The organism is Geomonas diazotrophica, assembly GCF_019063885.1.
Classification (GTDB): Bacteria; Desulfobacterota; Desulfuromonadia; order Geobacterales; family Geobacteraceae; genus Geomonas; species Geomonas diazotrophica.
Genome location: NZ_CP077684.1, coordinates 2,480,660 through 2,711,345 on the forward strand (window position 1 = coordinate 2,480,660; position 230,686 = coordinate 2,711,345).

General features: G+C 59.5%; 201 protein-coding genes, 1 tRNA gene and 3 riboswitches. Of the genes, 50 read left to right on the forward strand and 152 right to left on the reverse strand.

Going from position 1 to position 230,686, the window contains the following annotated elements; genetic code table 11:
• The first annotated feature begins 349 nt into the window (after positions 1-349).
• Both traJ and traI read left to right on the forward strand, forming a co-directional pair.
• A complete protein-coding gene (traJ, locus tag KP003_RS10790) occupies positions 350-712 on the forward strand; it encodes a conjugal transfer transcriptional regulator TraJ (RefSeq protein WP_217299585.1) in 363 nt (120 codons plus the stop codon).
• A gap of 45 nt (positions 713-757) precedes the next feature.
• Complete coding sequence (gene traI, locus KP003_RS10795; RefSeq protein WP_217299586.1) at positions 758-3,001, forward strand: TraI/MobA(P) family conjugative relaxase; 2,244 nt, start codon at positions 758-760, stop codon at positions 2,999-3,001.
• 219 nt (positions 3,002-3,220) lie between these two features.
• Here traI and KP003_RS10800 read toward each other — a convergent pair whose 3' ends face one another.
• From KP003_RS10800 to KP003_RS10820, 5 genes are all read right to left on the reverse strand, one after another.
• Positions 3,221-5,575, reverse strand: a complete 2,355-nt coding sequence (locus tag KP003_RS10800; RefSeq protein WP_217299587.1) for an ATP-binding protein — start codon at positions 5,573-5,575, stop codon at positions 3,221-3,223.
• Positions 5,575-6,273 carry an ABC-three component system middle component 1 gene (locus KP003_RS10805; RefSeq protein WP_217299588.1) on the reverse strand — a complete coding sequence of 233 codons (699 nt, stop codon included), beginning with the start codon at positions 6,271-6,273 and terminating at the stop codon, positions 5,575-5,577. The genes KP003_RS10800 and KP003_RS10805 overlap by 1 nt, the downstream gene beginning before the upstream one ends.
• Positions 6,263-6,475, reverse strand: coding sequence for a hypothetical protein (locus KP003_RS10810; protein ID WP_217299589.1), 213 nt, complete (start codon positions 6,473-6,475; stop codon positions 6,263-6,265). Before KP003_RS10810 ends, KP003_RS10805 begins: the two co-directional genes overlap by 11 nt.
• A 143-nt stretch (positions 6,476-6,618) precedes the next feature.
• Positions 6,619-7,725: an ABC-three component system protein gene (locus KP003_RS10815; RefSeq protein WP_217299590.1), complete on the reverse strand. Its 1,107-nt coding sequence runs from the start codon at positions 7,723-7,725 to the stop codon at positions 6,619-6,621.
• A gap of 120 nt (positions 7,726-7,845) precedes the next feature.
• Positions 7,846-9,174, reverse strand: coding sequence for a tyrosine-type recombinase/integrase (locus KP003_RS10820; RefSeq protein ID WP_217299591.1), 1,329 nt, complete (start codon positions 9,172-9,174; stop codon positions 7,846-7,848).
• Between the two features lie 703 nt (positions 9,175-9,877).
• Positions 9,878-9,962, forward strand: a riboswitch (cyclic di-GMP riboswitch).
• A 479-nt stretch (positions 9,963-10,441) separates the two neighbouring features.
• Here KP003_RS10820 and KP003_RS10825 point away from each other — a divergent pair.
• The 4 genes from KP003_RS10825 (at position 10,442) to KP003_RS10840 (ending at position 15,157) form a co-directional block, all read left to right on the forward strand.
• Positions 10,442-10,801 carry a hypothetical protein gene (locus tag KP003_RS10825; RefSeq protein ID WP_216788281.1) on the forward strand — a complete coding sequence of 120 codons (360 nt, stop codon included), beginning with the start codon at positions 10,442-10,444 and terminating at the stop codon, positions 10,799-10,801.
• Positions 10,798-11,499 (forward strand): CxxxxCH/CxxCH domain c-type cytochrome, encoded by a 702-nt coding sequence (locus tag KP003_RS10830; protein ID WP_216788282.1) that lies wholly within the window; start codon positions 10,798-10,800, stop codon positions 11,497-11,499. Before KP003_RS10825 ends, KP003_RS10830 begins: the two co-directional genes overlap by 4 nt.
• A gap of 65 nt (positions 11,500-11,564) precedes the next feature.
• Positions 11,565-14,714, forward strand: coding sequence for an OmpL47-type beta-barrel domain-containing protein (locus KP003_RS10835; protein ID WP_217299592.1), 3,150 nt, complete (start codon positions 11,565-11,567; stop codon positions 14,712-14,714).
• Between the two features lie 65 nt (positions 14,715-14,779).
• Entirely contained in the window at positions 14,780-15,157 is a 378-nt protein-coding gene (locus KP003_RS10840; protein WP_216788284.1) for a hypothetical protein, read from the forward strand.
• An 80-nt stretch (positions 15,158-15,237) separates the two neighbouring features.
• Here KP003_RS10840 and KP003_RS10845 read toward each other — a convergent pair whose 3' ends face one another.
• Positions 15,238-15,906 carry a trimeric intracellular cation channel family protein gene (locus KP003_RS10845; protein WP_216788285.1) on the reverse strand — a complete coding sequence of 223 codons (669 nt, stop codon included), beginning with the start codon at positions 15,904-15,906 and terminating at the stop codon, positions 15,238-15,240.
• A 64-nt stretch (positions 15,907-15,970) separates the two neighbouring features.
• Positions 15,971-17,239: a M20 family metallopeptidase gene (locus tag KP003_RS10850; RefSeq protein WP_217299593.1), complete on the reverse strand. Its 1,269-nt coding sequence runs from the start codon at positions 17,237-17,239 to the stop codon at positions 15,971-15,973.
• 564 nt (positions 17,240-17,803) lie between these two features.
• Between KP003_RS10850 and KP003_RS10855 the strand changes: the two genes are divergently transcribed.
• From KP003_RS10855 to KP003_RS10880, 6 genes are all read left to right on the forward strand, one after another.
• On the forward strand, positions 17,804-19,534 hold the full coding sequence (locus tag KP003_RS10855) for a choice-of-anchor D domain-containing protein (protein WP_216788287.1): 1,731 nt from the start codon (positions 17,804-17,806) through the stop codon (positions 19,532-19,534).
• A gap of 365 nt (positions 19,535-19,899) precedes the next feature.
• Positions 19,900-20,478, forward strand: coding sequence for a hypothetical protein (locus KP003_RS10860; RefSeq protein ID WP_217299594.1), 579 nt, complete (start codon positions 19,900-19,902; stop codon positions 20,476-20,478).
• An 84-nt stretch (positions 20,479-20,562) separates the two neighbouring features.
• Positions 20,563-20,991, forward strand: coding sequence for a hypothetical protein (locus KP003_RS10865; RefSeq protein WP_217299595.1), 429 nt, complete (start codon positions 20,563-20,565; stop codon positions 20,989-20,991).
• Positions 20,992-21,161: 170 nt separating this feature from the next.
• The gene (locus KP003_RS10870) at positions 21,162-21,782 is read left to right on the forward strand and encodes a tetratricopeptide repeat protein (RefSeq protein ID WP_217299596.1); all 621 of its coding nucleotides are present in this window, start codon (positions 21,162-21,164) and stop codon (positions 21,780-21,782) included.
• 213 nt (positions 21,783-21,995) lie between these two features.
• Positions 21,996-22,526, forward strand: a complete 531-nt coding sequence (locus KP003_RS10875; RefSeq protein ID WP_217299597.1) for a protease complex subunit PrcB family protein — start codon at positions 21,996-21,998, stop codon at positions 22,524-22,526.
• Positions 22,527-22,899: 373 nt separating this feature from the next.
• Positions 22,900-23,379 (forward strand): class II SORL domain-containing protein, encoded by a 480-nt coding sequence (locus tag KP003_RS10880; RefSeq protein ID WP_216499811.1) that lies wholly within the window; start codon positions 22,900-22,902, stop codon positions 23,377-23,379.
• A 665-nt stretch (positions 23,380-24,044) separates the two neighbouring features.
• On the opposite strand, the gene KP003_RS10885 is transcribed toward KP003_RS10880, so the two are convergent.
• Entirely contained in the window at positions 24,045-24,671 is a 627-nt protein-coding gene (locus KP003_RS10885) for a hypothetical protein (protein WP_217299598.1), read from the reverse strand.
• Complete coding sequence (locus KP003_RS21305) at positions 24,646-24,888, reverse strand: hypothetical protein (RefSeq protein WP_236026999.1); 243 nt, start codon at positions 24,886-24,888, stop codon at positions 24,646-24,648. The genes KP003_RS10885 and KP003_RS21305 overlap by 26 nt, the downstream gene beginning before the upstream one ends.
• 1,638 nt (positions 24,889-26,526) lie before the next feature.
• On the opposite strand from KP003_RS21305, the gene KP003_RS10895 reads away from it, so the two are divergent.
• Complete coding sequence (locus KP003_RS10895; RefSeq protein WP_437178067.1) at positions 26,527-28,356, forward strand: methyl-accepting chemotaxis protein; 1,830 nt, start codon at positions 26,527-26,529, stop codon at positions 28,354-28,356.
• A 671-nt stretch (positions 28,357-29,027) separates the two neighbouring features.
• On the opposite strand, the gene prsR is transcribed toward KP003_RS10895, so the two are convergent.
• Both prsR and prsK read right to left on the reverse strand, forming a co-directional pair.
• The gene (prsR, locus tag KP003_RS10900; RefSeq protein ID WP_216499815.1) at positions 29,028-30,386 is read right to left on the reverse strand and encodes a PEP-CTERM-box response regulator transcription factor; all 1,359 of its coding nucleotides are present in this window, start codon (positions 30,384-30,386) and stop codon (positions 29,028-29,030) included.
• 11 nt (positions 30,387-30,397) lie between these two features.
• On the reverse strand, positions 30,398-32,461 hold the full coding sequence (prsK, locus tag KP003_RS10905; protein ID WP_236027001.1) for an XrtA/PEP-CTERM system histidine kinase PrsK: 2,064 nt from the start codon (positions 32,459-32,461) through the stop codon (positions 30,398-30,400).
• 375 nt (positions 32,462-32,836) lie between these two features.
• Here prsK and KP003_RS10910 point away from each other — a divergent pair, with 375 nt between their 5' ends.
• Complete coding sequence (locus KP003_RS10910; protein ID WP_239027511.1) at positions 32,837-33,466, forward strand: Crp/Fnr family transcriptional regulator; 630 nt, start codon at positions 32,837-32,839, stop codon at positions 33,464-33,466.
• A 112-nt stretch (positions 33,467-33,578) separates the two neighbouring features.
• Here the strand turns inward: KP003_RS10910 and KP003_RS10915 are convergent, their stop codons facing one another.
• The 3 genes from KP003_RS10915 to KP003_RS10925 all read right to left on the reverse strand — a co-directional run bounded on the left by KP003_RS10915 (position 33,579) and on the right by KP003_RS10925 (position 36,962).
• On the reverse strand, positions 33,579-34,283 hold the full coding sequence (locus KP003_RS10915; RefSeq protein WP_216788290.1) for an Ig-like domain-containing protein: 705 nt from the start codon (positions 34,281-34,283) through the stop codon (positions 33,579-33,581).
• 68 nt (positions 34,284-34,351) lie between these two features.
• Positions 34,352-35,503: an Ig-like domain-containing protein gene (locus tag KP003_RS10920; RefSeq protein ID WP_217299600.1), complete on the reverse strand. Its 1,152-nt coding sequence runs from the start codon at positions 35,501-35,503 to the stop codon at positions 34,352-34,354.
• A 94-nt stretch (positions 35,504-35,597) separates the two neighbouring features.
• Positions 35,598-35,674: riboswitch (cyclic di-GMP riboswitch) on the reverse strand.
• 142 nt (positions 35,675-35,816) lie between these two features.
• Positions 35,817-36,962, reverse strand: coding sequence for an Ig-like domain-containing protein (locus KP003_RS10925; RefSeq protein ID WP_216499820.1), 1,146 nt, complete (start codon positions 36,960-36,962; stop codon positions 35,817-35,819).
• 76 nt (positions 36,963-37,038) lie between these two features.
• Positions 37,039-37,115: riboswitch (cyclic di-GMP riboswitch) on the reverse strand.
• Positions 37,116-37,736: 621 nt separating this feature from the next.
• Here KP003_RS10925 and KP003_RS10930 point away from each other — a divergent pair.
• Positions 37,737-39,767 (forward strand): Ig-like domain-containing protein, encoded by a 2,031-nt coding sequence (locus tag KP003_RS10930; RefSeq protein WP_216788292.1) that lies wholly within the window; start codon positions 37,737-37,739, stop codon positions 39,765-39,767.
• A 155-nt stretch (positions 39,768-39,922) separates the two neighbouring features.
• Entirely contained in the window at positions 39,923-41,014 is a 1,092-nt protein-coding gene (locus KP003_RS10935) for a hypothetical protein (protein WP_216788293.1), read from the forward strand.
• A 32-nt stretch (positions 41,015-41,046) separates the two neighbouring features.
• On the opposite strand, the gene KP003_RS10940 is transcribed toward KP003_RS10935, so the two are convergent.
• From KP003_RS10940 to prsT, 24 genes are all read right to left on the reverse strand, one after another.
• Entirely contained in the window at positions 41,047-41,997 is a 951-nt protein-coding gene (locus tag KP003_RS10940) for a glycosyltransferase family 2 protein (RefSeq protein ID WP_216788294.1), read from the reverse strand.
• Between the two features lie 14 nt (positions 41,998-42,011).
• Entirely contained in the window at positions 42,012-43,301 is a 1,290-nt protein-coding gene (locus KP003_RS10945) for a phenylacetate--CoA ligase family protein (RefSeq protein ID WP_216788295.1), read from the reverse strand.
• Positions 43,302-43,369: 68 nt separating this feature from the next.
• Positions 43,370-44,524, reverse strand: coding sequence for a glycosyltransferase family 4 protein (locus tag KP003_RS10950; RefSeq protein ID WP_216788296.1), 1,155 nt, complete (start codon positions 44,522-44,524; stop codon positions 43,370-43,372).
• A gap of 138 nt (positions 44,525-44,662) precedes the next feature.
• Positions 44,663-45,901, reverse strand: a complete 1,239-nt coding sequence (locus KP003_RS10955; protein WP_217299601.1) for an O-antigen ligase family protein — start codon at positions 45,899-45,901, stop codon at positions 44,663-44,665.
• On the reverse strand, positions 45,894-47,249 hold the full coding sequence (locus tag KP003_RS10960) for a phenylacetate--CoA ligase family protein (protein WP_216788298.1): 1,356 nt from the start codon (positions 47,247-47,249) through the stop codon (positions 45,894-45,896). The genes KP003_RS10955 and KP003_RS10960 overlap by 8 nt, the downstream gene beginning before the upstream one ends.
• Positions 47,246-48,391, reverse strand: a complete 1,146-nt coding sequence (locus tag KP003_RS10965; RefSeq protein ID WP_217299602.1) for a glycosyltransferase — start codon at positions 48,389-48,391, stop codon at positions 47,246-47,248. The genes KP003_RS10960 and KP003_RS10965 overlap by 4 nt, the downstream gene beginning before the upstream one ends.
• Positions 48,392-48,398: 7 nt before the next feature.
• Complete coding sequence (locus tag KP003_RS10970; RefSeq protein WP_217299603.1) at positions 48,399-49,373, reverse strand: polysaccharide deacetylase family protein; 975 nt, start codon at positions 49,371-49,373, stop codon at positions 48,399-48,401.
• Positions 49,373-50,356, reverse strand: a complete 984-nt coding sequence (locus KP003_RS10975) for a GNAT family N-acetyltransferase (RefSeq protein ID WP_216788301.1) — start codon at positions 50,354-50,356, stop codon at positions 49,373-49,375. Before KP003_RS10975 ends, KP003_RS10970 begins: the two co-directional genes overlap by 1 nt.
• 13 nt (positions 50,357-50,369) lie before the next feature.
• Complete coding sequence (locus KP003_RS10980; RefSeq protein ID WP_217299604.1) at positions 50,370-51,359, reverse strand: polysaccharide deacetylase family protein; 990 nt, start codon at positions 51,357-51,359, stop codon at positions 50,370-50,372.
• Positions 51,346-51,981 (reverse strand): serine O-acetyltransferase, encoded by a 636-nt coding sequence (locus KP003_RS10985; RefSeq protein WP_216788303.1) that lies wholly within the window; start codon positions 51,979-51,981, stop codon positions 51,346-51,348. The genes KP003_RS10980 and KP003_RS10985 overlap by 14 nt, the downstream gene beginning before the upstream one ends.
• Before the next feature lie 23 nt (positions 51,982-52,004).
• Complete coding sequence (locus KP003_RS10990) at positions 52,005-52,886, reverse strand: glycosyltransferase family 2 protein (protein WP_216788304.1); 882 nt, start codon at positions 52,884-52,886, stop codon at positions 52,005-52,007.
• Positions 52,887-52,945: 59 nt separating this feature from the next.
• Positions 52,946-54,475 (reverse strand): lipopolysaccharide biosynthesis protein, encoded by a 1,530-nt coding sequence (locus KP003_RS10995; protein WP_216788305.1) that lies wholly within the window; start codon positions 54,473-54,475, stop codon positions 52,946-52,948.
• A 32-nt stretch (positions 54,476-54,507) separates the two neighbouring features.
• Complete coding sequence (locus KP003_RS11000) at positions 54,508-55,620, reverse strand: glycosyltransferase (protein ID WP_216788306.1); 1,113 nt, start codon at positions 55,618-55,620, stop codon at positions 54,508-54,510.
• Between the two features lies 1 nt (position 55,621).
• Positions 55,622-56,764 carry a glycosyltransferase family 2 protein gene (locus KP003_RS11005; protein ID WP_216788307.1) on the reverse strand — a complete coding sequence of 381 codons (1,143 nt, stop codon included), beginning with the start codon at positions 56,762-56,764 and terminating at the stop codon, positions 55,622-55,624.
• On the reverse strand, positions 56,764-57,435 hold the full coding sequence (locus tag KP003_RS11010) for an exosortase C-terminal domain/associated protein EpsI (protein ID WP_216788308.1): 672 nt from the start codon (positions 57,433-57,435) through the stop codon (positions 56,764-56,766). The genes KP003_RS11005 and KP003_RS11010 overlap by 1 nt, the downstream gene beginning before the upstream one ends.
• Positions 57,423-58,277 (reverse strand): exosortase, encoded by an 855-nt coding sequence (gene xrt / locus KP003_RS11015; protein WP_216788309.1) that lies wholly within the window; start codon positions 58,275-58,277, stop codon positions 57,423-57,425. The genes KP003_RS11010 and xrt overlap by 13 nt, the downstream gene beginning before the upstream one ends.
• A gap of 34 nt (positions 58,278-58,311) precedes the next feature.
• A complete protein-coding gene (locus KP003_RS11020) occupies positions 58,312-59,211 on the reverse strand; it encodes an XrtA system polysaccharide deacetylase (RefSeq protein ID WP_216788310.1) in 900 nt (299 codons plus the stop codon).
• Positions 59,208-60,449: a TIGR03016 family PEP-CTERM system-associated outer membrane protein gene (locus tag KP003_RS11025; RefSeq protein ID WP_216788311.1), complete on the reverse strand. Its 1,242-nt coding sequence runs from the start codon at positions 60,447-60,449 to the stop codon at positions 59,208-59,210. Before KP003_RS11025 ends, KP003_RS11020 begins: the two co-directional genes overlap by 4 nt.
• The gene (locus tag KP003_RS11030; RefSeq protein ID WP_216788312.1) at positions 60,446-61,600 is read right to left on the reverse strand and encodes an XrtA/PEP-CTERM system-associated ATPase; all 1,155 of its coding nucleotides are present in this window, start codon (positions 61,598-61,600) and stop codon (positions 60,446-60,448) included. The genes KP003_RS11025 and KP003_RS11030 overlap by 4 nt, the downstream gene beginning before the upstream one ends.
• Before the next feature lie 18 nt (positions 61,601-61,618).
• The gene (locus KP003_RS11035; RefSeq protein WP_216788313.1) at positions 61,619-62,476 is read right to left on the reverse strand and encodes an XrtA-associated tyrosine autokinase; all 858 of its coding nucleotides are present in this window, start codon (positions 62,474-62,476) and stop codon (positions 61,619-61,621) included.
• Between the two features lie 49 nt (positions 62,477-62,525).
• The gene (locus KP003_RS11040; RefSeq protein ID WP_239027512.1) at positions 62,526-64,013 is read right to left on the reverse strand and encodes an XrtA system polysaccharide chain length determinant; all 1,488 of its coding nucleotides are present in this window, start codon (positions 64,011-64,013) and stop codon (positions 62,526-62,528) included.
• 16 nt (positions 64,014-64,029) lie between these two features.
• Complete coding sequence (locus KP003_RS11045) at positions 64,030-64,836, reverse strand: polysaccharide biosynthesis/export family protein (RefSeq protein ID WP_236027002.1); 807 nt, start codon at positions 64,834-64,836, stop codon at positions 64,030-64,032.
• Between the two features lie 17 nt (positions 64,837-64,853).
• Positions 64,854-66,236, reverse strand: coding sequence for a TIGR03013 family XrtA/PEP-CTERM system glycosyltransferase (locus KP003_RS11050; RefSeq protein ID WP_217299605.1), 1,383 nt, complete (start codon positions 66,234-66,236; stop codon positions 64,854-64,856).
• Between the two features lie 51 nt (positions 66,237-66,287).
• On the reverse strand, positions 66,288-68,933 hold the full coding sequence (gene prsT, locus KP003_RS11055; protein ID WP_216499844.1) for an XrtA/PEP-CTERM system TPR-repeat protein PrsT: 2,646 nt from the start codon (positions 68,931-68,933) through the stop codon (positions 66,288-66,290).
• Positions 68,934-69,377: 444 nt separating this feature from the next.
• On the opposite strand from prsT, the gene KP003_RS11060 reads away from it, so the two are divergent.
• The 5 genes from KP003_RS11060 to KP003_RS11080 all read left to right on the forward strand — a co-directional run bounded on the left by KP003_RS11060 (position 69,378) and on the right by KP003_RS11080 (position 72,741).
• A complete protein-coding gene (locus KP003_RS11060; protein ID WP_239027513.1) occupies positions 69,378-70,016 on the forward strand; it encodes a PEP-CTERM sorting domain-containing protein in 639 nt (212 codons plus the stop codon).
• A gap of 72 nt (positions 70,017-70,088) precedes the next feature.
• Positions 70,089-70,823, forward strand: a complete 735-nt coding sequence (locus KP003_RS11065; protein ID WP_236027004.1) for a CAAX prenyl protease-related protein — start codon at positions 70,089-70,091, stop codon at positions 70,821-70,823.
• Positions 70,824-71,305: 482 nt separating this feature from the next.
• On the forward strand, positions 71,306-71,986 hold the full coding sequence (locus tag KP003_RS21310; protein ID WP_239027514.1) for a PEP-CTERM sorting domain-containing protein: 681 nt from the start codon (positions 71,306-71,308) through the stop codon (positions 71,984-71,986).
• A 222-nt stretch (positions 71,987-72,208) separates the two neighbouring features.
• Complete coding sequence (locus KP003_RS11075) at positions 72,209-72,571, forward strand: hypothetical protein (RefSeq protein WP_216499845.1); 363 nt, start codon at positions 72,209-72,211, stop codon at positions 72,569-72,571.
• Entirely contained in the window at positions 72,568-72,741 is a 174-nt protein-coding gene (locus KP003_RS11080; RefSeq protein ID WP_216499846.1) for a PEP-CTERM sorting domain-containing protein, read from the forward strand. The genes KP003_RS11075 and KP003_RS11080 overlap by 4 nt, the downstream gene beginning before the upstream one ends.
• 109 nt (positions 72,742-72,850) lie before the next feature.
• Here the strand turns inward: KP003_RS11080 and KP003_RS11085 are convergent, their stop codons facing one another.
• The 4 genes from KP003_RS11085 to KP003_RS11100 form a co-directional block, all read right to left on the reverse strand.
• Entirely contained in the window at positions 72,851-73,057 is a 207-nt protein-coding gene (locus tag KP003_RS11085; protein ID WP_216499847.1) for a GSU3473 family protein, read from the reverse strand.
• A 135-nt stretch (positions 73,058-73,192) separates the two neighbouring features.
• Positions 73,193-73,426, reverse strand: a complete 234-nt coding sequence (locus KP003_RS11090; protein ID WP_216499848.1) for a hypothetical protein — start codon at positions 73,424-73,426, stop codon at positions 73,193-73,195.
• Between the two features lie 55 nt (positions 73,427-73,481).
• Positions 73,482-74,300, reverse strand: a complete 819-nt coding sequence (locus KP003_RS11095) for a flagellin N-terminal helical domain-containing protein (protein WP_216499849.1) — start codon at positions 74,298-74,300, stop codon at positions 73,482-73,484.
• 267 nt (positions 74,301-74,567) lie between these two features.
• Entirely contained in the window at positions 74,568-76,613 is a 2,046-nt protein-coding gene (locus tag KP003_RS11100; RefSeq protein ID WP_239027515.1) for a M1 family metallopeptidase, read from the reverse strand.
• 134 nt (positions 76,614-76,747) lie between these two features.
• On the opposite strand from KP003_RS11100, the gene KP003_RS11105 reads away from it, so the two are divergent.
• Positions 76,748-77,611 (forward strand): ChaN family lipoprotein, encoded by an 864-nt coding sequence (locus KP003_RS11105; RefSeq protein WP_239027516.1) that lies wholly within the window; start codon positions 76,748-76,750, stop codon positions 77,609-77,611.
• Between the two features lie 51 nt (positions 77,612-77,662).
• Here the strand turns inward: KP003_RS11105 and KP003_RS11110 are convergent, their stop codons facing one another.
• Positions 77,663-79,033 carry a porin gene (locus KP003_RS11110; RefSeq protein WP_217299606.1) on the reverse strand — a complete coding sequence of 457 codons (1,371 nt, stop codon included), beginning with the start codon at positions 79,031-79,033 and terminating at the stop codon, positions 77,663-77,665.
• Positions 79,034-79,200: 167 nt separating this feature from the next.
• Here KP003_RS11110 and lexA point away from each other — a divergent pair, with 167 nt between their 5' ends.
• Genes lexA through dinB form a run of 3 tightly spaced genes read left to right on the forward strand, consistent with a single transcriptional unit; the run spans position 79,201 to position 81,289 of the window.
• Entirely contained in the window at positions 79,201-79,806 is a 606-nt protein-coding gene (gene lexA / locus KP003_RS11115) for a transcriptional repressor LexA (RefSeq protein WP_216788319.1), read from the forward strand.
• A gap of 4 nt (positions 79,807-79,810) precedes the next feature.
• A complete protein-coding gene (locus KP003_RS11120; RefSeq protein ID WP_216499852.1) occupies positions 79,811-80,056 on the forward strand; it encodes a hypothetical protein in 246 nt (81 codons plus the stop codon).
• A 3-nt stretch (positions 80,057-80,059) separates the two neighbouring features.
• Complete coding sequence (gene dinB, locus KP003_RS11125) at positions 80,060-81,289, forward strand: DNA polymerase IV (protein ID WP_216788320.1); 1,230 nt, start codon at positions 80,060-80,062, stop codon at positions 81,287-81,289.
• Between the two features lie 73 nt (positions 81,290-81,362).
• Here the strand turns inward: dinB and KP003_RS11130 are convergent, their stop codons facing one another.
• Genes KP003_RS11130 through KP003_RS11140 form a run of 3 tightly spaced genes read right to left on the reverse strand, consistent with a single transcriptional unit; the run spans position 81,363 to position 85,191 of the window.
• A complete protein-coding gene (locus KP003_RS11130) occupies positions 81,363-82,532 on the reverse strand; it encodes a glycosyltransferase family 4 protein (RefSeq protein WP_216788321.1) in 1,170 nt (389 codons plus the stop codon).
• A gap of 18 nt (positions 82,533-82,550) precedes the next feature.
• On the reverse strand, positions 82,551-83,888 hold the full coding sequence (locus KP003_RS11135) for a putative sensor domain DACNV-containing protein (protein ID WP_216499855.1): 1,338 nt from the start codon (positions 83,886-83,888) through the stop codon (positions 82,551-82,553).
• Between the two features lie 16 nt (positions 83,889-83,904).
• Positions 83,905-85,191 carry a nucleotide sugar dehydrogenase gene (locus KP003_RS11140; protein ID WP_216499856.1) on the reverse strand — a complete coding sequence of 429 codons (1,287 nt, stop codon included), beginning with the start codon at positions 85,189-85,191 and terminating at the stop codon, positions 83,905-83,907.
• 311 nt (positions 85,192-85,502) lie between these two features.
• On the opposite strand from KP003_RS11140, the gene mutS reads away from it, so the two are divergent.
• Both mutS and KP003_RS11150 read left to right on the forward strand, forming a co-directional pair.
• A complete protein-coding gene (gene mutS / locus KP003_RS11145) occupies positions 85,503-88,112 on the forward strand; it encodes a DNA mismatch repair protein MutS (protein WP_216788322.1) in 2,610 nt (869 codons plus the stop codon).
• Between the two features lie 23 nt (positions 88,113-88,135).
• Positions 88,136-89,398, forward strand: coding sequence for an N-acetylmuramoyl-L-alanine amidase (locus KP003_RS11150; protein ID WP_216499858.1), 1,263 nt, complete (start codon positions 88,136-88,138; stop codon positions 89,396-89,398).
• Positions 89,399-89,468: 70 nt separating this feature from the next.
• Here KP003_RS11150 and KP003_RS11155 read toward each other — a convergent pair whose 3' ends face one another.
• Positions 89,469-91,469, reverse strand: a complete 2,001-nt coding sequence (locus tag KP003_RS11155; protein ID WP_216788323.1) for a DUF3426 domain-containing protein — start codon at positions 91,467-91,469, stop codon at positions 89,469-89,471.
• 156 nt (positions 91,470-91,625) lie between these two features.
• Here KP003_RS11155 and KP003_RS11160 point away from each other — a divergent pair, with 156 nt between their 5' ends.
• From KP003_RS11160 to phoU, 6 genes are all read left to right on the forward strand, one after another.
• Positions 91,626-92,324, forward strand: coding sequence for a DUF1573 domain-containing protein (locus tag KP003_RS11160; RefSeq protein ID WP_216499860.1), 699 nt, complete (start codon positions 91,626-91,628; stop codon positions 92,322-92,324).
• A gap of 81 nt (positions 92,325-92,405) precedes the next feature.
• Positions 92,406-92,482: transfer RNA gene (locus KP003_RS11165), tRNA-Arg, on the forward strand.
• A 434-nt stretch (positions 92,483-92,916) separates the two neighbouring features.
• Positions 92,917-93,918: a phosphate ABC transporter permease subunit PstC gene (gene pstC / locus KP003_RS11170; RefSeq protein ID WP_236027007.1), complete on the forward strand. Its 1,002-nt coding sequence runs from the start codon at positions 92,917-92,919 to the stop codon at positions 93,916-93,918.
• Complete coding sequence (pstA, locus tag KP003_RS11175) at positions 93,915-94,757, forward strand: phosphate ABC transporter permease PstA (protein WP_216499862.1); 843 nt, start codon at positions 93,915-93,917, stop codon at positions 94,755-94,757. Before pstC ends, pstA begins: the two co-directional genes overlap by 4 nt.
• A gap of 97 nt (positions 94,758-94,854) precedes the next feature.
• Positions 94,855-95,613 (forward strand): phosphate ABC transporter ATP-binding protein PstB, encoded by a 759-nt coding sequence (gene pstB / locus KP003_RS11180; RefSeq protein WP_216499863.1) that lies wholly within the window; start codon positions 94,855-94,857, stop codon positions 95,611-95,613.
• Positions 95,614-95,659: 46 nt separating this feature from the next.
• Positions 95,660-96,331, forward strand: a complete 672-nt coding sequence (phoU, locus tag KP003_RS11185; RefSeq protein WP_216499864.1) for a phosphate signaling complex protein PhoU — start codon at positions 95,660-95,662, stop codon at positions 96,329-96,331.
• 191 nt (positions 96,332-96,522) lie between these two features.
• Here the strand turns inward: phoU and KP003_RS11190 are convergent, their stop codons facing one another.
• The 6 genes from KP003_RS11190 to KP003_RS11215 all read right to left on the reverse strand — a co-directional run bounded on the left by KP003_RS11190 (position 96,523) and on the right by KP003_RS11215 (position 103,648).
• On the reverse strand, positions 96,523-97,593 hold the full coding sequence (locus tag KP003_RS11190) for a sulfate/molybdate ABC transporter ATP-binding protein (RefSeq protein ID WP_217299607.1): 1,071 nt from the start codon (positions 97,591-97,593) through the stop codon (positions 96,523-96,525).
• A gap of 4 nt (positions 97,594-97,597) precedes the next feature.
• The gene (cysW, locus tag KP003_RS11195; protein WP_216788325.1) at positions 97,598-98,473 is read right to left on the reverse strand and encodes a sulfate ABC transporter permease subunit CysW; all 876 of its coding nucleotides are present in this window, start codon (positions 98,471-98,473) and stop codon (positions 97,598-97,600) included.
• Positions 98,474-98,502: 29 nt separating this feature from the next.
• Positions 98,503-99,333 carry a sulfate ABC transporter permease subunit CysT gene (cysT, locus tag KP003_RS11200; RefSeq protein WP_216499867.1) on the reverse strand — a complete coding sequence of 277 codons (831 nt, stop codon included), beginning with the start codon at positions 99,331-99,333 and terminating at the stop codon, positions 98,503-98,505.
• Positions 99,334-99,467: 134 nt separating this feature from the next.
• A complete protein-coding gene (locus tag KP003_RS11205) occupies positions 99,468-100,460 on the reverse strand; it encodes a sulfate ABC transporter substrate-binding protein (protein WP_216788326.1) in 993 nt (330 codons plus the stop codon).
• A gap of 394 nt (positions 100,461-100,854) precedes the next feature.
• A complete protein-coding gene (gene pstS / locus KP003_RS11210) occupies positions 100,855-101,883 on the reverse strand; it encodes a phosphate ABC transporter substrate-binding protein PstS (RefSeq protein ID WP_216499869.1) in 1,029 nt (342 codons plus the stop codon).
• Between the two features lie 145 nt (positions 101,884-102,028).
• On the reverse strand, positions 102,029-103,648 hold the full coding sequence (locus tag KP003_RS11215; protein WP_216499870.1) for an NADP-dependent glyceraldehyde-3-phosphate dehydrogenase: 1,620 nt from the start codon (positions 103,646-103,648) through the stop codon (positions 102,029-102,031).
• Positions 103,649-103,874: 226 nt separating this feature from the next.
• On the opposite strand from KP003_RS11215, the gene KP003_RS11220 reads away from it, so the two are divergent.
• Positions 103,875-104,378, forward strand: coding sequence for a ferritin-like domain-containing protein (locus KP003_RS11220; protein WP_216499871.1), 504 nt, complete (start codon positions 103,875-103,877; stop codon positions 104,376-104,378).
• A 93-nt stretch (positions 104,379-104,471) separates the two neighbouring features.
• Here KP003_RS11220 and KP003_RS11225 read toward each other — a convergent pair whose 3' ends face one another.
• On the reverse strand, positions 104,472-104,798 hold the full coding sequence (locus KP003_RS11225; RefSeq protein ID WP_216499872.1) for a type II toxin-antitoxin system HicB family antitoxin: 327 nt from the start codon (positions 104,796-104,798) through the stop codon (positions 104,472-104,474).
• On the reverse strand, positions 104,795-105,049 hold the full coding sequence (locus KP003_RS11230; protein WP_216791960.1) for a type II toxin-antitoxin system HicA family toxin: 255 nt from the start codon (positions 105,047-105,049) through the stop codon (positions 104,795-104,797). The genes KP003_RS11225 and KP003_RS11230 overlap by 4 nt, the downstream gene beginning before the upstream one ends.
• A gap of 179 nt (positions 105,050-105,228) precedes the next feature.
• Between KP003_RS11230 and KP003_RS11235 the strand changes: the two genes are divergently transcribed.
• Both KP003_RS11235 and KP003_RS11240 read left to right on the forward strand, forming a co-directional pair.
• Positions 105,229-106,203, forward strand: coding sequence for a GlxA family transcriptional regulator (locus KP003_RS11235; protein ID WP_216788327.1), 975 nt, complete (start codon positions 105,229-105,231; stop codon positions 106,201-106,203).
• A gap of 13 nt (positions 106,204-106,216) precedes the next feature.
• Complete coding sequence (locus KP003_RS11240) at positions 106,217-106,492, forward strand: DUF2917 domain-containing protein (protein WP_216499874.1); 276 nt, start codon at positions 106,217-106,219, stop codon at positions 106,490-106,492.
• A gap of 7 nt (positions 106,493-106,499) precedes the next feature.
• On the opposite strand, the gene KP003_RS11245 is transcribed toward KP003_RS11240, so the two are convergent.
• The 14 genes from KP003_RS11245 to KP003_RS11310 all read right to left on the reverse strand — a co-directional run bounded on the left by KP003_RS11245 (position 106,500) and on the right by KP003_RS11310 (position 118,909).
• Positions 106,500-106,940: an EamA family transporter gene (locus tag KP003_RS11245; protein WP_216499875.1), complete on the reverse strand. Its 441-nt coding sequence runs from the start codon at positions 106,938-106,940 to the stop codon at positions 106,500-106,502.
• A gap of 18 nt (positions 106,941-106,958) precedes the next feature.
• Positions 106,959-108,668 (reverse strand): hybrid sensor histidine kinase/response regulator, encoded by a 1,710-nt coding sequence (locus tag KP003_RS11250; protein WP_216788328.1) that lies wholly within the window; start codon positions 108,666-108,668, stop codon positions 106,959-106,961.
• Positions 108,669-108,847: 179 nt separating this feature from the next.
• On the reverse strand, positions 108,848-109,411 hold the full coding sequence (locus KP003_RS11255; RefSeq protein ID WP_216499877.1) for a manganese efflux pump MntP: 564 nt from the start codon (positions 109,409-109,411) through the stop codon (positions 108,848-108,850).
• Positions 109,412-109,611: 200 nt separating this feature from the next.
• On the reverse strand, positions 109,612-109,947 hold the full coding sequence (locus KP003_RS11260) for a DUF2845 domain-containing protein (protein WP_216499878.1): 336 nt from the start codon (positions 109,945-109,947) through the stop codon (positions 109,612-109,614).
• Between the two features lie 75 nt (positions 109,948-110,022).
• The gene (locus KP003_RS11265; RefSeq protein WP_216788329.1) at positions 110,023-111,123 is read right to left on the reverse strand and encodes an ABC transporter ATP-binding protein; all 1,101 of its coding nucleotides are present in this window, start codon (positions 111,121-111,123) and stop codon (positions 110,023-110,025) included.
• On the reverse strand, positions 111,120-111,818 hold the full coding sequence (locus KP003_RS11270) for an ABC transporter permease (RefSeq protein ID WP_216499880.1): 699 nt from the start codon (positions 111,816-111,818) through the stop codon (positions 111,120-111,122). The genes KP003_RS11265 and KP003_RS11270 overlap by 4 nt, the downstream gene beginning before the upstream one ends.
• Positions 111,819-112,685 (reverse strand): ABC transporter substrate-binding protein, encoded by an 867-nt coding sequence (locus tag KP003_RS11275; RefSeq protein ID WP_217299608.1) that lies wholly within the window; start codon positions 112,683-112,685, stop codon positions 111,819-111,821.
• 107 nt (positions 112,686-112,792) lie between these two features.
• Positions 112,793-113,605, reverse strand: a complete 813-nt coding sequence (locus KP003_RS11280) for a TOBE domain-containing protein (RefSeq protein ID WP_216499882.1) — start codon at positions 113,603-113,605, stop codon at positions 112,793-112,795.
• A 273-nt stretch (positions 113,606-113,878) separates the two neighbouring features.
• Positions 113,879-114,658, reverse strand: coding sequence for a TIGR04290 family methyltransferase (locus KP003_RS11285; RefSeq protein WP_216499883.1), 780 nt, complete (start codon positions 114,656-114,658; stop codon positions 113,879-113,881).
• A gap of 62 nt (positions 114,659-114,720) precedes the next feature.
• Positions 114,721-115,776: a CgeB family protein gene (locus KP003_RS11290; RefSeq protein ID WP_216788331.1), complete on the reverse strand. Its 1,056-nt coding sequence runs from the start codon at positions 115,774-115,776 to the stop codon at positions 114,721-114,723.
• Complete coding sequence (locus KP003_RS11295; RefSeq protein ID WP_236027009.1) at positions 115,773-116,102, reverse strand: CgeB family protein; 330 nt, start codon at positions 116,100-116,102, stop codon at positions 115,773-115,775. Before KP003_RS11295 ends, KP003_RS11290 begins: the two co-directional genes overlap by 4 nt.
• 164 nt (positions 116,103-116,266) lie before the next feature.
• Positions 116,267-117,364, reverse strand: a complete 1,098-nt coding sequence (locus KP003_RS11300) for a CgeB family protein (protein ID WP_216788332.1) — start codon at positions 117,362-117,364, stop codon at positions 116,267-116,269.
• A 3-nt stretch (positions 117,365-117,367) separates the two neighbouring features.
• Entirely contained in the window at positions 117,368-118,510 is a 1,143-nt protein-coding gene (locus KP003_RS11305) for a glycosyltransferase family 4 protein (RefSeq protein ID WP_216788333.1), read from the reverse strand.
• Between the two features lie 213 nt (positions 118,511-118,723).
• Positions 118,724-118,909, reverse strand: coding sequence for a hypothetical protein (locus KP003_RS11310; protein WP_236027010.1), 186 nt, complete (start codon positions 118,907-118,909; stop codon positions 118,724-118,726).
• Between the two features lie 396 nt (positions 118,910-119,305).
• Between KP003_RS11310 and treZ the strand changes: the two genes are divergently transcribed.
• Together treZ and KP003_RS11320 are read left to right on the forward strand one after the other, a co-directional pair.
• Positions 119,306-121,183, forward strand: coding sequence for a malto-oligosyltrehalose trehalohydrolase (treZ, locus tag KP003_RS11315; protein WP_216788334.1), 1,878 nt, complete (start codon positions 119,306-119,308; stop codon positions 121,181-121,183).
• Positions 121,180-123,219, forward strand: a complete 2,040-nt coding sequence (locus tag KP003_RS11320; RefSeq protein WP_217299609.1) for an amylo-alpha-1,6-glucosidase — start codon at positions 121,180-121,182, stop codon at positions 123,217-123,219. The genes treZ and KP003_RS11320 overlap by 4 nt, the downstream gene beginning before the upstream one ends.
• Positions 123,220-123,283: 64 nt before the next feature.
• Here the strand turns inward: KP003_RS11320 and KP003_RS11325 are convergent, their stop codons facing one another.
• The gene (locus tag KP003_RS11325; protein ID WP_217299610.1) at positions 123,284-123,604 is read right to left on the reverse strand and encodes a BON domain-containing protein; all 321 of its coding nucleotides are present in this window, start codon (positions 123,602-123,604) and stop codon (positions 123,284-123,286) included.
• 168 nt (positions 123,605-123,772) lie between these two features.
• Here KP003_RS11325 and KP003_RS11330 point away from each other — a divergent pair, with 168 nt between their 5' ends.
• Positions 123,773-124,189, forward strand: a complete 417-nt coding sequence (locus KP003_RS11330; RefSeq protein WP_216788337.1) for a hypothetical protein — start codon at positions 123,773-123,775, stop codon at positions 124,187-124,189.
• Here the strand turns inward: KP003_RS11330 and KP003_RS11335 are convergent.
• Entirely contained in the window at positions 124,186-124,848 is a 663-nt protein-coding gene (locus KP003_RS11335; RefSeq protein WP_216499890.1) for a uracil-DNA glycosylase family protein, read from the reverse strand. The two genes, KP003_RS11330 and KP003_RS11335, sit on opposite strands and share 4 nt — an antisense overlap.
• 46 nt (positions 124,849-124,894) lie before the next feature.
• On the opposite strand from KP003_RS11335, the gene KP003_RS11340 reads away from it, so the two are divergent.
• Positions 124,895-125,803: a zinc dependent phospholipase C family protein gene (locus KP003_RS11340; RefSeq protein WP_239027517.1), complete on the forward strand. Its 909-nt coding sequence runs from the start codon at positions 124,895-124,897 to the stop codon at positions 125,801-125,803.
• Between the two features lie 106 nt (positions 125,804-125,909).
• Here KP003_RS11340 and coaBC read toward each other — a convergent pair whose 3' ends face one another.
• The 15 genes from coaBC to KP003_RS11415 form a co-directional block, all read right to left on the reverse strand.
• Complete coding sequence (coaBC, locus tag KP003_RS11345; RefSeq protein WP_216499892.1) at positions 125,910-127,121, reverse strand: bifunctional phosphopantothenoylcysteine decarboxylase/phosphopantothenate--cysteine ligase CoaBC; 1,212 nt, start codon at positions 127,119-127,121, stop codon at positions 125,910-125,912.
• A gap of 9 nt (positions 127,122-127,130) precedes the next feature.
• Positions 127,131-127,760, reverse strand: coding sequence for an MBL fold metallo-hydrolase (locus tag KP003_RS11350; RefSeq protein ID WP_216499893.1), 630 nt, complete (start codon positions 127,758-127,760; stop codon positions 127,131-127,133).
• A gap of 69 nt (positions 127,761-127,829) precedes the next feature.
• On the reverse strand, positions 127,830-128,999 hold the full coding sequence (locus KP003_RS11355; RefSeq protein WP_216788339.1) for a 3'-5' exoribonuclease YhaM family protein: 1,170 nt from the start codon (positions 128,997-128,999) through the stop codon (positions 127,830-127,832).
• Between the two features lie 87 nt (positions 129,000-129,086).
• Complete coding sequence (locus KP003_RS11360) at positions 129,087-130,658, reverse strand: NAD(P)/FAD-dependent oxidoreductase (protein ID WP_216788340.1); 1,572 nt, start codon at positions 130,656-130,658, stop codon at positions 129,087-129,089.
• A gap of 10 nt (positions 130,659-130,668) precedes the next feature.
• On the reverse strand, positions 130,669-131,076 hold the full coding sequence (locus tag KP003_RS11365) for a response regulator (RefSeq protein WP_216788341.1): 408 nt from the start codon (positions 131,074-131,076) through the stop codon (positions 130,669-130,671).
• A 72-nt stretch (positions 131,077-131,148) separates the two neighbouring features.
• Complete coding sequence (locus tag KP003_RS11370) at positions 131,149-132,339, reverse strand: hybrid sensor histidine kinase/response regulator (protein ID WP_216499897.1); 1,191 nt, start codon at positions 132,337-132,339, stop codon at positions 131,149-131,151.
• An 88-nt stretch (positions 132,340-132,427) separates the two neighbouring features.
• Complete coding sequence (locus tag KP003_RS11375; RefSeq protein WP_216788342.1) at positions 132,428-132,871, reverse strand: universal stress protein; 444 nt, start codon at positions 132,869-132,871, stop codon at positions 132,428-132,430.
• A gap of 25 nt (positions 132,872-132,896) precedes the next feature.
• Positions 132,897-133,277, reverse strand: a complete 381-nt coding sequence (locus tag KP003_RS11380) for a response regulator (RefSeq protein WP_015719816.1) — start codon at positions 133,275-133,277, stop codon at positions 132,897-132,899.
• 239 nt (positions 133,278-133,516) lie between these two features.
• Positions 133,517-134,368: a helix-turn-helix domain-containing protein gene (locus KP003_RS11385; protein ID WP_216788343.1), complete on the reverse strand. Its 852-nt coding sequence runs from the start codon at positions 134,366-134,368 to the stop codon at positions 133,517-133,519.
• A 1-nt stretch (position 134,369) separates the two neighbouring features.
• Entirely contained in the window at positions 134,370-135,122 is a 753-nt protein-coding gene (locus KP003_RS11390) for a tetratricopeptide repeat protein (protein ID WP_216499900.1), read from the reverse strand.
• A 101-nt stretch (positions 135,123-135,223) separates the two neighbouring features.
• Positions 135,224-136,141: a PfkB family carbohydrate kinase gene (locus KP003_RS11395; protein ID WP_216788344.1), complete on the reverse strand. Its 918-nt coding sequence runs from the start codon at positions 136,139-136,141 to the stop codon at positions 135,224-135,226.
• 92 nt (positions 136,142-136,233) lie between these two features.
• Complete coding sequence (mtnP, locus tag KP003_RS11400) at positions 136,234-137,097, reverse strand: S-methyl-5'-thioadenosine phosphorylase (RefSeq protein WP_216499902.1); 864 nt, start codon at positions 137,095-137,097, stop codon at positions 136,234-136,236.
• Between the two features lie 61 nt (positions 137,098-137,158).
• Complete coding sequence (gene rlmN, locus KP003_RS11405) at positions 137,159-138,190, reverse strand: dual-specificity RNA methyltransferase RlmN (RefSeq protein ID WP_216499903.1); 1,032 nt, start codon at positions 138,188-138,190, stop codon at positions 137,159-137,161.
• 65 nt (positions 138,191-138,255) lie between these two features.
• Positions 138,256-138,669, reverse strand: coding sequence for a nucleoside-diphosphate kinase (gene ndk, locus KP003_RS11410; RefSeq protein ID WP_216499904.1), 414 nt, complete (start codon positions 138,667-138,669; stop codon positions 138,256-138,258).
• 147 nt (positions 138,670-138,816) lie between these two features.
• On the reverse strand, positions 138,817-139,017 hold the full coding sequence (locus KP003_RS11415; RefSeq protein ID WP_183346630.1) for a hypothetical protein: 201 nt from the start codon (positions 139,015-139,017) through the stop codon (positions 138,817-138,819).
• 483 nt (positions 139,018-139,500) lie between these two features.
• Between KP003_RS11415 and amrA the strand changes: the two genes are divergently transcribed.
• A complete protein-coding gene (gene amrA / locus KP003_RS11420) occupies positions 139,501-140,049 on the forward strand; it encodes an AmmeMemoRadiSam system protein A (protein WP_216499905.1) in 549 nt (182 codons plus the stop codon).
• Between the two features lie 360 nt (positions 140,050-140,409).
• Here amrA and KP003_RS11425 read toward each other — a convergent pair whose 3' ends face one another.
• The 5 genes from KP003_RS11425 to KP003_RS11445 all read right to left on the reverse strand — a co-directional run bounded on the left by KP003_RS11425 (position 140,410) and on the right by KP003_RS11445 (position 147,186).
• A complete protein-coding gene (locus tag KP003_RS11425) occupies positions 140,410-141,735 on the reverse strand; it encodes a citrate (Si)-synthase (protein ID WP_216499906.1) in 1,326 nt (441 codons plus the stop codon).
• 215 nt (positions 141,736-141,950) lie between these two features.
• Entirely contained in the window at positions 141,951-143,141 is a 1,191-nt protein-coding gene (locus KP003_RS11430; RefSeq protein ID WP_216499907.1) for a M24 family metallopeptidase, read from the reverse strand.
• A gap of 127 nt (positions 143,142-143,268) precedes the next feature.
• On the reverse strand, positions 143,269-144,918 hold the full coding sequence (locus tag KP003_RS11435; protein ID WP_216499908.1) for an AMP-binding protein: 1,650 nt from the start codon (positions 144,916-144,918) through the stop codon (positions 143,269-143,271).
• Positions 144,919-145,622: 704 nt separating this feature from the next.
• The gene (locus KP003_RS11440) at positions 145,623-146,585 is read right to left on the reverse strand and encodes a D-2-hydroxyacid dehydrogenase (RefSeq protein ID WP_216499909.1); all 963 of its coding nucleotides are present in this window, start codon (positions 146,583-146,585) and stop codon (positions 145,623-145,625) included.
• A gap of 10 nt (positions 146,586-146,595) precedes the next feature.
• Positions 146,596-147,186, reverse strand: coding sequence for a DUF502 domain-containing protein (locus KP003_RS11445; RefSeq protein WP_216499910.1), 591 nt, complete (start codon positions 147,184-147,186; stop codon positions 146,596-146,598).
• Positions 147,187-147,549: 363 nt separating this feature from the next.
• Between KP003_RS11445 and KP003_RS11450 the strand changes: the two genes are divergently transcribed.
• From KP003_RS11450 to mtaB, 4 genes are all read left to right on the forward strand, one after another.
• On the forward strand, positions 147,550-148,914 hold the full coding sequence (locus tag KP003_RS11450; protein ID WP_216499911.1) for a S41 family peptidase: 1,365 nt from the start codon (positions 147,550-147,552) through the stop codon (positions 148,912-148,914).
• Entirely contained in the window at positions 148,911-149,852 is a 942-nt protein-coding gene (gene miaA, locus KP003_RS11455) for a tRNA (adenosine(37)-N6)-dimethylallyltransferase MiaA (RefSeq protein ID WP_217299611.1), read from the forward strand. The genes KP003_RS11450 and miaA overlap by 4 nt, the downstream gene beginning before the upstream one ends.
• Before the next feature lie 974 nt (positions 149,853-150,826).
• Positions 150,827-151,495, forward strand: coding sequence for a serine O-acetyltransferase (gene cysE / locus KP003_RS11460; RefSeq protein WP_216499913.1), 669 nt, complete (start codon positions 150,827-150,829; stop codon positions 151,493-151,495).
• 185 nt (positions 151,496-151,680) lie between these two features.
• Positions 151,681-152,976: a tRNA (N(6)-L-threonylcarbamoyladenosine(37)-C(2))-methylthiotransferase MtaB gene (gene mtaB, locus KP003_RS11465; protein ID WP_217299612.1), complete on the forward strand. Its 1,296-nt coding sequence runs from the start codon at positions 151,681-151,683 to the stop codon at positions 152,974-152,976.
• Here mtaB and KP003_RS11470 read toward each other — a convergent pair.
• The 5 genes from KP003_RS11470 to KP003_RS11490 all read right to left on the reverse strand — a co-directional run bounded on the left by KP003_RS11470 (position 152,973) and on the right by KP003_RS11490 (position 157,876).
• Entirely contained in the window at positions 152,973-154,193 is a 1,221-nt protein-coding gene (locus tag KP003_RS11470) for an ATP-binding protein (RefSeq protein WP_217299613.1), read from the reverse strand. The genes mtaB and KP003_RS11470 overlap by 4 nt on opposite strands.
• Before the next feature lie 203 nt (positions 154,194-154,396).
• On the reverse strand, positions 154,397-155,650 hold the full coding sequence (locus tag KP003_RS11475) for a DUF6178 family protein (RefSeq protein ID WP_217299614.1): 1,254 nt from the start codon (positions 155,648-155,650) through the stop codon (positions 154,397-154,399).
• 182 nt (positions 155,651-155,832) lie between these two features.
• Positions 155,833-156,114: a YcgN family cysteine cluster protein gene (locus KP003_RS11480; protein ID WP_236027012.1), complete on the reverse strand. Its 282-nt coding sequence runs from the start codon at positions 156,112-156,114 to the stop codon at positions 155,833-155,835.
• A gap of 6 nt (positions 156,115-156,120) precedes the next feature.
• Positions 156,121-156,969 carry a hypothetical protein gene (locus tag KP003_RS11485; protein WP_217299615.1) on the reverse strand — a complete coding sequence of 283 codons (849 nt, stop codon included), beginning with the start codon at positions 156,967-156,969 and terminating at the stop codon, positions 156,121-156,123.
• 22 nt (positions 156,970-156,991) lie between these two features.
• On the reverse strand, positions 156,992-157,876 hold the full coding sequence (locus KP003_RS11490; RefSeq protein WP_236027013.1) for an ExeA family protein: 885 nt from the start codon (positions 157,874-157,876) through the stop codon (positions 156,992-156,994).
• Positions 157,877-158,062: 186 nt separating this feature from the next.
• Here KP003_RS11490 and KP003_RS11495 point away from each other — a divergent pair, with 186 nt between their 5' ends.
• Entirely contained in the window at positions 158,063-158,710 is a 648-nt protein-coding gene (locus KP003_RS11495; protein ID WP_216499918.1) for a hypothetical protein, read from the forward strand.
• Positions 158,711-159,124: 414 nt separating this feature from the next.
• On the opposite strand, the gene KP003_RS11500 is transcribed toward KP003_RS11495, so the two are convergent.
• From KP003_RS11500 to KP003_RS11765, 55 genes are all read right to left on the reverse strand, one after another.
• Positions 159,125-160,762: a capsule assembly Wzi family protein gene (locus KP003_RS11500; RefSeq protein ID WP_217299616.1), complete on the reverse strand. Its 1,638-nt coding sequence runs from the start codon at positions 160,760-160,762 to the stop codon at positions 159,125-159,127.
• A 46-nt stretch (positions 160,763-160,808) separates the two neighbouring features.
• The gene (locus KP003_RS11505; protein WP_216788355.1) at positions 160,809-161,183 is read right to left on the reverse strand and encodes a GxxExxY protein; all 375 of its coding nucleotides are present in this window, start codon (positions 161,181-161,183) and stop codon (positions 160,809-160,811) included.
• Positions 161,184-161,292: 109 nt separating this feature from the next.
• The gene (locus KP003_RS11510) at positions 161,293-163,239 is read right to left on the reverse strand and encodes a polysaccharide biosynthesis protein (protein ID WP_217299617.1); all 1,947 of its coding nucleotides are present in this window, start codon (positions 163,237-163,239) and stop codon (positions 161,293-161,295) included.
• 239 nt (positions 163,240-163,478) lie between these two features.
• Positions 163,479-164,273, reverse strand: a complete 795-nt coding sequence (locus tag KP003_RS11515) for an aldolase/citrate lyase family protein (protein WP_216497714.1) — start codon at positions 164,271-164,273, stop codon at positions 163,479-163,481.
• 71 nt (positions 164,274-164,344) lie between these two features.
• A complete protein-coding gene (locus KP003_RS11520; protein WP_217299618.1) occupies positions 164,345-165,574 on the reverse strand; it encodes a type III PLP-dependent enzyme domain-containing protein in 1,230 nt (409 codons plus the stop codon).
• Position 165,575: 1 nt separating this feature from the next.
• Positions 165,576-166,223 (reverse strand): sugar transferase, encoded by a 648-nt coding sequence (locus tag KP003_RS11525; protein ID WP_216497716.1) that lies wholly within the window; start codon positions 166,221-166,223, stop codon positions 165,576-165,578.
• A gap of 37 nt (positions 166,224-166,260) precedes the next feature.
• Positions 166,261-167,172: a branched-chain amino acid transaminase gene (locus KP003_RS11530; protein WP_216497717.1), complete on the reverse strand. Its 912-nt coding sequence runs from the start codon at positions 167,170-167,172 to the stop codon at positions 166,261-166,263.
• A 169-nt stretch (positions 167,173-167,341) separates the two neighbouring features.
• On the reverse strand, positions 167,342-168,601 hold the full coding sequence (locus tag KP003_RS11535; protein ID WP_216497718.1) for a glycosyltransferase family 4 protein: 1,260 nt from the start codon (positions 168,599-168,601) through the stop codon (positions 167,342-167,344).
• A gap of 69 nt (positions 168,602-168,670) precedes the next feature.
• Positions 168,671-169,648, reverse strand: coding sequence for a glycosyltransferase family 4 protein (locus KP003_RS11540; protein ID WP_216497719.1), 978 nt, complete (start codon positions 169,646-169,648; stop codon positions 168,671-168,673).
• Entirely contained in the window at positions 169,645-171,120 is a 1,476-nt protein-coding gene (locus KP003_RS11545; RefSeq protein ID WP_236026766.1) for an O-antigen polymerase, read from the reverse strand. The genes KP003_RS11540 and KP003_RS11545 overlap by 4 nt, the downstream gene beginning before the upstream one ends.
• A gap of 193 nt (positions 171,121-171,313) precedes the next feature.
• Positions 171,314-171,898 carry an acyltransferase gene (locus KP003_RS11550; protein ID WP_216497721.1) on the reverse strand — a complete coding sequence of 195 codons (585 nt, stop codon included), beginning with the start codon at positions 171,896-171,898 and terminating at the stop codon, positions 171,314-171,316.
• Between the two features lie 39 nt (positions 171,899-171,937).
• Positions 171,938-173,437 carry a lipopolysaccharide biosynthesis protein gene (locus KP003_RS11555; protein ID WP_217299619.1) on the reverse strand — a complete coding sequence of 500 codons (1,500 nt, stop codon included), beginning with the start codon at positions 173,435-173,437 and terminating at the stop codon, positions 171,938-171,940.
• The gene (locus tag KP003_RS11560; RefSeq protein WP_217299620.1) at positions 173,434-175,434 is read right to left on the reverse strand and encodes a sulfatase family protein; all 2,001 of its coding nucleotides are present in this window, start codon (positions 175,432-175,434) and stop codon (positions 173,434-173,436) included. Before KP003_RS11560 ends, KP003_RS11555 begins: the two co-directional genes overlap by 4 nt.
• On the reverse strand, positions 175,431-177,203 hold the full coding sequence (locus KP003_RS11565) for an alkaline phosphatase family protein (protein ID WP_217299621.1): 1,773 nt from the start codon (positions 177,201-177,203) through the stop codon (positions 175,431-175,433). Before KP003_RS11565 ends, KP003_RS11560 begins: the two co-directional genes overlap by 4 nt.
• Complete coding sequence (locus tag KP003_RS11570) at positions 177,200-178,414, reverse strand: GTP-binding protein (protein ID WP_216497725.1); 1,215 nt, start codon at positions 178,412-178,414, stop codon at positions 177,200-177,202. The genes KP003_RS11565 and KP003_RS11570 overlap by 4 nt, the downstream gene beginning before the upstream one ends.
• Positions 178,414-179,220 carry a sulfate adenylyltransferase subunit CysD gene (cysD, locus tag KP003_RS11575; RefSeq protein ID WP_217299622.1) on the reverse strand — a complete coding sequence of 269 codons (807 nt, stop codon included), beginning with the start codon at positions 179,218-179,220 and terminating at the stop codon, positions 178,414-178,416. Before cysD ends, KP003_RS11570 begins: the two co-directional genes overlap by 1 nt.
• A 12-nt stretch (positions 179,221-179,232) precedes the next feature.
• Positions 179,233-179,988, reverse strand: coding sequence for a sulfite exporter TauE/SafE family protein (locus KP003_RS11580; RefSeq protein ID WP_216497727.1), 756 nt, complete (start codon positions 179,986-179,988; stop codon positions 179,233-179,235).
• Positions 179,989-180,201, reverse strand: coding sequence for a hypothetical protein (locus KP003_RS11585; protein WP_217299623.1), 213 nt, complete (start codon positions 180,199-180,201; stop codon positions 179,989-179,991).
• Positions 180,198-181,313: a DegT/DnrJ/EryC1/StrS family aminotransferase gene (locus KP003_RS11590; protein WP_217299624.1), complete on the reverse strand. Its 1,116-nt coding sequence runs from the start codon at positions 181,311-181,313 to the stop codon at positions 180,198-180,200. The genes KP003_RS11585 and KP003_RS11590 overlap by 4 nt, the downstream gene beginning before the upstream one ends.
• Positions 181,310-181,963: an acyltransferase gene (locus tag KP003_RS11595; protein ID WP_239027518.1), complete on the reverse strand. Its 654-nt coding sequence runs from the start codon at positions 181,961-181,963 to the stop codon at positions 181,310-181,312. The genes KP003_RS11590 and KP003_RS11595 overlap by 4 nt, the downstream gene beginning before the upstream one ends.
• Positions 181,956-182,936, reverse strand: a complete 981-nt coding sequence (locus KP003_RS11600; protein WP_216497731.1) for a Gfo/Idh/MocA family protein — start codon at positions 182,934-182,936, stop codon at positions 181,956-181,958. Before KP003_RS11600 ends, KP003_RS11595 begins: the two co-directional genes overlap by 8 nt.
• Before the next feature lie 48 nt (positions 182,937-182,984).
• Positions 182,985-184,268 carry a nucleotide sugar dehydrogenase gene (locus KP003_RS11605; protein WP_217299626.1) on the reverse strand — a complete coding sequence of 428 codons (1,284 nt, stop codon included), beginning with the start codon at positions 184,266-184,268 and terminating at the stop codon, positions 182,985-182,987.
• Between the two features lie 73 nt (positions 184,269-184,341).
• Positions 184,342-185,517, reverse strand: coding sequence for a GumC family protein (locus KP003_RS11610; RefSeq protein WP_216497733.1), 1,176 nt, complete (start codon positions 185,515-185,517; stop codon positions 184,342-184,344).
• Positions 185,518-185,546: 29 nt separating this feature from the next.
• Positions 185,547-188,300, reverse strand: a complete 2,754-nt coding sequence (locus KP003_RS11615) for an SLBB domain-containing protein (protein ID WP_217299627.1) — start codon at positions 188,298-188,300, stop codon at positions 185,547-185,549.
• Between the two features lie 720 nt (positions 188,301-189,020).
• Positions 189,021-189,782 carry an AglZ/HisF2 family acetamidino modification protein gene (locus KP003_RS11620; protein WP_216497735.1) on the reverse strand — a complete coding sequence of 254 codons (762 nt, stop codon included), beginning with the start codon at positions 189,780-189,782 and terminating at the stop codon, positions 189,021-189,023.
• Complete coding sequence (gene hisH / locus KP003_RS11625; protein ID WP_216497736.1) at positions 189,782-190,387, reverse strand: imidazole glycerol phosphate synthase subunit HisH; 606 nt, start codon at positions 190,385-190,387, stop codon at positions 189,782-189,784. Before hisH ends, KP003_RS11620 begins: the two co-directional genes overlap by 1 nt.
• On the reverse strand, positions 190,384-191,559 hold the full coding sequence (locus tag KP003_RS11630) for an N-acetyl sugar amidotransferase (RefSeq protein ID WP_216497737.1): 1,176 nt from the start codon (positions 191,557-191,559) through the stop codon (positions 190,384-190,386). The genes hisH and KP003_RS11630 overlap by 4 nt, the downstream gene beginning before the upstream one ends.
• A gap of 15 nt (positions 191,560-191,574) precedes the next feature.
• Positions 191,575-192,171, reverse strand: a complete 597-nt coding sequence (locus KP003_RS11635) for an acyltransferase (protein ID WP_216788428.1) — start codon at positions 192,169-192,171, stop codon at positions 191,575-191,577.
• 1 nt (position 192,172) lies between these two features.
• A complete protein-coding gene (locus KP003_RS11640) occupies positions 192,173-193,204 on the reverse strand; it encodes a methionyl-tRNA formyltransferase (protein ID WP_216788430.1) in 1,032 nt (343 codons plus the stop codon).
• A gap of 1 nt (position 193,205) precedes the next feature.
• Positions 193,206-194,546, reverse strand: a complete 1,341-nt coding sequence (locus tag KP003_RS11645; RefSeq protein ID WP_216497740.1) for a hypothetical protein — start codon at positions 194,544-194,546, stop codon at positions 193,206-193,208.
• Positions 194,547-194,557: 11 nt separating this feature from the next.
• Positions 194,558-195,535 (reverse strand): class I SAM-dependent methyltransferase, encoded by a 978-nt coding sequence (locus KP003_RS11650; RefSeq protein ID WP_216497741.1) that lies wholly within the window; start codon positions 195,533-195,535, stop codon positions 194,558-194,560.
• Positions 195,532-197,409 carry an asparagine synthase (glutamine-hydrolyzing) gene (gene asnB / locus KP003_RS11655; RefSeq protein ID WP_216497742.1) on the reverse strand — a complete coding sequence of 626 codons (1,878 nt, stop codon included), beginning with the start codon at positions 197,407-197,409 and terminating at the stop codon, positions 195,532-195,534. Before asnB ends, KP003_RS11650 begins: the two co-directional genes overlap by 4 nt.
• Position 197,410: 1 nt before the next feature.
• The gene (locus tag KP003_RS11660; protein ID WP_216497743.1) at positions 197,411-198,562 is read right to left on the reverse strand and encodes a DegT/DnrJ/EryC1/StrS family aminotransferase; all 1,152 of its coding nucleotides are present in this window, start codon (positions 198,560-198,562) and stop codon (positions 197,411-197,413) included.
• Entirely contained in the window at positions 198,549-199,532 is a 984-nt protein-coding gene (locus KP003_RS11665) for an NAD-dependent epimerase/dehydratase family protein (RefSeq protein ID WP_216497744.1), read from the reverse strand. The genes KP003_RS11660 and KP003_RS11665 overlap by 14 nt, the downstream gene beginning before the upstream one ends.
• Before the next feature lie 27 nt (positions 199,533-199,559).
• Entirely contained in the window at positions 199,560-200,660 is a 1,101-nt protein-coding gene (locus tag KP003_RS11670; protein WP_302467694.1) for a DegT/DnrJ/EryC1/StrS family aminotransferase, read from the reverse strand.
• 3 nt (positions 200,661-200,663) lie between these two features.
• Entirely contained in the window at positions 200,664-201,317 is a 654-nt protein-coding gene (locus KP003_RS11675) for an acyltransferase (protein ID WP_216497745.1), read from the reverse strand.
• 33 nt (positions 201,318-201,350) lie between these two features.
• Complete coding sequence (locus tag KP003_RS11680; protein ID WP_216497746.1) at positions 201,351-202,637, reverse strand: nucleotide sugar dehydrogenase; 1,287 nt, start codon at positions 202,635-202,637, stop codon at positions 201,351-201,353.
• A gap of 638 nt (positions 202,638-203,275) precedes the next feature.
• Complete coding sequence (locus tag KP003_RS11685) at positions 203,276-203,791, reverse strand: KdsC family phosphatase (RefSeq protein ID WP_216497747.1); 516 nt, start codon at positions 203,789-203,791, stop codon at positions 203,276-203,278.
• A 282-nt stretch (positions 203,792-204,073) separates the two neighbouring features.
• Complete coding sequence (locus KP003_RS11690) at positions 204,074-205,039, reverse strand: KpsF/GutQ family sugar-phosphate isomerase (protein ID WP_216497748.1); 966 nt, start codon at positions 205,037-205,039, stop codon at positions 204,074-204,076.
• Between the two features lie 274 nt (positions 205,040-205,313).
• Positions 205,314-206,138, reverse strand: a complete 825-nt coding sequence (gene kdsA / locus KP003_RS11695; protein ID WP_216497927.1) for a 3-deoxy-8-phosphooctulonate synthase — start codon at positions 206,136-206,138, stop codon at positions 205,314-205,316.
• Between the two features lie 229 nt (positions 206,139-206,367).
• Entirely contained in the window at positions 206,368-207,969 is a 1,602-nt protein-coding gene (gene pyrG / locus KP003_RS11700; RefSeq protein WP_216788433.1) for a CTP synthase, read from the reverse strand.
• A 122-nt stretch (positions 207,970-208,091) separates the two neighbouring features.
• Complete coding sequence (gene kdsB, locus KP003_RS11705; RefSeq protein WP_216788435.1) at positions 208,092-208,847, reverse strand: 3-deoxy-manno-octulosonate cytidylyltransferase; 756 nt, start codon at positions 208,845-208,847, stop codon at positions 208,092-208,094.
• A 194-nt stretch (positions 208,848-209,041) separates the two neighbouring features.
• Positions 209,042-210,277: an EAL and HDOD domain-containing protein gene (locus tag KP003_RS11710; RefSeq protein ID WP_216497751.1), complete on the reverse strand. Its 1,236-nt coding sequence runs from the start codon at positions 210,275-210,277 to the stop codon at positions 209,042-209,044.
• Positions 210,278-210,415: 138 nt separating this feature from the next.
• Positions 210,416-211,483: a protein-glutamate methylesterase/protein-glutamine glutaminase gene (locus KP003_RS11715; RefSeq protein ID WP_217299628.1), complete on the reverse strand. Its 1,068-nt coding sequence runs from the start codon at positions 211,481-211,483 to the stop codon at positions 210,416-210,418.
• Positions 211,483-211,929, reverse strand: a complete 447-nt coding sequence (locus KP003_RS11720) for a chemotaxis protein CheD (protein ID WP_236026752.1) — start codon at positions 211,927-211,929, stop codon at positions 211,483-211,485. The genes KP003_RS11715 and KP003_RS11720 overlap by 1 nt, the downstream gene beginning before the upstream one ends.
• A 47-nt stretch (positions 211,930-211,976) precedes the next feature.
• On the reverse strand, positions 211,977-212,831 hold the full coding sequence (locus KP003_RS11725) for a CheR family methyltransferase (RefSeq protein WP_407931676.1): 855 nt from the start codon (positions 212,829-212,831) through the stop codon (positions 211,977-211,979).
• Between the two features lie 47 nt (positions 212,832-212,878).
• Positions 212,879-214,969 (reverse strand): chemotaxis protein CheA, encoded by a 2,091-nt coding sequence (locus KP003_RS11730; RefSeq protein ID WP_217299629.1) that lies wholly within the window; start codon positions 214,967-214,969, stop codon positions 212,879-212,881.
• A complete protein-coding gene (locus tag KP003_RS11735) occupies positions 214,966-215,331 on the reverse strand; it encodes a response regulator (protein ID WP_216497756.1) in 366 nt (121 codons plus the stop codon). Before KP003_RS11735 ends, KP003_RS11730 begins: the two co-directional genes overlap by 4 nt.
• Positions 215,331-215,690: an STAS domain-containing protein gene (locus KP003_RS11740; protein ID WP_216497757.1), complete on the reverse strand. Its 360-nt coding sequence runs from the start codon at positions 215,688-215,690 to the stop codon at positions 215,331-215,333. The genes KP003_RS11735 and KP003_RS11740 overlap by 1 nt, the downstream gene beginning before the upstream one ends.
• A gap of 19 nt (positions 215,691-215,709) precedes the next feature.
• Positions 215,710-217,506, reverse strand: a complete 1,797-nt coding sequence (locus KP003_RS11745; protein ID WP_217299630.1) for a methyl-accepting chemotaxis protein — start codon at positions 217,504-217,506, stop codon at positions 215,710-215,712.
• A gap of 498 nt (positions 217,507-218,004) precedes the next feature.
• Entirely contained in the window at positions 218,005-218,649 is a 645-nt protein-coding gene (locus KP003_RS11750) for a metal-dependent transcriptional regulator (RefSeq protein WP_216497759.1), read from the reverse strand.
• Positions 218,650-218,704: 55 nt separating this feature from the next.
• Entirely contained in the window at positions 218,705-218,887 is a 183-nt protein-coding gene (locus tag KP003_RS21315) for a hypothetical protein (protein WP_236026753.1), read from the reverse strand.
• 234 nt (positions 218,888-219,121) lie between these two features.
• Positions 219,122-221,113 (reverse strand): ferrous iron transport protein B, encoded by a 1,992-nt coding sequence (gene feoB / locus KP003_RS11755; protein ID WP_216497760.1) that lies wholly within the window; start codon positions 221,111-221,113, stop codon positions 219,122-219,124.
• Between the two features lie 171 nt (positions 221,114-221,284).
• Positions 221,285-221,716 carry a Fur family transcriptional regulator gene (locus KP003_RS11760; protein ID WP_216497761.1) on the reverse strand — a complete coding sequence of 144 codons (432 nt, stop codon included), beginning with the start codon at positions 221,714-221,716 and terminating at the stop codon, positions 221,285-221,287.
• Positions 221,717-221,995: 279 nt separating this feature from the next.
• Positions 221,996-222,319, reverse strand: a complete 324-nt coding sequence (locus KP003_RS11765; protein WP_217299631.1) for a hypothetical protein — start codon at positions 222,317-222,319, stop codon at positions 221,996-221,998.
• Between the two features lie 197 nt (positions 222,320-222,516).
• Here KP003_RS11765 and KP003_RS11770 point away from each other — a divergent pair, with 197 nt between their 5' ends.
• Positions 222,517-222,903: a c-type cytochrome gene (locus KP003_RS11770; protein ID WP_236026754.1), complete on the forward strand. Its 387-nt coding sequence runs from the start codon at positions 222,517-222,519 to the stop codon at positions 222,901-222,903.
• A 211-nt stretch (positions 222,904-223,114) separates the two neighbouring features.
• Entirely contained in the window at positions 223,115-224,293 is a 1,179-nt protein-coding gene (locus KP003_RS11775) for a hypothetical protein (RefSeq protein ID WP_217299632.1), read from the forward strand.
• A gap of 192 nt (positions 224,294-224,485) precedes the next feature.
• Here the strand turns inward: KP003_RS11775 and KP003_RS11780 are convergent, their stop codons facing one another.
• Positions 224,486-224,701, reverse strand: coding sequence for a tetratricopeptide repeat protein (locus KP003_RS11780; RefSeq protein WP_216497765.1), 216 nt, complete (start codon positions 224,699-224,701; stop codon positions 224,486-224,488).
• A 354-nt stretch (positions 224,702-225,055) separates the two neighbouring features.
• Here KP003_RS11780 and KP003_RS11785 point away from each other — a divergent pair, with 354 nt between their 5' ends.
• Both KP003_RS11785 and KP003_RS11790 read left to right on the forward strand, forming a co-directional pair.
• Positions 225,056-226,003, forward strand: coding sequence for a DUF1996 domain-containing protein (locus KP003_RS11785; protein WP_217299633.1), 948 nt, complete (start codon positions 225,056-225,058; stop codon positions 226,001-226,003).
• A gap of 138 nt (positions 226,004-226,141) precedes the next feature.
• A complete protein-coding gene (locus KP003_RS11790) occupies positions 226,142-230,650 on the forward strand; it encodes a DEAD/DEAH box helicase (RefSeq protein WP_217299634.1) in 4,509 nt (1,502 codons plus the stop codon).
• Positions 230,651-230,686: the final 36 nt, after the last annotated feature.

The following is a 230,686-nucleotide window of genomic DNA, read 5'->3' on the forward strand; positions in this document are numbered from 1 at the left end:
CGCTGTCGCCTTTGCAACAGCCACGCTACCGCTTCGTTACCGCTACTTTAACGCTACTTTACCGCGGCATCGAAATTCTACAGCCGATCTTGCAGAATTTTGTAAAAATCTAATTCAATATCACTAATTCCATGTAGCGTTGCGGTAAAATAGCGAAGGTCGAAAAACCGTATCGGAAAAATCGCGGTCCGGAGCGGGGCAGGATATGTGAAGTTAGCTAACCGGCAAGCCGGTTAACTATCTTCACTTCCCCTTATTCGCACTACGTGCTCAACGGGTACCCTGCTCTGCGAGGCTGGACGGCTGCTGCCGTCCCCCCCTTGAAGTCGTACTCCTCAAAGAGGCCATCATGGCTGATAAGAACAGGCCACGTGCGCAACAACTGCACGTCCCGGTGCGACCGGACGAGAAAGCCGCTATCGAGAAGTTGGCGGCTTCCACCGGCCTACCCGTCGCCGCCTATCTGCGGAACGTGGGCTTGGGGTACCAGGTTCACAACATTTTGGACCGTGATTGCGTTGAGGAGTTGGCCCGTGTCAACGGGGATCTTGGCCGTCTGGGCGGGCTACTGAAGCTATGGCTCACCGACGACCCGCGCACGGCTCAGTACGGCGAGAGACTCATCCGTGCCCTCCTTGCCAAAATCGAAAACACTCAGGACAAGATGCAGGAACTCATGCGGACCGTGGTCCTACCAAAAGCCTCGCGGTGAAGAAATTTTTAGCCGCTAAAAACAACGTTCCCGGGAGGCCGCTGCATGATCGCGAAGAAGGTACCGATGAGGTCCGTGGGCAGGAGCGATTACGGTGGTTTGGTGAAGTATCTAACCGATAGGCAGGGAAAGCATCAACGTCTCGGTTATGTGACCGTCAGCAACTGTCAATCTGAAGAGTGGCAGGTCGCCATCCTCGAAGTCCTCAACACCCAGGCTCGCAATACACGGGCGGTATCAGACAAAACCTATCACTTGATAGTCAGTTTTCGTGCAGGGGAGGAACCGGTTGACGCCAGTTTGAAAGCGATCGAGGAGAGGATCTGCAACGAATTAGGTTACAGCGAGCATCAGCGGGTCTGTGTCCTCCACAACGACACGGACAATCTGCACTTTCACATCGCGATTAACAAGATTCACCCGATACGCCACACCATTCACGATCCTTACTATGATCACACAACGCTGGCGAAACTCTGCCAAAAACTCGAACAACAATACGGTCTCCAACCAGACAACCACCAGGTGTTGAGGAATGGAAGCGAGAACCGTGCTGCCGACATGGAGCACCAGGCCGGGGTGCAAAGCCTGTTGGGGTGGATCCAGCGCGAATGTGTCGAAGAGCTGCGTCTAGCCAGAAGTTGGGCCGAGTTGCACGCCATCCTGGCCAACAGCGGGTTGAAACTTGAGGAAAGAGGCAACGGTCTCGTCATCACGGACGGTGACAGCCTTGGCGTTAAGGCCAGTTCGGTTTCAAGGGAACTGTCGAAAAGCAAGTTGGAGAAACGATTGGGGGCTTTTGAGCCGCTCGACGAGGTGGAGGCCATGCGGGCCATGCAGGCGCGTCTGGCGCAATCGCAGCCCGCCGGCAAAATAGGCGCCATGCCCCAACCGAACAGACAAAACGTCCTGCGGAACCTCTCGAATCTCGAAGCAGTAAAAACAAGCGGCAGGCGTTATCAAGCGCAGCCGATGCATTCCCGATACGATTCCGCCAAGCTGTACGCGAAGTACCGGGAGGACCAGCAAATAGCCGCGACGGCGCGGGCGGCAGAAAAGACCAAAATAGCGAAGCGCAAAGAGGGTCTGGTCGATTTGGCCAAACGAATGGCAAAGCTAAAGCGAAATAAGATCAAGGCCGTGAAAGCGAACGGGGCTATTAAAAGAGTCCTCTATGGCGTGATCAACAACACACTGCGAGAGGATATCCGGAGAATCAAAAAGCAATGCACAGCCGAGCGCGTGGCCGTCGATGGCAGATACCCATGGCATTCATGGGCCGACTGGTTGAGGGCGAAGGCCGTCGAGGGAGACCCCGAGGCCCTAGCCGCTTTGCGCGCCCGCGATGCGGCAACGGGCCTGAAGGGAAACACCTTAACCGGCAAGGGCGGCCGGAAGAATGCACCGGTAGTGGCAGAACGGGACGGCGTCACCAAAAAAGGGACAGTCATCTATCACGTCGGCTCGACCGCGGTACGCGATGACGGGGACAGGCTTCAGATTTCGAGGGGGTACACAATAGAGGGACTTCAGGGCGCGCTACTCTTGGCGTCAGAACAGTATGGCAGTTGCATCGCCGTCAACGGTACCGAAGCCTTCAAGGAACAGGTCGTCCGGGTGGCGGCCGTCGGCAGATTGCCCATTACCTTTGACGATGCCGCATTGGAGCGCCATCGCAAGGAACTGCTGGAATCCGGAATCCTCCGGGAGAAAACAAGTGGACACGCAGCCCATTACTGCAAGCCGAAGGTCGAAGGCATTGGACGAAAGCCGCCGCCCCAAGGCCAGAATCGTCTGCGAGAGCTGTCAGAACTCGGTGTGCTTCATTTGGCCGGCGGAGGTCAGATGCTACTGCCGCATGATGTTCCTGATCCTTTGGAGCGGCAAGAACCCAAACCGGATCACCGCGTGCGACGGGACATTTCCCTGCTAGGAGAAGTGACGGCAGGTCAGGCCGCCGCTGAGAAATACATTGCCGAACGCGAGGCCATTCGGCTGAAAGCCTCAGACGAACCGAAACACCGCCGCTACGACCCAGCAGCCAGAGGCCCCGCCGTCTTCGCGGGGATCCGCAAGGTGGAAGGAGAATTCCTGGTGCTTCTGAAACGGGACGAAGAGATCGTGGTCCTGCCGGTCGCCGCCGGTACAGCCCTGCGGCTCAAGCGCGTGGAGATAGGAGAAACCGTCACGGTGTCCGCAAATGGTTCCGTTACACGAACCGGGGGGCGCAGTGGAACCGAAGGGGCAGACTCCGGCGAAAAAACGAAAGGTCGCCCCTCACGAATCTGATCAAGGCACCAGAGTGGGTACGTGAAGATTAGAATTCAAAATCGGTCTTTAAAAGGCATCCCCTCTGCCCCCTATGGGGAGATATGGGCACAGAGAAGATCACCGCCGGAAAGAGGCTTCAAGTAGTTAACCACTTTGAAGTTATTGCTAAACTAGCAACTTCTGAGCAACTTGCGCCTTGCCTAATCGAATATAGCTTATCATCAAATTCAATCACAGCTACGCTTTCAACTGATATTCCTCCCGGTCCATAAGATTAACCTTTCGGACGGTATTGCCGTATTTTAAAAATTTGTACAAAAAGTATCGCGACACGGATTCTTCGTGTGTTGCTAAAATAACTTGTTTCTTGGGAAACTCATTCCTTAAGAGTCCAACTAATGACACCATATTAATATCGTCCATTGTCTGAACTGGATCATCAACAAGTAGCGTTCCAAATTGGTTGGAATAAACCCTATTGAGGGCCAAAGTAAGAGATATAACCACAGCGGCAATCTGGCCTGAACTCATGGTATTCAGAATATCATGTTCACTTTCCCAATTTGAAACAAGTCTGATATTTTTTAATTCCTCACTTTCGACTGGATCTTTTATAAATACACCCCGGCCTAAACCTGCTTGGTGCAGCTGAAGAATTTTTCCTGAGTAAAGGAAAAACGGGATCTCAATATCAGTTATTAGCTTTTTTTGGTAAGACCTTATCTCTGCCTGAACAGTATCTCTAATAACCTTTAGATATTCTTGTTTTTGCTTTAGAGTTTGTATCTTATCATCCAGTTGATGTATTTCTATTACCTGTTGTTCAACAGAATTGTAATATAAATCTAGCACATATTTAATTTTATTATCCACTGCACTTAGATCCAAACTTTGTAATTTAGAACGATCTTTTTCAAAAAATATTTCGAATATAGTATTAAAAGATGCCCCTTCGTTGGCTTGTAAATATTCGTTGCTCTTTATGGGGGCCTTAGCTTTGAGACGTTGTTGTAACAGGTTTACTCTAGATTCGACTTCTAATATACGCAGCCTCGGATTATAATCGAGGCATATATCCTCAAATTCTATATCTTGTGACTGCAACCAAGTCACGAAGCCAATAACTCGTAGCTTCTGACCAGATACCTTCCTTATTTCAGTGACAAGTTCTGGTTCAGGTGCATTAAGATCAGAGATAAAACCAGTTATTAGAGCTTTGACCGGGGCAAGAAAAGCCTTTTCAAATTCATCTTTTAGCGAAAGAACTCTATGACTATCTTGAGTCAGAAGTCCCTTGTAATAATCACCGTGTTTTGAAATTGCATCGAAGAGCGAATTTCTGGTGTCGTAAACATTGCCACACATAGGACAGTTATTTCGATCAGGACCATCTACTTCATGATGTTTCTTACAAAGGTCCTCGCGGTACTGAATCAGCTCCGTGTAAAGCTTATTATTACCGACGTTTTGAGCTATAGCGACACGAAGTGCCTGCAATGTGTCTGTGAAGCCTATCCCATCACGATAGTTCACAAGCTTAAAAGCTTTATCGAGATCTATGAATGATGCCAAATCATCTAAGTAAGTAACATGAAGTTTACTTAGGACTTTCTCAAGGAACACCTTGTTTTCAGCACGCTCCAGGATGATCTCGTAGTCTTCTAGGTATTTCGCGCTCACAATGAGTCCGCGAATCAATTCATTTTCACTCAGAACACGTTCATAAGTACGGTCAGTAAGAAATACGTCCTGATGTAATATCAAATCTTTGATTTTGCTGAGATCTGTGATTATCTGATCTCTCTTCTGTAAAGTCAGGAGCGGAATCATCTCTCTATCCCACTCCGGCGAGGTGCCCCTCTCTTTTAACCACGGCAATAGGGAAAGGTATGGCGCAGCCTTCTGATTAGCAAGCTCCCTTTTAAGATTAGATAACCCGTAAGCTTTCTCTTTCTCTTCCTTTTGAGATTCATATTTCTTACAGACTGCAACGGCCTTTTTCAGGAGGTCCGTTACTTTAGCCAGTGACTCTTCTTCTTTTTTGGTATCGCCAAACAATTGTGTTATTGTTTCGGCGCGCTTTTTCTCATCATTTGCCTTTAAAAAATGTGCAGTCTCCTCTTGCTGCACGTAGTGGAAGAGGTGGAAATCTCGACCAATGTTTGTTCCTCCTAGGAGTTCACGAAGTTTTTCATCTGTTATGCTTTCTTCCTTAGCTCCATCCAACCTATACAGACTCCAAAGGTCTTTAAAGTTTTTAATTTTTGTCGCACTCTTTGGAAATGGCTTTTTAATTCTTCGAATAATTGTCAAAGAGACAGTGCCCCTAAGCTCAAGTTTAACCTCAACATCAGCACTATTATTGTGAGCGACTACAATATCTTTAGGAGAACTATTAGTTTCTATAGCATGAAATCTGCTGATGTTTCCTGTCAGTGCGAGCTCAATTGCATCAAAAACGGAGGTCTTTCCATAGCCATTAGGTCCGTCAAAAACAATGAGTCGATCATCAGCGAAGTTCACTGTATATCCATGTGGCCCGAAAAGCTTAAAGTTCTTCATTGAAATGCTGCCGATAGTGAAATTTTCCATTATTTGGCCGTCCATTTCGAAAGCAATAGATTCTCAACTTCTACATCGTCAGTTAAATCACAATCCGCAGCAATAAGATAATCATACTGTGCAGCATATTCTTTGTTGAGACAATCGCGAATTTTATCAGAAATGTCATATAAAGCACTGGTGCTTTGAGGTTCATAGTAGACGAGAGGAATTTTGATAAATATCTTCATCAACAATGAATAATAATCCAACTTGTTCGTTGTCTTAAACGCTATAAAGCTTGCTCCTTGATCAGGGTTAACCAGGTGGTTAAGATTTTCAACTGTAAGAGCCCCTGAAACATGAGATCTCCAGCTCACAAGCTCCTCGTCCCTGTATTCGATTGCATTTTTCTTGAAGTTATAAGGATCTTCCTCAAATCTCAAAATAGAATTAAGATCGATCTTGCTTGATTCACAGCAGAGGATAATAGTGCAATTTTTTTCAAAGGATTCATCAACTTTATCACATCTCCTAATAGTATCAAAATACAAGTCTGCTTTTTCTTTCACTAATTCAGCAATATCAGTGGCAGTTGTATCTTTCTTTTCCAACACCAGGAAGTATTCTTGTTTTTGCAATTCTGGCTTAGGCACGACAAAAAAGTAGGTAAACTGTGTGTTTAGCTCAACAGGCCTTTCCACGTATCCGTTTTCGAGAAATATTAATTTTACAACTTCAATCAACATTTATTGCCCCCTCTACTTCTTTTAAAGGAATTACACTTAAATTACTCTTTATCCAGAAAATCCTCTCACGCTCCAAATCACTTATTCCGCCTGGAAGAGGAATGTCATTGCGAGATAATTTAAGTGCCTGGGCTATATCACTCAACTTGCTAATATTATCACTGCATATTAAATTTTTCATCTCATACAACTTCGATATCATCAATGGATTCTCAATAATACTACGAGCTATTTTACTATGCGTGCCAACAGTAATAGTTGTCGGAAGATACATATTTGATTTATCGTTTGATGGTGTGTAGTAAATACAACATTTTGAAGCTACAAAGTGTGCCTTTTTGCTTTTCAGCAAATAAAAATAGGAAATAATGTATGTAAAATGGAATCAATATCTGCTTCAAAGGCGTTGTCTGTATTACACTTGGATGTCAATTTTTTGTGCGGGCTAAATCCTCTGTAGTAATCCCAAAGAGTTTCGGGTGGCAGCTGACATAGATAATCAGTAAGCTCGTGCCAGTTACACTTATTTTCATCACACAATGAGTTATCGCTACAGAGTTCAGTATCCGAGCAAAACAGGGGAAGAAGTGAAACAAATTGGTCCTTGAATTTATTAGCTAAATAAGTGTCACTCATATCCTCAAGATCTGTGTTAACAATATTCAGCAACTCATCAAATTTAATAGGTATTGGATCCCCTTTATTGACACTTCTATGCCGCTCTATTATGTGCGAGTCAATTTTGCCAAGGAAAAACTTTACAACTTTATCTACCTGACTAGAGGTGTAGTTAGTACCATTTTTAACATAGTATACTTCTAATTCACTTGGAATAAGGTTATTAATCTCTTCGATATCACAGCAGTACAGTTCAGTTGGGTATTTGTACCTTTCAATCCTGTTAGTTGATTTTGTATCACCTTCAATAGCTTCTTCAAGAAATGCCTTAATTCCATCAGCTGTTTGTGGTTGTATTGAAGCACGCCTAATAATTTTGGCTTTTTTGGGGATGTCTTTAGCCTTCGTCAATGACTTAGCAATGACACTAACATTTTTATCTAACGCTTCATCGTAATTTCTTATTATTTCTCGTAGGGATTCAATTATCTTTGACTCAAATGAGGTACCAACCGGCAAATCAATTGCTTTCCATGTATGTAGGTACCCTTTTACCCCCGGATGCTTTTTTATTTCAATAGCCAGTTCGAGAAGGGCCTCTTCGAATTTACTATACGAGGTCTCATTATATGCTTTCACTTGGTGAAAGGATTGCGGACCATTTTGGTCTCGGATTTCGAAATCCTCATTATGTTCCAGCACCAACTCAAATCGTGAAAAGTCGAAATGGGGGTCCTCATTTAGCTTTTGATTTATAACCCTGAGACTGTGAAAAATCGCTACCTTACCTTGATAATTGAACCCATTCCAAGTTGCGGAGGCATCATGTGCCATTATATAGTCCTTTTAAATAGTCATCACTAACAAGGCTGGGGATTGTACACGTAATCGATCGGAACGTCAAACTGTGAAGTCCCTTCCTTAGCCTCCTCAACGGGGTTTCCTCTCCTGCCCTTATTCCACCCCTGTGACTTGGCGCCTTAACTGTACGACGTTATCCGGCAGCCCCGGTACCAGCGGACCGCCGACGATCTCGACCAGCTTGTCGCGCCAGAGGGTTAGCGCCGTCTCGATCTGGCGCAGGTACCTGTGGTGGTCGTAGTTCTTCTTGGTTCCCTCCCTGGCGTGATTCAGGATCGCTTCGGCCGCACTCGCACTGATGCCGTCGATGTCAGACATGTAGGTGCGGCAGGTACGGCGCAGATCGTGCGGCCCCCATGGAGGCAGTCCCAGGTACTTGTTCACGAGAACCAGGTGCCCGAGGGCGTTGGTCGATATCGGCCTTAGTTCAGACTCCCCGCCTCCCCTCTTCTTCACCCTCGACTCGAAAATGTATCCCTTCTTGTCCCCGATCAGCGCCAGTGCCTCGGGCACCAGAAACACACGGTGGTCCATACGGTTCTTGTCGTAACGGGCCTTGGTCCTCTCCTTTGGAAGCGTCCACCAGTTACCTTCGATCTCGTCGGAATGCAGCCCCAGCACCTCGCCCGGTCGCTGCCCGGTAAGGAGGATTAGACGCAGGGCGTTTCTTGCCTCTACGCCCCCGGTGGCCTTGGAGAGTTCCTTCCAGAAATGCCTTATCTCATCCTCGCTGAAGGTCCTGCTCCTAACGCCAGGCACAAGCCTCACCTGCACCGGTTTGGAGAGGAAACTCTTCACGCTACCGAGGATGAAGGGGTTTGTCTTCACCATCTCCCGCGCCAGGGCATAGGAGAACATTGGCCGCGCTGCCCGGATAAGGTTACGCGCAGCTGCAGCCGACCGCGCCGAAACGTCCTTTACAAGCTTCGCCGCCTCCTCCGTGGTGATGCTCGCGACCTTCCTGGAACGCCATGTCTTGAAATCATCGATCGTCCCCTTCTTCCCCGTGGTCAGCAGGATGCGTTTGATGCCGTACACGGAGGATTCAACCAGCTGCCCCTCGACGTTGTTGGCGATGTACTCCCGGGCCAACTCGTCGAAAGTGAGGTCACGCCTTCGTTCCTCAGACACCTCCTCCGCCACCTCCTCGGGCTCGGCTGCCGGGTTCACTCCCCCCTTCACCTTCTTGCGGGCCGCCTCGAACTGGTCCCGCGCCTCCTCCAGCGACAACTGTGGATAGGTCCCGAGGTTCAGTTCCCAGCGCTTCCCATCCATCCCGTAGAGGTAAAGCCAAACCTTAGCCCCGGAAGGAAGTACCCTGACGGTGAACCCGTTCCCTTCGGAGCGAGTGTACTTCACCTCCTCGGGTTTCAGCTTCCGTATCATGGTGTCGGTGAACATCGTGCTCTTGGTTCGTGCCATTTTTCCCTCGTGTTTTTTGCAGCGATCGCTGCAAAATCGCTGCAAAAAAGTCTGTGCTTGGACGACATGTCGTGAAACATCCTGAAAAGATAATTACACGTAAAATAGCGCATTGTCAACAACTTAGGTCCACATTTGAAATGAATTAAACAGCCGTGAAACACGTTGAAAATAAGGATTACTTAAACTGCAAATCCTTCATTCATCGGTTCAAATCCGATTGCCGCCTCCAATAAAACAAGGGGTTAGCTTACAAGGCTAACCCCTTTTGTTTTATCCGTGGCCTCTCACGTGGCCTATAGTGGCGACATCGTCGACATCATTTTTAATAACGTCCACTCACTCTCTAGTCCCTGCCTTGTAATGTAGCTTTTCTCCGAACTACACCGCCCCCCCCCGGAACTTCTGCTATCACACCGTCCCTATTCTGGCCTGTGGCTATCGCGACGTAGCCCCCGCGCGTCTGGGTGAAACTCTCTTGCAGCCCTCCCCCAAGCCATTGCTCACCAGATTTGTGCGAGTGTGACTGTTTCAGTTGATCCCGGATGCCCTTCTAACGTCTTTTTCTTCAGAGATAGAACAGTTATTTTACTGCATTAAATATGGCTATATGGCGGTTTATATTTTAATTAAAATACTAATTATTTAAAATTGTTATACCTTTCTTAATGGCACACACTTTGCCTGTATACAAAATATTTTACTTCGTAAAAGGCAACCCTATCGAGAGGTGGGTACGCAAAGCCACAGGTCCAAAGTTCACAGAACCGGACAGCTGGACTGCCGAAAGAAATGAAAAAGGGAGACTCCCTTGCGCCATTTCTATTCCAAATTTCGAATAATCCTGCTTTTACCGCTCTTGATACTGAATCTTCAGTTTGGCATTACCTTGCTGAACAATCATTTTGCCAATTCCTGGTACAACCTTGCCGGCCCTCTCCATCAAATCCACACCGTCATATCCAAGAAATCTGAATTATCGGCTAGGTATTTTATTGATTGTCATATTTTCCCTGTAGCCGTTACCAACTTCGCAGGGCCCATCATAATAACCTCCTTACAAATACCAACTCCAATACAACCGCCTGACGGTCTTGCACTAGATCCATTTCCAAACAAAGCTTCGCCCGTATAAACATTGACTATTCTCCCACCGCAAAATGCTGCGGGGGAATATCATACCTATTTATATTACTTATTATAAATAATACATATTGTTACCAGCCGTAATTTGTCTACATATCACCTGATGAGGAGAACTTACTTTATGAGAACACTGAAATTGCATCAATGTCAGGAATCACAGCCACTACAACTAGTCACCAAAAGTGTAATGACCGCATGTGTAACGCTGGTTCTGGTTAGCTTGTTTGCTCTCCCCGTTTCCTTATCCTTCGCCAAAGAAGTGCAGCAGCTGCCGCATGAACCGAACAATCCTAAAATCATGCAGCTATATTTCAACACCACTGACAATCGGGAATATATTTACAATGGCCAGGAATGGGTCCCCCATGATGCATCGATTGACACCTACCAACTCAAAAAATACAAAAAGCCCACCGTGTCCAAGAGCACATCAAATAGCTATGGAACAAGCACTACTAACACTCAAGGAGTCACGAAATGAACCGACTGCTTACTGTGATATTCAACCTAGCTTTGCTTACCTTGGTCCTGCTCAGTACCGTGGCCAGCGGTGCGAATACGTATTGTTACGACTCCAAGAATAACCAACTCTGTCCCGACTCCATTCATCTCAAACACCAGAATTACATGAATGATTGCACGGCTTGCCACAATTTGAACTTCTCGTTCGACGCATCAAAATCATTTTTCAAGGACAGTACCAAGGGGGCTTTTTATCCTGGCGGTCCTTACCCGATTTTCGCCCAATCCGGCAGTTGGAGTTCCCCAAAAACAAACACAGCAGCCACATGCTCGAACATCGCGTGCCACAACATACCAGCTGGCACTTACATCTACTATATCTATGACTGGGGTGCTGATGACTATGTAGCTGTGAATTACAACTATGGTGGCATGAGCAACGCCACAGCCCTGTGGCAAGACCAAGCCGATACCAACTGCAACAGTTGCCACAAAATCCCCCCGTACTCCAAGAATGTGTGGCACAGCGGTCAGCATACCAATAACACGATCCCCGGGGGAAACAACTGCGAGCTCTGCCATCCCGATGCAAAATCGAATATCGGACCAGATGGCAAAACCATAATCTCAAACTACTTAACGGCTCCAAGCCAGCACAAAAACGGCACTCTGGATGTAGTAGCCAAATTCACCTCCAAGTGTTTCGGCTGCCACTGATAAAGCGCTGAATAGAGAACACATACATATATTGTCACTGTGCCTATAGCTCAAGGAGCCCCGCCATGAAAAAACTGTTAACCATAACCCTCGGTCTTGCCATGCTTGCCCTCGTCACCCCCTTTGACGTCGGTGCCATAGACGGCCCCCATGTAGACCCGAGTAATGTAACAAATACCGCCTGCACAAGCTGTCATAACCAGGACATACCATCAAACAGCACCGTGTTTAACAACAGCTGCCTGTCGTGCCATACCGACTTCTCTACCGGTACGAACAGCGCTACACAGCAGACCTCGCATAAATGGACCGGAAATGTTGCTACACCGACCGCCGGTGCCCAATCACCGACCACCGGGGCATTGACACTGGTACAGAACTACACCGGATTCCAGTTGGCCTGCGTGAGCTGTCATAATCCCCATGACGACAGCAATGGCAAATACAAGCGCATTGCCAATGATAATGATCAACTCTGCCTTGATTGCCATAGGTCCCGTGACGTAAAGAGTCAGCGAGTTGTGCCTGGTTCTTATCCAGCTAGCCATCCGGTGAATGTTACCTATTCGGATGCAGTAGCAGCTAACCCAGCAGGCTATAACAGTCCTCCGGTCAACGCCAATCCGAGCAATCCGAACTCCGATCTAAATAGCAGATTGTCCGCATCAGGTGGTGTAGTTCTCTGCAGCACCTGTCACTCCGTACACAGCGCCTATTCACAAAGTGCCAATCCGCCGGTGGCTGACAGTAATGGCAAACTTGGCGACGGCAACCTGCTGCGCACCGATACTCGTGGGGCTAAAGTAGCTGGCGGTGCCGCAGACACGCTTAACATCTGCACCAACTGCCATAAAGACAAATTCAATCACAATGCCAAGGGCCAGGATGTACAGTGCCTCGACTGCCATGCTGCCCATGTGGAGTACGGTCCGAACGATCCGAATAATACAAAAGGGACAAACATCAACCTAATCCGGAGAAACCTGCCGGGAACATCAAAACAGATTTTTTACCGTTATGCCGGAGACAACAGGGAATACAAGAATGCCGATGGCACCGGTATCTGCCAGGGATGTCATGCACTCCCGAACACAATCGCTGACCACGCCAGCAATGACCCGAAAGTATGTAACAATTGCCATACGCATAACGACGCCAAAGGTTCATTTACTGCAGCAATGCCGGACCACAAGGCAACGCTGGGTTCTGGTGATATCGTGATGTTTACCAGTGACAGTACCCACGACGTCACCCCTTTAAGTATCAGTGAGAATTGTACACTATGCCACTATGAGAGCCTTCTCCAACAACATGGCAGCAAATGTTCGCTTTGCCACGGAGGCACCAATCCACCAAGAAATTCTTTTAATGGTGCATGGGATAAGACTTGTTCAGCAGGAACATGCCACCCAGCGATTCATGTAAAAATGACGGCCGACCACAATGGTATGTATTGGAATTCATCTGCATCTTGCGACTTATGCCATGACACAAGCGGGGGGTATCCGGGACCGGGAGACAATTGTGCACGTTGTCATAATCCGGACATGACAGTCGCAGCAGTTGGCGACACTCTACCTCCGGTAACTACTTCCAATGCAGTTGCTACATACGCGGCCGGGGTGACTGCAAATATCCATTTGACGGCCATTGATCAAGGAACATCCGGTATTTCGGTTACCAGGTACAGTCTTGACGGCAGGGCGTGGAGAATTGGAACCGATATTGGAATTGCACCGCCATCTTCTGGGTCGAAAACACATACGCTCCAATTCTACTCAACCGACCACGCCATGAATGTTGAGACAGCACAGCAGGTGTCGTTCGTCGTACAGGCGGTAGCAGTACCCGACACAACACCTCCAACGACGACATCAAGCTTCAATCCCACCGTAAACGCCATATTCAAGGCCAGCCAGGCGGTAACACTCAGCGCGACCGACGCCGGTTCCGGTGTCAAGTCGACCTACTTTAAGATAGATTCCGGTACATTCACCGCCGGCACGAGCTTCGCTGTATCCGGTGATGGTCTGCATACCTTCAGTTATTACTCCGTTGACAACGCCAACAACACCGAGACTACTCACGTCTCAAATCAATTCCGCATTGATACGACTGCACCTGTCACTACCAGTACGGCTGTAGCTGGAACCACCTACTCCGGCAATCAGACATTTACCCTGTCAGCGACGGATAGTGGTTCAGGTGTTGCCAGCACATGGTACAAGCTTGACGCAGCTGCATTTACATCAGGTACTTCGATTGCGGTGGCTGCACCGGTTTCCGGCAGCGTATCACATACGATCCAGTGGTACTCAATCGATAACGCCGGCAATCAAGAGGTGACCAAATCGGTTGCTATTACAGTTCAAGCACCGGTATCCGACACCGTTGCGCCGGTGACGACATCAAGCTTCAATCCCACCGTAAACGCCGTATTCAAGGCCAGCCAGGCGGTAACACTCAGCGCGACCGACGCCGGTTCCGGTGTCAAGTCGACCTACTTTAAGATAGATTCCGGTACATTCACCGCCGGCACGAGCTTCACTGTATCCGGTGATGGTCTGCATACCTTCAGTTATTACTCCGTTGACAATGCCAACAACACCGAGACTACTCACGTTTCAAATCAATTCCGCATTGATACGACTGCACCTGTCACTACCAGTACGGCTGTAGCTGGAACCACCTACTCCGGCAATCAGACATTTACCCTGTCAGCAACGGATAGTGGTTCAGGTGTTGCCAGCACATGGTACAAGCTTGACGCAGCAGCATTTACATCAGGTACTTCGATTGCGGTGGCTGCACCGGTTTCCGGCAGCGTATCACATACGATCCAGTGGTACTCAATCGATAACGCCGGCAATCAAGAGGTGACCAAATCGGTTACTATTACAGTTCAGGCGCAAAGTGGCAGTGGAGGTACAACGACTCTGGTAGGGCAAAATAATTCTAGCAGCAACCACCCCTATACACATTTCTGGGTAAACGACGCGTCCGATACGAATCTCATCGCCGATGGCGGTTGGTCTTCTGATGAGCACATTACTGGCTCCACCTTCGTTGTCCCGTCGGGTGTTGGCTACGTTATGCATGTCGAATGGGAGTACCCTGACTACGAGGGAGGTGGTACGGGATCAGACTTACGTACTGTCACTCCGTCAGAAGCTTCTTCCGGTGCGACCGTCACCTGGCAGCTCAACCTCCCCTAAAATGATGACTGGCAGTTATATCAGCTATTAAATTCTGAAGTTAACTGATAAGCGGGGTAATCAAATTGGTTACCCTGCTTTATTTTGCTATCATCAATTGCATTGCTGGAGGGTTCAAGCAGGCTTGCCCTACCTCGTTCAACGGAGCGGGGTTAGGGGCATTCAAGATCGACAAGTTCGATGCATTCGCTGCTGTTGTCGGTTGTGGTGTAGCAAACCCAACGGGCGATTTGTACAGCGAAACCATTCTCCTCATCGTCATCAAAGGCGAGAGCGACTACTACACCATTCAATGGGCAGAAAGAAGCGCTGCATCGCAGACTCCAATCAAGTTCGACGATGCGGTATGGGCCGACCGTCTCAAGAGGCTTACGCCGATCAAGCTGTGCCCTATCATCCCCGGCGAGTCCGCCCCCTACCCCAGTTGCGTAGGCGGTGCATAACCTGTTGAATTAATGTCGTCGGTGCCAGGCACTCTTGCCGTCGTGTGCAATGTGGCAAGCCTGTCCCAAGAATCTGCATCTCAGGGCTTGGTTGCGTCGTCATCCTTCTTTTCCTTCGACGCATGACTTTCCGGTTGCCCGGTGTCACTGGCGATGGGAAGATGCCAGCCCCAGCGGATAGCCATGAGCCTCAGCCCGAAACAAAGGACGGCGCCGGCAATTGTCACCGCCGTCGCCGGGAGTTGAAACGCAGAGCCGATCACAACCACGACGGCACCAGCCAGGGCCGCCACGGCATAAATATCCGAACGCAATACGGTGGGAACCTCGGTCAGGAGCACGTCACGGCTCATGCCACCCCCGATCCCGGTCAGCATGCCGAGCACCGCTGCCATAGCCGGGTTGAGACCGAATACGAGAGCTTTTTGCGTGCCGGCAACAGCGAAGAGCCCCAGTCCCGCGGCGTCAAACAGAAGCACCGGGTTGCGCAACCGATCGATGATGGAGGGGCGCCAAAAGGTTACTATTCCAGCAAGCAGCGACACAGCCAGGTAGTACCAGTTGCTGATTGCTGCCGGTGGTGTAGCGTCGATCAACAAGTCGCGCGCTATGCCCCCGGCATTGCCTGCCGCAAACGACAGGACTAGGACCCCGAACAGATCAACGCGGCGTTTTATCCCAGCCATTGCTCCGCTCAGCGCGAAAACAAAGGTACCAGTGAGATCAAGCACCAGGAGAAGTGTTGCCATCTCGCCCTCTCTCATCTCAAACTCCGCGATCCCTCACCACACCGTCGACCGGCGTCCCTCCCCCCTATGACGCCAGCCACACCAGCGCCGCAACGACCATGGCCTCGACACCGGTTTCCAAGGTTGGATGGAGCACAGGCGCGAATTGGGGGCTATGGTTGACCGGCAGTTTATGCAGCGTTCCAGACTCTTTCGCCTTTGCATAGGTTTCCCTGTCGGTACCGCCGACAAACCAGAAGACTGACGGCACGCGCCAGGCCGTGCCGAAACAGCCGAAATCCTCGCTTGCCGGCGCCGGTCCGGTGTGGTGCACGCGCCCCGGGGAGAAATGAGCGCGGAAGGCTTCGGCGATCCGTTGGCTTGCCGCCTCGTCGTTCACGTTGAGCGGATACCGGTCCAAGGGCGTGATTTCCGGGCTCCGAGGCGCACCTGAAGCTGCCGCTTCGGCGTTGACGATACGTTCGATGGCAGCCAGCACGCGCTCGCGAACTCCGGCATCGAATGTCCGAACGTTCAGCTTTATGATCGCGTCGTCAGGTATGACGTTCTCCTTCGTGCCGGCTTGCACGACGCCGATCGTGACGACCGCTGCCTCCGTCGCGGCCACCTCGCGAGAAACGATTGTCTGTAGCCGCAGAACAATGGTCGCGGCCATGACCACGGGATCAACGCTGGCTTGCGGCATCGATCCGTGGGCACCGCGGCCGAACAGCTTGATTTGAAGGCTGTCCGCCGCCGAGGTTATGGGACCGGCACTTCCGGCGACGTCACCGGCCGCTCCAAGCATGACGTGCTGCCCAAGCACCACAACGGGTCGGGGAAAACGGGCGAGGAGGCCATCGTCAATCATAGCCTGGGCACCCTGCGCCGTCTCCTCGCCAGGCTGGAAGACCACCATCAGGGTCCCTCGCCAGGCATTGTGTTCCCTGGCAAACAAGGCGGCGGCGCCGGCGAGCCAGGCCACATGCATGTCATGGCCGCACATGTGTCCGACCGGCACGACGTTTCCTTCCGCATCAGCCGTGGTTTCTTGGCTCGCGTAGGAGAGATGGGTTCCCTCTTTAATAGGTAGTGCATCCATGTCGGCACGCAGCATCACCGTCGGCCCCTCCCCGTTGCGGAGCAGGCCTACCACTCCCGTTTTGCCGACACCGGTCGTCACCTCGTAACCCGCCCTGGCAAGCCAGTCCGCCGCCAGCGCTGCCGTCCGCATTTCTTGCATCGACAGCTCAGGATGGGCATGCACATCCTTGTAGAGTGCTTCGAGGTCGGGGATCAGTTGATCGAGATTCTTCAGGACGAGATCCATGGGAGTTGCTGTCTTTGTGTTCATACCTGTTTTCCTTGAAACACTAGTAGGGCTACCTTTACGTGGCGGCCGTCTCGCGTGGCGCTGGGCACTCTTCTTGCGCTCGCCTCGATTCCCCGCCGCTTGGAAGCCCACACAACCAGTCGCCGGTCTCTGTCGACGGCACAGGTTTGTATAGTAAACCACAAAGGTTTTGTACAGCAATCATCGAAAAATCAGATAGTCCCAGGATCTCTTGTCAGTACTAGCATGTGCCTCTACGTGCATCACCAAACAGGGAACATCCTGTTCTTCAAAAAGTTGTGGTTAAAAGACAACAGTATGGTTAATCTTTGTTTACATTAGAAAAAACTTGCGATAGAAGGAAACCTCCTTGGCTTGTGTAGTAGAAGCCTCCTATCGGAGTTTGGTAGGGGGCTTTGCTTTTGTCTCCCTGCCTCCTCCGGCTGTACTGCTCGATGTGACATTTCGTTCTGCTCCCGACGTTATCTACTACCCCCCAGTTTCCTCTGAGATTGCTGATAGAATCCAGAGAATACCACTCCGGTCCACACAATGCTGCCATTAACGCGAATGGAGGGAACGTCTATGAGAAGACCGTCAACAGCCTTCTGCTCTTTGGTAGTGATCTCGCTCCTTGCCACCCTCTTCACCCTGCCCGTCTACGCCCAACCTCCCGCGGACAAGGTTCCCGTAGCGCAAGGTCCTTTGAAACGGGTCAATCCCTACTTCAGCACCCAGGCAACCCTTTACAGCGACGACAGCGTCCTGCAGCGGGCCGACATAAACGGCCCGCCAAAACCTCCCTACGGCTATCACATCCGCGCGACGATCTCCCTTCCGGCACCCATGCCGGCAGCAGGGGTGAACGCGCTGACGGAGGTGCCGGCCTTCCGGTGGGTTTTCGGCTGTTCCGCCGTTTCCGGTTCGATGATCGCCGGGTACTACGACCGCACCGGATACCCGAACATCTACACCGGCCCGACTGGCGGCGGCGTCGTCCCGCTTGCAGAAGATACCGCCTGGGGTGAATGGACCGACAAAACCGGCGACGTCTACCCCAACAACCCGCTCATCGGCTCCCACATGGGGGTCGACGGCAGAACCACCCGGGGCTCCATCGATGATTACTGGATCTCCTACCTGAGCAGCCTGAAGGACCCCTACCTCTCCGGCGGGTGGACCCAGCACACCTGGGGGGACTCGGTCGGTGACTACATGAAGACGAGCCAGTCCGCCTACAACAACGTCGACGGTTCGACCTCGTTCTACTATATAGACGCGGCGACGCCTCTCACCTGTGCCGCCATGGAGGGGTACAGAGAAGCGAGCCTGGACGGCACTTACGGAAGGAAGCTATTCTACGAGGCGCGGGGATACACGGTCACCGACTGCTATACCCAGATGACCGACAACGTGCACGCAGGAGGTTTCTCGTATGCCCAGTACAAGGGGGAGATCGACGCAGGGCGTCCCGTGTTCCTGAACCTGGAAGGACATTCCATCGTCGGGGTCGGCTACGAGGACCCCAACACGGTGCACATCCACGACACCTGGGACAACAGCGCCCACAACATGACGTGGGGGGGAAGCTATTCCGGGATGGCCCTTTGGGGGGTAAGCATCGTGAATCTTGCCTCCACGGCGGGCACCCCGAACATATCCGTCCTACCCAGCCCTTACGATTTTGGCAGCCGCGGCCTGAACACCACGACCACGCAGGCGTTCACCGTCGCCAATACCGGGACGGCTCCCCTTGCCGTGGGTGCGCTCTCGCTCTCAGGAGCAGCCGACTTCAAGATCGCAACGGACAACTGTTCAGGGGTAACGGTGTCCCCGTCCGCGAACTGCACCGTCCAGGTAAGCTTCACCCCGAACTCTGAAGGGGCACAATCCGCAACCCTCGCGATCCCCTCCGACGATCCTGACGGAACGGCAACCGTCTCCATCACCGGCCGCGGAGTGAACCTTCTCCCGGACCTTTACGGAGCATGGTCCAAAGTGAACAAGACTCAAAAACGCGGCAGTTACACGGTCTCCGGCACCTTAACCACCTTCAACGCGGGAACCGCAAACGCCAGCGGGGTAACGGTGAACGTGTATCTCTCAACCGACCCGGCACCTTCCGGCGATGACACGCTTATCGGGACCTACAAGTTCAATAGCATCGCGGCAGGCGCGAGCAGGGCAACATCAATACGCTACTCTACGGGATCGACGGACCCCGGGAACCTCTACCTGATCGGCGTGATCGATCCTGCCAACACCATAACGGAATCAAAAGAGTCGAACAATACCGCGGTCGGTGATATCCCCTAGCGCTGCCCCCTCCGTTCGTGCAAGAGGCAGGGGCATTGACGCCCCTGCCTCCCGCGCCCAGAATAACACCTCACCCACACAGCCCCTCCCCCGCTCTTGCCTCCGGCGTTGGGCGCGCTGCCCAGAAATTAGCTTGATACCAAGTAAATCTTAATTTAAAGTGCTTCAGGCGACCAAGGGGCGGGTGGAGGAGGATGGCCAGTTTTCTGGCCATCCCCCCAATTGGCATGAATTCCGCCCATGACACGTTGCCATATCAGCACGTTACGCCAATAGCCTTGTAAGGGATTATTGGTATATATGCGGGAATGTGGGGAGGATGGCGACAATTTCCCACTAATAACTAGTTATCTGGAAACAAGCGAATGATTAAGATTCTGAAATACTCATCGATAGCGCTGTTTTTTGCCAGTCTCGCCATTCATTTCTCCACTTTCGGCCCCTTTGAAATTTTTGCCATCGACGGTGTGTGGTTCATGCAGATAGCTGTGATAGCAGCCTTCGGCGCCATGATGTTCTACGTGAAGAAACTTAGGAATGAAAAGAAACGAGAACCAGATCAGAAATACGTGGACTGGTTTAGGGAAAATATCCAACTGCAGATGTCAGAGAATAACAAACTCGCAATAAATGCCATCCCTGATGTGCTATTTTTTCTGGGAATTGCTGCTTTCATCTACGTCTTGATAAACTTCGGAACCTGCATGGTCGGAATGGAGTTTGGAGGCCCACTGGTGGAGGACGGAAAGTTCCTCCTCAAAAACCATGGAAAAGTTATTCGCGCATTGACGGAATTGGAATACAGGAAGATGAAGTCCTACGAAATGCGCTTATTTTCAGGGCACTGGGTAATTTTCTCCTATCTTCCGGCACTCTTCTTCACCTATGTCTATCCAGCGACAGTTTTGAAGCGCGAGCAAGAGAGAAATATGACCAGCAGATAACCACTCGGCGGCACGCGGTCTCGGCTACGCTCCGCCGGTGCGCCTCACGAACGTTGGTCATAAGTGAAAAAGTGGAGGACCACAATGGCTCGGCTGCGTAAGCTCAAAATTGCGTTTTTTCTAATCCTCTCAATTCAGTGTAGTGGGTGCTTCACTCCGATGCTGTGGGAGGCAACTGATCCAAATAAAAGCATAGTAGCAAAAAGCACCAAGGTTTCCGAAGATGAGTTAAAATCACATGGAGTTAAATACTTTAAAAGCGAAGATTGCAAAACGTTTTATATCGAAAAAGGGACTCGAGAGAAATTCAGGGACTACGCATATAGAGTTCTTGGTACCCCAATTACTGTAGCCCTTGATGCTGGTTCTATTGCGTTCATTTTACTTGGGTATGCGATCGGGCAAGATGAGGTCGATAAGGCAATCGAGAGAGGTAAGGCAGAAGACGCCGCAAAATACGGTAAAAGCACAGAACTTCGTCCGTATCCTCGTCAAACTTTAGAGATTGAGTAGAGATTCCGGGGGACACAATACCGATAGTCCAGCAACACATGAGTGGCTGGAGAGATGATACCAACCAGAGCGGGTGGAGACGGACTCGGCGGGCTGGCGAGCGCATGTAGAAGTCTCAGGAGGGAAAGCCGATGCGCCGCCCCCCCCCAACCGTTATGACCGGAGGATAAATGAAACTGACCATCTTCCTGGGATTTACTCTTTTTCTTATAATGTCGGTCACTGGTTGTGCCAGCGCAATTAATGCGAAAAATTCTAGTCGTCATGGGATTGCTGCAAATGCAGCCAGCAAAGCAGGAGATTGGACAACAGCAAGGAAACAGTGGGCTCAAGCGTTGGTTAACGCAGAATTAGCAGATATGCCCGCCCAACAATTAGCTGTGTTCAATTATGAGTACGGCAGAGCTCTCGGTGTCCAGTGTTTCTGGAAGGAGTCTGAAAGCCATTTACAGAAGGCGTATGATCTGGATCATCAGACTGCTGGACCTGAATTCATGTCTTTGCTTGAATTGTCGCGCCTAAAATATGATCAAGGGCAATTTGACAAATGCATCCCCTATTACCTACGTGCAATCGAGTCGTTGGAAAAAATCAATGCACCGACTCAGGCTCCCACTGAGTTTTCCGTCGTACTTGAAGAATACGCCAGGGCATTACGGGAAACAGGCAAAGAGCAAGAAGCCATTTCAGTACAGAAGCGTGCAGATGAGATACGATCAAAGACCCAAGAAGGAAGGTCCGTTACAGATAGGACCCCATATGGGAAATATTGTTCAAATACAGGGGGCTAGGTCATAACCACTCGACGGCACGAAGTAAGGGTGCCAGGTCTTGACCTGTAAGGTTTTTGTCTGTGAAAAGTGATTTTTCAAGACTTTGCACCGCATCGTATAAAATCATGGGCGCGCCCCCACTTCTCACGAACGGAGTGCAAAAAGAGTGGGAAATGAGAAATGGATAGGACAACCTTAAAAGGCATTTAAATCAAATGCGGGGAGAGTGTTATGGTACCGAAGAAAACGGCACATTCGTTAGTAGCAGTCCTGCTGTTGGTACTTGTGCTGAGCCTCACCGGGTGTGGCACTTCGGGCGATACGGCTCAGCAGTCCACGTCTCAGCAGTCCACGTCTCAGCAGCCCAAGTTCAGCACGGTCCAAAAAGGAGAAGTAACTCCTGCAATTGATAATGCCGCCCAAGTCATCATCGCGGGCAATGACGCCGACTGGGCAACGTTCTGGAACCTTCTGCACACCAAGTATGCAAGTATACCGGGCCTTCCAGTCGTTGATTTCAATGAAAACAGCATAGTTGCAGTAGTTGATGCCCCTCGACCGACCGGCGGCTACTCTATCGCCATAGATTCGGTTCAGCCGACGTCGTCGGGCATAATAGTGAAAGCAACTCAAACGTCTCCCGGCAGAGGTTGTATAGTCACATTATCACTTACGCAGCCATTCCATATTATCACCGTCCCTGCTTTTTCAGGTGCAGCAACTCTCGAGTTATCGCAGGTGGTTACCACTTGTGGGCCATGAATAGCTTCAGCATCTTTAAGCTTACAGTTAGGTATCTCACACCGAAAAGGACGAAGTAGTGGTAGGTCTTGAATTGTAAGGTTTTTGTCGGGGAACAGTGATTTTCCAAGACCCGGCACCGCTCGGGCGTTGCTACATCGAAGGCTTTTTTACAACCGCAGGAGGCTTCACTCCGCCATCAGGCCACAAATGTCAAAAAATCAAGAACGTCCTCCCCTCTTCCTCTTTACTTTCTTCCCCCCTCGTCACCCCTCTTCCTTGCATTGTGAAAGGTCTTCCGTTGACTTGTCCCAACCAACCACTAAACTCATAAGAATTACAAAAGACCAGCCGCAGCAAGGGTAATTGCGGCAATGCCATGAGGAGGTGTGAGATGAACAGACGGGCTTTTCTGAAAACCACTGTTGCAGGCTCCTTTGTCGTTGGCTTCGCTGGAACGGTTGCTGCGGCCGAGCGCTATTTTCCAGACCAAGTGGACACGAGGCTCTTCGAGACGATCAACAGGGTAAAGGACCCAACTAAAAAGACCCCGCTTGAGAAAAGCCATGCGCCTGTCATTACCGCGCCAGCCTCAGTGATGGCCGGCAAGCCTTTCACCGTGGAAGTATCTGTCGGTGAAGTGCTCCACGGCATGATGCCGGCCCACTGGATAGGCTTTATCGAACTCAGCCTTGGCAACGAGCCATGTGGAAGAGTGGACCTGCAGCCGAGGGGATACCTGGCACCGAAAGTCGCCTTCAACGTTGTGGTCCCCAAAGAGGCCGCACCGAGCGGGAAGGTGACCCTGGTGGCGAAACAGCAGTGCAACCTCCACGGTCTATGGGAAGGTACCCTCGATATCGCAGTGACCTGATCCCAGCCGACGCGAGGTGCACACCACCATCTCATACCTGCCGGTTGTAGCGCGCGGGGATGATGTGGGTGATGAGGCCAAGCGGCATGCCAATTCAAGCGGGGAGCACACGGGAATTCTGGTGCCTGTCATGTCCAAAATTCCTGTTTGCTTTTTTAGCGGATAGGCAGATAATGACTCTTACCTGCTATGAAGACCATCGTACCGAAGGGATGCTAATCAACATCTCTATTGAATGCGCCAGCCTCCAGAAGCAGGGAAAAGCTCCCGCTCCACCAGCCATCGGTCCTGAAAAAGCCGACCGCTGAGCGTAGACAGTGCTAGCATTAAAAACGCTACGCTGCCGCCGGGAGCCATCACCGAAACTGCTTTGGTCAGAGACCGCACTCAGACTTGCCAAAAACAAGTCCAAGAACAGCGGCAACCTCCCAAAGCAGTTTCTTTTTTGTGCCCCCGTCGTTCGTTATCCCAGCGCATCCATATCCCTCAAGGCCTTTCCCATCTCAACTTGAATAGAAGCGCTCAACCTCCATCCATGCCTCATCTCCCCCCGGTGATAGATAGGGCCTGATCTCGGCACCGGTGGAAACTGCCATGCATCCCCCCACCGCCTCGCACCAAGAACCGCCTCCGACAGCTCCAACTGCCCTACCTAAGCCTGATGATTAACCTTTTGCGATTGGTGATTCGTCTATCACGGTTGATGACTCGTTTATCGCGATCGACGACTCGTTTATCGCGATCGACGACTCGTTTACCGCGATCGACGACTCGTTTACCGCGATTAATGACTCGTTTATCGCGATTAATGACTCGTCTATCGCGATCGATGACTCGTCTACCGCGATTGATGACTCGTTTACCGCAGTTGGTGACTCGTGTATCGCGTTCGACGACTCGTGTATCGCGTTCGACGACTCGTGTATCGCGTTCGACGACTCGTGTATCGCGATCGACGACTCGTGTAGCACGATCGATGACTCGTGTAGCACGATTGATGACTCGTGTATCGCGATCGACGACTCGTGTACCGCGATCGACGACTCGTTTACCGCGATCGATGACTCGTTTAGCGCGATTGATGACTCGTCTGTCGCAGTTGATGACTCATTTATCGCGAGAAGTGGCTCGAGAGGCTCGATGGGATTAGATTTCGGGGACAGGGAGGCGAAGTTTTTTGGAGAGCATATGACTTGTTGGAGGTGAGAGGACGATCTGGGGAAAACATGGGGGATGCTGGCGGCATCCCCCATGTTGGTTGTTGGATCATGATGGAGTGCCGCTGTCTCCATCTGCCGACTCAGCATCCCCTGCGATGCGAGCTGCGGCAGTTGCCTTGGCCCTGGCGTGACCTCTTCTTTCCTTGGTGAGATCGAATCCGGAGGCGATGAGGATCCCGGGATTGCACACCGCCATCATGTCCAGCAGAGCCGCGATCTGGTCCAGGTAGACCACAAGTTGTGCCTGGAGCCCCTCGCGTTCCGCTATCACCAGTTTACTGCCCAGCATCGACTCGTGGTACACCGCGTCGTGCTTGTCCGATGCCGAGAAATACGCTACGACAAGCGGTAGATTGTTCCCCCAAAATGAGTCGGGAAACCTCGTTTGGTCAGCCAGGGAAGCTCTCGTCCTCTGGTTGAACTCGTGGAACCTTGTTGCGGACAGGTTCCGGTAATCACGCAGTATTCGCTGACACTGACCTGTTGTCACTTGCACCTCCTTTCTTCGCAATTACGAAGTATGGTTGTTAATTAACCGCCACCAATTTAAACATTCTCTAGACTACAAGGTTGTGCAGGCAATGCAAGCTTTGCGGCGAAGAAAAATAAAAATCGGAGTAAGCAAATCCCCTGCGTCCCGCTTTGGTAAAGGGGGAGCAGGAGTTTACGTTCGGCGCTTGGCGGATAGCTTACGTGCGTTTATACAGCGTCGTTACCGGCCTGGTACCGAAAAAGGGAAACTCCGTGACGAGGTTTATCGGGGCTGACACTTGGGTGCGGGTGTGCCACTTGATCTATGGGGATTGGCAGATCAGTCGGGGTATGAGACCATTTGCAGAGTACGCAGTCGACTTTCGTGAAGTTTGCCTTCCAAACACGTAAATAACATAAATATAATGTATTACAATCTGCATTGTGTATACTTTTTTTCTCTGTTTATTCCTCACCTTATAGATCCTAAAGAAGCTCACCTCTCCTCTTATACCGCTCCCCTTCACCAAAGCTAATCGTTTTTCCCTTCATTTATTCACGTCTCCCACCGAAAGCAACACCAACTTTCAATGCGAAATGAAGAACCTTCAGACGCATTCTACTAAAAAACCGCGCCCGGCTAATTTTTAAATGCCGCCCTCCCCTTCTCTTCGGTGGCGGCCAAAGTCACGATACACGCGTCGGGGTGACGCCACCACTAAACCAGAAACAAGGACAGGAAGGTATGGAAATGAAACTCAAGGTAAAGGTAATGGCTGTTGTCACTGCCGCGGCGGCTCTGGGTGCCGCAGGTTCTCTCGCGACGGTGCGTGTATCCACGTCAGTCGGATTAGGCACCGGCGCTGTTGCATTCACTCTCATCCTCGCCCTCGGCGGGTACCTGGCGCGCACGGTTGCAGCAGAATGGGACCGAATCGTGGAGAACAGCGCCCGGAGAATCGAGACGATGACGGGGGAATTCGAAGCAGAGCGTGATCAACTCGTAGCAAACAACACGCAGACGGTGGAGAAATTGACGAGGGAGTTCGAAGCGGAACGGGCCTGCCTCATCGAGAAGAACGACTGGTTCCGCGCCATCATCGACGCGGTTCCGTTCCCGGTGCATGTGACCGACAACGACATGAACTGGACCTTCATGAACAAGCCGTTCGAGACGCTGCTGGTCCGAGAGGGGCGCATAAAGGACCGTGATTCCGCAGTCGGGCTTGCCTGCAGTAACGCGGCCGCCAATATCTGCAACAACGAGGGGTGCGGCATCAAGCAGCTCCACAAGGGGGTGAACGAGAGCTTCTTCACCTGGTGCGGCTCCGAATGCAAGCAGGACACTGCATTCCTGTTGAACGGCAAAGGGGAGAAGATCGGATTCGTCGAGACGGTGACGGATCTCACGGCGATCATCAGGAACCGCGACTACACCCAGGCGGAGGTGGAGCGCATGGCGGGGAACCTCACCAGGCTCGCGCTGGGGAACCTGGACCTCGACCTGAAGGTTGCGGAGGCGGACCAGCACACCGTGGTGGCGCGCGAAAACTTCGTGAAGATCAACGACAGTCTCTCCAAGGTGAAGGACGCTGTGGGGGCCATGATCGTCGACACGGAAACACTTGTGAACGCCGCCCTGGCCGGCGACTTCCAGACCCGCTCCGACGCATCCAAGCACCAGGGTGAATTCCGCGCGATCGTTGACGGGGTGAACCGCACCCTGGACGTGGTGGTGGAGAAGAACGACTGGTACGAGGCCATCATCGATGCGGTCCCCTTCCCGATTCACGTCACCGACAACGACATGAACTGGACCTTCCTCAACAAGCCTTTCGAGGCGCTGCTGGTCAAGGAAGGACGCATCAGGGACCGGCGCACCGCGCTGGGGCTTCCCTGCAGCAACGCGGCCGCCAACATCTGCAACACCGAGGGGTGCGGCATCAAGCAGCTGCACAGGGGGGTGCCCGAGAGCTACTTCGACTGGTGCGGCTCCGGGTGCAAGCAGGACACGACGTACCTCATGAACCGCAAAGGGGAGAAAATCGGCTACGTCGAGGTGGTCCAGGACCTGACGGCGATCATCAGGAACCGCGACTACACCAAGACCGAGATCGAGCGCATGGCTACCAACCTCCACCTCCTCTCGCAGGGGGACCTGGATCTCGATTTCGCCCTCACGCAGCCCGACCAGCATACCAAGGAGGCCCACTCCGACTTCATACGTATCAACGACAGCCTAAAAAGCGTGAAACTTGCCATGGATCGCGTCATCGGCATCACCAAGGAAATCGCCGACGGGAACCTGAGCGTTGAAGTCACGCCGCGCTCGGAAAAGGACGAGCTGCTCAAAGACTTGGCGGCAATGGTGCAGAAGCTCTCGGACGTGGTACTCGACGTGAAGCAGGCGGCGGACAACGTGAGCCTTGGGAGCAAGGAGCTTGCCGAGAACGCGGAGAACACGTCGCAGGGGGCTACCGAGCAGGCGGCCTCGGCCGAGCAGGCATCCTGCTCCATGGAAGAGATGAGCGCCAACATCAGGCAGACTGCGGACAACGCGATGCAGACCGAGAAGATCGCGGTGAAGTCGGCGGCCGACGCGCAGGAAGGTGGCAAGGCCGTTGCCGAGACGCTCGCCGCCATGAAGGAGATCGCAGGGAAGATATCCATCGTGGAGGAGATCGCGCGGCAGACCAACATGCTGGCGCTCAATGCGGCCATCGAGGCGGCCCGCGCCGGGGAGCACGGCAAGGGGTTCGCGGTGGTAGCCGCCGAGGTGAGAAAGCTCGCCGAGCGAAGCCAGAAGGCGGCGGGAGAGATCTCGACCCTCTCCACCTCCAGTGTCGAGATCGCCGAGAAGGCGGAAGCTCTCCTGGGCGAGATCCTGCCGAACATCCAGAGAACGGCGGAACTGGTCCAGGAGATCAGCGCGGCCAGCACGGAACAGGACGGCGGCGCCCAGCAGATCAACCAGGCGATACAGGTGCTGGACCAGGTGATCCAGAAGAACGCGACGGTGGCCGAAGAGATGGCCTCCACCGCCGAGGAGCTCTCCTCCCAGGCCGCCCAGTTGCAGAGCACCGTCTCCTTCTTCCAGGTCAGGGACAACGATGCCCCAGCGGGTCGGCTCGCGGAGGGAGTGAAGCGGCAAAGCGGCCGCGCCGCCGCGTCGATGACCTATGCGGCCACAGCCACCAAGGGTAGTCCCAAGGCGCGCGGCAAGCAGGCCGCCATCGACAAGGGAGTGGCACTGAACCTGGACCACAACGACTTCGAACGCTTCTAGGCGCGACCAAACGGAAGCAGCGCAGGCCCGGCGAACCGGACCTGCGCTGCTAGAATAAATATTTATTAATTACAATTGACATACGTAGATCTTATTCTATACTGCACAACTCCTACTCAACGAGCCACGACGTGCCGCAGCACGGAAGGAGTTATGCAATGGCAACCTGTAACGACTGCAGAGGTAAAAAGATCGTCACCTGTCCGGAGTGCGGCGGCACCGGCAATCTCTACTATGTCCCGGTGCTCGATATCTGGGAATCCGATTGCAGTGTCTGTCTCGGCAGCGGTACGATCAGTTGCCCTGCTTGCGAGGTGAGCCCGTTAGGTTCAGGGCTATCCAGGCCGCCTGCAGCCTGGACCCCGCCCCCTGCCCCACCGGGGCTGTAACCTCCCCCAGAGCAAACGCAAAAGGGCCGGCAGATATTGCCGGCCCTTTGCAGTTGGAGTTGGATGAAGCGAACTTGGAAAGTGGTCAACCCTCTCCGATTTCCCCTTTCGCCGTCCCCTCGCCTGAATTCTTGCAGATAGCATCCCCCTCACCCGCCTTTTCCCCTCTCCCGGAGGGCGAGGGGAAAAGGCGGGTGACAGGAGAAACAGCTTGGTCAGAGCGCCCAACGTCATGGTCTCGCGTGCGCGCACCAGGATTTAAACGTTGAACGTCGACCGGATTTACTGATGTATGGAGAGCTTCTTCATCAGATCGTAGAGGGTGGGGCGGCTCACGCCCAGCTCCTCGGCGGCCTTGAGGATGTTGCCGGACTGCCGCTCTATCGCGCTCAGGATCATCTCCCGCTCCATCCGCTCGCGCGCCTCCCTGAGGGAAAGGCTGTCGTTGCTGGGAGCCGGTATCGGCGGAGGCTCGAAATCGCAGCCAAGGTCAAGCGGGCCGATGCTGGAACCGTCGCACATGATGACGGCCCGCTGGATGCGGTTTCTCAACTCGCGCACGTTGCCGGGCCAGTCGTGCCGCTTCAGGAAGGCGACGGCGGCAGGCGACAGCCGCACCTTTTTCTTGTTCTCCTTGCAATAGAACTTAAGGAAATTGTCCGCCAACAGGAGCACGTCGTCGCCGCGATCCCTCAGCGGGGGGAGTTTGATGGTAACAACGCCGATCCGGTAGTAGAGATCCTCGCGGAAACGCCCCTCCTCGATCGCCTTCTGGATGTCTATGTTGGTGGCGCAGGTGGTACGGGCGTCGATAGGAATTTCCTCCCTTCCGCCTACCCGCTGGATGGTCCCTTCCTGCAGGAAGCGGAGCAGCTTCACCTGCAGGTTCACCGGGAGCTCGCCGATCTCGTCCAGGAAGAGGGTCCCCTTGTGGGCGTATTGGAGTTTGCCCCTCACCGCGGTATGGGCGCCGGTAAAGGCGCCTTTCTCATGACCGAAGAGCTCGCTCTCCAGGAGGTTCTCCGGGATGGCGCCGCAGTTGATCGCCACCAGGGGCCCCTTGCGGCGCAGGCTCGCCTCATGGATCGCGGCCGCCACCAGCTCCTTGCCCGTGCCGCTCTCACCGACGATCAGGATCGGCGCGTTGGAGGCTGCGACCTTCCGGATGGTGGTGTAGACTGCCTGCATCTCGGCGCATTTGCCGGTCATGCCCCATTGCTCTTCCGCTTCGCCGAGCGAGGAGAGCGCGCTGTTTTGCTCCTCGATGTTGGCGATGTGGAAGGCGCGCCCGATCATCACCTTCAACTCGGACAGGACCGGGGGCTTCGCGTAGAAATCGAAGGCGCCCATGCGCATCGCCTTCAGCGCGTTTTCCCGCTCGTTGTTGCCGGTCAGCATGATGACCTTGGTTACCGGGTTCAACCCCAGCATTTCGTCAAGGCAGCGAAACCCCTCTACCGAGCTGTCCGGGTACGGGGGAAGCCCCAGGTCGAGCACCACCACCGGGGGGTGCTCGCTCTTGAAAAGGGACAGAGCCTCCCGGGCATCGGCCGCCAAAAGCACCTGGTACTCCTGGGTCAAGCCCCATTTCAACTGCTGCCTGATATCCTCATTGTCATCGACAATTAGAAGCTTTCTCACCAACTCCTCCTTCACGCGGCCTTGATGACGCCGCCGGCCGAATCCTCCTCGGCAACGGGCAGGTGGACGGTGAATACGGTCCCCTCCCCTTCCACGCTGGAAACATCGATCCTGCCGCCATGGGCCGTCACGATCTGACGCGATTGGTACAGCCCGATACCGAGACCGGTCTGCTTGGAACTGCGGAACGGCACGAACAGGTCGTTTCTGATAAAGCGCGGTGACATGCCGCAGCCCTGGTCGGTTACCTTCACAAACGGGGTGCCGTTGCAGCCCACTTCCACCGCTATGGGAGCCTCGGGGGACGACGCCTCCACCGCGTTCAGGAACAGGTTCAATAGCACCTTCTGCAACTCCTCCCGGTCCCCCAGGACGATCTGCTGGCTTCCCTGCACAGAGATCACCCTCCCCTGCATCATCCCGGCACAACTCTGGGTGAGGGCAAAGAGATCCACCGGGCGCCTCTGCAAAAGCTCGCTCTCGCCCAGGTTGCGCAGCCGCCCGATCAGGTGGTGCATCTTCTTGGTGGTGTTACCCAGGCTGGTCAGCATGTCCTGCTGGAATTCCGGGTTGTCGATATGCTCCCGTGCGTTTTCGAGCACCAGCGAAATGGTCGCCGCCAGGTTCTTCAGGTCGTGCACCACGAAGGTCGCCAAGCCTCCCACGGCCTGCATGGCCTTGGACTGGGTGAGCTGTTCGGTGAGGCGCTGATGCTGCATGGCCACCGACACCTGCCGCGCGATGGTCTTCATAAGGTCGAAATCTTCATAGCGGTACTGCTCGTCGGGCACGACCTGCGCACCGAGCACGATGAAGCCGGAAAGCGCCTCCCCCTCGAAAAGTGGAACCACGAACGAGATGCCGTAGCGTTGGAGAAAGTCCCACTCCTGCTCGGTCAGGTCACGGTTGGGGTCGCTGCTGCAAAAGACCCATTGCCTCTCGCGCAGCGAAGTCAGGATCGGGTTGTCATCGCTGATGGTTTCCCGAAGCGGCTCCAGTTCCAGGTTCGAGGCCACGCAGTACCAACCACACCCCTGCTGGTGCTGGTAAAGGGCAGCGCCATGAACCCCGAAGATCTCGCAGTACGCGAGGAGCACCCTCCTGACCAGATCGTCTCCGTTTTCGAAGGTGGACAGCCTCTCGGTCAGCCCCAGCCACTGTGCCCGGTAGTCGTACTTGCTCTGGTAAAAGTGCTTGTGCAGCAGCACTTTCAGCTCCCGCTTGGCGCGGTCCGAGAGGAGGAGCAGCAGCAGCAGGATGCCCCCGATGAACCCCAGGGACAGGGTGAGCACCCGCGGGAACTGCGGTCCGAAATACTTCATCCCCTCGCCAAGCAGACCGAGCATGAGCAGGTAAGCGGAGACCGTCGCCACGACCACCGATTTCAGCACGACCGCCTGGGAGATCTTGACACGGGCGCTGCCGCGCCAGTGGGAACGGGCGTAGAGCATCATAACCGCGGCGATCGAGAAAAGCAGGGAGCGCAGCGGCGCAAGCTCAAGGTTGAGGGAGCGGTACAGCAGGGCGTTCGAATAGTAGAAGATGAGCACGGCGAGCATCGAGCCGAGCGCTACGATATCGAGCTTCACGCGCCACAGGGCCTCCGAGGAGGCGTTAACCAGGGTGGACTCGAAGTTGATCAGGGCCACGACCAGCAGCACCAGGATGGCGACATAGAAGTAATAGCCGACGTCGCCCAGAAACAGCACCGGTTCGGCGGGAAAATCCGGCGCGTAGTAGAAGGAAGCCGACGGCAGGAACGCGGGGACCAGCACCAGCAGTAAGCTGGCGCCGACCAGCAAGCGGTTCTTCAACGAGAGTCCCCGCTCCGGGATCTCTCGGGCGTAGGTGACGCTCAGCAGGAGCCAAAGAGACGGCAAGAGCGCCTCGACGAACAGGGCACACCGCTTCCACTCTATTTCCGGCCAGAAATTGTTCAGGGCGAAGAAGTCGAAAAGTTCCAGGACCGCTATGGTGAAAAAGGGGGCGGCAATATAGCTGAGCGTTCCGCTTCGTCTCTCCAGCAGCACGATGCGCAGCACGGATACCAGCAGCAGAAAGACTGAAATCAGCATAAGAGCCATCATTGTCCCTCGGGCAAGGCCGGCAGCAAAGTTCTCCCCGGAGGCCCTCCCATCTGCTCCGACGGGTGAAGAATTAACTCAAAGCCCGTGCCGATGTCATTGGCGCTCGCTACGCGCCTGCCAGCAAGGGCCAACCGCCGGCAGCACAGGCAGAAAATACAGGCCAATGCCTGCTATACCTATACAGCCTAAGGCATAAATTGACAAGTGCTAATTGTTTGTGTTAAACACTCGAATGGCTGAGGTAAAATGTGAGCCGGAGGCACTGTGATGACTTGTCCTACATCGTCGAGAAATAAGCACGAATCGAATATCATTAGCAGCATTCCTTTCTTCTCATCTCTGACGCCTGACGAGGTGGACCAGGTGGAAAAACTGTTCAGAAAGAAGAATTACGAGAAGGAACAGATAGTGCTCTATGAGGAGGACACCTCCAGCTACATGTACCTGATCTATTCCGGCAAGGTGCGGGTAGTGAAAATGAACGACGAGGGGAAGGAGCAGATCATCACCATCCACAAGAAGAACGACTTCTTCGGAGAGATGTCGCTGCTGGACAACAAGACTTCCCCGGCCACCATCATAGCCCACGAGGACTCGGTGATCGGGCTCTTGCACAAGAGCGATTTCGAGCAGCACCTGATCCGCAACGACGAGATCCGAAGAAAGATCATCGAGCTGCTCTGCAGCCGGCTGCGCGAATCATGGGAGATGATCAAGATCCTCAGCTTCAACGCCGAAAACGCCCAGGACCGGGTGCTGTCCCTGCTGGACCGGCTGGGGGAGCTGTACGGAGTCCGGGACGACCGCGGCGTTATCATCGACGTGAAGATGACCCACCAGCAGATGGCCAGCTACGCCTCGGTCACCCGCGAAACCATGAGCCGGGTGCTGCGCAGCCTTGAGAAGTCGGATGTGATCAGCATCCTGGACAGCAAGGCGATCCTGCTCAACAAGAACTTCTTCGATACACGCAGCAACAGCAAGAGGCATTAAAACCCAGAAGACGTTCTACGTTCTGCGTTCAACTCCGCCTGCAACCGATGCTCCTTCGGTCGCAACGACGCCCCCATTTCCCTGCCCGGGCGCTACTTTTCTCCTGCAAATCCTATTGAATCTGGTTGCCGCTACCGTCGTACACCGCCGACAGTGCTACGCCGAACTCGCTCGCTTGAGCACCCACCGGCAGATTGGCGAAGGTCACGGTCATGATCTCGCCGGAGGCTATATTGCTGCTGGCGAGGATGAGGCTGTTGGCACCCGCGATGCTGGCGAGACCGCTGCCCGCGTAAGGCCCCGAGGTGCTGACCGCCGACAGGGTGGCGCCGGCAGGCATGGTCACCACGAAGTTCAGGCCGTAAGGGGCGGCAACCGGCAGCCCAGCCAGGGCCACGGTACCTACCGCGCCGGTGCCGCTCACCACGGTAGTCATGGTCGCGTAGACCGGGACCGTAACCGTTACGCCCGCGGATTGCCGCTCGTTATTGGCGGCGTCATAGGCCTTGGCGGTCCAGGTGTAACTTCCCCTGGCAAGAGTCGAGGGATCCCAGAGGTAGGTATAGGGAGCCGTACCGTCGCTCCCCTGCTTGACGCCGTTGAGGTAGAAGTCGACCCTGGTCACCCCGACGTCGTCGCTTGCGTCTGCGGTGACGGCGGTGATGCCGGTAACGGTCGAGCCGTTGGCCGGACCGGAGAGGAAGACGGTGGGAGCGGAGCTGTCCACATTTCCAGGGGGGGTCCCCCTTCCCCCGCCTCCGCAGGACGTAATCAGGAGCATGATCCCGCACAGCAGCAATCGTTTCAAAATCTCCATGGCTCCTCCTTCAGCTCCTGGTGCAGATCTGGCCACCTTTGAGCCGGTAGGTTCATCACTTGTTCCTCTCACAGCTTTCCGGTCAGTTTGGCGAGGATGACCACGACATCGCCGGTGTCGACCTTGCCGTTGGGCTGTGACTGGCCGTTCACGTAGGGTGCCAGGTCCAGGCGTTGAGTCTGCTCGACGGTGGGACTTAGCTGACCAGAGGCGACCTGCAGGGCAAGCTGCGCGTCTGCCAACGTAAGCGGAACCGCTGTCGAGGTGGAGGTGGAGGTCGAGGTCGAGGTCGAGGTGGAGGCCGAGGCGGTCTGGCTGGTACCATTATCTACTAGGACCGTCGCCGACGCAACGCTGCTGTTTCCGGCTGCATCGTAGGCTCGGGCACTGATGAGGTGGCTGCCGTTGGCAAAGCCGGTGGTATTCCAGGTATAGCTTACCGGGCTCTGGTTGCTGCTCAGCAAAAGCGTGCCGTCGATGGACAATTCGAGTTTGGCAACACCGAGATTGTCGCTGGCGGTTGCCGATACGTTGATCGTCCCGGCTACTGCAGCATCGGAAGGGGGCGCCGCCAGTGAAACGGTGGGCGAGATCACGTCCCCGACTACCGAAACGTTCACCGCTTTGGAGACAGCCTCATTACCCGACAGGTCAACCGCCCTGGCTGCAATGGCGTAGCTGCCAGGGGGGAGTGCCGCAGCGTTCCAAGTGTAGGTGTAGGGAGCGGTGCTGGTTTCATAGACCTGGGTGCCGTTCACCAGGAACTGCACCTTTGCGATGCCGACGTTGTCGGTCGCTGCAGCGCTGATGGCGATGGTTGTGGCTACGGAGGTGTTGTCGGCGGGCGAGGTTACGCTGACCACGGGGGGCAGTGTTTCGGGGATCTGTACGATGTTGGAGTAGACGCTCTCCTGTCCACCCGAATTGTAAGCGGTTACCGCGAAGTAATAGGAGTTGGCGGGGTCGAGCCCGCTGATGCTCGCCACGGTGACTTTACCGCTATCCACGGGGGCACTTCCTTCAACGGCTCCGGTTCCCTGGAAGGGAAGAGAGCTATTGTTGGCCTGGTAGTAAATGCGGTATCCCGCGAGATCGGCGTCCGGGCTGGGATCCCATGCCAGCGTCACCGCGGCGGCAAGGCTTGTATGAGGGGTGGCCAACAGCAATAACAAAAACAACGCGGACAGAGACAAAAAAACCGCCCTTCCAGATACTTCCATCGTTGACTCCCAAGGATCGGTCTGGGCCCTGTGCGTTTCTCGCCGGGAAGGAGGGAAAAAGAAAAGCCGGGACCGCAGCACCAGTACTTGGCATTTCGGCGACCCGGCTGTCTCAGAGAGACCCTGTAGGCTTTCCGTCCCACCCTCGCGGATGGTTTAGTATTATCGTCTACCTGTATTCGGTTGGATGGAGCACCCCACCGTCGGGTGGGCATAATATTTGATTTATAGTGAAAATCAACTCATCTGTTCCCATAAAACCGAGCACAGGATCTCATCCCGTGCCCGCTTCGTTCTCTGTCTACAAGCGGAACTACCTGGACACGGAGACCGCCTTGCTCCCCTTGTTTCCCGCAGCATCATACGCGTTGACGGTGACGGTATGGGTGCCGGCACCGACCTTGGCCGTTGCGCTGATGGAGCCCGAGTTGGTGCCCAACAGCAGCGCCCCATCCAGGAAGACCTCCATCCTGACCACGGCCACGTTGTCCTGGGCCGAAGCGGCGACCTTCAGGTTGGCGTTGTTGAGTACCAGTGAGGAAGGGGAGATGATTTTGACGCTTGGGGGGACAAGATCGTTGGCCACGTTTACGATCACGCTGGCGGAGCCGGCGTTTCCGGCAGCATCGGAGGCTATGGCGACGAGGGTATGGCTCCCGTTTCCGGCGCTGGCCGTATTCCAGTTGTAGTTGAGTGTCCCCTGGTTGGCGGCGTAGATAAGGGTCGAGTTGTCGTAAAGGGCGAAACCGGTCACTCCGACGTTGTCGGTGGCGCTGGCCGTCACTGCCACGGTGCCGCTTACCTGCTTGTTGTTGGTCGGCCCGGTTATGGTGACGGTCGGGACCACCGTATCACCGGCAACATAGACAACTTCCTCGGCGGTGCCCACGTTACCGGCTGCATCGTACGCCTTTGCTGTGAGGGTATACTGGCCCGGGGCAAGTGAGGCAGTAGGCCAGTTGAACGCATAGGGGGCGGAATTGCCGCTGGCCAGGAGGTTCCCGTTCACGTACAACTCCACGTTGCTCACCCCGACGTTGTCGACGGCGCTGACCCAGACCGCAACAGAGCCGGTCACGGTCGCACTCGCCGAAGGTGACGTGATCCCCACAACCGGAGGGACCATCTCTTTCACCTGTACGACGTTCGAGTAGACACTCTCGACGCCGCTGGAATTGTATGCGGTTACTGCAAAATAGTAGGAGCTGCCGGGATCGAGGCCGCTAATGGAAGCCGTGGTAGTGGTGGAGACATCGACAGGGGCCGCCCCTTCCACGGCGCCGCTGCCGATGAAAGGCTGGGACGAAGAGTTGGCCTGGTAGTAAATCCGGTACCCGGCGAGGTCGGGGTCGGAGGAAGGGTCCCACTGAAGGTTCACGCTGGAGGAGAAAGCTGCGACAGGAACAAGAACGAGAAAAAAGGCAATAACAAGCAACTGCAGAACATGCTGTGCTTTCAACACGGACCTCCACGAGAGGCGGAGCCCGTGCTCAAGACACAAAAAAACCGGGCACCAAGACCTGTAGTGCAGGCATTTCGGCGACCCGGCTGTCTCAGAGAGACCCTATAGGCTTTCCGTCCCACCCTCGCGGATGGTTTAGTATTGTCGTGTACCCAAATTGTAGGTTTCCTTTTATCAGAGCAGCGCAACAAAGTTGGTGATTTGAATCACAATCGAGGAAAATTATGTCCGTTTTTTAATCGATTAAACGGTTAGATGCCGTCACGCAGCCCCTGCTTGACCCCTCTCGGATATCGGATACGCTATTGCGGTGCAACAGATTATAAATAACCAACAAACCATCCTGTGCTTCCGTCCACCGACTCCCCGCCCCCGGAACTCGGTCGCGCTCAGGTTCCGCCCCAGTAACAGCGATGCACACCGTTCCAATAAGCGGCATGACTCGAGTGAACAGCCGGTGGACCAATTCGGGCAGGGTCATGACCGGTACTGACAGAGCGCATATCTCTCTTTAGGAGAACGCCATTAGTGCGCTCACAACGGCAGGCTCTAACCAGCTAAACCCTTGACAAATAGAGAATAAAAGTCAAGAATTGTGTCAACCATCACCGGGCAGATTGCATTTTGTCTTTGTAAGATACAGCAGTTAGAAAAGGGAGAAGACCAGCCGCACTCGATCGACGCCACTTCATATCAGCCATGTTGATCCAGGCCACTGTCGACCACAAGCCGCTATGGGACGCATTTATGTCCCGCAGGAAGGAGCTGATCATGCGGAGCTTTTTTAGACGCGCCCTCGGGCAGATTCTGATAGACGGGAAATTCGTATCGAGGCGCGCCCTCAACCGCGCCCTGGAGCAGCAGAAACAGACCCACGAACTTCTCGGCGGGGTCCTGGTCAGGATGGGCGTCTTGAGTCCGAGCGACATCGGTGCCCCCCTTATGGTCCAGGAACACCTGACCAGCCTGGAAGACGCGGTCAAGCTCGCAGCCGGGCAAAGACAGCTTTTGGGCGCCCTGCTGGTGCAATCCGGAAAGATCACGGCCAGACAGCTTGACGAGGCGATAGCGGAGCAGCATCGAAGCGGCGAGAGACTGGGCCAGGTCTTCGTCCGCCTGGGCATGCTCACCGAGTTGCAGTTGAAAGGTCTATTGGACCTGCAGCACAACCAGGAAAGCCCGGCAAGCAACCCGCTGCGCTTGGGCGAATTGCTGGTGGCAACCGGCCAGATCAGCCGGCAACAGTTGGATCAGGCCCTGGCCAGACAGAAACAGACCGGCCAGCGGCTCGGTGAAGTCATCGTATCCGAAGGCTTCGCCCGCAAAAGCCAAATCAACCACGTGGTGCGGCTGCAAAAGCTCTGCGTCAACTCGGTGCTCGCCGCCATACTCTCCATGGGCGCGATGACGGCAACCGCCTCCGCTTCCACGGTTTCACTGCAGTGGGACCCCTCGGCCGACGCCTCGGTGGTGGGTTACAAGGTCCACTACCAGGCCGACTCCCAGACGACCCCATTTCTGGGGCCCGCCCCGATCGACGTGCAGACAGCAACCACGGCAAGCGTTGCCAACCTCGACCCGTCCCATTCCTACAGCTTCGCGGTGACCGCCTACGATGCCAGCGGCATCGAAAGCACATACTCCAACATAGTATCGGTGCCGGAGATGCAGCCCCCTGTCACCTCCATCACCTACCCCGCCACTTCAACCACGGTAGCCGGAGTCGTCTCGGTAACCGCGGATGCTACGGACAACGTCGGGGTGACCAAGATAGAGTTCTATGTCAACGGTGTCCTGAAGGCCACCGACACGGCGTCCCCGTATGTCTTTTCCTGGGACACCACCGCGCTTGCGCCGGGAAGCTACACCCTCATGACCAAGGCCTATGATGCGGCAGGCAACGTCGGCCAGTCCCAGAGCGTGACGGTAACCGTCGCCAACGACACCCAGGCACCCACAGTCTCTGTGACCTCGCCCAGCAACAACCTCACAGTAAGCGGTTCAGTGAGCATTGCCGCCTCTGCCACAGACAATGTGGGGGTGAGCCGGGTCGACTTCTACTTGAACAACGCCCTTCTGAGCAGCACCAACATGGCGCCCTATACCTACAACTGGAACACGAAGACCGTCGCGAACGGCGTGTACAACATCACCGCCAAGGCCTACGATGCCGCGGGAAACATAGGGCAATCGCAGACAACCACGGTCAACGTCTTCAACGACGTCATCGCCCCGACAGTTTCTTTGGCCTCCCCTGCAAGCAGCGCAACAGTAAGCGGTACAGTGACAGTCACGGCTAACGCTACCGACAACGTAGGCGTGAGCAAGGTCGAGTTTTACAAAAACGGGGTGCTTGTCGGTACCAGCACTCTCGCACCTTACAGCTTCAGTTGGAATACCAAGCTGGATGCCAACGGCACCTACACCTTGACAGCGAAAGCGTACGACGCAGCAGGAAACGTTGGAGTTTCGCAGAGTTCAACCGTTACTGTCGCCAATGACGCCATCGCTCCAACGGTAGCGATAACGTATCCCACCGCCGGCGCTACAGTTTCCGGCACAGTCACCGTGACAGCCAGTGCAAGCGACAACGTGGGGGTAAGCAAAGTTGACTTCTACATAGGCAGCACCCTGGTAGCCACTGACACCCTCGGCCCATACAGTTACAGTTGGAACACGACCGCATACCCGGACGGGAGCTACACCCTTACGGCAAAAGCGTATGATGCGGCGGGCAACGTTTCTCAATCTGCGAGCATGTCCGTAACTGTGAAGAACACTAGAGCGGGAAAGAAAAAATGAGAGGCTGAGTCACCTGATTGAAAGCCCCCGGGCGCGGAAACAGCAGTCGTGCATAAGCATGCGCGATTACCTTAACTTGTTTTTGTGACAGAGATATTGGTTCTCAGTCACCCTAATAACATAATCTCACTTATGACGTTGAGAGGAGCAGTACTATGAAACCGTTCAAATCAGTTTTAGCCTCGATGATTATCGTGGCAACAATATCTTTGCCTGTTTACGCTACGCCGACAATTTCTGCGGTCACGCGGCAAGGAAACGCATTTGTAGTATCCGGTTCAGGTTTCGGGACTGACGCTGGTGTGACGGCCCCGCTTTTCTGGGATAACTTTGATTCCGGAACTGCTAATAGTTACTTGGTCACTCAGATGGCAGGAAGTGTACCTTGGACCCTAAATACTACTCCGAAAGCCACTTATACAACTTTACAAAAACATAGCGGAACGCAGTCAGCATATGCGTTGCACTCGAACGGCTACCATTGGAGTTTTTTCACTGTAGGTAACCTAACAACGCCATTGCCCAGTTCTTTGACTTACTATCAAACTTTCTGGTTCCGGTACAACACCCCGCGACCACTGGGCACTACAGGAGAAACTAAGTTAGCAAGAATTTTTGGCAATGACCTTACATACGGGATTCCAGATAAACCCTATTCCAAAACAGGTGGGGTCGGTAGTTGGTGGTTTACAAATTACAAGACAGAAAACGCAACGTCAGAAACGACCAAAACATATCCACAGGAACCATCAGAGAGTACGTGGCATCGCGTCGATGCATATTATAAACAATCATCAGTTGGTGGCGCTGGCGATGGTGCGATCAAGATATTGATTGATGGAGTACCACAAGTCGACCTTAAGAATCTTGTCACACGGGACACAAATGATTACCGTTGGATAACCGTTGACTTTTTTGGAGGGATGACAAACTGGGACACAAACAACACAGGATTGACCTGGCAAAAATGGATAGACGATGCTTATCTGAGCAAAACGTGGCAGCACGTCGAAATATGTGATTCACCCACCTGGACTGCAGGTGCTCACTGCGAGATTCAACCTGTGACGGCATGGTCAGATACGCAAATTACCGCTCCCATTAATGCGGGTAGTTTCCCAAATGGGCAATCGGCTTACCTATATGTCATGGACTTGAACGGAGTCGTCAATAGTACCGGTACAGCAGTGACAATAGGTACCATCCCGACGGCGCCGAAAAATGTGACCGTCACACCTGTGAAATGAAGCAGTAATCAACTTGCACTGCCCAAGTGAAGTCAGTGCTTTTTAACAATAAATTCGGAAATAAGGGAGTCAATCATCCCCGTTGCCCGACCAGTTATGTAAGCTGCGCAAACAGGTATTAAGTGCATGAAGTGCTCGAAATTTTTGGCGCGTTTGCAGAAGTAAAAAGAAAGAAAGCACGGGAGACCTAATATCGTTACTATTAATAACGCTGCAAAATAAAATTTTTCATAAAGCAAACTAGCACATAAAACAAAAATGTTTAGCAGGAAAGCAACTGAGATCCAGAATGGCTTGTAGAGGTAGTTACTAGAGAAGGTGTCCAGCATGTGTTGTGCATACCATCTTTCTTTAACAAACTTCTTGTATAAAGTATTGGCCTCGCCATAGTGAACAACCGTAAATTCTGGCGCTGCAATGACCCTATGACTTTGGGCCGCCCTGCGGCCTAAGTCATAATCTTCAGATGTCTCGATATTCTCACGAAACCCACCCAACGCATCAAACAAAGACCTGGAAATAAAGAAGTTTGCGCCGTGAACGAAGAACGAACCGTTCTTATGACCAGCCCTGACGGAATTCCAAGCGCGTTCGACCCAAGTGCCGTCAGCGGGGGGAGAGCATCCTCCCGCAACCAGTATCTGTTCTCCATACTCGACAAAATACTCTCCCCCCTGCTGTAGCCAGTTGCTGGGGGGGAGGCAATCACTGTCTATAAAGGCTATCAAACGTCCACTAGAACATCTTACGCCGGAGTTCCGTACGGCTGCAATTGTAGCCCCGCGGGGCTGGTGAGTGATTATAAGCGGCACGGGAAAGGAGCTTTTATAACTGCTAAGTATCGCACCCGTTTGATCGGAAGACGCATTGTTAACGACAATGACTTCATACCGGTAAGCAGTTTCCTGGTGTTTAAGCGCGTCCAGAAGGGAGGCTATCGTCATTTCGCAGTTGTAAGCAGGTATAACAACACTGATGTCCACCACAGTCCTCGTCCCTACGGTTTTATCTCAAAATAACTGAATTTTTGATCAGCTTCTGTCTCAACTACTTCAAATTTGATAGAGTATGGAACCCTTCCATTAATTATTTTCTCTATCCCATCCGACAAAAGTTTTTCAAAGGATACACAGTCTCCGTTCATGTGAATGATAAATTTCAGTTTTCCTCGTTGATATACAATCCTGAATTGTAATAAATCATATCCTGAATTTGTGATATCCTCGATTAAATATGCGAACTGAACCGCGTGTATAGTACTACCATCAGGTAAAGTTATGATTTGATCGATTGTTCTTCCCTTCAACTGTGATATCACAGGTAAATTTCTTTGACATTCGCAACGACAATCAAGATCTATTTGTACATCATCGCCGAGGTCATATCTGATTATCGGCATCGCGGTATTATTCAAATCGGTGTATACAAAATTGCCTGAACCACTGGATTCATCTATGAGCACATTGTGAGACATCACATGCAACCGCCCAAATTCACATTCAAATGCCAGGATGTCAGATTCAGTGCATCCATACTCAGTGATAACGGGACATGCAAACACTGATTTGATATAAGCACGTTGTTGGGGAGTAAGCAACTCAGCGGTGCATATTATAGCTTTTAGACCTGACGGTTTTACCGAATGCTCTGCACACGCAATAGCAGCATTTAGAATCAAAGATGAGTAACCGTAAAAGTAATCGGGTTGATAACTGACAAGTGACTTCACCTGAATGAGCAATTGGTCCTTATCCCCACAAAAGTTAAACCGCTTACGGTTGAGGAAAAAGTCCCTGATTTTAAATTTTATCCCCGCTTGGGGGCGCCCCCAAAAGCGCGCCTCTCTATCTCCGATGTTGATACCGTGTATTCCGAAAAAGTAGTACCGAGTCGCCAATTGCCAAGATAGTGCCTCTTTGTCGACATAAACAGTAACAGGAACCCCTGTAGTGCCTGCAGTAGTTCGTGCAACAGCAACACTGCAATTCGTCAGCATATCGGCACTGACTTCTCTGATTACTTCTTTTGTGAGTACAGGAAACTGACCAATCGCGTCCAAACCGCCTGGGATGTCCCCCTGCTTCATGGCCATAACTTTGCGGTAAAAAGGTGATCTAGAGAGCGCAATATCGAGAAGTCCGGTAAGCTTTACCACTTGAAGATTCTTTACTTCTTTAAAGTGTTGTTTATCCAATTTAGATATTTGAGCAATCTTCGACTTAACATTCAAGCCTTTAAAGCAAAATATCAGAGGATAAACAAAATTTTTATATACAGAGTCAATCATGACAACCTCTTGTACTCGCCAAAAAGACAACAGTCATTTAAGCAGCCATTCTTTGTAGCCGAACTAAACTACCCAGTAACCGATGCAGAGCCAATTATAGACTCTATTAAAGATTCCAATGCTCGCACGGATTCACCCACATCGTAACGTCTAGCGGCTTCCGGGGCAAATTCGGAAAATTGGACGCGCCTATCATTTTCCATGAAGAATTTTATTCCATCTGCGATTGCCAGCGCGTTTTTAGACGGCACAACAAATGCCGGAGTCCCGCGAACTACCTCGCGCAGTCCTATACAATCCGACGACAACAGCGGCGTCCCACAAGCCAACACCTCCATAGGCAAAAGTGGACAGGTTTCCCAAATGGACGGAATGACTACGAGGTCCAGGCCCTTAATGATCTCTGCGACATTTGCTGAAAAAGGAAGAAAACAAAAATATTGATCGAGCCCTCGTTCCGTTAAAGCAGCTTTTTCTTCCAGAAAGAAGCCGCCACTCCCCAAAACTACGATTTTAATTTGAGATGACAATGTTTCTGACTGTGCCAGTCTTTCAACTGCTTCAACCAAATAACAAAAACCTTTAGGCGCCATAAAACGCCCTAAAAATCCGATTAAAAAACAGCTCTGACCACTTATTTTCAATTCACTCCGAAGATCTTTAACCTTAGCGTTCGTAAAAATTGAGCTTTCGATACCGTTAGGTATGACAACACACTTACCCTTCTGCTGTGTGATGAAAGGATAGAATTCGGAGAGGTTCGAAAGAGCATCGTGACTTACTAAATGTATTGAGGTAATTGATCTGAGAGCTAACCCGATTACTAGCCGCTTAAGCTTTCCGGAAAAGCCCCTAAACTGGGCAGCTGAGAGCATATCATGTGACGTGAAGATATGGGGGATGCGGAAAATGAACGCAGGAAAAGCCGAACAAAGGGCCGATGTGAATCCATGTGAGTGTATGAGGTTGAATCTACCAGAACTCACAAGCCTAAGAACGCTGGTAAATATTTCGAAAGTGGATGGGTATTCAGAAAGCCTACAAATTTCAATATCTAAGGATGCAAGATCTTGCGCTAGTATATCAAGTTCGAAATTTTCAGGAGCTAGAATGGTGAATTGATATTTTGTGGCGTCGAATCGTCGGTATACGTAACGAATGAAGGTTCGAATACCGCCAATAGGCCAGCGTACAACAAGCAATATTTTAAGTTTCGGAACCATTTTATGATCTCCATAAAATTATTGATACTAATCACACTGAATTTAACTGATACATCTTTATTAGCTTAGAAAGTTTAATGGCCTATGTAATAGCAACATTTAAGGATATCCACAAATTATGCCGTCAATGATGAATTTCTAGATTATCAATTGATTGGCCCTAGGATTTACACCTGCTTTACCAGTAAGGATCATGATAGTCCCTACACATCCTGCAATAAAATACCATTCATAACTTGAAAGACCATAACTCGCGAAACTGAACAGAAGTGTTGTTACAGCTAAAGCGCTGAGTGCGTCCTTAATCAAGGCCAAATCTTTAGCCTCCTCATCATTTGCCGTGGAAAGCGGTTTAAGAAGGACTTTGAAAACAGACTTCAGGAATAGCAAAAACATTACTAGCCCGACAATTCCCAGTTCTTGAAAGATCTCCGTGTATAAATTATGTGATGGTTTGGCGTAAGATCCATAGTTTGCATTCGCTTCCAAGGAGGTACCTAAGCCATGACCAAAAAAAGGCCTTCTAAGACCAACCTTGAAATCTTTCGTTATTCCTTGGATTCGCCCTTCTGCTGTGACTGAGTTTTTAGCAGTTGGATCAAATACAGATCTATATCTGTCCTTTTGAGATTCATTGATCAGCGCGGCCAAAATATATAAAACTCCAACTACGCCAACTATCCAAATCCACTTCCTGTTTGACTTGTAAATTATATATAAAGTCATAAAAAACAACGACACAACACCAGACCTGCTACCAGTCAACATCAATGTATATAGAGCTGGGGGCACAAGCGCAATTGCGAAGATTCTAGTGTATAAATTCAGTTTATAATTACAGATCAAAAACGGGACTATTGTGATGATTACGAAAGCTAACCCATTTGGATTTATCACATCAAACGGGGCACCTGAAAGGCGGTCCATGTATTCCCAGTTCCCCATCGACGCTTTAGATCCCCAGTATCCCTGAGTTACATGCAGGTAAAGAGGTTCTAAAAACCTGAATGACTGGCAGGCTACGAATGTTGTCAAGAAAATATAAAACTTTTTCTTAGTATCCACGAACCAAATTGTAAAATAAAAAAACACCACAGCTTTAACAAAGTTCGGAATTCCCCGGTATATCACTGACCCTGGCCACTGTGAAAAAGGTGTTATAAGTAGTATGGCTATTATCAGGTTATTCAATTTATTTTTGCAGTCGATAACGATCTTGTGTTTATTTACACCAATCTTAATAATCTTCATTGTGAAAAGGATAGCAACTAATACCAAATCAAATCGGCAAGCCGCCAACGCTGGAATTCTTGCCGTTAAGTGCAGAAACCAGCTAACCAGAAACAACTCATAAATAATGAATGACAGATTATTCATTGATCACCTTGCACACTGTAAATCTATATTTACCTGATTCTTCAGGCAATATAGATGTTAGAACCTCGTAGTTGACCTTGATATTACTGCCAAATATTTCTTTCATAAACACTGACAAGTCTTCTTTAATATCATTATTGAAACCGTTTCCAGGCACCACCCGAATAATAAACTCTTCGTAACTGGTCTGGACTATCTGCATCTGGTCAAGCCCCTTGTACTTCGTCAAGGTGTTCTCTATCAATGAAATGCCGGCGACACGGGAACCATCGGGTTTGACCAGGAAGTCCGCTATCCGTCCCACCACTTGCTCCATCAGGGGAAATCCCCTGCCGCAGGAGCACTTGCGTCCGGAAGGAACCCCGACATCTTCAACCCTGTACCTTACAAAGGGCATCGCATAGTTGATGAGGTCGGTGATCACCAGGTTCCCGGCCTCTCCAACCCCAGAAGCGGTGCCGTCTTCATTCAAAAATTCGACGAACAGATGGTCGGTATTCAGGTGCATCCCCTGGTGCTCCTCACACTCGCACCCAATCAGGCTGACTTCCTCGCAACCGTAGCGGTCGGTCACCTTTACCTGGAAGACATCCTCGATGTACTGCCGCTCGTGCGGGAGCAGCATCATCGATGTGGAAAGGATCCCCTTGGGCCTCAGATGCTCGATTTTCAACTGACGCAGGTATCTCGCCAGCAAAAAGATGGAATGCGCGTGGCCAAAGAGCAAGGTCGGCTTGACGGCCTCCCACTCGCGAACAAAGGCGGTCACTGATGCGTTGTTCACACACATTGTGTCGAGATAGATAACCGGGCCCAGCAAAGTGTCCTTAATCCTTTCCTTCAGGGTGGTGGGAAGCTGAGGGTTGCCCCAAACTGCAGCTATCGGCTCTCCTACTTCCCATCCCGTCCACCTGTCATGACGTCTGGCGCAGGCATTTCGCAACTCGCTGCACTCTTCGGTGATATAGATATCCAGGCTTTTGCCCGTGGACCCCCCTGTTTTGAAGTGCATCAGCCGGTCAATGTCATATCCGTTACTGATCATTCTAGCGGAGTTCTCGCGAATTTCTTTTTTGGTGAGAACGGGAATTCTTTTAAAGTCGTCCAAGGTCCAGGGTCTGCCGGTCGAAAAACCTGCCTTCTCGAAGCGTTGACTGTAAAAGGCGTTTTCCTTGCCGGCAAATTCGACAAGTCTTTTCAGCTTTTCTTGCTGACGGTCCTGGAGCTCTTTCTCAGTCAGGAATTGTGACTTTTCCAGTTCCCGCCAGTAAGAGCGACGCGGACTCCTCGTATAGTGGCAGTACAAGGGGTCGAAAACGTTCTTCCTCAGGAAGTTCATGAAGCTCATCCTCTCCCCCCTCCCCCCTGAACCAGTCGCCGGTAAAGAGCGAGGTGTTCGTCCGCCATCTTTTTGATGCTGAACCGGTCGGCAAACAGCCGCGCCCCGTTCTGGCCGAGTTCTCGTGCATGGTCCCGCTGGGACAAGAGAAGCCTCAGTTTTTCCGCCAGCCCGGTGACGTCTCCCACGTCCACCAGGTACCCGTTGACGCCCTCCGCAACAAGCTCAGGGTTGCCTCCGGTCCTGGTACAGATCACGGGCTTGCCGCACCCCATGCACTCGATTATGGCATTGGAAAGCCCCTCGGATTCGGAACACAACACCGCGACGTCGAGGTCGGCTATCACGGGCAAGACGTCGCCGACGCTTCCCAGGAAGCGGACCCTCGAGGTCATCCCCAACTCCCCAGCCAGCTTCCTCAGCGATGACTCCTCAGGTCCGTGCCCGGCAAGAACCAGGTGCGCCGCCGGGAATTCCCCCGCCACCAGGTGAAAGGCCCGGATCAGGTCCTGGTGCCGCTTTATCCCGTCGAGGTTTGCTACCATCCCCACGATCGCGTCACCTGCACCAAGCCCCAGCGAGGCCCTCAGACCGCCCCCCCTGGCGGCTGCAAAGCGCCCCATATCGATCCCGTTATAGATTACGTGAACCCTCGCCAACGGGTACTTTTCCCTTTGATTGACGTTCACCTTCACCGCATTGCTGTTTGCCACCATGCCGTCGACGAACAGATTGCTCAGAAAAAGGCACGCGAGTTTCGCCGGGGTGTACCAAAACCCCATGTCACGCCGGGACGAAACGACTCTGCCCCCCCCCAACCTGGCGAACAATGGCGCCAGGATCGATGCGTCGTTGAAGAAGATATGCACTACATCGACCTTTTCGCTGCGCAGCTGTCGCGAGAAGGAGAGCATCGCCGCCAGTGCCTTAACTGAAAAGATCTTTTTGATATCCAGACAGCTTATCTTGAATGGGTAGTCTTTGAGGTTGCGTGTGTAGGAGGTTTCCCTCAGAACGACAACCTGGGGATCGATCTCGTCACGACTGAGGGAATTGATCAGGTTGATGAACTGAACCTCGGTCCCTCCACCGGACGGACCTCTGAAGTCATCCAGTATAAAAACAATTCTCAGTCGTCTTTTAGGTCTCATAGCGCCTTTAGTGGCTGTAGAGTTGGTAGGCAAGCTTGCTCACGGAGTCGTATCTGCCAACGCCGGTTCGCGGTATCTCGAAGACCGGTTCGTTGGTCCACGGCTTCGCCTTGGTTGTCACGCAGCTCCTGAATCCGAGGCCTTGAATGACTTCGATGGCTTCGTTGTCATAGTCCCCGTTGGGGTACGCGAAGTGCTCGACGGCTGCCGAGGTCCAGTTTTCCAACAGCTCCCTGCATTGGGAGACGGTCGCCCCGATTTGGTTGCGGGAGAGCGACGGCAACAGGCTGTGACAGTGAGTGTGCGCACCTATGGTCACCATCGGCGAGCGCGACATCTCCTTAACCTGCGCCGGCGTGAGATGCCTCAACACCCGTTCCGGTGGCGCATCCGCCTGCGTCAGAAGCGACTCGACGGCAGGCTCCAGGTCGGCGCGGGGTAGTTTCTTCAAGTCCTGAAGGAGGCCCTGTATGTGGTCCCACTTGCGCTCTCCCCTGGCATGACGGCTGACACGATACTGCTTCCCCGTGAACGCGGACAGGTCTACCCGATACTCCTTCGGAGCCTGAAGCGACTCGATGACGTCGTTGAACCAGTAATTTCCGTTGTCCTGGCACCCCCTGGTCGCCACATACACCGTTACGGGGAACTGATACGCCTGGACGATGGGGAAGACCACCTCGTAGTTTCCGGCGTATCCGTCATCGAAGGTCACCACCATGAAATCCTCGCGCAGCGGGTTTCCCGAGGCTTGCAGGGAGAGGGCGTCGTCCAGTGCTATGACGGTGAAGTGCTCCTTGAGGAACTTGACCTGCTTGGCAAACTCCTCTTCCCGCACCACGGTCCAGGCCTCGATGGCGCGAGCAGCCGGCAGTACCTCGTGGTACATGAGCAGGTTGATCGAACCGCGGCTGCCCTTCAGCCTGTTGATCCCGGCAGCCGCCTTGTACAGGAGATCCTTCAAGGTCTCACCTCTGCACACTACATGATCTCCGCATCACCGAAGGTGATGTTCCATTTGGAGATGTCATAGAGCCCCTCAGGGGCCACTCTTCCCGATCTGACCAGCAATCCTTGCCCCTGGTGGCCGGACCTCATCCGGTTGGTGATGAACTGCCCCGTGACGCTCCTCGGGTAGGTGTGCCACATTTTCAGCTTGAAGTCGCACCCCAGGCTGCGCAGATGGCAAAACAGAAAATCCAGGGTCGGCTGCACATCATCCAACCACAGAAAGTCGCAAAGGACGAACTCGCGGCTGCGGCTGTCGATCCTGATAATGGCGACCTTGGTCACCCGCCCATCGGCCCTGGCGCCTATGTAACGGTACTGGTTGAAAGGATGACGCTGGTAACGCCATTGCAGGTACCCGAAGCTGCGCTCCACGGTGAAACCGCACCGGCTCAAGGCGCTGAGGCTAAAGGGGAGATCCCGCAGATCCTCGAACTCGAGCTCGACAGCAGGCTCCGCCTTTGCGGCGCGGTAATGGCACCTGCTCAGGAGGTAAAGCGCCGCCTGCCTGGAAAAGAGCCGGGTCCAGCCGACCTGGTAGACGTAATCCCTGAGCGTCCCGATCTGACGCCACCCGTTCCTTATGAAGCCCCCCCTGGACAAGTCGTTGGCAAAGTTGAAATAGAAGTCAATGTCGTTGAAACTCTCCAGCCCGTGCTTCAGAAGGCCCGAGAAGACCCCTTTCCCCCTGAAATCGGGATGCACGACCGGATCGACATCGCGGCCGGCGACATAGGAATAGTCGCCGAACAGCGCCTTTTTCCTGATCACCGCGTACATCCCCACGATGCGGTCGCCGCACTCGGCAACTGCGATCCGGGACGGCGCGAGCAGGTTTTCAAGGTGCAGCCATCCAAAGCGCCTGGCATCGAACTCGTCGGTATGGCCGGTTCGCAGCAGTTCGAGGCAGTCGCCGAAATCCGCAGGGGCATAGTCGCGATATATCAGGTCAGACATGCCACACCTCTGATCATCCACCAGTTAAAGACTCCCCGCCGTAGAGCTTCCACAAGAAGTCTTCCCGGTCCTCGGTCACCCCCATGCGCGGCAGCATATGGCGGTCCCACCGCTTCAGGTCGATGCCGAAGACGGCGCCGGCATAGTGCTGGCGCACGCTGCCGAGAACGGCTTCGTTGATGTCATGCGGGCTGCTGTTGGGATAGCAAAAGGTTCTGACCTCGCAGCCCAGTTGTTCCTCCAACCGCCTCTTTGACAGCCTCACTTCCCGGTCCAGCTCCTCCAGCGGCACCCGGGACAGGATGGGGTGGCTCACGGTGTGGGAGCCGATCTCGATCCCGTGAGAGCCGATGTCACGAAGCTGGTCCCAGGTCACCGCCTCATACTCGGATGGGGGGTGCGGCGGCAGCACCACGCCAAGCTGTGCCAGGACCGAACCGATCAGCGCCTTTCGCTCGTGGTCGGCCACCTTCAGGCAACGGGAGCTTACCGCGCTCCACGCCTGCCTCTTCGCATCACCGCCATGCAGAGGGAAGCTCGCGACTCCGTCGCCGAGATCGAGTGTCAGGCTATCGGCATGGGTCACGGAAAAGGCATGTTCCAGCATATCCGGCCACAGCCAGACGTGCCGGTCGATGAACCCGGTCGTGACATAAAAGGTGGCGGGCAAGCCCCGCTTTGCCAGCTCGGGGAAGGCGATGTCATAGAAGTCCCGGTAGCCGTCGTCTACCGTCACTATGGCGCTTTGCTTCGGCCACCGTCCGTGCCGCTCGAAATGCCCCAGGCACGCGGCCACCGTCATGACATCGAACCCGCTCCTCAACTGCTCCAGCTGCCAGATGAACTCGTCAACAGCAAGAGCATCGCTTCCCGGCTGCCGGGAGCGGGCGAACCTGTGGTAGACGAAGATCTTGGGGAAGTCGCCCGTGGCGCTGTTCAGCATGCCCCGAAGCATCCTGTTGCCGACGATGGCCGTCTTGATACTGTTTTTAACCTGCCGCATCACTGTCTCGGAGCCCCATTCTCTTTTCGTCGAAGACGATGAAATCCCGGCTCGATCCATAATGGATAATCTTTGCGGGAATACCGACTGCTACCGCGTTGTCGGGCAAGTCCTTGGTGACGACAGCGTTGGCACCGATGGCGACGTTGTTGCCTATGTTGAGCTTGCCGAAGATCTTGGCGCCCGGAGCTATGTAGACGCGGTTACCGATGACCGGGGTGTGCTGTTCGCCTCCGCGGCCGGCCTGGCCGATGGTCACCCCCTGGGAGATGTTGCAGAATTCCCCCATGACGGTGCGTGTGGAGAGAATGACCTGCCCGAAGTGCCCGATGTAGAGGCCTCTGCCGATTCTCGCGGTAAAGGGGACCTCCATGCCCGTCGCCACTTCGGCGAACTTTTGCAGTATGGTCAGGAAGGGAAGAGCGAGCTTTGGAAGCCCTCCGTACCTCTCCCTGTTCCTCACGCACCAGAATCCTGCTCGGTACACGATTAAAGTCCATATCGCCTGAGTCAGAAGGATTATCTTTATCTTCTTTATCAGCGAGATGTCGGGAGAATCTTCCTCGTCGTAGAAGTAACGATAAAGATCGTACTTCAGATATTGTTCGCATCCCTTGTCCATAAGACGTTCCTTTTGAGTGCCGCTTACCCAATTATAACCTTGATCAGTGTTTTCCAAAACTGCAACCTGTCGGGTCTCATCTTGAGAGCGCGTACGGCTTGTGTCATCGCCTCGCTTTTAGTACCGTTCTTAAGCTCCAGCAAGGCATAGTCGGCATACAGGAGCGCCTTGGCCTCATCGAGAGTTTTGGCGGGCACGGCGTCCGGATACGCCCTCTGGAATTTTTCCAGGATCTTCTCCGCGTTTTTCAGGCGCTTCACCTTTTGATGCGACATCTGGTTCTCCCAGAGCCGGTAGGAATAGGTCTGCTCGGGCAAAAACCTGAACCGGTACCGCACCGAAATCCTCAACCACAAGTCCCAGTCGATCCCCATGGCCAAGGCCTCGTCAAAGCCCCCGACCTCGTCGATCACCTCTTTTCGGACCACGGCCGAATTGAAGTTGACGAAGTTGCTCAGGAGCAGCTTCGCGGTGATGTCGCCGTCGTGATACTTTCTCTCGATATAGGGGAGGACGGCTCCGGAACCGTCTATGTACTCCGCATCGGAGTAAACCACCCCCGTCCTTTCAGATGCCACGAAAAGCGGCAGCTGACGCTCCAGCTTGTTCGGTTTCCAGAGATTGTCCGCGTCCACAAAAGCGACGAATGCGCCCTTGACCTCGGAAAGCCCGCGGTTCTTGGCGACGGTTTGCCCGCAGTTTCTTTCCAGCCGGATGTACCTTACGCGCGGCTCGGCGGCAAAGCGCGCCATGACCTCGGACGTATCGTCGCTGGAGCCGTCATCCACCACGATGAGCTCGAGATTCTGGTACGTCTGTCCCAGGACGGATTCCACAGTCAAAGGGAGGTACTGCGCCATGTTGTACGTTGCCGTGACAATACTTACCAGACCGTAATCTACCATTGCTGACATCTCCTCTATCGCTCACCGGAACCGGGAGCATACCGTGGCGGCTAGCGGCATCACCCCGCCGCTGCCGACCGGTAAAATCGGGCCTTGAACTGGGTGGTGAAATGCCCCCTGGTGTCGGCGGGCAGGGTGAGGAACCAGACCGCGGCGAGGTAGATCGCCCCGCCGCAGGCAAGCTGCAGGATCAACATGGCATAGCCGGAAACAGGGAACAGCCGGGCGAGCAGTTGCGCCGCAGCGACAAAAAAAAGCAAGGGGAGCAACAGGCGCTGCAGCGTCTGCCGGGCGTAATCGCGCAATGAGAGCTTCATCAGCCGGCAGGTCATCACCAGGGTGACCAGGTTGCCGACCACCATGGTCACGGTCGTGCCCAAGGCCGCCCCGGCCACCCCCCAGACCCGGGCACCCGCGATCCCAAGCGGGATGCTGAGCGCGGACATGACGAGCCACACAAGCGCGCTGCGCCCGTGCTGCCCCTGGGCCGTCAGCATGCGGAAGGCGTTGCTGGCCAGGGCGTCGGCGACAAGCCCCACCAGCAGGCAGTAGAGCACCCACCGCCCGGCCACGGCGTAGGACCTGCCGATCCAGAGGGCGAGAAAGGTTTCCCCGTAGTAGAAGATGGCGACCGGCATGGCCAGCGTGACGATCTGCAGCGCAAGCGACGTGTTGAGCCACGACGTCACCAGCTCGTCGTGCACCCCCTTGCCATAGGTGGAGCTGAAATAGGGGGTGAGCGGAAAGCCTATGGCCAGCGCGAGGCCCTTGGCGTAATCGATGAGGCGGTTGGGCATGGCGAAGTAGACTATGGTCCCAAGCCCGAGCACATGACCGATGATGAAGGGGACGCTCTGGTTCTGGAGGCGCCCTGCCACCTGCATGGTGGCGTTCTTGACACCGAAGGAAAACAGTTCCCCGAGCTTGCCCCAGCTGACCGCCGAGCGGGACATGCGGGGAAGCTGCGGATCGAGCTGCACCGCCGCCGCGAACAGCAGGAGTTGCACCAGGGAGAAAAGCGGCTCCAAAAGGGCCAGCACGATCAACCCGCGCCCGGCGTACATCCTGAGGAGGTAAAAGGTGAGCACGGCTCGCAAAAGCGCCAGTACTCCCCGGGAGAGGTTGATGAAATAGTGACGCTGCACCCCCATGAGCGTGGCGATGAACACCTGCTGCGGCAGCACCAGCGCGGCGTTGAGGCCGAAGAGGAGAAACACGGTACCGATGTTGGCGATCTCGCCGGTTTCCCTCCCGCCGACCAGGTAGGGGAAATAGCCGAGCAGGATGAAAGCGAGCACCACCGCGACCCCGACGGCCAGAAAGAAGGCGAAGGAGGTGCTCATGGTACGCCGCATGTCGTCCCTGTCCTCCTTGCCGCTGGCGACGGCGACGAAACGCACCAGCGCAGGCCCCACCCCCAGGTCGAGCAGCCCCATGTACCCCACGACGCTCATCACCAGTTCCCAGACGCCGTAGTCGCGGTTGCCGAGGGCACGGATGACGACCGGGCTCATCACGAACGCCACCAGGATATTGACGGCGTAAAGGATGACACCGGAACAGGAATTGAGGATCAGCTGCTTCTTCACGGTCGCTCCGACTCGTCAGGCGAGGACGGTACTCATACCAGCCCCGCGTAGATGGAAAGATATTTCTGTGCCATGGCCCTGCTGGAAAACCGCTCGGCTACCATGGCGCCGGCGGCGGCTGCCCTCTGCGCGGCTTGGGCGGGATTGCCGAGGACGGCCCGGATTCCGTCCGCCAGCGCAGCGCTAGAGCCTGGCTCGACGAGGACTCCGCAGTTTCCCTCCTGCAAGACCCCGGGAATCCCCCCCACCCGGCTGGCTACTATCGGCACGCCCGCCTGCATGGCCTCCAGCAGCACCATGGGGAGTCCTTCGGTGCGGGAGGGCATGGCGAAGACGCCGAACATGGGGAGATACCGTTTGCCATCGCGGAGGTAGCCCGGCATGAGGAGCCGGTCGGCCACACCGAGCCGGCGTGCCGCTGCTTCCAGCCCACCCCGCTCCCCCCCCTCTCCCAGGATGACCAGGCGGAGGTCGAGCCCGCCGGCAACCAGGGCAGCAAGCGCCTCGAGCAACAGGTCGAACCCCTTCTCCGGTGACAGCCTCCCCAGCGCTCCAATAGTGCACCCGCCCGTGATGAAGGAGACGAGCGCAGGATCGAGCCCTTCCTGGTCCGGCTCCCCCGCCCCAGCGATGCCGTTCTCCACGATGGCGGTGGTCCCGGTAGCCAGGGAACGAAGCCGGGGGTGTTGCAGCATCCCCGCGCTCACCAGGACGACGCGGTCGGCACCGTTTAGCGCCAGGGCGTCCAGGCGTTCGTAGAGCAGCATCCGGTTGAGCCCTCCGGTCCAGGTCCAGCCATGTACCGTGCTTACCAGCGGCAGCCGGCGCAGACAGCGGGGGAGCAGGCCGAAAAAGATGTTCCCCTTGTACCCGTGGGAGTGGAGCAGGTCGACCCCCTCCCGGCGGGCATAGCGCAGGATGGAGAGGACTCCGGCCGGGTTGGGACCGGGCCGCATGCGGAAGGTTTGGACCCGGAGACCGAGCCGCGCCCCTTCCCTTTCGATCTGTTTCTCCAGGCAGCCAGGCTCGCCGATGCTGGCAAGGATCGGCTCCAGCCCCAGGGCCACCTGCTCCCGCATCAGGTTGAGCAGCATCGTTTCCGCCCCGTACAGCCCGCCGCTGTCTATGACGTGCAGGATCTTCATGTCACCCCTTGCGCGGCGCCCAGAGGACCTGCTTCTTGCCCAGCAGGAACTTGCCGCAGGCGTGGGCGGCGGCGATGTTGAGGAGGCAGAAATACCTGCCGAGGGAGAGCAGGCGGCTGCCATAGCCGGCACGCTCCAGGAAACGGGAGCAAAGGGCCAGCAGGTACAGGACGTTTTGCGCCAGGAAAAGCACCCGGTACGGCCAGCCGCCGCCCAAGAGCATGGCGTTGGCCAGGTAGGCGACGGCGAGAAAAACGAAGCAGAGGTAGCGAAGCACCTTGTGCGAGAAAAGCTGCCAGGAAAAGAGCGGGTAGCGCAGCGGGTTCAAAAGCGTCCTCATCTCCCACAGGGCCCAGAAGGCCCGCAGCGAGACCCGCACCCGCATCCGGTACTCGTCGGCGTCCTCCTTGAGGGCCTGTTCGCACAAGAGCGCCTTCGGCTCGTACACCACGCGGTACCCCTGTTCCACCACCCGCAGCGGCAGCACGAAGTCGGGGAGGAGGTCCGGGCCCATGGGGCGGTACAGGGAGGCCCGCACCGCATCGATGCCGCCGTCCACGCCGACCACGGAGCCAACCCGGGTCTCCAGAGCCCGCAGCAGGTTCTCGTAGCGCATGTAGGCGCCGCACCCCTCCCCTACCCCGGTCCCCTCCTCGTTGGCGTAGACCATCTGCCCGGTGACATAGCCGACCGAGGGATCGGCGAAGTTGGCAACCACCTGTTTCAGGGCGTCGGGCGCGTAGAGGGAGTTGGCGTCGGAGAAGACCACGATCTCGCCGCGGGCGAGGGGGATGGCAAGGTTCAGGGCGCTGGTCTTGCCGGCGCGGGGCTCCTGCCGCATGAGCCGGACGCCACGATCGGCGAACCCGGCGACGATGGCATCGGTGCCGTCGGTCGAGCCGTCGGAGACCACCATGATCTCCAGCCTTTCCCGGGGGTAGTCCAGGGCCAGCTTGTTCTCTACTGTTGCGGCGATGACCTGGGCCTCGTTATAGGCCGCGATGACGACGGTGACGGAGGGTTCCCCCCCCCCTTTACTCACCTCGCGTCGCACGACCATGCCGAGGCACGCGGCGGCCAGGGGATACCCGAGGTAGGTATAAAAAATCAGCAGGAGCGAACCGAAGAAGAGTGCTTCCAGCATCAGGAATGTCCTTTGTCCTCCATCTGCCTCACGTAGCGCACGAACTGGGGGTAGAAGTCGTCGATGAACCGGAAGATGCGCTGTCGTGCTGCCTCGGGGGTGCCGGCGCCGACAGGGGCGCTCAGCCTGACGAAGGCGTTGTCCTCCCCCCGCCCGGATATCTTGTCCATCAGCATGGCCAGTTTCTGGGAGTGGGTGTTGGCGGTCGCCTTGTCGTTGACCTGGAACCAGTAGACGATGACCTGCTTCTCCCCCTGCAGTTCGGCCACCATGGACGAGTAGGAGATGGTGTACTGGGGGTGGCTGGTCAGGCGGTAGCTACCGCTGTCGCGCTGGCCGATGGTCCACCCCTGCCCCTGGAAACAGACCAGGGGGTCGTGCGCCGCGCCGACCTTCTTGGCGCTGCGATAATAGCCGACGTAGAGGCTCAGCTCCCCGCGGTCGCGCTGGTAGGCCTGGAAGAGAAAATCGTCCAGGTCGAGGGCCTTAACCACCTTCTGGTCCATGGCGAGTCTCTGGGTGCACTGCCAGGAACCTATGTTTCCAAACGCCGCGGCGAGCGGCTCCTTGCCCCCCGGGGGGGCCTTGCGGGTGGCCGAGTTCGCCCCGAGCGCCGCCAGGATGAGCAGCACGCTCAGAATAATCAGCCGTGCCGGTTTCAACGCTCGCATAAGGCAAGCCCCCTTCCGCACAGGACGAAGAGTCCCAGGGCCGCCAAGAACACGGCCAACCCCAGCATGGTATGAGCGGCGCCCTCGGACAGGTCGAGGTGGCCGTAGTGGAACACGGTCACCAGGACGAAGACCCGCAGGATGTTGACCAGTATGGCGATGGGAACCGCCAGCACGAACAGGATCGCCCGCAGGGCCGTCGAGCGCAGGGTGAGGTAGGAAACCACCGCGCCCAGGGTAAGCAGCGCCATGATGGAGCGCAACCCGCTGCAGGCCTGCACCACCTCGAAGCTCCCACCCGGAAGATGAATCACGTTCCCCTCGTGGTAGATCGGGACACCGAAGAGCGAGGCGAGCGCGACGCTCACCTTGGTGACGATGAGCTGCAGCGGGATGGTCAAGGCGGCGATCACCTGCGCCGGGACCGGGACCATGAAGAACAGGAGCAGCAACGGGAACAAAGACACCCTGAAGACCCGGTAGCCGCATAGGTAGATGGTCCCCCCCCAGATGAAGAAGATCATGGAGAGGGACACCGCGGTCTGCATCTCGGCCCTGCGGGCCACCACGTAGCAAAGAAGCGACAGCGCCGAAAGGACAAGTCCCGATCCGGCGCCGGCAAGCGGCTCGGCGGCGAGACGGGCGCGGTTTTGCCAGAGAAAATAGAGGGCTATGGGGATCACGGCGAAGCCGTGCGAATGGTCGTCGGAGCCGGCCCAAGCGCGCACCAGCCCGGAGAGCACCGGGAGGTAGGCGTACAGGAACGCCCCGGCGAGGATCGCCGAGAAAACCGGGATGGTCGGGTTCATCTTTTCGCTCATTGCCACAGTATCCTCTGCCATGTCTCTTCCATCCCGGGCCGCGCCGCCCCCCCCTTCAGGCCGGAGCATCCAGAAGGTCGCACAGCCTGCCGAAGCCGAAGTCGCCCAGCAGCCGCACCAGGCGGGCCTGGGTCTTGTCCAGGTTCAGGTAGTGGCGGAACCGGCTTTTGGCACCGGCGCCGGCCATCCTGGGCTGCTCCGGATCGAGCTCCCAGGGATGCAGGTAGAAGACGAAGGGGCGCCCCTCGCCGCTGTTGATACGATTCAACCCCCACTTCGTGAAGCCGTAGGGGAAGAAGCGGAAGTACCCCCCGCCGGCGATCGGTATCCCCATGCCGAAGAGGCTCAGCGTGGTGATGGGGAACTCCACCAGATCGTCCCCGCTCTCCCCCCCGAACAGGATGGGGGATTCCCCCGGCACCGGTTCCCACCGCTCCGTCCCCCGCCTGAGCAGGAACGGAAAACGCGGCCAATCCGGGATGCCGTAAAGGTCATGGCGCACGGGAAAGACGCTCGAATCGTAACGGTAACCGGCCTCGGCCAGTTCGTCGAAGGCCCAGGGCGTGCCATGCGCGATGGAGTAGCTTGGGGCGCGATAGCCAAGCACCGCCTCCCCGGTCAGATCCTCAAGGAGCGCCTTACTCACCCGGATGTCATCGCGAAAGGCGGTGCGCCCCAGCCGGTTCACGCGCTGGTGGCCATAGCCGTGGCAGGCGACCTCGTGACCGGCGCGCCGGATCTCGCGCACCAGGTCCGGGCAGCGCCTGGCCACCCACCCCAGCACGAAGAAGGTCCCCCGGATGCCCCGCTTTTCCAGCAGCTCCAGGATGCGCCTCGTGTTCCGTTCCACCCTGAGGGGATAGTCGTCCCAGCGATCCCGGTCCACGCATCCCTCGAACGCGGAGACCTGGAAGTAATCCTCGACGTCCACGGTCAGGGCGTTGACGACCTTCATCTCGTGAGCCTCAGTTCCACGATGACGCGGTTCACCTCGACGCTGTCGGCCGCGCTGTCCAGGTGGTTGCGGTAGCTTATGTGGGTGTAGTTCGTTCCCAGCACCGCATGGCTGGAAAGTGCCCAGTCGAGCCCCGCTCCCCCCACCAGGTGGTAGGGGCGCTCACCGACCAGGTCGCCGTCCAGACGGTCCCCGGAAAGGTTGAGCGACAGGGCCACCCCGTCACGCAGGTCGTAACGGCCGGAAAGCCCCAGCAGCACCTTGCGCTGCACGTCGCGCACCAGCACCTGCTCCTTTTCGTACTTGGAGTAGGAGGCGTTGAAGCTGGCAAAGCCGCGTGCGAAGGCGCGGCTCAAGGTGGCGTAGTGGCTCACGTTCCTGGTGGATAGGGTCTGCGGGTCCTCGGTGTACTGCACCTTGGTGCCGACTGCGGCGGTCAGGACGCCGAAATCCCGGCCGGCCCCGACGTCCCAGAAGGGATCGCTGCTATTGACCCCGCTGTCGAAGCTCTGCCAGTCGTAGCCGAACTTGCCGTACAGGAAGTTGCCGGTGCCGTAGTCGTAGCGAAGCCCGGCATAGACCTCCTGGCGGTCCAGGGCGTCGGTATTGGACGCCACATGGGCAAAGGAGTAGGCGGCCGAAAGGACGAGCCCCTGGGACAGCTCCCGGCTCCACTCCGCGTAACCGTCGTGCTCGGTCTTGTCGATCCCCGTGCCGCTCCAGTATCGGGTGTCCCGGTAGCGGTAACCGGTCTTCAAGGTGGAGTCGCCGGGGAGGTGCCAGCTGAGGTACGGCGAGATCTGGGCGTTGTTCTGCAGGGTCTGGTTCACCACCAGGCTCTCGTTCACCACGTCGCGCGCCACGTTGGAGGAAACTCGGCTGTAGGTGTCGGAGAGATCGAGGTGGAGGAAGTCGTCGAAGAAGCTGAAGCCCCCGTTCATCGAGGCACGGTGGTCCAGCTCGTATCTGCGGCTGTTCTTTGCGAAGTAACGGTAGTCAAGGCCATAGGAGAGATCGGTCTTGAAACCGCCCCCCTGGGCCGAGAGGGCCAGGTTGGGCTGGACCCTGGTGACGAAGTCGGTCTTTTGGGCGCGGGGGCTCTGGAACAGGTTGTCGTTGTACTCTTCGCCCAGGATGATCGAGGGGGTGAAGCGGAAATCGGCGGCCCGAGCCGGTGCCGCAACCAGCAGCGCCAGCGCCCCGGCCGTAGAGGCGACAGTGAAGATAGCAGTTCTCATTTCTTACCTCCCATGCCGACCCCATCCATCAGACGCCGGGCGAAGCCTGCAGCGGGGCGGTCCGGCGCAGAAAGGGCCAGCCCCTGGACGGCGCTGGACACGGTAGCGAGGCGCTCGCCCAGTTCGGCGACCCGTCGTTCCTGCTCAGCGACCCGGTGCGAAAAGTCGGCCTGCATCTTCTGCATGGTCTCGGCTACGCTCTTCAGCGCCTGGGGAAGCCTTGCGGAAAGCTCGTTCTCCATGGTTTCCAGGCGCCGCTCTATGCGTCCGAGCGCCTCCTCCCCCGCACCGCAGGCGACGACGCCTCCCTCCGGCGGCAGGTCGGGACCTCCCCCCCAGTAGGTCCTCTCGAAGTCGAGGTCGGCTCCCACCTCCTCGGTCATCTGGGCGGTGACGGTGCGGACCTCGTCCGCGAAGGCGGCGAGCATGAGGAAATCGCAGATGATGTTCACCAGGCGCGGGATGCCGCGGCTGAACCGGTAGATGAGCTCCACTGCCTCCTCGGTGAAGTGGACCGCCTCGGCGTTGCCGGCGACCTTCATGCGGTGCAGGATGTAGGCCTGGGTCTCGTCCAGTGACAGGGCGTGCAGGTGGCAGCTCACGCTGATGCGCTGGCGCAGCTGCATGAGCCCCGGGCTCGCCATGGTGTCGCGCAACTCGGGCTGCCCCACCAGGATGATCTGCAACAGCTTGTTGTGCGAGCTCTCAAGGTTGGATAAAAGGCGCACCTCCTCGAGGAGGTCGGCCTCCAGGTTCTGCGCCTCGTCGATGATAAGGATCGGGTGATTGCCGGCGGCGTACTGCCCGAGCAGGAAGTCGTTCAGGTCCCTTATAAGGGAGACCTTGTCCTTGCCCGCCACCTCCATGCCGTACTCCTCGTTGATCATGGCCAGGAGCTGCTCGATGCTGACCCGGGTGTTGAACACCTTGGCGAGCACCACGCGCTCGTACTTCTTGCCGATCAGGTCCCGGATGAGCGTGGTCTTGCCGCTCCCCACGTCGCCGGTCAAAAGGAGGAACCCCGCCCGCTCCCTGATGCCGTAGTCGAGGTAGGTGACCGCCTTTCGGTGCGACCGGGAGAGGTAGATGAAATCCGGGTCAGGCACCAGCTCGAACGGTTTCTTGTCAAAGCCGAAAAATTCCAGATACATGGTCTGTCGCCTCACTGGCTACGGCTTCCCCTGGTAATGCTTGTAGTAGGAGTAGCGCTCCTCATGCCCGACGTTGTCCGCGGCGTTGTAGACCACCCCCAAAAGCCCCGGCCCCTTCACCGCCTCGTACGCCTCCAGCACCTCGTCCTGCGAGGCGAGCCGCTCCCTCACCACGAGCAGCACCCCGTCCACGATGTTGGCCAGCGCCCGGCTCTCCGCGAACGGGAGCAGCGGCGGGGTGTCGAAGATGAGGTAGCGGTCCGGGTAGCGGTTCTTCAACTCGTCCACGAGGGCGCGCATCTTCTGCGAGGTGAAGAGCTCCACCGGGTTTTCCACCCGGCTTCCCGAGCGGATCAGCGAGAGTTTGCCCAGGCCGGTCTGCACGATGGCCTGCGGAATCTCCGCCGTCCCCTTGAGGATGTCGGCGAGCCCCACCCCCTGTTCTACCTCGAGGTAGTGGTGCAGCGAGGGGCGACGCAGGTCCGCGTCGACCAAAAGCACGGTGTGGTCCAGCCCCTGGGCGAGGCTCACCGCGAGGTTCAAGGCGGTGAGACTCTTCCCCTCGTTGGGGACGGAACTGGTCACCATGATCGCGTTCCTGAAGGGATGACCGTCGGTCAACTTGACCAGCACCGACTTCAGCTTGCGGTACTCCTCGGCCGCCGGGCTGTGGGGGTCGAGGAGGTTCACCAGGAAGGGGTGCTTGGGGGACAGCACCCGCTCGGGGGAGACCTGCGGCGGAGCGCTTACAGGAGCCGGGGCCGAGAGGTGATGCTGCCGGTCGACCTCGGGCGCGCCCCCCTCGCCCGGTTGTTGCGGGAGCCCTTCCTTTCTCAGCTGGGCGGCTTTTTCCATCGCCATTTCTATTCTGCTCATAAAGACCTCTCTGCCGCCGCGACCCCCGCGCGGGGTGGGCGGCGCCTCGCTAGTGCATCATCCCCTTGATCCCCTGGCTGACCGGCGCCAGGTGGTCCAAAAGCCTGTCCATGTAGGGCAAATCCAACAGCTCCATGGCCGGGAAGACCAAGAGGAGCAGGAAGTAGACGGTGGCCACGGCGAAGACACGCATGGTCCTTCTGCGCAGCTTGAGCGCCTGTTGCAGGTCCAGCATGCGCGGCACCACGGCCAGCACCGGCGCACCCAGCTCCTTGATGAAGGAAACCTCCTTCACCGAGCCGTCCACCTGGTCCCGTAGCGCCAGGAAGCCGAGCCCCCCGACCACCCCCCCCAGTATCCCGGCCAGCATGATCATGAGCCGGTTGGGGCTCGACGGCTTCTCCGGGAGCACGGCCGGATCGACGATGCGGAAGGTGGTCGACTTGTCCTGCACCTCCATCTGCTTGGAGACCTCGGACTGGCCGTGCCTCGAGTAGAGCTGGTCGTAGATCTTCTTCTGGTTCTCGCGCTCGACCTCGAGTTTCGCGAGCCCGGCCTTCGCGCTGGGGATGGTCTGCAGGATCTGCTTGTTCTGGGAGATGTATCGCCTAAGCCCCGCCTCGGCGTTCTTCAAGGCGGCGACCTCGGAATCGATCTTGGCGAGTTCCTGGGGGTCCAGCGGCTGCGGCTCTCCCCCCTTTCTCGCCTTCAACTGCTCCTTGACCGTCTCGATGTCGCTCTTCACCGTCAACACCTCGGGGTAGCTGTCGGTGTACTGCACCCTCAGGTCATCCAGCCGCTTTTGCAGCGCGAGCAGCTTGGACTGCAGGGGGTCGTTGGCCTTGCGGGTCACCTGGCGCATCCCCTCCAGCTGCCTGCGCCTCAACTCCAGGTCGTAGAGCTTTTGCTGGGCGAGGTTGATCTCCTCGAAGAGTTTCCCCTCGTCGATGGAGATGACCCCCCCCTTTTCGCGCTTGTAGGCGTTCAGGTCGTTCTCGGCCTTTTGCAGCTTCACGTTGAAGGCCGCGATCTGCTCGGAGAGGAACTTGGTGGCGTCGTAGGATTCGCCCCTCTTGGAGGAGGTGTTCTGCTCTATGTACAGGCGCACCAGGGTGTTCACGAAGTCGCGCGAGATCCTGGGATCGCTGTGCACGAAGGAGATGATGAAGAGGTTGTTCTTCTCCTTCACCTTGACCGTGATGTTCTTTTGCAGCTCCTTGATGAGCTCCTCGTTGTTCGCCTCCTTGCCGAGGTTCATGTCCAGGCTCTCCATGGTCTTGGTGAGCAGGGCGCGGCTGGTGATGGCATAGGTGAGGACGTTGATGGTGTCATCCATGGAGGGGGTCACGGTGATCCCCTTGACCAGCTCGCTGATCACGTTCTTCTCGATGAAGACCGTGCTCGATGACTCGTACTTCCTGGGCAAGAGGTAACTCACCGCGAAGACGACGGTCATGATGACGAGGGCGCAAAGGACGTAGAGTTCCTTGTGCCTTGCCACGAGCTGCATGTATTTCCTGTATTCGGATTCCTGCACGGCTACCCCCTTCAGCCTAGAAAAAGGCTTCCTTCACCAGGACGTAATCCCCGGCCTTCAGGTCGATGTTCTGGGAGAGGTCCCCCTCCTTGAAGAGCTTCTTGGCCTTCACCTCCAGGGAGCGGGACTGGTCCCCCTCCTTGCGGCGCACCACCACGTCGTTTTGGTCCGCGAACTTGGTGAAGCCGCCCGCCTCCAGGATCGCCTCCATGACCTTCATCCCCTCGCGGTACTCGACGGACTTGGGGGTGTTGACCGCCCCGAGGACGTAGACGTTGCGATCGGTCAGAAGCGGCACGAACAGCGAGTCGTTGGTCTCGAGCGCCAGATCCTGGCTCGTGTCCCCCTGGATGAAGAGCCGGTGCAGATCGACCTTCAATTTCTTGCCGTCGCGCAGCAGATAGGCGTTTTTCAAGTCGGCGGATTTCACCTCAGGAAGCATGCACAAAAGCTGCAAGAGCGTGGTGCGCCTGGAGAGGTCGTACACGTTGGCCTTCACGCCGGAGCCGAAGATGTACACCTTGGAGTTGGTGATCTCGCGCACGGTGACCGTGACGATGGGGTTCTTCACCAGCTCCTTGAGCCTCCCGGCCAGGTGAGTCTGCAATTGGCTCGGGGTGCTGCCGCTGGCGACCACCTCGCCCAGGCCGGGGACGGTGATCTTGCCGTCGGGGCGCACCCGCACCGGGAAGTTAAGCTCCTTCACCCCCCATACCGCGATATCCAGGGCATCCCCCTCGCCGATCACGTAGTCCCCTCCCCACACCGAAAGCGGGAAGCAGCACAGCGCCAAAAGCAAAAGAAACCAGTACCTCGTTCTCATGGCATCCTCCTTTAAACTCATCTCCCCCGCCCGAACAGGACCACCTTCACCGTCTCCATGATGATCTGGGTGTCCAGGAAGACGGAGAGGTTCTTTATGTAGTACAGGTCGTAACGGAGCTTCTCGACGGCGTCCTGCACCGTCGAGCCGTAGGGGTAGCGCACCTGGGCCCAGCCGGTCAGGCCGGGCTTGATGGTGTGCCGCTTGGAATAGTAGTAGATCTCCTGCTTCAGGCGCTCCACGAACTCCGGGCGCTCCGGCCTTGGCCCGATGAAGCTCATCTCGCCGCGCAACACGTTGAAGAGCTGCGGGATCTCGTCGATGCGCGAGTTCCTCAAGAAGGCGCCGACCCGGGTGATGCGGGCGTCGTTCTTCGCGGCCCAGACCGCCCCGTCGCGCTCGGCGTCCTGGCACATGGAGCGGAACTTGTACAGGGTGAAGGTCTTCTCCCCGAGCCCCACCCGCTCCTGGGCGAACAAGATCGGCCCCGGCGAATCGAGCTTCACGGCGAGGGCGATCAGGGGTAAGGCCGGTGCAATCAGCAACAGGCCTGCCAGGGAGAACACGATGTCGATGCAGCGCTTGTAGACGTTGATAAAGGCGGTGCGATGGAAGCCGCGGGAGAAGATGATCCAGCTCGGGGTCATCTCCTCCAAAAGGAGCTTCCCCTGCACCATCTCGTAGAAGGTCGGGGCGTCCAGGACCTCGATGCCGTTTAGCTTGCAGCGCATCATCTCCTGCAGCGGGAGCACCCCCCTCCTTTCGGTCAGCGCCACCACGATGGTCGAGGCCTTTTGTTCCCGCGCGGCCTGGAGCAGATCGTCGCTTTGGGGGAGGATCTGGGAGCGGAACAGCTCGGGCTGGTGCACGGTCTGCTCCGGGCGGTGCCTCTCGTCGCACTCGAGGAAGCCCGCCAGGGTGAAAGAGCCGCTTTGGGAGCTCAGCAGCCCCCCCAACTGGCAGGCGAGGTCGCCGGTGCCAAGGATCAGCACCCGGTGCGCAAAGGGGACCCTGCGGGCCCCGATACCGGAGATCGCGTACCAGGTGAACTGCAGGATGATGAAGAAGCCCAGGGCGAAGAAGAGTACCCCTTGCCCCAGCATCAGTTCGGGAGACAGGTAATAGACCACGGACAGGAAAAAGAACGCGGCACATCCCGCCTGTACGCAGGTCGCCAGGATGTCACGCTTGCGGCTCTCCCTTGGAAGGGTGTACACCTCCATGAGATAGGAGGAGAACAGGACCACGGCAACGAAGAGGGCCGCGGCCATCATCGCCTGGTCGGGCTGCCACTCCGTGTTAAGGACCAGGTCGCCGGACCTGACCCACGCGGCCAGGATGAGGGCCGCCAGGGCGAGCAGGCCGTCGATCAAGATGTAGAAACAAACCCGAAGATCCATAGGCTGCCGTACCGTTTCTCCCTGTGCCAGCGCCGTGCGGCGAGATCGCTGCTATTTCTTCAACTGTGCCAGCAGCGTCTGGGCCGCCTTCCGGTCCGGGTACTCCCCGAACGAAAGCGACTCCTGCAGCGCCTGCTGTGATTTGACGCGGTTCCCCGCCTGGTGATAGGCAAGGCCCAGGTGGTAACGGACCGTAGGGTCGCGCGGCATGAGGTTGGCGGCCCGCTCAAGCACCTTGACGGCATCGCCGCTGTGCCCGTTGCGGTACAGGGCATAGCCGAGGGTGTCCATCACCCCCGCGTTTCCCGGCTCCAACCTGAAGGCCGTGATGGCATACCTGAGCGCCTCCTCCTTCTTCCCATACCCCTCAGCACAGAGATAGGCGAGGTTGTTCAGGGCCGGGACGAAGGAACCGTGTTCCTCGACGATCGAGCGGTAGCGGGAGACGGCCTCCTGCTTTTTGCCTTCCCCCTCGATGAGGCTCGCCAGGGCGAACCCGGCCGCCGCGGAATCGGGCTGGACCTTCAGCGCATCCTGGAAGGCGGCCTGCGCAGCCGGGTACTCCTTCCTGGCGCGGTGCAACTCGCCCAGCATGATGAGCGGCTCGGCGCTCTTGGGCTCCGCCTTGGCGGCCCGGCCGGCCTGCGCCAGAGCCGAGGCGGTATCCCCGGTAAGCTGGTAGACGCTCGCCAGGACGAGGTAGCCTCGGGCGGAGGTCGGATGGCGCGCAATCAGCCTCTGTGCCTGCTGCACCGCGTTGTTCCCTTGCTTGAGGGCCGTGTACGCCTTGATCTTCAAGGCAATCCCGCGGTCCGGGTCGAGGGGCTCCATCTCGTCGGCGACCTGGAGCACCTTCTTGTAATCCTTCAGGGTCAGCAGCAGGAACCCCTTCGCCTCCCGTGGAACGACCGCGCGCTGGTCGGACTGCACGGCCTCGTCGAGCACGGCCAAGGCTTTGCCGGGGTTGTTTTTCTTCTGGTGGTAGGCTGCCAGCGCCACCCACGCCTCGGGAACCCCGGTCCGCGTCGCCTTTTGGTAGTAGGAAAGCGCGTCGTTGTCCTTGCCGGACAGCTCGCTCAGGGCGGCAAGGCCCAGCAGGGCGCGCAGGTTGCCGGGCACCTTGTTGTGGAGCTCGGTGAGTTCTGCCATGGCCCTGCCGTAGTCGGCCCGGGTGGCGTACTGCGCGGAGAGGTTCAGGTAGCTTGCCGGGAAGAGGGGGTCGACCCGCTTCGCCTCGGTGAGGCTTTTCACCCCCGCCGCCTGGTCCCCCTTGCCGAACTGAAGTCCGGCCAGCGCGTTGTAAATGAGAGCGTCCCGCCTGCCCCCGTTGAGCCCCTCGCGCAGCACAGAGATCGCCTTGTCGGTCCTGCCCTGGCGCTGGTGGTAGGCGGCTAGAAGCAGCCTGCTGTTCAAAGCGTCGGGAGCCGCCCTGACCGCCGAGGCGAGTTCGGTCTCACCCTCGGCCCCCTTTCCCCTGCTCAAGTAGAAGGCTCCCTTCTTCAGATGCGCCTGCACCAGCTTGGGATCGAGGGTGGTGGCGCGGTTCAATTCACGCATGCCGTCCTCGAACAGCCCCTGCTGCAGGTAGGCGTTTCCTAGCAGGTTGTGGGCGACTGCATCGGAATCGTCGGCGGCGAGCACCTTCTTTATCTCTGAAACGGCGTCCTCGACGTGCTTCTGGGCGAGCAGTATCTGCGCAGTCATCAGACGCGCCTGGCGTGAGGAAGGGGACTTGTCCAGGATGATGCGGAACTGGCTTAGTGCGTTCTCGAGCTCGCCCTTGCTGTAGTAGCTCAGCCCGAGAAACTGGTAACCGTCCATGCTGGGAGCGAGCTTCACCGACTGTTGCAGCTGCGTGATGGCGTCGCCGTAGGCCTTGCGGTAGTAGCTCACCACCCCCTTGAGACGGTATCCCTCCCCTCTCTTGGGGTATTCCTTGATCATCCGGTCCGCCACTGATTCCGCACTCTCAAGCCGGCGGCGCTCCACCTCGATCAGACCCAGCTTGTACTGCGCGTCCAGGCGCGACGGATCGAGCTGCAGGACCTTCTGGTAAAGGGTCCCGGCGCGGTCCATGTTGCCTGAGCCTGCCTCGAGGCCGGCCAGCATGAACAGGGCCTTGAAGTTCTTGGTATCGAGTTGTACCACTTGGTTCAGCAAAGACTTCGCCTTGTCGGTGTGCTTGAGCACCAGGTGCACCGAGGCGAGTTGCACGAGCGTGGAAGCGCGCCTGGGGTCGGCGGCGAGCGCCCGCTCCAGGAAGCCAAGCGACTCCTGGTACTTGCCGCGCACGGCATAAGCCCCCCCCACCACCTCGAGCCCCTCCGGGTCCCCGGGGCGGCGAGCCAGGTATTTCTGCGCCGTGTCGTAGGCATCGTCACCCTTGCCCATGATCACGTAGAGCCGCGCCAGCTCGAGCAAGGCGGCATCGTGCGACGGGTTCTGGGTGAGCACCTTGAGGTACTCCCTCTCCGCCTGGTCGTTCTTACCCAGATCCGCATACGCCTTGGCCAGTTGCAGACGCGCATCGTAGTAGTTGGCGTCCTTCTCCAGGGCGTTCTTGAAGTAGACCACCGCTCCGGCAGGATTGGCGGCTTTCAGTTGTTTGACCCCCTCCTCGTAGAGAGTTTCCTTGGTCTTGCTGCCGCACCCCGCGATGACCAGCAGCGCCAACAGTATCACAACGACTACTTTCATGGGTCAACCTCCAGACGCCTCCCGGCCTAAAAACCGAAGAATTTTTAAATTAAAATTTACTGTCGGTTTTCTTAACAGAATGGTGTCTCTTTTTCAAGCCTATTCTCGTCTTCTCCCACCGCCACCCGGCAAAGCGCCCAACCTACGACCCTTTACCGCCGCATTCCGCGCCCATCCCGTCCAGGGATTCCGGCCGCCCTCCGCTGCGGCGCGTGGCCACGGCAAAAGGCAGAATCAACCTAAACCGGGAAAAGTACGTCTTTTCCGCCCGGCGCACCCGCGCCGGGAAAATCGTGGCTCCTGTCGATAATTTTTACACAACGGCGCGCCACTGCAAGCCGCGCGGCTCTTTATGAGCTATATCTAATTGTTCTCCCGGCAATGGCACCGCTCTTGCTTTATGTGCGTTCCAATTAATTTTTGTAAATAAAGTGAGGTAGACACATGAAAGGCATGGCGGCATTCATAGCAGGAACCCTGCTACTGCTGGCGACCGAGTACGCCCAGGCGAGCTACATCACCCTGAGCACCACGGATCTGCTGCTGGCGGAGGCGGTCCAGACCAACACCGACGCGTCGAACAGGGGGGATTTTCAGGTGGTTAATTTTTCGCCACCGGGGGTGCTCTTCACGCAGAACATGTCCAGACCATGGAGTGCGGGGGAGGATCCCTTCTACGTTTACTGCTACATCGGCGTCGACGCGGACCTCGTCGGCAAAAGCGACCTAACCGGGGTCGATAGCTTCGAACTGCAGTTGGCGAACGTGAACAACAGTCCCTGGGAGCTCGCGTTGTTCGTGCAGGCGGCGGGGCAAGCGCATCTGACGGAGTACCAGGCGATCCAAAACCACCGCACCCCGCTCTTCGAGCATTTCGCCTTCGACCTCGCCTCGCTTGGCTCTGACGCCTCGGAGATCGAATTCCTGGGCCTCGCCGTGCGCAGCCTGCTGACCGGCAACCCGAGCAACCCCGACGCCTACCACGTGATGGCGGCACCGGTCCCGGAACCGGGCACCGTGCTGCTACTTGGGCTTGGCTGCTTCTGCCTCGCCATCTATGGCAAGCGTCGCAAAAACGCCTGATGCAACAAAGAGGGGAGCGACGCCGCGAGCCCGGCTTTTTTTCAGCCGGCCGATGGACAGGCGGGCGGCGGTATGATAGACCCCTCATCCATGAGAGCCTTTGCAACGGTAAAGCAGTGGCCCGACCGGGGAGCGCTGCCGCGCGTGCTCCCCTTCGCGCTGTTCATCGCCTTCGTCGCCCTGGAAGAAGGGGCGCGTACGGCAGCACTACGGCAGTGGTTCGTCCTGCCGGAGCCGGTGCTTTACGCGCTGTACCCCGTGAAGGCATGTTCCGTCGCGGCGCTGCTCTGGCTGTGGCGTGGCAGCTATCCGGAACTGCACCTTAGGGACCTCCTCGACCTGAAGAGGTCCACCTTGGCAGTAGTGATCGGCCTGATCACCTTCCTGGTCTGGATCAACCTCCAGGTGACGCTGCCCTTGGTGGGGGGGGCAGCGGGGTTCGACCCGACGCTGCTGCCGGAGGGCGCGCCACGCCTGGTGCTGACCGCGGCACGTGTGGCGGGTGCCGTGCTTGTGGTGCCGGTCATGGAAGAGCTCTTCTGGCGCTCGTTTCTGCTGCGCTACCTGATCCACCCGGACTTCGAGTCCGTTCCCCTGGGGAGCTTCAGCTGGAGTTCCTTCCTCGTAGCGAGCGCACTCTTCGCCCTTGAGCACCATTTCTTTCTTGCCGGCCTCGCCGCCGGTGCCATCTACAACCTGCTCCTCTACCGTACACGCAGCCTCGTTCTTTGTGTCATGGCCCACGCCGTAACCAACCTCGTCCTCGCCATGTACGTCCTGCACAGTGGCAAGTGGTACTTCTGGTAGTCCCCGATCGCGGCGGTTCGATAACAGTGTAAAATTTCGCGACAGTCCGTACGTGGCTTATCCGGCGCCCCTGCCCGGTCATGGCGCCGGGCTCCAGATCGCGCGAAACCTTTAACGCGCAGAGTTGCCGTCCCTCTCCCTGGTATCCCATCGCCTTGGTTCCGCATGATCCTGGTGTCGCTAAAGCTTACACCCGTTTATCCATCCACAGTCCGAATCAGGCCGATATCGTGTTTTTTCAGGGAGTTAATCGAGTTGGTTCCACTATTGCAACCAAGCCAACAAGGGAAATTGCAACGAGGGTATCGAGGCGATGAGGTAAGCAGTATCAGGCCGACATCAAAAGGAGGCAGACCATGAGAGCACGTAGATCATCATTAGCGCAGTTCATATTGCTCGGAGCCGCACTTATGCTGTCATTTGGAGTAGCCGTTGCACAGGCTACCATTGTCGATTTGACGACTTATGGTTCCAGCGGGACCGTGAACGGAGCCCTTTTCTACCAGACTGATCCCAGGCCCACGGGCACCGGCTACATCGATCCCTTCCTGAGGCTTGGAACCGGGACCAACAACTACGAGCAAGGGTACAACACCAGCGCACGCCCATTCCAGTATGACCAGAAGGAACCGCTCAACTACACCCACGACCTGATGCTCGGCGCCGTTCCGATCGTCAGCAAAAACGGTGTCGACTACCGCGAATTCCTACTCGACATCAACCAGATCAACAGTGGTACCGGGGCGCTCCTCTCTTTGGATGTACTGCAGATCTTCCTGAGGAGTTCGGCGTTCACCGACAGCGACATCACCCACCAGGGCAACAACTACACGTTCCCGAGCCTTGGCACCATGGTTTGGAACCTTGACGACGGTGTCGACAGCTACATCAAGTTGAATTACGACCTCAACACCGGCAGCGGTTCCGGCGACATGCTCTTCTACGTCCCCAACTCCCTCTTCGCGGGCTACGCCGACACTACTGCGCTCTACCTCTTCTCCGGTTTCGGCACCAACTATGAGGCCAATGACGGGTTCGAGGAATGGTGGGTAGGTAAAAGTGCTCCGGTACCGCCGGTTCCGGAACCGGGAACCATGATCCTGCTGGGCGCCGGCTTCCTGAGCCTCGCCATCTACGGCAAACGCCGCAGAAACAACGCATAAGAGAAGATGCAAGATTGAAAAAAAGCGGGGGCCGCAAAGGCCTCCGCTTTTTTTTGCCTGGAGTACAAGGATCGGCAGCCCGGATGCCGCCGCTGTCGGGATCCCTTACACCGTTTTGGGCCGGTCCGGCAAAGTGTGCAGACCCGCGAGAGACGCACCCGTGGGCACAGTAAATGTTAATTGATGAATTTTAAAATTTTCGATGTGATTCAGGAGGATGTTATGGGAAAGATGCTGCTTACTGTCCTGGTGCTTGGTCTTTTGGGCGTCGCGCGCCCCGGCTTCTCGTACTCGCTGATTTCGGACTCCGCCCAAGTCGGCGGCAGCGATAACCTCCTGCAGTACGCCGACCTTTCCAACAGCAGCCAGGCCGAGATCGACTGGATCCAATCGTTCTTTCCCGATGCCTCGATTTCGCTCAAGCAGGAGGACTTCCAAGGCGGAGACTGGCAGAAGGTCGACTACGGCGATCTATGGCCCCTGTACCTCACCACATCTCCGACTATTTCCTGGTTAAGACCGGCAACACCGGCACGTACACCCATTACCTCTTTGAAATTCTCGATGACCCGTCCTGGGCGGTGATCAGCCTGTCCGACGTCAACATTCGCGGGGTGGTTGGCATCTCCAAGATCAGCTACGTCGACGAGATCGCAACCACACCGGTTACTGAGCCAGGGACGGCCCTACTTTTGGCGACCGGGTTTATGGGGCTTGCCTGGTACGGCAAGCGCCGCAGAGGTAGCCGCCTCTAGCCCGAAAAACAAAGCGGCGGGAGTTGCTTTGGCAACTCCCGCCGCTGCCGGGTGTTAAAGATCCCGACAAAGCCATGCCTCCCTGTAAAGGAAACCGACGGCCGCCCCCTCAGGCCACCGCGCTGCCGGGATGTCTTCTTTCCGGACCGGCATAGCTTTTGTGGATTTTCGGCGACCGGACCGGGTCGACCCCCACGATGACCCATCCGGACGAGCGCAGGAACCTGGCGACGACGCCGGCCTCGATCAGGCTGTCGAGCATGTAGTCTTTGACGTAGTCGTACCTCTTGTTTGTCCAATGCACTTGAACCAGCATAACTGCCCCCTCGCACTGCAGCTTTGGTCAACTCAGCGCAGTTTCTGGTTGGGACTCCTCGCTTGAAATAATTGCAATTTTCAGACCCGCCTTACCGAAATTCGCAGCTTATCTTGGGGGGGTACCACGACGGGGCTAGAACTGACCAAGGACGAGCCGGGCCTGTCTTGATGAATTGGCGAGGGGGGGCTGCGCTTCCTGCTGGGCCAGGACAAGCCGCTGCATGTTGGTGCCTTCCTGCCGGAGATCGACGGCGGCGGCACCGTCTCCACCCGCCGCGACGGTCGCGCCAGGCGATGCGGGGTGAACACCGTTTTCGGCGCTATCCTGGAGCAGGCGGCACACCGGCGGAAGCTGTGATTTTTTCATAGCCGCTCCTTATCGGTGAAGCGGCGGGATGGCCAGGCCATCCCGCCAGGACAAGCTAGAACAGTTTGAGGATGGACTGGGCCGCCGCTGAGGAGAGGCTCAAAGAGGTGGTGCCCAGCGACTGGCGGGTCTGCAGCATGAGCATGTTCGCCCCTTCCTCGTTCATGTCGGCGAGGGTCAGGTTGTCGGCGCCGGTCTGCAGTGTGTTGATCATCTGGTCCGTGAAGCTCTGGCGCGTGGTGATGATGTTGAGGTTGGCGGCCAGGGCCTGCGTATTGACCCTCAGGGTCGAGATGGCGGTATCCATCTTCGCGGTGTCGGTGGTGATGTCGGAAACGGTCTGCCAGTTGCCGCTGGCCGCAGAAAGGCTCAGGCCGTTCGAGTTGGCCAGGAAACCGACGACGTCGAGGGTGGAGCTGGCGTCCTCGTTGAAGTTGACCGTGAGGGTGTTGATGTTGCTCAGCAGGTTCAGCCCCCGGTAGCCGGAATCCGAGGAGAGGTTGTCGATCTGGCTACGGATCGTGTTGTACTGGTTGGCGAGCTTCGACTGGACGTTGGTGTCGCTGGTGGAGAGGGCGGATTGGGCAACCCCCTTGGCGGCGTTTATGAGGCCCGTGATGGCGGTGATCCCCGCGTTGGTAGCGGTGACCGTCTGCACCGCTTCGGACATGCCGTCCTTGCGGTCGGAGAGGTCGCTGGCGCGCTGGTTGGCGTTTTGCGCGGCGAAGTAGTTGGTCGGGTTGTCCAGGGCGCTGTTGACCTGCTTGCCCGACGACAGTCTCTGCTGGGTCCGGTTCAGCAGCTGGCTGGTGTTCTGCAGGTACAGCAGGTTGGTCCTCATGCCGGCGGTCAAAGAGATATCACTTACTGTCATGGCGTTACTCCTTTTCTGGGCGACCCGGCGTTCTGCCGGTGGTTTTCCAACCGTTTGCTTGCCTCGCACGGAAAAAGGTCGCAGAGTGGCCAGTTCGGCGCCCCCTCCGCAGGCACGATAGTCTGCTTATCGACCTCGGGAAGTATAACTTAAATGTTTTTTAATTCACAAAAATCAATTCTGGATTCGAGAGGAGGCGAGGATAACGGCGGGGAAACGGGTGCGGAATCCGGCGCCCCCCGCAGCGGGGAGGCGCCGGGAAGGGTGCTAGGGGGAATGCTCGGGGAAGCGTACCACCACCTCCCCGTCTTCGGGGACAGCCGTCGACTTGCGGCGGTTGGCGCCGCCGGAGAAGAGGAGATAGCCGTATTTGCCGTAGTGGGTGACCTTGGGGGCGTACAGGGCAGCTGCTGTTGGCGACCCCGGCTCGAACAGCGCAACCACTCCTCTTGCGGGCGCGCTGCGCTGCAGCACCGTGAAGCGCAGGGTATCGGGTGGTCCGGCCTCTCCCGCGGGGTTGACCGGTTCCGCACCGGGGGGCAGGAGCGAGGCGTCGCGGGGGAGGCCGCAAAAGAGCAGGTCGTGCCCTGCCGCCTGCTCCGGCCTCAGCTCCGCCTCGTCGACGACACCCGCCCTCCCTTGGGAGAGGGAGGCAAGAAAGCCCCTGAAGCTCCCCCGGTCGACCCGGCAGTTCCGTGTCACGACACCGAGGAGTTTGCCGGACCCCTTGATGCTGTTCACCGTGGCGGGGATCTCGCCGGGAGCGAGGATGCGGAAGATCTCGGCATCCGGGTCGAGCAGCAGCCGCTGCGGTTTCGCCGGCGCGGCAAGGTCGAACGAGGTGGCATCCTGCGCCTGAACCGGCAGCTGCCAGGCAAGCGCGCCCGCCGAAGTCTCCAGGCGCAGCGGGACCTTCTGCGCGAAGTACGGGGGGGACTGCCTGACCCTTCCGATCACCTGCCAGCCGACTCCCAGGCGTCGGCTCTGCGTGCCGTCCAGGGCGAGCCTCGGTCCCCCCTTGCGCTCGATCAGCATACGGATCTCCGCGAGATCCTTTCCGGATGCCTGGGAGAAGGCGCGCAACAGGTCGCTCCAGGAGGCGGAGCGGTACATCCGCTGCCGCGCCAGTTCACGCAGCGCGCCGAAGAAGGCCTCGTCACCGATCCGGGACCGGATCATGTGAAACACCATGGCGGCCTTGCCGTAGCCGATGGCCCGGGAGGCGGGATCGTTGCGGCTTACGAAGGCGGTGAGGGCAAACTCGTTTTCAGGGGTGACCAGCGAGGCGTAGTCGATGAGGAGCTGCCTGCGGTATTCAGCCGCCTCGGCCTGCGAACGGCGCTCCTTCAACAGGTAGTCGGCCAGATACGTCACCAGCCCCTCGCACCAGTTCCCTTCCGACAGGTCGACATCGATCCCGTTGCCCCACCAGGAATGCGCGATCTCGTGCGGCAGGCTGGTGTCCACGATGAAGGGGAGCCTGATCACCGCTCCGCCGAGGAGGGTGAAGGAGGGGAACCCGTACCCGGTGGGAAAGAAGTTTTCCACGACTGCGAACTTCTCGAAGGGAAAGGTGCCGAAGAGCTCCTGGTACGAGGCGAGGTACTTCGCAGCCGCATCGAGGTAGCGCGGCGCGAGCTCGGCGTTGTCCGGATAGAAGTAGCTGTAGAGCGTGATCCCCGCAGCCTTGCGCTCCTCGACGAGGTAAGGGCCGGCGCTCAGCGACAGCTCACCGACGGGCCTTTTTTCCTGCCACACGGAACGGGTGGTGCCGCCGGAAGTTTGCCTGGAAAGGCGGGCACCGAAGGTCACCGCCTCTGTTCCGGCCGGCGCCGAGATGGCGATCATGCGGCTGGCCGGGACCTGTTCCGGAACGGGGTACCAGTTGGCGCCCCCCCCGAGGAAGGTCCCCTCGCTGCCGATGGCTGCGTTGACGCCGTAGCTTGGGTCCTCCCCGGCCGCGGGATGCCGGGAGACCTGGTCGTTGAAGCTCGCGCGGTACGAGATCGCCAGGGAGTTCTCCCCTGGCGGGAGTTCCAGATCGATGGCGCCGGAGCGGAAGGTGAAGGGAAGCTCGCGGTTGCCGCAGCGCACCGACTCGACCTTGGCCTGGCTGGCGAGTCTGAGACGGACCGCGCGGCTTCCGGGAACGAAAACGATCCGGCTTTCTCCGGCCAGTTCGTGTCGGGGAGGATCGAGACTGACCGCGATCTCCTGGCTGATCACGGCGGGAGCCCCGGTTGCGGCGGCAAAGCTTGGGAACGCCGCCAGAGGCAGCAAAACCAGCGATAACAACAGGGGAACCACCCTCACATGAACCTCCCGCCGACGCGGCACCCCGCGCCCTACGCCTCTTGCGCCGTCTGGCAAGAAGCAATTTAAGTTTGTGATCTTAGCGCCGTTGGTGTAGGCTGCGCCTTCCAAACCAATCGGACCGAGGACCTCAGATGACCATGCCCAAGACCATCGCCCTGTTCTTCGTCATCCTCTGCACCTTGTCTCTCCCCTTAAGCGCCCACGCAGGCCAGACTATCACCCGCGTCGGCGACCGGCAGGCAGTCACCCTGCAGCAGCTCTGCGCCAAGGCGGAGGCGGCCGACCTGGTGATGATCGGCGAGGTGCACGACGCGGTTCAGCACCACGACCTTCACCTGGCGGTGATCCGAGAGCTCAGGACGCGAAAGCTCCCGCTGGCCATCGGCGTCGAGGTGATGCAGTCGGACAACCAGAAGGAGCTGGACGCCTTCATGGCGGGAACCATGTCCGAGGCCGATTTCCGGCAGGTTTTCGCCAGGAACTGGTCCTACGACTGGCGCCTGTACCGCGACATCTTCATGTTGGCGCGGGAGAACAAGATCCCGATGATCGCCCTGAACGTCCCCAAGAAACTGGTGATCAAGGTATCGCGCCAGGGCTACGCGTCGCTCACCCCCGAGGAACGCACGACCCTCCCCGAAGGGACCACGTGCGACATCAACAACCCGCATACCGAGTTCCTGAAGCAGTCGTTCGGGGAGGTCTTCAAGCGCGTTACCAAGGGGCGTATCTTCGAGTACTTCTGCGAGGCGCAGACCCTGCGCAACTCCGGCATGGCGATGAACATCAGTCAGTACGTGAAGACGGCGCCGAAGACCAAGATCGTGGCCCTTACCGGTATCTGGCACGGCGTGAAGAACGCGGTCCCGGAGCAGCTCGCGCGCAGCGGCACCAAGCTCTCCAGCCTTGTGGTCATGCCCGAGATAAAGGAGTTCAGCGCCGGCAAGGCCTCGCCCGATGCCATCGACTACCTGGTCAGCTTCCCCTCCCCTTGAGGGGAAGCTTGGCCACATTAAGGCCATTCCCCTCCGATTGCAAGTTTTCCCTCAGAACAGCTTGTTCCACATCAGCGTGACGCCGTTGCCCGAACGGCCGTTGCGCATCACCCCCGACTCCCAGCTCCAGGCCAGGTAGAGCGACGAATCCCAGAAAAAGGCGCTGTCCAGGGCGACCGTAGCGGCTGCTCCGTGCATCTCGTCGAAGTCGACCCGGTCGTTCCCCACTGCGGTGGAGCGGTCCGCCCAGACGTAGGAGCCGAGGGTGCTGAGGTACATGAAGAAGGTGAGCTCGCGACGGTAACCGGCGCTGGCGCTGGCGTAGCCGCGCGCCAGCACCCGGTCGTAGATCACTCCGGAGTAGTGCGGCCAGGCAAGGTCGTACTGCTCGCTCGGGAAGGGACCCCCGTTCAGGCGGAAGGCGTTGAAGCGGTCCCCCCTCCCCTGTGCGGTGAAGCCGCCGTAGAGGCTGAACAGGAGACGGTTACGCTCGGACAGCCCCGGCACCCCGCCCGCCGCGACCAGGTGCCCCTCCGCCTGGGTATAGTCGCGGTTGCCCCCGTCGGCACTGCCGGCCTCCCCGCGCCACGTGTCCCGGTGCAGGTGGTCGACGTCGAACCCCGCGGCCATCCCTAGATGCGGCAACTCCAGGAGGTTTCGACGCATCCCGTCGTAGCGGCAGCGCAGTCTGGCGCCGTAGAGGGGAGTGTTGGGGGGGACCCAGAGCCCGGGTGCGCTGTCCGTCTCGCGGTGCGCGTAGAAATAGCCGCCCCGCGCCACCAGCTGCACCCTGAGGTCGTTGTCGACCTGGAAGGGGTAGACCGGACGGCGCCAGCCAACGCCGAGCGAGCCGAGCAGGATCCCATGATAGAGCGCGGTGCCGCGGATCTCGTCGCCGTTGCGCAGCTCCCTTCCCGCCACCGGCGGCGTGTCGTTCTCGAACTGGGCCACCAGGTCCCATCCCCCGAGGTCGCGCAGGTAATCGAGCTCGTTCACGAAGACCGCCACCATGGCCCGCCGGTAGCTGCTGTCTGCGACGCGCCGATGGTAGAGGGCGGCCGCCGGGATGATCGGGCTCTCCCCTTGGGCGGGCGCAAGCAGCGAGGCGCCCCCGGTAATGGAGGTCATGTCGGCGCGGTCCACCGCGGGAATGTCGACCCGCTGCCCCATGAAGGTGACCCGCTTCGCCTCGCCGGCAAGCGGCGTGTGGTACGCCGTTTCCTCCGCCGACCAGCAGAGCGAGCACCCCAAAAGGAGCAGGCAGGCAGTAACGATGCCCCTCGCGAGCGTCGCGCCCGGACCATGCCCCCTTCTTGCTGAGCCCCATGCACCGGGGCTCCCCGCTCCGCCCCCCCCTCCCCCGCCACGTAGCACCTGCCTCCACGCCGTACCCCCCTTTGTTTGCGCGACTTTGTTTGCCATGGCTCCCTCCGTTTGAGTTCGGCTGGCGCTGCACCACCTGGAACATCGCTACACTATAATTTGAAAATTTTACTACTCAAGGGGGGAGTTTCCGCTCGATTTTGGTGTTGACAGGGAGAGGTTACCATCTGGTAAGGTTGTCATCAGATAACCAGGAGGTGGTACTGATGGAGCAACTGACGCCACGACAACAGGAGGTGCTGGACATCGTTTCCAGGCATATCGAGGCCTACGGCTACCCCCCCACCCTGCGCGAGATCGGCGCCAAGCTCGGGGTTAGCGGGACCCTCGGGGTGCTGAAGCATCTGGAGGCCCTGGAGCGAAAGGGGTATCTGCGCCGCCAGGAAGGTAGCACCAGGGGGATCACATTGAACCGGCAGGGGCAGGGGGCAAGCCTCCCCATCGTGGGGACCGTGAGGGCCGGGGCGCTGCACCCCGCCATCGAGGACATCGAGGGGCACTTCACCATCGACCGTTCGCAGCTGGACAAGGGGGGAACCTTCTTCCTGCGCGTAAAGGGGGATTCCATGATCCACGCCCATATAAAGGAGGGAGATCTCGCTCTGGTGCGCCCGCAGCCGGACGCGAACAACAGGGACATCGTGGTCGCCATGGTGGCCGGCGAGGCGACCCTGAAGAGGTTTTACCGCGAGGCGAACAGAATCCGCCTGCAGCCGGAGAACCCCAACTACGATCCCATCTTCGTCCAGGAGGGTGACGGCGAGGTATCCATCGTCGGGAAAGTTGTTGGCATCTACCGGCAGATGGAGTAATTTCATGCAGCGCCTTTGCGACAGCATCAGGGTGGCCGCCATCTTCGCCCCAGGCGCCGGAATCCGCCCGGTCTGGTTCGAGTGGCGCCGGCAAAAGCGCGCCGTCACCCGCCTCTCCTACTTCTGGACGGACTCCCTGGGAGGCGCGACCCGCCTGCACTTCGCGGTCTGCGACGACAGCAACCTCTACGAACTGATGTACGACACCTCCGACCAGAACTGGACCCTCGTGGGGGTCGAGGAGCAGTAGGACTTGGCAGAGAACCGGATCATCCTGCACATCGACATGAACGCCTTCTTCGCCTCGGTGGAGCAGCAGTCGAACCCCGCCCTGCAGGGGAAACCCGTGGCCGTGATCGGCGCGGCCAAGCGCACCATCATCACCACCTGTTCCTACGAGGCGCGCGCCTTCGGGGTCAGGACCGGGATGAACAGCTGGGAGGCGCGCCAGAAGTGTCCGGAACTCATCTTCGTGGTCGGCAACAACAAGAAGTACAGCTACACCTCGAAGCAGATCATCGGCATCATGCGCGAGTACACGCCGCTCGTGGAGGTTTTCTCCATCGACGAGGCCTTTCTGGACGTGACCGGGTGCCTGAGCCTGTTCGGCTCACCCGAAGGGATCGCCGGGATGATCAAGGAGCGCATCAGGGAGCGTTTCGGCCTCACCTGCTCGGTAGGTATCGCGCCCAACAAGCTCCTCGCCAAGCTTGCCTCGGACATGCAGAAGCCGGACGGGCTCACCGTGATCCCCCCGGAACGGGTGGCTCAGGTCATGGAACGGCTGCCGATCCAGCAGCTGTGCGGCATCGGGGCGAAGACCCAGCAGCAGCTGGCGGCCTTCGGCATCAGGACCTGCGGCGAGTTGGGGAGGTTCCCGGTCGAGATTCTGAAGAAGAAGTTCGGAGTGACCGGGGAGCGGCTGCATTACATGGGGCTTGGGGTGGATGATGCACCGGTGGTCCCCGAGGAAGAGGCCGAGGAGGTGAAGAGCGTCGGTCACTCCACCACGCTGGACGCGGACCTTTGCCAGCGTTCGGAGATACTGGCGGTGCTGCTGCAGCTCTCGGAGATGGTGGGGCGGCGGGCCAGGAAATACCGCGTCACGGGCAAGACCGTTACCCTGACCGTCCGCTACCCGGACTTCACCACCTTCTCGCGCCAACTCAGCCGTTCGGTGCCCACCAATAACAGCGACGAGATCTACCGGGACGCCGTGCAGATCCTGGATCAGCTGGAACTTGCCCAGGCGGTGCGCCTGCTGGGGGTGCGCATCACCAACCTCACCCACCAGGCGGAACAGTTGCCCCTGTTCGAGAGCGAACGGAAAAAGGCGCTCGTGGCGAGCGCCATGGACCACGTCAACAACAGGTTCGGGGATTTCTCGGTCACCTTCGGCACCCTGCTGGGGAAGGAGTGCGGCGCCAAGGTGATCTCGCCGGCCTGGAGACCGGAAGGGGTGCGCAACGTCGACGCGGACTGAGCGTCGCGCCGCGGGATGGAGATAAGGGGGAGCGGTCGCGTCGGCTGAAACCGCGCCCGGGGTGTCCGCGCAGTCACAGCCTCCTGATCAGTTCCACCAGGAGCCTGCCGTTGGCCGCCGGATCGAAATATTGCCTGCATTTGGCCGCCCCGCTCTGGCCGATTTTGGCCGCGGTCTCCGGGTGGTCGAGGCAGTACTCCAGGGCTCCGGCGATGGCCACGGCGTTCCCCGGCTCGACGATGATGGCGTCCTCCATGTGGCTTAAGTAGCGCCGCACGTCCCCGACGTCCGAGACGATCACCGGGTTGCCGGTAGCGAGGTACTCGCCGAGCTTGAAGGGGAACCCGGCGTTGGCGTAGGTCGAGCCGGTCCGGGTCACGCACAGCACGTCGGCGCCCTGCAGGAAACGGTAGAACTCGGCGTCATCGAGGTATCCCACGTACCGTATGGCCGGGTTCGCCGCGATGCGCGCTTGGTAGTTCTCGACGCTCCCCCCCGTGCCGCAGAGCATCAGCTGGCAGTTCCCCTTCTTCTGGTGCACCTTTTCGAAGGCTTCCAGGAGGAGCTCGATGCCATCCTTCTTGGCAAACGACCCCGCGTAAACGAACTTCATCGGTCCCGGCTCCCTCCCCCCCGTCGCGGACAGATCGCAGCGAGCCGAGATAGGAATGAGGCAAAGCGGCACCGAGAGCGCTATCTTCTTGCCGTAGAGCGACCTCAGGTAGCTGGAAATGACCACGACCCCGTCAGCGAGCCCCAGGAGATACCGGTCCAGGATCTCGCCGGCCAGCCACTTCAGCTTGCCCGGAAGGGTCAGTTTGTCATCGATGTAGGTGTTGTCCTCCACGATATCGAAGACAACCTTGTATCCCAAGCGCTTCCCCGCCACGATGAGCAGCACGTTTTCCGCGGTCACGCCGCCATAGCAGTACAAAACGTCCATCGCCCCGTCCGTCCGCCACTTCTTCAACATGCCGATTCCGTTCCAGTGGTACCAGAACAGGGCGACCGGCAGTCTCCAGTCGAGCTTCAGGTCCGCGCCGATGCGCCGGTACTCCGTCCCCTGGTGGTTCCCCCCCTGTCCCCCAGGCGTCCCCTCACCCGTGGGCCGCAGCTGCAGCACCCTGGTAGTCGCCGGGAAAGCCTGGAGATGATCGATGAAATGCTGGATCCTCTTGGTGGAAGCCATGCCCGAGGGGTAACCGAACCTCCCCATGAACACTACGTTGAGACCGATTGCCATGACTAGCTCTCCCCTTGTTCAAAACCCCGGAACACCGGTTGGGACCTGGTCCCAGTAGGTGACCGAGCCGTTGTGCCAGCGCACAATCTGGACGCTCTCGTCCTGCGAGATGACGATCGCGATGGCCTGGTGCAACCGCTGGCAGAGCCGGTATGCGGCCCGGTGCCTGGTGCCCACCCCCTCGCTCAGTACCGGTTCGCACTGCTCCCCCTCGGTGTCCAGGGCGTGCGCCACCATCCCCACGCTGTCCAGGTCACCTGAGATGACGCCGCCGAAGCCGAGCAGTTCCTGGCGCTTGGTGATGACCACCGCGCCGTCCACCGCGGAGAGCGCCGCGATGAAGTGAGCCACGTCGAAGATCGCCTCGTCGAGGAGGGCGATGTTCTCGTTCTTGCTGTCGACGTACTCGTGCCATCCCACCATCCTCCCCTCGGCAGCCGCGTCCACGTTGATCTCGGCCAGGGTGTTCATAATGCGCAGGGTGAGGGAGAGGAAGCGCTGCCGCGAATCGAACTCCAGGAACTGGTACTTCAAGGCCAGGTACTGGTTCTGTTCCATGATCTCCTCGGCCATCTCGGCCGGCAGATACACCAGCAGGCCGCCATGGTTGGAGTTCCTGATCACGCTGATGATGCGCCGGATGGCCTGCTGACCGATCTTGCTGCCGAACTGGGGGTCGAGATCGGCCCAGGGACGCTCGGCGCGCTGCCGTGCCTTGCGGTGCAGGGCGAAGGTCTCGTCGTTCAGGGAGGCGAGGCTCTTCGTCATCCAGTCGGAGTTGAAGACGTCCAGGGTCGGGCAGTTGATCTGCCCCCCGTTCAGCGAGGCGATGATCTCGTCCCCGATGCAGACCGAGATCTGCCCCGGCCCGGTGACGTAGACCACCAGGCTGGGTGGCATCGGGGGAGAGGTCTTCCTGCCGCCGTACACGGCATGCATCCAGCGGGTCCCGGAGTGGAGCAGTCCCCAGATCTGGGCGCCGAGGACGGGGTCGATGAAGATGCCGATCAGGGTCCGGTAGAAATCGGCGGCGGGCGCCAGGCGGTGCAGTTCGTACTCGTTGAAGGGGCGCGTCCTGGAGAAGACGAGGCGGTGCATCCCGGTAGGAGGCCCTTCCTGGGCCGCGAAGAGGTAGGAGTCCCTGATGATCAGCCGGAACATGACCGGGCGCTCCTCCTCGCGCAACAGGCTCGCCTGGTAGCAGGTGGATATCACCTGCTCCAGCAGCGCGCGCTCGGGGAGCTGAAGCTTCCCCTGCTCGGCCCCGGGGCAAACCCGGTCCAGCAAAGCCTCGTCCCGCCCCCGGGCGTAGATGAAGGCGACCAGTTCCCTGGGGTAGCTGTGTCCCTCTCTCATGGCAGCCTCCGCCCCCTCACAGGCACCAGACCCGGATCCCCGCGGCGGCCATCTGACGGCTGTCGTAGATCCCCTTCACGTCGATCAGGACCGGGTTCTCGACCATGAGACTCGCGAACTTGGCGGGGGTCCACTGCCGGTAGCTATCGTGCGCCACCGCGACGACGACCGCCACGGCAGGCTGCAACCGGTCCGGTGCCTTGAGCGTCACGCCGTAGGCACTCCTGGCCTCCTGGGGATCCGCCATCGGGTCGCAGACCTGAACCTTCAGGCCGTAGTCCCCCAGCTCGGTCAGGATGTCCACCACCTTGGAGTTCCTGAGGTCCGGGCAGTTCTCCTTGAAGGTGAGCCCAAGCACCGTCACGTAGGAGCCGAGCACGTGGTGCCCCGCCCTGATGATCTCCTTGACCGCACGCTGCGCCACGAATTTCCCCATGCCGTCGTTGATGCGCCGCCCGGCGAGGATGACCTGCGGGATGTAGCCGATCTTCTCGGCCTGGTAGGTGAGGTAGTAGGGATCGACACCGATGCAGTGCCCCCCCACGAGCCCCGGCTTGAAATTCAGGAAGTTCCACTTGCTCCCCGCGGCGGCCAGCACCTCGCCCGTGTCGATGCCGAGCCGGTCGAAGATGAGGGCCAGCTCGTTCATGAGGGCGATGTTCAGATCGCGCTGGGTGTTCTCGATGACTTTGGCGGCCTCCGCGACCTTGATGGAGGGGGCCCGGTGCACCCCCGGGACCACCACCTCGGAGTAGACCGAGGCGACCACGTCCAGGGTACGGGTGTCCTGGCCGGAGACCACCTTGAGAATGCTGGTGAAGGTGTGTTCCCGGTCGCCGGGGTTGATCCGCTCCGGGCTGTACCCCACGGTGAAGTCCTCGGGGCTTTTCATCCCCGAGACCCGCTCGAGGATCGGGAGACAGATCTCCTCGGTGACCCCCGGGTACACCGTGGACTCGTAGACGACGATGTCCCCCTTCTTGAGCGCCTTCCCCACCGTCTCCGACGCGCTGCACAACAGGGAGAGGTCCGGCTGGTTGGCCGGATCGACCGGGGTGGGAACGGCCACCACATGGAAATCGGCCTCGCGCAGGTCCTCGATCCTGTTGGTGTAGCAGATATCCGCGCCGACGAGCTCCTCGGCGGCCACCTCGCCGGTCCGGTCGCACCCCGCGCGCAACTCGTCGATCCTTCTCGTGCTGATGTCAAAGCCGATGGTGCTGCGCACCTTGCCGAACGCCACCGCCACCGGCAGCCCGACGTAGCCGAGCCCCACCACCGAGATCTTACGTCCATGCCCCATGCCGCACCTCCCTTGCCGGCATCCCATTGGTGCCGGTCCGCTCTCGCCTGCGTCACGTTCGCCCCGCTGCAGCCGATGAACGGAGGCCGCCGGGGGGCGCCGCAAAAAACATTAGGCAATTTTAAGTTATTTGTCGTAAAGCTCCAGAGAACGAGTGCAAAAAATGCTTTTTTTCGCCTCCGCAGCCCCCAGGGCGCCTCCCCCTCCCCGGGACCGGAAGCTTCTCTACCGCGCAGGGCAGGGAAGCTTTACATGGACCCTCGATTTTGCTAAGATGCCCCGCGTTTCTCTTCCCCCGAAAAGGTTTCCAAATGTCTGAAATGACGCCCATGATGCGGCAGTTCCTCGAGATTAAGGCAGAACACCCCGACGCCATCCTCTTCTTCAGATGCGGCGACTTCTACGAGATGTTCCTGGACGACGCGGTGAAGGCCTCCCGCATCCTCGGCATCACCCTCACCTCGCGCAACAAGAACGCCGACGGTTCCGAGGTCCCCCTGTGCGGAGTCCCCTACCATTCCTGTGCCCCCTACATCGCCAAGCTGGTCGAGGCGGGGGAGAAGGTCGCCATCTGCGAACAGGCCGAAGACCCAAAGCTCGCCAAGGGGATCGTCAAGCGCGAGGTGGTAAAGGTGATCACGCCGGGGCTCGTGGTTGAGGATGCCTCGCTTTCCCCCAAGGAAAACAACTATCTCCTCGCCCTTTGCTGCGACGGCGAATGCTACGGCATCTCCTACCTGGACCTCTCTACCGGCGAGTTCCGCGTCACCGAGCTCTCCGGGCTGCAGGCGGCGCTGGCCGAGGTGGCCTGCATCGCACCGCGCGAGATCATCCTCCCCTCCTCCTTCCGGGAGCCCCAAAGGTCGAAGGAGATGGCGCCCGTCGCCACCGACCGGAGCGTCACCTATTTCGAGGAGTGGGTCTACGACACCGATTACTGCAACCGCCTGATCGGCAACCAGTTCAAGGGAGCCAGCGCCGAGACCCTTGGGTGCCACACCCTCCCGGTCGCCCTCCTCGCCGCGGGGGCCGTGCTGCACTACCTGGTGGACACCCAGAAGGGGAACGCCCCGCACGTCACCGGGATCACCCCCTACAACCAGAACCAGCACCTGCTCCTGGACGAGTCGACCCGGCGCAACCTGGAGCTGACGCAGACCATCTCCGACGGCAAGAGGAAGGGGTCGCTTTTGGGGCTCATGGACCGGACCGTCACCGCCATGGGGGGGCGAAAGCTCAAGCAGTGGATCAACTACCCGCTCATGGACCAGGAGAAGATCCGCGGGCGCCAGGACGCGTTGCAGGAACTGATCGAGTTTCCCGGGGTGCGCGCCGAGCTGAAGACGCTTCTGTCCGGGGTCTACGACCTGGAGCGGCTGAACGGGCGCATCAGTCTCGCCTCCGCCTCGGCCAAGGACCTGGCCGCGCTCAAGGCGTCGCTCTCCCGGCTCCCCGCCATCAAGGACCAGGTCGCCGGCTGCGCCGCCCCCCTTTTGAAGGAGCTGGACGGCGGCATCGACCCGCTCTCAGAGATCTGCGACCTGATCACCCGCGCCATCGTGGAGGATCCCCCCTTCGTCCTGCGCGACGGCGGCATCATCGCCGACGGCTACAACGCCGAGCTGGACGAGCTGCGCGCCATAAGCCGCGAGGGGAAGGGGTTCATCGCCCGCCTGGAGGCCCAGGAGAAGGGGCGCACCGGGATCGCCTCGCTCAAGATCCGCTACAACAAGGTGTTCGGCTACTACATCGAGGTGACCAAGGCCAACGTCTCCGCCATCCCCGAGGACTACATCAGGAGGCAGACCCTCGCCAACGCCGAGCGCTACATAACGCCGGAACTCAAGGAGTACGAGGAGAAGGTGCTCGGCGCCGAGGACCGCATCAAGGAGCTCGAGTTCAACCTGTTCCAGGAGGTGCGCGAGGCGGCCGCGGCGCAGGGGGAGCGGATCGCCAGGAGCGCCGACCGGCTGGCCTGCCTGGACGTCCTCGCCTCCCTCGCCGAGCTTGCCCACGACAAGGGGTACTGCCGGCCCGAGGTGCACGAGGGGAGCGAACTCTCCATCACCGAGGGGAGGCACCCGGTCATCGAGGACATGTACTCGTCCGAGCGCTTCGTCCCCAACGACACGCTGCTGGACAACGGCGAGAACCAGCTCATCATCATCACCGGCCCCAACATGGCCGGTAAGTCGACCTTCATGCGCCAAGTGGCCCTGATCACCCTGATGGCGCAGATGGGGAGCTTCGTCCCGGCCGAGAAGGCCCGCATCCCGCTGGTGGACCGCATCTTCACCCGCGTCGGGGCCTCGGACAACCTGGCCCGCGGCCACTCCACCTTCATGGTGGAGATGATGGAGAGCGCCGCCATCCTCAGGGGGGCCACGGCGAAGAGCCTGGTAATCCTGGACGAGATCGGCCGCGGCACCTCCACCTTCGACGGGGTCTCCATCGCCTGGGCCGTCGCCGAGTTCCTGCACGACAACAAGGCGCACGCCGCCAAGACGCTCTTCGCCACGCACTACCACGAGCTCACCGAGCTCGCCGTCACCCGCCCCGGCATCAAGAACTTCAACATCGCGGTCCGCGAGTGGAACGAGCGCATCATCTTCCTGAGGAAAATCGTTCCCGGCGGGGCCTCGCACTCCTACGGGATCCAGGTGGCGCGCCTGGCCGGGCTCCCGCAGGCGGTGATCGACCGTGCCAAGGAGATCCTCACCAACCTGGAGAAGGGGGAGTACGGCGAGGGGGGCGTGCCGCGACTGGCGCGCGGCAAGAAAAACCCGCCACCCTCCCCCCAGCTCTCGCTCTTCGATGCGGGCGAGGACCTGATCAGGGAGAGGCTGAAGGGTGTGGAAGTGGCGCTGCTGACGCCGCTCGAGGCGCTTAACCTGGTGGACGAACTGAAGAGGATGATCTAGATGACACCGAGAGGTCAAGGCGCATGAAGCGCAGGGAATTCGTCAAATACATCGGGCTGGCCGCCCCCTACTACCGCTGGGTCGCCTGCCGGGCGCTGGCGGCGCAGGGCTCATTGCTCCTCTCGCCGCTTTGGACCGGATCCGCGCAGGCCGCCGGAGCGCCCCTGGTCCCGGTCACGGAGCTGAAGCACTGGTCCACCCCGGACTACACCAGGGTCTCCATCACGCTGGACCAGGAGGTGCGCTTCGAGCACCACAAGCTCCCCAACCGGCTCTACCTCGACCTGCAGGGAACGCACCTCAACGCCGGCGTCAAGGACCTCAACATCGGCGACGGCCTTTTGAAGAGCGTGCGCATCGCCCAGTTCGCGGCCTCCACGGTGCGCGTGGTGCTCGACCTGGACAGCATCAAGGAATACAAGGTCTTCACCTTCTCCGACCCCTTCCGGGTCATCGTGGACGTGAAGGGGGAGCGCAGGCAGGAGATCTCCGCGTCCAAGGAGGTCATCGAGAGCGCCCCATCGGAGCCGAAGAACGTGGAGAAGGTCAACCCGCCCGAGAAGGCCAAGCCGGTGGAGAAAGGGAAACAGGCGAAGTTCAAGCCGGGACGGATCCGCAGGATCGTGATCGACCCGGGGCACGGCGGGCACGACCCGGGCGCGGTGAGCCCGTCCGGGACCAGGGAAAAGGACATCGTGCTGCAGATCGGCCTGGACCTCGCGCAGAAGGTCCGCGACGAACTGGGTATCGACGTCGTCATGACCCGTTCCACCGACGTCTTCATCGAACTGCAGGAGCGCACCGCCATCGCGAACAAGGTGGGGGCCGACCTCTTCGTCTCGATCCATGCCAACGCCTCGCTGAACCGCGCCGCCAACGGCATCGAGACCTATTACCTGAACCTGGCCAAGACCGAGAAGGTGGCCCAGTTGGCGGCCAAGGAGAACGGCACCTCGTTGGAGAAGGTGAGCACGCTGCAGGCGATCCTCTTCGACCTGATGGCCAACTACAAGCTGAACGACTCGGCGCACCTGGCCGACGAGGTTCAAAAGGCGCTCTACAAGAAGGCGCTGACCGGCTACCCCACGGTGAAGAACCTGGGCGTGAAGCAGGGGCCGTTCTACGTCCTGGTGGGCGCCACCATGCCCAGCATCCTGGTGGAGACCGCGTTCCTGAGCAACGAACGGGACGAGCAGAAGCTCAAGGACCCGCACTACCAGGCGCTCACCGCCGACGGTATCCTCGCGGGAATCAAGGGGTACATCACCTCACTGAACAAGGGGTGATTCCCCCGGGGCTAAAACGCAAAAAGGCCGGCAAATGCCGGCCTTTTTTTATTGTCGCTGGTTCTCCTTGCTACTGTCCGGCCGCCACCGTGGAGCCGACCACCTCCACGCCGAAGTCGGCGGCCTCTTTGGGCACGTTGGCTAGGGCCACCACGAAACCGATGGACTGCTCCGGCTTGACGCCGAGGTTGGAGAGCGAGTCGCCGAACTGGTTGTTCATGATGGACTCGATCTTTGCCATGGGAAGCGTGCTCAGCTGTTCAGTCGAGAGGCGGTTGCCGCAGTAGGCGGTCTTTTGCAGCAGCACCTTGCCCGCCTTGTCGAAGATGCTTACCTTCACCTGGATGGAGGCGCGCGCCTTGCGGTAGGAGTTGACTGCCTCGCCGTTCACGACGAACAGTTCGCCGGCCTCCTTGTTCTGGTGGAAGGAAGCCAGGGCATTCTTGATGGTGATGCGCCCCTCCTCGGGGACCTCGATGCCAAACCACTTGGCAACGAAACCGATGCCGTACTGGTCGAGCTTCTTCATCGCCTCCGGACCGCTTTGCAGCAGGTAGAGCCCTGCACCGCTCAGCGCCAGCACCACGACCACGCAGATCCCCACGATGGCGATGGTGATGACGGAGCGCCCCTTGCGCCTGGAAGAGATCGACAGCGGAGGAAGTTCCTCCTCGACCCCTTCCTCGGGGACGGCGCCGGCAAAGGACTTGTCACCGAAGCTGAAGTCCAGTGAAGACTTGGCGGCCGGTTTGGGCTCGGAGGGCTCGGCGGCGGGGGCTGGCGCCTCTTTGGCTTGGGCAGCACTGACTGCAGCGGCAGCACCTACCAGTCCCGCAATGGCAGCAGCTGCCGGGGCAGTCCCCTCGGTCGCAGGCGCGGCCTTGGGCGTTTCGGAAAAGGAGAAGTCGCCGAAGCTGAATTCCTCGTCCTGCGCAGGCGCAGCACCCTCCCCCTTCTCACTCTCGGGGGCGAAAGTGGTCGGCTCAGCCGTCCCCTCCCCGGGCGCCTCGGCCGCCACGGCTTCCTCCTCAAACGAGAAGGATCCCGCCTCCGGACCGGCAGGTTCTTCCGCTGCGGGCGCCGCAGGCTCCTCAAAGGAGAAGTCACCGAAATCAAACGAATCTGCGGCAGCCGCAGGGGCAGGCTCTTCCTTGGGGGGGGCTGCCGTCTCCTCGAAGGAGAAGTCGCCGAATTCAAGCGCTTCGGCGGCAGGAGCAACCTCCTCCTTGGCAGCAGCAGGCGTTTCATCAAAGGAGAGCTCACCAAAATCCGCTGCGGCAGGTGTTTCCGGGGAAGGCTCCTGGACCGGTGCCGGGCTCTCGTCGAAGGAGAACTCGCCGAAATCAAAAGCGTCCGCAGCGGGCTGGGCGGCAGCGGTCTCCTCCTTAGCAGCGGACGAGGGTTCATCGAAAGAGAGTTCGCCGAATTCGAGCACATTTGTTGCTGCCGGAGCGGCCTCAACCTTGCCCGCGGCAGGCTCTTCGAAGGATAACTCGCCAAAGTCGAGGGGGGACTCTGCGGCCGCCGGCGCGGGTTCAGCTTTGGCCGGGGCCGGCGTCTCGTCGAAGGAGAGCTCGCCGAAATCAAGATCCGCAGCTGCCGAGGGCTTCGGGGCCGGGACGACGGGCTCCTCGCTGAACTCGAACTCGTCGAACCCGCCTTCCGCAGCGGCAGGGACTTCTTTGCCGGCCGCCATGCCGGTCTCGACGTTGATATCACCGAAATCCAAATCGTCCGTGCCGGCAGCGGGTTCGGGGCCGGGGCCGGGCTCGGGCTCAAAGCCGAACCCCGCCAGGTCGTCCTGCTTCGGCTGGGCGGCCTCAGCACCGGGTTCGGGAGAAGGGGTTTCCTTGCCAGCCTGCGCGGTGGCCGGTGCCTTTTCGGCCTGCACCGCGGCTGAAGCCCCGAGTCCGGATAGCAGGGCGTCGAAGTCCGACTCTTCAGCCTTCTGCTCGGCACCGGCCACGAAGACGTGTCGGCACTTGGAGCAGCGGACCTTAACGCCGCCCGGCTTCAGCTTGGAATCGTCCAGCCTAAACTTCGTATTGCATTGGTCGCATTGGAGAATCATCGACCCCTCCGGAATGTTTTGGATCTTCCATTAATTTTCTCAACGGTTTCCTATAACAGAAGCAAATTATAGTGTCAATCATTCTGGTCGCTCCGGCACCTTTGTGGTATAAATAGCCGGTGTGCCGCATCCCAGCGATAATTCAAGAGGAACACCATGAGACGCCTACCCTTTGCATACTTTCTGCTCCTGCTCGCCACCCTGAGCCGTGCCGCCACCGCCTCAGCAGCACCGGAACTGCTGGTAGAGCGGGGAAGTTTCAATTTCGGCACCGTTGCCCAGGGAAAGAAAGTCCAGCATACCTTCACCATAAGAAATAACGGCGACGCCCCCTTGCAGATCAAGAAGCTCGACGCCTCCTGCGGCTGCACCGCCGCCAAGCCCTCGGCCTCCGTGGTCTCCCCCGGCAAAAGCGCCGAGATAGAGGTCAGCTTCGACTCCAGCTCATTCTCCGGCAAGGTCGCGAAGACCGTGACCCTGACCAGCAACGCCGGCAAGACCCCGATCTACACCTTCACCATCGAGGGAACGGTGCTCGACCAGCTGCAGGTAACGCCCCGGCAGGTGAGCCTCGGCGTCGTGAGTAGCAGCACCCCCACCCAGGCCAAGATAAGCGTCGCCAACCACAGCAACGCGACCGTGAAGCTGCTGAACGTAAGCGTCACCTCCACCTCGCTGCAGATCAAGCCCACCATCAAGAAGGGAGAGCTTAAGCCCGGGGAGACCGGCACCATCGAGATCTCGGTGCTGGCGAAGCCTGAAGCCAAGATCCTGAGCGGGTACCTGCATATCACCACCAGCCATCCGCAGAAGAAGGAAATCACGGTTCCCGTCTACGCCTCGATCCCGAAGTGAGCATGGGAATGGGTAAGCCGCTTTTTTTAAAGTTTCATCTTGAGTTGGTTTTCAAAATAGTGTAGTAATGAGTTCTTTCCCGGGCGGGTAGCTCAGTTGGATAGAGTACTGGCCTCCGAAGCCAGGGGTCATGGGTTCGAATCCCATCTCGCCCACCAACTTAAATCGGTATGAAAACGAGGAATGCTCCGGACGTGTGTTTGCAAAAGTGCAAGCGCTCCCGGAGCATTTTCATTATCCCTCCATCGCTTCCTCACATGCTGGTTGCCACCCCTTCCTATTCCTGCCACAGGTAGCGTCCCCTTACGGACCAGGCCGCTGCCAGGAGAGCTTCCATCAACCCGATGGCGGCTCCCCCTCGTGCTCGGGGATTGGGCCACATTGTGGCCGCCTCCTTGCCGGCTCCCCCCCGTTGTCCCCCCCGTTTGTCACACTCTGCCAAAATCCTTCATGAACATTTCGACGAACTGTAACGAAGCTGTAACATCGATGGCCCAAGCTGTTGGCGTATGTAAAACGTCCCCCCCGGAGCACCGGCAACCGCCCCTGTCCCGGAGAAGCATATCCCTGGAGGATAGAAGTGGAGTTAGAGATGCGAACTTCCTGCTGCACCAATGAGACGGAAACGGACCGTGCAGCCGCGGCACCCAAAAGCCCCCAGCCTGCTATAGCCAAGAAGCTCGGCGGCGACTCGATCTTTCGTTACCTGACCACCTTTTTCGCTTTCAGCATCCTCGCGATACTGGCGCTCATGCTCTACGAAATGGCCGGCGAGAGCTTGCCCGCCATCAGGGAGTTCGGCTGGAAGTTCGTGAGCTCGAAGGATTGGGACGCGGTGCAGGGAAGCTTCGGAGCGCTACCCTACCTGTACGGGTCGGTGGTCTCCTCGGTCCTGGCCCTCCTGCTCGCCACCCCACTCAGCATCGGCGCCGCGCTCTTTATAACCGAAATCGCCCCAGGGCGCCTCGGGTCCGTAGTGGCACCGCTGGTGGAGCTTCTGGCCGCGATCCCCTCGGTGATCTACGGCCTTTGGGGCGTGCTGGTCATGGCGCCCTGGCTCCAGAGCACGGTCCAGCCTTTCCTCATCGAACACTTCGGCTTCATCCCGCTCTTCGAGGGGGCCCCGTACGGCGTCAGCATGCTGGCGGCGATCTTCATCCTGATGATCATGGTGGTGCCGATCATCACCTCGATCACCCGGGAGGTGCTGCTGGCGGTGCCGCAGAGCCAGAAGGAGGCCGCCATCGCACTGGGCGCCACCCGCTGGGAGACCATCAAGATCGCCATCCTCCCCTACGGCAAGTCCGGCATCCTTGGTGCCGCCATCCTGGGGCTCGGGCGTGCCATCGGCGAGACCATGGCCGTCACCATGGTGATCGGCAACGCACCCAACATCTCGCTGTCGCTGCTCTCCCCCGCCTACACCATGCCGAGCGTGATCGCCAACGAGTTCGCCGAGACCACCTCGAAGCTGCACGCCTCCGCGCTCATGGAAATCGGCCTGATCCTGATGGTGGTCACCCTGATCGTGAACGCGATGGCGAGGCTTTTGATCTGGAGCGTGTCCGGACGAGCCAAGGGAGGTGCGGCATGATGCAGAGCGTTACCTACCGCAAGATGAAAAACCACCTGATGAGCGGGCTCATGCTCGCCTGCACGCTGGCCGTGCTGGTACCGCTGGGTCTCATCTTCTTCCACATCCTGAAGATGGGGGTCAGCTCGCTCTCCCTCGACTTCTTCACCCACGTCCCCGCGCCGACCGGCGAACCCGGAGGGGGCATGGCCAACGGCATGGTCGGCTCGGCTATCATGATCGCGGGAGCTTCCCTGATCGGGCTCCCCGTCGGCATCCTCGGCGCCATCTACCTGTCCGAGTTCGGCGGCTCCAAGGTGTCCACCCTGATCCGGTTCGCCGCCGACGTCCTCTCGGGCACGCCGTCCATCATCACCGGCATGGTGGCCTACACGCTGCTGGTTGTGCCCATGAAGGGCTTCTCCGGCCTGGCCGGATCGGTGGCGCTCGCCATGATCATGATCCCGATCGTCTTACGCACCACCGAGGAGCAGTTGAAGATGGTCCCCGGCTCCCTGCGCGAGGCGTCGCTCGCCCTCGGCGTCCCCTTCTGGCGTACCAGCCTCAAGGTGACCCTGCGCAGCGCGCTCTCCGGCGTCCTAACCGGTGTACTCCTCGCCGTGGCAAGGATCGCCGGCGAGACTGCGCCGCTCCTGTTCACGGCGCTCGGCAACCAGTTCTGGAGCAAGAACGTCATGCAGCCGATGGCGGCGCTCCCCCTGCAGATCTTCAGCTTCGCCATCGCCCCCTACGAAGACTGGCACCGACTCGCCTGGGGCGGGGCCCTGGTGCTGGTGACGGTCATGTTCGCCCTGAGCCTCACCGCACGCTACTTCGGCAGGACCCGGCAGGCGGGATAAAAAACAGGTTGAGGTTGAGGTTAAGGTTAAGGTTGAGGCCGTGGATTGCGAGGAGCCTTCCCAAGCATCGACTTCAGCAAAATTCGAGAGGAAACAGATGAACAACAAGGTACAACTGGAACAGGTCAACATACACTTCGGCAAGACCCATGCGGTGCGCGACATCAGCATGACCTTCCCGGAACACAGCGTCACCGCCATCATCGGGCCGTCGGGCTGCGGCAAGTCGACGCTCTTGCGCTCCATTAACAGGATGCACGACCTGGTCCCGTCGGCGCGGGTCACCGGCAAGATCCTGGTGGACGACGGCGACATCTACGACAGGGGAGTGGACCCGGTAGCCATCCGCCGCCGCGTCGGCATGGTGTTTCAGAAGCCGAACCCGTTCCCGGCCATGTCCATCTACGACAACGTGATCGCCGGCTACAAGCTCAACGGCAGGCTGCCGCGCGAAGAGGCGGACGAGATCGTCGAGAGCTGCCTAAAGCGCGTGGCGCTCTGGGACGAGGTGAAGGACCGGCTTAAGAGCAACGCCATGATGCTCTCCGGCGGGCAGCAGCAGCGCCTTTGCATCGCGCGCACCATCGCCGTCAAGCCGGAAGTGATCCTCATGGACGAGCCCGCCTCCGCCCTCGACCCCATCTCGACCCTGAAGATCGAGGAGCTGATCGAAGAGCTCAAGGAACGCTACACCATCATCATCGTCACCCACAACATGCAGCAGGCCGCCCGCGTCTCCGACTACACAGCTTTCCTGTATATGGGGGACCTGGTCGAATGCGGTGAGACCAAGAAGATCTTCACCACCCCCGAGCAGAAACAGACCGAGGACTACATCACCGGACGTTTCGGCTAGATCCAGAAGACGGAAGTTCATCATCGAAGACAAACCGGAGACAACTATGGAGAGAGAACATTTCAGCAAGCAGTTCGACAACGAACTGAACGAGATACGTGAAAAACTTCTGGAGATGGGTGGCAAGGTCGAATCGATGATCGCCAACGCCATGAAATCCCTGGTGGAGCGGGACACCGAACTGGCGGAGCGGACCATAGCGTTCGACCACGAGATCAACACGCTCGAGATGGTGATCGACGAGAAATGTCTCGAGGTGCTCGCGCGCCGCCAGCCGGCGGCACGGGACCTGCGCTTCATCACCCTGGCCTTGAAGATCGTGACCGACCTGGAGCGGATCGGCGACCAGTGCGCCAACATCTGCAAGCGAGCCCGGGAGCTGAACCAGGAGCCGTCCTTGAAGCCCTACATCGACCTGCCGCGCATGGCAAAGAGCGCGTCCGACATGGTGAAGGAGGCGCTCGACGCCTTCGTGCGGGGGGACGATGCCCTGGCGATCAAGGTCTGCCAGGACGACCAGTGCGTGGACGAGCTGAACGAGCAGATCCAGCGGGAGCTACTGACCTTCATGATGGGGGACCCAAAGACCATCAGCCGCGCCATGAAGATCATCCATGTCTCCAAGTGCCTGGAACGCATCGCCGATCACGCCACCAACATCGCCGAGATGGTCATCTTCATGATCAAGGGGAAGGACATCCGCCACACCATCGCATGACAGTCCTGATACATCTCCGGCAGCGCAAAGGACCGCAACCGCGGTCCTTTTTCTTTGCCCCTCCCCTTCTGCCCCCCCATCAAGCCGGCCGGAACAGGCGGCCGCCCGCACGAGCAGCCACCTGCTCATTGTCACTGTTGCTTTTTCCGGTCAGCAGGAAATGGCGGGCAAGGCGTGAACGCGCACCGTGGCTATATCTGGTAATCCTCCACGAAAACCCGCATCTTGCGCGGCCTCGCATAGACATGATCGCCTACCTTCAGTTTGAGTCGCTCCGCCTCTTCTCGCGGCAGCTCAGCCTCTATGGACCGGTCACCGTCATTAAGCGCCAGGTCGGCGCGCACCATGGCCCCTATGGAGAGCAGGTAACGCACTTCCGCTTTGATGCCCCCCGAACCAGCATTGTCACGCTCTATGGCTATGTCGTGCGAGCGGACGTACCCTACCGCCGGGGCGTCGTGCGCCGACGCGTTCTCTGGTGACGAGACACGAAAACCGGCCATCTGGGCAGTCCCCTCGTGCACCCTGCCATGGAAGAGGTTGACGCTGCCAAGGAAGTCGTAGACGAAAGGGGTGGCCGGGCGGTCATAGACCTCGGAGGGGGTACCCTGCTGCTCGATGCGCCCCCCGTTCATGACCACGATCCGATCGGCGACCTCGAGCGCCTCCTCCTGGTCGTGGGTGACGAAGACGCTGGTGACGTGGATTTCGTCGTGCAGGCGCCGCAGCCAGCGGCGCAACTCCAGCCTCACCTTGGCATCCAGCGCGCCGAACGGCTCGTCGAGCAGGAGCACCTGCGGCTCGACCGCCAGGGCACGGGCCAGCGCCACGCGCTGGCGCTGGCCGCCGGAGAGCTGCGCCGGGTAACGGTCGGCAAGGTTTTCCAACTGAATTAGCTTGAGCAGGTTGTGCACCCTGTCCCTTATCTCCTGTTTGCCGGGGCGGCTCTTCCTGGACTTCACGGTGAGACCGAAAGCGATGTTTTCGAAAACGGTCATGTGCCGGAACAGGGCGTAGTGCTGGAAGACGAACCCCACCTGGCGTTCCTGGACCTGGCGCTTGGTGGCCTCCTCGCCGTCGAAGAGGATCCTGCCGCTGTCCGGGCTCTCCAGTCCCGCGATGATGCGCAAAAGCGAAGTCTTTCCCGAGCCAGACGGCCCGAGCAGGGCCACCAGTTCCCCGGAAGGAACCTTGAGGCTCACGTCCTTCAACGCGGCAAAGGTGCCGAATGATTTGCTTACCGCTTCGATTTCGATGCTCATGGGGTTACCTTTCTGTTTCTGCTGCTGCGATCGTCTGCCGCATCTTCCATTCGGACACCGTCTTCACCGCCAGGGTCACCAGGGCGAGCAGGGCCAGAAGTGAGGCCACCGCGAAGGCGGCGGCGTAGCTGTACTCGTTGTAGAGGATCTCCACCTGGAGCGGGATGGTGTTGGTGGCGCCGCGCACGTGGCCGGAAACGACCGAGACCGCCCCGAACTCCCCCATCGCCCTCGCGTTGCAGAGGATCACGCCGTAGAGGATGCCCCACTTGATGTTGGGGAAGGTGACCCTGAAGAAGGTCTGCAGCCCGTTGGCCCCAAGGGTCAGCGCCGCTTCCTCCTCCTCGCGCCCCTGCGACTCCATGAGCGGGATCAACTCCCGCGCGATGAACGGGAAGGTGACGAATATGGTGGCGAGGATGATCCCCGGGGCCGCGAAGATGATCTTGATGTCGTGCTCCTGCAGCCAGGGTCCGAGCCATCCCTGCAACCCGAAGATCAGCACGTAGATGAGGCCGGAAACGACCGGCGAGACCGAGAACGGAAGGTCTATCAGCGTGATCAGGAAGCTCTTGCCGGGAAAGCTGAACTTGGCGATGGCCCAGGCCGCGACGATGCCGAAGAAGAGGTTCAACGGCACGCAGACCGCGGCGGTGATCAGGGTGAGCCGGATGGCCGAGATGGTATCCGGTTCCTTGAGCGCGGCGAGGTAGGCCTCCCATCCCTTTTCCAGCGCCTGCGCGAACACCGCGGCAAGCGGCAGCACCAGGAACAGCGCCAGGAAGCCAAGGGCTATGGCGATCAGCAGCGAGCGCACCCAGGCAGGCTCCGTGACCGTCCCCCCTTTCCTCTCAATTTTGTGAAGCCCCTCACCAACCATATCCTATCCCTCCCGGCGCCTAGGCCCGTTTATTCCGCGAAACGCCTGCTCCATTTCTGCAGCAGGTTGATGCAGAGGAGCATGACGAAGGAGACCACCAGCATGACCGTGGCGATGGCGGTGGCGCCTGCGTAGTCGTACTGTTCCAGCTTGGTGATAATGAGCAGCGGCGTGATCTCGGAGACCATGGGCATATTGCCGGCAATGAATATAATGGAGCCGTACTCCCCGACCGCGCGCGCAAAGGAAAGAGCGAAGCCGGTCAGGATGGCGGGGAGCATTGTCGGGAGCAGAACCCGGCAAAAGCTCTGCCAGCGGTTGGCACCGAGGCAGGAGGCGGCTTCTTCGATCTCCTGGTCCAATTCCTCCAGCACCGGTTGGACCGTCCGCACCACGAAGGGAAGCCCGATGAAGACCATGGCGACGGCGATTCCGAGGGGGGTGAAGGCGACCTTGACGCCGCGCGGCTCCAGGTAGCGCCCCAGCCAGCCGTTTTGCGAGTAGATGCTGGCAAGCGTGATACCGGCGACTGCCGTGGGCAGGGCGAAGGGGAGGTCCACCAGCGCGTCAACCAGCTTCTTGCCGGGGAAGCGATAACGCACCAGCACCCAGGCCACCAGCACCCCGAAGAACGCGTTGACGAGTGCGGCAGCTAGCGAGGAACCGAAGGTAACGCGATAGGATGCCAGCACCCGCGGCGCGGTGACTGCAGCGACGAAATCAGCCCAGCTGAGGGTGGCCGTCTTGAAGAAAAGGCCGGAGAGCGGGATGAGCACCACAATGCTCAGATAGAAAATGGTGTACCCGAGCGCCGGAGCGAACCCCGGCACTACCTTGTTTTTCCCGCTCACCCCAGCCATGTTCCTTCCTCCTACGACACCCCCGCTTGCCGGGTCCAAATGAAATAATCAGAGACAGTGACCCAAAGCGATACCCATGAACAGCCCCTCGCCCCGGCCTCTTGAAAGGTGATTCCCTTTGAGCAGCTGGACAGCTACTTGGCGCCGTAGATCTGGTCGAAGACGCCGCCGTCGGCGAAGTGGGTCTTCTGCGCCTTGCGCCAGCCACCGAAGGTGTCATCGATGGTTACCAGCTTCACCCGGGGAAACACCTTGGCGTACTTCGCGGCCACCTTCTTGTCACGCGGACGATAGTAGTGCCTGGCGGCGATCTCCTGTCCTTCCTGCGAGTAGAGGTACTTCAGGTATTCCTCGGCCAACTTGCGGGTCCCCTTCTTGTCGACGACCTTGTCGACGACGGCGACCGGCGGCTCTGCCAGGATGCTGACCGACGGAACCACGATCTCGAACTTGTCCTTCCCCAGTTCATTCACGGCAAGGAAGGCCTCGTTCTCCCAGGCAAGCAGCACGTCCCCCTGGCCGCGCTGCACGAAAGTGGTGGTGGCCCCCCGGGCTCCGGAGTCGAGCACAGGTACGTGCTTGAAGAGTTCTCCGACGAACTGTTTCGCCTTCGCCTCGTTGCCCCCCTTCTGCTTCAAGGCGTACGCCCAGGCGGCCAGGTAGTTCCAGCGGGCGCCGCCCGAGGTCTTGGGATTGGGGGTGATCACCGCGACGCCCGGCTTCACCAGGTCGTTCCAGTCGTTGATCTTTTTCGGGTTCCCCTTGCGCACCAGGAAAACGATTGTCGAGGTGTACGGAGCGCTGTTGTTGGGAAGCCTCTTCTGCCAGTCGGCCGGGAGGAGCTTCGCCTTGTCGCTGATCTCGTCGATATCGTAGGCCAACGCCAGGGTGACCACGTCAGCCTCCAGGCCGTCGATCACCGCCCTCGCCTGTTTGCCGGAGCCGCCGTGGGACTGCTTGAAGGTGACGTCCTGCTTCCACTTCTTCGCAAACGCCTTGTTGTAGTCCTGATACAGCTCGCGGGTCGGGTCGTACGAGACGTTGAGGAACTGCTGCGCCGCGAAGGCGGTGAGGGGAAGTGCTGCGATGAACAACAAGATGGTTACGATACTGGCTGTTTTTTTCACGATGCCTCCGTCTGCTTACTCTACAGATTTAGTGGATTATCAAGGCACAAAAAAATGCCGTTGATTCAGATGCAAAACTTGACCGGCTTTGGGCGGAAGTGCGCAACTTCAGGGCGGCTAGGTGGTTTTCGTCTTCACGACTTTCTGCTTGCAAGCCTCGGATCGGGCTGTTCGTGCTGACGTTAAACCGGTGAAACATTTTACGGTATTTCACCGTGTTTAAACCTAAAAACAACACGATTTTTTTAGTAGGGTTTTTATACTCTCGGCTAAAAACTTTGTCAACCATTTTTATAAGCTTTAAAGGGAGCGCGGTGGCGTAAGACAAAAAAAAAGGTGTGCCGGCAAAACGCCGACACACCAGGGTACTCCAGTAACTGCTTGTTGCTGCTGGCTACTTGATGCTCTTGATGGTCTTCTGCACCATCTTCACCACGCTCTCGGGAAGCGGCGCGTAGAGCATGGGGGCGGCCATTTTCTGCCCTTTCGTCATGCTCCAGTTCAGGAATTCGACCAGCTTCTTCCCTTTGGCCGGGTCCTTCTGGTTTTCGTAAACCAGGAGCCAGGTGAAGCCGACCACCGGGTAGGCATCTTTGCCCGGCTGGTTCACCAGGGAGATGCGGTAGTCGGCGGGCATCCCCTTCACTGCTGCCGCCGCTGCAGCAGAGGTGGACTTGATGGAGGGTTCGACGAAGACGCCTGCCTTGTTCTTCAGCGAGGCGTAGGGGAGTTTGTTCTCGAAGGCGTAGGCAAGCTCGACGTAACCGATGGAGTACGGGGTGGTCTTGATCTGGCCGGCGATCCCTTCGTTCCCCTTGCCGCCCAGACCGACCGGCCACTTAACCGAAGCGCCCTTCCCTACCTTCTGCGCCCATTCGGCGTTTACGCCTGCAAGGTAATCGGTGAAGATGCTGGTGGTGCCGCTGCCGTCGGAGCGGTGCACGACGATGATCGGCTTCGCCGGGAGGTTCACCCCTTTGTTGTCATCGGCGATCCTCGGGTCGTTCCACTTGGTGATCTTGCCGAGGTAGATGTTGGCCAGGTCCTCGGAGTTCAGTTTGATGCCGGAGGGAACGCCCGGGAGGTTGTAGGTCACCACCACGGCACCCATGACGGTCGGGATGTGGATCAGCTTCCCCGGAGCACCCTTCAGCTCGGCATCGGAGAGGAACTTGTCGCTGGCACCGAAGTCGACGGTCTGGGCGGTGATCTGCTTGATGCCGCCGCCGCTGCCGATGGACTGGTAGTTGAATTTCACGCTCTTGTCGACCTTGGCGTACTCACTGAACCACTTGGAGTACAACGGGTACGGGAAGGTGGCTCCGGCGCCGTTGATCAGGGTCTCGGCCGACGCCTCGCCTGCTGCGCCGACTGCGGCAACCAGGGCAAGGGCAAGGAATGCTTTCTTTATGGTCTGAATCATCTTCTCCTCCTCTTTGGTTTTGAGGAGACTATAGCGGCGTTATGTTGCAGTCCGGTTACAACCGCAGCAAGAGTTTGTAAAAGTGAACGCCGAATCTGGCAGCAGGGCCGAGTGCGCCGGCGCCAGGATCCGCAAAGCTGATCGATCAGAGAATGTAATCCGTTGAGAGGAAGTGGGACTTTCTCTCCTTCACGATCCCGGTGATGATGTCGCGGTTGGCGTCGGTCTCCCGCGCCGCCACGACGATCCGGATCGAGAATACGCGCAGGGCGTCGGCGACGGACTGGGTCCCCTCGGCGGAGTTCTTGCGGCCGTTGAAGGGGAAGCTGTCGGGGCTTCTCTGGCACTTGCTGTTGATGTTGATGCGGCAGACCTGGTTCACCAGGGCGTCGATCAGTTGGGAGAGCTGCTCCTCGTTCCTGCCGAAGATGCTCGCCTGCTGGCCGTAGTTGGATTGCACCACGTAGTCGATGGTCTCCTTCAGGTCGTCATAGACCACGACCGGGACCACCGGCCCGAACTGCTCCTCGTGGTAGACCCGCATCTGCGGGGTCACCGGGTAGAGCAGGGCCGGGTAGAAGAAGGAGCCGCTCCGCGTGCCGCCACCGGGGTTCACCACCCGGGCGCCGTGCGCCTCGGCGTCGCGCAGAAGCCCCTCCAGGTATTCCGGCTTTTCCGGTTCGGGAAGCGCCGTGATGGCGACACCCTCCTGCCAGGGGACCCCGCACTTGAGCGCCGCGATACCCTGCGCCATCCCCTCCAGGAACCGCTGCGCGGTCTTTCTGTGCACGAAGATGATCTTCAGCGCGGTGCAGCGCTGGCCGTTGAAGCTGAGCGCACCCGAGAGGCACTCCTCGACGGCGAGATCGAGGTCCGCATCGGGGAGGATGATGGCCGGGTTCTTGGCGTCGAGCCCCAGCACGCAGCGCAGCCGGTGCGGGCGGGGATGGCTCGCGCGCAGGGCGTCCGCGACCTTGCTGGTGCCTATGAACCCCAGGACGTCGACGCGGCCGGTGGCCATGAGCGGGGGGAGCACCACCTCGCCGTCGCCGTACACCGTGTTCACCACGCCGGCCGGGAAGCAGTCGCGGAAGGCGGCCAGAAGCGGCTCGAAGAGGAGGACCCCGAAGCGGGGGGGCTTGAGGATGATGGTGTTCCCCATGACCAGCGACGGGATCAGCGTGGTGAAGGTCTCGTACAGGGGGAAGTTGTAGGGCCCCATGCAGAGCACGACCCCCAAGGGCGCGCGGCGGATCTGCCCGATGATCCCCTGCTGGATCACGAAACGGGAGGAGACCCGGTCCAGCTCCTTGAGCGCCTCGACGGTGTCCTTCAGGTAGGCGAGCGCGCGATCGAATTCGGCCTCGGCCTCCTTGAGAGACTTGCCGATCTCCCACATGAGGAGCTTCACCACCTCGCTGCGCTTTTCCTTCACGGCGCGGCTGAAGCAGGTCACGCAATGGATGCGCTCCCCCACCGACATGGTGGGCCAGGCTCCCCGACCGTTGTCGTAGGCGTCAACGGCGACGTCGAGCGCCTCGAGCGAGGCGGCGACGGAAAGGGCAGGCGCCTCCCCTACCCTCTGCGCCTCGGGATGCGCGCCGTTTAGCACCCGCACCGGCGAGAGCACCTCCTGCATGGGGCCTTCCCAGCGGCGCAGTTCGCCGCCGATCAGGTAGTAGTCCTGGCGGATCGGGTTTTCTATGTGGTACGGGGCGGGGATTTCCTGCGGCAGCGGGGACAGACCTGCGATCTTCTTCTTCACTTTGCCTTCCTTACTGACAGACGTAATTGCCGGATTCAGCTCCGGTCTCCGGGTGACGCCAAGCGTCACTCACAGCTATACGCCAACACAAAAGAAGGGTCAACCTGTTTGATGGTTGTCGCGTTCTACAGACCGTACCGATTGCGCAATGACAAAGCGCCAGTATACTCCTTTGGGTCTGAACGTTTTTGACAGTGGCACTACAATCGGAAAAGGAGATCTGGATATGGGATCAAAGGGACGTGAAATAGTCGGCATGAACGTCGATGAACTCCTTACACTGCTGAACCGCGCCTTCTGCGACGAGTGGTTCGCCTACTACCAGTACTGGCTGGGCGCGAAGCTGGTGAAGGGGCCGATGAAGGACGCGGTCGGAGCAGAACTTTTGGTGCACGCAACCGAGGAGCTGGCCCACGCGGACCTGGTGGCGCTGCGCATCATCCAGCTCGGGGGAACCCCGGTCACCAAGCCGGAGGAGTGGTACAAGTTCACCAACTGCGGCTACGATGCGCCGGACGATCCTTTCGTGAAGACCATCCTGGAGCAGAACATCAAGGGGGAGCAGTGCGCCATCGGCGTGTACAAGAAGCTCCTGGACCTGACCCGCGAGAAGGACCCGGTCACCTACAACATGGTGCTCACCATCCTTCAGCAGGAGGTCGAGCACGAGGAGGACCTCCAGGCGCTTTTGGAAGACTACGACCTGCTGATCGGGGCGATGAAGGGGTAGTCCCCTAGTTCATGCACCGGTAAGAAAAAAGCCCCGTCCATGCAGGCGGGGCTTTTATTTTTTCTCAAGCGAAACAGCAGAGGAGCTATACCTTCACGAAACTTTTGAAAAGACTTCGGCGGCCCACTGGTTCAGGCTCATGCCATGGGCCTCTGCCATCATAGCGGCACGGGCGTGAACCTCGGGGGGAAGCCGCAGCATGACTTTCCCTGAATAAGGCTTGTGAGGTGCCCTCTTTAGTTTCTCACAGGTTGCAAGATAGTCGTCCACGGCCTCCTCGAATGCGAGCCGCAGTGCCTTTACAGATTCTGCGTGAAAGCCAATGACGTCCTTGATGCCTGCGATGCGGCCAATGAAACAGGCATCTTCATCGCTGTACTCGATCCTCGCTGCATATCCCCTGTACGTCATAGTGCTCATGGTTTGACTCCTGCATTTTCCAGGAAAGCTCTCGCGTCCCTAACTTGGTACGGCTTCGCCTCCTTTGCCGGGTGAGGCCGGTGAAAAGTGGCAACAACACCATTGAGAAAGAAACGGACCCGGGACCCGCCCCCTTCGATGGTTTGCGCACCTAGCGCTATGAACAATGCCTCGATGCGGCGCCATTCCAGACCCGAAGGGACAGGATGTGTAAAAATAGCTTCTAGGGTTTGGCGATGGCTTTTGTTCATGACGTTAGCATACTTGAGCCAGGCCAGGGGTGCAATCACAAAGTGATATCACTTGTTCCTTTTCCGATACGGTTCAACATGCAAAATGGCAGGATCTGCGGCTTCGTTGTCCTTGAAAGGTGAGCCGGTGTTGTGCAATGATCCCGGCAGGCTAGCGGGAAGCAGGAACGGGAGGTGCCATGAACGGGACAATCATCATAGCGGTCGCCGCTTACGAAGGGGCGGAACTTCTGGACGTCACAGGACCGATCGAAGTCTTCAACATGCTGAACCGCTGCCTGGCCGAATCCGAGCCGCAGCGCCCGGGGTACCGCATCGTCATCCTGGCGGAAAAGGCGGGACCGTTTTGCACCTGCCCGGGAGTGCGCATCGTCGCGGACCACGCATGGGAGGATCTGCCGGAACAGGCGGACACCATACTGGTGCCCGGGAGCCCGGATGACGCGCTGGAGCGGGCCATGAAGGAGCAAAGGTTGCTGTCCTGGCTCGCCGCGCAGGGACCGCACGCACGGCGCCTCGTTTCGGTCTGCACCGGTTCGCTTCTTTTGGCAGAGGGGGGACTCTTGAAGGGAAAACGCGCCACGACGCACTGGCTCGACCTGGACCGGCTGCGCAACTACCCGGGGGTTCATGTGGAAAACGACGCCATCTACACGCGCGACGGGAAGGTGGCTACCTCGGCCGGGGTGACCGCGGGTATGGATCTGGCGCTCGCCCTGGTAGAGGAGGATTTCGGCAGGAAGACGGCACTCGCGGTGGCAAGGCGCCTGGTGATGTTCCTGAAAAGGCCCGGAGGCCAGGCCCAGTTCAGCACACAGCTCAGGGCCCAGATGGTCGAGGGGGGGCAGCTCGCACCGCTGCTCGCCTGGCTCAGGGAAAACCCGTGCGACAAGGCGACTGTGGAGGATCTGGCACAGCGGGCGGCGATGAGCCCGCGCAACTTCGCCCGGGTGTTCCTGCGGGAGACCGGGAAGACACCGGCCAAGTATCTGGACCAGCTCCGGTTGGAGCGCTCGGTCGCGTTGCTGGAAGAGACCACCCTGCCGCTGGAACGGGTGGCCCGGGAAAGCGGCTTCACCTGCGCCGAACAGATGCGGCGCGTCTTCGTCCGGGAGATGGGAGTCACCCCCCTCGCCTACCGGACGCGCTTCTGACGAGGAGGTTCACATGCGATATCTGCTGGCCAAAGGGGAAGTGGTAACGATCAAGGCCGACGACGCCGTCGAGTCGCTCGTTCTGGTCGCCGGAGAGGTATGGCTGACCCGCTCCTCGGACACCCGCGACTACTGCCTCAAGGAGGGACGACGCCTGACGGTGGCCCGGGGCGAGACGCTGATCATCGAGGCCCTTGCCCCCTGCACCCTGGCCATCACCTGCCGGGAACTCCGCGCCGGCTTGCGCATCACCATGGCTTGGCACCGCACCTCCCCCCGCACAGCCTGAGCTCAGCTCACCCCTTGACCGCCGGGGCGACCGGCCAGCTGATGATGAGCACCCCGAGGATGCAGGTCGCGATCCCCACGAGCCGCAGCCAGTGCATCTCCCCCCCCAGGAACCAGTAGGAGAGCAGCAGCACCAGGGCGGACTGGCAGCCGATGATGGCCAGGGCGTACCCCGCGTTGGCGCTCGAGGAGGTGGCCAGGAACATGGCCCAGTTGCCGAGCACGCTGCAGGCTCCCGCCGCAAGGAGCAGGGGCACGGCGGATTTCCAGGCCGGCCACATCCCCCAGTCCCCGGCCGACCACGCTGCGAAGCTGACCGTGAGCACCAGCGAGAGCACCAGCATGGAGAACTGGACCGAAACGCCGCGTTTGACGGCTGCGGTCATGAACAGCACCATGAAAGCGAAGCTCACCAGCGCGGTGAGGGCCTGGGTTACATAGTTCCACATGGCTGACCTCCTTTTGTGCTACGAAGAGCCTCTGCGGTCCAGTACCTGCCGGATGGTCCGCCCCAGGATCCTCATGGTGTAGGGCTTCATAAGGCAGGCCCGGATGCCGTGCTCGGCATCCTTTTCATCGACGGTCTCTTTGAACCCGGTGCAGAGGATGACGGGAACGTCGGGTCGCAAAGCCGTGATCTCCCTCGCCAACTCCCTTCCGGACTGCCCCGGCATGGTGAGGTCGGTGATCACCAGGTCGAAGCCGTACGGTTCGGCCCGGAACAGATCGAGGGCGCCCGCGCTGCTGATGGACGTGACCACGCTGTAACCCAGATTCTCCAGGATCCCCTGCCCCAGGACGGTGAGGGATTCCTCGTCGTCCACGAACAGGATCCGCTCGTTCCCCTGCAGCAGTTGCTCCGGCACTTCCTCCTCGCGCTTGATCTCCAGTGAGACCGCCGGGAGAAAGACCTCGAAGCAGGTGCCCGCCCCCGGCTCGCTGTGCACCGCTATCGCGCCGCCGTGGTTCTTGACGATTCCCTGGACCACGGCGAGACCGAGACCGGTCCCCTCGCCTGCAGGCTTGGTGGTGAAATAGGGATCGAAGATCCGCTCCAGTACCCGGTTTTCCATGCCGCGACCGGTGTCGCGCACGCAAAGATGCAGGTGTTCCACGGGATCGAGGAAGGGAAAAGGGGCGAGCTGGGGAGAGCCGGGCGGTACCACCCGGAGCGACACGGTCATGCGCCCACCGTTGGGGAGCATGGCGTGGGCCGCGTTGGTGCCGAGGTTCATCAGCACCTGGTGCAACTGCGTGGGGTCGGCGAATACCTTGTCCTCATCGGGGGGTACCTCGACCTCCTTGATGATCTCGATGGAGGCGGGGAGCGAGGAGCGGAGCAGGCGGCAGGCGTCGTCGAGGATGGCAACCAGGTGCACCGCCTTTCTTTCCTGCTCACTGTGCCTGCTGAAAGTGAGGATCTGGCGCACCAGGTCCGCCGCCCGCTGCGCCGATGTGAAGACCTGCTCCATCTCCGAGCGTCCCACCCCACCTTCCGGCACCTTGTGCAGCACCATGTCCGTGAAGCCGAGGATGGAGGTGAGGATGTTGTTGAAGTCGTGGGCGATGCCGGCGGCCAGCGTCCCGATCGCCTCCATCTTCTGCGCCTGGCGCAGTTCTTTCTCGGTCCTGCGCAGCTCCGCCGTCCGTTCCTCGACCCGCTTTTCAAGCAGATCGTTCGCCTCCAGGACCGCCCGCGTCGCCACCTCGGCCCGTTCCTTGGCCTCCACCAGCTCCTCGGTCCGTTCGCGTACCAGTTCCTCCAGGTGGTCCCGGTACTTGATCAGCTCGGCCTCGGCCACCTTCTGCTCGGTGATGTCGGTACCGCTCCCTATCCAGCGCACGATGCGACCTTTTTGATCCTTCTGCGGGACCGCCCGGGACAGCACCCAGCGGTATTCCCCGTCGAAGCGCCGGTTACGGTGCAGACAGCTGTAGGGCTCTCCCGTCGCGAGGGAGTGCTGCCACTTTTGCGCGGTGATGGCAACGTCGTCGGGATGGATGATGCTGCGCCACGGTTCCGGGTCGGGCTCCCCGGGAACGAGGCCGTTGAACTCGTACCAGCGCAGGTTGGCGAAGTCCTGGGCGCCGTCGGGCGTGGCGGTCCAGACGATCTGGGGGATCGTATCGATGATGAAGCGATAGAGTTTTTCGGTAGGGTGGAGAGTATCGGTCACTCGGCCCTCTGTTACAGACAAACTCTTACATAGGGATCAGACGAGCGGCTACTGGTGTTGGGAAAATATACAGAGCTTTTAGGACAGTTCAAGCCTCTTTCTTTGTTTATTGATGATGAAGCAGAGGCATTGACTGAAAGATACAGAGGCGCCGGGGTAGGAACCTTGCAATCGCCATCTCACTTCAAAAGAGTGTGCTCCAGGAGAATCTTGAGCCCTATCAGGCAGAGCACCACGCCGCCGCAGACCTCTACCCGCCTGCCCCAGTTATCGCCCAGCCTGCGCCCCAGGAGCATCCCGGCGACGGTCAGCACGCCGGCAACCAGGCCGATGATCACCGAAGGAACCCATACGCTCACCCCGATCATCGCCAGCGACAGCCCGACGGCGAAGGCGTCGATGCTGGTGGCGACCGAAAGCATCACCATGGTGAGCCCCTTGGTCGGGTCCGACGGGGAAGCGTCCTCCTCCTCTTCGAAGGCCTCGACGATCATCCTTCCGCCGACGTAGGCCAGGAGGCCGAAGGCGATCCAGTGGTCATAGGCGGTGATCCATTTCTGGACCGTGAGGCCGAGCAGCCACCCCGCGATGGGCATGAGCGCCTGAAACAGGCCGAAATGGAAACCGAGCCGGAACAGGTGACGGCCGGTGATCGGGTTGAGCACCGCCCCCGTGGCCAGGGCCACCGCGAAGGCGTCCATGGCCAAGGCTAGGGCGATGCCGAAGATGCTGATCCAATCCATTAAGACTCCACTTTCTTTAAACGTTCCTGACCGGATACAACAGTCACGCCTCCGCGCGCGGCAGCGCCGGGGGGAGTTGTGCATCCTCCCTCCCCCTGGGCATAGCAACCGCGTGACGACATAGCCGATGGCAGCGCCCTCCCCCGGCCTGAGCCCTCCCTCACCCGGGGGAGAGGGGATGGGACGAGACCGGGGTGTGGCTAATAGCCGTAATCGAGACTCTGGATGCGGGAGACCCGGCCGTCCTGCAGCTCCAGTTGGTACTGGAACTCGTTGGGGCCGAAGTTGAAGATCCAGTTGTCGACGATGATGTTGGTGATACTCCTGGTCGGGCCGGACTGCTCCTTCTGCACCACCTTCTTGGAACTTTGACTGGTCGTGGCGGGTTGGCCGCACTTGGCGAGCACCTCCCCAGCGGAGTCCCCGACGGACACGATGCCGCCTTTGCAGCGCACGGTCTCGCTGTCGGCAAACGCGGGGGCGGACAGCATCACGACGGCAGACAACGCGGCGGTCAGGTGAAAGGCTGTTTTCATCTCAATCCTCCTGATGCTCCTGTTGGCAAAACAGATAGGAATATAAGGTACAAGCGATATTTTGCAAAGCGCTAATTACGCGGCGCGCCTGCGGATGAGATGGACGGAGGTGGCCTTGAAGGAGGCGTACACCTCCTTCCCCTCGCACAGTTCCAGCGTGGCGAAGGACTCGCGGGTCACGTAGGCGGTGAGCATGAAGCCGCAGTCGAGCCTCAGTTTCAAAAAGGGCCCCATCGAAGAAACCTCGATCACCCGCCCGGGGTAGAGGTTGCGGGCGCTCGTTTTGGGGTTGGGGTGGCTGACGCTCACGGTGACGTTTTCCGGTCGGATACAGCAGTAGACCTGCGCGCCCGGCTGTTCGTCCCCCACCGTGTCGACCTCCCGACCCGCCACCTGTACCGCGATCTGCTGCTCGTGATTGCTTTTGACCTCCCCCTCGAGGATCGTTTCCATACCGACGAAGTTGGCCACGAACTCGTTGACCGGGTGGTTCATGACCGCGGCCGGCGTCCCCTGCTGCACGATGCGGCCGCCGTTCATCACCACGATGCGCTGCGACATCCTGAGCGCCTCGGACTGGTCGTGGGTGACCAGGATGGCGGCGATCCCCCGGTCCCGGATGATCCGGTCCATGTCCTCGGTGAGCGCCTGCCTGGTGGGAGGGTCGAGGTTGGCGAAGGGCTCGTCGAAGAAGATCACCTCGGGTTCCACGGCGAAGGCGCGGGCCAGGCTCACGCGCCGGGCCTCACCGCCGGAGAGTTTGCGCGCCGAGCGCTCTGCCATGTGACCGAGGTTGAAGCGCTCCAGGTAGCTGGCGACCCGCTTCTTGATCTCGCCGCGCCCCATTCCCCGAAGCTTCAGGCCGCTTGCCACGTTGTCGAAGACGGTGCTGTCGAAAAGGAGCGGGTCCTGCAGCACCATGGCGGTGCGGCGGCGCAGTTCCAGCCACTGCGAACTGGACGCGACGGTGCTCCCCCGGTAGCAGACGGAACCGCTTTGACGCTTCATGAGCCCCATAAGCGACAGGAGCAGGGTCGACTTTCCCGCACCGTTTGGGCCGATCAGCGAAACGAATTCATTTTCGGACAAAGAAAAAGAGGGTATGTCGAGTACGGTCACGCCGCCTCGATCAACCCTCAGCTCTTTCAGGTCGAGCACGTTTTGCGGCTTCGTCATCTGGGCCTTTCCCGCTGCTGGATGTAGGTGAGGAGGTAATTGACGGCGAAGCAGAATAGCAGAAGTATCACGGACAGGGCAATGGCCATGTCGAAATTCCCCCTGCCGGTCTCCATGACGGTCGCCGTGGTGAGCACCCGGGTGTACCCCCTGACGTTGCCCCCCACCATGATGGAGGCGCCCACCTCGGAGATCACCCCGCCGAAGCCGGCCATGACCCCCGCCATGAGCGGCAGCCGTGCCTCCTTGATCAGCATCCAGACCAGCTGGGTCCGCGTGGCGCCCAGGGCCAGGATCTGCAGCCTGAGGCTGGCCGGGAGGTTCTGCATGGCGCCGATGGTGACCCCCATGACGATGGGAGTCGCGATCACGGTCTGCGCGATGACGATGGCGGTCGGGGTGTACAGGAGCTCCAGGTACCCCAGGGGACCGTTTCTCCAGAGCATGATGGAGACGAAGAGGCCCACCACCACCGGCGGCAGCCCCATGCCGGTGTTCACCACGCTGACCAGGATCTTCTTGCCGGGGAAGCTGGTGAGCGCCACCAAGGTCCCCACGGAAAGACCGATCAACAGCGAGAAGAGCGTGGCGAGCCCGGAGACCTTGAGCGACAGCAGGGCGATGCCCAGCACCTCGCGATCAAACGACGCGAGGAGCTGGAACGCCTTTGTCAGACCTTCGAGGATCACGTCCATTTACAGCCCCAGGGACTCCGGTTTCTTGCCTGCATCCGGGAAGAAGAGCGGGGAGCCGAACTCCTTCTTGCCGAAGGTGGAGATGATCTCCTGGGTCTTCTTGGAGACCATGAAGTCGGCGAAGGCCTTGGCGCCGGCATTGTTCACCTTGGGCCACTTGGCCGGGTTCACCTCGATGACGTGGTAGATGTTGAGGAGCTTGGGCTCACCCTGGACCATGATCTCGAGCCCCAGGTGCGCCTTCTTGTTGAGCGCCAGGTAGGTGCCGCGGTCGGCCAGCAGGTAACCCTTCTTCTCGGCGGCGACGTTCAGGGTCTCGCCCATGCCCAGGCCGGTCTGCTGGAACCACTTCTGCCCTTCCGGGTTGATGCCGGCGGCCTTGAAGAGCCCCTTCTCCTTCGCGTGGGTACCGGAGTTGTCACCCCTGGAGAGCCACAGGGCGTTGCTCTTGGCGATGGTCTTCAACGCGTCTGCCGCGGTCTTGGCGCCGCGGATCCTGGCCGGGTCGTTGGCCGGTCCCAGGACGATGAAGTCGTTGTGCATGACGAGCTTCCTGTTCACGCCGAAGCCGTCGGCCATGAATTTTTTCTCCGCATCCGGGGAGTGCACCAAGAGCACGTCGGCCTCCCCCTTCTCGCCCATCTTCATGGCCTGGCCGCTCCCGACCGAGATGGTCTTCACGAAATAGCCGGTCTGCTTCTCGAAGACCGGGATCAGCACGTCCAGAAGGCCGGAGTCCTGGGTGGAGGTGGTGGTGGCCAGGATCAGGTTCTTCTGCTGAGCCCCCCACCCGGTGGAAACCGTGGCGACCAGGCTGAGCAGGAACAGGACAACAAAAAGGGGCAACGTTCTGAAAATTTTGGACATCGTCAAACTCCTTCTTTTTGATTTACCTAATTGCGTCAAGCGTTATGGTGCTTTCGCTACAGCGGTTAACCTTAAAAAGGGGAACGGCGAACCGCCCCCCAATCGCTTCAGCTCACCCCGAGGATGACGCTGGAGGCCTTGAACAGGGTGCAGGCGTGCGAGCCGACCTTGAGCCCGAGGCTCGTGCCGCTGTCATGGGTGATCACGGCGCTTATAGTGTTGCCGCCCCCCACTTCCACGTCGACCTCGGTGGAAACGGGCCCTTCCACGATCTTGGCGACGGTGCCGCACATGACGTTGCGGGCGCTGATCTTCGCGTCGTGCAGGTCGGAGCCGACCATGACCGAGCTCGCCTTGATGATGGCGTAGGCCGAGCTCCCCTCCTTGAGGGCAAGGTTCTCGACGGCTCCGTTGGTGATGACGGCGACCAGCGGCGCGCCGCCGGTGAGCACCAGGGTCACCTCCGCGTTCACCGCCCCCTTGGTGATCTTGGCGATGGTTCCGGACAGGACGTTACGGGCACTTACTTTCATGGATATCCTCCGTAAAAGCTGGTAGAGACTCGCACTGTCGCCGAGCCTTCCCTCGAGATTCTCCAGGAACCGGCGATGTTCTTCCTGGAGCACGCCGTACTGCTGGACCACTTCCTTCCCGTAGGCGGTGAGGGTCGTCCCCCCGCCGCCCCGCCCGCCGGTCACCCGCTCCACCAGCGGCTTTTCGGCGAGGTTGTTGATCATGTTGACCAGGTCCCAGGCGTTCTTGTAGCTGATGCCGACTGCCTTGGCCGCCTTGGTGATGGAACCAAGCTCGTCGATCTTCTGCAGAAGCGCAATCCGGTCCAGCCCCAGGAACTTCTGCTCATCCTTGTGAAACCAGAGAGCCCCTTCGAGCTCAATGCCGCGTTTTGTGCCACGACTCAATTCACACCTCGTTCAGGAGCAGAGACTGTGACAAGTTCCTCACAGGGATCTGCCGATGTCTGCCCCAGTATACGATCATATCAGTGAGAGTAAAGCCGGCCCCTGACAGCGACTGACACATCTCCCACGCCATCCCACCAGTCGGATTATCGTTATATCATAAACACCATAGCGTAGACAAAAAAAGTGAGAACCCGTCCCGTATACCTTTTTCACACAAAAGATCGGGTGGTTAAAGGACCAGAAATGGCGATGCCGCCGGGTGACGCCGGCTCATTCGCCGGCGTTGGTAGCGGAGAGGAATTCCGAGCGGTTCCAGGTGGTCATGCAGGAAGGGTGCGCCGGGTCGGGATGGCAGAGGTAGATCTCGTCACCGGGATAACCGGCGACCTTCAGTCCGGCCGAACGGAGCATCGCCTCGACGCCGGCGTGGTTCGCGATCCACCAGTTGGTCGGGTCCCCGGCGAAGCGTTCCTCGATGAAGGCCATCTTGGGCCACCCCACGCCCAGCAGCGCGTCCCGTTCGTTGATCCAGAAGTCGGCCTGCCCGGCGACCTCCCGGCCGGGCATGGTGATGGTCTGGAACAGCATCATGCCCGCCGTCTTCTGCGCCACGATGTCGAGTGCCAGCATCGGGTAGCGCAGGTGGTAGAACACCCCCATGAACAGGACCAGGTCGAACTTTCCCTTCACCCGCGCCAGGTCGTAGACCTGCATCTGCCGGAACTCCACCAGGTCCTGCAGGGCGTACTGTCCGGCCGCCCAGTTTGCCTGATCCAGATAGTGGCTGTCGCAGTCGATGCCGAGCACCCGGGCGCCGCGGCGCGCCAGCTCGAACGAGTAAAAGCCCGCGTTGCAGCCGATGTCGAGGGCACTCCACCCGGTCAGGTCCTCCGGGATGCAGCCCGCGATCTCGCGCCACTTGAAACCGGGGAAGTCCCCCAGGGAATGATCCGGGGCCGTCTCGGTCCCGTCGGGCAGGTGCAGGTTGTGGAACCAGGGGGAGAGTTCCCCGATGTCGTCTTCCAGCGTTCTCGGTTTGGCGTGGGTCATGCAGGCACCTCGATTTCGTTTTACTCGCCGGGACAGGGGCCCGGCGGGACCGGGGCGACGAGTCACAGTGCGGCCAGGTACTCCTCCAGTTCCTCGGCGCGGCAGGCGGCCGAGTGGGACCGCAGCACACGGGTGCGGGCGCGCTCCCCGATGGCGCGGCGCTCCTCGTCGGGGAAACGCTGCAGGATGCGCAGCATCTCCTGGCTGCCGGAAGCGAGCAGGATCTCCTTTTCCGGCACGAAGAACTGCTCCAGTCCCGGCCACCGGTCGCTCACGATGGGGACCGCGCAGGCGGCGGCCTCGAAGAGCCGGACGCTGGGCGAATAGCCGGCCACCTGCATCTGCTTCCTGGTCAGGTTCAGGGTGAAACGCTGCGAACAGTAGAACTCGCTGTGGCACTCGGGGGGGAGATGTTCGATGCGATGCGTGTTCTTTGGCCACGTGAGGTCCGAGGGGTACTGCGCCCCGGCCACCACGAAGCGCCCTTTCTCCCAGGAGGCGGCGGGCCGGCAGAGCAGCTGGTCCAGGCCGGGCTGGCGGTCGCGGCTGTAGGTGCCAAGATAGCCGAGGTCCCAGCGCGGGGTGATCTGCATCGGGTAATGCACCATGGGATCGACCGAGCAGTACAGGGCGCGCGCCGCCCGCGAACCGTAGTGGCGCTCGATGTAGTCCAGGGTCGGTCCGCCGGTGAAGGAGAGGTAGAGGTCGTAACAGGGGATGAGGTCCTCGCTGAGGTACTGGCACTCACCGCGGGCCAGGGCGGCCAGGGTCACCGGGGTGTCGATGTCGTAGAAGGCCTTGATCCCCTTGGCGTGCTTGGATACCCACTTCCCCACCTCGATCCCCTGGTAGACGTAGGAGCCGACGATGACGCAGTCGGCGTCGCTGATCTCGGGACCGTACTCGGCCAGCAGTTCGTCCAGCGACCTGTATATCAGCGTGTTGCAAAAGGGGGGCTCGGGGAGGTCGCGGTGGGTCTCGTACCACTGCGCGTCCCGCTCCAGGAACAGGATCTCGTGGCCGCGCTTGTCCATCTCCCGCAACAGCCCGCGGTAGGTGGTGGCGTGGCCGTTGCCCCAGGACGAGGTGATGGACAGACCGAAGACGACGATCTTCATGGTGCCCCCCCGATGTACGCCCGGCGGATCGGGCCGCAGGCGAAGATCTCCTGGAACTGCCTGGCACGGTGCGCGTAGGTATGGGAAAGAAAGAATTCCTCGACCCGGTGCTCCCGGTCCGGCAGGCGGTTGCCCAGGAAGGAGAGGTCCGCCTGGAACCGCGGTTCCGGCGGGACGGGGAAGTGGGCGTCGGGTTCGTAAAAGGTGATGCGGTGACCCAGGCGGGAGAGCGCCCGCACCATGCCGCGGTAGTAGGTGGCTGCGCCGTTCCAGTAGGCGGAGACCAGGCTCGAGGCGAAGAAGGCGATGGTAAGAGGAGCAGCCATGGTGGTTCCTTTCAGGAAAGAAGTTACGCAAAGCCACGCGAAACAGGCGCGAAGTGGGCGAAGAAAGCTTGTCCTTTTTACCCAAAAAGCTCTCTTTCCGTTCTTAGCGGTTTCTCCGCGTTTCTTTGCGCTGCCGCCTTTAAAGCGGCTGGGAGAGAAGCGCTTTACCCTCCAATGCCGAGCTCGCGGCAGATGGTCAGCAGCTCCTGGACGCGGTGGCGACAGGTATGCCGGGCCAGGATGGTCTCCCGGCCGTGGTCTGCCAGGCTCTGCGCCCGCTCCGGGTCTTGCAAAAGGGCTTGCATCTGCCGCTCCATCTCCTTGCCGTCCCGGGCGTAGAGAAGGTCTGCGCCATCGGTGAAAAGCCGGTCGCTGTCGATCCAGGGCGCCGACAGCAGCGGGATACCGCAGGCCAGGGCCTCGAAGGGGCGGATGGTGGGTATCCCCGGCAGGGACTCCAGGTAGGGGCGGCGCGGGATGTGGACCGTGAGCCGGAACCGGCTGAACACCCGGGGCACCTCGAAGTTCGGGAGCCAGCCGCCGTAGCCGATCCCGGCCTCGGCCAGAAGCTTGAGCGCCTCCCTCGGGTAGCGCACGCCGTAGACAACCCCCTTCAGGTGCAGCCTCCGCACCGGCTCCACAAAGAATTCACGGATCTCCTGGCTGCGCTCGTCGTCGCCCCAGTTCCCGATCCAGACCACGTCCCCGACCTTGTCGGGCGACTCCAGCGGCCGGAACACCCGCACGTCGGCCGCCTCGTGCCAGATCCAGACCCGCTGCGCCCAGCCGCGGGAGAGGTAGATCTCTCTGATCCTGCCGCCGTAGGCCAGCACGCCGTCAAAACCGGAGAGGTCGTAGGTGGCCATCGACCGCTCGTCGGTGACGCTTCGGTGGTGGGTGTCGTGGAACAGGAGCCGGTAGCTGCCGCGCGCCTTGCGGTGCTCCCCCAGGCGCCGGACCAGTTCGTGCTCGCTCCACTCGTGGACGATGACCAGGTCCGCGCCGGCCAGGACGTGGTCCAGGTCCAGCTCCTCGAGGCGGTAGCCGACCCCGGTGAGCCCCGGGTAGGCCTGTCCGAAGCGAAGCAGCACCTCCTCTCCGCCGTCTTGCAGCATGTTGCTGTAACTCCAGCCGTTCTCCGGCTCGTAGACCGTCACCTGGTGCCCGAGCAGCCCAAGCTCCGTGACGATGCCCCGCAGGAAATGGGCGTTGCCGTGGTTCCAGTCGGACAGGATGGAGTGGTAAAACATCACGATGCGCATGATTCAGCGTACCTCCGGTGGAGTCGTGCCGCAGAGCCGGGCGTACAGGGCGAGGTAGCCGGCGGTCATCCTGGCGGCGGAGAAGCTGCGGCTTCTCTCCAGGGCCTTCTCCCTGAGGCTCGCCTGACGGTTGCGGTCGGCGCAGAGCGCGCACAGCTGCTTTTGCAGCTCCAAAGCCGATTCGGGATCCACGAACAGGGCAGCCCCGTCCCAGAGCTCGCGCAGGCTGGGGATGTCCCCCAGTACCAGGGCGCAGCCGGAGAGGGCCGCCTCCAGGATGGTGAGCCCGAAGGGCTCGTAGCGCGCCGGGAGCACGTAGATGGCGGCGGCGGTGTACCAGAGGGCCAGCGACTCAGGCTCCAGGAAGCCGAGCCGGTTCACGCCGTCGACGTTGGCCGCCCCGCCGCCGGGCTGGTTGATCTCCCCCGCCACGTACACCGGCCAAGGGAGGTCGTAGGCGTTGCGCACCAGGGCGCCGATGTTCTTGGCCTCGTCCCAGACCCTCCCCACGGAGAGGATGAAATCCTCCTTCCTGCCGGGGCGGAACCTGGTGCGGCCGCGGGCGTTGTAGACCACCTGCGCGTCGGGAAGAGGCAGGTAGAGCCTCCTGATGCACTCGAGCATCGCCGAGGAGGGCGCGGCAACCAGGTCCGCCGCGGCCAGCCCCCGGGCGACCCGGACCCGGTAACCTTCCAGCCGCTGCGGTGCCTGTTCGCCGCGCACCGCCTCCCACCAGGAAAGGACGCAGGAGTGGGCCACCACCAGGCAGGGGGTGCGCCAGGGGAGCGCCGCGTGGACGTAACCGTTTAGGTGCACGAGGTCCGGCTTCAGCTCCGCCTCCAGGGAGAGGAGCCAGTCGCCGCTCATTTCCACGTCGGCCCAGGGGTCGTCCATCCACTCCAGCCGGTAGCCGCTCTCAAACAGCGTGACGTTCGCCTCGTCGGCCACCTCCCGGCGCTGCCCGGGGGAAAGAGGCCGCCCCATGGTGGCGAGGGCGATGCGCACCCCGTGTGGGGCCAGGCCGCGGCTGAGCTCCAGGGCGTAGTTCCAGACCCCGCCGATCGGATCGGCGGTCATCAGTATCAGCCCCGGCGCATTCGGGGGTGCGTGCTCGCTTGCTCCTGTGGTGGGAACCGCATTGTTCATGAATAAAAAATCCCGGCTGCACCCTTGTTGAACAAACACCCGAAATATTAGCTCCTAACGCCTTGCCATCTCATGAGTCCGTGATGCCGCTTCGGTAAAGGGACACCCGTCCCCTTCGCCTTCCTCCGCGGGAAGGGCACCGCTCAAGAGCCGCCCGGCGCGGCTTATCGTCTTATCTGTGTATCGACGTATCTATTTACCAGTTTACCTTTGTTACCTTCCGTTGGCCGCGTCGAGCACCTCGGCCACCCGGACCAGTTGCTCCGCCTGAGGATCGAAGGCGCCCCCTCCTAATCTGAGCTGACGCGCCCAGGCCACCGCGCACCTCCCTCCCCAGTCGTCCGGGGGAGCGGCGATGGTCTCGGCAGCCGTGCCGCGGAAGCGCTCGGCCACGAACAACCATGGCCGCCGGGTGGAAACCGATGAAACCGCCCCCCGTGACAAGAACGCTCCCTGCCAAAAGCTCCTCCCCTCAAGCGGTTAGACCTTTGCGGTAGCGGTCATCTAATTAGACAAAAGTTTATTGATTTAAATTAATAAAACCCAATACTAGCAGTGACGGATTTTCTGTCAAACTCCCCGCACAAAAAAATCGCATTTTTCTCCAGTAAGATGGCGGACATGTCCCCTCCCCGGCACATGATCGGCTTTTCAGTTGCGTCAATCGGCCCCCCTCGGCACGGGAAGCCGAGGCACATGAAGGATGCCCCCCGCCCAATCGGTTTTAAAATTCGCGGAGTGTGTTATTTTAGAGCGTGTTAATTTTTTCTGACAGTAACGGCTTCGGAGGCGGCGATGACTGCAACGCAGAGAAGGGTACCCATCGGGGCGGAAACGGTACCGGGAGGGGTGCACTTCAGGGTCTGGGCGCCCGGCCACCGGGAAGTCGAGGTGGTGCTCGAAGGCACCCCGACGCCGCAGGCGACGGCGCTCTCCCCCGAGGAGGATGGATATTTTTCCGGCTTCTGCAGCGAGGCGAAGGTCGGATCGCGCTACCGCTACCGCCTGGACGGCGCGGATAGCTTTCCTGACCCTGCTTCCCGCTTCCAGCCCGAGGGCCCCCACGGCCCCTCCCTGGTAGTGGATCCGGCGAGCTTCACCTGGAGCGACGAGGGGTGGCCCGGCGTGGAGCGCGAGGGGCAGGTCATCTACGAGATGCACCTGGGGACCTACACCATGGAAGGGACCTGGCGCACCGCAGCGGAACAGCTCCCGGCGCTCAAGGAACTGGGGGTCACCCTGGTCGAGGTGATGCCGGTGGCCGACTTCCCCGGCAGATTCGGCTGGGGGTACGACGGGGTGAACCACTTCGCCCCCACGCGGCTCTACGGACAGCCGGATGACATGCGCCGTTTCGTGGACCGCGCCCACGCCCTGGGGCTGGGCGTCATGCTGGACGTGGTCTACAACCACTTCGGCCCCGAGGGAAACTACCTGGCGCATTTTTCCGAATTCTATTACGGGGCGAACGAGAGCGATTGGGGCAAGGTGATGAACTTCGACGGCAGGCACAACGCCCCGGTGCGCGAATTCTTCATCGCCAACGCCGCCTACTGGATCGACGAGTTTCACCTGGACGGCCTGCGTTTCGACGCCACCCATGCTATCATAGACAACTCGGACATCCACATCCTGGGGGACATCACGCGCGGCGCCAGGGAATCGGCCAAGGGGCGCAGGTTGCTCCTGGTGGCGGAGAACGAGGGGCAGGACTACCGCTGCCTGCGCCCGAGGGAGGAAGGGGGCTTCGGCATGGACGCGGTCTGGAACGACGACTTTCACCACAGCGCCCACGTGGCCCTTACCGGGTACCACGACGCCTACTACTCCGAGTACTTAGGCTCCCCCCAGGAGATGATCTCCTGCGCCAAGTGGAGCTACCTCTACCAGGGGCAGTTCTATTTCTGGCAGGGGAAGCGTCGCGGCTCCCCCACCCTCGGCATCAGCCCGAACAGCTACATAAACTACATCCAGAACCACGATCAGATCGGGAACTCCGCCTGGGGGACCCGGATCGACAGGCTCACCAACCCGGCCGCCCTGCGCGCCATGACCGCGGTGCTCTTCCTGCTCCCCCAGACCCCGATGATCTTCCAGGGACAGGAATTCTCCGCCAGCGCCCCCTTCCTTTACTTCGCCGACCTGAGCAGCGAGACCTCGCAGCAGGTCCACGCCGGGCGCATCGAGTTCCTGAAGCAGTTCACCAACGTCGATTCCCCCGAGGTGATCGACACCATCGACAAGCCCTACGAGCTGGAAACCTTCCAGCAGTCCCGCATCGACCTCAGGGAACGCGAGCGTCACCACAAGGTCTACGCGCTCTACCGCGACCTGATCAGGCTGCGGCGCGAGGATCCCGTCTTCAACCGCGGCTACGCCTGCCACATCGAGGGGGCGGTGTTGGGGAGGGGAGGCTTCCTGCTGCGCTACTTCCTCGGCGAGGAGCAGCGCCTGTTCCTGGTCAACCTGGGGCGGGAGCTGCACCTGGCGCCCATCCCGGAGCCGATGCTGGCGCCACCGCTTGGCTGTACCTGGGAGATGCTCTGGAGCAGTGAAAAGGTGGAGTTCGGCGGTTCCGGGACACCGAAGCTCGACATGGAGAAATTCTGGCGTCTGCAGGGATATGCGGCACTGGTGCTGATTCCGGTCCCCGAGGGAGGTAACGAACCATGACCACGGTAACGCGGGAATACCGTCTCGACCGGCACGACGAGGAACTGAGGACACGGCAGATGCTGGAACAGGAGTGGCTTTTGACCAACGGGCTTGGGGGGTACGCCTCGGGGACGGTCTGCGGGGCGCTGACCCGGCGCTACCACGGCCTGCTCATCGCGGCCTACCCTTCGCCGATGGGGCGCATCGTGATGCTGAACCGGCTCACCGAGGCGATCAGGTTCCCGGACGGGAGCATGGTCCGCTTCGGCGGGGACCAGAAGGAGTCGGGGCTCGAGTTCCACGGCATGGAGTACCTGACCGGCTTCAGGCTCGAGGACGGCCTCCCGGTCTGGCGCTACAAGGTGAACGGTACCGTGATCGAGAAGCAGCTGGTCATGGTGCACCGCCAGAACACGGTGCACCTGATCTACCGCCTCCTCTCCGGCGAGAAGATGGTGCGCCTCAAGCTGCAGCCCTACCTGCAGTTCCGCCCCCACGACGCCTCGGTCGACGTCGCCTCGGACGATCCCTACATGTTCACCGCGGTGCAAAACCGCTACCAGATCGCCTCCGGCGCCAATTCGCCCCAACTGAGGCTGGTGATCAACGGCGGCAGGGGGAACTTCACCCTGGAGGAAAAGCACAATACCGACATCTTCTACGACGTGGAAAGCGCCCGGGGGTACGATTCCCTGGGAACCCTCTGGACCGCCGGCTACTTCGCCGTAGATCTCGGCATCGGGCAGGACGCGGCCCTCACCGCCTCCACCGAGACCTGGGAGACCATCGCGGCCCTCTCGCCGGCGGCAGCCCTCGAGATGGAAAGGGAACGGCGCCGGCTCCTTTTGGCCGCGGCGGACCCCAGGGCGCGCCAGGGGCTTCCCGCCGAGCTGGTGCTCGCCACCGACCAGTTCATCATCACCCCGGCAGGGCGCCACAAGGACAGCGTGCGCGCCCACGCCATGGGGGACGAGGTCTGCACGGTGATCGCCGGCTACCACTGGTTCACCGACTGGGGGCGCGACACCATGATCTCGCTTGAGGGGCTCACCCTCGCCACCGGCCGCCACACCGAGGCGGGGTGGATCCTGCGTACCTTCGCCCACTACGTCAAGAACGGCCTGATCCCCAACCTCTTCCCGGAGGGGCAAAACGAGGGGCTCTACCACACGGCGGACGCGAGCCTGTGGTTCTTCCACGCGCTGAGCCGCTACCTGGAATACACCAACGACCGGGCCACGCTGAACATGATCATGCCCCAGATGCGGGAGATCATCGACCGGCACCTCTCCGGCACCAGCTTCGGCATCGGGGTCGATTCGAGTGACGGACTCTTGAAACAGGGGGCAGAGGGATACCAGCTCACCTGGATGGACGCCAAGGTGGGGGACTGGGTGGTCACGCCACGCCGGGGGAAGGCCGTGGAGCTGAACGCGCTCTGGTACAACGCCCTGCGCCTTATGCAGCAGTGGACCGAGCAACTGGGGGACGAGCGGTACTCGCGGCAGCTCGGTACCTTTGCCGACCAGAGCTACCGCTCCTTCAACCAGCGCTTCTGGTACGCCGACGGGGGCTACCTCTACGACATCGTGGACGGCGAGCTGGGCGACGACAACGCCTGCCGCCCCAACCAGCTCTTCGCCATCTCGCTCCCCTTCCCCGTGCTGGAGCGGGACCGCTGGCCACAGGTGCTGGAAACGGTTCGTCAGCGCCTGCTGACGCCGGTGGGGCTGCGCACCCTCGCCCCCGGACACCCCGACTACAAGACGACCTATCACGGCGACCTCAGGGCCCGCGACGCCGCCTACCACCAGGGGACCGTCTGGCCCTGGCTCATCGGCACCTTCATCGACTCGTGGATGAAGCTCTACCCGGACCAGGTCGGCGCGGCGCGCAGCTTCCTGGACGGCCTGGTGCAGCAGATGAACCAGCAGTGCATCGGCTCCATCAGCGAGATCTTCGATGCCGAGCACCCCTACAACCCCAGGGGGTGCATCGCCCAGGCCTGGAGCGTGGCGGAGATGCTCCGCTGCTGGCTCAAGACGGCGCAGTGACGCAGAGCCCATCACTGACAAGCAAAAAGCCCCCTCCCTTTTGGGAGGGGGCTTTTTGTTGCCCCTACTTGGTGATCAGGTCGTTCTTCACTTCCTTCACCCCCTTGACGCCGCGGGCGATTGCACCTGCCCTTCTCGCGTTCTCAGCCGAATCCACGAAACCGCTCAACTGCACCACCCCCTGGTAGGTGGTGACGTTGATCTGGAAGGTCTTCAGCGCCAGTTCGTCGAAGATGGCGGCCTTGACGCGGGTGGTGATGGCCGCGTCATCCACGTACTCCCCTGCGGTTTCGTGCTTGGTCGTGTGGGTGTGGGTGCAGCCGACGAAGGAAGTGAGCAGGCAGGCACAGACAAGGACCGTGATGATGCGCTTTGTTTTTGCCATGACGATCTCCTTTCTCGCAGATAATTTGTCAGCCGGAAACCGGTTAAGGATAACCAATCAAACAGGGGAGTCAAGAACCTGCAGCGGGACACATTTGAATTTTCCAATCACGAATTTATACTTGGCGGGTGGTGGGAGGGGGGAAAACAGTATCGATGGAGGTGATTTATGAAGCAGGTGTTACTGATACTTTTTCTGCTGCTGGTGGTCGGGACGGACCGGGTGATGGCAGTGGACGCCTCCATCTGCAACCCGGGCTCGGACATCCTCTACTATCCCAACGGGGATCTGAAGTCGTGCAACCTCAAGGACATCACCAGGTTGAGCGGCGTGACCTGCAATCAGCTTTCCAACGCCGAGTTCTACGAGCTGGGGATGCTGAAAAGCTGTGTCACCAAGAATTTTTTCAACTATGAGGGGTTGATCTGCAACGAGTACAGCGCAATCAGCTTCTACGAATCGGGCAAACTGGAAGGGTGTGTCCTGGCCACGCGGGCTGAGGTGGACGGCAAGATGTGCGTGGAGCAGCAGCCGATCACCCTGTTCGAGACCGGCAAGTTGAAATCCTGCAGCGCGCCGCGCTAGGCGGCCCCCGCCAGGCGGCGCATCACCAGCTTCATGTCCTCCCAGACGTGGCGTTTGAGCGCCTCGTCGGCCAGGAGACTTTCCGGGTGCAGGGTCGGCATCACCGCCCTCCCCCGGACGTCCTGCAAACTGCCGCGCACCTGCTCCAGGGTTGCCTCCCCCCCAAGCAGCAAACGGGTTGCCTCTTCCCCCAAGGCGACCACCACCTCCGGCTCCACCGCAGCGATTCGCTGCGCCACCTCTCGGGCGACTGCCGCGGAATCCCCTGCACTATCGAAGCTGACCAGGCAGACCTGGTCGGTCCGGAACTTCATGGCAACTACGATCTTCGCCAGGAGCTCGCCGGCCGCACCCGCGAAGCCACCTCCGCTCATGAGGAAGAGAAGACGGGCGTGCGGGTCACCCTCCTGGCGGCAGAAAGGTGCGGCTGTCTCGTCGGTCCCGGCGGGAGGCGCGGAAACGGCGGCAGGAGACGGGGCGACAGGCGCAGACGGCGCGGCGGCCAAAGCCACGGCTGTAGCCGCGGTGGCTGACGCTGGAGGCGCCACGGTCGGGGTGAGGGCGCCGAAAGCGAGTTCATCCAGACCGCTGTCGGCCAAGTCCGTCAGGTACCCCTTCAGCGAGCGTAACAGCAGCTCCCGCTCCTCCATCTCCGCCATCCTAAACCCCTTTACATTTCCGGTTTCATTAACTATGCTCGAAGGCATGCCGCTTTTACTTCTCGTCACATCCCTGCTGGTCTTTGCGCTCCCTGAACAGGCCCTCGCCTGGGGGGCCGGCGTGCACCTTCAGCTCGGCATGAACGTGCTGAACAACCTGGACGCCCTGAAGCCGGCCGTTGCCGCCATCATCTCGGCACATCCCTACGATTTCCTCTACGGCACCATCGCCGCCGACATCACCCTGGGCAAGAAGTTCACCCACTACCTGCAGCACTGCCACCGCTGGCGCATCGGGCACCGGGTCCTTGACAAGGCGGGCGATCCCGCCCAGCAGGCCTGCGCCTACGGCTACCTCTCCCACCTGGCCGCGGACTGCATCGCCCACAACTACTACGTCCCCTACAAGGTCATGCGCAGCTTCTCGTCGCTGACCCTGAAGCACGCCTACTGGGAGATGCGCTTCGAGAACTACGTGGAAAAGGAGATCTGGGAGACCGCAAAGAAGGTTTCGCTGGAACATTTCAGCAGCAACGACCAGTTACTGCGCAAGGTCCTCTCGGATACCATCTTCTCCTTCGGCACCAACAAGAAGATCTTCAACTCCATCCTGCTGGTGAGCCGCCTGGAGAAGTGGCAGAGCATACTGCAGACCCTGTCCGACACCTCGCGTTACGCGCTCGAGGAAAACGACCGGGAGGAGTACATGCAGCTGGCCCAGGAGGCCGTTTTCGACTTCCTGAACAACGACGAATCCTCGCGCTTTTTCCACGCCGATCCGACCGGTGAAAGGGCGCTGGCGGCGGCGGAAGCGGTGCGCAAGAACCTGCGGCTTTTGTACCGTACCGGCAAGATCACCAAGCAGCAGGCCTACGCCGAGCTCGACGAGCTGAAGCTGAAACTCAAGGAAGCGATCTGCGAGCCGGAACTGCTGCTGCAGATCCTCTCGAAGTAGCACCCTCTCGAAGCAGCTCCCTCCGCTTCTACTCCCTTCCCCGAAGGGGGAGGGTCCGGGAGGGGGACGCTTCAGGGCGAATGATCATTCGCCCCTACAGCGGTTTCTATCCTTTCGCTGCGCGCTTCTCCCCCAGCAACGTTTCCACGTTTTCCAGGATCACACCCGCCAGGTCTTCTTTCTCCATCATCGGAAGTTCTTCGACCCGGCCGTCGCTGAAGAGCAGCTTCGCGATGTTGGTGTCCACGTTGAAGCCGGCACCTTCCTGCGAGACGTCGTTGGCCACCACGAGGTCCAGGTTCTTGGCCTTGAGCTTCGCCCCTGCGTGGCGCAGCAGGTCCTGCGTCTCGGCGGCGAAACCGACCAGGATCCGCTCCCCCTTGCCGGCTCCCAGTTCCGCAAGGATGTCCGGGTTCTTCTCCAGTTCGATGCAGAGGCTCTCCTGGCTCTTCTTCATCTTTTCGCCGGCGCGTGTCCTGGGGCGGTAGTCCGCCACGGCGGCCGCCTTGATCACGATGTCGATGCGAGAGAGGCATCCCTGCACCGCGTCCCGCATCTCCTGCGCGCTCTGCACCCGGATCACCTCCACCCCGACCGGGGGTGCCAGGCAGGTCGGCCCGGTCACCAGGGTCACCGCCGCCCCCCTAAGGCGCGCCTGGCGCGCGATGGCGTATCCCATTTTCCCGGAGGAGTGGTTGCTGATGTAGCGCACCGGGTCGATCTCCTCGAGCGTCGGCCCAGCCGTGACCAGGATCCTCTCTCCCGCCAGGCGCTTCGGGGTCAGGGCCGCCACGGCCTCCTCGAAGATCACCTCGGGTGCCTGCAGCTTCCCCTCCCCTTCGTAGCCGCAGGCGAGCATGCCGCAGGCGGGGGCAACGAAGAGGTAGCCGTGCTCCTTGAGGCGCGCCTCGTTCTCACGGTAGATCGGGTTGCGGTACATGTTGACGTTCATGGCGGGGGCGATCAGGACCGGCGCCCTGGTCGCCATGACCGTGGTGGTCAAGAGGTCGTCCGCGATGCCGTGGGCTATCTTGCCGATGACGTTGGCCGTCGCGGGGGCGATGATGTAGAGGTCGGCACGGTCTGCGAGCGCGATGTGCCCTATCTTCTCTTCCGAAATCAGGTTGAAGAGCTCCAGGTGCACCGGGTTCCGGGACAGGGTCTGGAAGGTGAGCGGCGTTACGAATTCCGTGGCCGACTTGGTCATCACCACGTGCACGTTGGCGCCCGCCTTCACCAGGAGGCGCAAAAGCTCCACCGCCTTGTAGACCGCGATGCCGCCGGCAACCCCGAGAACGATCTCCTTGCCTTTCAGCATGTGCTCCCCCTACTCGTTGAGGTACGGGTTGAAGCGCCGCTCCTGCCCGATGGTGCTGGAGGGGCCGTGTCCGGGCCAGACGATGGTGTCGTCCGGCAGCGGCATGAGCTTATTCTTGATGGCGTCGATCAGCTGGCCGTGGTCCCCCCCGGGGAGGTCGGTGCGGCCGACCGAGTCGGCGAACAGGGTGTCCCCGGTGATCAGCAGCTTCTCGTTGGCGAGGTAGAGGCAGCACCCTCCCTGGGTATGCCCCGGGGTGTGCAGCACCTCGATCTCGCGCCGCCCGAACTCGAGCTTCATGCCGTCGGTGAGGAAAGCGTCCGGCTCAGGCGAGTTCTCTACGTTCAGCCCGTACTTCTGGGCCGAGCGCGCGGCATTGAGGAGGAAGGGGACGTCCTCCTTGTGGGCAAGAAGCTGCGCGCCGGTCTTCTCCTTCAACGCGCGGTTGCAGCCCATATGGTCGAAGTGGCCGTGGGTGTTGATGATGTACTTGACCTTGAGCCCGAACTCGGCGATCGCCGCCAGGATCATCTCGCAGTCGGCACCGGGATCGACCACGATCCCCTCGTTACTCTGTTTGTCACCCAGGATGAAGCAGTTCACCCCCAAGGGGCCCACCACTATGGTCTCAAACAACATGGCAATTCCTCCGTGCTGGAAGCCCCTGGTCTTTGTGCTGAGGGGCTATCCGGTAGATGCGGTATGCCATCACTTCTTCAGGATGGCGAAGGGGTTGTTGCTGAAGGACTTGCGCCCCTGGTCGCCGCCCCGCTGTTCCTGGCGCGGCTTTTCCGGCGCGGTCCTTTCCGGCTCGCTCATGTGCGGGGCGGGAGCGGGTACCGTTTCCGGTATCAGCTCGGAAGGCTCCAGGCAGTCGGGAAGCACCCCGGACCCGGGAGCCTCGGCCGACTCCCCTATCCCCTGCGCCGCGAGCGGCTTCTCCTTGAAGAAGTAGCGGTCGTAGAGGCGGTGGTACGAGGTCCAGCGCGACGGGTTGTCCGGCTCCTTGCGGATGTGGGTCCTGATGCCGTTGATCTTGGAGTCCAGGTCGTCCAGGTAGTTCAGGATGGTTGCCTCAAGCGTCTTCGGGCGCTTGGGGGAGCCGTACTCGTACTGGCCGTGGTGCGACAGAATCATGTGCTTTAAAAGCATGGCGAGCTCGACCGGGAATCCGGGGAGCAGCGCGATCCGCTCCTGCAGCATCTCCACGCCGATGGTGATATGGCCGATGAGCTTACCCTCGTCGGAGTAGTCAAAGCAGCGCAGGTAGGTCATCTCCCGCACCTTGCCGATATCGTGCAGGAGCGCTCCGGCGATGAGGAGATCGCGGTTCAGCCCCTGGTAGAGCGGCACCATGGCGTCTACCAGCTTCGCCACGGCGAGCGAGTGCTCCAGGAGCCCCCCCAGGTAGACGTGGTGCATCCCCTTGGCCGCAGGAGCGGTGCGGTACTGGGCCATGAGTTCCGGGTCCTCGAAGAAGGAGCGTAAAAGCCGCGCGAGGTCGGGGTCGGTGAGGCTTCCCACCAGGGCGTGCAGCTCGGCAACCATGGCCTTGATGTCGCTGTCGGTCTCGGGGAGGAAATCGGCGAGTTGGACCGTTTCCTCGGGGACCCGCTTCAGCTCGGAGACGATCAGCTGCATCTTGCCGAGATAGACGCTCGCCTTCCCCTTCACGGCCAGGAAATCGTTGCGATCGAACAGGGAGCCGACCTGGTCGGCGTTGTCCCAGATCTTGGCATCCACCTCCCCGGTCTTGTCCATCAGCTTCAGGGTGAGGTACGGCTTGCCGTTCTTGGCCATGGCGACGATCTTTTCCTTGACCAGGAAGACCGCTTCGACGATGTCGCGGTCCTTTATTTCGGCAACGGTTTTTTTCAAAGTAAGGCTCCTTGTAATGAAAGCCCCGTGCTGGGGCAGCCGGTTCCGTTTTTTTGCGGATACTCCGCGTTCTTTGCGATGCAGCTTTCAGCTAGCGGCGATCCGTGCCGCGATGGCGTCGGCCACGCGTATGCCGTCCAGTGCGGCGCTCATGATGCCCCCGGCATAGCCGGCACCCTCCCCGGTCGGGTAGAGGCCGCGGTGGCTTAAGGACTGCAGGTCCGCTCCCCGCACGATCCGCAACGGTGCGGAGGTCCGGGTTTCGACCGCGGTGAGGGTTGCCTCGGCGCTGATGAAGCCGCGCATCTTGCGGTCGAAATGCTCGATCCCCTCCCTGAGGGTCGCGGCGACCGGCGCCGGGAGGAGGGAGGCCAGGTCGTATTCGGTGACGCCGGGACGGTAGCTGGAGAGGATCCTCCCCCCGCCCCTGCCGATGAAGTCGAGCAGGCTCTGGGCCGGCGCACGGTACCCCTTTCCGCCTGCAACGAAGGCGCGTCGCTCCAATTCGCGCTGGAACTCGACTCCCGCCAGCGGGGAGTTCCCGGTGAAGTCGGCCGGTCCCACGGTGGCCACCAGGGCGCTGTTGGCGTAGGGGCCGTTGCGCCGGTAGCCGCTCATGCCGTTCACAACGACCTGGCCCGCCTCCGAGGCGGCCGCCACGACCACCCCGCCGGGACACATGCAGAAGGAATAGGCGGAGCGCCCGGTCACCTCGTTGTTGTAGGTCTGGGCGTATTCGGCCGGCGGCAGCGATGGATGCGCATTGCGGCCGTACTGGATCTCGTTGATGAGGGCCTGCGGATGCTCCACCCGGAGCCCCACTGCGAAGGGCTTCTGCTCCAGGGTGACCCCGAGCTCGTTAAGCAGTGCGTAGGTGTCGCGTGCGCTGTGCCCGGGCGCCAGCACCAGTGAATCGCAGGGCTCCTCGTCGGTGTCGTTCACAACGACGCTCTTCACCCCACCCTTTGCGATCCCGATGCCGGTCAGCCGGCTCTCGAAGCCGATCCGGAACCCCGCCTCGATCAGGCGCTCCCGGATGCCGCGCACCACCGCGCGCAGCCGATCGGTGCCGATGTGGGGCTTGGCGGCGTAGAGGATCTCGGCGGGGGCGCCGAAGTCGACCAGGCGCTCAAGCACCCAGCCGCAGTTGGGATCCTTCACCCTCGTGGTGAGCTTGCCGTCGGAGAAGGTCCCGGCTCCCCCCTCGCCGAACTGCACGTTGCTCTGTTCGCAAAGCTCGCCCAGGCGCCAAAAGCGCGCCACGTCCGAGGCACGCCGGTCCACGTCGCGCCCGCGCTCAAGGACCCGGGCGGTGAGCCCGTATTCGGCGAGCCGCAGGGCCACGAAGAGCCCCGCCGGCCCCATGCCGACGATGACGATGCGCTCCGGGGAGGCGAGTTTCGGGAAGCGGCGAGGCTCTTCGGCCTCGACCCGCGTCAGGTCGCCGCAAGGGCGGACCCGCGACTCGTCCCCGAGGGTCACCCGGACCGTGTACACCAGCTTGATGGCACCCTTTTTCCTGGCATCGACGCCCTTTCTAACCAGGGCGAGCGCCGTGATCTCGGATTCGCGCACACCCAGCTTGGCCGCGGCCAGCGGGCGTAGCGCACTCTCCTCCACCCCCGGGTTCAGGGTGAGGTTGCGTAGCAGAAATGGCATGGGGTGTCCGTCAGGCGGCGCCGGTATCGCGCCGTTTTCTTTCCAGGAGCTGTTCAACGATGATGACGATGTCCAGCGGTGGGGTGGATTTAGGGATGTGCACCTTGGCGCCCATCTCGGGAATGGGGTGCTCGTGCGGGGCGCCCTGGAACATGGAGGTCAACAAGATGATGATCGGGTCCGCCTCCTTGGCCAGCCTCCCGATCTCCAGTGACGCACTCACCCCTCCCATCCGGGGCATGACCAGGTCGAGTATGACGGCATCGAAGGTCCCGGCGGCGTAGGCCTGCACCCCGAGGACGCCGTCCTCTGCGGTCACTACGGAGAAGCCCGCGCCCCTGAAGGCATCGGACATCACCTTCAGGAAGAACTTGTCGTCGTCTACCAGGAGGATTTTGCCCCTGTTCTCTGCTGTCATTTCGACCTCAAGGCATGATTGAATGGGCTATCATACAGAAATGCGGCCGAAAAGAAAAGTGGAAACCGCCTTTTACCTCGGTGCGTTGAGCGGCAGGCGCACCGCGAAGGTGGTGCCGCTGGGGTCGCTCTTCTCCACCTCGATTTTCCCCCGGTAGGTCTTGACGATGCGCAGCACCACCGAGAGTCCGAGCCCGGTGCCCCGGCTGTTGGTGGTGAAGAAGGGATCGAAGATGTTGGGGAGGTTCTCCGGCGGGATGCCGGGGCCGGTGTCGGAGACCCTGAGCTTGATGTAATCCTGGTCCTGGTCCAGCTCCACGGTGAGGGTTCCATCCTCGGGCATGACGTGGATGGAGTTTAAGAACAGGTTGGTGAAGATCTGCTCGATCTCCATCGGGTCGGCCTTGATGGCCGGGGGGATGTTCCTGAAGTCCCGGACCACCTTGATCCGTTTCTGGCGCAGCTGCGGCGTGAAGGCCTCCAGGGTGTGCTCCAGGATGCGGTCCATCCTGACCTCGCTGATCTCGAACCTCGGGCGCTTGGAGGCGTCCAGGAGCTTCCCCAGGATGTTGTCGATCCGGTCCACCTCCTTGAGGATCTTCTCCACGTACTCCTGACGCTCCGGCTCGTCCAGCCCCCCCTTGATGAGCTGCACGAAGAGCGCGATGGAGTTGAGCGGGTTGCGGATCTCGTGCGCCATCCCGGCGGAGAGGTAGCCCAGGGAGGCGAGCTTTTCCGACTGGACCACCTCGGCCTGGGCACGGGAAAGCGCCTCGCTCTTCTCCTGCACCCGGGCCTCCAGCTCGCGGTTCCAGTCCGCGATCTCGGCCAAAAGCCTCTCGCGCTCGCTCAGGAGGGCCTTGTTCTGCAGCTCTATGCCGCGCAGCTTCAGGACGCTCTCGATGCGCTCCACGAGGTCCTGGTTGTTGAACGGCTTCAGGATGTAGTCGGAGGCGCCGGCCTTCATCAGCTCGACGGCGATCTCCTCGCTCCCCTTGCCGGTGAACATGATCACGTAGGTATCGGGGTAGAGCCTCTTGATCTCCTTGAGCGCGGTGAGGCCGTCCATGTTGGGCATCATGTAGTCCAAAAGGACCAGTTCGGGGCGCTCGACCTCGATGGTCGAAAGCCCCTCCTGCGCGCTCAGGGCGGTGAAGACTTGGTAGCCGCGGTTTTTCAGGATGATGCCGGTGAGATCGAGGATGACCTTCTCGTCGTCGACGATCAGCACGCGGCCGCGCGGCTCTTTCTCCGTGTTGGTCATATCGGGGCCTGCTCCTTCCGATTAGGATCGCATTCGTCAAAAAAAAGGGGCAGCAAACGCTGCCCCGCATGGATGTATGCCGCTGCCGTCAGGGGAGCCTGACGGTAACCACCGGGCAGGAAGCCTTTCGCACCACGCGCTCGGCGGTGGAGCCGAACAGCAGGTGGTCGATGCCGCTTCTGCCCTGGGTCCCCAGCACGATGCACGAGGAGCCGTCGGTCTCGGCCCGCTTCAGGATCTCCTCCCACGGCACGCCGGTCACGATCGCCGTCTCGTAGTTGTTGAAACCGGCGACGTTGTTGGCGACGAAGGTCGCCATCATCTTCTGCGCCCCCTCCTCGATCTCCTTCTCCAGGTTTTCGAAGGAGACGTGTGGGACGTAGAAACCGCGCAAGTCCACCGGTTCGTTGATGACGTGAATGATGGTCAGCCGGCCGTTGAACTGCTTGGCCAGGGTGAGCGCGTACTCGAAGGCGTGGTCGGAGTTCTCGGAAAAATCGGTGGCGAAGAGAATCTTGTCGAAGCTTGGCATCTGCTCCCCCCGTTCAGCCATGTGGTCAGTGGCTCGTTTCCTTGAAGATCTTTTTCAGGATCGACTTCAGCTCGTCGATCTTCACCGGCTTGTTTATGTACTCGAAGGCGCCCAGGTTCATCGCCTCTATGTAGGATTCCACGCCGCCGTAGGCGGTGATCATGATCACGTTGCTCGCCGGGTAGCTGCGGTTCAACTCCTTCAAGAAGGTGATGCCGTTCATCTCCGGCATGTTGATGTCGGTGACGATCAGGTTCACCTCCTGCTCGCGCAGGTAGTTGAGGGCCTCGAACCCGTTTGCCACACTGTCTACCAGGAAACCTTCCTTGGCCAGCAACCGGGAGAGGCCGATGCGTGCATTCTCCTCGTCGTCTACTACAAGTATTCGCTTCGGCTGCTTTGGCAAGATCGGCTCCAGATTCTTATTAAAAACCGCAGGATTGATTCTAACACTGCGAGTAGATGTGTCAAGCGCGGTTGCGCGCTAGGCGCGCGATTATCTAGCAGAGGGGCTAACTCCAGGTGTCACAAGGATTCCGGCGATAGCGGGGAAAGGGTCTCCCCACGCATGGGGTGGTGTCCCTCCGGCAAGGTTCACATTAAGTGAGGTCGGCGTCACTCATAAAAGGGGGCGCTTAGTTGCCGTCAGGGCGCAGGTTGGTCACTCTTCAGTTCCACATGCGCCGGTTTGCCCGCTTCACCCAGGGCCTTCAGCGGCCGGCCGTTGAACTCGGCCTCGACTGCTCCGCCGTCGCCTAAGTCCAGCGCGAAGGAGCGCTGCCCCTTCCACTCGATGATGTCGCCCGCTTTCAGGTCGTAGCGCTGGGAGATGCTGTCGTCGATGGTGATGCTGAGCCAGCTGTCGCGGTTGAAGCGGAGCTTAAGCACGATCCCGCTCTGCTTGCCGCCTGGTGCCGCCGGAGCGGTCTCGGTCCCGGACGGCGACGGGGCGGCGGCGCTGTGCGCGCTGCTGACCGGCTTCTGTACGGGTTGAGCGACCGGGGCCGGCGCCGGGGGAGCGGCCGGGGCCGGAGCACTCGGGGGGGGCTGCACCCTGGGCTGCTCACCCTCGGTGGAGAACAACGCCGCGATCACCACGGCGCCCAAGAGGAGGGCCGTAACGATCCAGCGGCCGGGGTTGCGGAACCGGGCCCGTTCCAGAGTATCGATCCCGGTCTGCGGGGCAATGCCCTGCGCCCGCGGGGCGCTCGCTTCGGGTTGGGCTCCCGGAGGGGGGGCGAGCCCCTTCTCGTAGCGCGCCACCACCTCGTCCCCGGAAAGGGAGAGAAAGCCTGCGTACAGTCTCAGAAAACCCTTGATGTAGGCGGCGTTGGGGAGCCTGTCGAAGTCCCCCTGTTCGATGGCGGCAAGGTAGTTCTTGCCGATCTTGGTGACGCGCGAGGCTTCCTCCAGCTCAAGCCCCTTCGCCTCACGGACACTGCGCAGGTACTCCCCGACCGGTGCCTCCGCGCTGCTTTCAACCTCTGGCTCAGCCACGTTACCTCACCTTGAGCAGATCCAGGTACTCCCTGGAGAGCTGCCCCATCTCGGAATCGGGGGCGATACGGACCACTTCCTGGAAGGCGCTTTTGGCTGCGTCGGCGTCCTTCAGCTTCATCTGGGCAAGCCCCATGTGGTAGTGGGCGCTCGCGTAGGAACGGTTCAGGCGCAGGGCCTTTTGGTACTCCTCAACGGCAAGTTCGGTCTTGTCCATGGCGAAGTAGACACGCCCAAGGTTCACCCTGGTGCGCGGATCGCTGCCGTTTTTGGCGACCAGGCCGCGCAGCACGGCCAGGGCCTGCTGGTAGTCCCCCTTGCCCAGGTAGGCGAGCCCGAGGTTGCCGGCGGCATTGTCCTGCCCCTGAAAGAAGAGGTCCTCCTGCACCGTTTTGAACTGGGCGATGGCATCGTCCCAACGCTTCATCTCCAGGTAGTTCACGCCGAGGTTGTTGCGCGCCTCGGAGTAGTTTTCCCGCAAATCGAGGGCCTTCAGGTACTTGGCCTCCGCCAGTTCGTAGCGTCCCTTGCGGAAATAGGTAAGCCCCAAAAGGTTCAACAGCTCGGGGTCTTTGGGGGTGAGCTTCTCGGCCTCGGTCAGTTCCTGGAGCGCGCCGGTGTAGTTGCTCTCGGCAAAGAAGGACTGCCCCATCTGGTAGTGATAGATGGACTTGTTCTTCTCAGCCTGGCTCAAGGCGCATCCCGAGGCAAGGAGGAGGAGGGCAACCGGCATGAAGGTTCTGGGACGGATCATACACCTCACGGTAAACTCGCGGAAATACACCCGGAAAAATTAGCAGATATGATCATCGTTGTCAATGAGGACCCCCTTAACGGCGCCACCGGGGCGGGGCATTACAGCCCCCCCACTCCCTGGAAATGGGTCATGTTCTTGAAGCTGCGGTAGCGCGCCTCGATCTCCGGGTAGGTCAGGGTCTTCAGACGATCGAGACTGAAGGCCTCGACGTTGAAGGAGGCCATCACCGAGCCGAAGATGATCGCCTGGCGCACCCCCTCGTCGGAGAGGTTGCCGGTGTTGGCCAGATACCCCATGAAGCCGCCGGCAAAGGTGTCCCCGGCCCCGGTCGGGTCGAAGACCTCCTCCAGGGGATAGGCGGGCGCCGCGAAGACCGAGTGGCCGTTGAACATGAGCACGCCGTATTCGCCGCGCTTCACGATCAGGTTCTTGACCCCCAGGGCGATGATGGAGCGGGCGGCCTTGACGAGGTTCGCCTCGCCGGAGAGCTGGCGGGCCTCACCCTCGTTGATGATCAGGAAGTCGACCCGGCTGATCACCTTTTTGAGCGCCTCGATCTTGGAGGAGATCCAGAAGTTCATGGTGTCGCAGGCGACCACGCGCGGCTTCTTCACCTGGTTCAGCACCTCCATCTGCAGCTCGGGGTCGATGTTGGCCAGGATCAGGTACTGCGCGTCGGCCCAGGACTCCGGGATCACCGGTTTGAAGCTCTCGAACACGTTCAGGTGGGTCTCGAGGGTCTGCGCCTCGTTGAGGTCGTAGCCGTAGCGCCCCTTCCAGTGGAAGGTCTTGCCGGGAACGCGGGAAAGGCCGGTGAGGTCGATGTTTCGCGAGGTGAGGAAGCGGGTGTGTTCTTCGGGGAAGTCCTCCCCCACCACCGCGACCAGGTTGACGTCGGTGAAGAAGCTGGCCGAGGTGGAGAAGTAGGTGGCCGAGCCGCCGAGGACTCGGTCTCTCTCCCCGAACGGGGTCTGCACGGAATCAAGCGCGACGGATCCAACGACGAGTATGCTCATAAAGCCTCCGGTGTGCTGCGGGATCAGGGTTGGTTCGAGTTGCAGGGGATGACCGGGGCCGCCTGCTGGCACCGGCGGCTCCGGCTTTAGTGTTACAGGTACTTGCCGAGGATCAGCTCCAGGTTTTCCCTGGTCTCCACCGGGATCACCGAGGTGTCGCTGATCACCGCGTACTTGAGGGCCTCGCCGCAGGCGCAGCCGCGCCCCGCCGCCACGCGGGCAACGGCTTGTCGGATGATCTTCTTGGCGGTGGCGACGTTGTTCTTGATGATCTCGATGATGGCCTCGACCGAGACGTCGTCGTGGGACTCGTGCCAGCAGTCGTAATCGGTGGAGAGGGCGATGACCCCGTAGCAGATCTCGGCCTCGCGGGCCAGTTTCGCCTCAGTCAGGTTGGTCATGCCGATGATGGAGGCTCCGAAGGAGCGGTACAGGTGGCTCTCGGCGCGGGTGGAGAAGGCCGGCCCCTCCATGCAGACGTAGCAGCCACCCTTGTGCACGGTGGCACCCACCTCGCCGGCGGAGCGGTACAGGATCTCGGAGAGCTCGCCGCATACGGGATCGGCGAACTGGACGTGGCCGACCACGCCGTTGCCGAAGAAGGTGTCCTTCCTGAAGCCGCGGGTGCGGTCGATGAACTGGTCCGGCACCACGATGTGCCCCGGGACGATCTCCTCCTTGAGGCTCCCCACCGCGGAAACCGAGATGATCCGGGTCACGCCGAGCTTCTTCATGCCGTAGACGTTGGCGCGGTAGTTCACCTCGCTGGGGGTGAAGCGGTGTCCCTTGCCGTGACGCGGCAAAAACACCATCTGCACGCCGTCCAGCGTGCCGGTCACGTATTCGTCGCTGGGACGGCCGAAGGGGGTATCCACCGTGACCTGGGTCACCCCGGTCATCCCTTCCATCTCGTACAGGCCGCTGCCGCCGATTACCCCGATTACCTCGTTAGCCATAGCTCCCTCCAGCGTCATTGAATATATAGTAGGTACTGTTCGGCGTTTCCCCTGCGCCGCGTTAATCCTTCTGCATCTGGTCCAGCTTTCCCTTCAGCTGCCCGCAGGCGGCGGAGATGTCCCCCCCACGGCTGGAACGGGTGATCACGGTGACGTGCTTGTCCAGCAGGTACTTGTGGAAACGGTCGATGGTCTCCTGGGTCGGGCTCTTGAAAGCGCAGCCGTCGTGCTCGTTGAAGGGGATCAGGTTCACCTTGGACGGGATGTTGCTGATCAGGCGCACCAGGCGCTTGGCGTCGTCCAAGGTATCGTTCAGATCCCGGATCATGACGTACTCGATGGTGATCCAGCGCCGCGAAGGAAGCGGGAACGCCTTGCAGGCGGCCAGGAGCTCCTTCAGGGGGTAGGCCCGATTCACCGGCATGATCCGGTCACGCACCTCGTCCGTAGTCGCGTTGAGGGATACCGCGAGGTTCACGGTGCAGCCGCGCCCGAGCTCGGCCATCTCCGGGACCAGCCCCGAGGTGGAAACGGTCACCTTGCGGGTGGAGAGCTGGAAGCCGTCCGGGTCGGTTAAGATCTGCACGGCCGGGATCACGGCGGAAAGGTTGGCCAGTGGCTCCCCCATCCCCATGAAGACTATGTTGTTGACCGGGTGCTCGCGCTTCACCGCGCAGACCTGGTTCACGATCTCGGACGTGGTGAGGTTTCGGGAAAGGCCGAAGGTACCGGTGAGGCAGAAGGCGCATTGCATGGCGCAGCCGACCTGGCTGGAGATGCACAGGGTGTTCCTCCCCTCATCGGGGATCAGCACGCTCTCCACCGCGGCGCCGTCCTTGAGCCGGAACAGGTACTTCCTGGTGCCGTCCTCGGAGGCCTCGACCGCCTCGGGAGAGAGGTTGCTGATCTCGGCCCGCTCCTTGAGCACCGCCCGGAACTCCTTGGAGACGTTGGTCATCTCGTCGAAGTCCATGGCGTCCATCTGGTAGAGCCACTTGAAGATCTGCTTGGCGCGGAAACGCTCCTTGCCCAGCCCCGAGATGAACGCCTCGAGCCCGGACAGGGTCAAATTCTTTATGTCTGTCTTTTCCATACCTTCCGGATACTAAAAAAGCCCTTCTCGCGAAGGGCTCTTGGTCTGCCTGAACCAGCTTCGGATTAAACCAGTTCCAGCTGGTTGAAGAAATAAGGGATCTCGTAGGAAGCGGACTCCGGGGAGTCGGAGCCGTGAACGGTGTTCTCCTCGATGCTCACGCCCAGTTCCTTGCGGATGGTGCCCGCCTCGGCGTTGGCCGGGTTGGTGGCGCCCATCAGGCCGCGCCAGTCGGCGATGGCGTTTTCCTTCTCCAGCACCAGCGCGATCACCGGGCCGCGGGACATGAAGGTGCAAAGGTCGCCGAAGAACGGACGCTCTTTGTGCACGTAGTAGAAACCCTCGACCTGTGCCCTGGAGAGCAGGATCTTCTTCATGCCGACGATCTTGAACCCGCCAGCTTCGATCATGGCGAGCACCTTGCCGGTGACGTTTCTTTCCACTGCATCAGGCTTTATGATGGCAAATGTTCTTTCCATTGTTTCCTCCGAACCGATTGTAGTAAATGACCCTTCTAATTAGCATTCCGGTCCGCCCGTTGTCAAGGCAAATGGCCGGATAGAGACGCAAAAAAAGCCCACAGATGAATCTGTGGGCTTCGTGAAACAGGGTAGCCCTGTTTCAGCTTACTTCTTCTCAGCCGGAGCGGCCGGAGCAGCCGGAGCAGCTTCCGGAGCTTTAGCGGAGGACATCGGAGCCTGAGCCGGAGCGGCCGGAGCAGCCTGCTCAGCAGCCGGAGCAGCCGGAGCCTCTTCTTTCTTCTTGCAGCCAGCAGCAAAGGACAGGGCCAGAGCCAGGCAAAGTGCCAAGGAGATCAGTTTTTTCATTGACGATATCACCTCTTTTCTTTTTAGATTTACCATTACTGCGCAAAGCGCATGGTTTTTTCTGTGCGACAACAAAGGCCGAATATACTAGCATTCGTGGAAATGTCAACAGTTTTTAAAGGTGCCAAGCTCAAAAAAATGTTAAAGCATTTTCCCAAACGTTTGGATGGCCCGGCCAAACATGCTGAAAACGAAATGTCCGGCTTCGCCCGGTATCAAAAACGGCAACCTGAAGAGAGCGCCGGCGCGTAACCTACCGTTTCTTCGCAAAACTCTGGTGCTGCAAGGGTTGCCGGCTGCTGCCGCCGCCCCTGCCGACCACTCCTGTACTTTCCCGCGGGTGGGGTTCGCCTCCCCGAAGCGGAAAAAACGGCTGCATATTCGGGACTGAGCTCGGTTCTTTCTTGTAAACGGCTCGCAAATATATTATTTTGGGCCCATTAATCTCCGGCGAGCTCGGAGCAATGCCACCAGGGGGGAGCCGTGAACGAAAAGCTTAATTCCGCAGACAAGAAACTCCTTTTGCAACTAGCTCGAGAAGCGATAACCGCCACCGTCCAGACCGGGAAACTGAAGATGCAGCAACTGGGCGAGGACAGGCTGGCAGCACCCAAGGGATGCTTTGTCACCATAAAGAAACAGGGAGCCCTCAGGGGGTGCATCGGCAACTTCAGCTCCGACAGGCCGCTCTACGAACTGGTACAGGAGATGGCCGCCTCCGCCGCCACCCGTGATCCGCGCTTCTACCCCATGAAGGAGGCCGACCTGGTCGAATTCGAACTGGAGATCTCGGTCCTGTCGCCTCTTAGCAAGATATCCTCCCCCGAAGAGGTCGAGGTGGGCAAGCACGGGCTGTACCTGGAGAAGAACTTTTCCCGCGGGGTTCTGCTGCCGCAGGTCGCCGTGGAGCACAACTGGGACCGGGAGACCTTCCTGAACCAGACCGCCATGAAAGCCGGCCTTAAGAAGGACGACTGGAAAGAAGGTGCTGACCTTTACGTCTTCAGCGCCGAGGTATTCGGAGAGAAGTAGCGAGCGACTATTGGCCGCTCAGACCTTGAGCGGCTTGCAGTTTCCCCTCCCCTTCCCCTTCCCTGCAGTTGACAACCTTTCCCCCTAAGCCCGGTCTTGCTTCCCCGCACAAAAGCGGCAGCGCGAAGAACGCAGAGTATCCGCGAAGAACCGCAAAGAAGACCTCGGGGTAAACGACAAAAGGCCCTCCTCGCGACCTTAGAGCCTACTTCGCGTGCTTTGCGTGACTGCTATAAAAAGCCGTAGCGCGAAGAACGCTGAGCATCCGTTTAGCGACTTTCGCGCATGCTTTACGCAACGCATAAAAAAAGGGGGCACCGTGGTGCCCCCTCTCTCTTTTGCAGTATGCGGCAAAGCCGATTACATCTTCCTGCCGCCCTCGGCAGCCCACTTCTCGAGCATGTCGGTGGTGACGGACTTCGGACGCTCGATGGCATAACCCAGACCACGGTCCCAAGTGATGTTAGCCATGCAGCCCAGGGCGCGGCCCACACCGAAGAGAACGGTGTAGAAATCCCACTCCTTGAGGCCGTAGTACCACTGGATGACGCCGGACTGTGCGTCGACGTTCGGCCAGGGGTTCTTGGTCTTGCCGTGCTCGGTGAGGACGCCCGGGGCGGTTTCGAAGATCATGGCGACCAGCTTGAACAGCGGATCGTCCTTGAGGCCCGGGGTCTTGAGGCAGAACTCGCGCTGTGCGGTGTAGCGCGGGTCGGTCTTCCTGAGAACGGCGTGGCCGTAGCCCGGAACGACCTGGCCGGCGTTGAGGGTATCCCAGAGAGCCTTGGTGACGTTCTCTTTGGTCGGCTCGGCGCCGTTGAGCTTCTTCTGGAACTCCATGATCCAGCCGAGAACCTCCTGGTTAGCGAGGCCGTGCAGCGGGCCTGCCAGGCCGTTGAGGCCTGCGGAGTAAGCGTAGTACGGGTCGGAGAGGGCCGAGTGCACCAGGTGGGTGGTGTGGGCCGAGACGTTGCCGGACTCGTGGTCGGAGTGGAGGATGAAGTACATCCTTGCCACGTCCTTGTACTGCTCGCTCTGGCCGATCATGTGGGCGAAGTTCGCACCCATGTCGAGCTTCGGATCGATGCTGATCTGCTTGTCGCCGCGGTACTTCAGGTTGTAGATGAATGCGGCGAGAACCGGGATACGGGCGACGATGTCGCTGGCATCCTCGTACACGTACTCCCAAGCGTCCATCTTGTTGAACTTGCCGCCGCTGTAGAATGCGGCGAACTTGGAGTCCTTCTGCATCGCCATGATGCCGACGGAGAGCATAACCATCGGGTGGCTCTCTTTCGGGAGGGCGCGCACGGCGGTGTAGACGTACTCGGGGACAACCTGGCGGGTCTTGAACTCGGCCTCGACGGCGGCGACCTGGTCCACGGTCGGAACCTCACCGGTCAGCAGGAAGTACCAGAAGGACTCGACCGTCGGGTACTCGGAGCCTGCCGCCTTCGGCAGTGCCTCGAAGGTCTCGGGAATGGTCTTGCCGCGGAAACGGATACCTTCTTGCGGATCGAGATAGGAGATGTCGGTGACGAGCGACCTGATGTCGCGGGCGCCGCCGATGCACTGACCGATGTCCACCTTGTCGATGATCACGGAGCCGAACTCCTTGGTCAGTCTGGTGATGCGGGGACGGTGGGCCTGGATCTTCTCAAACAACTTCTCTTTTAATTGCGTCATGTGCCAGATCTCCTTTTCTGTTGGGGTTGAGGTACATACGTCGAAAACAGCTAATCGAATCGCCCTGACATCGAGCCGCGCGTGATGTCCACTCGGCCGGTTGCGTGAGGTAGGTATACTGTATACAAAGATTTTTCAAATGTATACCATTGAGCAGATCCAATTTCAACACAAAAAAATTGCGTTTTACTATTTTGCATACATTTTAATACGCGCTACAGCAGTACCAGTTCCTTACTAGAGAAGGTTAGACGCTTAAGTCCCTGTTCAGAGAGATAAAATGAATTTTCTATGCCGACCGCCCCTTCTCCGGGAAACACGAGTTTCGGCTCGAAGGCGAAGGCCATGCCTACTTCAAGGGTATCCTCTGAGAACCCTTTCGCTATGAAGGGGTACTCGTCGATCTCTATGCCGAGTCCGTGCCCGATAAAGGAGACCTGGTTGCCGGGAGTGCCCATGAAGTGCTCCGCATACCCCATGCGCCGCGCAAGGTCGACGCAGGCGTCGTAGATCCCCCCCCAGGTGGCGCCCTCCACGGCACATTCCACCATCAGTTCCTCGATGCGCAGCATGTCCTCGTAACCGCGCCGCATCCGGTCGGAGACCGAGCCGATGGCGAACACCCTGGTCTGGTCCGCCAGGTAGCCGTCGTAGCAACTGGCGAAGTCCACGATGATCGGTTCGTCGCGCCTGATCCTGTTGTAGCTTGCGCCGTGCCCGAAGGCGGGGGTGAGCCCCATCCCCCCCAGGGCCGTGTTGGTGCAGGCGGGTGCGGCCGCATCCGCGCCGGAAAGGACCTGGGCGCTGGAGAGTTCGCCGTTGAAGGCGCGCATCCTGACGTACCCCTGGTGCCCCTCCTTGCGGGAGAGATGCTCCAGTTCGGCGGCAAGGTCCACCTCGCTCATCCCCTCGCGGATCACCTCGGCGGCGCGCCGGTAGACCTTGTCGGCCTGCGTGCCCGCGTCCTGGAGGATGTGGATCTCGTAGTGACTCTTGATCATGCGCACCCGCCTGATGGCGGGGGAGGCGTCCAGCGCCTGTGCGTTGGGGAAAAGGGAGAGGTACTTCTGGTAGAGGTTGACCGGCAGGACGTCCAGTTCGAGCCCCAGGCGTTGCGGCAGCGGGTGGCCGTGCTCGGCGATCAGGCCGGCCAGTTGGTTCAGGGAGGGGAGCGGGACCACCTCGGCCAGCCCGCTCTCCATGCGCGCCCGCAGGAAGTCCCTGCGCACGAGGTAGAGCGGACGCCCGGAAACGGGAACGTAGAGCACACCGGTCTGCACGGTACCGGTGAAATAGAAAAGGTCGGCGTTTTGCACCATGAGAACCGCGTCCATTCCCGCGGCCGCCATCTCGACTTGCAGTTTCCTGTAGCGGTATTCCAGTTCGTTCTTCGGCGTGAGCCGCATATCCCCTCCTCTCTCCCCATGAAACAGGCTCATGGGGAGGAGAAGGAAAGATAACTCACAATCGGTACCGCGTCAACCCCCGCAGGTCAATAAGATCAAGGGGTTATTAGAAAAGCTGTGTTGCGGATCAGACATTTTCTTCCAGCTGCAGTTCGCGGATCGCCATCTCGCGCAGTTTGAACTTCTGGATCTTGCCGCTGGCGGTCATCGGGTAGGAGTCGACAAAGCGGACGTACTTGGGGATCTTGTAGTTGGCGATCCTGCCGCGGCAGAACTCCTTCACCTCCTCCTCGGTCATCTCGCATCCCTTCTTCAGGACCACCGCGGCCATCACCTGCTCGCCGTACTTGCGGTCCGGCACCCCGTAGACCTGGATGTCCGAGATATTGGGATGGGTGTAGAGGAACTCCTCGATCTCGCGCGGGTAGATGTTCTCGCCGCCGCGGATGATCATGTTCTTGATCCTGCCGGTGATCTTGCAGTAGCCGTTCTCGTCCATGACGGCGAGGTCGCCTGTGTGCAGCCAACCGTCGGCGTCGATCGCCTTGGCGGTCTCCTCGGGCATCTTGTAGTACCCCTTCATAACCAGGTAGCCGCGGGTGCAGAGCTCCCCCTGCTTCCCCGGGGGGAGTTCCGCGCCGGTCTCGATGTCCACGATCTTCAGCTCGACGTTGGGAAGCACCCGTCCGACGGTGGCGACCTTCAACTCGATGGGGTCGTCGGTCCTCGTCTGGGTGATCACCGGGGACGATTCGGTCTGGCCGTAGGCGATGGTGATCTCGCCGGCATGCATGTCGCGGATCACGCGCCGCATCACCTCGATGGGGCAGTTGGAGCCCGCCATGATACCGGTTCTGAGCGAAGTGAGGTCGAACTCGGCGAAGCGGGGGTGCTCGAGCTCCGCGATGAACATGGTGGGGACGCCATGCACGGCGGTGCAGCGCTCCTGTTCGATGGCCTGCAGCACCTTGAGCGGGTCGAAGATCTCAACCGGGACCATGGTGGTGCCGTGGGTGACGCAGGCCATGACCCCAAGCACGCAGCCGAAGCAGTGGAAGAAGGGAACCGGGATGCAGAGGCGGTCCTTCTCGGTGAAGCGCATGCACTCGCCGATGTTGAAACCGTTGTTGACCACGTTGTGGTGGGTCAGCATTACCCCTTTCGGGAACCCGGTGGTGCCGGAGGTGTACTGCATGTTGATCACGTCGTGGACCGAGAGCGTCCGCTCCACCGCCTCAAGTTCGGCGTCCGACACCTGCGCGCCGAGCTCGACGATATGTTCGAAGTTGATCATCCCCTCCGGGGCGCCGTCGCCGATGAAGACCGCGTGCTTCAGGCAGGGAAGCACGGGGCTTGCGAGCTCTCCCGGTCTGCTGCCGGCAAGCTCCGGGACTACGCAGGCCAGCGTCTCTATATAATTGGTGTCCTTGAAGCCCTGCACGAGGAACAGCACGCTGGCGTCGGACTGCTTCAGAAGGTACTCAAGCTCGGCCGATTTGTAGCTGGTGTTGACGGTTACCAGCACCGCGCCGATTTTGGCGGTGGCAAACTGCAGCGTCACCCACTCCGGCACGTTGTAGGCCCAGATGGCGAGGTGGTCGCCCTTCTTCACCCCCATGCGCAAAAGCCCCTTGGCCACCAGCCGGCACCTCTCGTTGAACTCGCGATAGCTGTAGCGCAGACCGCGCTCCACGTAGACCAGCGCCTCGTTGTCCGGATATTTTCCGGCGATGTCATCCAAAAGCGCCCCGACCGTCAAATTGATCTCTTTCGACATGACCCCTCCTGCTGTTTCTTCACATCAAACAGTCGTTCGCGTAAAAACAACTTATTGGAAATAAAAGGTTTTACCAATTAACACAGCCTTCTGCGGCATGTCAAGAATTAAGGAATGCCGATCATTTGTTCGGCAGCGCTTACCATGACCTGCGCCAAACAGCCTGCAGAAAAAGCTTGACAGCCTTTTCCCCGCAGGACCGGGCATTTAGCGTAAGTAATTGAAATTACAACGGGTAAAACAAAAACCTGGTTGCGGTGAGGGTGCCTATTCTGTAGGCAATCTGCAGAGGCGGGCAATTTAAAAAGGCTTTTCCCTGTCTTCAACGCCTTTTCCACAACGCTTTCCACAAACGGTGTGGACCGGGACGTTAAAATCGGATTTATTTCGTAATTATGGCAGGTTATACCCGGATGGAACGGATGCGTCACCGCCACGAGCGACGCATCGCCGCGAAAAGCAGAGGTTCAGCAGGGACTACCGGTGAGTCGGGAGTTATCAGTATCAAAGCGCTGCACGACAATTCGCGTTCCCCTTTTTACAAGCAGTTACGCAAAGAACGGGAAAAGGCGCAAAGATCGCGAAGAAGGCCTTTGTTGTTAACCTAAAGCCTCTTCCCGTTCTTAACGGCCTCGGCGCTCTTTGCGCTACCGCTTATTAGGGGAACTGGGGGACAGGGGAATTTGGCTTGGTGGTTCGACCAGCTACAGCCCGTTCACCACGTTTCTAGGTGCGCCCGAGAGAAACGCCGCAATGTTCCCTGCCGTGGTCGCCATGAGCCGGCGCCGGGCGGCAAGGGTGGCCCAGGCGATGTGCGGGGTGACGATGCAGTTCCTGGCGTTAAGGAGCGGGCTGTCGGAGGGAATCGGTTCGACGGCGGCGACGTCGACGGCGGCCCCGGCGATGACTGCGTCGTTGAGCGCGTCGGCCAGGTCGCGCTCGTTGATCAAGCCGCCGCGCGAGGTATTTATGAGCAGCGCGTGGGGCTGCATCAGGCGAAGCCGGGCGGCATCCACCATCCCCTCGTTTTCCGCCGTCAGCGGACAGTGCAGGCTGACCACGTCCGCCCTGGCGAAAAGCTCGTCCAGTTCCAGCCATTGGACCGCCATGCCTTCGGGGGCCTCTCTTCGGTGCGGGTTGCAGGCGAGGATCTCCATCCCCAGGGCGCCGGCAACGGCGGCCACCCTGGAGCCGATGCGTCCCAGCCCCACGATCCCGAGCGACCTCCCCTTCAGCTCGGCGAGCGGCTGCGCGACCAGGGTGAAATCGGCCGAGCGGGACCACTCGCCCCGCTGCACCGCGGCGTGGTACTGCGCCACACGGTTGGTCAGCTCCAAAAGGAGCGCGATGGCGTGCTGCGCCACCGAATCGCTGCCATACTCCGGGACGTTGACCACCGGGATTCCCAGTTCCGCCGACTTCGCCAGGTCCACAACGTTGTAGCCGGTGGCCAGCACGCAGATGAGCCGCAGTTCGGGAAGCCGCGCCAGCGTTGCTGCACAAAGCGGGGTCTTGTTCGTGAGCACGATCTGCGCGCCGCGGCAGCGGTCGAGCACCAGCTCTTCGGGGGTGCGCTCGTGTACCACCAGTTCGCCGAAGGCGGCGACCTCGTCCCACGGGTTGTCCCCCGGGTTCAGGGTATAGCCATCCAGCACCACGATCTTCACGGACACCTCCCTAGTGCACCACCACGCCGCCGGAAACCACGAACTTCACCGCGTCCTCGACGCTCATGCCGCAGTCGTACACCTCGGACTCGTGGAAGAACAGTGCAAAGCCGGAGGTGGGGTTGGGCATGGTCGGGACGTAGACCACCACCAGCTTCTCTCCGTCGCGCTCCACCTCGGCCGTCACGAAGCCGACGGCACGTACCCCGGTGCGTGGCCACTCGACGAAGACGGCCCTGCGGTAGGAGGTCTTTCCGTCCTTGAACACCTGAGTCAGCTGCTTGCTGGAGTTGTAGATTGACTTCACCAGGGGGATGCGGGAGAAAAGGTCGTCCCCCCATCGGAGAATCCTGGTTCCCATCACGTTGGTCGCCAGCAAGCCGGAAAGGTAGATGACGATGACGCCGGTCAGCATGCCCAGGCCGGGGATATAGGAGTGATCGTTGATGAACGCGGCCAGCAGCGAGTCGAGGTAGCTCCCCAGGATGCCGTCGGCGAAGTTGAACAGGAACTTCAGGATGAATATGGTGATGCCGAGGGGGACCACCACGAACAGCCCGGTGATGAATTTCCCCTTGAAATGTTTGACAAGTTGTTCCACTGGCGCCTCCGATTGATAGTTCGCTTGCGTTATGCAACAAAGTAGCCGCAGTGTCAACGGTTTTGGGTCCAGGCAGCGAATACGGGGCGCCGGCCATTTCTGCCGTAGACCTTTTCGGTTGGATACCGATTTATCGGCCGTAGTTCCTTTAAGCCAATCCGATTTATTGGCCGTAGCCACTTTAGGGCGAAGGCAGCGATTTATCGGCCATAGCCGTTTAGCGGCGAAGGCAGCGATTTATCGGCCATAGCCGTTTAGCGGCGAAGGCCGAAGGCCGGGGCAAATGCAGTTGACAACAACACGCGCAAAAACTACATTAACATGTTGCGGTTCATCCCCTAAAAATCCCGTCAAAGGTCCCCGATGTTGAAAAAAGCGTTTGTCATATCGGCCGTCGCCGCCGTCCTCGCCGCCATCTTTTTCCTCGCGCCGCTTCTGGACAAGGAAGAGCGCGCCCGAAGGAGCGAGGCGGAGTACGTCTCCATGTTCAAAGAGGTGGTCGACATCGTCAAGGAGAGCTACGTCGACAAGGTCGATGACAAGAAGCTCATGACCGGCGCGATCAACGGGATGCTCGCCGCGCTCGACCCCCACAGCACCTACCTCCCGGTCACGGAGTACTCCGAGATGAAGGTGCACATGGCGGGCGCCTTCGGCGGCGTCGGCATCGAGTTGGACATGCGCAACGGCAAGCTCATGGTGAACGCCCCCATCGAGGACACCCCCGCCTTTCGGGCCGGCATCCTCGCCGGTGATCACATCTTCCAGATCGACGGCAAGCCGACCAAGGACCTCCCGATCAACGAGTGCGTGAGCCGGATGCGCGGCACCCCCGGAACGCAGGTCACTCTCACCGTCATCAGGGAGGGGAGCGCGAAGCCGCTCACCTTCCGTCTGACCCGCGCCATCATAAAGACCAAGAGCCTCAAGGCACGCCTTCTGGAGTCCGGTTACGGCTACGTCCGCGTCGCCGAGTTCCAGGAGCGGACCGGCGAGGACTTCGAGAAGGCGCTGAAGACGCTGGCGGCCGACAACGGCGCCCCCCTCTCCGGCCTGATCCTCGACCTGCGCTACAACCCCGGCGGCCTGGTGGACCAGGCCTACCGCGTGGCGGACCGCTTCATAGGCGAAGGGCTCACCAACGGCGACATCGTCACCACCAAGGGGCGCGACGCCGCCTCGGTGCACACCCTCACCGCGACCATCGGGGAGAAGGAGCCCAAGTACCCCATGGTGGTGCTGATCAACGGCGGCAGCGCCAGCGCCTCCGAGATCGTCGCGGGCGCGCTGCAGGATCACAAGCGGGCCGTCATCATGGGTACCCAGAGCTTCGGCAAGGGAAGCGTGCAGTCCATCATGACCCTCAACAACGGCGACGGGCTGAAGCTCACCACCGCCCGTTACTACACCCCGAGCGGTCGCTCCATCCAGGCCAAGGGGATCACCCCCGACATCGTGGTTGAATTCGCCAAACCGGCGGCCGCGAAGACGGAGAAGGAAAAGGAGCTTGAGATCCGCGAGCAGGACCTCGACGGGCACATGCAGGAAGTTCCCGAGACCAAGGCGCCCGCCCCGGCCAAGCCCGCGCACCCGGTCCTGTTGCCCCGGGTGAACGGCGTCGGCAAAGAGCTCAGCGAGCAGGAACTGCTGCAAAAGGACAACCAGTTGGCCCGCGCCCTGGAGCTCATCAAGGGAGTCAACGTCCTGAAAAAAGGCCTGCTCCGTTGACCGGCACGGGCGGCAGCGAGGCGCCCGGCACCCCGAACCTTTTGGTGATACTCGGGGCGACGGCCTCCGGGAAGACCCGCCTGGGGGTACAGCTTGCCGGGAGGCTTGAGGGGGAGATCATCTCGGCCGATTCGCGCCAGGTGTACCGCGGCATGGACATCGGCACCGGCAAGGACCTGCACGAGTACCAAGGGGTTCCCTACCACCTGATCGACGTGGCCCCCCCCGGCCACGAGTTCAACCTGTTCCAGTTCCAACGCCTTTTCCTCGACGCTTTCTCCGACATCTCGCGGCGCGGCAGGCTGCCGGTCCTGGTCGGCGGCAGCGGCATGTACCTCGACTGCGTGCTGCGCGGTTACCGTCTCATCGAGGTCCCGGAGAACCCTGCGCTGAGGCAGGAACTCGCCCCGCTCTCCATGACGGAGCTCGCCGACCGCCTCGCCCGGGCCAATCCCAGACTGCACAACAGCACCGACCTCACCGAGCGGAGCCGCCTGCTGCGTGCCATAGAAATCGCCGAGTACCAGGGGGGGGGCGAGGAGCCCTGGCCGGAGATCGCCCCCTGCACCATCGGTATCCGCTGGGACCGCGCCCAGCTCAGGGAGAGGATCACCAAACGACTCAGGGAGCGGCTCGAGGCGGGGATGATCGAGGAGGTGCAGCGGCTGCATGCTGCCGGCACCGGCTGGGACAAGTTCGAGTTCTACGGCCTGGAGTACCGTTACGTGGCGCGTTACCTGAAGGGGGAGCTTTCCATTAACGACATGTTCCAGAAACTCAACTCCGCCATCCACGACTTCGCCAAGAAGCAGGAGAACTGGTTCAAGCGGATGCAAAGCCATGGCACGGTGATCCATTGGGTCGAGGGGGCAGGAGATCCGCTGGCCGAGTCCCTGGAGCTGCTAAACAGCAAAGGCATATCGTTCAAACAGGGATAAAAGGGATGAAAGGGATAAAGGCGTAAACCCCTTCTCACGCGAAGACGCAAAGGCGCGAAGCCAGGCAAGACCAACAAGACGTTTTGGCTTAACCTGAAATCTTTTGTGTCAGGTGTTATCCCTTTGATCCCTTTTATCCCTGTTAAATGAAGTTGTTTTGGGTTTACTTTGCGCCTTTGCGTCTTGAGTGAGTGCAGCGAACGGGCGTGAGACGATTGCGGCAGAGCCATGGCACGGTGATCCATTGGGTCGAGGGGGCAGGAGATCCGCTGACCGAGTCCCTGGAGCTGCTAAACAGCAAAGGCATATCGTTCAAACAGGGATAAAAGGGATGAAAGGGATAAAGGCGTAAAAACCCTTCTCACGCGAAGACGCAAAGGCGCGAAGCCAGGCAAGACCAACAAGACGTTTTGGCTTAACCTGAAATCTTTTGTGTCAGGTGTTATCCCTTTGATCCCTTTTATCCCTGTTAAATGAAGTTGTTTTGGGTTTACTTTGCGCCTTTGCGTCTTGAGGGAGTGCAGCGAACGGGCGTGAGACGATTGCGGCAGAGCCATGGCACGGTGATCCATTGGGTCGAGGGGGCAGGAGATCCGCTGGCCGAGTCGCTGGAGCTGCTAAACAGCAAAGGCATATCGTTCAAACAGGGATAAAAGGGATGAAAGGGATAAAGGCGTAAACCCCTTCTCGCGCGAAGACGCAAAGGCGCGAAGCCAGGCAAGACCAACAAGACGTTTTGGCTTAACCTGAAATCTTTTGTGTTAGGTGTTATCCCTTTGATCCCTTTTATCCCTGTTAAATGAAGTTGTTTTGGGTTTACTTTGCGCCTTTGCGTCTTGAGTGAGTGCAGCGAACGGGCGTGAGACGATTGCGGCAGTTAATTATTGACGTAATCGGTGTGGTATGTTACGAAAAAAATGGCGAAGCAGATGGTGCTTGTTTCGTTAACGTACTAGCAGCCAGGGAGGGTACCGATGTTTGCGAGGCTAAAATCGGACATTAAGGCGGTGTTTGACAGGGATCCGGCGGCAAGAAGCGTGCTGGAGGTGATCTTCTGTTATCCCGGGCTGCATGCGCTCTGGTTCCACCGGGTCGCCCACTGGCTTTGGACGCACAAACTCTATTTCCTGGGACGCTTCACCTCCCACATCGGCCGTTTCCTGACCGGCATCGAGATCCACCCCGGCGCCACCATCGGCAAGGGGTTCTTCATCGACCACGGCATGGGGGTGGTCATCGGGGAGACCGCCGAGATCGGCGACAACGTCACCCTCTACCACGGGGTCACCCTGGGTGGGGTCAGTTGGGAGAAGGTGAAGCGTCACCCCACCCTGATGGACAACGTGGTGATCGGTTCGGGCGCAAAGATCCTCGGTCCCTTCACCGTGGGCAAGGACAGCAAGGTCGGCTCCAACTCCGTCGTGGTCAAGGAAGTCCCCCCCAACTCGACCGTGGTCGGCATCCCGGGGCGCGTGGTGATGGCGACCGAGAAGCCCCAGGACCGTCCGGACCTCGAGCACGGCAAGATGCCCGACCCCGAGGCCAAGGCGATCTCCTGTCTGTTCGACCAGATCCGGGAACTGGAAAGGAAGTACAATGCGCTCGCCGCAGAGCACGAGGCGCTCAAGAAGAAAATCGGATAAAAACCATTTAAACAGGGATAAAAGGGATACAAGGGATAAACCCCAAACAAAAGATGTTGGGGGTAACCCAAATCTTGTGTCTTTAGACTTTTCTTTGCGCCCCTGCGGCTTTGCGTTAAATCTTGGTTATATCCCTTCCATCCCTTTTATCCCTGTTAACCGTGTTTCGAGGTTCGTTTTACCGCATGAAAAGAATCGCCATCACCACTCTCGGCTGCAAGATCAACCAGTTCGAATCCGCCGCCATGACCGAAGCCCTGGAACAGAACGGCTACAGCTTCGTCCCCTTCACCGAAACAGCCGACATCTACGTCATTAACAGCTGCACCGTCACGGCCAAGACCGATGCCGAGTCCCGCCGCCTCATCAGGCGCGCGACCCGCATGAACCCCGAGGCACGCGTGGTGATCACCGGCTGCTACGCCCAGATGGCGGGCGATGAGCTGCTGAAGCTCCCGGGGGTCAACCTTATCCTCGGAAACAGCGAGAAGAAGGACATCGTCGGTTTCATCAAGGGGCTCGGGGATGAACCGCAGGCGGTGGTGAGCGACATTTCGCAGCAGAGAACGGGAGAAAGAACACAGCTGGAGAGCTTCGCCGAGCACACCCGCGCCTTCCTCCAGGTCCAAAACGGCTGCGACGCACGTTGCGCCTACTGCATCGTACCGTACGCCCGCGGGGCCAGCAGGAGCGTGGTACCCCAGGAGGCGCTGGACGGCATGGCAGCCTTCTCGGCGAAGGGTTTCCAGGAGATCGTGTTGACCGGCATCCACCTTGGCGCCTACGGCCTCGACCTCGACCCGCCCACCGACCTGCTCGCCCTGATGAGGGAGGCGGAGCGCCAGGGGGTGGTAAGGCGTCTGCGGGTCGGCTCGGTGGAACCGACCGAGGTAGCGCCGGAGATGATCGCCTTCATGGCCGGCTCCGGCGTCGTCTGCCCTCACCTGCACCTGCCCCTGCAAAGCGGCTCCGACGGCGTCCTCACCCGCATGAACCGCGGCTACGACACCGCGCTGTTCCGCTCCGTGGTCGAGGCCCTGGTCGCGGCCATGCCCGACGTCAGCATCGGCTCCGACGTGATCGCCGGCTTCCCGGGCGAAACCGACCAAGAGTTCCAGGAGACGCTTTCCTTCATCGAGTCGCTCCCCCTGGCCTACCTGCACGTGTTCCCCTTCTCGCAGCGCCCCGGCACCCCGGCCGCGACCATGGCTGCCCAGGTCCACCCGCGGGTCATCAAGGAGCGGGCCGAGGCGCTCCGCATCCTGTCGGAAAAGAAAAAGACAGAGTACGCGGCACGTTTCGTCGGGCGGGAACTACAGGTGCTGGTGCAAAAGGACGAGGGGGGACGCAAGGGGTTGTCCAGGAACTACCTTCCGGTGCTCATCGAGGAGTGCGAGGGGCTGGTCAACCAGGAGGTCGGCGTGCTGATCACCGCGGCCAGCGGCGGAGAGTTGACCGGGAAGCTGGCAGCGACGCGCTAGACGGTGAAGGTCACCGTGGCGCCCTGCCCCGCTTCCGCTTCTATCTTCACCTTGCCGCCGTGACGGCTGACGATCCGCTTCACGATGGCAAGTCCTATCCCGCGGCCGGGAAACTCCTCCTGGCTGTGCATCCGCTGAAACGGCGAGAACAGCTTTTCGGAGTACGCCATGTCGAACCCCGTCCCGTTGTCCCGGACGGCGAAGGCGGAACGTCCCTCCCAATCGATGGGAAAGAATTCCACCACGGCATGTTCCCTTGTATGGGTGAACTTCCAGGCATTTCCTACCAGGTGCTCCACCGCCACCTTCAAAAGGCGCGCATCGCCCCGCGCCGTCATCCCCTCCGCCACACGGACATCAACCTTCCGCTCCGGTTGCGAACGGACCAGTTGCCTCACGACCTCCCTGGCCAGCGCGCTCAGGTCCACATCTTCCTTGTTGAGCTTTCCCCTCACGCTGCGTGACAGTTCCAGGATCGCGTCCAGCATGTCCGCCATGCGGCGGCTGGACCTCCTGATCCGGTCCAGGTAGTCGTTGCCTATGGTGTTGAGCCTGGCTGCGTATTCCTCGGTGAGCGCCTGGCTGAACCCCTCGAGGTGCCGCAAGGGCGCCCGCAGGTCGTGCGAGACCGAGTAGCTGAACATCTCGAGGTCCCGGTTGGCCGATTCCAGCTGCGCGGTCCGCTCCACCACCCTGCGCTCCAGTTCGCCGTTCAACCTGAGCAGGCTTTCGTTCTCCTCGGTCAGTTCCCGGACCTTCTCTTCCAGGCGGGTGGCCACCACCTGGCTGTAGTCCCTGAGGAAATCCTCCTCCTGCATCGGGCGCGGCTCCGCCTCGCGCCCGGTGGCCACCTCCGCCACCAAAAGCCGTCCCACCTCCTCCCACAGTTCATCCGGCCGCATCGGTTTCTCCAGGAAAGCCGTTGCCCCAAGGGAGGCAGCGAGCTCGGCTTCCCTGCTGCCGGTGTAGATTGCTGAATAAAATATGAAGGGGATCCTGCCGAGTTCTTGGAATTTTTTGAGTTCGCGGAGGAATCGGAAGCCGTCCATCACCGGCATGAGACAGTCGGAGAGGATGAGGTCCGGGGCTTCGGCCGCCGCGACCTCGAGCCCCTGCTTGCCGTTGGCGGCCTCGACGACATGCCAGCCATGCCACTCGAAATTGTAGCGGATGATCTTGCGATCGTTTCTGGAATCGTCGACGACCAGTACCTTCATCCTCCCCCCCTGACGGCTGCGGCAGATGCGATCGACGTCCATACCCGGAAAACAAATGCCTAAAAGAATACCAATGAGGGGTCGGTTTGCAATGAACAGGGATGAAGGGGATAAAAGGGATAAAAGGATAAAAAGGAGAAGGGGATGAAAGGAATTATAAAAAATCCCCCTGCATCCCCTTCATCCCTGTTGAAAAAATGAGGTTATCCCTGCAACTGGGCTAGCAGCTCGGAAACCCGCCGCACGTCTTCCTGGTCGCGGAACTCGCGATAGCCGTCAACGCCGTCGGCATCGAGCCCGCGGTAGTAACGGGGACGCTTCGCCTTGAGTCCTGCCAGGAGCTTGCCGGTGGCATAGTCGACCGTTTCGGTGTCGCGGGCGGCAAACTTCAGCTGCAGCACGATGCTGTAGCCGAGCTGGAACAGCCGCTTCAGCTCCTCCTCTACGAGTATCCGCGCCGCTTTATGCTCGTCACCGGCGGCAAGTTTCTCGAGGGCGATGTTGAGGTAACCGCAGACGCGGTGCATCACACCAAGCATCGACTCGGGCTCGTGGAAGGCCTGCCCCTCGGCAACGAGGGCGCTGTTCACCAGATAGTTCAACTCCTGCAAAACGACATCGGAACCGGCAAGGTCCAGGGCACGCGAAAGAAGCGTCCCCTCGTCGGCAAAGACGGGGATCAGCTGTCCCCCCTCCCCTGCCGCAGCGAGATCCTTGCCCCCCTGCAACTGGAAATGGTCCGGGTGGATCCGGGCGTAGATGGAGAGTGCCTCTTCCAGCGGCGGGAAGCCGAGATCCTGCAGACGGCCGGTGCGGAAGCGCTGGCATTGCTCCTCGAGCTCCAGGTCCACGTCCCCTTTCACCCCCTCCATGAGCGCGGTGTACAGCTCGTTGTCGAGCTTGACCAGCACGGAGAGGAAGGCCCCGATCAGCTGGCTGTGCTTGGGGTTCTTGAACTTGATCATGAAAACGTCGTCGAAGGTATGGTCGTAGTCGCCCTGGCGCTCCTCGTCGTTACCCTGGTCGCCGATCCCCCCGCCAACGATGATCTCGCGGCTCAACAACAGCTGCAGCAGCTCGAAATCCAGATGCCTCACCAACTCGTGAACCCGTGCCTCGCCCCCCTCCATGAAGTAGGTGAGCCAGTGGCAGGCCTGCTCTTCGGAGAAGGTCCAGCCGTCCCAAAGCTCGGTGTCCATTATGAAAACGCCCTGCTCGGCGGTGGCCAGGCGCAGCAGGTCCACTGCGTCCGCCTCCCCCACCTCTTTCATGAGCCAGAAGAACTCCTGGGGCTGCAGACCGGCGGCGAGCCTCCTGGCGTCGGAGTCGGAGACGATGAGGTCCATCTTTTCCTTGCCGGAAACCGTCCTCAGGTAGTCCTGTTTCTGCTGAAGGGGAAGCGCCTGGAAATCGCGCTCGGAAAGTTTCGCCACAGCTACTTGCTTCTTTTCTGCCATTTGACTCCCTTTAAAACCGTTCTTAACAGGGATAAAGGGATGAAAGGGATACACCCCCAAAAGAGTTGTTCAGCCCAATCCCTGCACCTGTATTTATTTTCACTCCGCGCCTTTGCGGCTTTGCGTTAACAACCCGTTTTTGACTTTATCCCTTTGATCCCTTTTATCCCTGTTAATTGCTTTTAAAGGATCCCTTTGCGCATCGCCTTCTTGTAGCCACAGCTTCGGTGCAGCCACTTCAGCTCCTTGACCAGCTCCGGGGTGAGCTGAACGCACTCGGGAAAGACCTTGAAACGCTTATTGTAGATCTTGCAGCGCCTGGTGGTGATGTCGAGGTAGCGACAGGGGGTCGAGGTGAACAGGATCCTGCCGTCCTCGTCCTCTAGCTTCTCAAAACAGCAAAGGCCGCATTGCTCGCAAAGGGCCTCCCACTGCTGCTGGTCCATTTCGGGTTCTGGTGACATAGCGCCTTACTCCTCGCCCGCTCCAAGCGGCACCACGAGGCTGTTTCCCTTGCTGTTGGAAAACCGGACACTGTCCTCATAGATCTGCTCTATCTTGTAGCCATTCACGCTGTTCCCCTGCCGCATCGGACTGCCGTTCACCATCGCGAAGCTCGACTCGCTGCTGTTCTGCCAGGCAATACCGGTGACGCGGATATCCGGCCGCGACTTATGCTGGGGCACCGGTTGCGGCGCAACCGAAGCGGGTACGGCAGCTGCGGGTGCCGGTTGCACGACAGCCGGCTGGGCGACGGCAGAAGCCTTGGCCATGACCGAAGGCTGGGCCAGCTGCTTCGCGGCAACCCTGGCCGGGATTTGAGGCTTGGTAGCGGCCTTGGCTGCCGCCTGGGTTACCGGCTTCGCAACCGGTTGCGCCACCGGCTTCGGCGCCGTAGCGGCGACAGGAACCAGAGCCGGTTTGGCCGCGACCTTGGCCGGCTCGACGGCCGGCCGCGCCGGCTTGACAGCCGCGACGGGTGCGGCGGCCGCAGCGGCAGAGGTGTGCTCCGGGGCGACCGCTGTTGCAGCCTGCTGCTGCCCAACGGCGGACGCCGCCTGGGCGGGGACCGCTGCAGCCGGGGCGGCAGTGGCCAAGGCATCGACACCATTGGGCGTTACCCGTGCGGCCGGACGGGAGAAGCCCCCCATGAGGGCGTAGGTCGCCAGGGTGGCGATGGCAGCTCCCGCCAGGGTCCATACCGGAATCAGCCAGGCGGGACGACGTCCCCTTGCCTTGGGGAGCCCACCGGTGCCTGCGGGTCGACGGGACCGCTGCGACTCGTCCACCTTCTCCAATGCCTTCAGTATCGAACTCATAAACTCCTCGAAAAGTTGAAAATCAGCTGCGCCAGCGCGGCAGTCCGCCGGTCAGGCGCCGCAGCAGTTGCGCCGCGAGCCCGTAGGGGGAACGGCCGCCAACCTCGGCAACGGCCTGCGCAGCCATGCTCCCGGTGATGGTCCTGGTCTCCTCGGTGAACCCGATCAGGAGGGCGCGGTCGCAGACGACGTTGACCAGCCGCGGCACCCCACCCGAGAAGCGGTAAATGTGCTTCATGGCCGCCGTCGAGAATTCGGCGGCGCGGTAGCATCCGGCCAGCTCCATGCGGTGGTCGATATAGGACTGGGTGCTCTCGAAGTCCATGGGGAGCAGATGGTAACGCACCGTGATGCGCTGGTTCAGCTGCCGCAGTTCCATGCGCCCGAGCACCGACAGCAGCTCCGGCTGCCCGGAGAGAACGATCTGGATCAGCTTGTCCGTCTCGGTCTCCAGGTTCGAGATCAGGCGGATCTGCTCCAGCACCTCCATGGGGAGATTCTGCGCCTCGTCCATCACCAGCACCACACTGCGTCCCGCCTGCTTCTGCTCCAAGAGGAATGCGTTCAGCACCTGCAGAAGTTCGACCCTGCTCTCTGACTCCCAGACCAGCCCGAATTCCCGGTTCACGCTCTTCAACAACTCGAGGTCCGACAGGCAGGGGTTGAAGATGAGGGCGGTGCGGTGTCCCTCCTGGTCCAGACGGTTCAGGAAGGTGCGCAAAAGCGTGGTCTTGCCGGTCCCCACCTCACCGGTGAGTTCCACGAAACCGGCACGGTTGTCAACCGCATAGATCAGGTGCGCGTAGGCTTCACGGTGCTGCTCGCTCATGAACAGGAAGCGGGGATTGGGAGTAATGGTGAACGGGCTCTCCCTGAAACCGTAAAATTCGCAATACATCGCAGGCATGTGGTTCCTTTTGACGGCTGCCGATATCGAGTGAGTGAATATAGCGCGAATCTGGCGGGAAATAAAGGGGAAAGGGCGTGAGGTGCGGGTGCAAGGCTTAGTTGCTTTTAGTGGCTTGCATTACCGGATAAACGTGGGAAACTTCCGACGTTGGATTAGTAAAAACCAATACAAAGGAGACGACACATGGGCAAAAAACCGATGGTCAAACGCAGCTTCAGCCGCCTGGACGACCCCGGCCTGAGCTCGTTCGGGAAAGGGGTCGTAACCTCGCTAACCGGCAACGCTTATTTCAAGGAGCCCTACCCCCAGGAAGTCACCCCGTTGGGGCAAGTAAAGGGCACACTGGAGGGATTCGACAACGCCTGCCTTGAAGCACGTAGCCGTGCAAAGCAGAGCATCGCGCAGCGTAAAAATCTGCGCACTCAGCTCATCAAAGAACTCAATGAACTGGCGGATTACGTCAATCTGATCGCCAAGGGGAATGTCGAGATTCTGGCATCCAGCGGCTTTGACTACACCAAGGAGACCGCGCCCTCCCCGGTGAAACACCAGGCGACCTATCCGGACGTAGTATTGTCCCAAAGCGTAAAACGGGGCGGGATCGTCGGAAAGGCCAAGAAGGCTCCTCGCGCCAGAAGCTGCGAATTCCACATAACGACGGGCGACCCCACCGTGGAGGGGAACTGGAAGCATGCGGCGGTGTTCGGCCAATTCAAAAACATGGAGCTGGATGGGTTGACCCCGGGGCAGCAGTACGCCCTCAGGATGAGGTGGATCATGCCTGAAGGGCCCGGTCCCTGGACCCCTCCCTTCTTCTTCATGCCCACCTAAAGGAATGCCCGAAACGCCCGTGCCAGCGGGCGTTTCACTTTCACGCCTGCAGCATCCCAACCAGCGACATCTGAGCAGCAAGGACATCCACTTTACAAAACCCCTTTGCACGTTGCTTTTGGGGCTTTGCGCGTTGGCTTTCCCCCTCTGCAGGCTGACTTTGTAGCTTTGCAAGCTTGCATCGGTCCTTTGCAAGCTGACATTGTCGGTACGCGACGGGAAAAACGGGAAAGCAGGTGATCCTGGGCGGAAATCGAGAGGAGGCAAGGCCGTTCCGGCATGTTTCTTGTCCAAAGCCAGCGGGTTTCGACCGATGCAACGCTAAAAGGTCCAAAAGCAGCTGCTTTTTTGCAAAAGCACGCTTGCAAAGGTCCTCTGCAAGCGTGAAGAGCATCTAAAGCAGTCAGCAGCGCATCAATAGCGGTAGGAAAGCTCTGCACGCAGGAGCCGGTTCATCTGCGTGTCGCCGGCGCGCAGCTCGTAGTTGTGGATCCACTCCTGCCCGTAGAGAAGCAGGGCGTTCCATTCCTTGGAGAACGGGAAGGTCCAGGTGGCGCGGAGGGCGTTCTTGCGTTCGATCGCCTGCATGACGCCGGCGGCATCGAAGCGGCCGGAGGCGTCGACGGTCACGCGCCCGTAGTCGCCGCGCCTGGTGTGGAAGGCCTCGAGCGCGAGGTTGTTGCGGACCGAGAACCAGTGGCTGTAGCGCAGGAAGAAGTCCTGGGTGGCGCCCCCCTGCGAGTGTCCGATGGGCATGTTGTACCTCAGATACCCTTCCGGGAAGGTGCCGTTGGTGTAGAGGATACGGTTTCCGCGGAAATACTCGAAGCGGAGGTCGTCCCTGCCACTTTCGGTGAGACGCGGGAGGTAGAAGCCGGCGACATAGCTCTCCACTATGGGCCAGAACGAGGCGGAGTCCTCGCCCGAGAGCTCGCCGTAGAGTTCGGTGTTGCGCAACCAAGGCAGTCTCAAGCGCAGGTCGAACCCAGCCACGGTGTTGGAGTTGTCATCGCTGGTACCGCCGACGATGCCGCGGACGATGTCCCCCAGGCTGTTGTTGACGCCGGGACCGCCGACCTGCCGCCCCAGGTTGATGCCGAACTCGAGGTCATCCAGCGGCTTCATGGCCAGTTTGCCTGCAAAGAAAAAAGGCTGGCGCTCCAGTCCGTCGGTGATGGTCTTTTCGAACCGGGAGAAGATCAGGGAGTATTTCAGGTCCCATAGGTATTTCGTCTTCACCAATTCGGGGCTGGAGAGCTTGACGAGGTCGAAGTTCCTGGCGTTGTTGGTGAGGGTGATAGCGCCGCGATAGCCCGGCCCCAGCCAGTTTTCGTCCCGTCCCACCTCCAGTTCGAGCCCCTTCCCCCCCAGCTTGACATAGCCCCGGTTCAGGCGCAGGCGCGCCTCATCGGCGTCCTCGGACCAAAGCAGCATCGGTTCCACTAACGCCGAGGCATATGAGGAGAAGTAGAGCGCACCGCTCGCCCTGAGGTCGACGTTGGAGCCGGCGCGATAGACCGCGCCGTCGTTGTTCTCGAAAAGAGGCGTTCCTTCCGTTCCACGCTGCTGGACCGGAGAGGGATAAGGATTGGCGGGCCTTAGGCCGCTGCCGATGCCGAAGACCCCGTCGTTGCCCGGGTCGTGCACGGCCCGGAAGTAGCTCCGCGGAGCACCGTCCACGTAGACATAGCGAAGTCGAGCGGTGGCAACAGGAGCGAAATCGAACGTAGGCGCCGCGTCCTCGCGGCCGTAGTAGGAGAGTTCGCGCGGCAGCAGTTCGTTCAGGCGATCGAGCAGTTCCGCAGCCAGGGCAGGCTGTCCGCCGGCGGCAGCCCGCGCTTCGGCCTCCTTGACCAGGCGTGCGGCCTCCGCCTGCGACAGGGGGCGGATACCCTTCACGTCCGAGGAGATGAGCCCGAAACCGGACAACTTCTCGAGGTATGAATAAACGGGACTGTCCAGCGGGATATTCGGTGAGGAAAGCGCAAAGGCAAGACAGGGATATAAGACGACTACGCATGCCGCGACGACAATAAACTTGGACAATTTCATTCAATTCTCAATCTTTTAACAGGGATAAAAGGGATAAAAGGGATGACTACCCACATAATCTGTTGCCTAATCTTCGATATTCCAATTTAGGAGAACCGAAATTAATCAGTAACCCGACGCCAATGCCTGTGGCTTTAAGGTAATTCAGGACCTGGGCTACATGCTCGGGAGCTAAAGCTTTTACAGCCTTTAACTCTAGCAACACGGTACCCTCAACAACGACATCCGCGTAGAAATCGCCAACGTTTTTCTTGCGGTAAAAGACCTGCAGGGGAACTTGCGCCTGTGCCTGAAGACCTGCTTCTTCAAGAGCTATCAAAAGGGATTTTTCGTACACCGACTCAAGAAAGCCGTTGCCTAATTCATTACTCACGTCAAAGCAGGCGGCTAGAATCTTCCCGGTCAAGTCTTCATAAATCATCGCGGTCTCCTTAGATTCAGAAGTTGTATCGGATGATCCTAAGAAGTGCTTCGTTTTATCCCCTTTATCCCCTTTATCCCTGTAAATAGGGTTTTTCTCTAGATCTTGTTTAGGCAGCCGTCCCCTCGCTGGTGCCGGCGACGCGGAGGTTTCGGATGAAGGTGAGTTTTTGGGGCGGGAACAGGTCAGGCCTGACCCGCTGGAAGGCAAACGGCGGTGCCACGTCGAACTCGTAGCGCGGCACGAACTCAGGCACGATGCTGCGTAACGAGGCCAGCACCTCTCCCAGGTCGTGAGCCCTGGCGTGGTTGAAGAGCTGCTCGAGGTCCGCCGTGACCTTCTTCAGATCAGTCGCCACCGGCGCCATGACCCTGATCTTCTTATGGCTGGTAGGCCGGATCCCCTCACCGTCGATCAAAAGCTCCTCGAAGAGCTTCTCCCCGGGCTTGAGGCCGGTGAACTGGATCTCGATCTCCTTATGCGGGATGAAACCCGAAAGCCTTATCAGTTCCTCGGCCAGCGAAAGTATGCGGACCGGCTCTCCCATGTCCAGGACGAAAATCTCTCCCCCGTGCCCGATGCAGCCGGCCTGCATGACCAGCTGAGACGCCTCCGGAATCGTCATGAAGTAGCGCACGACATCCTTGTCTGTCACGGTGACCGGGCCGCCCTTGCGGATCTGCTCCTTGAACAGGGGTATGACGCTCCCGTTACTCCCCAAGACATTGCCGAAACGCACCGTGGTGAACTTGGTCTGGCTCTTCGCCGCCAGCGCCTGCACGTAGATTTCGGCGCTCCTCTTGGTGGCCCCCATGACGTTGGTCGGGTTGACCGCCTTGTCCGTGGAGACCATGACGAAATTGCGCACCTTGAACTTGTGCGCCGCGTCCGCCACGATCTTCGACCCCAGCACGTTGTTGAGAACCGCCTCGGCCGGGTTGTACTCCATCATGGCCACGTGTTTGTAGGCCGCGGCATGGAACACCACCTCCGGGCCGAACTCGTCGAAGACCGTCTCGACCCGATCCTGGTTCTTCACGTCACCCACCATCGGGATGATGCGCAGGTCAGGGAAGGCGGCGGCGAGCTCCTTTTCGATGTAAAAGAGCGGGGTCTCGGCGTGGTCGAACAGCACCAGTTTTGCCGGTTTGAACAGGGCGACCTGGCGGCAGATCTCGCTGCCGATGCTCCCCGCCGCGCCGGTCACCAGCACCCTTTTATCGGTAAGGTAGTTGCGGATCGCGGTCTGGTCCAAGGCCACCGGGTCGCGCCCCAGGAGGTCCTCGATCTCCACGTCCTTGATCTGGCTCATGGAAAACTTGCCGTCGATGATGTCGGTGATCCCCGGCAGGGTCTTGAAGCGCGCCTTGGCCCGTTCGCAGTTGGTTATAACCCGGCGCATCAGTTCCGGCCCGCCGGAGGGGATGGCGAAGATGACCTCCTCGACGCTGTACTTGCGCACCAGCGCGCAAAGCCGGTCGGTCCCGCCGATAACGCGCACGCCTGAGAGCCGCATCCCCTTTTTCTCCGGGTCGTCGTCCACGAAACCTATCACGTTATAGGTGGCGTCGACCTGCTTGCGGATCTCCTTGAGCAGGAGGTTCCCGGCCTCACCCGCACCGATGATGAGCGTCCGTCTCCCCTTGTGCAGGCTGGGGATCAACTGGGTTTCCCTGTAGATGCGCCAGAGCAACCGGCTGGTCGCCACCATGGAAAAGAGCAGGAACCAGTCCAGGATGTAGATGGATCGGGGGAGGCCAAAGGGACCTTTCATGAAAATCACAGCGAGCGCGGATATCACGGACGAGAGCGTCACCACCTTGAAGATCTCGTAACCGTCCTGCAGCGATGCATAGCGCCAGATGCTGCGGTACATGCCCGAGGCGATGAACATGATCGGCTTGGCCGAAAGGATTACCAGCAATCCATGCAGCAGGTTATTGAACTGCTCGGAGGGTATTTGAAAGTCAAAGCGAAGCAGGAAGGAGAGAACGAAAGCACCAGCAATGAGCACAACATCGAGGAAAAACACAAGGATTCTTCTAGTGCGGAACATGTCCCCCCCACAGCACGACAGATCATTATGAACCTAAAGAGTCTACATTAAAACTAACATATGCAACTATACCATCTGGCCTAAAAAAAGCAAACCTTAATGTAATATTTTCCGTTGCCTACTCGGACTGTCACAGCGTTAATCGTATGAGACAGTAAGAGGTGGTAGTAAAGTCCAATCCAGCCGGGAATTGCCCCGTTGCAAGCCCCAAAAAACGGAGCACGGTACCAGGACTTTATTTAAAGAGGCAAGGAGCATGTTTGTGCAGAATCAAGGGCATCAACGTCCTGCAGATATTTAGAACTCACCAACTTATGAACCGTACTCTTTAACTCGAGTGAATTCGACAGTAACTGTTCATTGGTGTACAGCGATACAGTCCTGTTGTATTTTTTCAATGAGTCAACCTCTTTACAGAACCTACCGGCCCCCACCTCAGGTGATACGCCTTCATAAACGAGGTTGAAATCCCGAGACAAAATGACCTGAGACGACCCCAATCTATGGTGTTCAGATAAAATCAATTCAGAACCGAGAGCGCCTTGACCAATTCTCGCTATCCCTCCAAATCCAAACTTTATGCTTTGGGACTTTATGCTGGAGGCCAGATACTCAACGATCCCGCAGGAAAGAAGTTCGAACATAAAATCTAATTTCAATGATAAATGGAGATCGTTAAGTCCGATGTGGATGTTTTGTATTCCATTTACTTTAACAATTTCGTTCACCCGTGCCAGAGCCTGACCAGTTTCTAACAGCAAGCACGTCTCCACCCGACCTCGCACCAGTGTGAGAAATTTATCGACCTCCACAGCATTTGTAAACATGGGGAGCATGAGGATATCGGCACCAAGTTCAATGCATCTTGTTATCTCGCCAGCCGAATCATCGTGTAGCGGGTTTATCCGCACCATCAATTGTGAGGAGTTCAGCACTTTACGTATTTTTGTCACGTCCTCCAAAGTATGACGGGAAATCACACTATTCAAATGCCCCTGTCTTTCATCTTTCCCATTGATTTCCAGATCAACCATTACCTTGTGAACTCCCGCCATCTGGGCGGCACCCGCTCTAAAGGGGTCATTGGTTATATATATAAAGTCCATTAATAGCTCACAAAGTTCTTAAAAATATAATCCGATGTTTCTCGAGTCCTGACAACTGAGTACCCGCCTCCTTCAACTTTCTTTATAATTGCACAGTTAGGCAAAATAAACGGAGGTTTCATCACTATCGAGTAAGAGCCAACATTCTCGTAGACAATGAAATCTCCAACCTCCGCATAGCCTTTAACTGACTTGGAAAGGTAGTCGCTCTCTATGCATGTGAACCCTGTGACATCGAAAAACTGCGAAGCCTCACCTACATCAGTAGAAGCATCGCGGTTAAGTATCGATACTGGCAAGTTGAGCGAACGTGCGACGGGGCTGATGTTAAAGATGCTTCCGGACACGTTTACTATACGTCTGCCATTTATATTTTTAATATTGATGATTTTTGTATAGAATTTAAAAGTATCAGCAACCAAGGCAGTTCCAGGCTCGATAAAAAGCAGAGGCTTTTTGCTTTGTCCTTCAAAGGCCCGGGCAAATTTTGTACATATCACTTTTGCATAATCAGAAAAATTGGGCAGTTCGAACTTGTATGTCATCTTAAGCTTATCAGGCATGTTGCCAAAGTATCCACCGCCTATGTTGATAAAGTCAGGCGGCTCACTGAAAAGGTTTTGACACAATTCAATCATACGCTCGACTCTCACAGCATACGAAGACAAGTCACGATTAGGGAAATGGCAGTGCAGGCCAGCCAACCTCAAATTTGGTGAGTTGTTGATAGTCTGAACTGCATGTCGAAATTCCTCGCCTCCAACATCAAAACCAAAGCGCGACTGCAAGTTATCGTCAATGGGGAAATTGCATCTGATTGCAACATTTATGACGCGCGTTGACGCCTCAAGCGAGGTAGCGACTGCCATATTCAGGTCGCGGATGGAGTCCAAATTAACCAAAGCCCCGGACAAGAGTGCGGCCCGAATAGAATCAAAAGACTTGTACGGACCATTATAGACGATCCTTTCAGGCAAGACACCAAGCCTGCAGGCAAGGTTATATTCCATCTCCGATACTACTTCGGCATACCCGCCAAGCTGATCGACAAGTTTGCAGATGTCAGGGGTATAATTAGTCTTGTAAGAATATGCTATTTGAGTTTGGCCATACAATGCTTTGAAGGCATGGTCCATCCTCTTGAAATTATCTATAAACCTGCCCTCATCATAAACAAAAAAAGGATCTCCATATTGTTTACTTAGTTCCTCGGCCTCGGTCCACGCCATGTCAGTTCTCCACTCTCTTTTCGATGGTATTTTTCATAAATAATACGACATAAGGAGTTTTAAATAGAATAACTAGGTCAAGCCAGATTCCTTTTTCCAGGTATTTATCGACATACATGTTGTCTAAAATGATTTTTTCATCCCAGTTTAGATCGTTCCGTCCTGAAATCTGGGCAAGCCCAGTTATCCCAGGTTTCACCATGAACCGTTTCTTAAGAGTCTCATTGAAGTCTTTATAATCGCCGAGTTCATTGAAAACAGGAGGACGGGGTCCGACGAAAGACATGGTGCCATTGAGTACATTAATGATCTGGGGAAGTTCATCCAAGCTTGCAACCCTAAGAACCCTGCCAACCTTGGTAATTCTAGGATCATCCGAGAAACTGAAAAGCTCAGCCGGACTTTCTATCGAACCGCTTCTTAGAACATCCGTAGCATTGTGAGGGATGGGCGATCTATCAGCATGTTCGATCATGGATCGGAACTTGAGCATTTTGAAGATAACGCCGTCTTTGCCAATCCGGTCTTGAGTAAAGAGAACAGGCCCCTTCGAGTCAAGCTTGATTAGAACTGCAATCACAATAAAAACCGGCGCAAAAAAAATGAGTAGTGTCAGACCAAGTGCTATGTCAAGAATGCGTTTCGCCATATGTTAAAACCTTTCCCTTGCGGTAAGAGTGCAGCTATCAATAAACTTTCGTCAACCATCCACCATGCTGGGGACTCTTATTACTAACGACATCAAGATACAAGTCCAACATTTTTACCGTCAGCTCACCAGGTAAGCCTTGACCTACAGGCACGCGGTCAATAGAGGTAATTGGAGTCACTTCTGCTGCGCTGCCACATAGAAAAACCTCATCTGCAATATATAGTTCAGTCCTGTCGACCTCCCTCTCGCACACGCGTAAGTTCATTTCTAATGCAAGGTCCAAAATTGTATTGCGGGTGATACTTTCAAGAACAGAAGAAGTGAGCGAAGGCGTGATGAGCTGGCCATTTCTCACAATAAACAAACAGGCGCCCGCGCCCTCCGAAACCTTTCCGTTAGAAGCGAGAAATATCGGCACATCATAACCATTCCTCCGCGCTTCGAGATGACCATAACGGCCGTTTATATAATTAGCCCCGGCTTTGATCCTAGGTGGGAGACAGTTGTCACCAATGCGGTCCCAAGATGAGACACAGGCAGACAGGCCCTTCAGATTAGTAACGTCGGTCCTACTTTTGGCAATAGGAGCGATAAACATTTCGACAGGGGCTACTGAGTTCCAGCTCCCCTCGCCATCGATAAACAGCGTCATTCTGACAGCCACATCCTGTCGATAGCTATTGAAGCGGATCGTTTCTAAAAAATACTCCCGCAACTGCCCGAGAGCATACGGGCATGAAAATCCTATGAGTTTACATGAGTTAAGCAAACGGTCGAAATGCTCCTGTAGGCGGAAGGCGTATAGTTGCTGTTGCTCTTCATTCCAGTAACAACGAATCCCCTCGAAAACGTTTAAACCAAACTGTGAGGTGGGAGAAAGCACGTTGATTTTAGCGTCCGCCACCGGAACAATGCTGCCTTTAAACCAGATACCGCGATCTTCCATTTTCTTCTCCTCGTTTACACTTAAACAACCGTCGTTATATTTACCGTATGTATTTAAACGCTGATTTAATTACCCTATGAACAGAAACACTTCTTTAAGTAACCTTTTACTCGGGATCCGACATCTATGTATTCCATGATAGAATAAATCGGATTCAGTCACGAAGAGGTCAAGTGACAGAATTTGAGACTTCTTCAAGATACTTTTTCATATTCGAGTAAACAATTTCTGCGGTGAACCTTTCTTGAAAGAGGTTGATGGCATTGTTCGCCATTATCTTCAGATGTGCTGGATCGTCATAGGACAGTTCGAGTGCATCTACAAGGCTATTTACATCACCTTCTGAATAGAAAACGCCACAACCATTACTAAGCAAAAGATCGTGCAGAACCCCGGTCAGGGGAGATAACACCGGTAGACCGGCAGAAAGGTATTCGATAGGCTTGTTTGGAATCGACGCACAAAAATCTTTTGTGTTGTGATACGGAGCTAACCCCAAGTGCGCAATGCGCATTAAAGCGCATATTTCACTTGAACCAACCCAACCGGGGAAACTCACATTTGATAGTCCAGCGGCGGCTTTTTTATAATAATCAAGACGATCCCCCGCACCGCATAAAATGAAGTGGAACGCTCGCGACCCGCCGTCAAGCCTGCGGGCTGCATCGATGACCGTATCGAGATCGAACTGCCGCCCAATCGTACCGAAAAACACCACGAAAAATTGCTTTGAATCAACAGCAATCCCGTGCTCCTTCCAAAACTCGTTGGCCTCTCTCAACTCGGCATCAGTTGGTCTGCGTTCCTCATAACCAAACGGGAATTCCCGATCGAGTTCGCTGCGCGACCTGTTGGCGTACCCGAGTCCCCATTGTAGGATCTGCGGCGTCATGCTGGTCAGGGCGGTTGCATGAGAACATGCCCAACGCAGATCCCTAAAAAGCGGGGTCAAAATCAGACGCGCGAGACCTCGCGCCCAGCGTGGAGCTAAATCTACGAATATTTCCGGCCACAAGTCACGGATATCAAGTACCACTGGAATTTTCCTAGAAACAGCGTACTTCACCGCGGCGCGACTTAAATCAATAGTCGGCATGGAGCAGAGAATGACATCGGGAATTGGCTCCCTTGGTGCGAGTTCGGCAAAACGTGTAGCATGCTCACGGTGATCAAGTAACCGCGCCAGGGAAATGTTGCGCCGATATCCTCTTGAACGAAGCATCATCAAACGATATCCGTCGGAGATGGTTGTAGATACTTCATGGACTGCACGCTGCTTTTTGCGGGTGTGATCGAAAGATGAACACCACCAGACAACCTCGTGTCCGTTCTGAGACAACAGGCGGGCAAGAATTCCCGTTCGCAGCAGGCGCTCATCGTGGCCGTCCGTAGGAACGGGTTCGCCTATGGTTATGAGCCAAACACGCATCGTTTCAAATCTCCCGGAGTAACATTAAATTGGGGAAGGACCAGCAATACTAGTTGAAAAAGAAGGTCGTCAATCCTCACCCGCGCAACGTGCGCAAGCCTCGAGAAACTTTAAAACACGTTTAGATATGATACTTTCGGCAAGATCCCTTTTAGCGATAACAGGGCCGTTGGAGCGTCTCCCCAGGGAAATAACATCGGCCACTGCTTGGCCTAAAGCATGGGGGTCTCTGGCAACAATCCTCGAGGGATCTACTTCAAGGAGACGCTCAACCACATCACCAACAGCCACACTGACCACGGGTAGGCCGCATGCCATGGCTTCTTTAACGATTGTCGGACTACCTTCGTAATCACTGGTCACAATTAATGCATCGGCCGCATTTGTGTATAGGGGAACCTCTTCAGGCTTTACATTGCCGCAAAGAACTTCGAACCTGAGGTTTGGAATCCGCCTTTTGGCCTGCCAGTAGGCCGCCTCGGCTAAGTCCAAACGCTTTACTGTGCAGTGGAGCCCGGCATTAAAGAGAAGGACCGGGTCTTGATGCGTCCACCCGAGGGCTTTTCTTGCCTCGCAAGGAGAAACGGGCTGAAAACAGTCAACATCAACCCCCATAGGAACGACGACGGCACGGTTTTGTCCAAACCTCAGGCGTCCAAACAGTTCCTGGCTGACACAGATAATGCCCTTGGCTCTGCGTGCGGCAAGTTGGGAGAGAACGTGGCCAATAAAAACTCTAAGTTGATTGCCCGGGCCAGGATTGAGATCACTACCATGAAAGGTGATCACGACCGGGTAATTCGTTGAATGAGTAACCAGCCAGGCAGTCATTGTGCCATAATGAACATGAATTATGTCGGGTTTAAAGGTGCTGATCTCAGCGCGCAGCCTAAAAGAGTCGCGTAAAAGCCCAAACAAAGAGGTGCGGGAAGCAACGAAAAAGCGGCGGACGGTAGCGCCAAGTTCCTCGATCTTGTCCACCTGACGGCGGGAGAATACCATACTCATCCCTTGGCCGTTACCAGGAATCACTGTAAGTACTTTCAATGAACAGGCTCCTCGATACCATTTCGCTGAAGTTTGGAATTAATACGGGAAGCGGCCTTAAGAGATCTGAACACCTTAAGTGCCACATAAACAATAACAAAAGGAATCAGACTCATAAGGGTGGCTTTAACCGACCCCAAAATACCGTTTCTGACACTACTAATTACCAGCGCATAATAGATGCCGCCGTAGGAGAGAAGAACCAGGTCATTATTACAATACTTTCTAAATTTCTGGTATATTTTTTGGGTGATAAGGCCATAACAAAACATGAAGATAAACACTCCTACGGCGCCAAACGCCCAATACCCCTCCTGAAGAAAGAAAAAACCATACCCACCACCGATTTCGCGAACGCCGGGGTAAAAAACCTCTACGAATTGTTCATTCAGCGGAAGTGGTCTTTCATCAAAGAAAATCCTCGGCATGAATACCATGAGTTCGGTAATGATCGACCATCCATAGCTGAAATGAGTTTCTCCATCACTTATCCCCTGGATCAGTCTCATAAGATTTTCCCCGACGATAAGCTCTCCGGAGGATGACAGCTGTAAAAACTTGGCACCATATACACTAAAGTAGTCCCAAAAAACGGATAACATCTCCAATGGATTGCTAGTAACTCTGACTATGGACATAACATTCATGAACAAGTATAAGAACGAACCTATCATTATTCCGGTTCTCAGCTTAATCTCTCTCACCCTGTAATGATAATAAGCAAAGACCGTAACAGCTGCACTAATAACTAGTCCTCGCCAGCCTGACAACGTATTTACCACGAGGTAATCTACTATTATCGTGAACCCAACCAGCCTTAGAAGCCAATGTCTCTTAAACATCAGTATAGTCGCCGACGATAAAATATATGCGATAGGTATTTTTTGAGTAAAAACCTCTACAAGCCCGGCTGTACTATCTTTCATTTTTTCTACGCGAGATATAAGGGCCATCTCACCATAGGATTTGATATGCAAAAAATCAAAAAAATCGGTAAGATTAACGGCAAAGACAGCCCCCAAAACGATGCCCATTGCAATTATGCATTGCCTAATTAGTCTGTTAGACGGCAGTTTCAAATGGACTTTCGAAGATATTTCCGTCTTTACGGCTAAAATACCCAACATCAGTCCTGAAAGTCCTATCAGGCAGATTGCGTAATATTGAGTGAGGGTGTCATCACTTATATAATCTCCGTAGTATGTAGTCAAATTAGTTTCAACGTCCACAGCAGAGGCAACTGAGTATAGGAACAACAAAACGACAAAACCTATTACAGGAGACAAAAGGTCAGTTTTGTTTTTACGATGATATACAATCAAAAATATTGAAGATGTTAAAATATAATTGATAACAAAAGCGGTAAGCCTATTGATACAATGTTGATCATTGGCAAAGTAAGTGATGCACATAAATGCCATCAGCAAAAAAATAAAAGCCGTATGCAGATAAACGGAACTTTTGTCTGTCATAATCACCGCGAGGTTTTACTCCAATGGAATATTTGATATTCAAAAGCAATAGTTTGGGTCACTAGGGCAGCCTGTTTGACACCAAGCACTACCTCGTTTGAAAGGTCTATAAGATCGTGTAGGTAAGGTAACCCCAATAGAGTAGGCGCTGAACGGTGCATCACCTTGCCTGATACACTTTGCAACTGAGGTGTTACTCCTTCCGTGCAGGAACCGGTGTCTCTGCAGTACAGGGACGCGGCGGAACATCCCTGTCACGGAGAAATTTTGCAGGGACCCCTCCCCATATCTGGTTTGAAGGAACGTCGCGGGTGACAACTGCACCGGCGGCGATTATGGCCCCACGATGGATCGTTACCCCGCGCAAGACTACTACATTGGCACCTACCCAAACATTGTCCTCAATGACCGGGCGAGGAGAAATTTTTGTTGTTGAGGCAGCAGTAAATCCAGCAACAACCGCCTCAAAAGGTGAGGTTGTCCAGTGATCCGGTATATGCTCGGTAGGGCCGATCAGGACATTATAGGCTATCGAGCAGTACCTGCCGATTGTCGCAGCTGAAATATCGCCAGAATTGACATAAGTGCCGCAACCTATGCTGACGTCTCTGCCTATAACAACGTCGCCTAAAAAAGCGGCTTCTTTGACATCAGCATAGGGACTGATTCGGGCCGCTGAAGAAAGCTCGACACCATACATTGAGGCCTTAACCCATCCTACTGCGTAGTAGAGTTTCTTAGCTACGAGATTGAAAATGTTCTTGCACAGAATCAGCATTGCGGTCTCACTTTTTTGGGAAAGTCACATCTGCGGACCTTACGCATCGGCTACAACATACTGCTTGAGATACCTGAAGGTTATCGGAGTCGCCAGCGCTGTAAACGCGAGTGTCGCACAGAAACAGGAAGCTATAGTCGCGATCCCTACCAAACCGGTTATTGGCCAAGTGATCAGCAGTTTAAGTCCACCGCACAACAAAAATGAGGAGACCAACGGATAAAACAAGTCGTATGTGAACCAGTTTAAGTTCTCCCCGGGGATGATACAACGGTGTATCAAAGTAATGACGATCAAATCTTGTAGAAGGCTCACCCCAGAGAAGGTGGCCGCAGCCCCTAACAGTCCATAATGCTTTGCACTTAACATAAGAAGCGGCACATAGATTACGAGGAAGGGGATAAAAATGTACAGTATCACCTTCATACGGCCAAAGGCCTGCATGATAGAATATGGCATGTAGAGAAGGCCATTGAAGGTTGCGCCAACTATCAGAACCGACATGATGACATGGCAGTGTGCCACGGTCACCGGATCCCTAATCCACAAGAATAGAATCTCTTTGGAAAAAAATACCAGCGTGGCAGATATGGGCATGACAGCCAAAGACATGAATTGGCAACCCTTGTGGTAGACCTCTGTTAGTGAAGCGACATCGTTTTTGGCTTGTAATTGGGTTAACACCGGGAAAAAAGCGCAATATATGGGGTAATAAAGCATAAAGAGACTTCCCACCACCTGCCAGGCGATACTGTAGTAACCGAACTCGGTGAGGGAAATCTGTTTGCTGAGAATGATTTTGTCCAGCTGATTGAAGAGCAGGATGACGACGGATACGAGGCTCATCCCGATCGCCAACCGCCAGACCGATCTGATCAGTTCGTACTGGAACCTTGATGCAGCACCCGTAGCAGGTAGGGAGCGCCAGAGGGCGACACCCACCGCTGCAACATTGACGATGCTCATAAAGAGCTGCCACCAGAAGAAGGCCAAGACGGGTGAGGGGGAGAAAATGACCACCACTAGCGCCCCCACACCGCGTAACGTCCACAGCGCCGCATTGATGTAGTTGAAGAGGACCTGCCGCTGCAGCCCCATCAGCCCGCCGCTGTAAAAGCCGACCGGCCACTGGAACACCATGGACAGACCCATGAGGAGCACTGACTGCTTCACCACCCCGAAGGAAAGCGCCTGAGCATTCACCCATTTGGCGGCCACCACAGGGGAGAGCAGGAGCACCACACCGCACAGCACTGCGGCAAGCCCCCAGTACACGACCTCAAGCGTTCGCACCGAGTTGCGCATCATCTGTTCCTGCCCTGGAGAGGCCGAGTAACGGGCCAACTCGCGGTTGATGGACGGGCTCAGCCCCAGGTCCAGTATGGTCATGAGCGGTTGGATCGTGGCGAAGATCCCGACCAGGCCATAAGCCTCTATGCCCATGTAATTTATGTACAGAGGTACGAAGGCGACGTTGATTATGGCAGCCCAAGCCTTGCCGGCGTAGTTGGCTATGACATTTCTTTTCAGCGTGCTCAATGGGAACCTTTTGGTGCCATGCCTTGGAACAGTTCGTTGAAGATCACCGCCTTCAACTTCGCTGCACGCGCAGGGTCCTTTTTGACTAGATTGTCGTTCTCTTCGGGGTCTCTGGCGAGGTTGTACAGTTCCTCCTTCGGTGTGTTCAGGGAACACACGTACTTGTAATTCCCTTCAACCACACTGACGGTACCCAGTTTAACCACCGCCTTTTGGTAGTTCTGTTCGAGATTCATGGAGAAAACTCTTTGCTCCTGGCGTTGCCCCCCCCTCAGGAGTTCCAGAAATGATTTCCCCTGCATATTGGCTGTAGCCGGAATCCCGGCTGCAGCGAGGATGGTCGGCGCTAAGTCAACCTGTTGCACGTTTTGCTCAATGCGGACGGCGTTTTTTTGCCCGGGGAGGCGCACAACGAGCGGTATGTGGATGAGCGGTTGGTTCAGCCTGTCACCGCCGTGTGACTGTTCACCCTTCTCGAATATTTCACCGTGGTCGGCAGAGACGAAGACAGCGGTGTTTTCCAGATAGCCGTCCTTTTCGAGCTTTTTGATAAAGCGCCCGAATTCGTTGTCAGTGTAGAGAATGAGTTCATCGTAGCGTGCTCTGAGGGAGTCTATCCTAAGCTGGTCTTTGGGGTCATAACACCTGCCATAGATGGAGTACTGAGAAGTCGCCGTGTCGAAAAGCTTCTGCGCCAGAAAGTGGTACTTGAACTTCTCCGGCGGCAGATAAGGTGCATGCGGGGTGAAAACGTGTATCCACAGGAAGAACGGGCCGTCCTTCTTTTGGTCCAGGAATCTCGACGCCTCCTCGAAGGTCTTTTCGGGCGGGTTCATGACCTGAGTATTCCAGTCCTTGTTGCCAACCATGAAGAAGTCGTGCCACTCGGCAGGAAGTGGGGGATCGATGACTATGTAGTTCAAGAAGTACTTGAATGCGTAGTACACCACGACACCTTTCATGCTGTAGAACCAGTTGTTGATGTTACTGTCCAGCTTTAAAAGTATCGGTGTGAGAGTGTTGTAGCACCGGCCGGAGACGTAATTGGAGATATAGGGAACCGGCGCCACGTAGCTGAAGTCGGCATAGGTCCTGTTGTGCCAAGGATGCGCCGCCGGGTTCGCCACCACCGCCGCCGTCGTATAACCATTTTTCTTTAAGATGGCTGAAAGATTGTCACGACGTGCCTCTTCGGTCAGCACCATGAAATTGTTGTAAACCTTGTGCTGTGCAGGGTAGTTACTGGTGAGTATGCTGCAGATGCTCGGAGAGGTATGGTTGGAATTAGAGAACATGCGGTCAAAAACGAAGGCAGTCCTCGCAAATGTGTTTATGTTAGGGGTGGTGTCTCTTGAGTAGCCATAGAGTGACATGTCTGATGCGCTCAAGGCGTCGAACGTGATGAGAATTATGTTCTGTTTGTGCGTGGAAGGCGCTGTCACCGGCGCTGCCGGACCAGCAAACAAGGAGACCGCAGTAAACCTGACAACCAGGACGAGGACCGACACCGCCGCAAATACCGGGACTGCCTTAAAAACCCCGTCAACGATGGAAGGGATCTGCTTCAGCTTGGCTGCAAGAACAAGGTTAAAAAGCAGGAATATGCCTATCACTATGGCGTGCCGCAGAGTGTTCTGCCCAGCGGGAACCACCGTGGCCGACCAAAGGTTCAAGTAGATGAAAAAGACCAAATCCACAAAAAACCATACCGCCAGGCTGTTGGCCGTCAGCACCAGCTTTCCCAGTGTCTTGTTGAAAAAACCAAGCACCGTGCTTAATGGACCGACTACGAGGGCCGGGAATACAGCAGCCAGAGAGAGGATGAGAACCAGCAGCGACGTGTCCACGGCAATGGTAGTGAGGGTGAACGCCCCGAGGAAGGAGTCGATACGGTACAGAAAGTCGCCCGGCAGCAAAATGAACAGCAGCGCGCAACTCCAGTATTTGAAGACACGCAGTGAGTTCTGCCTTATCTCATGCATCGAGATCTTTTTCATGTTTGGCAGATACCCCCGATGGCTCGGGCGACATCCAGCACGGTTGCGACATCTGCCACACTTTCCCTCCTGCTGCCGAAGATGACCCCCGGGACCAGGGAGGCGTCGCAACAGTGGTCACCACTCCACTTTTTCAGGTTGTTTTCCAAAACCGGCCCAGCGCCGAAGGCACCGATGGCACTCTGCCAAGAGGTGCGATAACCATCGGCGAAGCCTATCACTAAGTCCGGCCCATCGGCGGCATCGATCCTCCCGTAAAGGGCCCCGGTGTCATAGCATCCTTTGACGCAGTTGACATCTCCGTCGGAAAGAGTCAACAGATCAGCTGCCAGCCTTCGTTGCAGTGCGGGAAGATCCGCAGGATCCACGATGCCTTGGCTCTCCCGTCCCTTGACGTTGAAGTAGATGCTGGTAAAGCCCACGGCGTAGGCGCTGGTGGCCGACCAGTCAACTCCCTCGAACAGCCCGCTGCAGGAGTCTACACCGTCCTTCAGTGTGAGGTATCCCTTTTCCATCAGCCAAGCATTCACATGAACCGAGCGCCGGAAGGTAGTGAAACCGTGATCGGAGCAGACCAGCAGTTGCCCCCCGGGCGCCCGCTCCATGACCTCGCCCAGGATTCGGTCCATCCAGCGGTAGTACCTGGGGATGACGTCGCCGAAGCTTTCGGCCGCATGCGCATCGTACATCGGATGGGAGCCGTCCTGCAGGCGCCAGAACATGTGCTGGATGCGGTCGGTGGTATCGAAGACACAGCCAAGAAGGCCGTTCCGGAACCGCGCGAGCTCATGCATGAGCATCGCTTCGCGCTCGGCCATCACGGCGTCGCACAACTCGACGAACTCGCGGTCAGAAAGGACGCCGTCGTTGAGCGCGTTGGTGTCCTCGGAGATGCCAAGGGTGGCGTACGGACCGATGGCCTGGGAAAGCTCTGTGGCGTACCCCGCGGGGGTGGCAATAGGGAACTCAGCGCTGGCGTAGTCCACCTGGACCGGGGTCAGGTAGAGCCTGAACTCGGGGGCGGTCTGCTGCAGCAGGAAGCGGCAGACGCCGGTCACTTTGCGGAAGAAACCGACGTCAAAGCTAAGCTCGATCCACGGGCTCCAGGAGCCCACCTGGAGCGTCACCGCCTTCCTGCCGATTTTAAGCGTGGCTTCCCGCTCGTCGAACTCGATGAACAGCGGCAGCGTCGCGGCCTTTCTCCCGATGAGTGAAGCGGTGAAAGGGCCGGCTATGTCGGTTTGGATCTTGCCGCCGCGTGGTGCCACCTCGACGATGCGCCCCTTGCTGTCGGGCGCGAGCGTTCCTTTCTCGGTGGTGTACCAGGCATAACTTCCCAGCATGCCGCGCACGTCCGGAACACCGAGTCCGGCCAGAAGTTTCCCTTCCTGAAAGGGGCGCGGTGGAAAGCCCATGGGCCACTTAAGCAGCGTACCCTGCTCCCCTCGCCGGGCCGCCTGCTCCCAGAAGGTCTCCCCCTGCACCGGGTTCACGTACTTACCGGAGTGCTGGCGGTGCAGGGACAGAAACGGTTTATAGGTGGCGGGGTCGCGGTGGATGAAGTCGAAGATGCCGTGGGCGCTGGGCGCCTTGCCGGTAGCAATCGTGGCCCACACCACCGGGCTTTGCGGCGGCGCGACGGTGGCGAGCCTGCCGTAGGAGCCCATTTGCGCCAGGCGCTCGAAATTGGGCAGGCTCCCCTCCCCCATCATGCGCTCGGTGACAACCGGGTCCATGCCGTCGACTCCCAGGAAGATGCACCCCGTCATGCCACGATCCCTGCGCCGGCCGGTACGCCGTCACACTCGATCACGAAGCGTCCAAGCTCCGGGACCACGGCGAAGGAGTCGATCACAAGGGGTGCCTCGGTACGGATGCGACAGCGTGCCATCTCGCCAATGTTGAGGCTCTCCGGGTCGAGTTCGTCATCCGGCGCGGCCGGGTCATACACCTTGAGCAGCTCGATAACCCCGGCGACCGCCTGGGTTGCGCAGCGAACCACGACGCGGCGACCGGAGACGTAGGAGTCTGCAAACCAGAAGATGGTGGCGCCGAAATCAGACACGGACCTGGGCGCCGGCTCCCCGGCGACAATCTCCCCACGCTGCGGCACCCGGTCGACATCGAGGAAGAGTCCGACGGCGTCCCCGTAACTGGCCGCTCCCACGTCCAGCGCAGGATACCTGGCGATGCCGCGCACCCGCGCTCTGCACCCTTCTGGCCAGACGGCGACCCAGTCGCCGGTGCTGAGACGGCCGGAATCGACCTTGCCGACCAGGACCGCCCCCTCCTCGTGCGGGTAGACGTCCTGCACAGCGAACCGGAAGGGACGCTCCTCGATGGGGGGAGTGTCTATGGCGTCCAGAACCTCGAGGAAGCAGGGGCCGAAGTACCAGGAGAGCCCTCCTTCCAGGGCGCGGCTGGCCACGTTCTCCCCGGTCAGGGCCGAGATGGGAATGATGGCAAAGGGGGTGCCGGAAAACTCGGCGAACAGGTCGCGCACCTGGTCCGCCACCTCAAGGTACCGCTCGCGGTCGTAGCCGGTCTGGTCCAGCTTGTTGATCAGCACGCAGATCTCCTTGATGCCCACCATGGCGAGGAGTTTCGCGTGCCGCCTGGTCTGCGGGCAGATCCCCTCCACGGCATCCACCATCAACACGGCGGCGTCTGCGTAGCTCGCTCCGGTCAACATGTTGCGGATGAACTCCCGGTGCCCCGGCGCATCGATTATGACGTAGTTGCGCTGCGAGCTGGTGAAGTAGATCTGCGAGGTGTCAATGGTGATGCCGCGCTGGCGCTCCTCCTCGAAGGCGTCAAGCACGAACGCGAACTCGCTGGCCTTGCCGGCGTCGTGTGAACTCTGCCGCATCTCGGCCAGGCGGTCCGCCTGCAGCGCTCCGGTATCGTAAAGGAGCCGGCCGATGAGGGTACTTTTGCCGTGATCGACGTGTCCGGTGATTACGATCGGGAAGGGGCGCATTACATGTACCCCAGCGAACGGAGTTTCTGCATGGTGTAGAGGTTCTCCTTGTCCTGAGCGCGTCCGGCACGCTCCGATTCCGTGGTCAGCTGCAGCTCCTCGATGATCTCGTCGATGCTGGCGGCGGGCGAATGGACCGGCGAGCAGCAGGGAACACAGCCAATGCTGCGGTAGCGGTGCCCCTGCCGGCTCAGGTAGAGGTCGACGAGGGGGAGTTGCTCGCGCCGAATGTAGCGCCAGATGTCCAACTCGGTGAAGTGGAGGATCGGGTGTACCCGGTAGTGCTCGCTGTCGTTCAAAAACGAGTTGTACTGGTCCCACAGCTCCGCGGGCTGGTTCTCGTAATCCCACTGAAACTGAGAATCCCTGGGGGAAAAATAGCGCTCCTTGGCCCTGATACCGTGTTCGTCGCGCCGGATGCCGAGGAGGATGGCCTGGAACCCCTCCCGGTCGATCAGCTGTTTGAGCGCATTGGTCTTCAGCTCGGTGCAGCAGTCGAGCTTCGCGCCTTTGTCGGGGCCCATGCCGCAGGCCAACTGCTCCTCGTTGCGCGCAACGATGACCTCGAACCCCCACTCCTTGGCCAGCCGATCCCGGAACTCGTACATCTCCGGGAACTTGTAGCCGGTGTCGATGTGGATCACCGGGAAGGGGATCTTGCCGAAGAATGCCTTGCGAACCAGGCAGAGGAGCGTCGTAGAATCCTTGCCGACCGACCAGAGCATGCCGGTACGCCCCTTGAATTTCTGGTAGGCTTCGCGGATCACACAGATACTTTTGCTTTCTAACGCGTCGAGGTAGTCCATAAAAACCGCCCGTCAGGCCAAGGCCCGGAAAATTGTCCGCACGCTGAGTGCGCAGATGAGGGTGCCTATGAATAGCATCATAATGCGCGGCGAGATCCTGCTGCACATGGCAGCAGCGATGGGCGCTGCAACTGCCCCTCCGGCAATCATGCCGAGTATCACTGTCCAATCAGGGGAGCGCAGCAGCAGAAACAGCGAGGCGGATTCGGCCAGTGCCACGAAGAACTTGGCGAAGTTGACCGATCCAACCGTGACCCGTCCCGCGGTCCCCCTGAGCATAAGGGTAGCGGTGACCATAGGCCCCCAGCCTCCCCCGCCGATCACGTCCACCACCCCGCCGGCCACCCCGAGGGGGAGCAACGGAATCGGCTTAGCCACCGAGGCGGCCTTCCCCAGCCCCATGAGCAGTATCCGCACCCCCATGAGGATCAGGAAGCAGGAGATCCCGGGGACCAGTACCTTGACCGGGAGCGAGGTGACGATCAGCGCTCCAGCGAGGGCTCCAGCGACCCCCCCGGCAGCAAGCTTCTTGAACAGTCCCGGATCCACGTTGCCGTACCGGTAGTGCGACAGCCCGGACAGCAGCCTGTTCACCACCTCGGAGGAATGCACGCTCACGCTGGAAACGGCCGGTGGCACCCCCATCGCCAGCAGGATAGAGGTCGAGGTGACCCCGTACCCCATGCCCATGCTGGAGCCGACCATCTGCCCCAGAAAGCCGATGCAGGCGTAGGGGAGCAGGCCGCTGGCGGTGAAGGGCCCTGGCATCTACTTCTCCGGCCTGCGGAAGATCCTACGCAACAGCTTCACCACGCCATCCCTGCAGAAAACGAAGGCAGCGGCGACGGCGGAGACTATGGGGAAGAGAACCTGAAAGACGTAGCCCCCGGTATTGGGGTCGATGTAGGCATGGGCGTCACCGCAGCTAACAGCCACAACCGTCAGGGCCAGCAATGAAATGGTCAATGCTCCACCTCTCATACACTCTCCTTTACCGCGAGCCTGACCTGCTCCGTGATGCGCAGCAGGTCAGGCTCGCCCAGATAAGGGTGCATCGGCAGGCTCATGACCCGCTCGGCGGCTGCCTCGGCTACGGGGAAGCTCTGCCTGCCCAGTCCCAGAGAGGAGAAGACCGGTTGCAGGTGCAGCGGGACCGGGTAGTGCACCGCAGTCGGGATCCCTGCGTCGGCAAGCGCCTTCTGTACTTGAGCCCGGTTTGCGACCTGCACGGTGTACTGTGCGTAGACCGAGCTGCAGTCCGGGGCTAGGTACGGTGTCACCACCGAGTCCCCCAGAAGCACGTTATACCTGGCTCCGACGCGACCGCGCTCCGTCACTTCGTCCGGGAACACCTCCAGCTTGGCCAAAAGCACCGCGGCCTGCAGGGTGTCGATGCGGCCGTTGATACCCAGCGCCGGGTGATGGTAGCGGCGGTCCTGACCATGCACGCGCACCTGGCGCATCATGGCCGCCAATTCGTCGTCATCGGTGAAGCAGGCCCCACCGTCGCCATAGCATCCCAGCGGCTTGGAAGGGAAGAAGCTGGTGCAACCGATAGTGGAGAGGGCGCAGGACCTTTTGCCCTTGTAGAGGGCGCCGAAACTCTGGCAACCATCCTCGATGACAGGGAGGCCATATCTGCCGGCGATGGCGTTGATGGCGGCGAAGTCGGCGCACTGTCCGTACAGGCTGACCGGCAAAATGGCCTTGGTGCGGGAGGTGAGCGCCGCCTCGATTCTGGCGGGGTCCATGTTGTAGCTGCGCGGGTCGATATCCACAAACACCGGCGTCGCCCCGAGGAGTGCTATCATCTCACCGGTGGCGATGAAGGTGAAGGGCGAGGTGATCACCTCGTCGCCAGGGCCGATTCCCAACGCCATCAGAGCAATAAGCAGCGCGTCGGTGCCGCTGGCCACGGCGATGGCGTGGCGCGAGCCTGTGTAGGCCGCAAGCTTTGCCTCCAGCTCCCCCACCTCGGGTCCCATGATGTACTGGCCGTGGCAGAGGACCTCCTTCATCCGCCGCTCCAGGTCGGGCAGGATGCGCTGCTGCTGCGTTTTCAGGTCGATGAAGTCGATGGCGCTCACGTTCATGCCCCCGCCTTGAAGTTGTCATAGAATTCCTTGCCCACGGCCAGTTCCGTCGGCAACGGGGCCTCCTCGTCCAGGTCGAGGCAGCGTAGCATCTGCCCCTGCAACTGGTAGCGCAGCCCGCTCTCCGGGCAGGTCATGATCCCGGAAGCGTCTGGTGCGGTGAGCAGGTGCCCGTGCCGGCTCATCCACCCCTTCTGGCGCGCCGGCACACCGACCATGAGGGCGTAATCGGGGACATCCTTCGCCACCACGGCCCCGGCCGCGACGAAGGCGTAGCGACCGATGCCGATGCCGCAGACCACCGTGGCGTTGGCGCCGATGGAGCAGCCCCGCTTGAGCAAGGTCTTCTCGTAGAGTGAGCGCCTGAGCACCTGCGAGCGCGGGTTGGTAACATTAGTGAGGACGCAGGAGGGACCGAGGAAGACGTCGTCCTCGATCACGGTCCCCTCGTAGATGGAGACGTTATTCTGCACCTTGACGTTGGAGCCGATGACGACGCCGGAGGAGACAACGCAGTTCTGGCCGAAGCTGCAGCGTTCGCCGATCTTCGCCCCACTCATCACGTGGCAGAAGTGCCAGATCCTGGTGCCGGCGCCGATCTCGCAGAGTTCGTCGACAAAGCTCGACTCGTGCACGAAGTAATCAGACACGCCGAGCCTCCTTGAGCTGCTGCAGGAAGTCATGCGAAGTGGAGGAAACCCCCTGCGGCTGGGCCTCCCGGATATCGTGGGCGAGCACGATGGCGGGACGCGCGTCCCTGAGGCCGAAGCCGTTCCCTTCCAGGGTGCGCTGGTAGACGACGGTGTGCAGGTCAGTGAACCCTTCCGAGAACTCAACCTCCTTGCCGTCCACGGTGATGGAGCGGAAGGTGGAAAGCCCTTGCTCGGTCGCCGCCTGGGGCAGGTCGCTGCGGTCCACGGAGAGAAACCACCGTACCCGAGCCCGCTCCAGTTCCACGAAGCCGCCGATCCTGTGACCGTCGGCATGATGCACCTCGCTTTTTTGCACCGCCCCGAAGAGCCAGATCAGAAGATCGAAAAAATGGATGCCGATGTTCGTCGCTACCCCCCCAGCCTTACTGATATTCCCTTTCCAGGAGTTGTGGTACCAGGGACCACGGGAAGTGATGTAGGTGAGTATGACGTCGTGCTTTGGTTGGCCCGGCTGGGCTTGGTGCGCTGCGACCAACGATTCCTTGAGGGCGACCAGCGAGGGGTGCACCCTAAGCTGGAGGATGGTGTTCACCTTTTTGCCGCTCTCCACCTCCATCTCCTCCAGTGCGTCCAGGTTCCAGGGGCTGAGCACCAGGGGCTTTTCGCAGATGGCATTAGCGCCGATGCGCAGAGCGAAACGGATGTGGGCGTCGTGCAGGTAGTTGGGCGAGCAGACGGAGACGTACTCGATGCGCTTGGAAGGGTCCTGGCGCCGCAGCTTCTCAACATAACGGTCGAAGCGCTCAAATTCCGTGAAGAAGGATACATCTGGAAAAAACCGGTCCAGAATCCCGACCGAATCGTTCACGTCCAGCGCCGCCACCAGCCTGTTGTTGGTTTCCTTGATAGCCTTGAGGTGGCGCGGCGCGATGTAACCGCCCACCCCGATCAACGCGAAATTCTTAGGCATAATAGCCGTCCCCTTCTGTAAGTGGTTTCGGAAGCAAAAAGTGCGTTATCAGAGTCTCCAAAATCGGATGTCGCTCTGCTCCAGTTGCTGCCTGTCGTATATGCCCTTCACGTCGATGAGAAGCGGCGCACCGTTCATCATCCCCCTCACCTCGGGAATACTCATGGAGCGGTATTCCTGGTGCGCCACGGCCACAACCACCGCGTCGCTGGGGCGCAGCTTTTCCCTGGCGACCAGTTGCACCCCGTATTCGTGAAACGCCTCGGCAGGGTCGGCCAGCGGGTCGCAGACCTGCACGGTGATGCCATACTCCTCCAGTTCGCGGATGATTTCGATCACCTTGGAGTTGCGCAGATCGGGGCAGTCCTCCTTGAAGGTCAGCCCGAGCACGGTCACCAGCGAGTCCCGCACGCTGTGTCCGGCGCGAACCATCTCCTTGACGGTACGCTGGGCGATGAACTTGCCCATACCGTCATTGATCCTCCTGCCGGAGAGGATCACCTGGGGGATGTAGCCGACTTTCTCAGCCTTATGGGTTAGGTAATAGGGGTCCACGCCGATGCAGTGTCCGCCCACAAGGCCCGGCTTGAACTTGAGGAAGTTCCATTTGGTGCCGGCAGCTTCCAGCACGTCGGTGGTGTCGATCTCAAACTTGTCGAAGATAACGGCGAGTTCGTTCATGAGGGCGATGTTGAGGTCGCGTTGGGTGTTCTCTATGACCTTGGCCGCCTCGGCCACCTTTATCGAGGAGGCGCGGTGCACTCCGGCGGTAACTACCGACTCGTACACCTTGGCCACGATGTCCAGGGTGCGGGGGTCTTGGCCGGAGACAACCTTCTTTATACTGGTGAAGGTATGCTCCTTGTCCCCCGGGTTGATCCGCTCGGGCGAGTAACCGACGGTGAAGTCCTCACCGTTTTTCAGCCCGGACACCCTTTCCAGGATCGGAAGGCACTCTTCTTCAGTGACGCCAGGGTATACCGTAGACTCGTACACCACGATGTCCCCCTTCTTGAGCGCCCGTCCCACCGTTTCCGAGGCCTTAAACACCGGGGTGAGGTCGGGGCGGTTGGCACTATCCACCGGTGTCGGCACCGCGACGATGTGGAAATCGGCGTTCGCAAGCACCTCGACCCGATCGGTGTACCTGATATCGGCGTCACGCAGATGCTCGGACGACACCTCTCCCGTTCGGTCGATCCCCTGCTGCAGTTCGCGGATGCGTTCCGGATTGATGTCGAACCCTATGGTCGGGCTCTTAAGCCCGAATGCCACTGCCACCGGAAGCCCTACATATCCTAAACCAACAACTGATACTGTCCGTCCGGTCATCTGCTCCCTCTTCTCCGTAGGATGGATATATTCCACGACGTGGCACAGCCGTCCACAGCGTGCCAAAACGGGTTCACTTAAAGCGAAAGGCGTATCTTCTTATGTCGTGAAGCGTTTTGCGATCACTCTCGGGGAGGTGCTCCAGGTACTCCAGCAAGAAAGCGAGCATAATCGAAGCGAAGAAACCGACAGCGGTTATCATCACCACCAAGCGTGTGCGGGCCGGTCTACTCTTCTGTGTGGGGACTACCGCTTCATCCAGTACCTGGAGAGATGAGGCGTCCTTTGCCTCGTTTAGCTTGGCCACCTCATACTGCTTGGTCAGTTGTTCGAAAATGGCCTCCTGCGCCTTCAGGTCCCGCATCCGTCGCGCGTACTCCAGTCCTACGCCGGGAACCCTCCCTACCGCAGGGATGGCCTCTCCGTCACCGCCGTTTCCGGTAAGGGCACCGATATGGCTTTTCAGGCCGCGGATGCTACTTTGAACTGCCTTCACCTCGGGGCTCTGTTCGGTCTGTTTGCTGGTTAAAACGGCGAGTTGGACCTCTTTGCTGGCCAGTTCAGCCCTGAGCTTCGCTATCCCCTCGATGGAGGCCTTCGCCTGCGCCTCCATCTGTACCACTTTGTTGCTCTGGGAGTACGCCCTCAGACTCTCCTCGGCAGCTTTCAGATCCTTTTTCACCACGGCGAGGCGCTTCTCCAGGAAGGCCCTTTCCGTCCCGGCCTTGGAAAGGTTAAGCCGTACCGTCGTCTTGCCGAGTTCCTCTACGAAGGCATTGGCCAGCCGCGTCGCTCGCTTAGGATCCTTGTCGTCGGCTGTGATGGTAATGATGCCATCCTTGCCGGATTGGAACTTTACGGAAGTAGAGAGCTGCAGCCTGGCCAGCTCCATGGTCTTCCCCTTGAACCCATCAGCCAGCCCAGAGGAACCAATGATTGCGTCTGCAACGGAGCGGCTGCGCAGGATGCCGAGGTAAAGGTCGCTGCCGCCGCCAAGTCCGCCAGCTGCAAGTCCGGCCAGGCCACCTGCCTGCCCCAAGAGTGCGGAAATGCCACCACCCCCCTCCTTCTGGGGGGGGAGCACTCTGGCAGTGGCCGAATAGATGTTGGGGAGAGCGAGGCTGTAGCAAACTGCGGCCACCGCAGTGAGCGCAGAGATCTTTACTATGAGCATCTTACGCTTGAACACCACACGCAAAAGTTCCAGGACCCTTATCTCGTCATCTTCTAACTGTTTATCCGCTTCCATACCGTCCTTTTTTTACACGAGTTCCTCGATTACAGTCCTGCCGCCACCAACACACCGGCCATGACCGCGATGTTGCCGATGATTGTGGCGATGTCTTTCATGTTCCTTAGGTACGCCGTCTTCTCGTATTGTCGCGGCACGATGATGGTGTCGCCTGAATCGAGCGTCTTACCCCAGAAGGAGTTGTAGAACATGAACTTGGAGGAGTTTGCCTGGCTGATGACCGAGCCATCCACCTTGACTACATAGATGCTGTCCATGTCGGCATCGCCGGTCGGCCCACCGACCTGCTGCAGGTACCAGTCGATGTCGCGGCCGCGTTGGGTTACCACGGTGCTCTGGTTGTAGACGTCTCCAATCACATTGATGCCCCCTGGATCACTGGGGACGGTAAGTTGGTCGCCCCCCTGCAGCTCCAAGTCGTACATGCTCCCCTTGAGGTCGCGTAACGAGGTGATCTCCATCAGCACGCGCCCTTCGGCCTTCTTCGTTTTCAGGATCTCGATGCTGCGCATGAGGTTATCCAGGGTGGTCTTGGAACTGGCGACTTCTTCGGCGGAGGATGCCGTTTGTGAGACGTTGCTCTGCAGCTTGATGATCTGGTCCTGCGCCTTGTCGAGCGCCTCGTCCATGCGCTGCTGCTGCAACTTACGGGCGCTTTCCCTGGTGAACCGCGCCCCTTTCAGGTAAGCGAGATCGGTAAAGCCGCCGGCGCGGGCGATGACGGAACTGAGCCGCTCTCCCTTGTAAATGGGATAGGTGCCGGGGAACATGACTTCACCCTTCAAGGTGACGTAGCGCTCGGTCGCCTCTGCCCAGTTCGGGATGCGGCGCACCGTCAGTTCGTCGAAGGGCTCCAGTTTGACGTTTTCCTTGCCACCCTTGAGGGCTTGATCGAGGTTCACGGAAATCGAGTAGGAGGTGACCGAGCCGCTATCGCGCTTGACCCTGGTGATTTCGGCATTGCCCAGGTAGGCGGAGAGCTTCACGTTCCCCGCCTGCATGAGCAGGTCGCGCACGGTCATGTTCTCAAGGTAGCGGACCTGCCCAGGCTTTTGCACCTCGCCGCTTATCTTGACCACCGGCACCTCTTCCATCTGCTCCCGGGAGAAGATCTTCACCCGGTCGAACTCCTTTAGCTCAACGTCCTGGCTAGGATCCCCCTTGAGGGCTCCGGCAACGTCGAAATAGACGATCTCGGGGTGCATATCCGGCGGGTAGAGACGGATGATCTGCGCAGCTCCGGCGTGGTACTGGGGCAGGAGGTTATCGCCTTGCAACAGCGAACTCACCCTCATACCCGGCTTCAGCGCGTAGTCGCCTGGGCGCAGCACGTGACCTTCGAGCCTGACATAGCCGCGCAGCACGCTGTCAATCGGCAGGACGTTAACCAAGTCCAGGTCCTGCATCTTTATGCCGGAAATCTGTTGTTCCGCGGCGGGGCCGCTCAGGTCCAGGTTGAAGTCCTTGACGACTTTCTTGTCGTGCGCCTCGACGCGGTACAACTGCACCCTCTGCAGGTACCCTGTCGGATTGGCGCCGCCGCCGAGGGCAAACAGGTCCTTCAGAGTACTCTCCCCCTTCAGCTCGTAGATGCCGGGACGCCGGACGTTGCCGACGATGCCGGCGACGCGGCCGATGACCGGGACCAGGATGGTGTCCCCCGGCTGCAACCGGATGTCCTTACCCTTGTCTCCCTTGAGGAAGAAATCGTACAGATCGACCGTCTCCACCACCTTGCCGTTGCGGTTGATCTGGATGTTGCGCAGGCTGCCGTTCTTTGTTGGCCCTTTCGCGGCTGAAAGGGCGCTGATCACGGTGGAAAGCGAACTTACGTTGTAGTCGCCGGGGGAGGCGACCTCGCCTACCACGTAAACCTTGATCAGCCTCAGCTTGTCCAGGTTCACGTTGAGCTGGAAGTCCTTGTAGATGCGTGCAACGCTCCCCTTCAACAGCGCCGGGAGTTCACCGTAGCTTACCCCGGCAACCTTGACGGCACCCACTTTGGGCAGCACGATCTCACCGCTGCGATTCACTTCGAGCTTGTGGGTACCGTTGATGCTACCCCAGAGTGTAACGATCAGACGGTCTCCCGGGCCGACGAGGTAGTCGGGCCCCACCGGAACGTCAGTCTGAGCCGCAAAGGTGTCCTTGCCACGTTTGAAGAAGTTGTAGCCGAACTGGGTCAGCTGATCCCACCCGTATGGCTGCGGCCGGGACTTGTCGATGATCACGGGGTTTTCACCCATGGCCTGTTCCAGCGCCGAGGGCTCCGCCACCGGCTGCACCGTCTTCCTGGCAGGTACCTTGGCGGTCTTCTTCTTTTCTTTTTTGTCCTTCCCTTGCGCTTTGTCCCTCTTGTCGTCGCGGATGCTCTGGCGCTCCCTGCGCGACTTGCCGTCCTGTACCTGCTTCTCTTCTTTGCCCGTCGAAGGATCAAAGAATTCCCGCTCTTCCTTGCCGCTTACTTCCCTCGGGTCTTCGGCCTGCTCTTGACTCCCTTTTGCGGGACCGGCTTCGACGGCTTCATCATCAGAGTCGCTTTCACGCACCGTGGACTTGCGGCGATAGCCCGACTGATCGCCGCCTTTGTCCTGTCGCAAGGAATCGCCGTCGGCGTCATCGGGGGTGCTGAAGTAGTCGGAAGAGACCTCTGAGGAACCTTCCTCTTTGGCGGCGGTTGGAGTCGTATTGGAGGAGGGATCCTCGGAGGTGGTGGCGGAAAAGGCGGTTGCAATGGACAAAAGCGTAAGCGTTACGACCAGAAACAGAATTCTTTTCATGCTTGGCTGTACCTCTAACTGAAGATCACGAGAAACGGGGCATCTGAAGGCACAAACTTACCAATCACCGGGTGCATCGTATATCATGCATCCCTTCAAATGTAAACGAAAACCCACTGATAAATAAAAGAGATCAGGAATCACGCCCTGCACAAATCGCTTATAGACTGGGTAGTTTTCTTAATGAAAGGCGGGAACAGCAGCAGGAGATCAGACAGTAGCTTACACCGAAAGACTAAGGCTAGTCTTTGTGACAATACCGTGACTGCCCGACGGGCAGAGCCGATCACAACTGCACCCAACAAAACAAAAGGTATTACTAATGATCAGGCTCTAGTCTATACCACTTACACAGCGCATTGTAAATGCAAAAACAACAGAAGCCAAGCATCTCCAGTCAAACCTTGAAAGACACTGTACCTCTTTTTTGGCACATGCTAGCTGAGCAGTTTTCATGCCCACTTTTCATGTATTACGCCTCAAAAAATCGTAACCGTCAAGCAGGCGGACCAGCGCCCTGGAAAGACTTTCCACCTTTTGTTCTCATTCCCAGACACTTACCGACGGAGACAGAGTGTATCAGAAAAAAAATAGAACGATACTAAGAGAGAGATTTTTTTCGTAGCAGTGGCATAGAGCATGAGGAGGGAAAGAAGAGTGAAATGCAGATAGAGGGGAAAGAGTGTCAAAGACTGAGCGAGTGACTGAAAATTGACATCATTATTCAAGTTCCGCCCTGATGGACTCCTGGGAGGGAAAGTTCACCAGCACTCCCATCCCCTTCTTCTGGAAGACCACCATGCTGCCGACCGCTACGGCGGAGGCGCCCCCTTCCCTGACCACGGTGCCGATGTCCTTGACGCTCCCGGCACCGCCGTGGGCAATCACCGGCACGGTTACGGCCTGGGCCACGGCGTGCACGAGTTCGACGTCGAACCCCGCCCAGCTCCCCTCGCGGTCGATGGAGGTGAGCAGGATCTCCCCCGCCCCCAGCGACTCGAGTTCCTGGGCCCACTCGACGGGGTTTCTCCCGGTGTTGCGTTTCCCCGCCTCGCTGTGCACCCGGTAGCGCCCGAGGAGGTCCTTCTTCACGTCGACCGAGGCGACCACGGACTGGTTCCCGAAGTGCTCGGCGAGCCTGGTCACGAACTGCGGCTGCTCCAGCGCGAAGGAGTTGAGCGCCACCTTCTCGAAGCCGATCTCGAAGATCGCCTTGGCGGTCTCGAAGTCGCGCACCCCGCCGCCGTAGCCAAGGGGCATGAAACACTCGTCGGCGATCTCGGAGAGGACCCTGAGGTTCGGGCTCCTCTTGTCGGGGGTGGCGGTTATGTCGAGGAAGAGCAGTTCGTCCACCTCCAGCTCGTTGAAGATGCGCACCGTGTTGCAGGGGTCCCCGACGTAGGTGAACTTACCGAAGCGCACCGTCTTCACGAGGCTCTCGTTTCTCAATAGAAGTACCGGTATGACTCTCGTTCTCAGCATCATAGACTCGCAAAGTTCTTAAGGAGCTGCATCCCGAACCGGTGGCTCTTCTCCGGATGGAACTGGGCGCCGTAGATGTTGTCGTGCTGCAGGGCAGCGGTGAAGTCGAGGCCGTAATGGGCCTTGAGGATCTGGTCCTTTTCGTCGTCGACGCAGACGTAGTAGGAGTGCACGAAGTAGAAGCGGACCTCGCCGGCGAGCCCGCCGGTGAGAGCGCTGTCGCGGGTGAGCTCGACCAGGTTCCACCCCATGTGGGGCACCTTGAGCCCCGGCAGCGCCGGGAAGCGTTTCGTCTGCGCGGCCACCCACCCAAGCCCCGGCCGGCTCCCCTCTTCGCTGGAGCGGGTCAGAAGCTGCATGCCGAGGCAGATCCCCAGAACCGGCACCCGCTCAACCAGGGCCTTTTGGTCGAGCACCTCCCTGAGGCCGCTCTCGTCTATGCGCAGCATGGCGTTGTCGAAGGCCCCCACCCCCGGCAGGAGGATCTTCTCGGCACGCGCTATCTGCTCCAGGTCGCCGGTGATGACGGCGGCTGCGCCGATGCGCTTGAACATGTTCCGGATGGAACCCAGGTTCCCCATGCCGTAATCCACGATGGTGATCATTTTGTCTCCTGCGCGGGGAAGCAATACTTAAGATAGAAGCTCATCCCAACCAAGTTTGCCTTCACCAAAAGTGCAAAGAACGGGCGCAGCCTTTCAAAGCGTTTCTTATATGTCGGATAGTCCTTCCACGACTTTGGCGGCTGCTGCATGATCCTCTCATACTCGTCGTCGCTCAGGCCGAGCCTTTTCTTGAAGTACGTCAACAACTCGTCCTCGATCTTCGGCGGAGTGTTGTACTCGGCCCAAGCATCCTTCCTGGACATCGCGCCCTTTCGAACCAACGCGGACAACGAATTGTTTCGGAAGTCGGCACCGAATTTCTGCGGGGCATAGATCCCGTGGAAGAAAGCGGTCATCCGGTTCTCAAGGTGGTGCCCCCCGTAATACTCCCAGCCGCATTTTTTCTCCAGAAAAGCTCGGGCTTCCTCCTTGCTGTACTGGATGTACCAGAACGGGCGGATCATCTTGATTCTGGCCACGCACGCTCGCCACAAAAAACGCTCGAAGGTCATAAGCGGGTACGTCTGCATCGGCACACGCCCGTACATCCTGTGTATGGACCGGATGTACTCTCCGTCAAAATAGTTCTTTCCGACAGGGGTTATGCCTTCAGCAAGAAACGAATGTCCTTCCAGAACATGCTTCACGCCATACTTGGCGGCAGCCCGGTACATCGTTTCGGCGTACCCGAGATCGGTTGACGCCTCGATTTCCGGCACGCCTGCGTAGAAGAACGCCTTGAAGATATCGTCACCTTCCTTGTTGTTGATCACATGCGTGTGGAGGTCCACGTCGAACGCGCTCAGTACCTTGCGGATGTTCTGGGTAGCTATCGCTGAGTTCCAGGTGTTGTCGTAATGTACGGCAAGCGGCCGCAGTCCCCATTCTTTCGCCATGTAAACGAGGTAGGATGAGTCGGTGCCTCCGCTTACCCCTATGATACAGTCGTATTGCTTGCCTTTGCCGGCGCTTCTGATTTCGTCGAGGATGCGGGAGAACTTCTCATTTCCCAGCGCGGTGCCGGTGCCAAACTGCTCCTTGAGGGATTCCACCTGCCGGCAATAGTTGCAGACGCCATCATCGTCAAAGCTGATGGATGAGACGCGTTCATCGTAAATGCAGCGGGAACAAATCTGTATGCCCGCCTCGTCCAGATTGGTGTTCAGAATCATGTCAACCGCCTATTTCTATTTCAACAAGTAGCTGGATGAGTTGCCAGCGACACGACAAGGAGTGCCAAACGCCTTGCTCCCGGCAGGGACGTCTGCGAGGACGAGGCTGTTTGCCCCAATGATGCATCCGTCGCCTATGGTAACGCCCTTGGCAACTATCGCATTCGGGCCTATGTAACAGTTGTTTCCTACCACGGTCTTCGCGTATTCGTACCCGCATTCGCCGCCGCTGATGGCCCATTTAACGGAGTCGTGACTGTAGATCTGCACCCCTGCCGAGATCGAACAAAATGAGCCGACCACCAATCCGCCGGAACCATCCAGCATCACACCGGGCCCGATCCATGTCTTTTCGCCAACCTTCACGTCTCCGAGGACGATGGCGCTGTCGTATATGGAGGTACCCTCGCCAAAGCCCAGCTCTCTTGCCTTGTCCCACCGGTCGACTACATAATCTGCAAAGGGAAGCGTGCGCTGCCAGCGTCCGGCGACTTCACCCCTGCGCTTGTTGTAGAGTTTCCCCAAAAGCTCAAACAGGCGTTCCAACGCCCTGGAATCGCCTTCCCCCAACAGTGCCTCCAATTCCAGGTCTTCGTGCGGTTCTCCCTTCATATCAACCTCGCTGCAAACGGGCAATCCGCCTGCTCACCTTAAGTTCCGGATACTTTTCATAATGGCGTGCAACTATGGTATTTAGTTGCTCCGCAAATTTCACTCCCGAAAGTCTTGTTCCCGGCACCGGATTCCAGCCAGGGTCATCAGCCTCCCACTGCCTGATCAGCAGGCGTCCGTCAACACAGTTGACGAGGAACTCGCCGCTTTCGAAACAGGCGCTAATCACTCCTTCTTCGGCCTCTATAACGTCATCGAATGGATGGCAATTCCAGATGGTGATCACCCTTTCTTCGTGGGAGGTTTTCAGACCTGGGTAGGGTTTGCTGAGGGCCCGGCAGTGGGAGCAGATGGTGGCTTGAGGGAGGGTCCAGTCTACCCAGCCGTCCTCGGGCTTGCGCTGAGGGTAGTAGAAGCCTTCGCTCGGCTGGGGAACTCCGCGAAGAAGCGTCGACGGGTCGGCCAGCGCCCCGGCAACCATATCAGCCATGGCAAGTGCGCACCTGTAGTATGAAACCGCGATATCGTCGCCGTCTGCGTAAAAAAACGAGCGGGTTGCCAAGATGGGCCCGTCGTCTATCCCCACCGTGATCTGGAACAGGGACAGGTCGAAGCGTTTGCACCCCAGCATAAGGGCCCAATTCTGCGGCGATCGCCCCCTACCCCCGTGAATGCCGTCCGGGCTGCCGTGCCCTCCCAATACTCCGTAACGACAGCTCGCGATGAGCCACTGAGGCACCAGCCGTTGCCATCCGGCGACCCAAACCAGGTCGAAATCGATTTCCTCTATTACCTTCCTGTCCTCCGGCGCAGAGAGGCCGTAGGTCCTGACATGGCGGTACGGGATATTCCAGCGTTCGGCGAACGATGCTATGTCGATCCAGCCGCTCATCTTTACCGGGTCGGCGCTGTCAGGGTGAACACCTACGATGGCCTTGACCGGTATGCCGCGTCTCAGAAGCTCGGCGACCGCGTCAAGCCCGGTGCGAGCCGTGCAAAGGATGAGAAGTTTCGGGCAATCTTCAAACGGCATATCAGTCCCCCTCCGGAAAGATTTCCCTATGGCGACCAAGAAACGCAGCAACTTCTTCCGCCCCAAGTCCCAGTCTTTCCGCACCGGCGGTCAGCCATGCGGAAAGGGCGCCGACGTCCGATGCAGGGGTTTTCGAGGCCGGGGAGTTGCCGCCCTTGGGAATCGCTTTCGACCATTTCGCCACATTGACCATGGCCACACACAGGGCGTTGAAATGCCTCGGCAGGTTCACCGTACGGACGGGAAACCCATGAATCAACGAGTTGCGGGCGTTCGTGATCGCCCGATAGGTGGAGCCGGAGAAACCAAGCAGCCTGGACACCGGTTGGCTCGTCAGCAGTGCCAAAGCGGCGACCGGGTCCAACTGCAGCTTGTGGTCGGACAACAACGCCGCGACCTCACGAGCGGGTGCTGCCATACGCTGCAGGTACCGGCTCACCATCGTCTTGGTCAGCCGCTCAAAGCAGCGGTAGAGACCAAGAAACGCAGGCTCCCGGCGGCCGTCCAGCCAGAGCCTGAGAATTTGCTCCCCCTCCCGCGGGATCAACAAGGGAAGGCAGCTGCTGGCCTCATCGAGCCCCGACTTGTTGCATCGCCCTCCCGTTCTCAAGGAGATGCAGTAGCTTTCCCACGCACGTTTGCTGCGCAGGTCAAGGTGCTGACAGACCTTTTCGGCAGGCTCGCCGTCACGGTCGTTCCACCACTCGGGATGGGTCAAAACCTGTATTCTCAGGGGGGCTTCACTCAGAAGCTCCTCCCAGCTGCGGTGGATCCAGTAACCGTTGGAGTCAGATGTGTAACTCACCTGGCTCTGGAGTATGCCGGCATAGGCATTTCTAAGTCCCGCGTACGACGTCTGCCTGCAGGCCATCGTGAAAGGCGTCGTGTTGTGGAAGGAGAACATCTTGACGTCGCCAGAGGTCTTTTCGAACCCGAGAAGCCGGTTGAGAATCTCCAGTTCGAATCGGATTGCCCCCTCCAGTTCAGCCTCGCTGCTGATCTTGTGCCAGGCGGCATCGAAATGAAGGCCGACGTCGTGCCCCAGACCTGCTATCTCCTGCAGGACCTTCCGCGTGCCTTGTTCGAACGGACTGTAGAACTCGCCAGTCAGAAGAATCGTGTAGGTCGCGCGGATGTTGTTTTCCGCCTCGATTCTGGCCAGATCCAGAGCGGCTTTGGGCGAAATGTCAATATCATGACGGATGATGGCAAATCGTTCGGGTAAAGAATCAGGATCGTCCAGGACCTCGAAGCCGACGCACCGGTAGTTGCGGGAAGTGTGCTTCAAAAGCTTCTCGTATTCACGCAGCGTGAAACTGGCCTTTTGCCGATTCGTAACCATCTCTTTCCTCGTTACCGGGTGAACCTGCCGCTGTAGCAGGCCTCTTCCTCGTGGAAGTGCCTGGTGGACAGCCCCTGCCGCTCGACGAGTGCCAGGACCTCCTCCTTGCCGTAGCGCCTGGCGTTGCTCGGGCTGTACCAGTCGTAGTTGGTGACCACCGAGGTCTCGGGCCCGAGGTCCTCGCTCCAGAAGCACTTGATGAAGTTCCAGTACAAAAAGCGCTGGATGTCGTAGCGCCCACCCTTGATGCCCAGTGCCGGGATGTCGGGGGCGTCGAAGCTGACCTTCAACTCGGAGAGCCTTTTCCCCAGCTCGGTCAACTGCTCCGACATCTCCCACAGCTCACGCGACTCCATCTCCTTGCAGCGCAGGCGGAAGTGATCGTCCAGAAGCTCGCGCGGCAGCGCCTTCTTGCGGTAGAAGTAGCAGGCGAACTCCCCTCCCCCCTTCCTGGTGACCCTGGTCAGCTCGGCGAAGGTGAGGTCCGGGTTCTGAGTGTGCATGATCACCTGGTCGCAGCTCACGTAGTCGACCGAGCCGTCGGGAAAGGGGGTCGCGGCTATGTCGCCGCGGATGAAGAACAGGTTGGGGAGGTGGCGGTAGTTGTGCGCCGCCTGCCGCGCCGCGTCGGAGAAATCGATCCCGATTACGAGCGCCTGCGGCGCGAGCTCGGCGAACCAGGCCGCCTTGTACCCCAGGCCGCAGCCGGCGTCGAAGATCACGCTGCGTCCCTGCAAAAAGGAGGCGAGCTCCTCCTCGCCGGAGAAGCCGTAGAGGTCGAGGTACCACTTCTTCTGCATCTCGTAGAGCCTCTGCTTCTCGTCGCTTTGGTCGTAGCGCCCCCACTTGTCCGAGAAGGCGTCGTTGGTCTGCGACTGCTCGGCATCCTCGGCCGTCGCGGCGAGCGAGGCGAAGTTGGCGCCCGGCGCGAAGAGGACTCTCTCCCCCACAAGCGCCTGCAGTTTGTTGCCGAACTCTTCCCTTGTCATTTATCCTCCGCGTATTGCTTTAGCCACTGCTCCACGTTCAAAAGCGACCAGATGAACAGGCGCCGGTTCTGCCTGCCGCTCAGGTGGTCGTCGACCAGTTCGTGCACCACCTTGCGGTCCAGGTACTGGTAGATGAGGGGGTTCCCTTCCAGGAGGTTGCGGCGCACGTAGTCGATGCTCTCCCCCTTGAACCAGGAGGCGTCGGGGGCCGAGAAACCCTGTTTTTCGGCGTTGGTCACGCTGCCGGGGATGTAGCGTTCCATGGCCCTGCGCAGGATGATCTTGCCGTCGTTTGTCTTCTGGAAGTACTTCTGCTCCTTGCCCGGCTCGTTCTCGTCGATGCGCACCACCTGGTCGAGGCTTCTGAGCTTGAGCGAGACCGGGATCCTCTGGGCGAAGTCGACCAGGTCGTTGTCAAGGAAGGGGACGCGGGTCTCCAGGCTGTGGGCCATGCTGATCTTGTCCTCGACCACCAAGAGCCCGTGCAGGAAGGTCTTCGCCTCGAAGTAGAGCGAGTGGTTGATGTAGTCGGCCGGCGTCGAGAGCCGGTGCTCGTGCTTTTTGAAGACGTTTGCGAAGATGTCGCGCGTCTGCACCTCGCGCACGTCGTCCCATATCGGTTGAAAGACGCGGGTGACGTCCTTGGTCGGGATGAGCCGCTTCCAGTAGCGGAAGTACTTGTCGACGTAGTCCTCGAAGTTGTCGTTCACCACCGCGCGGTAGTAGCGCCAGGGGTACCCCCCGAAGAGCTCGTCTCCACCGGCGCCGGAGAGGACCACCTTGACGAAGCGGGAGGCGAGCTTCGCGGCGTAGTAGTTCGGGTAACTCTGCCCCACCCTCGGCTCCTCCAGATGGTAGGCGAGCGTCGGGAGGCAGCGCTCCATGTCCCCCGCCTTCAAGACCATCTCGTAGTGCTCGGTCTTGAAGAGGTAGGACATGTGCTCGGCGCGCTTGCGCTCGTCGAAGCCAAGTTCGAGGCCCGAGGCGGAGCTGAGGTCGAAGCCGCAGGTGAAGGTACTGATGTAGGGGAGCTGCGACCCCGCTACCGCGGTGATTGAGCCGGAGTCCATGCCGCCGCTCAGATAGCAGCCGACGTCGACGTCGCTGACCAGCTGCCGGTTCACGGCCTGGCAGAAGAGCCGGTTCAGCTCCTCCAGGTACTCATCCTCACTCAAGGGATGCTCCGGCTCGCCGAAGTCGTAGTCCCAGTAGCGCACCGGCTCGAGCTGGGCGACCGGGCGCCCCAGCGCGACCTTCGCCCAGCAACCCGCGGGAAACAGCTTTACCCCCTGCAGCAGGGTGCGGTCGGTGAAGATGTTCTGGAAGGTGAAGTACTCGACCAGCGCCTCGCGGTCCACCGCGGGCCTGAGCTCCGGGTGGGCGAGCAGGGCCTTTTGCTCCGAGCCGAAGAGGAGCCACCTCGATGACAGCGCGTAGTAAAGCGGCTTGATGCCGTAGCGGTCCCGGGCGAGGAACAGCTCGTGGCGGCGCTTGTCCCAGATGGCGAGGGCGAACATGCCGTTGAAACGCTCGACGCAGCGCTCCCCCCAGGCGAGATAGGCGTGGATCACCACCTCGGTGTCGGTCTTGGAGTGGAACTGGTGCCCGAGCGACTCCAGCTCGACCTTCAGCTCCCTGAAGTTGTACACCTCGCCGTTGTAGCTGATGACGTAATCGCCGCTGGCCATGGGCTGCTGCCCGGCCGGGGAGAGGTCGATGATGGCGAGGCGGCGGTGCCCAAGCCCGAGCGGCCCGTCGATGTAATGCCCTTCGCCGTCGGGGCCGCGGTGGGCTATGGCGTCGGTCATCCTGCGCAGGATGACCGGGGAGACCGGAGCCCGGTCGAAGTTCAGGATGCCGGCTATGCCGCACATATCAGGCTATTTCCTTCAGCGCCTGCACAACGTAGGCGTAGTCCTCGTCGGACATGCGGTTGTGCAGCGGGATGGCCATGGTGTGGGCGTCGCAGTCGCGCGCCCCGGGAAAGTCGTCAGGCTTGAGCCCGAAGCGGTCGCGGTAGTAGCCGAGCATGTGCACGGCGTGGGTCCCGGGGCGGGTGGCGATGCCGCGCTGCTGCAGCCGGTCCATGATCTCGTTCCTGGGAAAGGGCGCGGTTTCCGGGTCGACGTAGGTGACGTAGGCCTGCCAGGCGTGCTCGTACCCCTTCGGGACCTTGGGCGGGCGGATCCAGCCGATCTTGCCCAACTCCTCGCGGTACCAATCAGCCCAGCGGCGCCGCTCGGCGAGGAAGCCGTCCAGCTTGCCAAGCTGCACCAGTCCCACCGCACCTTGCAGGTCGGTCATCCGGTAGTTGAAGCCGAGCAGGTTGAATTCCGGCAGGAGGTAAGGTCGCGGCCCGAGGTGGCGCTGTTCCTCGGAGAGGCTCGCGCCGTGGTTTCTCAGCATGTTGGCGATCTCCGCCAGCTCGGGGTCGTTGGTGGTGAGCATCCCCCCCTCACCGGTCGTGATCGACTTGCGCGGGTGGAAGGAGAAGGCGGCGAAGTCGCCCAGTCCCCCGGCGGGGGTTCCGTGATAGGCGGCTCCGGAGGCGCAGGCGGCGTCCTCCACGACGCGCACCCCCTCGGGGAGCACTGCGCGCAGGGCGTCCATGTCGGCGGCGAGCCCGAACAGGTGCACCGGTATGATCGCCTTGGTCCGGGGGGTCAGGCGACGCTGGACGTCTTCGGCATCGATGTTGTAGGTGTCCCGCCTGACGTCGGCGAAGACCGGGGTCGCGCCGCAGTAAATGACCGCGTTGGCCGTGGCGATCCAGGTGAAGGCGGGGACGATGACCTCGTCGCCCGGGCCGATGCCGAGCGCGGCGAGGGCCAGGTGCAGTGCGGTGGTGCAGGAGGTGGTGGCGAGGGCGTGCTTGACCCGGTGCCGCTCCGCGAACCCCTTCTCGAAGGCAGCCACCTTGGGCCCCTGGGTGAGCCAGCCGCTCTCGAGCGGACCGCGGCAGGCCTGCCACTCCTCCTCCCCGGTGCAGGGGAGCGAGATCTGTATGGTGCGCTTATCGTGCGCCATGGACATCCCTCCAGGCGATCAGCTTCTTGAGCCCGTCGCGCAGCGAAAGCTTGTAGGTGAAGCCGAGGTCGGCCTGCGCGTTCTTCGGGCAACCGATCCGGTTCTGGACCAGGGCCCGGGCGTCGTCGGCGCTGTAGGGGCGGTACTCGACCTTGAGGTCGCTCTGCTTGAGTTCGAGGATCAGGTCGCACAGCTCGCGGATCGAGGTCTGCACCCCGGTCCCCACGTTGTAGAAGCGGTCGGTCGCCTTGGAGAGAAGCGCCATGACGTTGCAGCGGGCGACGTCCTCCACGTCGATGAAGTCGTAGGCCTGGGAGCCGTCGCCGTTGATCACCGGCTGCTGGTTGGCGTCGATCTTGTTGAGCATGATCGGGATGACGCCGGTGTAGACCGCGGTCTGGTCCTGGTGCGGGCCGTAGACGTTCATGTAGCGCAGCCCCACGTAGTCCAGGCCGTAGCGGTCGTGGTAGGCGCGGCACATCGCCTCGCCGGCGATCTTCGTGGCGCCGTAGAAGTTGCGGTTGTTGAAGGGGTGCTCCTCGGTCATGGGGACCTCGACCGCGTCGCCGTACACCGACGCGGAGGAGGAGTAGACCAGCTTCTTCACCTGGCTGCGCACGCACGCCTCGAGGACGTTGAAGGTCCCCTCGATGTTTACGTGGAAGGCGGTCCTCGGGAAGTCCTTGCAGTGCAAGAGCCACATGGCGGCAAGATGCACCACGTAGTCGGCCCCCTTCAGGGCGTCGTCCAAAAGGTCGACGTCGCGCACGTCACCGCCGTGCGGATAGATGGTGCAGCGGGGGTCGGCCAGGTGCGGGTCGAGATTGGACATCTTGCCGCGGGTGAAGTTGTCGTAGACCACCACGGAGCCGGCCTCGGTCTTCAGCAGTTCGCCTACGACATGGGAACCGATGAAACCTGCGCCGCCGATTACCACTACCTTGCTTCCTTTGATCTCGTTCAATGCCATCGGTTTTCCTTTTGGTGAGGGTTCGGTTTATCTGGTGAGGCGCTGCACCTGCTCCGCGATGGAAGCAAGCTGCTCCTCCGTCAGGTACGGATGCATGGGGAGGCTCATCACCCGCTCCCCGGCCGCCTCGGATACCGGGAAGTCACCCCTTTTGAGCCCGAGCCCTGCGAAGACGGGCTGCAGGTGCAGGGGGATCGGGTAGTGCACCGCGGTGGGGATACCCGCCTCGGCCAACCCTTTTTGCAGCTCCTCCCGCCGCTCCACCTGGACGGTGTACTGGGCGTAGACGGAGCCGTTGCCGGCAGCGAGGGTGGGGGTGCCGACGCATCCCTGCAGGAGCTCGCCGTAGCGCGCCCCGATGCGCCCCCGCGCGGCCACCTCGTCCTCGAAGACGTCGAGCTTGGCGAGGACGATGGCGGCCTGGAGGGTGTCCATGCGGCCGTTGATCCCCAGGGCGGGATGGTGGTACCTGCGGTCCTGCCCGTGCACGCGGATCTGGCGCATCTTCAGGGCGAGGTCATCGTCGTCGGTGAAACAGGCCCCCCCGTCGCCGTAGCAGCCAAGCGGTTTGGACGGGAAGAAGCTGGTGCAGCCGATGCTGGAGAGTGAACAGGAGCGCCGTCCGCGGTAGGTGGCCCCGAAGCTCTGGCAGGCGTCTTCGATCACCGGAAGGGCGTGTGCAGCGGCGATCTCGTTGATGGCGTCGAAGTCGGCGCACTGCCCGTAGAGGCTCACCGGCAGGATCGCCCTGGTGCGGGGGGTGATGGCCGCCTCGATCCTGGCGGGGTCGATGTTGTAGGTTGCCGGGTCAATGTCCACAAAGACCGGCGTGGCGCCAAGGAGCGCGATCATTTCGCCGGTGGCTATGAAGGTGAATGGGGAGGTGATCACCTCGTCGCCGCGCCCTATCCCCAGGGCCATCAGGGCGACCAGGAGGGCGTCGGTGCCGCTCGCCACCGTGACGCAGTGCCTCGTCCCCGCGTAGCCGGCCAGCTTCTCCTCGAGCTCCGCCACCTCAGGCCCCATGATGTACTGCCCGTGGGCAAGGACTTCCCTCATGCGCCGCTCCAGCTCGGGCATGATGCGCTGCTGCTGGCTCTTCAGATCGATGAATTCGAACTTGGTCACGGCCTAGTCGCCCCCTTTCAAGACATCGTAGAACTCTTTGCCCACCGCAAGCTCGGGGGGCAGCGGGGCCTCCTCGTCCAGGTCGAGGCAGCGCAGCACCCCCGGCTCGACCTCGCGGTAGCGAAGCCCGCTCTCCGGGCAGGTCATCACCCCGTCACGGTCCGGGCTCTTCAGGAGATGGCCGTGGCGGCTCATCCACCCCTTCTGCCGGGCAGGTACGCCGACCATCAGGGCGTAATCAGGGACGTCCTTGGCCACCACCGCCCCGGCCGCCACGAAGGCGTAGCGCCCGAGGGTGATGCCGCAGACCACGGTGGCGTTGGCGCCGATGGAGCAGCCTCGCTTGAGCAAAGTCTTCTCGTAGAGGGCGCGGCGCAGCACCTGGGACCTGGGGTTGGTGACGTTGGTGAGCACGCAGGAGGGACCGAGGAAGACGTCGTCCTCGATGACCGTCCCCTCGTATATGGAGACGTTGTTCTGCACCTTCACGTTGGAGCCGATCACCACACCCGGGGAGACCACGCAGTTCTGGCCGAAACTGCAGCGCTCGCCGATGGCTGCCCCGGACATGACGTGGCAGAAGTGCCAGATCTTGGTGCCGGCACCGACTTGTGCCCCTTCATCGACATAGGACGATTCGTGTACGAAGTAATCCATCTCTCCTCCTGACGGGCGGGTGCCGTCGCCGGCCTACAATCTCCAGAGCCGGATCCCGTGCGCGGCGAGTTGCTCGGCCTTGAAGATCCCTTTCACGTCGATCACGAGCGGCGAGCCGTTCATCATCCCCTTGAGCTGTTCCGGAGACATCCCCCGGTACTCCTTGTGCGCCACGGCGATCACGAGTGCCTCGGCGACCTGCAGTTTGTCGGCGGGAACGAGGGTGACCCCGTATTCGTGCCGCGCCTCGTCAGGGTCGGCCAGGGGGTCGCAGACCTGGACCTCGATGCCGTAGTCCTGGAGCTCGTGGATGATGTCGATCACCTTGGAGTTGCGCAGGTCGGGGCAGTCCTCCTTGAAGGTCAGGCCGAGCACGGTGACCCGGACCCCGAGCACGTTGTGCCCCGCACGGATCATCTCCTTCACGGTGCGCTGGGCGATGAACTTCCCCATGCCGTCGTTGATGCGCCTGCCGGCCAGGATGACCTGCGGGATGTAGCCGAGCTTCTCCGCCTTGTGGGTGAGGTAGTAGGGGTCGACCCCGATGCAATGCCCCCCCACCAGTCCGGGCTGGAACTTCAGGAAGTTCCACTTGGTCCCGGCCGCCTCCAGCACGGAGTTGGTGTCGATCCCCATGCGGTCGAAGATGAGGGCAAGCTCGTTCATAAGGGCGATGTTGAGGTCGCGCTGGGTGTTCTCGATGACCTTGGCGGCCTCGGCGACCATGATGGAGGGGGCCCGGTGCACGCCGGCGGTGACGACCGACTCGTAGACGTCCCCGACGATCTTGAGGGTCGCGGCGTCCTGGCCGGAGACCACCTTCTTGATCTTGGTGAAGGTGTGCTCCTTGTCGCCGGGGTTGATCCGTTCCGGGCTGTACCCCACGAAGAAGTCGGTGCCACAGGCAAGCCCGGAGACGCGCTCGAGGATGGGAACGCATTCGTCCTCGGTCACGCCGGGGTAGACCGTCGACTCGTACACGACGATGTCCCCCTTTTTCAGGGCCCTCCCCACCGTGTCGGACGCACGCAGCATCGGGGTGAGGTCCGGCTGATTGGCCGAGTCAACCGGAGTCGGCACCGCTACGATGTGGAAGTCGGCCTCGCTCAACACCTCTATGCTGTCGGTGAAGACGATATCTGCCTCGCGGAGCTCGCTTTCAGTCACCTCTCCGGTACGGTCGTACCCGCTTTTCAGCTCCTGGATGCGCGCGGCGTTGATGTCGAAGCCATAGGTTTTATGCACTTTGCCAAAGGCGACCGCCACCGGCAGGCCGACATAGCCCAAACCGATAACGGAGATAATACGATTGTGGTTCATCTGACATGGTCTCCTCAGCAGTGGATTTCACAACACAAAAATTCATTGAACAAAAAGTCTGCTTCCATTCAAGCTCTACGGCACCAGTACCCCGTAGGGGAGTCGATAAACAGGGGCATGTTCCGGCAGCAGCGATCCGCAGGTAGCCGTTGCGGGGGAGACGATGGCCGCCTGGTCTCCGGGCCAAGGCAGCGCACCTGCCCGAAACGACTTATAGCAGCTTTCATGCCGGTGTTCATCTCTTGATGGAAAAAACAGGATTCAGGTACGGCAGACGGTGGGAACTCTTTGAAGCGGTGGCTGGGCCTTTTTTTTCATTGGTTCAGGCTCAGCGGGCCAGGGGTAGTGTATCAGAAAATACTCAGAAAGGAACAAGCGAAAAACAGTGGGGAAGGGACAATACGCATGAAAGCGGGGAGATCGTGTCAAAAAAGCAAAGGGATGTCCAAATGTTGACATCCCTTCGTTTCAGGCAGAGTGAGAATATATGGTCGCGCTTCAACTATTGTAACTTGATTGGCTGATCAAAAAGTTCAGGGATCCATCTAAAGGCGCTTACGATGATCCAGACTGTCTTGGAGTTACATCTCCCCCGATTGTGGAAATACCTGTCACCTTTGGGAGTGGTATCTTAACACTCAGACGTAATACCTGGAGGTGACGCTTTCCCAGGTTCCCTGGGCCTTCAGGATCAGGTCGCAGAGCTCGCGCACCGCTCCCCAGCCGCCGCGGTTCCTGGCGACGAATTGGGCGAAGGGAAGAACCTCCTGTACGGCATCGGCGGGCGCCGCGGCGAATCCCACCCGTTTGAGCAGCGGGATGTCGATGACGTCGTCCCCCATGAAGGCGACCTGCTCGTCGGAGAGGCCGGTGGCCTCCAGCATCTGGCGGTACGGGACGAGCTTGTCCAGGGATTTCTGGTACACCTGCCCTATCCCCAGTTCCACGGCACGGTTGTAGACCACCTGCGACTCGCGTCCGGAGATGATGCCGACCTCGATGCCGGAGCGCTGCAGCATCTTGATGCCGTGACCGTCCTTCACGTTGAAGAACTTGCTCTCCACGCCGTTGGAGTCGAATATGATGCGTCCGTCGGTCAGCACGCCATCGACGTCGAGTATCAGCAACTTGATCTTCTTCAGCTTTTCTTCCATGAAAACCTCACTTAAGCCTCACGCTCACGCAAAGCCGCAAAGACGCTAAGAACTGCACAAAAAAACAAAACAAACCTGCTCACGCAAAGACGCTAAGACGCAAAGTACGGCAAAAACATTTAACAGGGATAAAAACGGATAAAAGGGATAGACAATAAAAATCGCGCAAAAACACTATGAGCACAAAATCTTTATATGGCTTTTATCCCTTTCATCCCCTTCATCCCTGTTGAGAGCTCTGAGGTTTGCTTTGCGACTTTGCGGCTTTGCGTGACAAAGCTTCTATGCTATGCCCGCCTTCAAAAGGTCGTGCAGGTGCACGATGCCGACCGGAGCGACGGCGTCATCGTCGGAGAAGACGAAAAGCGAGGTGATGGAATACTGCTCCATCTGCTGCAGGGCGCGCGCGGCCAACTCGTCGCGGCGGATCCGCTTGGGGCCCTTCTTCATCAGCGCCGATGCCGGGAGGTTTATGATGTCGAGCCCTTGTCCCAGCGCCCGGCGCAGGTCGCCGTCGGTGATCACCCCGAGCAGGGCGCCGTCTTCAGAGGTGACGCCGGTGATGCCCAGCCCCTTGGAGGTGATGGTGAAGAGCGCCTCGCGCATCAGGGTTTCGGAGCCGACCAGCGGGAGCCCCTCGCCCGAGTGCATGATGTCCTCCACCTTCAAAAGGAGCCTGCGCCCCAGCGTGCCTCCGGGGTGGAACATGGCGAAGTCCTCCGCCTTGAAGCCGCGGCTCACCAGGAGCGCCACGGCGATGGCGTCGCCCATGGCCATGGTCACGGTGGTGGATGCGGTCGGGGCGAGCCCCAGGGGGCACGCCTCCTCCTTCACCGAGATGTCGAGGAAGATATCGCCGCTTTTGGCCAGGGTGGAGTTGGGGTTGCCGGCCATGGCGATCAGGGAGCCCCCCAGACGCTTGATGATCGGGAGGATGCGCACCACCTCGTCGGTTTCGCCGGAGTTGGAGATGGCAATCACGACGTCCCCCTTCATGATCATCCCCAGGTCGCCGTGAATGCCTTCCGCTGGATGCAGGAAAAAGGCGGGGGTGCCGGTGGAGGCCATGGTGGAGGCGATCTTCTGGCCGACGAGGCCGGATTTGCCCATACCGGTGACGACGACGCGCCCGGTGGTGTTCAGTATCATCTGTACGGCTTTTTCGAAGGCCTGGTCAATCGAGGCTTCGAGGTGCAAAAGCGCCTCTGCCTCGACTCTGATCACCCGCTTTGCTTCTTCTAAAATCAAGTTCAACTCCTTTAAAAAGGGTCACGCCCGTTCGCTTCGCTCACTCAAGACGCAAAGTCGCAAAGTAAAGCAAAACCAAAAGCAAACATCATTTAAACAGGGATAACAGGGATAAAGGGGATACAACCTAAAAGACTTTGGGGTTAAAACCAAACCTTTGGTCTTGTCCTCTTCTTTGCGTCTTGGCGTTAAGTTCGCTTTTCCGCGGTTATCTTCTTTATCCCTGCTTACCCGGCCTTGTCTTTGCGTCTTCGCGGCTTTGCGTGAGTTGCCTTTACGCTTGTTTCACGATCGCGTCGATGGCCTTCAGTTTCTTCAGAAGTGCCGGCAGGTCGTCCAGGCGCACCGAATTCGGTCCGTCGCAAAGGGCACGCTCGGGCTCCTCATGCACTTCCATGAAGACGCCGTCCACACCGGCGGCAACCGCCGCACGGGAAAGGAACTCGACGTACTCGCGCTGCCCGCCGGACGAGGTCCCCTCGCCTCCCGGGAGCTGGACGCTGTGGGTGGCGTCGAAGATGACCGGGAAACCCGTGGAGCGCATGATGGGGAAGCTGCGCATGTCCACGACCAGGTTGTTGTAGCCGAAGCTCGCGCCGCGCTCGGTGAGAATGATGTTCTCGTTCTCGCAGGCGCGGATCTTCCCGACCACGTTCTTCATGTCCCAGGGGGCCAGGAACTGCCCCTTCTTCACGTTGACGACCTTGCCGGTCCTGGCAGCGGCGACCAGGAGGTCGGTCTGGCGGCAGAGAAAGGCGGGAATCTGCAGCACGTCCAAAACGTCCGCTGCCGGCTCCACCTGTTCGATGGAATGGATGTCGGAAAGAACCGGAACACCCAGCGATTCCTTCACCTTGGCCAGGATCCTGAGTCCCTCTTCCATCCCGGGGCCGCGAAAGGCGGTGACCGAGGTGCGGTTCGCCTTGTCGTAGGAGGCCTTGAAGATCAGCGGAATGCCGACGCCGTTGCAGATGCTCATCAGGCGTTCAGCGTGACGCAGCGTCGCCGCTTCGTTCTCTATCACGCACGGCCCCGCAACCAGCACGAGCGGCCTGTTCCCGCCAATCTTTATGTTTCCTACCGAGATCTCGCGAATCATCATCTTTCTCCTATTTGCGTCTCACGCTCGTTCGCTTTCACTCACTAAAGCCGCAAAGACGCAAAGTGAAGCAAAGCAAACCGTTTAACAGGGATCAAAGGGACAGGATAAAACGAAAAAGGATTTTGGGTCAAACCAATAATCGCTTTCCCGCTTTATCCCTTTTATCCCCTTAATCCCTGTTCAGTGGTTTGTTCTGCGTCTTTGCGTCTTTGCGTGAGGCGGTTTGCTAGCCTTTCCTTGCCTTGGTGGCACCGATGAACGCCTTGAACAGCGGGTGCGGGTTGAGCGGCTTGGACTTGAACTCGGGATGGAACTGACACCCGAGGAACCAGGGGTGGTCGGCCAGCTCGACGATCTCAACCAGGTTCCCTTCCTTGTAGATGCCGGAGATGATCAGCCCCTTTTCTTCCAGTGCGGCGCGGAAGGCGTTGTTGAACTCGTAGCGATGACGGTGACGCTCGGAGATCTCGGTGGCGCCGTAGGCCTTCTGCGCGAAGGTCCCCTTGGTGAGGGAGCAGGGGTACGCACCCAGGCGCATGGTGCCGCCCTTCTTGTCGACCCCCTTCTGCTCTTCCATCAGGTGGATCACCGGGCTCTGGCAAGAGGGCTTGAACTCGCTGGAGAAGGCCTCGGGGAGCTTGCAGACGTTGCGCGCGAACTCGACGGCGGCCATCTGCATGCCGAGGCAGATGCCGAAGAAGGGGACCTTGTTGACGCGGGCGTACTCGATGGCCTTGATCTTGCCCTCGGTGCCGCGCTCGCCGAAGCCGCCCGGTACCAGGATGCCGTCCACGTCGGCTAGGTACTTCTCGGCCCCCTCCTCCTCGATCTTCTCGGAGTCGAGGTAGACCAGGGTGACGCGGCAGTCGTTGGCGATGCCACCGTGGGTGAGCGCCTCGGAGAGCGACTTGTAGGATTCCTTGAGGTCGACGTACTTGCCGACCACGGCGATGCGGACCTCGCCGCAGCCGGGGTTGGTGAGCTTGGAAACCACCTGCTGCCAGTGGGAGAGGTCCGGCGCCTTGGTCCAGATGTTGAGCTTCTCAACCACCTGGTCGTCGAGCCCTTCCAGGTTCAATGCCAGCGGCACCGCGTAGATGTGCTCGGCGTCGCGGGAGGTGATGACCGCCTTCTCCTCGACGTTGCAAAACAGGGCGATCTTCGCCTTCATGTCCTGGGGGAGCTCCTGCTCGCAGCGGCACAAAAGGATGTCCGGCTGGATGCCGATTTCGCGCAGCTCCTTGACCGAGTGCTGGGTCGGCTTGGTCTTAAGCTCCCCGGCGGTCCTGATGTAGGGGACCAGGGTGACGTGCAGGTACAGCACGTTCCCCGCGCCGCGGTCGCTCTTCAACTGGCGGATCGCCTCGAGAAACGGCAGCGACTCGATGTCGCCCACGGTGCCGCCGATCTCGACGATGGCGATGTCGCTTCCCTTGGCGTTGTCAAGGATGTTGGCCTTGATCTGGTCGGTGATGTGCGGGATGACCTGGACGGTCCCCCCCAGGTAATCGCCGCGGCGCTCCTTCTCGATGACCGAGAAGTAGACCTGCCCCGTGGTGAAGTTGCTCTTCTTGGAGAGCTTGCTGGAGGTGTAGCGCTCGTAGTGCCCGAGGTCCAGGTCGGTCTCGGCGCCGTCGTCGGTGACGAAGACCTCGCCGTGCTGGAAGGGAGACATGGTGCCCGGATCGACGTTTATGTACGGATCCAGCTTCTGGATGGTGACCCGGAGCCCCCGTGCCTCCAGCAGAGCGCCCAAAGAAGCGGCGGCGAGTCCCTTACCTATGGAGGAGACAACGCCGCCGGTAACAAAGATGAATTTTGTCTTCACTGAAAAAACCTCCAATTAACTAGATCAAGACAAAGATATAGATAGAAGTACCGCCTCTGATCTCATCCTCGCCTTGAATCTCTATCTCATTCTTAATCTCAATCTCAATCTCAATCTGCTTTTTAGCCTTTCAACTTGGCCAGGACCTTCTCCAGGTCGGCCGGGGTGTCCACGCCGATCGATTCGCACTCGGTCTCGACGATCTTGATGCGGTAGCCGTTCTCAAGAACCCGCAACTGCTCGAGCTTCTCGGCCATCTCGAGGTAGCTGGGCGGAAGCGCCGCGAAGACCGGCAGGAACTCCCTGCGGTACACGTAGAGTCCCACGTGCTTGTAACATAAAAGCTTGCCGCAGCAGAAGGCATCGTCCTTCAGATCGTTCCACTTGTCGCGGAAAAACGGCAGCGGCGAACGGGAGAAATAGAGTACGTTCCCCTTCGGGTCGGCCACCACCTTCACCACGTTGGGTGACAGGAAGTCGTGCAACGTCTTGATGCGGCATTTAAGGGTCGCCATGGGGATCGAGGGATCCTCGAGCATCGGTGCGATCGCCTGGTCGATCATGGCCGGGTCGATGAGCGGCTCGTCCCCCTGCACGTTGACGATGATGTCGGCGTCGAGCCTCCCCGCCACCTCGGCCAGCCGGTCGGTCCCGGTCTCGTGTTCCACCGAGGTCATCTCCACCCGCCCGCCGAAGGCGCGCACCGCGGCGGCGATCCGCTCGTCGTCGGTCGCCACGATCACCTCGGAAACGAGGGTGGCCTTCGAAGCACGCTCATACACATGCTGCACCATGGGTTTCCCCATGATGTCCGCCAATGCCTTAGCCTCAAAACGCGTGGAAGCATACCTGGCGGGAATTACCGCGGTTATTTTCATTTGGCGTCTCAGTACGACCCGCACCGGCCGAGCCGGCGTCGTGTCCTGGTTGCGGTTGTGGTTTGGTGATTTTTATGGCTGGCTTTTGCTGCGATTTTAGCCGGTGGAGCGCAGCCTGAACCTCTGGCTCCGTCCCTTGTCTGGCGGGACGAAACAAGTTACATCAAAAGAAAGGTTCGTGTCAAGGAGTGAAATTAGAGGGATGCGCTCAGCTTGTCGGCCCACGAGAAGGTCTCCAGCTGGGCGGAGAGGAGTTGATCAAGCTCCAGTTCGCAGACATCCAACTGCTCGCTTACGGCCGGGAAGTCTGTCTGTTCCAGCAGCTCGGCCAGCACCAGCAGTGACCCCAGCTCCCCCTCGTGGTGCAGCAGCGCGCTCTTCACGTTCTCCACGAGGTTCAGCTTGCCGACCAGCTCGGCCATGGCATCCTCGAACAGCACGTCGATGAGCGAGAGTATGCCTACCATGAACCCCTGGTCGGCGAGCTCGCCGGCGCCGCGGCCGCGCGAGGCCAGGATGAGGAGTTCCATCAACTTGCCGCGCGTGGCCGCCATCTCCAGCAGCGGGCTTTGCACCCCGTTCTGGTCGTTGCAGGCGTACAGCGCGAGGGTGATCCAGCGCTTTAGCTGCTCGAGCCCGAGGACCGTCAGGGCGTGGCGCAGCGTCTTGATCCGTACCCGGAGCCCCATGGCAACGGAGTTCACCAGGCGCAGCAGGTTGTAGGTGAGCCCCGGGTTCTGCTTGAAGGTCTCCTCGATATCGGCCCAGTCGGCGTCGGACATCACCTGCTTCATGAGCTGCATCATGGTGATCTTGCCGATATCGATTTTGTTCTGCCTGAGCACCACCGGACGGGCGAAGTAGTATCCCTGGAACAGGTCGAAGCCGAGCTGCGAGCAGTATTTGTAGTGCTCCGCGTTCTCGACCTTCTCGGCCAAAAGTGTGAGCGGCCACTTCCTGAGGTTTTCCACCATTTCAGGAAGGGCGTGGGCAGGCGTCTCCAGCACGTCCACCTTGACGATGTCGACCAGGCGGTAGATGTCATGGAAGGCGGGGGAGTAGACGTGGTCGTCCAGGGCGAGGCTGAAGCCCAGGGCCTTGAGGGAGCGGCAGCGGTCGAAAACCTCCTGGTCGGCGACGATGCTTTCCAGCAGCTCGATCACCACGCGGTTCTTGGGCAGGAGCTCGACGGCGTCGCTCATCAGCACTTCGCGGGTCACGTTGAAAAACCCTTTGTGCCGGCCAAGGACGTCCTGGATGCCGAACTGGGCGAGGGCGTTGACGATGACGCTGGCGCTGGCCGCCTGCACGTCGAGGATGTTGGCAGAGAGCAGGCTCTCCGGCGAGCGGAACAGGAGCTCGAACCCCATGATCTGCTGGGTCCGGTCCAGTATGGGCTGGCGCCCCAGAAAGAACTTTTCCTCAAGCATGGCAAACCCCTAGAACCCGTTCTACGTTCTACGTTCTACGTGATACCTCTTGCCGATCAAGTTTCTCGGTCGATAGCGCCGTGCCCTGCCTGCTGCCTCTAACATAGAACCCAGAACGTAAAACGGCCGTTAGCAGCGTTAGTTGCAGAGCCTCAGTACCTCGCGGCTGATGGAGTCCAGGGGACGAACGTAGTCGACGCCTCCCAGCTTGATCGCCTCGTTGGGCATCCCGAAGACGATGCAGCTCGCCTCGTCCTGGGCGATGTTCAGGGCGCCCGCCTGTTTCATCTCGAGCATGCCGTGCGCACCGTCGTCCCCCATGCCGGTCATGATCACCCCTACGGCGTTCTTGCCGGCGTAGCGCGCGGCGGAGCGGAACAGCACGTCGACCGATGGGCGATGCCGCGACACCAGCGGCCCGTCCTTGACCTCGACGTAGTAACGCGCGCCGCTTCGCTTCAAAAGCAGGTGGTGGTTCCCCGGCGCGATCAGGGCCCGGCCGCGCACGACGGTGTCGTTGTTCTCCGCCTCCTTGACCGTGATCCGGCACAACCCGTCCAGCCGCTGGGAAAAGGCGCGGGTGAAACCCTCCGGCATATGCTGCACGATAACGATGCCGGGACAGTCCGCCGGCAGCGACTCCAAGAAGGTCCGAAGCGCCTCGGTCCCGCCGGTCGAGGCGCCGACCACGACCACCTTCTCGGTGGTCTGCATCATCGCCTGGCTCTTGGGCTTTTCCATGATCACGTCGGCCGTCAGCTTGGGCGCCACCTGGTGGGTGACCGCGGAGACGCGCCGCAGCCTGGCCTGACTCGCCGCCTTCACCGCGTCGCAGATCCTCACCCGGGACTCCTCCAGGAACGCCTTGGTCCCCAGGCGCGGCTTCTGGATGATCTCCACCGCGCCGTACTCGAGGGCCTTCAGGGCGGTCTCCGATCCCTTTTCGGTGAGGCTCGAGCACATCACCACCGGGATGGGGTGCTGGCTCATGATCTTGTGCAGGAAGGTGATCCCGTCCATCCTGGGCATCTCGACGTCGAGGGTGATCACGTCGGGCACTTCCTGCCGGATCCGTTCGGCGGCGATGAAGGGATCGCCGGCGGTCGACATCACCTCGATCTGCGGGTCAGAGGAGAGGATCTCCACCATGGTCTGACGCACCACGGCCGAGTCGTCCACTATCAGTACCTTTATCTTTTTGGGCATCAACACCCCCCCGATTTTCTCATTCGCTTCAGGAGGACCTCACCGGTGTTGGAGTGGAAGATGATCTTCCTGCCGCGCTCCCCCCCGAGGTCCTGCTTGGCCACCCGGACCGTCTCGTGCGCGAGGACCCTGAGCGCCATCTCCGAGTTCTGCCGGCCGACGCTGCGCATCCTGCCGCGGGCGTCGAACATGTCGGCCCCGCCAAAGACCTTCGCCTCCAGTTCCCCGCGCAGCGCCCCCCGCTGCATCAGCCGCTCCAGCATCGCCCTGATGGCGGAATCGACGTACTTGCCGCGATACCCGTCGTGCTCGCCGCCGGAGGGATTGTCGCTGCTTGGGAGCTGGGCGTGACAGATGGCTCCCAGCCGCAGCCTGCAACTGAAGATGGTCACCGCAACGCAGGAACCGAGCAGGGTGGTCACCAGGACAGGCTCAGAGCTTACCATTATCTGGCCCGGTTTCAGAAAGACGACCTTTCCCTGCGCCGCCGGCATCACCTCGGCCTTCGGTACACCGTCGGGTAGACGCTTGCCAACGGTACGTCGAGGCCGCTCAAAGTCTCCGAGTGCCCCATAAAGATGTAGGCGCCGGGCTTCATGTGGCGGTGGAAACGCTGCAGCAGCCTCTCCTGGGTGGGGCGGTCGAAATAGATGATGACGTTGCGGCAGAAGATGATGTCCAGCTGCTCGCGCATGCCGAAGTCTTCGTCCATGAAGTTGAGGCGGCGAAAGCGCACCTTCTCGCGCAGTTCCGGGACGATGCGCACCATGCCGCTGGAGCGGTCCTTGCTGCGCAAGAGGTACTTTTTCTTTAGTTCCATCGCTACCGGCTCGACCTGGCTCTCGGTGTAGATCGCCGTCCTGGCCTTTTCCAGCACGCGCGTGGAGATGTCGGTGGCAAGGATCCTAAAGTCGAACCCCGGATTGCGCAGGGCGTATTCGGAGAGGACCATGCAAAGGGTATAGGGCTCCTCGCCGGAGGAGCATCCGGCGCTCCAGATGGAAAGGGTCGCGCCGGGATGCCTCTTCACCCAATCGGGGAGCACCGTCTGGGTCAGGTAATTGAAATGGTCCGGTTCGCGGAAGAAGTCGGTCTTGTTGGTCGTGACCATGTCCAGCATCTGCACCAGCTCTTTCTCCATCCCCTCTGCGGAGAAGAGAAAATCGCAGTAGTCGGTGAAGCTGTGCATTCCGAGACCGCGCAGCCTCTTTTGAAGACGCGCCTCCAGCATGGTTTTCTTCACCTCCGGCATCTTGATGCCGCAGGTATCGTAGATAAACCGGCTCAGCCTGCCGAAGTCGCGCGCCGACAGGGTTGCGGTGTGTTCAACGACACATGGCTCTTCCATGATAACGGACCTCGCTGCATGCATAGACGCTGCCCCTCCCCCACTTGTCAATTCTGTTCCGTCTCGACGGCCTGCACCAGCTGCGGGATATCCAGGATCAGCGCGACGGAGCCGTCCCCGAGGATGGTGGCGCCCGAGATCCCCTCGGTATCCTTGTAGGCGCGCCCGAGCGACTTGATCACGGTCTGGTGCTCGCCGATGACGTGGTCCACCACGAAGCCGACCCGCGTTCCGTTGACCTGGGTGATCACGATCTGTTCGATCTCCGGCGGCGGACCGGTGATGCGGAAGTGCTCCCTAAGCGGTATGTAGGGAACCAGGTGCTCGCGCACGTGGGCCAGGTTCCTGCCGTGCGAGCGCGCCACGTCCTCGCGGGTCAGCTCGACGCACTCGTCGACCAGGGCCAGAGGCATCATGAAGGAGTCGTTGCCGATCTTCACCAGCAGGCTCTCGATGATGGCCAGGGTGAGCGGGATCTTCACCGTGATGCAGGTCCCCTGGCCGCGCACGCTGGTGATGTCGATGCTGCCGCGCAGGGACTCGATGGCCCGCTTCACCACGTCCATGCCGACGCCGCGTCCCGAGATGGAGGAAACGGTCTTGGCCGTGGAGAAGCCGGGGGCGAAGATGAGGCCGAAGAGCTCCTTCTCCGAGAGCTCGGCACTCGCAGAGATGATGCCACGCTCGATCCCCTTGGTGCGGATCGCCTCCTTGTCCAGACCCGCCCCGTCGTCGGCTATGGTGATGAGGACGCTGTCGCCGGAGTGGACCGCCGCGAGGCGCACGGTGCCGCGCGCCGGTTTCCCGGCCGCCTCGCGCAGCTCGGGAAGCTCGATACCGTGGTCGATGCTGTTCCTGATCAGGTGCACCAGCGGGTCGTTCAACTTCTCGATCACCGTCTTGTCCAGCTCGGTCTCCTCCCCTTCCGTGGTCATCTCGATCTGCTTGCCCAGTTCTGCGGAGAGGTCGCGCACCAGGCGCTTGAACTTGCTGAAGGTGCTGCCGATGGGAAGCATGCGGATGTTGAGGGCGCTGTCTCGCAACTCGGCGGTCAGGCGCTCGACCTCTTCGGCGATCGCCATGAGCTCCGCGTCGTCGCGCTGGGCGGCGGTCTGGGACAGGCGCGCCTGCACCGTCACCATCTCGCCCACCAGGTTCACCAGGAGGTCGAGCCGCTCGGCCGGGACCCGGATGCTCGATGAGGCTTCCGCCGCCTGCTTCTCCTGGCGCACCTCCTTCACATGCTTTTGTTCCGCCAGGGCCGCCTGCACCCTCCCTTCGGGGAGGATCCCCTCGGAGATGGCGAGCTCGCCGAACCTGCGCTGCCGGGAAAGCACGGCCTTCATCTCGTCCGCGGTGATGTCCCCGCGCTCCAGGAGGATCTCGCCCAGTTTCTTGTAATCCTGCTGCTCGTCGTAGCGGTTGTGCTCCGCCACCACCTCGATCTTCAGCTCGCAGTCGTCCTCGACGAAGATGAAGATGTCGCGCACCGCGTTCTCGCCCTGGTCGGTGGTGAGGATCACTTCCCAGTAGACGTAGCACCCTTCCGGGTTCATCTCCTCCAGCGGCGGGAAGCCGTCGGTCTGTGCAACCAAGGTGCAGGTCCCGAGCTCCTTCATCTCGGCCAGGAGGTTCAAGGGGTTGGTGCCGGTGACGAAGATGTCCCGGGGCGGCACGAAGCGGATCCGGTAGGTGACGGGGTCTTTGCGCTGGGTCTCCGCCTTCTCCTGCCGCTCGGGGGTCCCCCCGTCGGCAGCGACGAAGCCGGCCAGCTCGCGCAGCCCCACGATGATCTCGGCGCTTGCCTGCAGGTCGGTTTCGGCGCCGCTGTCGGCGGCATCGAGCATGGCCCGGATCTGGTCCCGGGCGGCCAGGGTCAGGTTCACCAGTCGGCCGGTGACGTTGAGCTTGCCGTTGCGCACCATGTCGAAAACGGTTTCCACCTCGTGGGTGAAGCTCGCGATGTCGTCGAAGCCGAACATGGAGCCGGACCCCTTGATGGTGTGCATGGCACGGAACACCCTGCCGATCAGGTCCTGGTCATCGGGGCGCTCCTCAAGCTCCAGAAGCGAAGACTCCAGTTCAGCCAGGAGCTCGTATGCCTCTTCCTTGAATGCCTGCCGATGAAGATCGATCATCCCAGCACCTTCTTCACAACCGCCATCAGTTGTTCGGGTTTGAACGGCTTGACGATCCAACCGGTGGCGCCGGCCGCCTTTCCTTCCTGCTTCTTGGAGTCCTGGGATTCCGTGGTCAGCATCACGATGGGTATGAACTTGCAGCTGGCCAAGGACCTCGCCCCCTTGATCAGCCCGATGCCATCGAGGTTGGGCATGTTAAGGTCGGTGATCAGCATGTCCACCTTGGTGGTGGCCAGCTTCTGCAGCGCATCCTTGCCGTCCACGGCCTCCACCACGTCGTAGCCACCCTGCTTAAGGGTGAAGGTCACCATCTGCCGTACGCTGGCAGAATCATCCGCTGTCATTATCACTTTGGCCATTAGCTCTCTCCTCCTACCCAGATGCAACTGCAAGCTCGATCTTGCGGACACCCGGTGTGCCTTTGAAATCCGGCGCCGTTCGCCGCTTCACGGAAGGTGGCGTTGCCGCCATCGAAGACATGCAGGTTCTTGCCTCTGCGCAACGCACTCTGGTGCGCCGAGCACAATAGCTGCAGCCCGGTCAGATCGATCCCGGTCAGTGCGGAGACGTCCACCCGCACCTCCGGAGCCGCCTCGAGTGCCGCCAGGAGCGCCTCCCGGAAGTCCCGGGCCTCGCAGATGGTGACCCCGCCGGATACCTTCAGAACCTCCGTCGCCCCTTGCGGGTCTTTTACCCGTTCCAACTTCACCTCGTCCATATGGATCCTCGTCCTCGATTTAGAAAAGTTCCACGTTGCCGCCCAATTCGTCCTCGTCGGCCGCAGGTTGCGGCGGCGCGGACTGGGTGGGCATTCTCCCCCCGGTGGCGGGACCGCTCAGCGACTCGTGGATCCTGCGTTCGCTCTGCATGGTGTAGCGCTGGGCCAGTTGGTCCAGGTTCCCCCCCGAGCCGGCCGGGGCCAGCCTGCGGGCTTCGGTCGCGACGCCGGAGATGGCCCGGATCGACTCCTCCAGCACCTGGGCCACCTTGCGGTGCACCGTTATCCCCGACACCACCTGCTCGATGTCGGTGGAGAGCCGGGTCACCGCGTCGTCCATCTTGTGCAGCGAGTGCTGCAGCGTGTCGTTCACCTGCCTCAATGTCTGCACCAGGCCGGAAAGGGTCTGCACCATGCCGTGCACCTCGGACTCAAGCCCCGTGGTCTCGACACTCACCCCCTGGCTGAGCCGGTCGGTGACCGCGATGATCCCCTGCAGCGTCCCGGAGACCGCGCCGGTATGGTCGATGGCGTCGATGGAAAGCCGCTGGATGGCCTCAGCCAATACCCCGAGCGCCGCCCCCTCGTCGCCGGTATAGGCCGACTTGATCTGGGCGTTCAGGGCGATCAGCTTGATCTCCTCGCCTATCTTTTCTATGTCGCCCACGAAATTGGCGATCTCCCCCACCGTCTCGGCGACGGTCCCCATGGCCACGCACAGCGCCTGGTTCACCTTCGAGCTCTCCAGGAGCGCGTCGGAGACCACCGAGATGTCCCTTTCCATGCCGGTGAAGAAGCTTCCCCCCGCCTGGTCCGCGATGCCGGACATGCCGCTGGTCTGGGCGGAGAGGCCGGACTGCTTCCTGGCCACTTCCCTGAGGCTCTCCATGATGACCCGCACCGCGCCGTCCAGTTCGTCGGAGGCGTGCCGCAGCTGCGCTATCTGCAGCTCGCAGATGGTGGCTGTCGCGTCGGCGCCGCAGCTTCCCGCGTCGAGCCCCTCTTTGACCTCGGAAAGCGCCTCCTCGACATGCTCGATCTGTTGGCGCACGATGTCGTGGGCCTGCATGGACATGACCACGTCGCCGATGGAGCGGTACACCTCGTCGGAGACCGCGGAGACCAGCGCCACGGAGCTTGAGCAGCGCGAGTTGATCTCGGTGAGGGACTGCAGGCTCTTCTTGGTCCGTGCCAGGACCTCGATTACCTTATCGTGCTGCTGGGCGCCGCTCTCGAGTACCCCGGTCAGGGTCTGCTCGATTTCCCGCGCCAGGTCGTCCTTTCTTCTCAGGATGAAGGCGGCCTTTTCGTTCACCTGGACCGATAGCTCGCCGACGTCGCTGGCAAGGGTGTCGAACCCCGCGGCGCTCTGCCCCAGCCGGGCGCTCTCGATCTTGGTGGAGATCCCCAGCATGCGCAGCACCTTGTTCACCTTCTTGAAGCCGGAGAGCGGATCGCTCACCTTCTCCAGGAGCCCGAGGATCTCGCGCAGCGTCTGGGCGCTCCCCTCGATCTCGTTCTGGGCCCGGTCCACGTAATGCCCCATGTGGTCGAGCATCTCTCCCAGGCGGTCCATGGCGCCGGTCACGTGATCGCCGGCGACCTCGCCCACCATTTCCGAGGCGAGCCCGGAGATTCCCAAGCCGCGCTGGTAGAAGTCCTGCAGCCTGCCACCGATCGCCAGGAACTCGTCTTCGGTGGTCCCCGATATCACGGCAAGCTCCGCCGCAGCCTTGGCCAGGACGCCGGACCATCCCGGCGCTAGTGCCCGTGTTTCGGATTCCCGGGCGCTGGTATCATTGCCGGCAGCTATCATAACTTTCCTTTTAACTCGTATGAGGTTGGTAAACGGCGGGCCTCTCCCGATTTTTCCACCAATGGCCCGGTTGAGTTAATTTATCGACAGGCGGGGGCAGATCTTGAAACCTTTTTCTCATGGAATCCAAAACTTCGGCAATTTAATGGGAAGTATGCGCCCTAATTGGTGTTCTTACTCCGCGGCTTCGGCCGCTTCCCCCCGAAAAAAGGCAACATCGCCGTAATCTCGGGCACTTTTGACCACAAAAAATGTTTACGGTGGAATTCCGGAAACACCCCTTAGTGAAGCGGTCACGCAAAGCACGCAAAGCACGCAAAGGTCAGGAAGAAGGCTCTTGTCGCGACCAAAAGCCTTCTTTGCATCCTTGGCGGATGCTCGGCGTTCTTCGCGCCACGCTTTTAAGGGTCGGGATTGCGGAGGAAAAAAAAGGGCGTCCAGGTGAAGGGACGCCCTTGTTGCTGCGAGGGTGGTATGGGGGGGCGAAGGCGTTCTTGCCTAGCGCCTGACGAAGATCTCGCGGGCCATGGCCGAGTCGATGGCGAATTCGGAGAACCCGACCCTGAAGATGTAGGAGGGAAACGCCTGCAGCAGGGAGATCCGGTTCCCCGGGAGCACCCCCATCGCCATCAGCTTCTGCATCTTCTTGCTGTCTTCGGTCTGGATGTAGGCGATGTCACCGTCGTCGCCCGGCTTCAGCTCGGTGAGCGGCACCACGCCCAGGTCGCCGGTTTTGCGGGCCTCCTCGCAGCACTCCCCGGGAGGGATGGGCTTGCCGTGCGGGCAGGTCGCCGGGTGGTTCAGCATGGTGCAGACCTTGCTGTCGACCCCCTCGTTCAAGAGGTGCTCGAACTGGCAGGCCTTCACATCACCGCTCTCGCCCCTGATGTTCAACACGTCCATCATCAGCCTCTCGGCGAGACGATGCCGCCTGATGGTCATGCGCCCTTCCTCGCGCCCCTCGGGGCGGAAGTAGATGCGCCCTCCCCTGATCTCCACCAGGGCGTGCGCGGAGAGCTCGTGGTAGGCGGGATCAGAGGGATCGATCTCCATCCGGTCCAGCTCGGCGTAGCCGGTTCCCTTCTCCTCCGACTCGATCCAGAGCGCCTCCAGTATCTCTTCCGCTTTATCGCTAAGCTTCATAACTTCTCCTTTTTCCCTCACTCGGGGTCATAGTTGCGGCCCACGGGCCCAGGCGCTACTCTCGATCCTTCTTGCCGAACATCTTCTTGAGCCCTTTAACGAAAGCAGGTTCCGGCGGGTTCTCATAATTGCAGCGGGGACATTTTACCATCTTGCAGCCGGATGACATCGGGCAATTTTTGCACCCCACGTTCCCTTCGCTCTCCGCAAACTCATGTCCGCAAAATCCGCACCTCATGCAAACCTCGACTAACGTACTACCTGTCCCGGAAACAAAACCGACGTAACAGGGATAAAGGGGATCAAAGGGATACCACCTGAAGCAAAAACCGGTGTCACGCCAAGACGCAAAGTCGCAAAGAAAAGACACCATCTTGGTAACTGTAGTTCTTATCCCCATTGTTGTTTTGAGCCTTTATCCCCTTTATCCCTTTTATCCCTGTTTGAATGATCTTGGGTGTCGCACCATTAGTTACAGGATGTTTGTCAAGAGCAGGAAACGGTTCAACAGCCACCCGGTGCCGAAGGCGAAGGTGGAGACGAACAGGCCGATGCCGATGGCGACCTTCCAGCCACGCTCCTTCTTCATGATCAGGAACTGCGCAACGCAGGGGATGAACAGGGTCAGCGTCACGGCGGCGACGGTAAGCTGGCGCGCATTCATGAGCCCCTTGCTCTGCAGGTCGTACAGGCCGGCGGCACCGTAATCGCGACGGAAGAAACCGAAGATGAAGGCGACGGCACTCTCCTTGGGAAGCCCAAGGGAAGCCATCACCGGCGTCATCGCCTCAATCATCTTCTCGAAGAAATGGGTGACCTTGCCCAGCCACAGGAGCACCGAGGCCAGGATGAACAGCGGCAGGATCTCCATGAAGTACCACTGCATGCGGGTGTAGGTCTTGGTCAAGACGTTGGAGAACTGCGGCAGCCGCATGGGCGGGATCTCCATGTAAAACATCGGGGTGTCGCCGGGGAGCACCTTGGCGGCGAGAAGCCCCACCAGCAGGAAGATGCCAAAGAGGCAGAGGCCCCAGACCAGGAGCGCCCCGGGGGTCTTGGCCAGAAGGGACATGATCACGCCGAGCTGCGCCGAGCAGGGAATCGCCAGCGCCAGCAGCACCGTCGCGATGACGCGCTCGCGCACCGTTTCCAGGGTACGGGTCACCATGGTGGCCATGGTGTCGCAGCCGAAACCGAGCACCATCGGGATGACGGCGCGGCCGGTGAGTCCCATGGTCTTGAAGACCCTGTCCACCAAAAGCGCCAGGCGCGGGAAGTAGCCGCTGTCCTCCAAGACCGAGAAGAAGAGGAAGAAAGTCGCGACGATGGGGAGGATGATGCCGACGGCGTAGCGAAAGCCGAGGGTGATGATGCCGTACTCGCCGACGAAGAGCTCCTGGATGATGGGCCAGGGGAGGCTACCCCTCACGACGCCGGTGATCCAGGGGTTGAAGAACCCTTCGAATCCCTTCCCCTCCAGGAGATCGACCAGGGTCCCGGCGCCGAAGACGCCGACGAACTGGTACAGGCCGAAATAGAGCACGATGAGAAGCAGCGGGATGCCGGTTGTCGGACGCACGGTCAGGCGCGAGATGCGCTCGGCCAGGGTGACCACCCGCTTCTGCGGGGTCCTGAAGGCACCGTCCAGCACCTTCTTCACGATCGCCTTGCGTTCCATGGAGAGGTCGAGGTGGAAGGATTCCCTGCGCTCGAAGCGTTTATCCCTGACCGCTGCCTCGACCAGGGCGAAGCCCTCCCCCTCGCTGGTGCGCACAAGCTCCGCCACCTCGTCGTCACCCTGCAAAAGGAGCAGCGCCAGCGACTTCTTGGAGAGGATGTACTCCCCCTTCAGGCGGCCGGCGATCTCGGCGATGTCCGCTTCCATGAGGCGGGAATATCCGAAGGGGGGGGTGCTGCTCGCGGTGGAGCCGGCGATGGCTGCCCTGATCTCAGGAACGCCGACCTTCTTGGCGGTAGCGGCACCGATCACCGGGATGCCGAGACGCTCTGACAGCAGCGGGATGTCGATCTCCAGCCCCATGCGCGCCGCCTCGTCCATGATGTTCACCACCAGCACCACCGGAAGCTCGGCCTCGATCAGCTGCAGCGTCATGGGGAGCATGCGCTCCAGGTTCCGGGCGTCGAGCACGTGCAGCACCAGGTGCGGCCGCTCGGTGAGCAGGATCTCGCGGGCGACCCGCTCCTCCTCGGTGATGGGAAGGATGGAATACATGCCCGGCGTGTCGATGATCTCAAATTCCTCGCCGTTGATGGTGGTAGTGCCGCGGGAGACCTCCACCGAGGTGCCGGGGTAGTTGGAGACGGTGACGTAAGCGCCGGTCAGGGCGTTGAAGAGTACGCTTTTGCCGACGTTGGGATTCCCGACCAGGGCCACTTTTTTGGCGCCGGTGCTGCTGACGGTGGGAGTTTCGTGACAGGAACCCTTCTTACCGAAAAATGACATGATTCTACCTACCCCTTTTTAACGTTCGTTTGCCAATGAAATGCCAATGAATGTCACTTTCATGATGGCGGGAAAAAATTTTGTGCGGCTTGATTCGGGCCTTGGCCGGTCCGGTGGCCGCGAGGGCATAAGGGCGCTAATGAGCCCTCCCTACGGCGCCGGCCGCTTCGGCTATTTCCTGCAGTTGGCGCAGAGGCCGTAAATTTCGAGGCGGTGCCGCTCGATCAGGAAGCCGCGGCTGTTGGCCACCTCGTCCTGCAGTTTTTCGATGGTTTCGTTTTCGAATTCTTCGATGTGGCCGCACCGGGTGCAGACCAGGTGGTCGTGGTGCTCCCCTTCGCTCACGTGCTCGTAACGGGTCTGGCCGTCGCCGAACTGCATCTCGCGGGCAATGCCTGCCTCCGCGAAGAGCTTCAGGGTGCGGTACACGGTGGCGTAGCCGATGTTCGGGTGCTTGGATCTGAGCTTCAGATACAACTCCTCGATGCTCAGATGCCTGTCGCTGGAAAGGAAACTGTCGAGGATGATGTCGCGCTGTTTGGTCGACTTGAGTCCCCTCTGGGACATGAAGTCGGCAAAAACTTTTTTCTTGGCTCGTTTCATGACAACCCCAATTGAAAGTGGATGTCATGATAGCGAGCGTCACTGTCACTGTCAACTCTTTTTTGGGACTGATGGAAAAGATGCGGAGTCTGTGTCAGGCTTCGGGAAGAACATTCAAGCACAAGCATCCCGTTTACAGCCAGTGTCGCAGGGGGAGACCAACGTAGCTCCCGTTGTGAGGGCGAGGTGAAACAGATGCTCAAAGCCACGAGCGGATGACTGGTCAATGCGGATTATGTCACGCGCTCAGCCAAGTGGCACCGGCGCCCCTGCACCGACCTACTTCGCTCCGGGCTTGTTGATGATCTCGGGGGGGATGTCTTCGGGGAGCGGCTGTACGGGGCGGCCGCACTTGCGGCAGCATTCCTCGCAGCCGGTTTCCTTGCTGGCGTCCTCTTCCAGTTGCGGCTTCGTCTCCTTCTTGGCAGCCTTGCATTTCTGGCAACAGTCGCAGGCATTCTCCTGCGTCGGGCTGACCTCCACATCACGCTGATCGGGAAGGAACTTGCCGTTGCCCCGGTGCACCAGTTCACCATCTCCCGCATAAGACAGAGCGACTTGGGACAAGAGCAGCAACACGATCGCGATCGGACTCTTCTTCATATGCGGCTCCTCCGGTGGATTTCAGAATGGCGGGAACGCTAAACGTTAACATCGGCCAAATCCATGTCAAACGCCGCTTCGAAAAGGCGACGATGAAAATGGCCGGCATTCAGGCACGGTTGCTTTTCTCTGGTATACTCGCCGGATGAATAAACCCTAACAGGAGGTGTCACATGCAGAGGCGTTTGGTGGTAACAATGGCAATCTTGGCACTGGTAACCGGCGGCGTGATGGGGTGCAAGAAGAAGAGCGAAGAACAGGCTCAACCTCCACAAAGTGTCGTGTCGACCGCCAAGTCGGCAACGTCGAACGCGCCGCCGGCGCCATCCTCGACCGGCCTCACCGGGGAGCAGCTCTTCAAGCAGCATTGCGCGGTCTGCCACCCCAACGGCGGCAACACCATCACCCCATCCAAGACTTTGAGCGCCAAAGCCATGGCCGACCAAAACAAGATCACCAAACCCGAGGACATCGTCAAGGTCATGCGTAACCCCGGCCCGGGCATGAACAAGTTCGACGAGGGGATGATCTCCAACGACGACGCCAAGAAGATCGGACAATACATCCTGGCCACCTTCCCCTAATCCACATCTGCTCCAGGTGGGGGCGTCAATGCCCCCACCGAAGCCCCTCCCTTTGTGACGCGGTTCACTTCTCTTGGCACCTATGCAGTAAACCAACCTTCCGCGTCGACAGACTCGCGGCCGGCGATGGACGCTTTGCAATCCCCCGGGGCGACAGTAGAGTTGGGGAGTCAATCCTGACCGGAGTGCCGAACTGACCAAGGGGGCCGATATGGAAAAAGAGGAAAGCCTTAAGCTGGCCGCAGGGATCATGCTCGACTTCGCCGTGCAAACCGGCCTGTCCGGGGAGAACAAGACTCCGCGCCGCTATCTCTGGACCGACGCCTTCGCGGTCTGTAACTTCCTGGAACTCTACCACCGCACCCAGGACGAGGAGTGGCTGGGGCTGGCCCGGCAACTGGTGGACCAGGTGCATCACACCCTGGGGCGCAACCGCCCGGACTCGGCCAGGAGCGGCTGGCTGAGCGGTCTGAGCGAAGAGGAGGGTGAACGGCATCCCACCCGTGGCGGTCTGCGCATCGGCAAGAAGACGGACGAACGCGCGCCGGACGAGCCGTTGGACGAGCGACTGGAATGGGAGCGGGACGGACAGTACTACCACTACCTGACCAAATGGATGCGTGCACTGGGCCGCATCAGCCGGATCACGGGGGAAGCCGGGTACCTGCGCTGGGGAATGGAGCTGGCGCAGACGGCACACCGGGCCTTTCGCTTCAACGCGGCGGCGGAGGGCGTTTTGGGACTTCACTGGAAGATGAGCAGCGACCTCAGGCGCTCCCTGGTTCCCTCGGTCGGGCAGCACGACCCGCTGGACGGCCTGGTGACCTGCTGCGAGCTCGTCTTTGCAGCCCGGCTGTTCCCCGACGAGGAGTTCCCGGACCTGCAGCGGGAGATCCGGGAGTTGACCGGGATGTGCCGCAACCGGGACTTCAGCACCAGCGACACCCTCGGGATCGGGAGCATGCTGGTCGATGCCTGCCGGACCGGCGAACTGATCATCAACGACGCCTTCCATGACCTCGCCCTATTCCGGCGCATGCTGAACGACGCCCTCCTCTCCCTGGAGGACCTCGGCGGGGGCTTTCTGGATCAGCAGGCCAAATACCGACTGGCGTTTCGAGAGCTCGGACTCTCGATAGGGTTGAAGGGAGCCGTACGGCTCGCCAAGCTGTTCGAGGAGTATCCGGACGTGCGGGGGGGCGAGCTGGCCTCGTGGCTGCAGCCCCGGTTCGAAGCCTTACTGTGGTTTCACAAGATGGCGGGAAAAATAGAGGCGTTCTGGATCGGAGAAAAGAGGAAGCAAACGGAGCACTGGCGGTCCCACGGCGACATCAACATGGTGATGCTCGCCACGAGCCTGGCCCCGGAGCAGTTTCTCAAAAGCGGTTGAAACTCAGACCAGCGCCGACGTAGATGGCCGGTCATCAGGGTGAGCACTGCATGGCGCCTGGGAAGGAAACTTCCACCACCGGCGCGGCCAGCCCCCCCGGCCAGCTCCCAGATCCGCTCGGGGGACCGGTGTCCCGGTATAAAGCAGCGAAGTCCCGCCACGGGTGACGCGGTACCCCACCGCCTGCGGCGGCTATTTGCCCCCCAGCGCCGCCAGCCTCTCCTGCGCCTGTTTTGCCAGCGGGCTGTCCGGGTGCTTCGTCACTATTTCCTGGTACAACTGTTTCGCGTGTTCCCGGTTGTTCTGTTTTTCCTCGAACTGGGCCGTATCGAAGAGTTCCCTCCCCTTGTCTCCGGCGCAGCCGCCAAGCGCCGCCAGCAGCAGCGCCCCCAGTACCAGTCTCTTCATCGTTGCCTCCTCCATTCCCCGTCACTCTTTCCACGCAGCATGAACATAGGCACCATTACCATTAGGAGATGACCATGTAAATATCTTTTCCTGTCCCAGGCCACATCCCCTATTCCAGTCGGCTGCACACGACCGAACGTGAGCCGACAATCGGGAGGGATCCGGCCATGGTGACGCCCTCCCCCTCCACGCTCGCCCTGCACGCTAACTGCGGCTGCGGTGACCCGGGTCACATCGCCATAAAAGATTAGAGATATATAATTCAATGGCAAAAGCCGGCATCGTGACCGTAACCGGGACCACTGCCTCTGCCCGCCGCGGCAGAGGCACAACAAGCTGCATGTGGAGGTGGCTATGAACGTGACAGAGCTGAAGAAGGTGTCCAAAATCGCATGCATCGCAGCCGTTCTGGCTTTGCTGTCTGCCTGCGGAGGAGGAGGGGGGGACCAGCCGGTCGACAAGTCCAAGTACACGGGGGCGACCGCCAGGGCAAGCATCAATACCGGCAACGCCGTAGCCTTTACCACAGATGCCTACGCTGCCGGAAGCATCGGTTCGTCGGCAAACGTTATCGGCGTCATGGTGCAGAATGAGGGAAGTCCCGACGGCAAGTTGACCACCCTTGCGGAAATCGCCGCCACCGTCCGGGGAAGCCTCGCCCAACTCTTCGCGCGAGGGGGACAGGCCACCACACTCACCGGTGTCGCAGCCAGCAGCACGGTTTACGGTGCCGTCGGGGGATCGGCCGCCGTAACCATGACCGTCAACGAAAGCACCGGCAACTTTACCGGGACCATGACCTTCAGCAGGTACCAGAACGTGAGCGACGGCCCGACCATTTCCGGGACCGTCACCATGACCGGCATCTACAGCCCGAACACCGGCCGGTACGACTCCATCACGATGGAATGCGCTCCGCTTTCCGCCACCACGGCCAAAGGGACGGCGACCATTTACGGCTCCTTCGCTTTCAGCGTCGACGCCACCGGCGAAAAACTCAAGATGTCCTGCACGGTGAGCGTCAACTCCAGTCCCAACTACTGGGTCAAGGACTGGACCTACACCTTCACGGCGGGCACGCTCACCATAACCGGCGTCTACTATCACCCGAGCTACGGGTACGTCGAGGTGACCACACCGACACCGCTAAACGTAAGCTCGATCTCGGGGGTACCGAGCTCGGGCGTGTTCCAGGCCGCCGGCGCCCACTGCTCCAAGGCGAGACTCACCTTCAGCTCGTCGGGCTCGGTGGTAACCGCTACCGGCGGAGACGGTCAAGACTGGCAGCTCTGCAACGAATAGCCGGGAGAGCTTCAACACCCCCGGCTCACAGAGCCCCCTTCCCCGCCCCGGAAGGGGGCTTTGTTTTTCGGCTGGGGGCGACTCTGCCGGCGGCGCCGCTCCTTGAACAAACTGCTTTCATGGCCTAAAGTCATAGCTATGCCATCCGCATTGAGACATTTCCATCCGCTGATCCAGAAATGGTTCATCGAGAAAGTGGGACAGCCCACCGATGTCCAGTTGCGCGCCTGGACCGAGATCAGCCAGGAGCGCCACGTCCTGGTCACCGCGCCGACCGGCAGCGGCAAGACCCTGGCCGCCTTTTTGTGGGCCATCAACCAGCTGGTCACCGGGGCCTGGTCCTGTGGCGAAACCCGGGTGCTCTACGTCTCGCCGTTGAAGGCCCTCAACAACGACGTGCGGCGCAACCTGATTGCTCCGCTCGCCCAGCTGCGCGACTTCTTCGCCGCCCATGGGGAGGAGTTCCCCGCCATCGCCGTCCAGACCAGAAGCGGCGACACCCCGGGCGACGAGCGCCGCAGGATGCTGCGTCATCCCCCCGAGATCCTGATCACCACCCCGGAAAGCCTCAACATCCTGGTCACCTCCAAGGGAAGCAGGTCCAACCTCACCGGCGTGGTCACGGTCATCCTGGACGAGATCCATGCGGTCGCCGGCGACAAGCGTGGCACCCACCTCATCACGGCGGTGGAACGGCTGACGCTTTTAAGCGGCGAGTTCCAACGTATCGCCCTCTCGGCCACGGTGCGCCCACTGGAAACGGTGGCCGATTTCGTGGCGGGGCTGCGCCAGGTAGGGCAGCGCTACCAGCAGCGCCCGGTGGCGCTGGTACGAGGCGAGCAGGAGAAGCGCTTCGAGCTGGAGATCAGCGCGCCGGAGGCCATGCCCCCCGGCGCAGAGGGGGAATTCTGGCCCGCCCTGGTGGACAGGTTCACCGAGATCATCACCAGGCACCGTTCCACGCTCTTCTTCGCCAACAGCAGGAGGACCACCGAGAGGGTCACCCGCCTGATCAACGAGCTCTCCGGGGAGGAGCTCGCCTACTCGCACCACGGTTCGCTGTCGCGGGAGATCCGGCTCGCCGTCGAAGAGCGCCTGAAGCGGGGCGAGCTGAAGGCCATCGTGGCTACCAACTCGCTCGAGCTCGGGATCGACATCGGCAAACTGGAGAGCGTGGTACTGATCCAGACGCCGCGCTCCATCTCCTCGGCCATCCAGCGCATCGGTCGATCCGGGCACGGCGTGGGTGAGGTGAGCAGCGGCATGCTCTTCCCCACCTACGGCATGGACTTCGTCTGCGCCGCCGTGATCGCACGCGCCATCGCCGACGGCGAAATTGAGGAACTGCACCCGGTGGAAGCCCCGCTGGACCTGCTGGCCCAGATCATTCTCGCCATGGGGCTACCCGAGCGGTGGCACCTGGATGAGCTCTACGACTTCCTGAGATGCAGCTATCCGTACCGCAACCTGTCCCGGCGGCAGTTCGACCTGGTGATCGGCATGCTGGAAGGAAAGTACGCCGACTCCCACGTGCCGGAACTGCGCCCACGGGTGACGGTGGACCGGCTGGAGGAGACCGTCGCCACCCGCCCTGCCCTCTCCATGCTGGTCTACCTGGAAGGGGGCACCATACCGGAACGGGGCTACTTCGAGCTCCGCCTCAAGGAGACGGGGGCGAAGATCGGGGAGCTGGACGAGGAATTCGTCTGGGAAAGAAGGCTCGGGGACACCTTCGCGCTCGGGGCGCAGGTCTGGCAGATCACCGAGATCAGCCACAGCACGGTGCTGGTCGTGCCGGCCCGGAAGCCCCAGCAGATCATCCCCTTCTGGCGCGCCGAGGAGCAGGACCGAGACTTCTATTACTCCGAGAAGATCGCCGCCTTCCTGGAGTCGTGCGAAGAGCGGCTGGGGCACCCTTCAGATACGTCGCAGCAGGGGCTGGTCGAGGAGCTGATGCGGCGCCACTTCATGGACCGGGGTGCGGCGCAGGCGTTGGAAACGTATCTGAAGCTGCAAAGGGAGGCGAGCCGGGGCGCTCTCCCACACCGCCACCACCTGCTGGTCGAGCATTTCCGCGACCCTGTCGGGGAGGCCGATACCGAGCAGATCATCCTGCACACGCTCTGGGGTAACGCCGTGAACCGCCCGTTCACCTTCGCGCTCACCGCCGCCTGGGAGAGGCGCTACGGCTACCCGTTGCAAGCCTTCTACAACAACGACGGCATCGCGCTGCTGCTCCCCCACGAAACGGACCGGCTGAACGAGATCCTGGAGCTGGTCACCCCGGATAACATCGAGCCCCTGCTCAGGGAGTCGCTGGAGGGGACCGGCTACTTCGGCGCCCGCTTCCGGGAGAACGCCGGGCGGGCGCTGCTCCTGTCCCGGAGCAACTTCAAGAGAAGGATGCCGCTCTGGCTGAACCGCCTCCGCTCGAAGAAGCTCCTCGCCTCAGTGCTGCGCTACCGCGACTTCCCGGTCCTCATGGAAACCTGGCGCTCGGCGCTTAAGGACGATTTCGACCTCGCGAACCTTAGGCGCCTTTTGGAGGAGATCCAGGACGGCACCATCGCCGTCACCCGGGTCGACACCAGGGAGGCCTCTCCCTTCGCCAAGGGGCTGATCTGGCAGCAGACCAACAAGTACGTCTACGAGGACGACACGCTCGGGGGCGGCCGGAAATCCGCCCTCGGCAGCGACTTCCTCAAGGAGCTGGCGCTATCCCCGCACCTGCGCCCGGACCTCCCTTTGGAACTGGTGCGCCAGTTCCAGGAGAAGCGGCAGCGTCTCGCCCCCGGCTACGCCCCCGATTCGGCCCGGGAACTCATCGACTGGGTGAAGGAAAGGTTGCTCGTTCCGCTGTACGAATGGCCGGAGCTGCTGCAGGCGCTGGCACGCGACGGCGGGCCCGAGGCGGAGGAGCTGCTGCCTCAGGTGGCGGAGCGGCTCGTCCTCCTGGAGTCACCCGGAGCGGACGGCCCTCTGGTAGCGGCGCTGGAGATGATACCGGAGATCGCCGAGGGGCTGGGGCGGAGCAGGGAAGAAATCGTCCTGTCCGTGCTCCCTGACCACCAGCGCCTGCCCGGGCTGCTGCAGGAGTCGCTCGACAGGCTGTGGCAAAGGAAGTCGGATGCCGGTGACGCCGCGGAGGAGGAAGAACCTGCCGCAGCGAGGCTGGTCGGTAGATGGCTCGGCTATTACGGTCCGGTGGAGGTGGCCGTCTTGCAGCGCACCCTCGGGCTTGAAGAGAACCTGCTGCGCGACGCGCTGCAGACACTTGAGGAAACCGGCGCGGTCCTGGTGGACCAGTTCACCGAGGGCGCCGCGGAGCCGCAAGTCTGCGATGCGGTGAACCTGGAGGCGCTGCTGCGCATGCTGCGCAGGTCGAGAAGGCCCGCGTTCGAGGCGCTGCCCCTCGCCCAGCTCCCCCTGTTCCTGGCGCGGTTCCAGGGGGTCGCGGAGCCGGGGAGGACCCCCGAGGAGTTGCGCGACAGGCTGGAGCAGTTGCTTGGCGCCCCGCTTCCGGCGAGTCTATGGGAGGAAGAAGTCCTCCCCGCTCGCCTCGCTCCCTACCTCGGGACCTGGCTGGACAGCCTGATGCAGACGAGCGACCTGCTCTGGTTCGGCTGCGGACCCAAGCGGCTCACCTTCGCCTTCCCGGAGGACCTCGACCTGTTCCAGGATCAGGAGGAAAGCGGGACGGGAGTGGATGTGCGCGAGCATGCCTCGCTGATTCCGGATCACAGGGGGCACTACAACCTGAGCGCCATCTGCTCCGTAGCGGGTGTCACGGCGGCAACGGCAACCACGGAGCTTTGGCAGGAGGCATGGAGGGGCGACGTGAGCAACGACTCCTTCGTCGCGGTGCGCAAAGGAATCTTGAACCGCTTCGAGCTGCCGCAGGGCGACTCGGGGCATCTCCGGCATCCTGCCCACGGTCGGCCCCAAAGGCGCCTCCCCGGCAGCCGCTGGAGCCGCGTCCAGGAAGGCCCGGGCAACTGGTTCCTCCTGCCGCAACCGCAGGGGGAGACCGACGTGTTGGAAAAAGAGGAGAGGAACAAAGATCGCGTGCGGGTGCTGCTGGAGCGCTACGGCATCCTGTTCAGGGAGCTTTTGACGCGGGAACTCCCCTCCCTGCAGTGGAGCCGGCTGTTCAGAACCCTGCGTATCATGGAGATGTCCGGCGAACTTGTTTGCGGCAACTTCTTCACGGGGATCCCAGGGCTGCAGTTCGTCACGCAGGAGGCGTACCGGCTGCTGGAGCGTGGCCTGTCCCAGGATGCCATCTTCTGGCTCAACGCCGCCGACCCCGCCTCGCTCTGCGGCAGCGGCCTGGAGGGACTGCGCGAGGAGCTTCCTTCCCGCATTCCGTCAACCCACCTGGTCTACCACGGCCCGCACCTGGTCCTCATCTCAAGACGCTACGGCAAGGAACTGGAGTTCAGGGCCGAGGCGGAGCACCCCCAGTTGGAGAGCTACCTCGCCTTGTTCAGAGCCCTGGTCGGCCGCGACTTCAACCCGTTGAAGCGCGTCACCGTGGAGCGGATCAACGGCGAGCCGGCAAAGGAATCGCCGTATGCCGAAGCACTCAGGCGTTTCGGCTTCCAGGAATCCTACTCCGGGTTGGAATACTGGCGGCAGTACCCGTAGCGCCCTATCCTCCCCCTCGCCCTCCGGGAGAGGGTG

Excerpts from the sequence above, each read along its gene's own strand:
- traJ (WP_217299585.1), top strand. The coding sequence starts at position 350 with ATGGCTGATAAGAACAGGCCACGTGCGCAACAACTGCACGTCCCGGTG.
- traI (WP_217299586.1), top strand. The coding sequence starts at position 758 with ATGATCGCGAAGAAGGTACCGATGAGGTCCGTGGGCAGGAGCGATTAC.
- KP003_RS10800 (WP_217299587.1), bottom strand. The coding sequence starts at position 5,575 with ATGGAAAATTTCACTATCGGCAGCATTTCAATGAAGAACTTTAAGCTT.
- KP003_RS10805 (WP_217299588.1), bottom strand. The coding sequence starts at position 6,273 with ATGTTGATTGAAGTTGTAAAATTAATATTTCTCGAAAACGGATACGTG.
- KP003_RS10810 (WP_217299589.1), bottom strand. The coding sequence starts at position 6,475 with ATGATATCGAAGTTGTATGAGATGAAAAATTTAATATGCAGTGATAAT.
- KP003_RS10815 (WP_217299590.1), bottom strand. The coding sequence starts at position 7,725 with ATGGCACATGATGCCTCCGCAACTTGGAATGGGTTCAATTATCAAGGT.
- KP003_RS10820 (WP_217299591.1), bottom strand. The coding sequence starts at position 9,174 with ATGGCACGAACCAAGAGCACGATGTTCACCGACACCATGATACGGAAG.
- KP003_RS10825 (WP_216788281.1), top strand. The coding sequence starts at position 10,442 with ATGAGAACACTGAAATTGCATCAATGTCAGGAATCACAGCCACTACAA.
- KP003_RS10830 (WP_216788282.1), top strand. The coding sequence starts at position 10,798 with ATGAACCGACTGCTTACTGTGATATTCAACCTAGCTTTGCTTACCTTG.
- KP003_RS10835 (WP_217299592.1), top strand. The coding sequence starts at position 11,565 with ATGAAAAAACTGTTAACCATAACCCTCGGTCTTGCCATGCTTGCCCTC.
- KP003_RS10845 (WP_216788285.1), bottom strand. The coding sequence starts at position 15,906 with ATGGCAACACTTCTCCTGGTGCTTGATCTCACTGGTACCTTTGTTTTC.
- KP003_RS10850 (WP_217299593.1), bottom strand. The coding sequence starts at position 17,239 with ATGAACACAAAGACAGCAACTCCCATGGATCTCGTCCTGAAGAATCTC.
- KP003_RS10855 (WP_216788287.1), top strand. The coding sequence starts at position 17,804 with ATGAGAAGACCGTCAACAGCCTTCTGCTCTTTGGTAGTGATCTCGCTC.
- KP003_RS10860 (WP_217299594.1), top strand. The coding sequence starts at position 19,900 with ATGATTAAGATTCTGAAATACTCATCGATAGCGCTGTTTTTTGCCAGT.
- KP003_RS10865 (WP_217299595.1), top strand. The coding sequence starts at position 20,563 with ATGGCTCGGCTGCGTAAGCTCAAAATTGCGTTTTTTCTAATCCTCTCA.
- KP003_RS10870 (WP_217299596.1), top strand. The coding sequence starts at position 21,162 with ATGAAACTGACCATCTTCCTGGGATTTACTCTTTTTCTTATAATGTCG.
- KP003_RS10875 (WP_217299597.1), top strand. The coding sequence starts at position 21,996 with ATGGTACCGAAGAAAACGGCACATTCGTTAGTAGCAGTCCTGCTGTTG.
- KP003_RS10880 (WP_216499811.1), top strand. The coding sequence starts at position 22,900 with ATGAACAGACGGGCTTTTCTGAAAACCACTGTTGCAGGCTCCTTTGTC.
- KP003_RS10885 (WP_217299598.1), bottom strand. The coding sequence starts at position 24,671 with ATGGAGACAGCGGCACTCCATCATGATCCAACAACCAACATGGGGGAT.
- KP003_RS21305 (WP_236026999.1), bottom strand. The coding sequence starts at position 24,888 with ATGCTGGGCAGTAAACTGGTGATAGCGGAACGCGAGGGGCTCCAGGCA.
- KP003_RS10895 (WP_437178067.1), top strand. The coding sequence starts at position 26,527 with ATGGCGGGGAACCTCACCAGGCTCGCGCTGGGGAACCTGGACCTCGAC.
- prsK (WP_236027001.1), bottom strand. The coding sequence starts at position 32,461 with ATGCTGATTTCAGTCTTTCTGCTGCTGGTATCCGTGCTGCGCATCGTG.
- KP003_RS10915 (WP_216788290.1), bottom strand. The coding sequence starts at position 34,283 with ATGGAGATTTTGAAACGATTGCTGCTGTGCGGGATCATGCTCCTGATT.
- KP003_RS10920 (WP_217299600.1), bottom strand. The coding sequence starts at position 35,503 with ATGGAAGTATCTGGAAGGGCGGTTTTTTTGTCTCTGTCCGCGTTGTTT.
- KP003_RS10930 (WP_216788292.1), top strand. The coding sequence starts at position 37,737 with ATGCGGAGCTTTTTTAGACGCGCCCTCGGGCAGATTCTGATAGACGGG.
- KP003_RS10935 (WP_216788293.1), top strand. The coding sequence starts at position 39,923 with ATGAAACCGTTCAAATCAGTTTTAGCCTCGATGATTATCGTGGCAACA.
- KP003_RS10945 (WP_216788295.1), bottom strand. The coding sequence starts at position 43,301 with ATGATTGACTCTGTATATAAAAATTTTGTTTATCCTCTGATATTTTGC.
- KP003_RS10950 (WP_216788296.1), bottom strand. The coding sequence starts at position 44,524 with ATGGTTCCGAAACTTAAAATATTGCTTGTTGTACGCTGGCCTATTGGC.
- KP003_RS10955 (WP_217299601.1), bottom strand. The coding sequence starts at position 45,901 with ATGAATAATCTGTCATTCATTATTTATGAGTTGTTTCTGGTTAGCTGG.
- KP003_RS10960 (WP_216788298.1), bottom strand. The coding sequence starts at position 47,249 with ATGAGCTTCATGAACTTCCTGAGGAAGAACGTTTTCGACCCCTTGTAC.
- KP003_RS10965 (WP_217299602.1), bottom strand. The coding sequence starts at position 48,391 with ATGAGACCTAAAAGACGACTGAGAATTGTTTTTATACTGGATGACTTC.
- KP003_RS10975 (WP_216788301.1), bottom strand. The coding sequence starts at position 50,356 with ATGTCTGACCTGATATATCGCGACTATGCCCCTGCGGATTTCGGCGAC.
- KP003_RS10980 (WP_217299604.1), bottom strand. The coding sequence starts at position 51,359 with ATGCGGCAGGTTAAAAACAGTATCAAGACGGCCATCGTCGGCAACAGG.
- KP003_RS10985 (WP_216788303.1), bottom strand. The coding sequence starts at position 51,981 with ATGGACAAGGGATGCGAACAATATCTGAAGTACGATCTTTATCGTTAC.
- KP003_RS10990 (WP_216788304.1), bottom strand. The coding sequence starts at position 52,886 with ATGGTAGATTACGGTCTGGTAAGTATTGTCACGGCAACGTACAACATG.
- KP003_RS11000 (WP_216788306.1), bottom strand. The coding sequence starts at position 55,620 with ATGAAGATCCTGCACGTCATAGACAGCGGCGGGCTGTACGGGGCGGAA.
- KP003_RS11005 (WP_216788307.1), bottom strand. The coding sequence starts at position 56,764 with ATGCTGGAAGCACTCTTCTTCGGTTCGCTCCTGCTGATTTTTTATACC.
- KP003_RS11010 (WP_216788308.1), bottom strand. The coding sequence starts at position 57,435 with ATGCGAGCGTTGAAACCGGCACGGCTGATTATTCTGAGCGTGCTGCTC.
- xrt (WP_216788309.1), bottom strand. The coding sequence starts at position 58,277 with ATGGCAGAGGATACTGTGGCAATGAGCGAAAAGATGAACCCGACCATC.
- KP003_RS11020 (WP_216788310.1), bottom strand. The coding sequence starts at position 59,211 with ATGAAGGTCGTCAACGCCCTGACCGTGGACGTCGAGGATTACTTCCAG.
- KP003_RS11025 (WP_216788311.1), bottom strand. The coding sequence starts at position 60,449 with ATGAGAACTGCTATCTTCACTGTCGCCTCTACGGCCGGGGCGCTGGCG.
- KP003_RS11030 (WP_216788312.1), bottom strand. The coding sequence starts at position 61,600 with ATGTATCTGGAATTTTTCGGCTTTGACAAGAAACCGTTCGAGCTGGTG.
- KP003_RS11035 (WP_216788313.1), bottom strand. The coding sequence starts at position 62,476 with ATGAGCAGAATAGAAATGGCGATGGAAAAAGCCGCCCAGCTGAGAAAG.
- KP003_RS11045 (WP_236027002.1), bottom strand. The coding sequence starts at position 64,836 with ATGAGAACGAGGTACTGGTTTCTTTTGCTTTTGGCGCTGTGCTGCTTC.
- KP003_RS11050 (WP_217299605.1), bottom strand. The coding sequence starts at position 66,236 with ATGGATCTTCGGGTTTGTTTCTACATCTTGATCGACGGCCTGCTCGCC.
- prsT (WP_216499844.1), bottom strand. The coding sequence starts at position 68,933 with ATGAAAGTAGTCGTTGTGATACTGTTGGCGCTGCTGGTCATCGCGGGG.
- KP003_RS11060 (WP_239027513.1), top strand. The coding sequence starts at position 69,378 with ATGAAAGGCATGGCGGCATTCATAGCAGGAACCCTGCTACTGCTGGCG.
- KP003_RS11065 (WP_236027004.1), top strand. The coding sequence starts at position 70,089 with ATGATAGACCCCTCATCCATGAGAGCCTTTGCAACGGTAAAGCAGTGG.
- KP003_RS11075 (WP_216499845.1), top strand. The coding sequence starts at position 72,209 with ATGGGAAAGATGCTGCTTACTGTCCTGGTGCTTGGTCTTTTGGGCGTC.
- KP003_RS11085 (WP_216499847.1), bottom strand. The coding sequence starts at position 73,057 with ATGCTGGTTCAAGTGCATTGGACAAACAAGAGGTACGACTACGTCAAA.
- KP003_RS11090 (WP_216499848.1), bottom strand. The coding sequence starts at position 73,426 with ATGAAAAAATCACAGCTTCCGCCGGTGTGCCGCCTGCTCCAGGATAGC.
- KP003_RS11095 (WP_216499849.1), bottom strand. The coding sequence starts at position 74,300 with ATGACAGTAAGTGATATCTCTTTGACCGCCGGCATGAGGACCAACCTG.
- KP003_RS11105 (WP_239027516.1), top strand. The coding sequence starts at position 76,748 with ATGACCATGCCCAAGACCATCGCCCTGTTCTTCGTCATCCTCTGCACC.
- KP003_RS11110 (WP_217299606.1), bottom strand. The coding sequence starts at position 79,033 with ATGGCAAACAAAGTCGCGCAAACAAAGGGGGGTACGGCGTGGAGGCAG.
- lexA (WP_216788319.1), top strand. The coding sequence starts at position 79,201 with ATGGAGCAACTGACGCCACGACAACAGGAGGTGCTGGACATCGTTTCC.
- KP003_RS11120 (WP_216499852.1), top strand. The coding sequence starts at position 79,811 with ATGCAGCGCCTTTGCGACAGCATCAGGGTGGCCGCCATCTTCGCCCCA.
- KP003_RS11130 (WP_216788321.1), bottom strand. The coding sequence starts at position 82,532 with ATGGCAATCGGTCTCAACGTAGTGTTCATGGGGAGGTTCGGTTACCCC.
- KP003_RS11135 (WP_216499855.1), bottom strand. The coding sequence starts at position 83,888 with ATGAGAGAGGGACACAGCTACCCCAGGGAACTGGTCGCCTTCATCTAC.
- KP003_RS11140 (WP_216499856.1), bottom strand. The coding sequence starts at position 85,191 with ATGGGGCATGGACGTAAGATCTCGGTGGTGGGGCTCGGCTACGTCGGG.
- mutS (WP_216788322.1), top strand. The coding sequence starts at position 85,503 with ATGTCTGAAATGACGCCCATGATGCGGCAGTTCCTCGAGATTAAGGCA.
- KP003_RS11150 (WP_216499858.1), top strand. The coding sequence starts at position 88,136 with ATGAAGCGCAGGGAATTCGTCAAATACATCGGGCTGGCCGCCCCCTAC.
- KP003_RS11155 (WP_216788323.1), bottom strand. The coding sequence starts at position 91,469 with ATGATTCTCCAATGCGACCAATGCAATACGAAGTTTAGGCTGGACGAT.
- KP003_RS11160 (WP_216499860.1), top strand. The coding sequence starts at position 91,626 with ATGAGACGCCTACCCTTTGCATACTTTCTGCTCCTGCTCGCCACCCTG.
- pstC (WP_236027007.1), top strand. The coding sequence starts at position 92,917 with ATGCGAACTTCCTGCTGCACCAATGAGACGGAAACGGACCGTGCAGCC.
- pstA (WP_216499862.1), top strand. The coding sequence starts at position 93,915 with ATGATGCAGAGCGTTACCTACCGCAAGATGAAAAACCACCTGATGAGC.
- pstB (WP_216499863.1), top strand. The coding sequence starts at position 94,855 with ATGAACAACAAGGTACAACTGGAACAGGTCAACATACACTTCGGCAAG.
- phoU (WP_216499864.1), top strand. The coding sequence starts at position 95,660 with ATGGAGAGAGAACATTTCAGCAAGCAGTTCGACAACGAACTGAACGAG.
- KP003_RS11190 (WP_217299607.1), bottom strand. The coding sequence starts at position 97,593 with ATGAGCATCGAAATCGAAGCGGTAAGCAAATCATTCGGCACCTTTGCC.
- cysW (WP_216788325.1), bottom strand. The coding sequence starts at position 98,473 with ATGGTTGGTGAGGGGCTTCACAAAATTGAGAGGAAAGGGGGGACGGTC.
- cysT (WP_216499867.1), bottom strand. The coding sequence starts at position 99,333 with ATGGCTGGGGTGAGCGGGAAAAACAAGGTAGTGCCGGGGTTCGCTCCG.
- pstS (WP_216499869.1), bottom strand. The coding sequence starts at position 101,883 with ATGATTCAGACCATAAAGAAAGCATTCCTTGCCCTTGCCCTGGTTGCC.
- KP003_RS11220 (WP_216499871.1), top strand. The coding sequence starts at position 103,875 with ATGGGATCAAAGGGACGTGAAATAGTCGGCATGAACGTCGATGAACTC.
- KP003_RS11225 (WP_216499872.1), bottom strand. The coding sequence starts at position 104,798 with ATGAGCACTATGACGTACAGGGGATATGCAGCGAGGATCGAGTACAGC.
- KP003_RS11230 (WP_216791960.1), bottom strand. The coding sequence starts at position 105,049 with ATGAACAAAAGCCATCGCCAAACCCTAGAAGCTATTTTTACACATCCT.
- KP003_RS11235 (WP_216788327.1), top strand. The coding sequence starts at position 105,229 with ATGAACGGGACAATCATCATAGCGGTCGCCGCTTACGAAGGGGCGGAA.
- KP003_RS11240 (WP_216499874.1), top strand. The coding sequence starts at position 106,217 with ATGCGATATCTGCTGGCCAAAGGGGAAGTGGTAACGATCAAGGCCGAC.
- KP003_RS11245 (WP_216499875.1), bottom strand. The coding sequence starts at position 106,940 with ATGTGGAACTATGTAACCCAGGCCCTCACCGCGCTGGTGAGCTTCGCT.
- KP003_RS11255 (WP_216499877.1), bottom strand. The coding sequence starts at position 109,411 with ATGGATTGGATCAGCATCTTCGGCATCGCCCTAGCCTTGGCCATGGAC.
- KP003_RS11260 (WP_216499878.1), bottom strand. The coding sequence starts at position 109,947 with ATGAAAACAGCCTTTCACCTGACCGCCGCGTTGTCTGCCGTCGTGATG.
- KP003_RS11265 (WP_216788329.1), bottom strand. The coding sequence starts at position 111,123 with ATGACGAAGCCGCAAAACGTGCTCGACCTGAAAGAGCTGAGGGTTGAT.
- KP003_RS11270 (WP_216499880.1), bottom strand. The coding sequence starts at position 111,818 with ATGGACGTGATCCTCGAAGGTCTGACAAAGGCGTTCCAGCTCCTCGCG.
- KP003_RS11275 (WP_217299608.1), bottom strand. The coding sequence starts at position 112,685 with ATGTCCAAAATTTTCAGAACGTTGCCCCTTTTTGTTGTCCTGTTCCTG.
- KP003_RS11285 (WP_216499883.1), bottom strand. The coding sequence starts at position 114,658 with ATGACCCACGCCAAACCGAGAACGCTGGAAGACGACATCGGGGAACTC.
- KP003_RS11290 (WP_216788331.1), bottom strand. The coding sequence starts at position 115,776 with ATGAAGATCGTCGTCTTCGGTCTGTCCATCACCTCGTCCTGGGGCAAC.
- KP003_RS11295 (WP_236027009.1), bottom strand. The coding sequence starts at position 116,102 with ATGGCTGCTCCTCTTACCATCGCCTTCTTCGCCTCGAGCCTGGTCTCC.
- KP003_RS11300 (WP_216788332.1), bottom strand. The coding sequence starts at position 117,364 with ATGCGCATCGTGATGTTTTACCACTCCATCCTGTCCGACTGGAACCAC.
- KP003_RS11305 (WP_216788333.1), bottom strand. The coding sequence starts at position 118,510 with ATGAACAATGCGGTTCCCACCACAGGAGCAAGCGAGCACGCACCCCCG.
- treZ (WP_216788334.1), top strand. The coding sequence starts at position 119,306 with ATGACTGCAACGCAGAGAAGGGTACCCATCGGGGCGGAAACGGTACCG.
- KP003_RS11320 (WP_217299609.1), top strand. The coding sequence starts at position 121,180 with ATGACCACGGTAACGCGGGAATACCGTCTCGACCGGCACGACGAGGAA.
- KP003_RS11325 (WP_217299610.1), bottom strand. The coding sequence starts at position 123,604 with ATGGCAAAAACAAAGCGCATCATCACGGTCCTTGTCTGTGCCTGCCTG.
- KP003_RS11330 (WP_216788337.1), top strand. The coding sequence starts at position 123,773 with ATGAAGCAGGTGTTACTGATACTTTTTCTGCTGCTGGTGGTCGGGACG.
- KP003_RS11335 (WP_216499890.1), bottom strand. The coding sequence starts at position 124,848 with ATGGCGGAGATGGAGGAGCGGGAGCTGCTGTTACGCTCGCTGAAGGGG.
- KP003_RS11340 (WP_239027517.1), top strand. The coding sequence starts at position 124,895 with ATGCCGCTTTTACTTCTCGTCACATCCCTGCTGGTCTTTGCGCTCCCT.
- coaBC (WP_216499892.1), bottom strand. The coding sequence starts at position 127,121 with ATGCTGAAAGGCAAGGAGATCGTTCTCGGGGTTGCCGGCGGCATCGCG.
- KP003_RS11350 (WP_216499893.1), bottom strand. The coding sequence starts at position 127,760 with ATGTTGTTTGAGACCATAGTGGTGGGCCCCTTGGGGGTGAACTGCTTC.
- KP003_RS11360 (WP_216788340.1), bottom strand. The coding sequence starts at position 130,658 with ATGCCATTTCTGCTACGCAACCTCACCCTGAACCCGGGGGTGGAGGAG.
- KP003_RS11365 (WP_216788341.1), bottom strand. The coding sequence starts at position 131,076 with ATGACAGCAGAGAACAGGGGCAAAATCCTCCTGGTAGACGACGACAAG.
- KP003_RS11370 (WP_216499897.1), bottom strand. The coding sequence starts at position 132,339 with ATGACCAACACGGAGAAAGAGCCGCGCGGCCGCGTGCTGATCGTCGAC.
- KP003_RS11375 (WP_216788342.1), bottom strand. The coding sequence starts at position 132,871 with ATGCCAAGCTTCGACAAGATTCTCTTCGCCACCGATTTTTCCGAGAAC.
- KP003_RS11390 (WP_216499900.1), bottom strand. The coding sequence starts at position 135,122 with ATGATCCGTCCCAGAACCTTCATGCCGGTTGCCCTCCTCCTCCTTGCC.
- KP003_RS11395 (WP_216788344.1), bottom strand. The coding sequence starts at position 136,141 with ATGAGCATACTCGTCGTTGGATCCGTCGCGCTTGATTCCGTGCAGACC.
- mtnP (WP_216499902.1), bottom strand. The coding sequence starts at position 137,097 with ATGGCTAACGAGGTAATCGGGGTAATCGGCGGCAGCGGCCTGTACGAG.
- rlmN (WP_216499903.1), bottom strand. The coding sequence starts at position 138,190 with ATGGAAAAGACAGACATAAAGAATTTGACCCTGTCCGGGCTCGAGGCG.
- ndk (WP_216499904.1), bottom strand. The coding sequence starts at position 138,669 with ATGGAAAGAACATTTGCCATCATAAAGCCTGATGCAGTGGAAAGAAAC.
- KP003_RS11415 (WP_183346630.1), bottom strand. The coding sequence starts at position 139,017 with ATGAAAAAACTGATCTCCTTGGCACTTTGCCTGGCTCTGGCCCTGTCC.
- KP003_RS11425 (WP_216499906.1), bottom strand. The coding sequence starts at position 141,735 with ATGACGCAATTAAAAGAGAAGTTGTTTGAGAAGATCCAGGCCCACCGT.
- KP003_RS11430 (WP_216499907.1), bottom strand. The coding sequence starts at position 143,141 with ATGCGGCTCACGCCGAAGAACGAACTGGAATACCGCTACAGGAAACTG.
- KP003_RS11435 (WP_216499908.1), bottom strand. The coding sequence starts at position 144,918 with ATGTCGAAAGAGATCAATTTGACGGTCGGGGCGCTTTTGGATGACATC.
- KP003_RS11450 (WP_216499911.1), top strand. The coding sequence starts at position 147,550 with ATGTTGAAAAAAGCGTTTGTCATATCGGCCGTCGCCGCCGTCCTCGCC.
- cysE (WP_216499913.1), top strand. The coding sequence starts at position 150,827 with ATGTTTGCGAGGCTAAAATCGGACATTAAGGCGGTGTTTGACAGGGAT.
- mtaB (WP_217299612.1), top strand. The coding sequence starts at position 151,681 with ATGAAAAGAATCGCCATCACCACTCTCGGCTGCAAGATCAACCAGTTC.
- KP003_RS11470 (WP_217299613.1), bottom strand. The coding sequence starts at position 154,193 with ATGAAGGTACTGGTCGTCGACGATTCCAGAAACGATCGCAAGATCATC.
- KP003_RS11475 (WP_217299614.1), bottom strand. The coding sequence starts at position 155,650 with ATGGCAGAAAAGAAGCAAGTAGCTGTGGCGAAACTTTCCGAGCGCGAT.
- KP003_RS11480 (WP_236027012.1), bottom strand. The coding sequence starts at position 156,114 with ATGTCACCAGAACCCGAAATGGACCAGCAGCAGTGGGAGGCCCTTTGC.
- KP003_RS11485 (WP_217299615.1), bottom strand. The coding sequence starts at position 156,969 with ATGAGTTCGATACTGAAGGCATTGGAGAAGGTGGACGAGTCGCAGCGG.
- KP003_RS11490 (WP_236027013.1), bottom strand. The coding sequence starts at position 157,876 with ATGCCTGCGATGTATTGCGAATTTTACGGTTTCAGGGAGAGCCCGTTC.
- KP003_RS11495 (WP_216499918.1), top strand. The coding sequence starts at position 158,063 with ATGGGCAAAAAACCGATGGTCAAACGCAGCTTCAGCCGCCTGGACGAC.
- KP003_RS11500 (WP_217299616.1), bottom strand. The coding sequence starts at position 160,762 with ATGAAATTGTCCAAGTTTATTGTCGTCGCGGCATGCGTAGTCGTCTTA.
- KP003_RS11505 (WP_216788355.1), bottom strand. The coding sequence starts at position 161,183 with ATGATTTATGAAGACTTGACCGGGAAGATTCTAGCCGCCTGCTTTGAC.
- KP003_RS11510 (WP_217299617.1), bottom strand. The coding sequence starts at position 163,239 with ATGTTCCGCACTAGAAGAATCCTTGTGTTTTTCCTCGATGTTGTGCTC.
- KP003_RS11515 (WP_216497714.1), bottom strand. The coding sequence starts at position 164,273 with ATGGTTGATCTGGAAATCAATGGGAAAGATGAAAGACAGGGGCATTTG.
- KP003_RS11520 (WP_217299618.1), bottom strand. The coding sequence starts at position 165,574 with ATGGCGTGGACCGAGGCCGAGGAACTAAGTAAACAATATGGAGATCCT.
- KP003_RS11525 (WP_216497716.1), bottom strand. The coding sequence starts at position 166,223 with ATGGCGAAACGCATTCTTGACATAGCACTTGGTCTGACACTACTCATT.
- KP003_RS11530 (WP_216497717.1), bottom strand. The coding sequence starts at position 167,172 with ATGGAAGATCGCGGTATCTGGTTTAAAGGCAGCATTGTTCCGGTGGCG.
- KP003_RS11535 (WP_216497718.1), bottom strand. The coding sequence starts at position 168,601 with ATGCGTGTTTGGCTCATAACCATAGGCGAACCCGTTCCTACGGACGGC.
- KP003_RS11545 (WP_236026766.1), bottom strand. The coding sequence starts at position 171,120 with ATGACAGACAAAAGTTCCGTTTATCTGCATACGGCTTTTATTTTTTTG.
- KP003_RS11550 (WP_216497721.1), bottom strand. The coding sequence starts at position 171,898 with ATGCTGATTCTGTGCAAGAACATTTTCAATCTCGTAGCTAAGAAACTC.
- KP003_RS11560 (WP_217299620.1), bottom strand. The coding sequence starts at position 175,434 with ATGAAAAAGATCTCGATGCATGAGATAAGGCAGAACTCACTGCGTGTC.
- KP003_RS11565 (WP_217299621.1), bottom strand. The coding sequence starts at position 177,203 with ATGACGGGGTGCATCTTCCTGGGAGTCGACGGCATGGACCCGGTTGTC.
- KP003_RS11570 (WP_216497725.1), bottom strand. The coding sequence starts at position 178,414 with ATGCGCCCCTTCCCGATCGTAATCACCGGACACGTCGATCACGGCAAA.
- cysD (WP_217299622.1), bottom strand. The coding sequence starts at position 179,220 with ATGGACTACCTCGACGCGTTAGAAAGCAAAAGTATCTGTGTGATCCGC.
- KP003_RS11580 (WP_216497727.1), bottom strand. The coding sequence starts at position 179,988 with ATGCCAGGGCCCTTCACCGCCAGCGGCCTGCTCCCCTACGCCTGCATC.
- KP003_RS11585 (WP_217299623.1), bottom strand. The coding sequence starts at position 180,201 with ATGAGAGGTGGAGCATTGACCATTTCATTGCTGGCCCTGACGGTTGTG.
- KP003_RS11590 (WP_217299624.1), bottom strand. The coding sequence starts at position 181,313 with ATGAACGTGAGCGCCATCGACTTCATCGACCTGAAAACGCAGCAGCAG.
- KP003_RS11600 (WP_216497731.1), bottom strand. The coding sequence starts at position 182,936 with ATGCCTAAGAATTTCGCGTTGATCGGGGTGGGCGGTTACATCGCGCCG.
- KP003_RS11605 (WP_217299626.1), bottom strand. The coding sequence starts at position 184,268 with ATGACCGGACGGACAGTATCAGTTGTTGGTTTAGGATATGTAGGGCTT.
- KP003_RS11610 (WP_216497733.1), bottom strand. The coding sequence starts at position 185,517 with ATGGAAGCGGATAAACAGTTAGAAGATGACGAGATAAGGGTCCTGGAA.
- KP003_RS11615 (WP_217299627.1), bottom strand. The coding sequence starts at position 188,300 with ATGAAAAGAATTCTGTTTCTGGTCGTAACGCTTACGCTTTTGTCCATT.
- KP003_RS11620 (WP_216497735.1), bottom strand. The coding sequence starts at position 189,782 with ATGCTGAGAACGAGAGTCATACCGGTACTTCTATTGAGAAACGAGAGC.
- hisH (WP_216497736.1), bottom strand. The coding sequence starts at position 190,387 with ATGATCACCATCGTGGATTACGGCATGGGGAACCTGGGTTCCATCCGG.
- KP003_RS11630 (WP_216497737.1), bottom strand. The coding sequence starts at position 191,559 with ATGATTCTGAACACCAATCTGGACGAGGCGGGCATACAGATTTGTTCC.
- KP003_RS11635 (WP_216788428.1), bottom strand. The coding sequence starts at position 192,171 with ATGAAGGGAGAACCGCACGAAGACCTGGAATTGGAGGCACTGTTGGGG.
- KP003_RS11640 (WP_216788430.1), bottom strand. The coding sequence starts at position 193,204 with ATGCCGTTTGAAGATTGCCCGAAACTTCTCATCCTTTGCACGGCTCGC.
- KP003_RS11645 (WP_216497740.1), bottom strand. The coding sequence starts at position 194,546 with ATGGTTACGAATCGGCAAAAGGCCAGTTTCACGCTGCGTGAATACGAG.
- KP003_RS11650 (WP_216497741.1), bottom strand. The coding sequence starts at position 195,535 with ATGACAAGGGAAGAGTTCGGCAACAAACTGCAGGCGCTTGTGGGGGAG.
- asnB (WP_216497742.1), bottom strand. The coding sequence starts at position 197,409 with ATGTGCGGCATAGCCGGCATCCTGAACTTCGACCGGGCTCCGGTCTCC.
- KP003_RS11660 (WP_216497743.1), bottom strand. The coding sequence starts at position 198,562 with ATGGCGCACGATAAGCGCACCATACAGATCTCGCTCCCCTGCACCGGG.
- KP003_RS11665 (WP_216497744.1), bottom strand. The coding sequence starts at position 199,532 with ATGGCATTGAACGAGATCAAAGGAAGCAAGGTAGTGGTAATCGGCGGC.
- KP003_RS11675 (WP_216497745.1), bottom strand. The coding sequence starts at position 201,317 with ATGGATTACTTCGTACACGAATCGTCCTATGTCGATGAAGGGGCACAA.
- KP003_RS11680 (WP_216497746.1), bottom strand. The coding sequence starts at position 202,637 with ATGAACCACAATCGTATTATCTCCGTTATCGGTTTGGGCTATGTCGGC.
- KP003_RS11685 (WP_216497747.1), bottom strand. The coding sequence starts at position 203,791 with ATGGAAGAAAAGCTGAAGAAGATCAAGTTGCTGATACTCGACGTCGAT.
- kdsA (WP_216497927.1), bottom strand. The coding sequence starts at position 206,138 with ATGATTCGCGAGATCTCGGTAGGAAACATAAAGATTGGCGGGAACAGG.
- kdsB (WP_216788435.1), bottom strand. The coding sequence starts at position 208,847 with ATGAAAATAACCGCGGTAATTCCCGCCAGGTATGCTTCCACGCGTTTT.
- KP003_RS11710 (WP_216497751.1), bottom strand. The coding sequence starts at position 210,277 with ATGCTTGAGGAAAAGTTCTTTCTGGGGCGCCAGCCCATACTGGACCGG.
- KP003_RS11715 (WP_217299628.1), bottom strand. The coding sequence starts at position 211,483 with ATGCCCAAAAAGATAAAGGTACTGATAGTGGACGACTCGGCCGTGGTG.
- KP003_RS11720 (WP_236026752.1), bottom strand. The coding sequence starts at position 211,929 with ATGGTAAGCTCTGAGCCTGTCCTGGTGACCACCCTGCTCGGTTCCTGC.
- KP003_RS11725 (WP_407931676.1), bottom strand. The coding sequence starts at position 212,831 with ATGGAAGAGCCATGTGTCGTTGAACACACCGCAACCCTGTCGGCGCGC.
- KP003_RS11730 (WP_217299629.1), bottom strand. The coding sequence starts at position 214,969 with ATGATCGATCTTCATCGGCAGGCATTCAAGGAAGAGGCATACGAGCTC.
- KP003_RS11735 (WP_216497756.1), bottom strand. The coding sequence starts at position 215,331 with ATGGCCAAAGTGATAATGACAGCGGATGATTCTGCCAGCGTACGGCAG.
- KP003_RS11740 (WP_216497757.1), bottom strand. The coding sequence starts at position 215,690 with ATGGACGAGGTGAAGTTGGAACGGGTAAAAGACCCGCAAGGGGCGACG.
- KP003_RS11745 (WP_217299630.1), bottom strand. The coding sequence starts at position 217,506 with ATGATAGCTGCCGGCAATGATACCAGCGCCCGGGAATCCGAAACACGG.
- KP003_RS11750 (WP_216497759.1), bottom strand. The coding sequence starts at position 218,649 with ATGAAGCTTAGCGATAAAGCGGAAGAGATACTGGAGGCGCTCTGGATC.
- KP003_RS21315 (WP_236026753.1), bottom strand. The coding sequence starts at position 218,887 with ATGAGGTGCGGATTTTGCGGACATGAGTTTGCGGAGAGCGAAGGGAAC.
- feoB (WP_216497760.1), bottom strand. The coding sequence starts at position 221,113 with ATGTCATTTTTCGGTAAGAAGGGTTCCTGTCACGAAACTCCCACCGTC.
- KP003_RS11760 (WP_216497761.1), bottom strand. The coding sequence starts at position 221,716 with ATGAAACGAGCCAAGAAAAAAGTTTTTGCCGACTTCATGTCCCAGAGG.
- KP003_RS11765 (WP_217299631.1), bottom strand. The coding sequence starts at position 222,319 with ATGAAGAAGAGTCCGATCGCGATCGTGTTGCTGCTCTTGTCCCAAGTC.
- KP003_RS11770 (WP_236026754.1), top strand. The coding sequence starts at position 222,517 with ATGGCAATCTTGGCACTGGTAACCGGCGGCGTGATGGGGTGCAAGAAG.
- KP003_RS11775 (WP_217299632.1), top strand. The coding sequence starts at position 223,115 with ATGGAAAAAGAGGAAAGCCTTAAGCTGGCCGCAGGGATCATGCTCGAC.
- KP003_RS11780 (WP_216497765.1), bottom strand. The coding sequence starts at position 224,701 with ATGAAGAGACTGGTACTGGGGGCGCTGCTGCTGGCGGCGCTTGGCGGC.
- KP003_RS11785 (WP_217299633.1), top strand. The coding sequence starts at position 225,056 with ATGAACGTGACAGAGCTGAAGAAGGTGTCCAAAATCGCATGCATCGCA.
- KP003_RS11790 (WP_217299634.1), top strand. The coding sequence starts at position 226,142 with ATGCCATCCGCATTGAGACATTTCCATCCGCTGATCCAGAAATGGTTC.